Here is a 230,686-nt window from a genome sequence, read left to right as displayed (position 1 = left end):
CGGTGCCGAGAATGCGCGTGCCGTGCTCGGGGCCATCGAGACGCTGCGGCCGTCGCTCGGCGCCGACACGCATTGTCACCTGCGCTACGAAACCTTCAATCTCGATGCCGAGAGCGAAGTGACCGACTGGCTCGGCGCGCGCCGTATCGGCATGCTTGGCTTCAACGACCACATGCCAAGCGCCGATGCGCCGCCGCGCACGCGCAAGATCGCCGAGATGGCGGCCCGCGCCGGCCTGACGGTCGAGGATTTTAACGCGCTGGTCGAGCGGCTGCGCAGCCGTTCCGATGAAGTGCCGGGCTCGATCGAGCGCCTCGCCGGGGCCGCCAACGCCGGCGCGGTGGCGATGCTCTCGCACGACGATATGTCGCCGCAGCAGCGGCAATGGTTCCGCGCGCTCAACTGCCGGGTCGCAGAATTTCCGATTAACGTCGAGACCGCCGAGGACGCAACCAAAGCTGGCGACCATGTCGTCATGGGCGCCCCCAATGTCGTGCGCGGCGGCAGCCACATCGGCTGGGTCGCTGCCGCCGACATGATCGCGCGCGGCCTGTGCACGGTGCTGGCGTCCGACTATTACTATCCGGCGCTGCTGCTCGCGGCGTTTCGGTTGGCGCAGGACAACGTGCTGCCGCTTCATCAAGCCTGGGCCTATGTCTCGGAACATCCGGCGCGTGCGGCGGGCCTCTCCGACCGCGGCACCATCGAAGCCGGCAAGCGCGCCGATCTCGTCCTTGTCGAGGCCGCCGATCCGCAGCGGCCGAAAGCAGTGGCGACCATGACCAACGGCCGCTTCGTCCATCTTGCCGATAGCGGCCGTTTGCACTGAGAACGGGTGAGGTCATGGCGGCACGCTATGCCATTTATTATGCGCCGGCCGCCGACAGCGCACTCTATCGTTTCGGCGCCGCCGCCCTCGGCTACGACGCCTATCGCGGCAACGACGTGTCATACCTCGATGGCGTCGATGCCGCGGTCTGGCCGGTGCTGACGCGCGAGCCGCGCATCTACGGCTTTCACGCGACCATGAAGCCGCCCATGCGGCTCAAGGACGGCGTCGCCGAACGCGATCTGGTTGCCGCGTTTGGCGCGTTCGTAAAGGAGCAGGCGCCGGTTGATGCGGGCACGCTCGTTGTTCGCGAACTCGGCTCGTTCATTGCGCTGGTGCCGGACCAGCCATGCGCGACGCTTAATCGTCTGGCGGACGCCTGCGTCGAGGCCTTCGACGGCCTGCGCGCGCAGATGACTGAGCAGGAACTAACCAAGCGGTTGGCGCCGGGCTTGAGCGATCGGCACATCGAATACCTTTATCGCTGGGGTTATCCTTATGTGTTCGAAGACTTTCGCTTCCATATGACCCTCACCGGCGCGCTGGCGGTGCAGAAGCGGACCGGTGCCTTCAAATTCCTTTGCAATAAATTTGAGCAGATTCCCGAGGCAGCGACTCTGACAGTCGATCGTCTGGTCATTTCCAGGCAGGCGGCTCCTGGCGCCCCCTTCGTCGTGCTGCATGAAGCGGCACTCGGTACCTCAGCCTAAAGACCGTACCCGCGCATCATCCTGACCTATCGGGCGTTTTCGCGTCTCTGTCGGAAAGACGCGCCGCATTCATCCGACTGTCACATGCGGTTGTTAGCGATTGTGACAACGAGGTCAGGAGGGCGCGGCGTGACAACGCAAGCTGTCATCGACGCTATCGGTATTTCCAAATCCTATCAGCGCGGCAAACCCGTGCTGAACGACGTATCCATCTCGCTCGAGCGCGGCGAGATGGTGGCGTTGATCGGTGCGTCGGGATCCGGCAAGTCAACGCTGATCCGCTCGCTGGCCGGTCTCATTCCCATCGACTGGGCGCGCGACGGCAAGGATGCCGGCCACATCAGCGTGCTCGGGCATTCGATTCAGCGCGGCGGCCGAATCCGTTGCAATCGCAATCTGCGGGCCCGCATCGGCGTGATCTTCCAGCAGTTCAACCTGGTGCCGCGGCTGTCGTTGCTCACCAATGTCTGCTTCGGCCTGCTCGGCCGTTTGCCGACCGCGCGCGGTACACTCGGGCGCTTCAGCGACGACGACAAGCGCGTTGCCATGCAGGCTTTGTCGCGCGTCGGCATTGCCGAGCATGCGCTGCGCCGCGCCAGCGAACTGTCCGGCGGCCAGCAGCAGCGCGCCGCGATCGCGCGCTCGCTGGTGCAAGGCGCCGAGTTGCTCATCGCCGACGAGCCGATCGCCTCGCTCGATCCCGCCTCGTCGCGCCGCGTCATGGATCTCATTGCCGACATGAACCGCAATGACGGCCTGACCGTGCTGGTATCGCTGCACCAGGTCGAATACGCGATGAAATACTGCCCGCGCACCATCGCGCTCAAGGACGGCAAGGTCGCCTATGACGGCCCGTCGAGCGCTCTGACGCCGGCTTTTCTCAACAACATCTACGGCGCCGAGTCCGAGGAACTGTTCCTGCCGAATTTCGGCGGCGCGGCAGAGCCGAGCCACGGTTCGCACTGGTCGGACCCGCAAGGCGCCCTGAACGGCAACGGTCATTGGTCCGATCCGCCGGCGGTTGTCATGCCGGCTGCATCGGCCGTGAGTATCACGAGGCCGCACGCGAATGCCGGGCGCCTGACCGCCTGAGCGCGGTCATCGCCCGTCCCGACTGACAAGAAACGACTGCAACAGGAGAAGGCACTATGCGCAAGCTAGCCATGCTTGGTACCGCTCTGGCCGTCGCCGCGAGCCTCACGGCGACCGCGGTTCAGGCCCAGACGAAGGAAATCAACTTCGGCATCATCGCGACCGAAGCGAGCAGCAACCTGAAGACCATCTGGGAGCCCTTCCTGGCCGAGATGTCCAAAGGCACCGGAATGAAAGTCAATGGGTTCTATGCGTCCGACTATGCCGGCGTGATCGAGGCGATGCGCTTCAAGAAGGTGCAGATCGCCTGGTACGGCAACAAGTCGGCGATGGAAGCGGTGAACCGCGCTGATGGTCAGATCTTCGTGCAGTCGGTCGATTCGGACGGCAACCCGGGCTACTGGTCGCATCTGATCGTGCAGAGCGACTCGCCGATCAAGAGCCTCGAGGATGTGCTCAAGTGCGACAAGACCGTCAATTTCGGCATCGGCGATCCGAACTCGACCTCGGGCTTCCTGGTTCCGACCTCGTATATCTTCGCGGCCAAGAACATCGAGCCGAAGGATTGCTTCAAGACCGTGCGCAACGCTTCGCATGAAGCGAATGCCATGGCAGTCGCCAACAAGCAGATCGACGTGGGCACCAACAACAGCGAAAACCTGCGGCGCCTCGAAAAGACCGCGCCCGATGCCGCCAAGAAGATCCGCGTCATCTGGACATCGCCGCTCATCCCGAGCGACCCGATCGTCTGGCGCAAGGACCTGACCACCGAGGACAAGACCAAGCTCTATACCTTCCTGCTGAGCTACGGCCGCGTCGGCACGCCGGACGAAATCGCCGCCGCCAAGAAGGTGCTCACCGGTCTGCAGTGGGCGCCCTTCAATCCGTCGGGCGACGATCAATTGCTCCCGATCCGCATCCTCGAAGCCAACAAGTCGATCATGAAGATCAAGGGCGACGCCAAGCTGTCGGCCGACGACAAGGCTGCGCAGGTCAAGGCGCTCGAGGCCGACATCAAGAAGTGGCAGGCCGAGGCCGACAAGGCCAGTGCCAGCCCCTTCCGCAAGAAGGTCGCCGAGTTCCAGGCAGCCGACAAGGCCGGCGATCAGGCCAAGCTCAAGAAGATCATCGCCGAACTCGCGACGTCCGTGACCTCGACGCCGATGAACTGAGTCGCTACCGGGCGCCGACCCTTGCGGGCCGGCGCCCTTTTTCCGTCCCGCGCCAACTGCGAGCCTGCTCATGACCGACGCCACCGCTCCCCTCGGCCCGCAACACGGCAAGCTGACGCCGGACGTCACCGTTCCGCGCTATGCGCTGTCACACAGGGTCAAGAGCTGGACGATTTGGGTCATCATCTTCGGCCTGCTGGTGTGGAGCTGGTCGCCGGCGGAGATGTTCCGCGTCACGTCTCTGGTGACCGACTGGCGCAATATGGCGGAGTTCGGCCAGGCATTCCTTAGGCCGAATTTCCACGAGTGGGAAAGTTACCTGATCGACATGGTGGTGACGATCCAGATCGCGATCTGGGGCACGGCGCTGGCCGTCATCTTCGGCATTCCGGTCTCGATTCTGTGCTCGTCCAATGTCGCGCCGCAGTGGATCGTGCAACCGGTACGGCGCCTGATGGATGCCTGCCGCGCCATCAATGAAATCGTGTTTGCCCTGCTGTTCGTCGTTGCTGTGGGCCTCGGTCCGTTCGCCGGTGTGATGGCGTTGTTCGTTCACAACCTCGGCATTTTCGCCAAACTGTTCTCCGAGGCCGTTGAGGCGGTCGATCCGCGCCCGGTCGAAGGCATTCGCGTTACCGGCGCGGTGCGCGTGCAGGAAGTGATCTTCGGCGTTATTCCGCAGGTGATGCCGATGTGGTCGTCACTGACGCTGTATCGCCTGGAAACCAATGTGCGCTCCGCCACGACGCTCGGCATCGTCGGCGCTGGCGGCATCGGCCAGACATTGTATGAAAGCATCCGCAGCTTTCACTACGCCGAGACCGCGGCGCAGATCATCATCGTCGTGCTGACCGTGATGCTGCTCGACATGCTCAGCTCGCGCATTCGCGCCACGTTGGTCTGACGGGATTACCGGTAGACTAGTGCTGGACCGGCGACGGCCGACGGGTGCGCGGCTTTGCGTGATTTCGCCTACGCGCGCTCAACACGGCACGCGCATTGTGCGGGTCAATCTCGCCCGACAGGATGCGCCTGGCGACCTTGAGCCAGTACAGCGCTTCGCTGTCGTCGTCGCACGATTCTGCCGATGTTTTCATCTGCGGCATCCCAAGGAACTGCTCGCGAGAGCCACGATGCTAGCCAAGTGGTGAAGTCTGTAAACGACGCCGCGAGCGATATCGTGGGATAACGCGGACTGAAATACCAATGTCATAAAACTGTCATGAAAAATCGCGCTGCGAATGCGAGCCAGCTCGAAAAAATCGGCAATTATCTCAGCGCGTTACTTCTTCATGCGGCAGCGTTGTTGACGGCATTGCATCTGCCGTTACGCTAACGGCCGTCAATCGGGTGGTATTGCCCGCACTGACCTGCTGGCCACAACACGGGCGTGAGTGCGACATGTCGAAAAAAGACGACACCATCAAAGCGCTTAAGAAGAAACTCAAGAAGTTGAAGGCGGAACTCGACGCGCTGAAGGGGCCGGGCACCAAGAAAGACAAGAAGGCCAAGAGCGCCAAGGGCGCTGACAAGAAGAGCGCGACGAAGAAAGCCGAAAAGGCTGCCGGGTCAGCCAAAAGCAAGCCAGGCAAAAAGAGCAAAGCGAAGAAATCGAACGCCGCCAAGACGCCGCCTGCCAAGCCGGAGACGATGAAGATCGTCACCAGCGAGCCGACCCCGCTGCCGCCGCCAGCCCGCATCGCCGCGGGCTGACGTTCTCCTGCCGCTTTTGCGTCAGCCCGCCACCGCGGGCTGCAGCTGCTGCCGCCGCCGTTGCAGCACCACGACGCCGGCGAGCACCACGAGCGCCGGGATGAATAGCCAGAACCGGCTCGGCCGGTCGGCGGGCGTCAGCACCGCCAGAACCTCGTCGCCGGTCGCCAGTCCGTATTGCGTCGCCTGACTGCCGAAACGCACGGCGCCGATCTGCGTGCGATCGCCCATGGTCATGACGCCGAAACCGGCGGCGCGCAGGCGCTCCGGTCCGGTCGCGCCTTCGCGCAAGGCGAGGCGGACGACCTTCTCGACCTCGTCGCCGGCCCGCGTCTGGCTCTTCACGCGGAAGCGGATCGTCGATCCGAGCGGCACATCGTTCGCCACCTTGATGAGATCGGCCGCCGGCCGCGTCACGTAAGGATCGAACACCCGATCGACCCAGAAGCCGGGACGGAACAGAGTGAAGCAGATCAGGAACAGCGCCACGGTTTCATACCATCGGCTCTTCGTCAGCATCCAGCCCTGCGTTGCGGCGACGAAGCAGCCCATCGCCACCGTGCAGGATGCGATCACCAGCACCAGCTCGGCCCAGCTGTGGATGTCGATCAGCAGAAGCTGGGTATTGAAGATGAAGATGAACGGCAGCAGCGCGGTACGGACCTCGTAACGGAACGCCTGCACGCCGGTCTTGACCGGGTCGGCACCCGAGATGGCTGCAGCCGCATAGGCCGCAAGACCCACCGGCGGCGTCACGTCGGCCATCAGGCCGAAGTAGAAGACGAACATATGCACGGCGACGAGCGGCACGGCGAGGTCGTTCTGCGCGGCGAGTTCGACCAGCACCGGCGCCATCAGCGTGGCGACGACGACATAGCTCGCCGTGGTCGGCATGCCCATGCCGAGGATGAGACAGATCACAGCCGTCATCAGCAGCATGATCATGAGATTGCCGCCGGAAACCGCTTCGACGATTTCCGTCATGACGAGGCCGACGCCGGTCAGCGCCACGGTGCCGACGATGATGCCGGCCGAGGCGGTGGCGATGCCAACCGACGTCATGTTGCGCGAGGCGCCCTGGAACGCGGCGATCAGGTCGTCGAAGCCATCGCGCAGCCGCGCGACGTATTCATGCTCGTTACGGAAGAAGGCGAGCAGCGGGCGTTGCGTCAGCATGACGACGATGAGCAGCGCGGTGCCCCAGAACGCCGACAGGCCGGGCGACAGCTCTTCCACCATCAGACACCAGATCAGCACGATGACAGGCAGCAGATAATGCAGCCCGGTATTGGCCGTGGCGTAAAAGTCCGGCACCTTGACGATGGCCTTGGTGAGGTCGTCGGTCGGCAGATCGGGATGCGTCGCCTTGTGACGGATCAGCCCGAGATAGACGGCGATCAGGACGATGCCGAGCACCCAGGTCGCGGCATCGCCGAATGCGGTCTTGGTCCAGCCGATGCCGTAATAGACGAGCCCGCTGAGGATGATGATGCCGCAGACGGTCATCAGCGCCCGCAGCAGCACATGATGCGCCGGTGCGGTCGAGGCGCGCGGCAGGCCGCGCAGACGCATCTTCGCCGCTTCGATATCGACGATGTAGAACAACGCACCGTAGGTCAGAATGGCCGGCAGGAAGGCGTGCTTCACCACCTCGGCATAGGTAATGCCGACATATTCCGCGATGAGGAACGCCGCGGCGCCCATCACCGGCGGCATGATCTGGCCATTGACGCCAGCGGCGGCCTCGATGGCGCCGGCTTTGGTCGCAGAATAGCCGACGCGCTTCATCAGCGGAATCGTGAAGGTGCCGGTCGTCACGGTGTTGGCGATGGACGAGCCGGAAATCATGCCGGTGAGGCCCGAGGCAGCGACGGCGGCCTTGGCCGGGCCGCCGCGATAGGTACCGAGCATGGCGAAGGCCATCTGGATGAAATAGTTGCCGGCGCCGGCGCGCTCCAAGAGGGCGCCGAACAGTACGAACAGGTACACCACGCTGGTCGAAACGCCGAGCGCGACGCCGAAGATGCCTTCCGACGTCAACCACATCTGCGACGAGGCGCGCGACAGCGAGGCGCCCTTGTGCGCGAGCAGGCCCGGTAGCCACGGTCCGGTGAAGATGTAGAGCAGCATGATCCCGGCGATGATCGCCAGGGCCGGACCGACGGCGCGGCGCGCGGCTTCGAGCAGGCAGAGCACGCCGATCGTCGAGATGATGATGTCGGCCGTGGTCGGCAGGCCTGGCCGCAGCGCGATGGCGTCGTAGAACACCAGCAGATAAAGCGTCGCGGAAATGGACAGTAGCGCGATAATCCAGTCGCCGATCGGAATGGTGGCGCGCGACGACGATTTGAAGGCGGGGAATGTCGTGAAGACCAGCAGGAACGCGAAGGTGAGATGGATGATGCGCGCCTTGCCGTCGTTGATCACGCCGAAGTTGAAGGTGTAGGGCAGCGGCGAGGCGTACCAGAGCTGGAACAGCGCCCAGGCGAGCGCGATGCCCACGATCAGCCGCTTGTTGAAGCCGGTGGCCTTGCGGCCGCCGGTGTCGGCTTCCGCGACCATGGTCTCAAGCTGCTCGCGCGTCGCGCTTGATTGATTAACGTCGGTCATCGCAGGTCCCCTCAGGCCCGAAACTTCGCAATACAAAGCGCGGCGTTGCCGCCGTCTGTTGTGAGTCAATTCTGGCGTATGCCGCCATCCTGTCGAAGCAGGATCGCGAAAGGCGGCGTCCGCCCTTCGCGATCACGCTCCAAAGAAACAGGGGCGGCTTTGCGCCGCCCCTGTCCTGGTCCGGACTTACATCCAGCCCTTTTCCTTGTAGTACTTCGCGGCGCCCGGATGCAGCGGCGCCGACAGGCCGTCCTTGACCATCTTCTTCGGATCGAGATGAGCGAAGGCCGGGTGCAGCTTCTTGAACTCTTCAAAGTTCTCGAACACCGCCTTGGTCATCGCATAGACGGTCGCTTCCGGAACCTTGGCCGACGTGACGACGGTCGCGAGCACGCCGTAGGTCTCGGTCGGGTTCGGGTTGTTGGCATACATGCCGCCCGGAATGGTCGCCTTGGCGTAGTAGGGATACTCCTTGACCAGCGCGTCCACCGCCGGACCGGTCAGCGAGATCAGCTTGGCGCCGCAAGCCGTGGTCGGATCCTGGATCGCGGCCGACGGATGGCCGACGCCGTAGTAGAAGCCGTCGATCTTGTTGTCGCAGAGCGCAGTGCCTTGCTCGTCGGCTTTCAGCTCCGCGGCCAGCGAGAAGTCCGAGAGCTTCCAGCCGAGTTTGCCGAGAAGCTGTTCCATCGAGGCGCGGGTGCCCGAGCCCGGATTGCCGACATTGAAGCGCTTGCCCTTGAAGTCCTCGAACTTCGTGACGCCCGCTTCCTTGCGCGCCAGCACGGTGAACGGTTCCGGATGCACCGAGAACACGGCGCGCAGGTCGGCGTCAGCCTTGTCCTTGAACGCGCCTTCGCCCTTGGAGGCGTTGTACTGCACGTCCGATTGCGACAGGCCGAACTCGAGTTCGCCCGACTTGATCGCGTTGACGTTGAACACCGACCCGCCGGTCGATTCCACCGAGCAGCGGATACCGGTGGTGGCGCGATCCTTGTTCATGAGACGGCACACCGCGCCGCCGACCGCGTAATAAACGCCGGTGACGCCGCCGGTGCCGACGGTGACGAATTTCTGCTGCGCGAGCGCCGGCGAGCCGGTGAGCACCGCGATCAGGCCAGCCGCGGCAACGCCGCCGGTCAATGTCATCTTGTTCATATCAAATCCCTCCAACCTGGTTGTCTCGTTACGCAACTTGTCCCGTCATTCAACTTACCTCGTTACTCAACGGGCAATGTTTGGACCTTGTACGCTGGGTCCATTGTCACGCATTTCGGCACGTCACCGCAATGCGCATTCTTTGCCGTCGGTCCTATGAACCGATGGCCGCGTCGACCGCCTCGCCCAATCTTTCGACGATTTGATCGATCGTATCATTGTCGCTGATGAATGGCGGGGCCATCAGCACGTGATCGCCGCTTTTGCCATCCTTGGTTCCGCCCATCGGGTAAACCATCAGGCCGCGCGCCATGGCTTCCTGCTTGATCCGCGCGTGCAGCTTGCGCGCCGGATCGAAAGGTTCCTTGGTGCCGCGATCGGCGACGATCTCGATGCCTTGAAACAATCCGCGCCCACGCACATCCCCGACGAAAGGATGATTGCCGAAGCGCTCCTGCAACCGGCGCGACAGCCGCGCGCCCTGGGTCTTGACGTTGGCGAGAAGATTGTCGCGGCGGATGACGCGCTGCACCGCGAGCGCCGCCGCGCAGGCCAGAGGATGGCCTGTATATGTATGGCTATGCTGGAAGGCGCCCGAGCCCTTGGCAATCGTATTGAAAATCTTGCCGCTCAGCATCAGCGCGCCGATCGGCATGAAGCCGCCGCCGAGGCCCTTGGCGATCGCCATCAGGTCCGGCGCGACGCCATCCTGCTCGCAGGCATGCAAGGTGCCGGTGCGGCCCATGCCGCACATCACCTCGTCGAGGATGAGCAGGATGCCGTGCCTGTCGCAAATCTGGCGCACGCGCTTGAAATAGCCCGGCACCGGCGGCACTGCGCCGAGCGTGGCGCCGACCACGGTCTCGGCAATGAAGGCGAGCACATTGCTGCCGCCCAGCTCGTCGATCTTCGCTTCGAGTTCTTGCGCCAGCCGCTCGCCATAGGCTTCCGGCGTTTCGGTCGCCAGCCGGTCGCGATACTCGTATACTGGCGAGACCTGATGCGTTTCGATCAGAAGCGGCGAAAAATCGCGTTTGGCCGAGGGACGGCCGCCGACCGACAGCGCGCCGAAGGTGATGCCGTGATAGCTCTGCCGCCGCGAAATGAGATGACGGCGCTGTGGCTCGCCGCGTTCGACCGCGACCTGCCGCGCCATTTTGATGGCGGCCTCGATGGCTTCCGAGCCCCCGCTGACGAAAAAGACATGATCGATGCCGGCCGGCGCGTTGGCAGCGAGTTCGTCTGCCAGCTCCTCGAGCGCCGGGGTGGTGAAGAAACTCGTATGCGCGAACTCGATCTTGTCGAGCTGCGCCTTCATGGCATCGATCACGTCGCGATGACCGTGGCCGAGGCAGGACACCGCGGCGCCGCCGGAAGCGTCGATATATTGCTTGCCGGTCGAATCGTAGATGTGAACGCCTTCGCCGCGCACGGCGACCGGGTAATCCTTGCCAATCTGGCGATGTAGTACGTGAGTCATCAACGGTTTCCTGAAGCGAGTGCCGCGGGCTTGTCGGCGAAGAGAGCGATGGGCGATCGGCGCAGATGCGCCATCAGGCGCTGCACGGCAGGGCCTGCGCGCGCACGATCGCAAAACGCATAGATGGTGAAAGGCGCCGACCAGCGATTGTCGCCGGCCGCCTTGATCTTGCCTTCGGCCACCGCTTCGGCGGCCGCCGATTCCGGCAGCCAGCCGATGCCATGGCCGGCGACGATCATGTTGTGAAGGGCGCTGGCGAGATCGGACTCGAATGCCTTGTAGGAATGAACCGGCGCGGGCGCCGACTGCATGATGAGGTCGGCCATGCGGCCCATGAAGGTGCTGGTCGAATAATTGAGCAGCGGGAAGGGTGCCTTCGCCGTTCCCGGCAGTTTGTACGCCGGCTGGCCGTTCTTCGCCGCGACGTAAGGGCGGAACCATTCGCTGGCGATGGCGACGCGGTCGTAATGATCCGGGTCGAGGAAGATCGGCTGCTGGGCGTGGTGGAAGACGAGCAGCACGTCGGCGAGGCCGGCCACATGCGCCGTCACGGCGTCATGCACATTGCTGGCGAGCAGGCGGCATCCGGACGCGCCGGTGATGCCCTGCCATTCGCTCCACCATGCCGGGAAGCGCGAAATGGCGAGCGAGTGCGGCAGGGCGAAAGTGACGATCTCCTGACCGACTTCAGGGTCGTCGTTGATGCCGGCGCGCGCATCGACCATTTGCTGAATGATGTCGGCGGCGGTGCGGCGGAAGCGTTCGCCGGCCGGGGTCAGTTTGGTTGGATAGCAGGAGCGGTCGATCAGTTCGACGCCGAGCCAGGACTCGAGTTGCTGGATGCGGCGGCTGAAAGCCGGTTGCGAGGAGTGACGCGTCGCCGCGGCTTCAGTGAAGTTGCTCACCTCCGCCAGACTTAAGAAGTCCTGCAGCCAACGAAAATCCATACGCACTCCCGAGACGCCGGCGAACGATAATCGGCCTTGGCCCAACTTATCATGCAAATTTTGCATAATGGCTCCGCGCTCGCCGGCGTAAGGTGCGCCGCAGCAGAAAACAGCGGCGGTATCGATGAAAATTGGCGTTCTGGGCGCCGGCGTGGTCGGGCTGACCACGGCCTGGTGGCTCACCGAGGCGGGGCACGAAGTTGTGCTGATCGACCGGGCGGCCGGCCCGGCGGCCGGCGCCAGTGGAGCCAATGGTGCGCAGTTGTCCTACCGCTACGTCGCGCCGATGGCCTCGCCGAAAATGCTGATGCAGTTGCCCGGGCTGCTGCTGCCCGGCGAGAACGCCATCCGGATGTCGCTCGACCTCGAACTGGTCGGCTGGGGCCTTCGTTTTCTCAAGGCCTGCACCAGTGCCGAAGTGGCGCGCACCACCGCGGCGCAACTGGCGCTGGCCGAACTGAGCCGGCTGGAGCTCGAGCGCCTGCTAGGCAAGGTGCCGATCGACTTCGGCCTGCGCACCGCCGGTAAGCTGGTGATCTTCCGTAGTGCCTCAGACTTCGCGGCAGCGAGGCCGGGCCCGAGCGATCCGGCCAGAGTGCTGACGCCGGCTGAATGCCTTGCCCTGGAACCGGGACTGGCGCTGAACGAAAGTGACTTCGTCGGTGGCGTTTATACCGAGTCGGAGCAGGTCGGCGACTGCGCCGCGTTTTGCGAGCAGCTCTTTGCCAAACTGAAAGAGAGCAACCGCGTCGAGGTGCGGATGAACACCGCGATCGGACGGCCGGTGGTGCAACGCCAGCGCATGACCGGCGTCGAAACCGACCATGGCGTTATCGAGGCCGATCAGTTCGTGCTGTCGCTCGGGTCTGGCGCCCGCGCTTTCGCGAAATCTTGTGGCTTCAATCTGCCTGTCTACCCGGTGAAGGGGCACTCGATCACCGTTGCCGATGACGGCCAATCGCCGCTGACGCACAGCGTCACCGATTACAGTCGCAAGATCGTCTATGCACCGCTGCCGGGCGCGACGCGCATTGCCGGCTTCGCCGACTTCCAGGGCTACGACGCGACGCCGTCCGAGGCACGTATCGCGCAGTTGAAGGAAGCGGCGGCCGACACCTTCGACATTGACTGCTTTTGCGATGCCGAGCCCTGGGCCGGCTTGCGGCCGATGACGCCGGACAGCCGGGCGGTGATCGGGCCATCACCGCTTGCCGGACTTTTTCTCAACACCGGGCAGGGCATGCTCGGCTGGACGCTCGCCTGCGGCAGCGCACGGCTGACGGCCGATCTCATCGACGGCAAGAAGCCGGCGTGCCCGGCGGGGTCGTTTGATGTGAGAAGGTTCTAATAGTTTTGTCATTCCGGGGCGCGGACGAAGTCCGCGAGCCCGGAATCCATAACCCCGGCGCTGCGGAGTATGGATTCCGGGTCCGGCCCTTCGGGCCGTCCTGGAAGACGGCACTTACTCCCCCGCCAGTTCCTCGCGCATCATTTCAAGCTCGAGCCACTGATCTTCGGCCTCGGACAATTTACGCTGTGTCTCGCTCAGTTCCGCGGTGATCTTGTCAAAAGCGGTGCGGTCACGCGCGTAAAGTTGCGGATCGTTCAGCTTGTGCTGCAACTCGCTGGCTTTCTTGTGCAACGTCTCGATGGTCTTGGGCAGCGTTTCAGTGCCATGTTTTGTGCTGAGCTGAAGTTCTGTTTTGGCCGGCGGCTTTTCCGCAGCGGGCTTTGCGGTTTTCACGTCGCTTTCGGGGCTTTCCTTTGCACTCCGGCGCGCCAAATCTCGCCGCGCTGCTTGAAAGCCTGTCGGAATAGCCGCCGGATATTCGGCCAGCGGCCGTCGCCTTCCGGCACAATGACGCCGGACACGAGGCGGTCGAGAAAGTCGCGGTCGTGGCTGATCAGCAGCACGGTGCCGGGATAATCGCTGATCGTCTCTTCCAGAACGTCAAGCGTTTCCATGTCGAGATCGTTGGTCGGCTCGTCGAGCACAAGCATATTCGATGGCTGCGCCAGCGCCTGCGCCAGCATCAGGCGGCCGCGTTCGCCGCCTGACAGCTTGCCGAGCGGCGTGCGCGCCTGCTCGGGCGAGAATAGAAAGTCCTTCATGTAGCCGATGACATGTTTCGGCGTGCCGTTGGCCATGACGGTTTCACCAGCGCCGCCGGTCAACGCGTCGGCGACCGTGGTGTCCGGGTTGAGGCTGTCGCGATGCTGGTTCAGCGTGGCGATGGCGAGATTGGCGCCGAGCTTGACGCTGCCGGAGTCCGGCGTGTCGGCGCCGGTCAGCAGATTGATGAGCGTGGTCTTGCCGGTGCCGTTCGGCCCGACGATGCCGATGCGGTCGCCACGCGCCACGCGCAGCGAGAAGTCCTTGACGATGGCGCGCTCGCCGTAGCTCTTGGAGATATCCTTGGCCTCGATTACCAGCGCGCCGGACTGCTGCGCGCTGCCGGCGGTAATGGCGGCGGCGCCCGCCGTGCCGCGATAGCTGCGGCGCTGTTCGCGCAAGGCGGCGAGTTCGCCGACACGGCGCATGTTGCGCTTGCGCCGAGCGGTGACGCCATAGCGCATCCAGTGCTCTTCGGCGGCAATCTTGCGGTCGAGCTTGTGCTGGTCGCGCTCTTCCTCCGCCAGAACCTGGTCGCGCCATTCCTCGAAGAAGGCAAAGCCCTTGTCGAGCCGTCGCGTGGTGCCGCGATCGAGCCACACTGTTGTGCGCGTCAGGTTGGACAGAAAACGTCGGTCGTGGCTGATGACCACCAACGCGGTGCGGCGCGCCGCGAGGTCGCGCTCCAGCCATTCGATGGTCGGCAGGTCGAGATGATTGGTCGGCTCGTCGAGCATCAGGATGTCGGGATCAGATGCCAGTGCATAAGCGAGTGACACGCGCCGCGCTTCGCCACCGGACAGATGCGACGGGTCCTCGGTGCCGGTGAGCCCAAGCTCCTCCAGCAATTGCCGCGCGATGTAGGGATCGTCGGTCGGCTTCAGCCCGCTTTCGACATATGACAATGCCGTGGCGTGGTTGCCGAAATCCGGCTCCTGCGACAGGTACCGCACCAGCGCGCCCGGCTGCACGAACACGGTGCCGGCGTCCGGCTCGACCAGCCCGGCGGCGATCTTGAGCAGCGTCGATTTGCCCGAACCGTTGCGGCCGACCAGCGACACGCGTTCGCCGGTCGAGACCGACAGGTCGGCGCCGGTGAGCAGCGGCGTGCCGCCGAAGGTCAGCTTGATGCCGGTCAGTTGCAGAAGGGGAGGAGGCGCCATGGCCTCTCGCTACAGGCCGGGCGCGCCGAGGTCAAAGCAAAGTCGGCGCCGAGAGTGAGAAATTTGCACATAAATATCAGATAGTTGAGAAAGCATCGTGCGCGGGCTATTTCTTGCGGATCCGGAAAGTCAGCAAGTCCCGGCCTTGTTCCTTGCCGGTGTCGCGGGCTTCCAGTGTATCGCCGGTCTGGCGCACCAGATTGGGGATATCGATAGCGGCCATCGGATCGGTGCATTCGGCGATCACGACATCGCCGGACCGTAGCGTCGACAGCATCTTTTTCACGCGCAGCGTGGGCAGCGGGCATTTCAGGCCACGCAGGTTCATAATCTTTTCAGCCAAGGTTCGGCTCCTGTTGCCGCCGCTGCTGCGCTAGACTGACTTTTTCATCGCACACGGGAACGACCAGGGAAATATGGCGGCCGCTTCGGAGACCCTCCAGACAATTTCGAAGCTGACGCCATTGTCCGAGGTCACGGCAATGGTCGATCTCCGCGTCAAGCCGGTGACCCCGCGCACCCTCGACGTCGCCGCCGCGGCCGGTCGCGCACTCGCGGTCGATGCCATGGGCGCGGCGCGGCCGTCGTCCTCGCTCGCGCTCGTCGACGGCTGGGCGCTCGCCGCCGATGCCACGCTCGGCGCCGGGCCTTACGCGCCGATGCCACTGATCCACCCCCCGCAACGCATCGAGACAGGGCAGGTTCTGCCGCCGGACGCGGACAGCGTCGCGTCTCTCGACGCAGTGAAGATCACGAACGGATTTGCCGAAGCGCTCGCCACCATCAATCCGGGCGATGGCGTGTTGCCGGCCGGCGGCGACAACGACCCGGATATTCCGTTGCGCCGCGCCGGCGAGCGTCTGCGCATGACCGATCTTGCCGCATTCACCGCCGTCGGTCTGTCGCGCATCGCGGTGCGTGAGCCGCGCATCCGCGTGCTGCCGCTGCGCGGCACCACCATCGTCGGCGCCGCGGCGCGGCTGCTGGCGAGCGATATCGAGCGTCGCGGCGGCGCTGCCAAACTCGACGATCCCGCCCGCGATCTCGGCACCGTGCTCGCATCCGAATCGGCCGACGCCATTGTCGTCATCGGCGGCACCGGTTCGGGCCGCAACGACACGAGCGTTCATACGATGGCGCGCGATTGCGAACTCGCGGTGCATGGCATGGCGATTGCGCCTGGCGAAACCGCCGCGCTCGGTTTCGCCGGCCCGCGGCCGTTGTTGCTGTTGCCGGGACGGCTCGACGCGGCCCTGAGCGTTTGGCTCGCGGTTGGGCGTCGCATTCAGGATCGCCTCGCCGGAGTGCCGGGCGGCGAGCGCCAGCCGTACAGAATACTCACCTTGTCGCGCAAGATATCGTCCACCGTCGGCCTCGTCGAAATCGTGCCGGTGCGCCGTGTGCAGGATACGGTTGAGCCGCTGGCGTCGAAATATTTGCCGCTGTCGGCACTGACGCGCTCGGACGGCTGGGTCATGGTGCCGGCGGAAAGCGAAGGCTATGCGGAGGGCTCCGCGGTTCAGGTGAGGCCGTGGCCATGAGCGATATCGGAAGCCGCAGGCAGGACGACAGCGATTTGATCAGGCGCGTGCGCGCGGCGGCGCGGCAGGAGCAGTTTCTCGAAGTTGTCTCCGCCGAAGAAGCGCGTGCGCGCTTCGAGAAGCACATCGAACTCAAGCCGCTCGACTCCGAGCGCGTCACGCTGGCCGAGGCGCTGAACCGCATTCTGGCGCATGATGTCGTCGCCGCGACCGACGCACCGCCATTCGACCGCGCCAATGTCGATGGCTTTGCGCTGCGCGCAGCCGACACTATCGGCGCCAGCGATATGGCGCCGAAGATCCTGACGTTGAATGCCGAAGTGATCGCCTGCGGCGACAGCCCGACGATCGAGGTGATGCCCGGCACGGGAACGACGATCGCGACCGGCGGCGTGGTGCCGCGCGGCGCCGATGCGGTCGTCATGATCGAACAGACCGAATTGATAGCCGAGGGCGCGCCGCGCATCGAACTGCGCCGCGCTGCGACGCCGGGACAGTTCATCTCCTATGCCGGCTCCGACATCGCGCGTGGCGAGACATTGCTGCGCAAGGGCGTGCGCATCGGTTCGCGCGAGATCGGCATGCTGGCCGCGAGCGGACTCGCGCATGTCGACGTCGTGCGCCGGCCGCGCGTTGCGGTGATCTCCACCGGCGACGAACTGGTGCCGCCGGGCGAATCGCTCAAGCCGGCGGGCATCTACGACTCCAATGGCGCCATCATTGCCGCGGCGGTGGTCGAGGCCGGCGGCGAAGCGGTGCCGTTTGGTGCCGTCCCCGACGACAAGGCGGCGCTCGACAAGGCGGTGCGTGAAGCGCTCGCCTCGTGCGACATGGTGGTGCTGTCGGCCGGCACGTCGAAAGGCGCGGGCGATCTGTCGCATGCCGTGGTGGCCGGGCTCGGTGCGCCGGGCATCCTCGTGCACGGCGTCGCGCTCAAGCCGGGCAAGCCTTTGTGTCTCGGCGTGGTCGGCACAACTCCTTTCGCCGTGCTGCCGGGTTTCCCGACCTCGGCGATCTTCACCTTTCACGCCTTCGTCGCGCCGGTGATCCGCGCGCTGGCCGGCCTGCCGCCGGAAGCGGCGCAAACCATCGAGGCGCGCGTGCCGGTGCGCATTGCGTCCGAACTCGGCCGCAAGGAGTTCGTGCTGGTGTCGCTGGTCGAAGGCGACGACGGGCCGGTGGCGTTCCCGACGGGCAAGGGCTCGGGCGCGGTGACCAGTTTTTCGCAAGCCGACGGCTTCATCGAGATCGATGCGCTGGCGGGCGCGCTCGATGCCGATACGCACGTGCGCGTGACGCTGATCGGCGCCGGCGCGGCCGCGCCCGACGTGACCATCATGGGCAGCCATGACGTCGCGCTCGATGTTGTGGTCGGCGCGCTGGCCGAGCGCGGCTTCTCGGCGCGCACGCTGGCGGTCGGCAGCCTTGGCGGCGTCGCGGCGGCGACCCGCGGCCAATGTGATATCGCGCCGGTGCATCTGATCGATCCACGCAGCGGCGACTACAACAAACACCTGGTCACGCCGGACTTGTCACTGGTGCCCGGCTGGAAACGCATGCAGGGCATCGTCTATCGCGCAGGCGACAAGCGCTTCGACGGCAGGAGCGCAGCCGAGGCGATCAAGGCGGCGCTGGTCGACGCCGGCATCCTGATGGTCAACCGCAATGCTGGCGCCGGCACGCGGGTCCTGATCGACCGGTTGCTCGGCGGGGCCAAGCCGCCGGGCTACGCCAACCAGCCGAAGTCGCACAACGCCGTCGCGGCGGCGATCGCCCAGGGCCGCGCCGACTGGGGCGTTGCCATCGAGCCGGTGGCGAAAATGTACGGTCTCGGCTTCGTCCCGGTCGCACCGGAACATTACGACTTCCTGGTCGTCGAAAGCCGCAAGGCGCGCCCGGCGGTCCAGGCGTTTCTCGCTGCACTGCGTGATGAGACGACCCGGGCCCGTATTCGCGCCATCGGCATGGAGCCGGCCGCGTAAGCGGTCATGTCTCGCAATGGGAAAGGCCGCAGTCGCAGGGTAGTCATAAAAGCTGTGCCCGTCGTCCCGCACTATTGACCCTCCGGCAAGCCGCACGGTACTTTTGTATATTCACGGATAATCGCAGCGACGTCGGATCGCCCGACGCCAGGAACGGGCGCCCGAGCGCAATTCGCAAAATGTCGGAACGCGGACTTCTGCAGGCCATTCGCGCCGCCGGTGGCGTTACGGAACTGGCGCGTCGTATCGGCATTTCGCAGCCGTCGGTGTCGAACTGGTCGCGTGTTCCGGCCAGCCGGGTTGTCGCGGTGGAGACCGCGACCGGCGTCGATCGCTCCATCCTGCGGCCCGATCTCTATGCCGCGACGGACGATGGCTCCGATGACATGGATTTCGCGCGCGACCGCGAGCACGCCATCATCGGCGCGCGTTTCAAGTCGAAGATGCGCATCGTCGGTCTCGCCGGCTGGAGCAATTCGGGCAAGACCACGCTCATTACCAAGCTCATTCCGGTGCTGAAGACGCGGGGCATCAGCGTCTCGACGCTCAAGCACGCGCATCACGGTTTCGATCTCGACCAGCCGGGCAAGGACAGCTTTATGCACCGCAAGGCCGGCGCGACCGAGGTGATCATCGCCTCGGCGAACCGCTGGGCGATGCTGCACGAGCTGCGCGAGGAAGAAGAGTGGGACATGCTCGACCTGGTGGCCAAGCTGTCGCCGGTCGATCTGGTGCTGGTCGAAGGCTTCAAGCGCGACGCCTTCCCCAAGATCGAGGTTCATCGCGCCGCCAACGAAAAGCCGTTGTTGTATCCGAACGATTCTTACATCGCCGCTATCGCGTCGGATATCGCCTTGCCGCAGGTCAAGCTGCCGGTCGTCGATCTCAACGACGTTGAAGCGATCGCCGACCTGTTGCTCAAGCACGCCGTCACGGTCGGCGAAGTCGAACGCGCGATGGCCGGCTAATCCGGCATCACGCCGCTTGCGCATGCGGGAGAACTCATGGCGCAACTGACCGACGACTGCTTCGCATTCTCCGGCGCGCTTTTGCCGCTGCCGGAGATGGAGCGGCTGATCGCCGAGCGCATCGCTCCGGTGTCCGAAACCGAGCGCGTGGCGCTCCGCAGCGCTCGCGGCCGCGTCACCGCGAACGATATCAAGGCGCCGGTCGATCTGCCGCCCTTCGATAACTCGGCCGTCGATGGCTATGCGGTGCGTCACGCCGATCTCGATGCAAACGGCGACACGACGCTTGCGGTCAGCGGCCGTCTCACCGCCGGTGCGCGCGCCGATCTGACGCTGGGGTCGAAACAGGCGATCCGCATCTTCACCGGTGCGGCGATGCCGGCCGGCGCCGACACGGTTTACATGCAGGAAGATGTCGCCGTTGACGGCGACAAGGTCACGGTGCCGAAAGGCCTGGCGCTCGGCGCCAACCGGCGGCTGGCGGGCGAGGATGTCGCGGCCGGGCGCATCGTGCTGCCGGCGGGCACAGTGCTCGAAGCGCAGCATATCGCCCTGCTGGCGGCGCTCGGTATCGTCGATGTCGAAGTGCGGCGGCGGCTCAAGGTCGCGATCTTCTCGACCGGCGACGAAGTCGTCGAGCCGGGGGCGGCGCGCGGCGGCGCGGCGATCTTCGATTCCAATCGCTATCTCATCAGCGCGCTGCTCGAACAGCTCGGCGCCGTGGTGACCGATCTCGGCATTCTGCGCGACGATCCCGCCGAACTGTCACGCGCGCTCGCCAAGGCGGCGGCATGGCACGATCTCATTATCACCTCAGGCGGTGTTTCGACCGGCGATGCCGATTACGTGCGCGCCGCGGTGGAGAAGATCGGCAGCCTGGTGTTCTGGCGCATTGCCATCAAGCCGGGGCGGCCGGTGGCGATGGGCGTAATCCGCGCCGCGCCGCGCAAGGATTACGCTGCCAATGCCGGCGCCGCCTTCTGCGGATTGCCCGGCAATCCGGTGGCGGTGTTCGTCACTTTCGTGCGCGTGGTGAAGCCGCTGCTGCTGCGGCTGTCCGGGGCGCGGCCGCAGGTACTGCTGCCATTGCCGGTGCGGTCTGCCTTTGCTTATAAAAAGAAGAAGGACCGCCGCGAATATGTGCGCGTGGCCCTGCGGCGCGCCGCTGACGGCGAGATCGAGGCGGTGAAGCACCCGCAGGATGGCGCCGGCATTCTGACGTCGCTCACCGAGACCGACGGGCTGCTGGAGTTTCCCGAGGATTTGACCTCGATCGCACCCGGCGATCGCGTCGGCTTTCTCTCCTTCGCGGCGCTGATGGGCTAGCCAAAACGCTCCGCGAGCGCGTTGGCGCGTTCGGCATCATCCGGCGTATTGACGTTGAAGAATGGATCGACCGGCTCGGTCGGCCATTCAGCAATGGCGATGCCGTGCCGCGCGGTCCACACCTCGATCTTGCGCAAGTTCTCCTTCACCAGCGCCTTGCGCAGATCCTCGCGCAGCGCCAGCGGCCACAGGCCGACCACTGGATGACGCCAGTCGCCAGACTTGGCGCAGGCGAGCGGTACACCCGCGCCCAGCTTGCGCCGCGCGCCATGCAGGCGTTCGACGAGATCGTCGGGCAGGAACGGGCAGTCGCCCGGCACGCTCAGGAGCCATTCGATGCCGCGGTCCTGCGCCGCCAGCCAGTCCAGCCCGGCGAGAATGCCGGCAAGCGGACCGGGGTGGTCAGGCACGCTGTCAGGGATGACTTCGCAGCCGGTGTCGGCAAAGCGCGCCGGATCGCCATTAGCATTGATGACGACGCCGGCGCATTGCCCCGACAAAGTCGCGAGTACGCGGTCGAGAATGGTCGAGCCGCCGATCTTGATATGCGCCTTGTCGCCGCCGCCCATACGGCGCGCGAGGCCGCCGGCGAGAACGAGGCCGAAGGTGGGAGGGTGGGAAAAAGTCATGCGGTGTATGTAATGGAGGCGCGGGTTGTCGGCGAGTCTTCTTCCCCTCTCCCCTTGGGGGAGAGGGTGGCGAGCCATAAGCGCGTTTACGCGCGTCTTCGACGCGCTATGGCGAGCCGGGAGAGGGGTTCATGGATTATGCGGAGGTGGCTACCCCTCTCCCGTCCTCGCTCGGCTTCGCCTCCGCTCGGACACCCTCTCCCCCAAGGGGAGAGGGGAAGGTGTGTATGCCGCTCTGCCTCGACTCAATCCTCCAGCGCCGCCTTGCGGCGATGCTTGGTGCCTTCATCCGGTACTTTGCTCAAATCCTGGTCGAACACGATGCGTTCTTCGCCCGCCAGCGCGACGAAGCGCTGGCCGCGAGCGCGGCCAATCAGCGTCAGATTGGCTTTGCGCGCCAACTCGACGCCCCAGGCGGTGAAGCCCGAGCGCGAGATCAGAATTGGAATGCCCATGCGCACAGTTTTGAGCACCATCTCCGAGGTGAGGCGGCCGGTGGTGTAGAATATCTTGTCGTGCGCTGCGACCTTTTCCTTGAACATCCAGCCGGCGATCTTGTCGACCGCGTTGTGGCGGCCGACGTCTTCCATATAGACCAGCGGCTTGTCTTCGTGGGCCAGCACGCAGCCGTGAATGGCGCCGGCTTCGAGATAAAGCGACGGCGTGGTGTTGATCTTGTGGGTCAGCGCATAGAGCCATGACGTGCGCAGCGGCGTTGCCGGCAGCGAGACATCCTCCAGCGCCTCCATCAGGTCGCCGAACACGGTGCCCTGGGCGCAGCCTGAAGTCTGTACCTTCTTCTTCAGCTTCTTCTCGTAGTTCGTCTTGCGTTTGGTGCGCACGACGACGAGCGACAGTTCCTCGTCGTAATCGACGCCGGTGACGACATCGTCCGGCAGAAGCATATGCTGATTGAGCAGGTAGCCGATCGCCAGATACTCCGGATAGTCGTTGATCGTCATCGCCGTGACGATCTCCTGGCTGTTGAGAAAGATCGTCAGCGGCCGCTCCACCGTCACCGAAGTCTCGATGCGGGCACCGGTCTGGTCGATGCCGGTGACGCGCTCGGTCAGCCGCGGATCGTTGGGATCGGGGCGGATGAGGTAGGAGTCGGCGCTGTCCGGCTTTGGGCTCATGGTCGCAATCTAGTCATTGAAGGCGCGGGATGAAAGGCGCGATCCGTCGCCGGAACTCCCGCCTTTCGTGCCCGCCGTTTACGCGCCCACGTCTTCCGCGTTCGGGAAAAACAGGCTCTGGCCGTCGATTTTGTAGCCGGCGATGTCCTTCTGGCCCTGCGGTGAGATGAGATAATTGATGAAGGCCTGGCCGAGGTCTTTCTTGACGCTCGGACATTTCGCCGGGTTCACCAGCATCACGCCGTATTGGTTGAACAGCCACTTGTCGCCCTCCACTGCGATGGCGAGATCCTGCTTGTTCTTGAAATGGATCCAGGTGGCACGGTCGGTCAGGGTGTAGCCATTGCCGGCGGCGGTGGTGTTGAGCGTCGCACCCATGCCTTGGCCGAGCGACTTGTACCAAGTGCCATTATCCTTCTCGATATCGACACCTGAGGCCTTCCATAGCGCCAGTTCGGCCGAATGCGTTCCGGAGCGGTCGCCGCGCGAAAAGAACGCCGCTCCCTTGTCCTTGATGGTGACCAGTGCCTTGGCGACGTCCTTGGTGCCCTTGATGCCGGCCGGATCGCTCTTCGGTCCGACAATGACGAAATCGTTGTACATGACCGGGAAGCGTTTCACGCCGGCCCCGTCGGCGACGAACTTCTCCTCTTGCGCCTTGGCGTGAACGAAGACGACGTCGGCGTCACAGCGCTTGCCGGTGTCGAGCGCCTGGCCCGTGCCTTGCGCAACGACCTTCACGGTGATGCCGGACTTCTCTTTGAACTTCGGCAACAGATATTCGAACAGGCCGGAATCCTGCGTCGAGGTGGTGGAGGCGACCACGATCGACTTGTCTTGCGCGAAGCCCGGCTGCGTGGCGAAAAGCGCGACGGCGAAAACGGCAGCGGTTGCGTTACGAACGTTGGACATGTGATCCTCCAATTGTCTTTTGTTGTCGTTTTTCACACCAGCAACTCGCCGGCGATGAATTGCCGGGCTTGTTCGGTGTTCGGTTGCATAAAGAATTCGGCGGCGGGGCCATGTTCGACGATACGGCCGCGATGCATCAGCATGACATCGCCGCCGAGGCGCCGCGCCTGGCCGAGATCGTGCGTCGACATGACGACCTTGACGCCGCGCTGCGCCACGGTGCGCACGATATCTTCGATGGATTTGGTCGCCGCCGGATCGAGGCTGGCGGTCGGCTCGTCGAGCAGCAGCACCGAAGGATCGCGCGCCAGAGCGCGCGCGAGAGCGAGGCGCTGCTGTTCGCCGCCGGACAGTTTTCGCGCCGGCCGCGCCGCGAGTCCGTCGAGGCCGACCAGCGTCATCAGCTCGGCGATACGTTCCTCATGCCGCGCACGCGGCACGCCCGCCGCGCCCAATGCATAAGCGATGTTGGCGGTGGCGGAGCGGCGCAGCATTACCGGCCGCTGGAACACGATGGCACGGCGCACCTGTGAGAGGTCGCTGCGGTTTCCCCAGGTCACGCTGCCCGTATTCGGCCGGACGAGGCCCATGAGGACGCGCAGCAAGGTGGTCTTGCCGGCGCCGTTGGGGCCGATCAGCATCGTCGGCGACCCCGTCGTGATCGTCTGCGTGACGCCATCGAGAATCGTCACGGCCCCGGCTTTGACAGTGATGCCGGACAGAACGATGGGGAGGTCTGCGTCGGGCGCGCGCATGGTCATCCCGCGTAGCGTTCGCCGGCGCGCCGGGCGGCCCAGGCGAGTGCGTTGATGACAATGACGATGGCCATCAGGACAATGCCAAGTCCGACCGCGAGCGGCAGGTCGCCCTTCGAGGTTTCGAGCGCGATGGCGGTGGTCATGGTGCGGGTGAAGCCGTCGATATTACCGCCGACGACGATGATGGCGCCGACTTCGGCGGCGGCGCGGCCGAAGCCGGCCAGCAGGGCGGTCATCAGAGAGAATCGCGCATCCCACACCAGCGTCGCGATGCGCGCCGCCGGGCCGATGTCCATGGCCGCTAGTTCTTCACGGTACTCGAGCCACAGGTCCTCGACCGTCTGGCGGGAGAGGGCGGCGATGATCGGAGTCACCAGCACAGTTTGCGCGATAATCATCGCCTGCGGCGTGAACAGGATGCCCAAGCTGCCGAGCGGCCCGGAGCGCGACAAAGCGAGATAAACGGCGAGGCCGACGACGACCGGCGGCAGGCCCATCAGGGCGTTGAGCACGACAATGACGCCGTCACGGCCGCGAAAGCGGGTGAGCGCGATCAGCGCGCCGAGCGGGATGCCGATGACGGCGGCGCAGAACGCGGCGCTGAGGCTGACGACGAGCGACAGAGCGATGATGCGATAGAGACCGGGATCGCCGGACAGGATCAGGGTCAGGGCTGAGGTGTCGCCGCTCACGGCGCCGCTCCCGGTTGTTTTGCGAACGTGTCGCCTTGACCCTTAGGGCCCTGCGCCCGGAAACAAAACCGGGTCCTCCCGATGGATTGATAGAAACATTAGATCGAAACTTGCCAAGTCACGGGGATAGTCTTAAGCAATGGCTTCGTTTCGCGGGCTCAGGGCGGCCCAGCCCTCTGTTTCCCAAAGCTAAGGAAAACCAGCGGAATCTGCCGGCGCGACTTTACGAATGCCGTTCGCAACGTTAGGTGAGGCGGGTCCGGAGAGGTGGCCGAGTGGCTGAAGGCGCACGCTTGGAAAGCGTGTATACGGGAAACCGTATCGAGGGTTCGAATCCCTCTCTCTCCGCCAGCCTGCCGGATATCCCGAAGCATTGTTAAATAGAGGGATATCGAACCCTCGATCTTTCGCGCGCTGCTTCGCGCTAGAGACGGCCCAGCTTAGCCGGGCCTATGGGTTCGAATCCCTCTCTCCGCCACTTCAATATTGAACCAGGATGCCAATTCCAGGGCGACTTCGCTCCTTTGGACGGACCAGCATCTTCGCGAATTATCCAGCCTGAGCGCCCGCATAGTTTAAAAACGGGCGTTTCCAGCGGTCATTTATCTCAAACCGCAATCACAGAAATACAATGTCGCGCCATTCTTCGCTGAAAGTCCCGCGGGTATTCTGACGTCGGCTGAATGAATTCGATCACAGACGGGACCTGCGAGAATGATCATCGCTCACTACGGGCATCGCCTGCCGGCCGACTACGACATCGGGTTGATCCGGGCACGGGCAAGGGAGCGCGGTCCACTTTGGGATGCCGTGCCGGAACTCTACTTCAAGGGCTTCCTCCTTCGCGAGAGTGGGAAATTCGGAGCGAATACGAATAGCTATTCATCGCTCTATCTATGGCGACAGGACGATGCCTTTCGCAGCTTTCTCGTGAAGGGAGGATACAAAATTGTCGTCGATCTGTTCGGGCGCGCAGCTATCGAGACACGCTTTGCGTTCGATGCGCGTAAGGGACCCGGAGGGGAGGCCCGCTTTGCCTATCGGCAAGAGACTCAGATCGCGGTTGATACGGACTTGGGAACCGCATTTGCGAGCGAGATTGAACGCAATAAGGAAACAGCCGTGCGTGCGGGAACTGTTGCAGCTGCCGTCGGCGTCGACGTCCTGAACTGGCAAATCACGCGCGTCGTGCTATCGGATCGCGAACAGGCTGACGCTGGCACGGGCTATCAAATCCTTCATTTGGCACGACCGTTGTTGGACACGCTGCCCGACAGCAGCGAGTGATGAGCTATCAACAAGCGGTATTTACGCCGAGGGTGGACGGTGTTCGCGAAAAGCGGTCGCGAGGGTTCTCAGCGCTTCGCGGGATTTGGCATCCGAGAGTGTCGACAGAAGAACAATTTCGGATGAGGGAAGCGAAGGCAGTCCGAACCGCTGACTAACCTCGATCGTGCCAGCTGGCGCGAGCCGGCAAGAGAATACGGCAGTGGCTAACCCGGCCGAAACGGCATCCGCAACGACGGAGGAGCCGCCGCCAAGGAAAACTTCCGTCCAGGCTATCCCCGCGGCGTCGAGCGCGCGGGTGGCGACGTCACGGACTCCGCAGGATGGTGACAAAGCAGCCAAACGCAGCGGCTCGCCCGTTCGATGCACGAAGCCCGGAGTTGCAAACCAGCCGAAGTGTTCCGGCGCAAGCACCTCTCCGTCGCGCCGGTCGTCCTCCCGGCGGACGATCGCGGCATCGATTTCGCCACGCTCGAAAGCGTCGAGCAGATTGCGCGAATTGTCGAGCCGAACCTCGATGGTGAGCGCTGGGTCGTGCGCGTTCAGCCGCGCCAGCAGTGTTGGAAGCTCCGAACCGGCGACATGGGTGGCAATACCGAGCGCAAATCGTCGACGTGTGGAGGATAAACCCGCGATGGCGCGGTCATGTGCAGCCAGGAAGTCGCGCGCGGATTCCAGGAACACAGCGCCCTGCGCCGACAGGCGCACTAAGCGAGGCGTCCGCTCGATCAGCTTCTGGCCGAGCCGATCTTCCAGCCTCTTCAACTTCACGCTGATCGCGCCCTGCGTGGTGCCAAGCGCCTCGGCCGCGCGTGTGAAGCTCTGGTGATTGGCAATCGCCACGAACGCCTGGACGGCATCCACGTCCAGTATGGCCATCTCATTTATCCAAATTTGTTGTCTTAGGTATAGTCAATCATCCAGTTCTGAAATGGTCAAGGTCCGACTATGTTGCTTTCACGCAGCAACGCGCGGGCCGGGCTGTCCTTCCTTCTTGTCGCCTCCGGATTTCGCCGTTGCCAACGACAATGTCGGAAGGCCAAACCATGCCCCCTGCACTGACACGCCGAAGCACGGTCGCATTGGCCGCCGCTTGCCTCTCATCTCTCATGTTCGGTCTGGAGATTTCCAGCATCCCCGCAATCCTGCCGACGTTGGAGGAGGTGCTGCACGCTGATTTCAAGCAACTCCAATGGATCATGAACGCCTACACGATCGCAGTGACGACCGTTCTGATGGCGACCGGTACGCTGGCCGACCGCTATGGGCGTAAGTGCATCTTCATGACTTCGATCGCTGCATTTGGCGTGACCTCGCTGATTTGCGGCGTGACTGAAGACGTCTCGGTCTTGATCGTTGCCCGATTTCTCCAGGGCATGAGCGGCGGCGCGATGCTGATCTGTCAGATCGCCGTCCTCTCCCATCAATTCCAGGAAGGACGGCATCGCGCTATCGCCTTCGGCTGGTGGGGAATCATCTTCGGTATTGGCCTTGGCTTCGGCCCAATCATCGGCGGCGCGATCGTCGTGGTTTCGAGTTGGAGGTGGGTGTTCCTCGTTCACGCCTTGTTTGCTGTCGTGGCACTTATCCTCGCCCAAAGCGGCGTTCAGGAATCGAAGGACTCGCAGGCAAGCAGCCTCGACATTGCGGGCATCATTGCGCTGTCGTTGTCGGTCTTTTGTCTCGCGTTCTTCATCACACAGGGGCCGGATCTCGGTTTCGTTAGCCTGGCAGCCTTGGGAGTCATTGGCGTTTCGGTCATCAGTTTCATCGCCTTCCTCATTGCGGAGAAGGTTAGCCCACGACCGATGTTCGATTTTTCCGTATTCCGCATCCGCACCTTTTCCGGCGCGCTCGTCGGCTCGGCCGCGATGAATATCAGCTTCTGGCCTTTCATGATCTACTTGCCGATCTGGTTTCAGGCGGGCCTCGGTTATGACAGCGTTTCGGCGGGCCTCGCGTTGCTCGCCTATACACTCCCGACGCTCGTCGTGCCGCCGGTGGCGGAGCGGCTTTCGTTAAGATACCGGCCTGGTATTGTCATTCCTGCCGGCCTGCTCACGATCGGCGTGGGCTTCATTCTGATGAAGTTTGGCAGCGCCGCTGCCCAGGCAAGTTGGCTGACGATGCTGCCAGGCTGTATCCTCGCTGGCGTTGGGCTGGGACTGACCAACACGCCTGTCACCAATACCACCACAGGTTCAGTGCCAAGCGAGCGCGCCGGAATGGCGTCTGGCATCGACATGAGCGCCCGGATGGTCTCATTGGCGGTCAACATCGCGATAATGGGGTTCATCTTGGTCAGTGGCGTGCTGGCGCACCTCAGGAGCGCATTGCCAGAAACGCTGGATGCCACATATCTGCGCTCTCTTGCCGAGAGGATCGCCGCCGGAAACACGGTGTCCGGTCCAGAGCTATCCGAGTCGCTCATCCACCAAGCGCTTGTCCAAGGCTTTGGGTGGATGATGCTCTATGGAGGGGTTGGTGTCTTGGGGCTCGCTGGCGTCAGCTTCCTTATCTTCCACTCTCAGGAACTTCGGCCGATCAAAAATCAATGAATGGACGGAGTCCGGCAATGCAGAGCTCCGCGTCGTGCAAATTTGCTCACGTCGGTCGAAACGGCGCGCGAACAGAGCGTGCGCCACTTGACGGAAGGTGCGTGCGCCTTGGAGTGATGCGAGTTTGGAGAGGTGGCCGAGTGATTGAAGGCGCACAAGCGCGCTGCGGCGCGCATAAATTTCCGCAGCGCATCGTCGAATTGTGATCAGGTGGAGGATATTCTCGCACCGCGTCCGGCGCGGCCGCGGTCGGCTAAGCGCCGACTCTCGATCTTCTGCCGTAGGCCGGAACGCAAAAGAAGCCCCCGGGCGTTTCGGCTTGGTGGCGCGAAACACCCGGGAGCATGTTTTGGCGTTAGGCGGCTAGCCGCGTCTCCTTGAGGTCGATGACCGGCACGCCGAGATTCTTGAGGAGTTGATACAAAGTATCGATCTCTTTTTGCTGCGGCATGGGCATCGGCGCTCGCATGAACGGATGCGGGATCAGACCGCACAGCCAAGTGGCCGTCTTGTAGCGGATATGCAGTCTGCCCATGTCGGCGACGTACGAATGGAGCTGCGACAGACCGCCGTCCCAGATATTGCGCGCCTTGACGACGTCGTTCTGATCCCAGGCTTCGAGATGGTCGAGCATGGGATTGAGCGCAAAATTCCAGAAGCCTGACAGAGTCCCGTCGAACATGCCGGTGGCCTTGTATTCATGGAAGCGCGAGGCGAGCGCGGCCATGACGGCGACATGGCGGTCGAGACCGCGCAAGCCCTTGGCGATCAGGTTGAAGCCTTCGTAGGTGTAGGTCATCTTCCAGCCGACGATGTTCTTCACCTCGCGGCAGATGCGCAAGGTCGCTTCGAGCGGCAGGCCGGGATAGAACGGCGGCTTGGCGCCACCGACAGGATGCGTGACGATCGGCAAATCGACCGCCCGGTCCTGCGCGATGATCTGATCCAGCCAGATTTCCGGATAGCCGTCGGCGTCCCAGCATGACGTGACGTCCTGAGCTCCGCCGGGAGGCGTGACGAAGATGCCGTCGACGCCAAGTGCCTTGCAGTCTTTGGCGGTTTCAACGGTTTCTTCTGTCGTGATCGCCCAGGTGCCGGCAATAACCGGAACCTTGCCGTTGATTTCCTCCATCGCAATTTCGAGGACGCGCCGCTTTTCTTCGCGCGTCAGGTAGAAGATTTCACCTGCTTCGGGGTTGACGCAGATGCCGCCGCCCATGCGTACAAACTTGTCGTTGTCGAGGAAGTGCCGCAAGAATCGGCGGTAGGCTTGCTCGTCGACTTTCATGTCGCGGTCGTAGGGTAGCAAAGCGGCGACGTAAAGATGGTCTCCGATCGTCTTTTTCTTCATATTCAGTCCTTTCTGTCTTTGGGCGGGTTCAGGGAGAGATTTCTTCGAGAACACGGTTCTTGGTCTCGACGGCGAAAATCGCCGTGACGACCGCAGCAATCGCGGCGATCAAGCCGAATGCCAGGAACACATTTTCCAGTCCGCCGCCGATCATCATGCCGACCACGCTCGGGCCGATCATCGAGGCAAGACGAAGCCACGCCGTCGCAACGCCGACACCCATGGCTCGGGCGCGCGTGGGGTAGAGTTCCGGCGTGTAGAGATAAGCGCCGAGCGATACGACGGATGAAAAGAAGAAGGCGAGGCTGACGAGGGCGACCACGCGTTGCGGCGTCTGCGCGCCGATGAACCAGAGGCCGACCAGCGCCGCTGCCGCTCCCACAAAGGCCACGGCAAACCACGGGCGACGACCGAAGTAGTCGATCGTGAGAGCGCAGAGCAGCGCACCCAGAAGGCCGAATACCTGCGTGATCAAGCCGTATTGCAGGGACTGCTCAAGCGGCAGATGGAATACGGTGCGGTAGATCGTCGGCAGCCAGACCGTCAGTCCGTAGGTGATGAGGTAAGCTGCGAACCAGATTGTCCAGGCAACGAGCGTGCGACGCAGATAGATCGGGCCGAAGAGGTCAGACCAGGTTGCAGGGCGTTCCTGAGACGCGACCGATACCTCGGCCACCGGCAGCGGCTGACGCGTCGCCTTCTCGGTCTCGCGTTCGATGTAGGCGAGAGCTGCTTCCGCCTCAGCGCCGCGACCACGTGAAGCCAGCCAGCGCGGCGATTCCGGGAGCTGACGCTGCAGGAAAAACAGAAGCAGCGCCGGTATCGCGCCGATCAGGAACATGTAGTGCCAGCCGAAGGTCGGCACGACCCAGCGGGCGATCACGCCGGCGGCAACAAGGCCGACCGGGAAGATCAGCTCGAAAAGCAGCACGAAGCGGCCGCGGCCTTTGGCGCGCGTGATCTCGCTGATGTAGACGGCTGCGATCGGCACTTCGCCGCCGAGGCCGAGACCCTGCAATGTGCGGAATATGAGGAGAGACTGGTAGTCCCACGCGAAGGCGCATGCGAAGCTCATCACCGACAGGACGAGGATGGACCAAACCAGTGCTCGCATCCGGCCGAAGCGCTGCGCGACCCAACTGAAGAACAAGGCGCCCGCAAGCTGGCCGAGATAGCCGGCCGAGATCATGAAACCGACCTGGGGGCCGGTGAGCTTCCACAACGGCACCAGAACCGGCAGCACGAAGGCGATGGCGAGAGCATCGAACGCGTCAAAGAATGTGGCGACGCCAATGATGACCCGGGCCTTGACGTGCCAGGATGACAGCGGGAGGCGCTCAATCCGGGCGGCCACCTCGGCCGCTTTCGACTCGTGAAAATGGGTTTGGTCCACTGCGACCATGGTCTCCTCCGAATTGCCCATGTGATTTGTTGCGGGCTTACCCATGATCATCGGGGGCGCGACAAGAAATGCAATTCAGGTTATTGTCATAAGATCATGCATCTCATTCATAGTGCCCGGCCATGAATCTACGATCCATCGACCTCAATCTGCTGGTTGCCTTCGATGCGCTGATCTCCGAGCGCAATGTGTCGCGAGCGGCCGACAGGCTCGGCATGACGCAATCGGCGCTCAGTCACGCGCTTAAACGGTTGCGGGGCGTGTTTGCCGATCCATTATTGACGCGCGGGCCGCGCGGCATGGAGCCGACCGAACGGGCGCTGGCCCTGCGCGAGCCGATCAAGGCCGTGCTCGCTGAAATCCAGTCGATCGTCAGCACGCGCGATGCGTTTGATCCGGGCACTACACATCGTACGTTCAGGCTGTCGATGAGCGACGCAATGAACGTCGAGGCGCTTCCGGCAATCATTCGTAAACTGCGAAAGACCGCCCCTAACATCGATCTGCTGGTGACCACGTCGGGCCCGCGCGAATCCTGTGCGCGTCTGCTCAAGGACGAGGTGGAAATCGCCGTGGGCGTGTTTCCCAACGTGCCGGCGGAGATCTTGCGTCAAGAGCTTTATCGCGATGTCCTGGTGAGCGTCGCGGACAAAAATAACCCACGTCTCAAAAATGGACGTATGGACGAGCGGTCGTATTTGGCGTCACCCCACGTGACCGTCGCGCCCAATCTCGATTCCGGCGTGCAACTCGACGACATCTTCGCGGCAATGGGCCTTTCGCGCCGTGTCGTCGCGACGGTGGCACATTACACCGCAATTCCGGGCCTAGTGCGCGGCACCGATCTCGTCGCTCATACGAGACGCAGGCTCGTTAATATCTTTCGGTCGTCAGCCAATCTGGTCATCTTCCCGATCCCCGCGCCGTTCCGTGTTCCGGAGCTGAGTTTCGAGCAGTTATGGCATCCCCGGCATGATCGCGATGCGGGGCATCGCTGGCTGCGCAATCTCATCAAGACCACGGTTGGCACGACAGCCAACAAAGACGAGTAGTCTTACAGCGTCGGAAGTCGCTTAAGGCGACGATGGCGGCTTCCTGCCTTTTGCGACGGTGGTCTCGGCTGACTGCTGTGCAATCTGGATAGCGTGCCATACCCGAGACGGGGTTAGAGGCATGTCGATTGCCTCGACGCCAAGTGGATGCAGCGCATCAAGGACCGCGTTGACGATCGTCGGCGGCGCGCCGATCGTGCCGGATTCGCCGATGCCCTTGATGCCGAGCGGATTGGTCTTGGCGGGTACTTCCTCGAGAGCGGACGCAATGTTCGGGAGCGTGGAGGCTCGCGGTATCCCATAATCCATGAAGCTGCCGGTCAGCAGCTGGCCCGACCCGTCGTAGGCGATGCCCTCAAGGAGCGCTTGTCCTGCGCCTTGGGCAATACCGCCGTGAATCTGCCCCTCGCAAATGGCAGGGTTTATGACCATGCCGAGATCGTCGACCGCCGCAAAACGGTCGATGGTGACGAGGCCAGTTTCCGGATCGACCTCAACCTCGCAGATTTGGCAGCCGTTGGGATAGTTGGGAGCCCCGCCCGGGACGCCTGAGTAAGTCCCTACGGCGTCAAGGCCGAGACCGAATTTGAGGACGGGGCCAGCGGGCGCGAAGAAGGCTTTCGCGACGGCCGTCAGGGGAATGCGCTTGTCGGTCCCCGCCACGGTAAACATGCCCTTATTAAATTCGATGTCGTTTTCGGCGGCTTCGAGCAGCGCGCCCGCCATCTGTTTCGCCTTGGCGATGATGCCATCTGCGGCAAAGCGCAAAGCAACCCCGCCAACCATGGAACTGCGGGCCGCGAATGTGCCTCGGCCGAACGCGACTTTTTCCGTATCGCCTTGGATGTAGTGGACCGAGTCGAACGGCACGCCGAGCCATTCGGACACAAGTTGCGCAAAGGCTGTGGCATGGCCTTGGCCGTGCGAGTGTGTGCCGGCAATGATCGATACCGTTCCGCCCGGATCGAAGCGCAACTCCATGCGCTCGTTAAACACCCCGCCGATTTCGATGTAAGGCGTGATCGCCCGGCCGCGCAGCTTGCCTGCTTTCCGGCTCGCTAACTGGCGCGCCTCGAATCCGTTCCAGTCGGCGAGCTCCAGGCATCGGTCCATCATCCGCTGGAAATCGCCGCTGTCGTAGTTTTGATGAGTCGGCGTGTGGTAGGGGAGGGCGTCAGGTTTGATGAGGTTCCGTCGCCGCAGCTCGACTCGGTCGATGCCAGTCACCTGCGCGGCGCGGTCGAGCAGGCGCTCGATGAAATAAATCGCCTCCGGTCGTCCCGCGCCGCGGTAGACGGAAGTTGGCGCCGTATTCGTGAACACCGCATTTGTCGTCAGATCGACGGCCGCTACGTCATATACGCTCGGTATCAACATCAGTGAAAAGAAGAGCGGAGCTGTAATCGCCGCGGACCAATAAGCGCCGAGGCTCTGATAGGCGTTGGCACGGATACCGAGAATTTTGCCAGCCTCATCCAGTGCCAGCTCACCGTAGATAACCTGGTCCCTGCCGTGCGTATCGCACATCAGGCTTTCCGTACGCGTCGCCGTCCATTTTACCGGCCGGCCGCATCGCTTGGACGCCCACAGGACGAGGACGTCGTCGGGATAGAGATTGGCCTTCATGCCGAATCCGCCGCCGACATCGGGCGAAATAACGCGGATCTTCGTTTCCGGGATACCGAAGATGGCGGAGGCGAGGCTGCTGCGGATTCCGTGCGGGTCTTGTGAGGCCGTGTATAACGTGTAGCTGTCGTTCGCCGCGTCATACATGCCCAGGGCGGCGCGGGGTTCGATGGCGGTTGCCGTCACCCGATTGTTGTAAAGCCTGAGCTTGACGACGTGTCGTGCGGCGGCGAATGCAGCATCCGTTGCCGTTTTATCGGCAAAGGCGATCGTGACTCCGATATTACCGTTGGGGTTGTCGCTCCAGAGTTTCGGTGCGACCGATTGGGCGGCTTCTTCAACGTCGATGGCGGCCGGCAGTGGGTCGTATTCAACCTCGACCAATTCGGCCGCATCGCGAGCCTGCGCCTCAGTCTCGGCGACAACGAACGCGATGCGCTCGCCGACGCAGCGCGCACGATCGGCCAGGACCGGCCGTAATGTCGCATAGCCTTTCGGGCCACCCCACGCTTCCGGCATGAAAAAAGGTGGAATTCCGCCAATTTTGTCGGTCTTTGCGTCGGCCGCGGTCAGCACGCAAAGCACGCCGGGAGAAGCCAGCGCGGCAGACACGTCGACACTCTTGATAGCGGCATGAGCGTGTGTGGAGAGAACCGCGGCCCCATGACATTGCCTTGGCAACGATATGTCACTGACATACGAACCGGTGCCGGTGAGAAAACGCTGGTCCTCGACGCGGCGAACCGCTTGACCTATCCCGAACTTGGCCATCTTTCCCTCCCATTCGCGTTTTTATGAACAAAAATGATACTGGCCGCTTCAGTCGCATTGCAGCGGCAGTTTTCGGTATTGGGCGTCTTCCTCATCAAGTATGTGGCAAACTTGCGAACTGCGTCGGGCACCATCGCGGGCGGCTAATGGCGAAGAGCCCGACGCCAGGCGAGCAGATGAGACTCGATCGATGTGAGAACGACGTTGGTTAGATAACCGGTTAGACCCAGGATAAAAATTCCGGCATAGATTTCGGGGCTTCGGTAGATGCGTTGCGCCAGCAGGATGTTCTGACCGAGCCCAGGTTGACTTGCTTGCATCTCGACGACGACGGTCAGGATGAGAGAGACCGCGAGGCTGATGCGCAAGCCTGCAAAAATGTCGGGCAAGGCGCTTGGCAGGGCGATCTTGTACAAGAACTCAGCCCGGCTCATCTCGAGCGATCGGGCGACTTCTGCAAGCCGCGGATCGATGCGCTTGAACCCATGAACGCTCCCAAGAAGCACGGGCCAAATCGCACCGAAGGCGATGACGAAGACGGCCATGGTCTGGCCGAGACCCAACAGCAGAATAGCCGGCGGGATGATCGCCGAGGCCGGCAGGGGACGAAAGAATTCGAGCGTAGGTTCGAGATATGCGCGCAGCACCTTCGAGCTTCCGATAAGCGCGCCCAGAGCTATGCCGGCGGCCGATGCCAAGACCCATCCAAGAGCCATTCGCTCCAATGTTGCGGCGAGCGGTTCCCATATGCGGCCACTCGTGATCAGTTCAGACAGCGCCTGCAGCGAGCGGGTTGGCGGCGGAAAGAAGACCGCGGAAATCACGTTGGAGCTGGCCAATAGCTGCCAAAGCGCCAATAGCGTTAGCGCAAATGCGACGGCGGCCAGGCGCATGACAAATCGACGGCGGTTCATCGTCCCTCCATCGCGTAGCGTGAAAGCCAATTTCGATCGATGGATTGGATGAGGAGGTTGAGCAACCATCCCAGGAGCCCGGTCCAAACGACGTAGCCGTAGACGAGATCGACCTGGAGCATTTGCTGCGCGTAGATCATGGCGTAGCCTAGGCCGCGCGGATTGATGACGATTTCAACCGTGACGGCCACGATCAGGGCGATGCCTGTGGCGACACGGATGCCCACCCATATGCGCCCGATGGTTGCCGGCAGAATGAATTTGACGATGCGCTGAAACAGGGAGAATTCGAGCCCGCGCGCGATCTGCGTGAAGCGTTCGTCGAGACCTTGCACTGCCGACATCGTCACGATGATGATGGGCCAGACGCAGGCAAAAGCGATGATGCTAATCTCGAGAGAGAGGCCAAATCCGAAAATGAGCAGGGCCAGTGGCACCAAGGCGATTGCCGGAACCGGCCGAAATGCCTCGACCGATGGCCCAATGACGCCGTTGAGAAACGGCGATATGCCGAGCAATAACCCAATGGCGATGCCGAGAGCTGCGGCGAGAAGAAGGCCAAGCAGGGTCGTCTGCAAGGTTTGCAGCGTGGCGAGCGGAAGCGAGCCGTCGAGCGCCGAGGTCCCAATCGCCTGGATCATCAGGCTGGGTTGCGACAACGCGTCGGGAATGGCGCCGGTGCGCCCGGCGACTTCCCACCCTGCGAGCAGCAAAGCCGGAATGAGGAGGCCGCGCCACGATACCATCGTCAGTGCCTTTCGAGCTGTTTGAAAAGACGATGACGATATTGGAGGAACAGCGGTTCTTCGCGTGTCGTCAGCTGGTTACGCGGTCGCGGTAGGTTGATCTTCACGACGTCGCCAACGCGTCCTGGCCGCGCTGCCAGCGAAACGACACGGTCACCGAGATAAATTGCCTCCTCGAGATCATGGGTGATGAATACGACCGTGAGATCTTTCTCGGCGGCTAGCCGGCTGACTTCGTCCTGAAGAGACTGGCGCGTGATGGCGTCGAGCGCGCCGAACGGTTCGTCCATCAGAAGCAGCGACGGTTCCTGGGCAAGACAGCGGGCGATTTGCACGCGCTGCTGCATGCCGCCCGACAGGGCGCCTGGATAGAGGTCGGCGACGTGTGCAAGGTTCATTTGCGCCAACAGGGCTTGCGATCTCTCGCGCCGGTCTCTTTTCGAAAGGCCTTGCCCTTCGAGGGCAAGCGCGACATTGGCCCACACCTTGCGCCAGGGCAGCAACGAGCGACTGTAGTCTTGAAAAACAATGGCGCGGTCGCGCGACGGCTTCGTGATTGGCGCGTTCTTGAACAGCATCGTGCCGGAGGACGCCGTGACATGGCCGGCGAGAAGGCGGAGCAACGTTGTCTTGCCGCACCCGGACGGCCCGACGATGCACAAGAACTCGCCGCTCGCAATGCCAAGAGTGATGCGATCGAGGACGAGATTGGCGCCATAGGAAAGTGTGACGCCATCGAGCGATAGAATATGCGGTGCGTTCAGGTCTGCGGACGTGTCCACATCTGCGTCGTACGCAAGCGCGCTCCCGGCATCGGCCGCCATCGACACTTCCTCCCGTCCCTGCATCGCTCCGGGCGACACCGGGCGTGCTTGTTATTGGATCGCGTTCGGCTCTTGTTGGCCAAACCAGTAAGAATTGTACGGTATAAGATTGACAGGTCGGCGTCCAGTGGCTAGCGTCCGTTAAATTAAAAAACAACAAGGCGCTCGTTACCGGCGGGCCATCGAGGGAGGAAGTGATGACAATCAAGCGGCTTATTTCGTTCGGCTTGGCGTTCGTCCTGGCTGCTGCAGTGCACGCGCCGGCCTTCGCGCAGACCAAGATCAGCGTCGGCTACATTCCAGCGATGGACTTTCTTCCGGCTTTCGTGGCCAAGGAGCAGGGGCTGTTCGAGAAGAACGGGCTCGATGTCACGCTCAAGCCGATCGTCCTGGCCTCGAACGTCGCCTCCGCTATGACGGCCGGCGACGTGCAGATTGGCCTTGGCACTGGGCCAAACATGATGATGGCGAATGAAGGTGGCCTCGATCTTGTTGCTGTCTATGGATTGACGCGCGACACCAAACAAAATCCGATAGTCGGTCTGATCGCGCGCAAGGGCTCCGGCATTAAGACGGCGGCCGATCTCGTCGGAAAAAAGATCGCAGTGCCTGGGCTGAACAGCGTGGTTCATATATTCGCTATGGAATGGGTGGCGAAGAATGGGGTCAATCCCAACAAGGTGACCTTTATCGAATTGCCTTTGCCGCAAATGGGTAGCGTGCTGAAGGGCGGCTTGGTGGATGCGATTGCGGTCATCGAGCCCTTCCGCGGTGGCATTCTGCGGGACCCGGACTCGGTTCTTGTCGCCAATATCGCGAGCGATCTTCGCGACAACATGATGATGGGTTATTGGCAGTCGCTGCGCAGTTGGGCGAAAGCCAATCCCGGCGCCGTCAAGGCGTTCCGCGCATCGATGGACCAGGGGCTCGCGTTTATTCAGCAGAATCCCGAAGAGGCCAAGAAGATCGCAGGGAAATATCTGCGTGTGGTGCCTCCGACTTTCCCTGTCTGGCAATTCAAACAAACGGCCGACGATTTCCAGTATCAGGCCGATATCTCGCGCGAACTAGGGTTTCTGAAGAAGCCGGTCGATGCAAATGCGCTGATCTGGAAGTGAATGTGGCTCTGGGTCGCCCGTAATTTCGAGTCCGTTGCTTGATTTCGGTAATGAAAGTAGCGCCATGACAAAGCAAGCGGTCAATCATGTGCACCTGGTCGGCAGTATTGGGCTCGAATCGGTAGAAGAAATTTTTCGTACGGTCGGCCCGCTCTTTGGCAGTCGCCTTCGCCGTATCCCCGATGGTGAGCCTGGCCCGCGGCGGCTTTGGGCGAGTTTCCAATATCCTGCGCTGCGGGCCAGTCCCTATCTTCGTCCGGATCCAAGTGGTGCGGTCCGGGCGACCTCTGGATTTCCGTTGCTTTGCCTCGCAGACGGCGTCCAGGACGATGAGGTGCAATTCGGCGAACTCGGCTACTTGCGGGAAGCGAAGGGATCCTATGTCGATTTCTGCGCTGCGCGCGAGCGAGGCGACGTGCCGCGCGAATCCCGCTTCCAGGTCTGCCTGCCGACGCCGATGGGCGTGGTCTACGCCTTCTGTACGCCGCGCAATCTCATCGCGATCGACGCGGCCTACGAAAAGGCGATGATCCGTGAAGTGGAGGCCATCTGCCGAGCTATTCCTCACAAAGATCTCTGCATTCAGTGGGACTTCTGCCACGAGATGATCATTCTCGACGGTCAGTCGCAGAACTGGTTCCCCCTGATCAATGCATCGATGTCGGAGATCATGGCGCGAATGGCGCGCATTTGCGCCGCCGTACCGGGCGACGTCGAGCTCGGCATCCATCTTTGCTACGGCGACTTCGGTGCCAAGCACTTTATCGAACCGAAGGATGCGGGGCGCATGGTTGAAGTGGCCAATGCGATGACGCAATCGATCGCTCGGCCGATCACATATATCCACATGCCGGTACCGCTTAGCCGGAGTGACGATGAGTTCTTCAGGCCGCTGCGCGACCTAAAGCTTGGTCCTGAGACCGAGCTCTATCTTGGTCTCGTACACGCCGCGGACGGAGTGGCGGGAACGCGGAAGCGAATGGAGGTGGCTCGACGATATGTCGGCGACTTCGGTGTCGCGACCGAATGCGGCATTTCCCGTGCGCGCAAGCCCGAGCTCGTGCGGCAAATATTGAAGATTCACACCGAGGTGTGCGACGCGCACGCGGTATGAAAATTTGGGCTCAGTGAAAGCATACAGTTCTGGGGATTAGCTTGCAGTACTTTGTCGGAACCGATGTGGGCGGCACGTTCACGGATATTTGGGTCGCAGGAGATGATGGACGAGCCAGAGTCTTCAAAGCGCCCACCACAAAAGACGTTATTGGCGGTGTGATCGAGGCCATCAAACTCGCTGCCGCCTCGTATGAAGTAAGCTTCGAATCGTTTTGCGCGAGTATCGCTCGCTTCGGACACGGCACGACGGTCGGGCTGAACGCGTTGCTCACCGGCTCGGCGGCCAAGACCTATGTTCTGACGACGAAAGGCTTCGGCGATACGCTGGAAATCGGCCGGCTGCGACGGCAAACATCCGGCATGAATGAGCTCGAGATGACGGACGCATACTTCCGTAACCGTCATTTGCCGCTTGTTTCGCGCTCCCGCATCATCGAGTGCGAAGAACGGATCGATGCCAGTGGCAAAGTTATCGTGCCGCTCGACGAGCAGCAGATAAGACGCAGCCTCGAAAGCCTGCGCGGCGAACAGCCGGAAGCGATCGCCATTTGCACTTTGTTCTCCGTGGTCAATCCCACGCATGAGTTGAAGTTGCGCGAGTTGGTCAACGAGATCCTGCCAGACGTGTTTGTCAGCCTTTCGCATGAGATTTCGCCGAGCGTCGGCGAGTATTCGCGGATGTCGACCACGGTCGCTAATGCGTCGCTCGGGCCCATTGCCGGGCGTTATCTCGCGCGCCTGGAGGATATTCTCCGCAACGCCGGCATGAAGGTGCCGATCCTGATGATGACCTGCTCGGGCGGCGTGTTGCCGACCAAGCTTCTCAACGATCGACCGGTCTTCGCGGTGTTCTCGGGCCCGGCCGCGGGCGTCAAGGGATCCCAGGCGATTGGCGACCTGATCGGGTCTGGAAACATCCTGACGACCGACATCGGCGGCACGAGCTTCGATGTCGGCGTGATTGTCGACCGTCAGCCGATCACTCGTGCCGAAATCACGCTGGCGGGCGCAGACATGAAGGTCCGTTCGATCGATGTCGATTCGATCGGCGCCGGTGGTGGAAGCATCGCTTCGGTCGATCGGGGAGAACTCCGCGTTGGGCCGCGCAGCGCGGGAGCCAATCCCGGTCCGGCGTGCTATGGGCGCGGCGGCACGGAACCGACGGCAACCGATGCCGATCTCGTACTGGGCGTTCTCGATCCGGACAACTTCATCGGCGGACGCATGCGGCTAGATGTCGAGGCTGCGCGACGGGCAATTCACGACAAGATCGCGAAGCCCTTGGGCATGACGGTTAACGAAGCGGCGTGGGGCATCCGCAAGGTTCTCGACAGTAGGATGGCCGATCTCTTGCGGCGGATGACGCTCGAGCGCGGCTACAACCCGCTTGATTTCGTTCTTCTGGCCAATGGCGGCGCGGGGCCGTCCCATGCATGGGTGCTGAGCACCGAACTCGGATTGCCCGGTTTTGTGGTGCCGGCGGCGGCGACCGCCCAGTCCGCGTTCGGAACCGCGAATTGCGATCTCGGATATGTCGCGGAACGGCCGATCTATGTCCGCATTCCGCCGCGCGGGGAGCCCGCGTCGGATCGATTGCAGGCGGTCAGCGAGGCCATGCATGCGGCGCGTGAAGAGGCGCAAGCGCTGTTACGGACGGCGGGCGCCGTCGAAGACATTCAGATGGAGTCGAGTGTTTCGGTTAGGTTTCGGGGACAGGCCCATCATTTGGATGTGCCGTTCGTCGGCAGCGTGTTCGATGGAGCGGCCTATCAGCGGGTTGTGACGGCGTTCCAACAGCAGTACGAGAGCTTGTTCGGTGGCGGCGCCAGCTTTGCGCAGGCGGGCTACGAAATTCTGTCGGTTCAAGCTACGGCCTCCGTCAGAATGATCCCGCCATCGATTGCTGGCTCTGGCGACGAGCTGCGTCGGCGGGGCAGCCGCAAGGTGGTCTTCGATGACCCTGCCAACGCGGTCGAGACCGACATTTTTCAAACACTCTTTCCGCCTCCCGGTGCAGAGATTGTCGGCCCATGCATCATCGAATTTCCCGGTCAAAGCGTCGTGGTCCCTCCCGGGTCGCGTGCGGCGGCCGATCAGTTTGGCAATCTGCACGTGACGCAGGCGGTACAATGAGCGACTCCCTCAATCCAGTCATCTTTGAAGTCATCCGAAATCGCTTGATTGCGATTACCGAGGAAATGCGCGTCGCGCTGCAAAGCGTGTCCGGATCTCCGACGGTGACGGAAGCGTCGGACTTCTTCACCGGCCTTTTCACGGCCGAGGGCGACGTCGCGTCGATGGGCTTCCAGGTCGCCTTCCACGCGCCGGTTTCCGGCGCCTTCATCCGGCATATCGTGTCGCGGCCCGGCATGGTCGTTCGGAAAGGCGACATGTTCATCGGCAATGATCCTTATATTGCGGCACTGCATCAAAACGACGTGCAGATGGTGGCGCCGATCTTTGTCGACGACCGGTTGATCGCATGGGCTGCTGTCGAAGCGCACGAGACCGACGTCGGCGGCATGGATTTCGCCAGCTGGTGTCCGAAGGCGCGCGAGGTTCATCAAGAGGGGCTGCGAATTCCTTGCGTCAAGTTGGTCGACGCCGGGACGATGCGCGACGACGTGCTCGAAATGATTGTCTCGGCGTCTCGGCTTCCGGCGCTGCTCGGCCTCGATATTCGGGCCTTTATCGCGACATTGAATGTTGCAACGGATCGAATATCGGAGCTCACCGGCCGCTATGGCGCCGATGTGATCCACGAAGCCATGCAGCGTGTCATTGCGTCGTCAGAAGTTCGTATGCGGGCGAGGTTGCAGGAGCTGCCGGACGGCGAGTACCACGCACAGGACTTCCTCGAGCACGACGGACACGACAATGTGCTCTACAAACTCGATGTCCGGCTCACTAAAAAGGCGGACAAGCTGACGCTGGATTTCAGCAATTCGAGTCCTCAGGCGCCCGGATTTATCAACGCCAGTCGTTCGGGCCTGATGGGCGCCGTTGCCGGGTCGATTTTGCCGACGTTTGCCTACGACATGCCCTGGAATCAGGGCTGCCTCACGCCCATTGAAGTTGTCGCGCCCGATGGCCTGATCTGCACGGCGCAGTTTCCGGCTCCGGTCGGATCGGCCACCGTGGAAGCTATCTGGGTGGCTGGCAACGCAATCATGTTGGGTCTGAACAAAATTCTGGCGGTATCGCCGGGCTACCAGCATCGCGCGCAGGGCCTGAATGCGGGAGCGATGGCGACATTCAATCTCGGCGGCGTCAATCAGTTCGGTGAGCCGTTCGGTCTCCATCTCATGGATCCGATCGCGGCAGGATCTGCCGCCTTTCCCGCCAGAGACGGTGTCAATGCCGGTGGACCGATCACGTCTCCGGTTTCATGCATTGCCGACGTTGAACGAAACGAGCAAGTGGCTCCGCTCTTTTATTTTCAACGCAAATTAGCGCCGGACACCGGCGGGCCGGGCCGCTTCCGTGGCGGCTTGAGCGCCGAGGTGTCGTTTACCCTTGGCGGTATCGATCATGCCTCCGCTCTGATCATGACGCACGGCGTCGAGGTGCCGAATTCGCAAGGTCTTGGCGGTGGATGGCCAGGCGCGACCATTCGTCAAACGTTTGGCCGCGATGCCGTGCGAGATGGCCGGCTGCAGAATGGAAGCTGGGAGACCTTCGGCCCGAAGCCCGGCCTGATGCGTATGACAAATCGTGACGTATTCGCGGTGTCGTGGCAGGGCGGCGGCGGTTATGGCGATCCCATCGAGAGGGACCCAGAAACGGTCGCGAAGGATGTGAAGGGCGGGGCTGTATCGGCCGAAGCGGCGAAAGTCGTGTATGGCGTGATTGTCGACGGTGGTCTCGATCTACGCGCCACCGAGGAGGAGCGGGCAAAAATTCGGCTTGCTCGGGTCGGCGGCGCCTTTCGGTCCGAACCGGAGCGTATCTTCCAAGGCACTCCGCTCTTTAACCTGAGCGATGCGCTCAGCCTCGCCAAAGACAGGCGCGGCTGGCACGTCGTCACCAAGGCCGGATACATCCTGTGCACCGGGTCGACGCGTTGGCGTTCGGGCGCGGCGTCGGCCAGCTGGCGCAAGCTGCCCGCTGAGTTCGGTATTGTTTTGCACGAAGATCTGGCGGCGACTGCGTATTATTGTCCGGCGTCGGGCACGTTGTTGTCAGTCGACTTTCACTTCAAGGATGTGAGGCCGCCTGACGACACCATACTCGATCTGACCTCTGTCGATGGCCTATTGAGCGGCCACGACCGGATACATTGAAACGGAAGCGGAAATGTCACTGCGCTATGCAATTCTTGGATTTCTCAGTTCTACGCCCTCCACAGGCTACGATCTTGGGCGCGCGTTCTCGCTTGGCGCCGGCGCCTATTGGGAGGCATCGACGAGCCAGATCTATCCCGAACTGCGTCGGTTGGAGGAAGAGGGGCTGATCGAGGGAAAAGTCTCTGCTTCCGATCGGCTGAATCGCTGCGTTTATCGTTTAACAGGGGTCGGAAAAGACGCGCTGAAACGATGGGTCGAATCGGAAGTCGATTATCCGCCCAGGCGTGATCCTGAGCGCATTCAACTGCTGTTCTTGGATGAATCAGATCGGGACACGATACGTCAGCATCTTGAACGGCACCGTGCTCACTACGAGCGTGTTCTTGCGGCGTGCCGCATCATCCAGCAATCGATACTCGATCGTACACATCCCCGTCTCAAGGATCGATTGGCCAGCCACGACCGCAGAGAGTGGAAACTGATTATCGGTCTCAAGCGGCTGGTGAACGACGGCGACATCGGCCGGGCCGAGTTGGAGCTTCGATGGTGCAAGCAGGCTCTCGAGTGGTTGGACAGCCTGAGCCCTCAGGAGATTCCATCAAAGCCTAAGCCGGCAGGACGGGTCGCTATCGGGAAGCGCCGCAAGGCCGAGAAAAAAGCCATTCGCGCTTGATGCCTTGCGATCAATCCGCGAATTCGATCTGGTCAGGACGTAAGAGTCATGCATAAAGCGATTGTTCATTCGGGTATCGTGTCCTCGGGGCAGGAGCCGCCAAGCCAATACGATCGGCCGCCGACTTTCGATGGCTTTTTGGAGGAGCGCGATACAATCGTTCCTATGCGCGACGGCGTGCGGCTCAGCGTCGATGTGTACCGGCCGGACACAAGCGAGAAAGTGCCCGCGCTCCTCGCCTTCGCCGTTTATAACAAGGACGTGCAAGGGCCGGACGTCATGCAGGCGTTGTCGCCGCAGCCGGCATGGTCGCCGCTGTGGAGCGGCTGGCTCGAAGCAGGCGATACCAAGTTTCTCACGTCGCGAGGTTATGCGCATATCATCGGTGCGCCGCGTAACTTTGGCAAATCGGAGGGCGGCGGATCGCGCGAGTGGGACAGCTACGACTTGATCGAATGGATCGCGCAGCAGCCCTGGTGCGATGGCAATGTCGGCATGATCGGCATTTCCGGATTTGGCGCCGAGCAATTCAATGTCGCCAAGCAGAGGCCGCCGCACCTCAAGGCGATTTTTCCATTCGACCCGCGCGGCTCGTACGGAAAACTGGGAAGCTTCCGGGAAGAGTATCCGGGTGGCGTGTTGCACCTGTTTCGCTATCTGATCAGCCACAACATCGTGATGCATCAGAACAAGGGCCGGCCTGGCTCGTTGCCGCCGGACAAGGAGAAGCTGTGGCAAGAGGCCATGCGGAATCCCGACTACAAGATGTATCCGCATATCTACAACGTGTTGACCATGAAGGGTCAGCACATGCCGCAAATTTTCGATTTGCTGATCGATCCTTTCGACCGGGAGGAAACGGTCACACAGGCGGAGGCCGATTACGACAAGATCGACGTGCCGGCTTACACCGGCTCGGGATGGTATGGATACTCGTACAAAACGCATTTGAATGGCGCGCAAAGCTGGTTCGGCAACATCAAGTCGCCGAAGAAGCTCTTGCTGTGCGGTCCAGCTCACGTCGAGCGGCCCTTCCATGCCTTTCATCACGAAATCCTGCGCTGGTATGACCATTGGCTGAAAGGCATGGACACCGGCGTTATGTCGGACCCGCCGGTCAAGTTCTGGGTTATGGGCGCGAACGAATGGCGCTATGCCGATGATTGGCCGCTTCCCGAGACGCAGTGGACGCCGTTGTATCTCAAGAGCTGGGGGCGTTTGCAGTCGCAGGAGTTCGTGCGCTCGAGCGCCGGTGAGGATCAGGCGCCTGATGCCTTTGTGCAGATGCCGCTCACTCAGACGGTCGAGGTGCAAAAGTTGCGCTACATGACCGAGCCGCTTCCGCATGACGTGCTGATCGCGGGACCGGCGGTGCTCAACCTTTTCGCAGCGATAGACCAGGACGACACCAATTGGATCGTCAGCCTGAAGGATGTCGGCCCCGATCCGTCGGTTCAGACCGCGAAAGAGGGCGAACGATCCGTTCCCGTCGGCTTGCCGGAGCGCGAGGTGTCACGGGGCTGGCTGAAAGCGTCGCATCGCGCGGTGGACCCGAAGCGCTCGAAGCCCGGCAGGCCGTGGCATCCTTTGACGCGGGCGGCGCAGAAACCCGTGACGCCTGGCGAGGTCAATGAGTATGCGATCGAAATTCTGTCCTCAGCCAATCTGTTCAAGGCGGGGCACCGCATTTGCGTTGACATCATGGCGATGGATGTACCCTCCGGCGTCGGCGGCGCCACCAACGTGGAATACATCTCGTATCATCTGTGCAGCAGCAGGACGACGCTTCACAAAGTCTATCACGACGGGCAGCGGCCATCGCATCTACTGCTTCCGATCATTCCCTCCGGCTGACCTACTGGGACCGGAGGGCGTTACGTAAAGGCCGTCGTCTTTGGACTTTGAAAGCTTAGACGAACGACAATGACTGAAAGTCGCGCAATCAAAACGGATGATCCGCTTAGCGACGCGCTTTCTTCCATTCAAATGGAAAGCACGGTCCTGGCGATATTCGGGATGAGTGCTCCTTGGGCGATAGAGCATCCAAAGCTCGACGCGGTCATCAGTCACATCATCCTGGACGGTGAAACGTGGTGCTATGGCGATGAACTTCCGACAGTTCGGGTTAGAAAAGGCGATATAATCGTCTTTCCGCGAGGCAAAATCCACTACTTGGCATCGGAGCCAGGTCTGGCTGCCAAGCCGGTGGCATCGCTGCTTCATTCTGTAGGGCACTCCATATGGCGTACTGGTCATCAGTACACTCGGCCAATCCGCTTTTCGAGCGAGCAGGCAGGGAGCGACTGCATCATTCTGGATGTCGTTTCGGGAATTCACGAGTCGCGTCGAAACCCGCTTGTCGCATCGCTTCCGGGTCTATTGCATGTGCCCGCCGCTGATCACGGATTGCTTCCCGCGTTGGAATTGTTACTGGACATTATTGCTAGCGACGAATCATCGGCGATCCCCGGCTATGCGGCCGCCGCGGGCCGCATCGCAGATCTAGCGTTCATTCAGTCGGTCCGCGCGTTTCTCCGGACTCGCGCTCCGGAGGCGAGAGGCTGGTTATCCGGCTTGCTGCATCCCAAGATTGGGCGTGCTCTACAAGCTATCCATCGTAACCCAGGGGATAACTGGACGGTGGCGACGCTTGCGGCTCAAGCAAACATGTCACGAGCCCCATTCTCACGTGTTTTTTTTGATTGCGTTGGTCAAACGCCAATGCATTTCGTGACGGAATGGCGCATGTGCATCGCAGTACGACGATTGGGAGCAGGCGTTCCGATCGGGCTCGTGTCAGAAGAACTCGGGTATGCATCTCCGGTCACGTTTTCCCGCACATTCAGGCGCGTGATGGGTGTCAGTCCGAGCGATATGTGTATTCGACGGCAAATTGTCCGTGTTTGAAAATTGAGGATCGGAAAGTCTGGGCGTCAATCGCCGAAGTGTATTCATGAGGTCGTCAATATTTGACGTCGAGCGTTCGCGGTCGTGACGACGGCGATGCCAGATACGATTTGTGCAAGTGCAGCATTTGAGCATGCGCGCGCATACAAATATTGAGAACAACAAAAGTACGATCTGTGCCGAAGTCGATATTCTTGAGCATTCTGAACAATGCTGGCTCCCGATAAACTAGCAACCGGGTCAGGGGTTTATAATATCACGAAAGCGTCGCAACGCGCGCAACCCCCTGGGAAACGCATAGTGTGGGGGCATAATTATGAATTGCATAATGAGATTTGCAGCGGGCGCTTGTATTGCATCCGTCATGTCGGTGTGGACCGTCAGCTCAGCCGTCAGCATGGAGAAGTTCAGTCCAATGCTGCCGGGAGTGACCACCGGCGTTCCGGTGGGGGCGTTGCCTCCGAACGGTTGGTACTTCAACCTGTCTCTAAGCCCAAAATGGAGTTCACTAAAAGGTGATTCCGGAAGTAACGCCAGCATTCCGGCAGCGGGAGTTGGCCAACCGAAGTCCGTAACTTTCGGTGTATCTCCCCAACTGATGTGGGTTCCTGGCGTGGAATTTCTCGGGGCCAGGTATGCGGCGATGATTACCCAGCCGTTTACCTATCTGAAAACCTCGTATTCAGGCGGGAACCCGTCCGTAACGACGACTGCGATGTTCAACACGATCGTCACGCCGGTCATGTTGTCCTGGAATCTCGGCAATGGCTGGTTCATTGGATCCGGGGCGTCGATCTATATAAAGGACGGTACTTTTACTCATACCTACAACCGGTTCGCGTTCAATGGATCGGGATCGGGATCAGGACGCGAGCAAGTCGACGCCGATAGTTTTGCCAATAATTTCTGGACCTTTGAGCCGTACTTTGCGGTTAGCTATCTCGGCAACAACTGGAACATCACCTTAAACAACGTGCTCGACTTCAATACTAAGAACACGATTACAGGTTATCATTCAGGGACGACTTACTTCCTCGATGTTACGGCTGTGAAGCGTTCCGGACCGTGGCAGTTCGGCGTGATCGGCAACTTTATCCAGCAGATCGAGGATGACACCATCAACGGTGTGGTCGTGCCGGCCGGTGCGTTATACAATACCAACGGTGCTGGATCGAGGATCCAACACGTCAAGATCGGGCCGATGCTCGCCTATACCTTCCAGAACCACATGACGGTATCAGCAAAATATCTGCACGCGGTGCATACTGAGAACGACATGGGCGTGAACTTGTTCTGGCTTAACTTCTCGATGCCGCTTTCTGCGGGCAAGTCACGCTAGCGAATGTCGAAGCTCACGACCAAGTAGGTTTGGACTTGGCGAAGGGAGGCCGCTTATTCGGCCTCTCCTTTTCCGGCTGCGCTGAGTTGAAATTGTCCGGTTTTGGCAAACGCTGCCGGCCCGCCGGTTCAACGAAGCAAGCTCATTCGTGTAGACAGGTTCTGCCTACCCCGGAGAGTGATCTAGGACGCGCTACGGAACGCGACTCCTAACCTTTCCGGGCAGGACGGTTCGACTGCCGCTGGGCAACGTCGCCAAACTTTTCGATCACGCGGGTCGGCAGCGCGCGGGCCGACTGGGGCGGTAAGCCAAGGACCCGCAAGATCATTTCGGCGGCAGCGCCCTCAGAGTGGGCAGCCTTAGGATCGTCCAGCCGCTCCCTGATAGCGGTACCGACGATCGCCAACAAACTCGTCAGCAGCAGATCGGTGAGCTCCACATCAAAATGACCTTGCTCGATGCCGATGGCGACGTCCTTTCGAATGCCGCGCGAGATTTGGGTTCTGAAAGGACCTGTATTGACCATTGCCTCGGCGACGAGACGGCCCCATTCAGGGTCGGCGGCCGCGATATGAATGAAGTACTGAGTCGCCAGTGCGACGCGCTCGGCACCATTGGTAACGCCGCCGATGGCGTTGTCGACCTGATCGACGAGAGAGGCCGCGATCGCGTGCGCCACCGCGTCGACCAACTCGGCCTTGTCGCGGAAGTGATAATAGAAGGTGCCGTTGGCGACCTGAGCGATGGACGTAATCTGGCTGATCGCCGCGCCCTCGACGCCATGCTTGGCGAACGCCGTTACTGCGGCGTCCATGAGAAGCGCCTTCGTGCGGGCGCTCTTGTCCTGATCGGTGGCGATTGTTCTGAAGCGCTTGGTTCTCACCAAGTTCGAAGTCCTCTATTAGCCCAGTTTTCGAAGTCTATCACTCGCGGAAAGATTCGCTCGGAATGCGAGGTGGCCTATGCGATTGATTGCAGTCTCTGGGGTTATGCGCAAGCATTATGCTCGAACTGGTATTTATCCCGCAACGGAGGTGGACTGCCGTCCGCGGCGTGGGTGAATGCCGGTCGCGAGCGCCCGAGACGCTCGGCAATTGCCGTTCGAACTGGGGTGGCACGGGTGAAGTTGGGTCAATCTTAGAACAACAATATGAGGAGGAAGACCATGCGTTGTGTATCGTCGGCCTGTGGCGTGCGTTTATCTCTGTCGGCTCTTCTGTTGACGGCCTTGGCGATTGTTTTCGGTTTTGGGCAGGTTACGCATGCGCAGGAGCGCCATTTTCAACTGACGTCGCCGGCTTTCGGCGACAATGCCGTGATGGCGGTGAAATACGCCGGCAAGAATCCCGCCAATCCGAACTGTGTCGGCGAGAATGTGTCGCCTCCCTTGCAGTGGAGCAACGCGCCTCAGGGGACGCGCAGCTTCGCGCTGATCGTTCATGACCAAGAAGGGCGCAATGGCCTGGGCGTCACGCATTGGCTGGCTTATGGGATCGATGGCGCGGCCAACTCGCTCCCCGAAGGAGCGGGTACGGATGCGTCAGCCAAACTTGTCGGTGGCCGGAACGTGCTTGGCCAAAATGCCTATCTTGGACCGTGCCCGCCCAAAGGATCGGGGGCTCACCATTATGTTTTCACGCTGGTCGCGACGAAGCTGGAGCCGGGAGCGCTGCAGACCGGGTTGACGCAAACGCAGTTGCTCGAGGCAATCGGGTCGAACGCGATCGCGGCAACGGGCCTTGTTGGCCGCTTCGGTCATTGACCGCGAAAGCGGGAGGTTGAGCAAGCCGGGAAAGCATCTGTTGAAGGCCGATAATAGGACCATTTCTGCGCACCATCGACGCGGCTGCGGTGCCGTTGCGCCGCAGCCGCGTTGCCCGTCCGGGAGAGCGATAGAGATGTATTCCTCCGCCTGCCGAGCACCGGCATTTCACAAAACTGAGAAAGCTCTCAAAAAGTTTTGACAGTACTCTCAGTTTTTGCTTTCCTCCGGGCTACCGAGAAAAACACTGGCTGGTGAGGATCGTCATGGATGCAGGGCTGCTGCTTGATAATGCGCGCGTTCCCGCGCTCGGAGCGGGTGTGGCGGTTCGCGCCAATCCGGTGACCGGAGCCCCCGTAACAACGTTCGCCGCAGCCAAAGCGCAGGATGCCATCAGGGCCGTCGAGTCGTGTGCCAAGGCTTTTCCGGCCTGGTCCAAAACGGGTCCCAATGAGCGACGCGACATCTTGCTGAAGGCGGCTCAGTTGCTCGACGAGCGGGCGGAGACCTTTGTCGAAAGCATGATCGGCGAGACCGGCGCCTCCATGCCCTGGGTGCGGTTCAACGTGAAACTGGCGGCCGGGATGTTGCGTGAAGCCGCATCCATCACCACGCACATCAAGGGCGAGATCATTCCCGCCGACAAGCCCGGTTCGTACTCTTTCGCATTCCGGCGCCCTGTCGGCGTCATTCTGTCGATTGTGCCCTGGAATGCGCCGATCATTCTTGCGGTTCGCGCCTTCGGCACGGCGCTCGCCTGCGGCAACACCGTCGTCTTGAAGGCGTCGGAGAACAGCCCGGGCACGCAGTTTCTGCTCGCCCAATTGATGATCGACGCCGGCCTGCCGCCCGGGGTGATGAATTTCATCACGCACACGCGCGAGGACGCGCCCGAAGTGGTCGAGGCCATTGTCGCTCATCCCGCGGTGCACCGCGTGAACTTCACCGGCTCCACGGCTGTCGGCCGCGTTGTCGCTGCGTTGGGCGCCAAGTATCTCAAGCCGGTCCTCCTGGAGCTGGGCGGCAAGGCGCCGCTTTTGGTGCTGGAAGATGCGGATATCGATAACGCCGTGCGCGCGGCGGCCTTTGGCGCCTATATGCACCAAGGCCAGATTTGTATGTCGACCGAACGGCTCGTGCTCGACAGCAAGATCGCCGATGAGTTCGCCGCGAAGATGAAGAAGAAAGTCGAGTCGCTCAGCGCCGGCGATCCGATGAAATCGAACGCGCCTCTCGGGGCGTTGATCAGCAAAGAGGCGGCGCAGCGGGTCGATCGATTGATCGACGATGCCGTCAGCAAAGGCGCTGAGGCGCTCGTTCGCGGCGCGGTCGAGGGTGCGATCATGCAGCCGACGCTGCTCGACAAGGTCACGCCGGAGATGAAGATCTATTACGAGGAGTCGTTCGGTCCTGTGACCTGCATGGTGCGGGTGAACGGCGTTGAAGAGGCGATCCGGGTCGCCAATGACACTGAATATGGCTTGAAAGCGGGGATCTTCTCGCGCGATGTCAAAGGGGCGCTGGAGATTGCGCGACGCCTCGAGTTCGGCTGCTGCCACATCAATGGACCGACCGTTTACGACGAAGCGCAGATGCCGCTCGGCGGGATGAAGGCGAGCGGCTATGGCCGTTTCGGCGGTCACGCCGGAATCAATGAATTCACGGAAATGCACTGGGTCAGCGTCGAAGACCCGGACCAGCACTATCCGATCTGATTGATCGCATCATTCGCCGCGGGGCCCAGGGTCCGGCGTGCAGCAGCATATGCAAGGTAGGAAGTACGATGGCTAACGAATATGACGTGATTGTTGTCGGGTCGGGGCACAACGGTCTCACCACGGCGGCATATCTGGCGAAAGCTGGCCAGAAAGTGCTCATCCTCGAGCGCAACAACTGGTTTGGTGGCGGTGTTGTCACCCAGGAAATTCTGGAGCCCGGCTTCAAGTTCGATGTGCATTCCTCGCTGCACGTCAACATCCAGGCCAACCCGTTGATCCTCAACGACGAGCTCAAGCTGCTGTCGAAGCATGGCCTGAAGTATCTCTACCCCGACGCCGTTTACTCCACGATCTTCGACGATCAGACCAGCCTGATCACCTACAAGGACGTGGACCGGACCTGTCAGTCGATCGCCAAGATCTCACCGCGCGACGCCGAGGCCTATCGCCGGTTCGCCGAGATGAGCATGAAGGTCGTGCCGCTCGTGACGCAAAGCTTGTTCGTGCCGTCGCCGCCGCAGGGGCAGTTCTTCGCGCTGCTCGACCAAAGCCCGGAAGGGCAGGAGATTTTCCGCGCGTTGATGCAGAGCAAGCTCGACATTTGCCGCGAGTGGTTCGAGAGCGACAAGCTCATCATCCATCTGCTCAAGTTCTCGGCCGAGACCTTGACCGCGCCCGAAGACAAAGGGACGGGCTTCATCCTCTATACGATGCCCGGCATGGTGCACACTTATCCGATCGGCGTTCCGATCGGCGGCAGCGGCGCGCTGGTGACGGCGCTGATCAATTGCTTGAACAGCTATGGCGCCGAAATGCGCAAGGAGACCGAGGTCGAGAAGGTGCTCGTCCAGGGCGGCCGCGCCGTCGGCGTCCGCCTCAAAGGCGGCGAAACGATCAAGGCTAAAAACGCCGTGATCGGCCAGATCCATCCTTGGCTGATCGGTGATATGGTCGAAACCGTCGATCCCGGCATCGCCGCGCGCGCCCGCCGCGTTCAGACCGGCTCCTTCTGCATCGCGCCGTTGCATCTCGCTCTCAAAGAGCCGCCGAAGTACAAGGCCGGCGACGATGCGGGCCGCGTCATCCTCGCAAACTATACGCCGTCGACGCTGGAGCGTTTCCTGCGGCTGTTCGACAATTTCCGCTATGGCGATGTCTGGGCACCCGGATCGACGGACTGCACCATGGCTTCGCACATGCAGTGCCAGTTCGACCCGACTCAGGTGCCGGAGGGACGTGCTGCGATTACGGTCTATGGCTTCTCGCCGTTCGATCTGCGCGAGGGTGGCTCCGAGGCTTGGGACGAGCGCGGCGAAGAGATCGGAAACTGGTTCCTGGAGCGCTATCGCGAGTACACGACCAACATCACCGACGCCAACATTCTGGGCAAACGGTTCGACACGCCGCTTGAGATCTCACGCCACTCGCCGATGTTCCAGCGCGGCGACGTCAGCGGCGCCGGCGAGTACCTGCATCAGATCGGTGCTCACCGGCCGACGCCGGAGCTCGGCAAGCTCAAGGTTCCGGGCATCGACCGTCTGTATCTCACCGGCACGGCGATCAATGTATCGAGCGTGAGCGGCGCAGGGCGCGCGACGGCGATCAAGGCGTGCGAGGATCTCGGCATCAACTTCGATAAGCTGATCGGGTAGGGCATCAATGAAGTTTCTCACGCCTGAGCGCTCGGAACTCATCGTCATCACCGCCGTCGACAAGCATCCGGACGGGCTGGTCATCAGCGGCAAGATCATGGGCGCGATGCCGATGAAGGCGGTGCTGACGCCGGCGCAGTTGCGCGCCGGCTTCAAGTTCCTGTCTCCAAAACTTGTGTTCACGGTGATCGGAATGTTGTTTCGTCGTTGAGCGGGTCGCAAGTCATGAATTTTGCCCTGCAACTGCCACGTCTTGTCGCCGGGGCCGGAGCGCTTGCGACGCTTGCCGACGAATTGTCTCATCTCGGAATTGCCAAGCCCTTGGTCGTGACCGACGCCGGCCTCGTCCGAGCCGGTCACCTGGATCGCGTCAAACACGTTCTCGCGGGCGAGCTTCCGTTCGCGGTGTTTGCTGACGTGCCGGAGAACCCGACCTTCCAGGGGGCGGACGAGGCTCTCAGGTGCTACCGAAAGGACGGCTGCGACGCCGTCATTGCGCTCGGTGGCGGATCGGTGATCGACACGGCCAAATTCGTCGCGGTGCTGGCGACGCATCCGGGCGCTATCATCGATTATCTCGGGCCCCAGTCGGACAAGATCAGTGCCCAGACTGCGCCGGTCGTTGTCATTTCGACCACCGCCGGCACTGGATCGGATGCGTCTCCTGATGCCGGCATCCATCCTGACGCGGTCACGATGTCGAGCGGTATCACGACGCGCTATATCGTTCCCAAGCTGGCCGTTTGCGATCCAGAACTCACGCGCTCTCTGCCTCCGCGCCTGACCGCCGCCACGGGGCTCGATGCCCTGTCGCATTGCGTGGAGGGCTATCTTTCAGAGACGGTCAATCCGCTCGCCGACGTGCTCGCGCTCGACGGCATGCGGCGCGTGTGGACGAATGTCGAAAAGGCGACGCGCAACGGCGACGATCTCGACGCGCGCCTCCAGATGCTGATCGGTTCGTTCGAGGGCGGCGTTGCGATCGGCAAGGGGCTCGGTCCGGCGCATGCGATCGCTATCGGCTGTGGCGATCAGGGGCTGCACCACGGCGTGTTAAGCGCGCTCGGGCTGGTCGCGAGCCTCGCATTTCTGCGCGACAAGGTGCCCGCGAAAATCAAGGATGTCGAGCGTGCGCTCGATCTGCCGGACGGAGTTGCCGCGCACGAGGCGCTTCGCGCGATGATGCAGCGGTTGTCCCTGCCGACGACCTTGCGGCAATTGGGCTACACGTTAAACTCGATGGAAGCGCTGAGCGAAAGCTGCGCATCCAGTCACTTTAACTTCACCAGTCCTTATAAGCCAAACGCGACAGAATTTAAGTCGATGGTCGATAGCATTCTCGGCTGAATAAACGAAGAAGGTGCGACGAAACGAGCAGAAACAGAAAGCGCCTGCGCATCAATGACGCGGGCCAATAAGGAGGAGGAAACGAAAATGAGCATGCGATCTTGGTCACGCAGAACGTTCTATGGAATTGCGACGCTCGCGGTTCTGACCGGAGGCCTCGCCGCGGGAGCGGCCAATGCCGCCGATGAGATCGTCATCGGCGCGTCGCTGCCGCTGAGCGGGCCACTGGCGGGCTTCGGCTCCTATACGCAGTGGGGCTACAAACGCGCTGTCGACGAGGTGAATCGGGCCGGCGGCATCACCGTCGACGGCAAGAAGACCAAGGTCAAGCTGATCATCCGCGACGACAAGACCGATCCCAATGTCACGGCCTCCAATACGGAAACGCTGATCGGCCGCGACGGCGCCATCGCGATGCTCGGCTCCTGCACGCCGCCGCTGGTCAATGCCGGGGCGCTGGTCGCCGAGCGACGGAAAATTCCGCTGGTCACGGCGTGCGCACCGCTCGAATCGTTCAAGGCAGCGCACAAGTGGACCTATGCCTGGGACCTGTTCTTCCACGAACCGGATCTTGCGTCGGCGCCCTTCAAGATGCTGAAGGATCTGGGCGTCGAGACCAACAAGAAGATCGCTATCCTCCATGAGAACGGGCCCGACGGCCAGGTGGTGGGCGGTAAGGTGTGGCCGGGCCTCGCCAAGGAATTCGGCTACGAGGTCGTACAAACCACGTCGTTCCCGCTCGACAGCACGCAGTTCAGCTCGGCCATCGCTCAGGCCAAAAGCAAGAATGCGGAGATCGTTCTGGTCATGGCGATTACGCCGCAAGCGGTGGCCATCCGCAAGCAAATGGCGGCGGCCGGCTATACGCCGAAGATGATGGTGATCGAAAAAGGCGCCGAGCCGGCGCAGTTTGGCGAAGCGGTCGGCAAGTTGGCCGAGGGCGTTCTGGTCGGCGGTTACTGGGACCCGAGCTTCCCCTTCCCCGGCGCGGCCGACCTGGCCAAGGCGTTCGAAAGCGAGACGAAGCAGACCTCGAGCCAGCACATCGCGGATTCCTATGCGGCCGCGCAAATTCTGCTCGATGCCATCGCCGTGGCAGGTTCGACCAACGCCGACAAGGTGAATGCGGCGATTGCCAAGACCGACAAGACCTACGTCGTCGGGCCGATCAAGTTCGATGAGAACCATACGGCGAAGCTGCCGATGGTCGAGATGCAGTGGCAGGGCGGCAAGCAGGTTATCGTTTGGCCCAAGGCGAAGGCGACGGCCAAATTTCTGTTTCCTGTTCCCTGACGGCGTGATCGATTGTGCCCGGTTTTGACATCATTGCGAGCAGCGTGGCGTCAGGGTTCCTTCTCGGAGGAACCCTGGCGCTGACCGCGCTCGGCCTGTCGATCGTGCTTGGTGTCATGCGGCTGGTGAACCTGGCGCATGGTATCTTCCTGATTGCCGGCGCCTATGCCGGATTCTTCCTGCAGCAGGCTTTGGGCCTTGATCCTTTCGTGACGCTGATCGTGGTTGCTGTCGTGATCGGCGCCGCGGCGCTGCCGGTGCAGCGCTATCTGCTGGAGCCGTTGGCGAAATACGGCGCAGAGGCGCCGATGATGACCACCTTTGGTCTCGCTATCGTTCTCGAAAATCTCTTTCTGCTGAAATTCAGCGCGGACACCCGCTCGATCGAAACCAGTGCGGCGGCCGTACCGCTGCAGATCGGACCGATCTCCGTTCCGTTGATCTATCTCATCTGCTTCGCCGTGTCGGTATGCATCATTCTGGCGGTGCATCTCGTTGTCGTGCGGTCGAGTTTCGGGCGCGATCTGCGGGCGAGCGCGATCGATCCAGGCGCGGCCGCGGTCGTCGGCGTCGATGTTCGCCGCGTCCATACGCTGACCTTTGCGCTCGGCGCGGCCTGTGCGGGCGTCGGTGGAACGCTCATCGGCGTTTTGTTCTCTTTCACGCCGGCGAGCGGCGCCAACTATCTATTGACCGATTTCACCATCGTCGTGCTCGGCGGCATGGGCAATATTCTCGGCACGCTGGTCGGCGGGATCGTGCTGGGCGTGCTCCAAAGCGTCGCGGGCATTGTCCTCGGTGACGGCTACCGCGACCTCATCGGGCTTGTTGTGTTTCTTGCCATGCTCGCTGTCCGCCCGCGCGGGCTTCTCAAGGGTCACGCAGCGTGATGGCGGGGCAGGGTAGCCTGATGGAGCGCGTCGGCGCCGTGCTTGGGGTGGTGGTTATCGTCGGCATTTTTGCCGTCGGCGCACTGTTTCCGCATCTGCTGAGCGACTATGCGATGCAGATCGGTTTTCGGACGATGCTCTATATCGTGCTCGCCGAAGCGTGGAACCTGCTGGCGGGCTATTGCGGGCTGGTGTCGCTCGGCAGCGCGTCCTTCGTCGGCATCGGCGCCTATGTGCTTGTCGGCCTGCTGAATGCCACGGGAATGCCCATTGGTCTTGCCGTGGTGCTGGGGGCAGGGGCTGGCGCCTTGCTCGCGGCGCTCGTTTCACCGGCCGTGTTCCGAATGCGGGGGCTGTATTTCACTGTGGGGACACTCGCTTTGGGCGAAGCGATGCGTCTCATGATGGTCAACGCACCCTGGTTTGGCGGCGCGACCGGCCTGTTCCTTCGTGTCGACTGGGCGTCGTCTTATGCCTTGTATCTCTACGCGCTGGTCTTGCTGCTGTTCACCGAGATCGTCCTGTCGGTCGCGACGCATTCGCGGCTGTCGATCCTGATGCGGGCCGTGCGTGACGACGAAGACGCGGCCGCCCAACTCGGCGTCCGCACCTACCGCGTGAAGCTGTTCACCTTCATGGCGGCGAGTTTCCTGATGGGCGCGGTCGGCGCGTTGCAGGCCTATAAGCTGGCCGCGATCGAGCCGTACGGGATGTTCGGATTGCAGTGGTCGGTCGACGTGCTGGCGATGGTGATCATCGGAGGCATGGGGCTGCGCTATGGCCCGGTCTTTGGCGCCATCCTGGTGGTCGCACTCGGCGAATTGTTGGCCGATTATCCCGAGCTGCATGTCGCAATCACCGGCCTCATTCTGATCGTTCTGGTGCGATTTGCGCCGAAGGGTCTCGTCGGGCTTGCCGGACAGGCGCGGGCATGGTTCGCGGGGCGTAGTTCGGGCGCGGGGTTGGCATGAGTACGAGCAAGCCGCCCGCCGACAGCTTCATCATCGAGACGCGCGGTATCACCAAGCGCTACGGCGGCATCACCGCGATCGATAATGTCGATTTGGCGATCCCCCGCGGCGAGGTCTTTGGCATTATTGGCCCGAACGGTGCCGGCAAGTCGACGCTGGTTGGCCTGATCGGCGGCGCGCTCCCGCCGTCCGGCGGCAGCGTTCTCTACGGCGGCGTCGACATTACCAGGCTCCCGGCGGCGGAGCGGGCAAGACGCGGCATCGGCCGCACCTATCAGATCCCGCGGCCGTTCCTCGACATGACCGTTGCCGAGAATCTGCAAGTACCTTTGTATTCGGCCAATCCGCTGATTTCCCGCCGTCACGCCGAAGAGATTGTCGAGGAAAATTTGCTGCGCACCGGGCTTGCGGATGCGACAAAGCAAACCGCCCGGAGCCTTACACTGCTGCGCCGCAAGCGCCTTGAGCTTGCGCGCGCACTGATGCTGAAGCCCCAGGTTCTGTTACTTGATGAGGTTGGCGCCGGCCTTGTCGAATCCGAAGTCACCGAGCTTATCGACCTCATTCATTCGATCGCCGACGGCCAGACGTCGATCTTGATTGTTGAGCACGTCATCCGGGTCGTGCGTGAGTGCTGCCGCCGCGTGGCGGTCATCCACGTCGGCAGCAAATTCGCCGAAGGCCAGACAAAAGATGTCTTGGCGGATAAGGACGTTGCCGCCATCTACCTCGGCACGACGCACGGGGCAGGCAAGGCTGAGGTCCGCGGGGATGTCGAGCAGACAAGCCCGCCCGTGGCAATGCGGGCCTCGTCCGAAGTCCTGCTGCGCCTTGACGGTTTAACGGCGGGTTACGGCCAGGCCCGCGTGCTGAACGGAATCGATCTCGACGTCAGGGCCGGAGAAGCCGTCGCCATTCTGGGCACCAACGGCGCTGGAAAGACGACCTTGGCCAACGCGATTTCCGGCACCGTCGCCGTGACCGGGGGCAGTATCCGGTTCAATGGAAATGACGTCACGGCGCTGCCGAGCCATTTGCGCATGCAGTGCGGCATCGCTCATTGCATGGAAGGGCGCCGTATCTTTTCCACTCTGTCGGTCGAAGAGAATCTGCTCATTGCCGCGCGCGGCGTTGACGCCGCCGAGCGGCAACGTCGCCTTGACCGGATGTACGGCTTGTTTCCGGATTTGCATGAGCGCCGCGACAATCCGGGAACGGCGCTGTCCGGAGGCCAGCAGCAAATGTTGGCCATTGGTCGCAGCCTGATGTCCGATCCGAAGCTGATTATCTTCGATGAGATCAGCCTGGGGCTCGCTCCGGTCGTCATGGACCTTCTCTATAAGACCTTGGGAGAGTTGCGGGCCGCCGGCCTCACGATGCTGATCATCGAACAGGACGTGGAGCGGGCGATCGACATTGCGGATCGTGCATGCGTCCTGGAGCATGGTCGCATAGCCCTGTCGGGGGAGGCGTCGTTGATCCGGTCCGATGCGCGCCTGCGGCAGCTCTATCTCGGCGAAACCCAGTGATTGGTGCCGCCGGGGCTCTCGTTCTCGTTTGGAGAAGGGATTTTCAGAAATCCGAGACGCGGCCGGCCCTGCCGCCGCTGAACCGGTCGAAGCTGTAATAAGACGGGTCGACAAGCGGCGTGCGGCCCGTCACCAGATCGGCGATGAGATGTCCGGCGCCCGGACCGATGCCGAAGCCATGGCCGCTGAAGCCCGCCGCCAGGATGAATCCCGGTCTACCCGCGACCTCGCCAATGACGGGAATGCCGTCGGGTGTGCTGTCGATGTAGCCTGCCCAGTGCGCGGCCATCGTTGTTTGTCTGAATGCGGGGAAGAGTTGACAGGCGCGGCGATAGGTTTCGTCGATCTGTTTCCGGTCCGGTACGGGATCGAGAATCCTGTTGGCTTCCATCGGCGTCGGCCGGTCGAGCTGCCACGTCGCCAGGGTCTCGTGTCCGGCCCGCCAGCCGGTGAGGTCGCCGGGCGCGAGGCTCGCCCAGCGCTTGGCGAACATCGGAATGAACTCCCGCGAGAATCGCAATTGCTGAAGCGTTGGATCGACGCGCGCCTTACCGCTGATCGCGAGCGTATAGGAGCCGTCGCCGCGTTTGGTGATCGAAACGTCCGCGGTGTGCAGCGCATCCGGCAGCGTTTCGCCGGGCGCCGTGACTGACAGGATCGAAGCACGCACCGAAGCTTGCGGGAAGCGGATGCCGTATTGCCGGCAGAACGACGAGGCCCAGGCGCCGCCCGCCATCACCACGGTCCTGGTGCGGATCGTGCCCGCCTCGGTGACCACGCCGCTGACGCGGCCGCCTTCGAACTCCAGTCCGCGCGCCGCGCACATCTCGTGCACGCTGCCGCCGACTCTCATGATCGCGCGCGCCACCGCCGGCACCGCACGCGAGGGATCGGCTGTGCCGTCGCTCGGCGAGAACACGCCGCCTTTCCAGCGCTTCCCGGTGGCGCTGCCGCGCGCGCTCGCCTCGTCGGCGCTGAGCATATGCGTGGTGACGCCCTGTCCGCGCGCAAAATCGCGCCAGGCGCTCCAGCGCGCCAGCTCCGCCTCGTCATTGCTGAGATAGAACAGACCGCAGCGGCGAAAGCCGGTCTCCTCGCCGCTCTCCTGGCCGAAGCGGTCCCACAGATCGAGGCTCGCCGTAGCGAGCGGCAGCTCCCGCTCGTCGCGATTCTGTTGCCGGCACCAGCCCCAGTTGCGGCTCGATTGCTCGGCGCCGACACGGCCTTTTTCGACCAGTGCGACGCTGACCCCCCGCTGCGCCAGGTAATAGGCAGCGAAGGCTCCGACCACCCCGGCGCCGATGACCACGACATCCGCGGAAGCTGGAAGCTTTTGAGAGCACTGGATTTTCTGAAGCGGTGCAGACAAGGGAGGACCTCTGCGGCAAATGTAGCGCGGAGTATGGTGGCGAAGGCGCCGGATACGGCTGCCCGGCAGTATTTCATGCGGCAATCTTGCGCGGCGGCCACCAAATCTTCCGGCGAGGGGATCGCCAACGCTTCGCACGGTGCCGGTTAGCCATGTTTCAGGGCCATTCCGGGCCGGTGGCAGCGATTTTGCAGCAACATGCTATGGTGTCGGCGCTCTGTGCCGGGCAGCATTTTATTTGGCGGACCATGAAACTGGATCGTATCGACATCAAGATCCTCAACGAGCTGCAGAAGAACGGCCGTATCACCAATGTCGAGTTGGCCGAGCTCGTCAATTTGTCGCCCAGCCCTTGCCTGATGCGGGTGAAGAAGCTTCAGGAAGAGGGTTACATTCTCGGTTACGCGGGCCTGATCAACGTTGCCAAACTTGGCCAGACGCTGACCGTCTTCACCGAAATTACCCTGAAGAACCACCGCCAGGCCGACTTCGCGCGCTTCCTCGCCGCGATCGAGAAAGTCCATTCCGTGGTCGAGTGTCACCTCGTTTCCGGCGGCTACGACTATCTCGTCAAATTTGTCACCTCGGGCATCGAGGACTATCAGCAGACCATGGAGCGTCTGATCGATCTCGATGTCGGGATCGATAAGTACTTCAGCTTTGTCGTCCTGAAGACGCCGATCGCCAAGGCTCAGTTGCCATTGACCAAGCTGTTCCCGGCTTCTTAGAGCATGATCCCGAAAAGTGGAAACCGGTTTTCGGAAAAGATCATGCTCAAACAAAAAGCTAGACCATGATCAGATTCGATCCAGATGGATCATGGTCTAGCGCCGCCGGATCTCAGCGTACCGCGTAAGCCTCGATCAGCGCCTCATCCTGCTTGAGGCTATCGAGCCAGCCTCGATCGAGTTTGGGCACCGAGTCGAACAGCAGCCGCGCATAGGGATGTCCGCCCGTTCGGCCGATCTTGTCCGGCGACGTCTGCTCGACCTTCTCGCCGGCATACATCACGGCGACGTCGTCGCAGATCGCCCGCACCGTCGATAGATCGTGGCTGATGAAGATGTAGGACAGCGCCAGTTCGCGCTGCAATTCCTTCAGAAGATCGATGATCGCCGCGGCCACCACCGTGTCGAGCGCCGAGGTGATCTCGTCGCACAAAATCAACTTGGGATCGGCGGCCAGTGCGCGCGCAAAATTGACGCGCTGCTTCTGTCCACCCGACAATTCCGACGGCCGCCGGCTACCGAGCGCGCGGGGCAGACGCACCATGTCGAGCAATTCGTCCACCCGCTTGGCGCGATCCCGCCGTGCCATGCCGTGATAAAATACAAGCGGGCGCTCCAGTATCTCGCTCACCGATTTGACTGGATTGAGTGCCGTATCCGCGGACTGGAACACGATCTGAACCTTGCGCAGTTCCTCGCGGCTGCGATGGCGCGCGTAAGGGGGTAGCGCTTTGCCTTCGAGTTTGATGTTACCGGTCACCGCGGGCAGTAGCCCGGCGATGGCGCGTGCCAGGGTCGACTTGCCGCAGCCGGACTCGCCGATGATGCCGAGATTGTGCCCGGCGGGCACGCGCAGATCGACGTGTTTGACGGCCAGTAACCGTGGCTGGCCGTTTTCTCCAAAGCCGCCATATCCGGCGTAGAGGTCGGCCACCTCGAGCAGCGGTTCTTTCGCTTCTTCCTTTACGTTCAGGCCCGTAAACAGGGCGGGTTCGACCGCGTCGATCAGCGCCTTGGTATAAGGATGGCTCGGGCTCTTGATGATCTGCTCGGTCGCTCCGGTTTCCTGGATCGCCCCGCCCTTCAGCACGACGATGCGATCGGCCATCTGCGCCACGACTGCGAGATCGTGCGAGACGTAAACGCCGGCGATTTTCTTGCCTTGCATGACCGCCTTGAAGGCGCGCAGGACCTCGATCTGCGTTGTAACATCGAGGGCCGTGGTCGGCTCGTCGAAGATGATCAGCTTCGGGTCGCCAATGAGGGCCATTGCCGCCGCCAGCCGCTGCAACTGGCCGCCCGACACCTGATGCGGGTAGCGGTCGCCGATCGTCTCCGGATGCGGCAATGCGAGAGCCTTGAACAGTTCGATGGCCTTGGCGCGCGCGTTGCGGGCCGGCATGAGATTATGGATGCGGACCACTTCGATGACCTGGTCCATGATCGTGTGGGCCGGGTTGAAGGCAGCCGCGGCGCTTTGCGGAATATAGGCGACCTCGACACCGCGAATGCGCGCGCATTCGCTTTCGTCGAGCTTGGCCATGTCGTGACTGCCGAGTCGCACCGAGCCGCCGCTGATACGGCAGTCAGGCCTGGTATAGCCCATAAGCGTCAGGGCGATCGTCGTCTTGCCGGAGCCGCTTTCGCCGATCAGTGCGACAATTTCGCCGTCGGCGATATCGAACGACACGTCATCGATAATCGACATGACGCGGCCGGCGTCCGTAACCGCCTCGACCCTCAGATTGCGGACTTCGACAAGGTTTGCCATCAGACACCCTGATCCCGGATTTTGCGGGGAAGGTTGTCGATCAGCAGGTTCACGCTGATGGTTAGCGTCGCGATGGCCAGCGACGGAAAGATAACGGCCGGGGCCGCGAGCGGCAGGCCGCCCAGGTTCTCACGCACCAGCGCGCCCCAATCGGCGAAAGGCGGTTGCACGCCGAGGCCGAGGAAGGACAGGCCGGATAGCAGAAGGACGATGAAGACGAAGCGCAGTCCGAAATCGGCCAGCACCGGCCCGGTGATGTTAGGCAGGATCTCCGAACGGACGAGGTAGCCGAGTCCTTCGCCGCGCGCCCGCGCCACGATAACATAATCCATTGCGTTGACGTTGACGGCGAGGGCGCGGGCAAAGCGAAAGCAGCCCGGTGTGTAGATGACGGCCAGAGTCAGAATGAGCACCGGGATCGATGAGCCCAGTCCGGCGACGACGACGAGGCCGAAAAGCTTGCTTGGAATGGAAATCAGTGCGTCCATCAGCCGGCTCATCACCGTGTCGATCCAGCCGCCGAGAACCGCGGCCATCATGCCGAGGGTAACACCCATGAAGCAGGCCAACGTGACGGCGGCGAGCGAAATTCCGACGGTATAGCGCGCGCCCATAAGAACGCGCGATAGCATGTCGCGTCCGAGATAGTCGGTTCCCATCCAGAACTTGGCCGACATTGGCGCAAAGAATTCGAAGTTGACGATCTTGCCGATCGGATAAGGGGCCAGCAGCGGCGCAAAGACAGCCACCAGCGCCCAGGCCAGAATGACCGCGAGCGAGATCAGCCCCACTTTGTTAAACCGATAGGAAGTTCGGCGACGTGTCGTCAGCGCATCCGTGGTCATGTTCTGAGCCTCGGATTGGACACGATGGCGATGATGTCGGCGACGGTGACCAGCACGAGATAGCCGACGCAAAAGATCATGGCGCAGGACTGGATAAGGGGTAGATCGCGCGTCGCCACGGCGTCGACCATGAGTTTGGCGACGCCCGGATAGCTGAAGATCGTCTCGACGATGATGACGCCGCCGAGCAGATAGGACAGCGACAGGGCGATCGCGTTGACGATCGGGCCGAGCGCGTTCGGCAAGGCATGCCACAGCACCTTGCGGCGGCGCGACGCGCCCTTGAGCATGGCCATTTCCACATAGGGCGTGTTCAGGGTCTCGATCACGGCCGCGCGCGTCATGCGGATCATCTGCGCCGACACGCCGAAAGTCAGCGTCATCACCGGCAGCGCGTAGATGCGCAACAAACCGCCGAAGGATTGGGTGTCGCTGACCAGCGAGAGCGCCGGCAGCCACCGCAGATAGACGGCGAAGACCAGGACAGCGAGGGTTGCTAGCAGAAATTCAGGAACCGAGATGATCGCAATGGTCGCGCCGGAAATGAACCGGTCGTAAAGCGTATCGCGATTGATGGCCGAGGTAATGCCGAGCGTCAGAGCCAGCGGCACGGCAACTGCAGTCGTCGCCGCCGCCAACTTCAGTGTGTTGGCGAGACGGTCGCCGATTAGGGTGGCGACCGACATATTGTTGGCATAGGAGCGGCCGAGATCGCCGGACGCCAGCCCGCCGAGCCATTTCATGAACTGAAAGATGGCCGGATCGTCGAGGTGCATCGCCTTGCGCAGACCGGCGACAGCCTCAGGCGTCGCCGCCTGGCCGAGCAGGATTTGCGCGACGTCTCCCGGCAACAGTGTTGTTGCCAGGAAAATCGTGAACGAGACGATGAGCAAAGTCACGACGGCCGACGCCAAACGCCAAGAAACCAGTCTGAGGATCTGGCGGTTCATCGGTACTCCTCAAGGCGCGGCCGTCCGGCCTCTACTGGACCTGCGGCCGCCGCGTTGGTCAAGCGGCGGCCGCAAGGGATCCTGGTTAGCTGGCCAGCCAGACGTATTCCGCGAATGCGTATCCCATCGAGCCGCCGAGCGGGTTCGGCCGGAGGCCGTTCAGCTTCGAGGTCGTCGCGTCTATGCCACCCATGAACACCGGGATCACGGTGCCGGCGTCCTCGGCGATCATGCGCTGCATCTCGTGATACATCTGCGTGCGCTTGGCTTCGTCGAGCGTGCCGCGGGCTTCAAGGACCAGTTTGTCGAATTTCTCCGACTTCCATTGGCTCTCGTTCCAGGGCGCGTCCGAGGTGTAGAGGAGTGAGAACAGGATGTCCGGCGTCGGGCGCGGGTTGATGTTGCCGAAATGGACCGGCGCCTTGAGCCAGTATTTCGACCAGTAGCCGTCCGACGGCACGCGCTGGATGTCGAGATCCAGGCCGATGTCCTGCGCGGCCTGCTGCAGCACGACGGCCATTTCGACACCGGCGGTCACGGCTTCAGAAGTGACGACCGGGATCTTTTTGCCGAGGACGCCGGCTTTCTGGAAATAGAACTTGGCCTTTTCCGGATCGAACGGCTTCGCCTTGAGCTCCTTGTTGTAATAGATGTTCGACGGCGGCACCGGCTGGTCGTTAGCGATCTCGGCGAGGCCGCGCAATACCGACGTCTTGATCGTTTCGCGGTTGATCAGGTATTTCAGCCCGGTGGCGAAGCCGGCCTTGTTGCCGGGATCGAGGTCGAGCCGCGCGTTGATGTTGGAGTAGTTGCCCATAGCGCTGCGCGTCAGCGTGATGCCGGGCTTGCCTTCGAGCAGGCGCGAGGTTTGCGCGTTCATGTTGGCGGCATACTGGATGTCGCCGGACAAGAGCGCGTTGGCGCGCGCGGTGGCATCGGAAATGGCGATAAACTCGAACGAGTCGAGATAGGGACCGGTCGCTTTCCAGTAATTCTTGTTGCGTTCGGCGATCGAGCGAGTGCCAGGTTCGAACACCTTGCAGGTGAAGGCGCCGGTGCCGTTGCCCTTGGAGAAGTCGGTGGTGCCGTCGGCGACGATCATGAACTGATGGATCGCCATGATGGTCGGGAAGTCGGCGTTCGGATTGGCGAGCGTGACTTCGGCGGTCAGGTCGTCCTTGGCGGCAAAGCCGGTCATCTGCTTGGCGATAGCGTTGACCTTGGAGCCGGTTGCCGGATCGAGGTGACGCTTGAGCGAGAACACGACGTCCTTGGCGGTGAGCGGCTTGCCGTCGTGGAAGGTCACGCCCTTGCGCAGCTTGATGGTCCAGACTTTGGCGTCCTTGGACTCGACGCTCTCGGCAAGCTCCATCGAAATCTTGCCGTCTTCGCCGAGGTAGGTGAGACGATTATAGAAGGCGGAGCAACGCACATAGTCGGTCGACAACGAAGCTTTTGCCGGATCCAGCGTATCGGCCGTTGAGGATGACCAGCCGGCGGCGCGGATGTGACCGCCCTTCACCGGTGTCGCGGCAATGGCGGATGTTGCGCGGGTCAGGATGCCGGCGCCCGCCGTCAAGGCGACGCCGCCCATCAGCAGCATGTTGAGCAACTCACGCCGGGTCGCACCGCGCCGGATGGCGTTTTCGACCGTCAGGTCGTCGGCGGCAGTCCAGTTGTTGATCCTGTCCGTCATGTTGATCCCCTCTTGTTGTTACGAGTGGTGCCGCCGAAGGGCGTCCACCCGCATTTACGCACTCTCTTGCAAACCTCGGGCCACCGTTTTGTCGACAGCATCGGCCAGTGCGGCCATCGAAATGAAATGATAATCGGGTTCGGTGAATCGCTCCGGCTCGATGGTGCCGCCGTAGCCTTTGACGGCATGCCGGCGTTCGATCCAGCAATTGGTGAGACCGAGTTGTCGCGAGATGCCGATGTCGTGATATTGGCTTTGCGCGACATGGAGGACATCGTCGCGCGATCCGCCTTCCTTGGCGATGAAGGCGAGAACCTGTTCGAAGAACGCGGGGTCGGGTTTTTCCGTGCCGGTGTCGTCGGTGGTGAAGGCCGCGTAGAACGGATTGCCGAGTTCGCGCGCGAAATGCTCGTAGGCCCAGCGCTGCGCGTTGGTCATGGCGATCAGACGATAGCGTTTCGCCAGGCGGGCCAGTGCGTCGGCGCTGTCGGGAAAGGCGCGCCAATGCGGAACGGATGCGCGCAAACGCTGGCCCAAGGCGGGATCGGCGGGAAACCCGAGCTTCGGTGCGATGACGAGATAGACGCGGGCGAGGTCGTCGGGAAAGCGCAAGGCTTCCGGCATGTAACGCGCTTCGCGATAGAAAGAGAGAGCCTGCTCGGCGTCGAGAGTCTTGCCGTTTTCGGCGGCGATCGCCGTCAGGCAGTCGATAAGTCCGCCCTCGAAGTCGATGAGCGTGCCGACGACGTCGAAGGTCATGTAGCGGAAGCTGACGAGCGACTTAGGCAATCTCGTACCCCTATCGTGGCAACAACGGCAGTTGTAGGGCTACGGTTTTGCGGATGCCGGCATCATCCTCCAACCGACCAATCTAGGACGTCGATTGGCATGATCATTCTGATCATGGCCGCTATGCGAGTTTGCTGAATAGGTCATGCCTCACGGCACAAAATACCTATAATCGACGGATTCCAGAATTTCGCGGCGCCGATCTCCGCTCGCCCTCCGATGGTATCAGGTGGCCATGGCGGCCCGAACGTCCGGATCCTCCAGCGTCTGATCCAGCGTCAGGCGGGTCCGCTCGATGATCAGGTCTACATCCAATTCGGTGCAGCACAGCGGCGGCGCAAAGCCGAGGATTCCGTTGCCAAAAGCACGAATGACAAGTCCGTTGGCCCAGGCCCGGTCGAAGATGCGGCGGGACGGATCGGCTGCTGCCGGCAAAGGTGTCTTTTTGGCCTTATCGGTGACAAGTTCGACGGCCGCCAGCATGCCGCGGCCGCGAACCTCGCCGACGAGGGGATGATCCGCCAGGGCGTTCAGCCCTGCCATCAGGCGTTGGCCGGCCTTGCGGCCGTTATCGAGCAGACCGTTCTCGTAAAGCTTGAGCACCTCGAGCGCGACCGCGGCGCTGACCGGATGCGCCGAATAGGTGTAGCCATGACCCACGGCCTTGGCGCCGGCGCTGTCGGCGATGGTCTGGTACACATGATCGGACATGAACACGGCGCCCATTGGCACATAGCCTGAGGTCAGGCCTTTGGCCGTGGTCATGAAATCTGGATCTAGGCCTTCTTCCTGGCAGGCGAACAGCGGCCCGGTACGGCCGAAACCGGTAATCACCTCGTCGGCGACGAAAAGAATGTCGAGTTCGCGGCACAGTTCACGCATGGCCTTGAGCCAGCCCGGAGGCGGCACGATGACGCCGCCCGAGCCCTGGATCGGCTCCGCGTAAAAGGCGGCGACGCGCTCGGCTCCGAGTTGCTCGACCTTGGCACGCAAGGCGGCCAGCGATGCCTGGATGATGGCATCCGTGCCGCTGCCGACCGGATTGCGATAAGGATAAGGCGACGGAATCTTGTGCTGCCAGTCGAGCGGAACGCCAAAACCGTCGTGAAAGGCCGGCAGCGCCGTCAGGCCGGCGCCGACGGTCGATGAACCGTGGTAACCCTGTTCCAGCGAAATGAACTGGTCTTTCTGAGGCTTTCCGCGCGCGTTCTGATAATAGCGGATGAAACGAACGGTGCTGTCGACCGCATCCGAACCGCCGAGCGTGAAATAGATATGCTTGAGGTCGCCCGGTGCGCGGTCGGCCAGTTCCGACGCAAGCCGTATCGCCGGCTCGGAGGCGAGATCGAAATAGCCGGTCGCATAAGGCAGCGTGCGCATCTGATGCGCCGCCGCTTCGACGATGCTGTTATGGCCGTAGCCGGCGTTCACGCACCACAGCCCGGCGAAGCCATCGACCAGTTCGTGCCCGGAGGCGTCGGTCACGCGCGCGCCTTTGGCGGACTTCAGGATGCGGGCGCCGATGCGCTCATGGCCGCGGAACGAAGACACCGGGTGAATCAGATGGGCCCGATCCATCTCGATCAGTGAATTGCTCAACATGGTGGTCTCCTGGATCAGCCGAGCGCCTGACTGGCGAGGGCAAAAACGCTAACGCTGGATTTGATTTGCGGGTTTTCGCCGCGGCGCATGGCAATGCCGCCGCCGACGTCCTTCAAGCCGAGACCGGACAGCCAGTCGCACAGGCCAAGCGCCTGGTGCGTATCGACGCGAACGAAACTCCCGGTGCGCCCAGCCAGCATGAATGCGAGCAGACGCCGCGCATCGCTGGCATCGCGTGCCACCACCGGCCCGATGACATCGCCGCGTCCGAACCGGCGAATCGCCGCGTAGCCTGCGATGCCGCCGTCGCCCGGCAGGACGGCAAAAATCGCGTGTTTCTGCAATTCTGCCATCAGCGAGCGCCGGTCCATGCCGGTCGCCTCGCGATCGAGCGCGGCGATGTCCTTGTCAGCATCCGATGTTGCCCAGATCACGTCGCCCGGCGCTTCGATCGGCAGGGCCGTGCCTTGATGCTGGCGGATGATCGAGAACTCGCGGAAGCCCAGTTTGCGATAGAGGGGCAGGCCGTCCTCGGTCGCCACCAGTTGGCATTCGCGGCCACCGGCCTCATCGAGTGCCAGTTGCATCAGGCGGCCGCCGAGCCCCTTGCCGCGTATGGCGGCATCGACGATGACCATGTTGATCCTCGCCGCATGTCCGAACGGCGTCATCATGATGGTGCCGACGACGCGGTTATCGTCCAGCGCCACGAAGCCACGACTGAGATTGAGCAAGAAGGCCCAGTCCTCAAGCCGATGCGGCCAGCCGGCCTGCCGGGACAGCGCAAGCGCGCCTTCGAGGTGTTCAGGGCCGAAATCGGCAATGGTGATGTCGACGGGATTCATGACCGGACGATCTTGCTTGTCCTTATTGATAGGATGCCGGGCAGAGAAGAACCTCCCAACAAAGCATCACGCGGGGCATCTTTCGACTGAGATCGGGGGGCGAGGCCGCATCTTATGCGGTCACCGGTCACGCTATGCGGCGCAACTCCGTGCCAAAGCGCGGCGGTGATACGGAAGATTCTGCGCCGGCGTGCCGCTATTGCGGTGAATTGGCGATCGGTTCGCCATCTATGCTAACAGACAGACCTTCACCGCTAGCGAGCACGCCATGACCCGCTTTCGCCCGAAATACATCACCTTCGATTGCTACGGCACCTTAACGAACTTCCAGATGGCGGAAGGTGCCATCGACGTTTTCGGCGCACAACTCGACGCTGCGAAGATGGCCAAGTTCGTCAAGAATTTCGCAGCCTACCGGCTCGATGAAATCCTCGGCGACTGGAAGCCCTATAATGAGGTCATTCACAACGCTTTCGAGCGCGCCTGCAAGAAAAACGGCCTGCCGTTCCGCGCCGAAGACCCCCGCATGATTTATGAGCGCGTCCCGACCTGGGGCCCGCATGCCGACGTGCCGGCGGGACTTGCCAAGGTCGCCAAGGAAATTCCTTTGGTCATCCTGTCGAACGCCATGAACGACCAGATCATGTCGAATGTCGCCAAGCTCGGCGCGCCGTTTCACGCCGTCTATACCGCGCAGCAGGCCAATGCCTACAAGCCGCGTTTCCAGGCGTTCGAGTACATGTTCGACATGCTCAACTGCAATCCTGAAGACGTGCTGCACTGCTCGTCGTCGTTCCGCTACGATCTGATGTCGGCCTACGATCTCGGTATCAAGAACAAGGTCTGGGTGAACCGCGGCCACGAGCCGGCCAATCCGTTCTACGAATATACGGAGATCAAGGACATCTCCGGTTTGCCGGCGGTAGTGGGTCTTTAAGGTCGCGGGCCATGCAACTGAAGCCGTACTGGCAGGATACCGCGCCGCGCTTCACGCGGGCCACGGCGGGGCCGGTTAACGGCACCTACGATGTCGCGGTGATCGGCGGCGGCTTCACCGGGCTGTCGGCGGCGCGGCATTTGGCGAAATCGGGCGCCAGCGTTGTCGTGCTCGAAGCCGACAAGATCGGCTCCGGCGCTTCCGGCCGCAATGGCGGCCATCTCAATAACGGCGTGGCGCACGGTTTTACGTCGGCCAAGGCCGCGCTCGGCGCCGAGCGGGCGACGGCGCTTTATCGTGCCTTCGACGAGTCGGTTGCGACGATCGAGCGACTGGTGGCGGAGGAAGGGATCGATTGCGCCTTCCGCCGCTGCGGCAAGCTGAAGCTCGCTTCGAAGCCGGCCCATTTCGACGCGCTGGCCCGCGATTTTGAAGTCGTTCAGCGCGAAGTCGATCCGGACACGGCGTTGCTCAGTGCCGAGCAGGTGCGCGCCGAGGTCGGTTCAACGGCGTTCCATGGCGCCATGCTGTTCGGCAAGAGCGCGATGATGCATATGGGCCGCTTCGCAACCGGCATGGCCGATGCCGCGGTACGTTATGGCGCCACGATTTTCGAAGACGCCGCAGTCACCGGCCGCCGCCAAACCGGCGACAAGCATGAAATCGTCACCACGCGCGGCACGATTACCGCCAAGGAAGTTCTGGTCGCGACCGGCGCCTATACGTCAGGACCGTTCGACTATTTCCGCCGCCGTATCGTGCCGGTCGGCAGCTTCATCATTGCCACACGGCCGTTGAGCGATGCCGAGATCGCCGCGACCATGCCCGGCAACCGCAATTGCGTGACGTCGATGAATATCGGCAATTACTTTCGCATGCTGCCGGACAAGCGACTGCTATTTGGCGGACGCGCCCGCTTCTCGGCGACGATCAATCAGAAGTCGGATGCCAAATCCGGCGCCATCTTGCGAGCGAGTCTGGCGCAGATCTTCCCGCATCTCGCCGATGTCGAGATCGATTATTGCTGGGGCGGTCTGGTCGATATGACACAGGACCGCTTCCCGCGCGCCGGCCGCAACGATGGCGTCTGGTACGCCATGGGCTATTCCGGTCACGGCGCCCAGATGTCCACTTACATGGGCATCGTCATGGCCGACCTCATTCTCGGCAAGGGCGACCGCAATCCGGTCAGTGGCCTCGCATGGCCGGCGATTGCCGGCTATGCCGGCAAGCCGTGGTTTCTGCCGATGGTCGGCCTCTATTACAAGATGCTCGATCGCTTCCAGTAAGCGCGACCACAGTGGCCGGCGACGCCTTCAACCGAGGCCGCCGACGTGGAAGCTCTTCATTTCGAGATATTCCTCGATACCGATTTGCGCGCCTTCGCGGCCGATGCCGGATTGCTTGATGCCGCCGAACGGCGCGACTTCCATCGACACAGACCCGGTGTTCAGGCCGACCATGCCGAATTCCAGCGCCTCGGCGACGCGCCATGAGCGCTTGAGGTTCTCGGTATAAAAATAGGATGCGAGGCCATACGGCGTGCCGTTGGCGATCGCCAGCGCCTCGTCTTCCGTGTCGAAGCGGAACAGCGGTGCGACCGGGCCGAAGGTTTCTTCGTTCGCCAGCACCATGTCGGTCGTGGCGCCGCCGAGAACGGCGGGCGGCGCGTATTGCCGTCCCGGCGCATCAGCACGGCGTGACAGCATGCGCGCGCCTTTCGACAGGGCGTCATCGATGTGGCGTTCGATCTTCTCGATCGCGGCGGCATTGATCATCGGCCCGATATCGACGCCAGGTTCTGTGCCGGGACCCACCTTCATGCCGGACACGCGCTGCGACAGGCGCGAGGCGAATTCGTCGTAGACTCCGTCCTGCACCAGGATGCGATTGGCGCAGACGCAGGTCTGCCCACCATTGCGGAATTTCGAGGCGATGACGCCCTCGACGGCGAGGTCGAGATTGGCGTCGTCGAACACGATGAACGGCGCGTTGCCGCCAAGTTCAAGGCTGAGTTTCTTGATGGTATCGGCGGCGCCGCGCATGAGCAGCGCGCCGACACGCGTCGAACCGGTGAAAGAGAGCTTACGCACGATCGGGCTGGTCATCAGTTCCTGGCCGATCTCGGCCGGCAGGCCGGTGACGATGTTGATGGCGCCGGCGGGAATGCCGGCGCGTTCGGCGAGCACGCCCAGCGCCAGCGCCGAGTAAGGCGTCAGTTCCGAGGGTTTGATGACGACGGTGCAGCCGGCGGCGAGGGCGGGAGCAACCTTGCGGGTGATCATCGCATTCGGAAAATTCCACGGCGTGATGATGCCGCAGACGCCGACCGGCTCCTTCAGCACAAGGATTCGGCGGTCGGCGGTTGGCGCCGGAATGGTCGCGCCGCCGATGCGGCGCGCTTCCTCGGCGAACCATTTGACGAAGGAAGCGCCGTAGCGGATTTCGCCCTGCGCCTCAGTGAGCGGCTTGCCTTGTTCACTGGTGAGAATCAGCGCGAGGTCGTCGAGGTGCTTGAGCATGAGATCGTGCCAGGCTTCGATGAGCTTGGCGCGTTCGGCATTGGGCTTCGCCTTCCAGGCCGGATAGGCGGCCGCCGCGGCCGCGATGGCGTCACGGGTGTCGGCGGTGCCGGCGTTCGGCACCGTGCCGACTGGAGCTTGCGTTGCCGGATCAATGACGTCGAGCGTTTCGCCCGAGGCTGCATCCCGCCAGGCGCCGCCGATCAGCATCTGCGTCTTGAGGAGGTCGGTGTCTTTGAGCTGCATGGCTGGCTCCCCTTGAGCGCCGAACGGAAGGTTGTTGTTGTCAGTAGCCGAGCGAGCGGTCGACCAGTCCGATCATGTCGCCGCCGCTCTCGTGTCTCTTGATATTGTCGATCACAGCGCGCGCCGCGCGGTCCGACGGCGTGATGCTGGCAATGTGCGGCGTGAGGATGATTCTGGGGTGCCGCCAGAACGGATGATCCGGCGGCAGCGGCTCGGGATGAGTCACGTCCATGAAGGCGGCGGAGAGCTGCCCGCTGTCGAGCGCGTTGAGCAGGGCGTCCTGATCAAGATGGCCGCCGCGGCCCATGTGCACGAGCGACGCGCCATGCGGCAGTTTGGCGAAAGTCGTGGCGTTGAGAATGCCGGTCGTCTGCGGTGTCAGCGGCAGCATGCAGATGAGCAGGTCGGTTTGCGCGAGGAAGGCATCGAACTGTGCATCGCCGTGGAAGCAGGTAACGCCGGAGATCGTCTTCGGCGTGCGGCTCCAGCCGGAGATGGGAAAGCCGAATGGCGCGAGGCGTTCGATCACGGCCTGGCCGAGAGAACCAAGGCCGAGCACGCCGATGCGCCGGTCGGCTGCCTGCGTGATTGGCAAGGCCTGCCATTGCGCTTGGGTCTTGGCGGCGATGTAGGCGGGCAGATCGCGGTGCAAAGCGAGCACGGCGAGTGTCGCGTATTCCTGCATCATGCGGACGATACTGTCGTCGACCATACGGACGAGCTTGAGATGCGTCGGCACGCGATCGAGATCGATCTGGTCGACGCCGGCGCCGACCGAGAACACGATCTCGAGATTGGGATAACGCGTCAGATCGTCGGGCGCGAGCCAGGTGAGGACGTAGCGCACGTCGGCCGGATCGGCGGTCGCCTTGTCGGTGACGAAGCGGATATGCGGCAGTTCTCTGGCAAAGGCTTCGGCGAAGACCGGCGTGCGCTTCATATCGAGGTTGAACAGGAACGCCACCATGGATTGTCCTCAGATCACGCGGCGCACCGCTCGCCGAGCCGTGAAGCGCGGAATTCAACCATAATCAAAGGCCGGTTTTTTGGCTGCTGAAATCCGGGCGCTCTTCAGATGAAGTAAGCGACCGGGAGCGGATCTGAAGCGTAAAATTCTGACGTTACGCCGTAATCTGACACGACGGGATCGAAAGCGGGGCTGGCGCGATCCCGGCCTTCGCGTTCAACCGAACAGGCCTTGAGAGCGCACCATGTACCCCATCATCCCGTTCGATCCGGCCGAGCAGCGTGACGCGCGCTTTTTGCCCTGGGTCGACGCCGGGACGGTCGATCTTGCGAAAAATGCGTTCTTCCGGCGCGGCTTCTAGTACACGCGGGTGGAGGAGCACGGCATGTTCGCCGGTGCGGCCGAACTGAAGGCGTTTGATGCGCCGATCGAGGCCTTTCCGGTCGACAAGTTCATGATCGTCACGGCGGGCGAAGTCACCATTACCGATGCCAAAGGCCGCGTCACCAAGGTCGCCAAGGGCGGCAGTTGCGTCATCCCGCGCGGTCTGAGCTGCCGCTGGTCGCAGCCGGATGATACGCGCATCTTCTTCATGCTTTATGCCGGATCGTCGCCGGACCCGACCGATGCCGGCGAACTCGCCGTTCTCGTGCCCAATCCGAAGGATGAGCTGTCGCCGCTGCCGCCGCCATCCGCCGAATTGCTCCTGAGTTCGCCGCCGCCGGTCACCGCGCGCAAACTCGTCTACACCGATCCGAGCGGCCGCTTCGTGGTCGGGATGTGGGATGCGACCGCCTATACGCGCAAGCTCAATGCCATCGCCGATTACGAACTGATGTATCTCACCGAAGGCAGCGTGACGCTCACCAACGCCGTCGGCGAATCCCGCACGTTCGGTGCCGGCGATACGCTGATCGTCGATCGCGGCGTGTCCAATATCTGGAAGTCGGACGGCTATGTCCGCAAGATTTACTGCAAGGTGCTGACCAAAAACGGCTGACCAAGAGCGGCTGAACGGCTTCCTCTCCGGCGAACGGCTTGCGCCTAATCTCATTTACCGAGGTCGAGGGCGCCCCATGCCCCGCTCGACGTCGGCCGCAGGCCAAGCTCGGCGGCAAGGCGCGCCATCTCGTTCCTGTCTTGCGGGAAGCGAAGCTCGGCATTGTGAACGCCAAGCGCCTTCAAAGCCGCCAGCAGGCTTCGCATCAAGCCAGCCGATAGCTCATGAGCGGCCGGGCCAGGCGGCACGAGGATGGCGCATTCGGCGGTGTCGAAATCGGGATCGCTGACCGAACGGACCAGTGCCGTCATGCGATCGCCGTCGAAGGCGACAAGCGTTATTTCCCGTTCATAGTCGATCTGGGTCAGCCGCGCCGCCGTTTGATGGCTCCGGTCGCGGAGCGGGGCGAAGAACGGGTGCCACAGGCCTTGATCTCCGACAGCTTCGGCCAGCGCCCGCAGTGCCGTTTCGTCTTCGGGGCGGATCGGCCGGATTGAAACGTGCTGCGCGCCGGCCGTCAGCATGGTTTCCAGGTGCTGCGGGTAGGGACGAATTGCCATGCGCGCCTGCGGCGCGCCTTTCGCGGGCCGAACCCGGATGCGGCAGTCGACGGCGATCACGCCATGCTGATCGCAGAGCAGGGGATTGATATCGATCTCGCTGACCTCGTCGTGATCGGCGGCGATATTGCCGAGCTGCATCAGCACCGCGACGACGCCGTCGATGTCGGCCGGCGGGCGGTCGCGAAATCCCTTCAGCAGCGAGGCGATGCGCGTGCGTCCGATCTGCGCGCGGGCCAAGGCGGTGTTGAGCGGCGGCAGTTCGAGCGACTTGTCGCGGACGACTTCCACCGCGGTGCCGCCATGGCCGAACAGGATCATAGGGCCGAAGACCGGGTCCGTCGTCACGCCGGCGATCAGTTCGTAGGCGCCGGGACGCTGGATCATTTCCTGGACGATGAAGCCTTCATGCCTCGCCTGCGGCTGTTTTTTCGACACGCTCGCCGTGATGGCGTCGGCTGCCTTTTCAACGGCCGCCGCGCCGACGAGATTGAGTGCCACGCCGCCGACGTCCGACTTGTGGATGACATCGCGCGAGCGGATCTTGAGCGCGACCGGCGTGCCGAACGCGGCGGCGATCGCGGCCGCGCCCTTGCCGTCGGCGGCGGCCCCGGTCCGGACAAAGGGGATGCCATAGCAACCCATAAAGCCCGCAATTTCCGCGGCGTCGAGCCATTCGCGCCCGTCGGCCAGAGCCTGCCGGATATAGGTGCCTGCCTTTTCGCGCTCCTGTGCGGACACTGGCGCGATAGCCGATGGCGTCTCCAGCAGCAGGTCCTGGCTTTGCCGGTAGCGGACGAGATGCATGAAGGAGTGGACCGCGCGCTCGGGCGTCTCGTAGGTCGGAATGTGCGCCTCGGCGAGGCGCGTCCGTCCACTTTTGACGGTCGCCTCGCCGATCCACGATGCGAACACGTTCTTGCGCGCGGATTTTTCACCCGTCGGCAGCACGCTGATCAGCCCGTCTGCCGCTTCCTCCGAGGTGACCACCGAGGTGGGGCAATAGATCACCAGAACATTATGAATGTCCGGATCTTCGAGCAGCGCCGTCATCGTCTGTGCGTAACGCTCTGTCCCGGCATCGCCGATGATGTCGACGGGATTGGCCCGGCTCCACGTGCGCGGCAGCACCGCATCGAGCCTTGCGATCGTCGCGGCGGAGAGAGCAGCGAGCTTGCCGCCTTCCGAGATCAATTGATCCGTCGCGAGCACGCCGGCACCACCGCCATTGCCGACGATGACCAGATCGTTGGACGCCTGCTTGGGCATGCGCGCCAATGTCGCCGCCGCGTCGAACAATTCCTCGAAGCCGGACACGCGCAATATGCCGGCGCGGCGGAAGGCCGCGTCGTAGACTGCATCGGCGCCGGCCAGCGCGCCGGTGTGCGAACTGACGGCGCGGGCGCCTTCCTCGGCGCGGCCCGCCTTGATGGCAACGACCGGCTTGACGCGCGCGGCGCGGCGCGCCGCCGACATGAATTTGCGCGCCTGGGTGAGGCCCTCGGCGTAAATGAGGATCGCATCGGTGCCGCGATCCATGGCGAAGTAATCGAGCATGTCGCCGAAATCGACGTCAGTCATATTCCCGACCGACACCACAGCGGAAAAGCCGATGCCGCGCGGCTGCGCCCAATCGAGAACGCTCGTGGCGATCGCGCCCGATTGGGTGAGCAAGGCCAGATTGCCCGGCAGGATGGGTGCTGGCGCGAACGTGGCGTTGACGCCGATTCCTGGCATGGCGATGCCGAGACAGTTCGGGCCGACGATCCGCAACAAATGCGGCCGCGCCGCCTCGAGCATCTGCTGCTTGCGCGCCTTGCCTTCGGCTCCTTCGAAGCCCGCGGTCAGCACCACGGCCGCTTTGGTTCCCTTCCGGCCAAGCTCGGCGATGATCGGCGCCACCGTGTCCGGGGGCGTCGCGATGACAGCGAGTTCCGGCGCCTCCGGCAGCAGGGTGACATCGGCGATGCTGGCCAGCCCGGCCACGGCGGATTCGTTTGGATTGACGGGGTAAATTGGGCCCTTGAAGCCGGCGCCGGTGAGGTTGTTCATCAGCGCGAAGCCGACCGAACGCGGACGATTGGAAGCGCCGACGACGGCTATGGATCGAGGCTGAAACAGACTGCCGAGATTTCGAATGGACATTGTTAAGGAACGTCGCTTGGAATGTGTCGCTTTGCGAAGGACATGTTGGCCGCACTCAAGAGAGTTGCACTTGATCTGCCGCAAACATTCGGTCTTAGTGAAGCAAGTCAGCCTATCCTACGCTGAATTTATGACAGGTCTCTCGTGAGCATCGGACTGATCGCGCTGCTGGACGACGTCGCGGCGCTCGCCAAGGTGGCGGCGGCTTCGCTCGACGATGTCGCCGGCCAGGCCGCGAAGGCCGGTGCCAAGGCGGCCGGCGTCGTCATCGACGACACGGCCGTGACACCGGGTTACGTCATCGGCTTCGCCGCCAAACGCGAACTGCCGATCGTCGGCAAAATCGCGCTGGGGTCGCTACGCAACAAGCTTCTTGTGCTGCTGCCGGCGGCGCTGGCGCTGAGCTATTTCCTGCCGTGGATCATCACGCCGCTTCTGATGATCGGCGGCGCCTATCTTTGTTACGAGGGCGCCGAGAAAGTCGTCGAGGCTGTGCTGCCGCATCGCGCGCACGCCCACGAGGCGAAGATCGAATCCGTCGCCCTCAATCCGCGTTCATTCGAAGACGAAAAGGTCGCGAGCGCGATCAAGACCGATTTCATCCTCTCGGCGGAAATCATGGCGATCACGCTCGCCGCCATTCCTGCCGGCAATATCGTGACGCAGGCGCTGGTGCTAGCGGTGGTGGCGATCGGTATCACCGCCGGGGTCTACGGTGTTGTCGCGCTGATCGTGAAAGCCGATGACGCCGGCGTGGCGCTGGCGCGCAACGACCGGCCGTCGGCGCTGGGCTGGACCAGCCGCGTATCGGGGCGTGCCCTCGTGCGGGGCATGCCGTATTTTTTGAATGCGTTGAGCATCGTCGGCACGGCCGCGATGATCTGGGTCGGCGGCGGCATCGTCCTGCACGGTCTGGAAGTCTACGGCCCGCCGCAGATCCATCACGGCGTCGAAACGGCGACGCATGCGGTGTCGGCCCTGGCGCCGGCGCTTGGTCCCGTTCTGGAATGGGCAACTCACGCCGCGATCTCCGGCGTCATCGGTCTGCTGCTCGGCGGCGCGCTGATACCGATCGTCGAATTCGCGGTGTCGCCCGCCTGGAAGCGGGCGAAGGCTCTCGTGCGCTGACGCGCTATTCCTTCACCGCGCCGGTCATCGCCGACACATAGTGCTCGACGAAGAAGGCGTAGAGAATGACCAGCGGCAGCGAGCCGATCATGGCGCCGGCCATCAGCGAGCCCCAGCGATAGACGTCGCCGTCCACCAGCGCTGTGACGATAGCGACCGGCACGGTCTTGTACTGCGTCGATGAGATGAAGGTCAGCGCGTAGATGAATTCGTTCCAGCACAGGGTGAAGCAGAAGATGAAGGCCGAGATCAGGCCGGGCACCGCCAGCGGCAGGACGATCTTGACCAATATCTGCCAGCGGCTGGCGCCGTCGATGAGCGCGCATTCCTCAAGCTCGAATGGAATGGTCTTGAAGTAGCCCATCAAGAGCCAGGTCGAAAACGGAATGAGGATGGTCGGATAGGTCAGGATCAGCGCGAACGGCGTGTCGAACAGGCCGTACTGGAACACGACCGTCGACAGCGGAATGAACAGGATCGACGGCGGCACCAGGTAAGCGAGGAAGATCGCGCCGCCGACCCACTGCGCGCCGCGGTAGCGCAGCCGCACGATGGCATAGGCGGCGAGAACGCTGGCGAAGATCGAGAGCGCCGTCGCGCAAGTCGCGATCAGCATCGTGTTCCATAGCCAGATCGGATATTCTGTCTCGAACAGCAGTTTGTAGATGTGCTTGAAGGTTGGGTTCCAGGTCCAGAACGGGCTGTAGACGTCGAAATCGAGCAATTGTTCGTCCGGCTTCACTGAGGTCAGCGCCATCCAGTAGAATGGGAACAGCAGCACGGCCATGATGATGCCGAGCGGCAGATAGAGCGTCACCAGCCGTCGCGGCAGGCTGTTGAGATAGCTCATGCCCTCGCTGTGATCGGCGGCGGACGTGTCGGCCAGCGCGCGCTGCGGGCGGGCCGCTTTTTCGGCGAGTACGTCAGTCATTGTCGCCACCCATGCGCGCGTGGCGCTTGCGCCATTCGCGCCCAATGAAAGAATAGGTCAGATTTCGAAGTTGCGAGGGGTGTCTCAGTCATTCTCGCCACCCTGTTGCCATTTGCGGCGCTGCAGGCCGAACCACGACACCATGATCGCGGCCAGCAGGAACGGGATCATCGCAGTCGAAATCGCCGCGCCTTCGCCGAGCGAGCCGCCGATGATCGCGCGCTGATAGGACAGGGTCGCCATCAGATGCGTGGCGTTCACCGGGCCGCCGCGCGTCATCACCCAGATGAGCTGGAAGTCGGTGAAGGTGAACAGCACGGAGAAAGTCATTACCACCGCGATGATCGGCGTCAGCAGCGGATAGGTGATGAAGCGGAAGCGCTGCCATGGCGTCGCGCCGTCGATGGTCGCGGCTTCGTAGAGCGACGGCGACACCGTCTGCAGGCCGGCGAGCAGCGTGATCGCGACGAAGGGCACGCCGCGCCAGATATTGGCGAAGATCGTCGACCAGCGCGCATTCCACGGATCGCCAAGGAAGTCGATATTGGCCGTGATCAGGCCCATTTCCTTCAGCGTCCAGGAAATGATCGAGAATTGCGCATCGTAGATCCACCAGAAAGCGATCGCCGATAGCACCGTCGGCACGATGAAGGGGATCAGAACGACGGCGCGTAGGATGGCCTTGAATGGCAGGCGCTCGTTCAGCAGCAGCGCCAGATAAAGGCCGACCGCAAATTTGATGACGCTGGCGACGGTCGTATAGAGCATTGTATTGAACACCGACAGCAGGAACGTCGAATCGCCCTGCAGCCATTCGTAGTTTTCCAGACCGATGAATTCGCCGCTGCGGCCGATCTTGGCGTCGGTAAACGACAGCCAGACGCCGAGGCCGAGCGGATAGGCCAGAAACAGGATCAGAATCGCCGCTGCCGGCAGCATGAACCAGAGACCAAGCCAATTCTTATTGGTCTTGAGCTGGTCCCATGGCGTGGGCTCCTGGATCGGCCGCTTGTCCAGGCGTGATTTGAGGGCGACATCGGTCATCAGGTTTGAGCCCTGCATTCCGTCAACGCGGAATATTTTTCATGCCAACAGAAAGAAAGATCCCGGGCCCGCGCAGCGGACCCGGGACCTTGGGATCTTAGCGATAGATGCGCTTCAACTGCCGTTCGGCAATCGCGATCGCGCCCTTGGCGTTTTCGCGACCGGTGGCGTAGTTGGCGAACATGTCGACCACGATGAAGTCGGCAATCGCCGTCGCCGCTTTCTCACCGACTGAGCCGAGACCGCCGGCCGTGAGCGAGCGCTTGGCGACGTCGCGATACGGCGTCGTCTTCGGATCGGCGGTCCAGATCGGGTTCTTGTCGTAGGCGTTCAGACAATGCGTTAGATAGCCCTTGGCCGACTGCAGCCACGGATTGAAGTTGTCCGCTTCCAGCATGAAGGCGATCAGCGCCTTACAGGCCTGCGGGTTCTTGGTGTAGGTCATCGCCAGCGCCGGATACATCAGATGCAGCTCGGTGACCTTGCCGACCGGGCCGATCGGGAAGTAGGCATGGTCCATGTCGGCGGCGACATCCTTGGCGCTGTTTTGCGCCGCGACGTAAATCGAGATGCCGTTATTGGTCCAGTACACTTCCTTGGCCAGGAACGCCTTGTTGTTAGAGCCGTCGTTCCATGACGCGGTGCCGGGGATGCTGTTATCGTAAAGCGCCTTGGCGAATTCCAGGGCCTTGACGGTTTCCGGCGAGTTGATGATGACCTTGTCGTTGGCGTCGACGGTCTGGCCGCCATGCGCCCACAGGGCCCAGTGCACCCAGGTGTTGCCGTCGCCCGACGCGTGACCGAGCGCCATGCCGCCCGGCGTGCCCTGCGCCTTCATCGCCTTGGCGTATTCGAGCATCGCATCCGTCTTGTCCGGGAACTTGCTGAAGCCGGCCTTCTTGGATGCTTCGAGGCGATAGTTGATCAGAGCGCCGGAATAGCAGATCGGAACCGCGATCCACTTGTTGCCGCTCTTGCCGTACTTGACCGCGCTATCGACCCAGCCGCCGTATTTCTTGCCGAGATAATCGGCTACGTCGGTCATGTCGACGCATTTCTGCGGGAAAAGGTGCGGCAGCGAATAAAGACCCCAGAAGATATCCGGGCCCGTGCCGGTGTTGGCGGCGACCGAAGCCTTCGGCTGCACGTCTTCGTAGGATTCGCGGGCGATCTGGACCGGGACGCCGGTCGCCTTGGTGAAGGCGTCGATCAGCTTGACGAAAGCGTCGTCTTCCGACTGCACGAAATATTTCCAGCGCAGCATGGACAATTTAGCGCCTTTCTCGGGCTTCCACGGCGATGCTTGTGCCCAAGCCTTTGCCCAGTCGAGCAGGGCGGGACCGGACAGTGCGGCGGCGGCGCCGAGCGCGGTGCCACCCTTAACCAACGTGCGGCGTGTTAAGTCAGTCATCGTTTCTCTCCCTTTGAGTCCCGTTTTGGTTGACTATTCTTGTCACGCGTTCAGGCGTTTGCCTGTCGACGCGTCGAACAGATGCACATACAGCGGATCTGGTCGCAGCCGGATCTTCTCGCCCGGTTGGAATTGGTGACGCTCGCGGAACACCGCGACGACTTCCTCGCCGCCGAGATTGGCGAAGACCTGCGTCTCGGAGCCGGTCGGCTCGATGACGATGATCTCGGCTTCGGCGCCGTCGTTGGAGCCGTCTTCGACAAGCGTGAAATGCTCGGGACGAATGCCGTAAATGACATCGGCGCCGTTGGCATTGGCCGGCGGGTTTCCGATCGGCAATCGCACGCCCTGCGGACCGACAAATGTGCCGGTCCCGTTGACGCTGACCTTGCCCTTGAGGAAGTTCATGGCCGGCGAACCGATGAAGCCGGCGACAAAGACATTGGCCGGCTTGTCGTAGAGATCAAGCGGCGCGCCGATCTGCTCGACGATGCCGTCATGCATGACGACGATCTTGTCCGCCATGGTCATGGCTTCTATCTGGTCGTGCGTGACATAGACCGTCGTGGTCTTGAGGCGTTGATGCAGTTCCTTGATCTCGGTGCGCATCTGCACACGCAGTTTGGCGTCGAGGTTGGACAGCGGCTCGTCGAACAGGAACACCTGCGGGTCGCGCACGATGGCGCGGCCCATGGCGACGCGCTGGCGCTGGCCGCCGGAGAGCTGCCGCGGGAAACGATCGAGCAGCGCGTTGAGGCCGAGAATTTCGGCGGCGCGCTTGACGCGCGTGTCGATCTCCTCCTTCGGCGCGCCGCGCAGTTTCATGGAGAACGCCATGTTGTCGGCGACCGTCATGTGCGGGTAGAGCGCGTAGTTCTGGAACACCATCGCGATATCGCGCTCTTTCGGCGGCACGTTATTGACGACGCGCTCGCCGATGGCGATTTCGCCGCCGGTGATGTTTTCCAGGCCCGCGATCATGCGCAGCAGCGTGGATTTGCCGCAGCCGGACGGGCCGACCAGCACCACGAACTCGCCGTCGAGAATAGAAATATCAACGCCGTGAATAACGGCGGTCGTACCGAATGCTTTTCGGACGTCGCGAATGGCGACCGAAGCCATGTCTTCCCTCCCAATCGGCGCCGACCGGAACTCCTGATCGGCGTCACCGCGCGCAGGGTTGTCCCTGTCTTCGCAGCCGTTACGCATCTAACATGCTACCACGCAGATGATATCATCATATGACGTCGCCTGCGGCAAGGGCGGGTTCTGCCCACCGGTCGTTTCGAGTGCCAGAATTAGCCTTTTGTTGCAGATCAGGTCGTCATGCCGCCGTCGATCTGCATGGTTTGGCCGGTGTAGTAGCTGGACTCCTCGGAAGCGAGCCAAACCGCGCCGGCGGCTATTTCTTCCGGTGTGCCGAGACGGCCGATCGGCTGACGATCGATGAAATCCTGACGCACGTCCTTCGCCGATTTGGCGAGTTTCTTGGCGTTCGTCGCGATGCGCTCATTCAGCGACGGCGATTGGATGGTGCCGGGGCAGATCGCGTTCACCCGCAGACCCTGGCGCACGAAATCGGCGGCCATCGCCTTGGTCAGTCCGATCACGGCCGCCTTGGTTGTGCCGTAAACGTAGCGATTGGGCAGGCCGCGCAGGGACCCCGCGACCGACGCGATATTGATCACAGAGCCGCCGCCATTCTTGAGCATCGCCGGTACGAAAGCGCGCAAGGTGCGGTGCATGGATTTGACGTTGAGGTCGAAGGAAAAATCCCAGTCCTCCTCGCTGCAGTCGAGGATGCTGCCCTGATGAACGTAGCCGGCGCAGTTGGCGAGGATGTTCGGCGTGCCGAATTCCTTGATGACCTTGGCGGCGAGCGCGTTCACCGCTTCGGTCGAGCGCACATCGAGCGCAAAGGCCTTGGCTTTCTTGAGATCCTTCAGCTTGGCGGCGTCGAGATCGGTGGCGATGACCTTGGCGCCCTCATTGATGAAAGCCTGCGCGATCGCGCGCCCGATGCCTTGTCCGGCCGCTGTCACGAATGCGACCTTGCCTTTCAAACGTCCAGCCACGGTGTTTCCCCTAATCAGATTGTTTATCGTTATTTCGATCGGAAGACCGTTCGTCCCCGCGAAAGCGGGGACCCAGTCTTTAAAGCACTGGATTCCCGCTTTCGCGGGAATGAACGGAGGATGTCTCTGCTCTCGCGGATCAGGCTCTAATGATTGTCCCGCGGGATGTATTTCTGCGCGACGCGCTGATACTTCACCGCCGGCTTGAGCACCATGCCTTCGCCGAGCTGATCGACCATGCCGCGCTGGATTTCCTGCCATGGCGTCTGGCTCGGCGGATATTTGAAGCCGCCCTGCTTTTCCAGCGTGGCACGGCGCTCGGCAAGCTCCGCCTTGGAGATGAGAATGTCGGCGGTGCCCTTGTTGAGATCGATGCGGATGCGGTCGCCGTTCTTCAGGATGGCGAGCCCGCCACCGGCCGCCGCTTCGGGCGACGCATTGAGGATCGACGGCGAGGCCGAGGTGCCGGACTGGCGGCCGTCGCCGATGCAGGGCAGCGACAACACGCCCTTCCTGATGAGATAGTCCGGCGGCTGCATGTTCACGACTTCCGCCGCGCCCGGATAGCCGATCGGTCCGGTGCCGCGGATGAACAGCATGGTGTTCTCGTCGATCTTCAGCTTCGGATCGTCGATGCGGTGGTGATAGTCCTCCGGCCCCTCGAACACCACGGCGCGGCCTTCGAAGGCATTCGGGTCCTTCGGATTGCTGAGATAGCGCTGGCGGAATTCGTCGGAGATGACGCTGAGCTTCATCACGGCGGAGTCGAACAGATTGCCGTGCAGCACCTTGAAGCCGGCCTTTTCCTTCAGTGGCTTCTTGTAGGGCCGAATAACGTCCTCATTGATAATCTTGGCGCGCTTGACGTTCTCGCCCATGGTCTTGCCGTTGACGGTGATGGCGTCGCCATGGATGCGCTTGGCTTTCAGCAGTTCGTTCATCACCGCGGGCAGGCCGCCGGCGCGATAATATTCTTCGCCGAGATAGAAGCCGGCCGGCTGCATGTTGACCAGCAGCGGGATATCCAGGCCAACTTTCTCCCAATCGGTGATGTCGAGTTTGACGCCGATGTGCTTGGCGATGGCGTTGATGTGGATCGGCGCGTTGGTCGAACCGCCGATCGCCGAGTTCGCCATGATGGTGTTCTCGAACGCCTTGCGGGTGAGGATGTCCGAGGGCTTCAGGTCTTCGTGCACGATCTCGACCGCGCGCACGCCGGTGTCATAGGCAATCTGGCCGCGCTCGCGGTACGGCGCCGGAATGGCGGAACAGCCGGGCAGTGACATGCCGAGCGCTTCGGCCAGCGCATTCATGGTTGAGGCGGTGCCCATGGTGTTGCAGTGGCCGACCGACGGCGCCGAATTGGCGACCAGATCGATGAACTGCTGATAGGTGATCTTGCCGGCGGCGTGATCCTCGCGCGCCTGCCACACCACCATGCCGGAGCCGATGCGGCGCTCGCCGTCCCAGCCATTGAGCATTGGCCCGCCGGACAGCACGATCGCCGGAATGTTCACGGTCGCCGCCGCCATGATGCAGGCCGGCGTCGTCTTGTCGCAGCCGGTCATCAGCACGACGCCGTCGAGCGGATAGCCATAGAGAATTTCGACCAGGCCGAGATAAGCGAGGTTGCGGTCGAGCGCGGCGCCGGGGCGCTTGCCGGTTTCCTGGATCGGATGCACCGGGAATTCGAAGGCAATGCCGCCGGCGGCGCGAATGCCTTCGCGCACCCGCGACGCCAGTTCGAGGTGATGGCGGTTGCAGGGCGAGAGATCTGAGCCGGTCTGGGCGATGCCGATGATCGGCTTGCCGGAGGTGAGTTCCTCGCGGGTCAGGCCCCAGTTCAGGTAGCGCTCCAGATACAGGGCGGTCATCCCCGGGTTGTCCGGATTGTCGAACCAGAGCTGCGAGCGCAGGCTCTTGCCCTTGGGCTTCTTTTCGGACGAGCCGGATTTCCGCTGCTTCATAAAAGTCGCTCCCTGGCGCCGATGGCGCGTCATTGTCGGCTGGCTTGTGGTCGCAGCCTTGGTTGGTCGTCTGGAAAGGCTCGCCCTGAATCTAGCATGTTAGTCCGGCGGGGCGAGAAAAGGTGTGGCGAGGTCTCCGGGCGACCTCGCGCCCTGTTTTTCTATCGGCTCTAAGTTGAGCGCAAATCCCGGATTTGGGCAACGGGACGTTTGTGTGCAGCGCGGAAAGGCCTTATTGTATGCAGTTGCGGATAGGCCGCCTACGACTTGCTCCGGACTTAAAGTAGTGCCTAAAAATTGCACAGTGGCGTTCTGTCATGGCTGAGACCGTCCTCGACATCGTGGCAGCGCATCGGGCCGGGACTGCGACCCCGTCCGAAACGGTCGCCCGCACCTATGCCCGTATTCGCGCCCATGCCGACCCGGCGATGTTCATCACCTTGCGCGACGAGGCCGAGGCGCTGGCCGAGGCGCGGGCGCTGCAAGCCTCCGGCTGCACCGACCTGCCGCTCTACGGTGTGCCCTTCGCGGTGAAAGACAATATCGACGTCGCCGGCCTGCCGACGACAGCGGCCTGTCCGGCCTTCAGCTTCAACCCGGCCCACGATGCGACCGCGGTCGCGCGCCTGCGCGCGGCGGGCGCCATTGTCATCGGCAAAACCAATCTCGATCAGTTCGCCACGGGTCTTGTTGGCGTGCGTTCGCCCTATGGCGTGCCGCGCAACACCTTCGATGCCGAACTCGTGCCCGGCGGTTCGTCGTCCGGCTCCGCCACCGCCGTGGCAGCCGGCATCGTGCCGTTCTCGCTCGGCACCGACACCGCGGGCTCGGGCCGCGTGCCGGCCGGCTTCAACAATATCGTCGGCCTCAAACCCAGCCTCGGCCTCATCTCGACGCACGGTCTGGTGCCGGCTTGCCGCACGCTCGACTGCATTTCCATCTTCGCATTGACCGTCGATGACGCCTGGGCCGCGCTGAGTGTCGCGGGCGGTTACGATGCCGCTGACAGCTATTCGCGCACCCGCCCGCTCGGGCGTCCCGGCGCGATGCCGCCGCACATCAAGCTTGGCGTGCCGATCCCCGGCCAGCGGTTGTTCTTCGGCGACAAGGAATATGAGGCCGGTTACGAGGCCGCGCTGGCGCGTCTCGCCAAACTCGGCTGCGAGATCGTCGAGATCGATGTCGAGCCGTTCTACGAGACGGCGCGGTTGCTCTATGAAGGCCCGTGGGTCGCGGAGCGCGCGCTCACGGCGAAGGATCTGCTGGCCTCCGATCCCGACGCCATTCACCCGGTGACGCGCGAAATTACCATCGGCGGGCTGCGGCCGACGGCGATGGATGCCTTCGCCGCCTTCTACAAGCTCGAGCGCCTGCGCCGCGTTTCCGATTACATCTTCGCGCATCAGATCGACGCGCTGGCGCTGCCGACAGCGCCGACGGCTTACACCGTCAAGCAGGTGCTGGCCGATCCGATCACGCTAAACAGCCGGCTCGGCACTTATACCAATTTCGTCAATTTGCTCGATCTGTGCGGCCTCGCTGTGCCAGCGTCGCTGACAAGCAAAGGCATGCCGTTCGGCATTACTCTCTTGGCTCCCGGCGGTGAGGACGCGCGGCTCGCCGAGATCGGGCGCGTCTTCCACGCCGATACGCAATTGCCGCTCGGCGCGCTGAAGGTGCCGCAACCGCCGCTCATGCCGGTGGCCAACGCCGCCGCCGCCGATGAAATCGCCGTCGCCGTGGTCGGCGCGCATCTGTCCGGCCTGCCGCTCAATGGCGAACTCACATCGCTCGGCGCGCGCCTCCTAGAATCGACGCGCACCGCGCCGGATTACAAGCTCTATGCCCTGAATGGGACGGTACCGCCCAAGCCTGGCCTGCTGCGCATCGACGCGGGGCAGGGCGCGGCGATCGAGGTCGAAGTGTGGGCCTTGCCGCTTGAGGCCTTCGGCGCGTTCATGAGCGGCATCGCCGCGCCTTTGTCGATCGGCACGGTGACGCTTGCCGATGGCCGTGGCGTCAAGGGCTTCCTGGTCGAAGCGGCCGCCGTCAGCCAGGCGCGCGACATCACGATATTCGGCGGCTGGCGCGCCTATCTGGCGCAGTACAAGGCGGCGCAGTGATTCCCCTCCCCACGCTTCGCGGGGAAGGGTAAGAAGGTCAGACCGTCTCTGAGTAATGCTCATACTCCTCGCGCACCAGAATGATGTGCTCATTCATGGCTGCGGATGCGACCGCCTTTTCGCCGCGCATGATCGCCTCAACGACGCGGTCATGCTCAATATGCGATTTGGCCAGACGCCCGAGATTGCGGAACTGGGCGCGGCGGAACGGCTGCACGCGCGCGCGCGTCGATAAAGCCAGCTCGGCGAGATAGGCGTTGTGCGCGCCGTCATAGATGGCGTTGTGAAACGCCTCATTCACCTCGTGATATTGCTGCGGATCGCCGCTCTGGATCAGCACGCGCAGCTTCTCGTGAATGTCCTCGAGGCCGCGGCGCTCAAGCGTGGTCATGCGCTCGGCGGCAAAGCCCGCGCACAAAGCCTCCAGCCCGGCCATCGCCTCGAACATGTTGGCGAGTTGATCGGCATCGGGCCGCGCCACCACGGCGGCCCGATGTGGCCGCACCTCGACGAGACCGCTCGCCGCCAAAAGGCGGATCGCTTCGCGCACCGGCGTGCGCGACACGTTGAAGCGATTGGCGATGCTGGTCTCATCCAGCGGCGCGCCGGGCGCGTAAATCCCGCGCACGATCTCGTCGGCGAGTTGCAGGCGCAGTTCCTCGGCGCGCGTCCGGCGCGGGCCGGCGCCGTCTTTCGCCGCGCTCCGTGTGGGTTCGCGCGGCTCGTCCGTTCCAGTCAAGCTCATCCGGCCTCAAGTCTCGTCTTCAGAAGCTCTCGTCTTCAGAGCGGCGGATGCGGGATCGCCGACAGCAGATCCCGCGTATAGTCCGCTTGCGGTTTATCCATGACGCGGGCGGTCTCGCCTTCCTCGACGATTCGCCCGCTCCGCATCACGATAACCCGGTCGCACAGCAAGCGTACCACATTCAGGTCGTGCGAGACGAAAAGATAGCTCATGCCGAGGCTATCCTTGAGGTCCTGCAACAGGTTAAGCACCACGGCCTGCACCGAGACGTCGAGCGCGGCGGTTGGCTCGTCGAGCACGACGAGGTCGGGCTTGAGCGCAATGGCGCGGGCGATACCGACGCGGGCCTTCTGGCCGCCGGAAAGCTGGTGCGGGAAGCGGTCGAGCAGGTCGAGCGGCAGGCCGACCTGAGTTGCCAGTTCCTCGCAGCGCGCCCGCAGGTCCTTGCGCGCGATGTTGCCGAGCCGCAGCAACGGGTCGGCGATGGCGCGCGCCGCCGTATAGCGCGGATTGAGGCTCTCGGTCGGGTCCTGGAACACCATCTGGATGCGCCTGCGCTGCGGCAGCGTGGCGAAGGTTTTCGCCGGAATAGCGCCGATGTCCTCGCCGTCGAAGGTGATGGTGCCGGAGGTCTTGTCGATCAGCCGCATCAGCATCATCGACGTCGTCGACTTGCCGCAGCCTGATTCACCTACAAGTCCGACGCTCTCGCCGCGCGCCACCGTGAAGCTGATGCCATCGACGGCGCGGAACGGTTCCGGCGCCGGCCCCTTCGGCTTGAACAGCTTGAAGCCCGCCACATCCTGGCGCGGATATTCCTTCACCAGATTTTCGACCACGAGAAGGGGCTTCAATTCGGCAGCAAGGTGCGGCTTCGGTTCGGGCAACGCTTCGCCTTCCGGCAACAGGCCGCGCAAGGTGCCGCCCGGCCGCGGCGTGGCCCGCATCAGCTTGCGCGTATAGGGATGCTCGGGGCGTTTGAAGATGGCTTCGGCCGTTGCTGTCTCGACGACGTGACCCTTCTCCATGACGACGACGCGGTCGCAATAGGCAGCGGCAAGGCCGAGATCGTGCGTGATCAGGATGGTCGACATGCCGCGCTCGCGCGTCAGCTCCATGACCAGATCCATCACCGCCTTCTGCGTCGTGACGTCGAGGCCGGTGGTCGGCTCATCTGCGATCAGCAGTTGCGGCCGGCAGGCCAGCGCCAGCGCGATAACGATGCGCTGGCACATGCCGCCCGACAGTTCGAACGGGTAGGCGTGGTAGCGCTCGCGCGGCCGCGCGATGCGCACCTGCTCGAGGATTTCGACGGCTTTTTCGGCGACAAGGTCCTTGTCGGCCTGCGCGTGCTCCAGCAGCACGTCCTCGATCTGATGGCCGACCTTGCGGATCGGGTTGAGCGCGGCGCGCGGGTTCTGGAAGATCATCGACATTTCGCGGCCGCGCAGGTCGCGCATCTGGCTTTCGCCGGCGGCGCGCAGATCGACGCCCGAGAACATCACCGAGCCGTCGGCGATCCGGCCGGCGCGGTCGAGAATGCGCATCACCGCATAGGACGTTACCGATTTGCCTGAGCCCGACTCGCCGACGATCGCCAGGGTCTCACCCTTGGCGACCGATATGTCGATGTGCTGAACGGCGCGCACGACGCCGCGCCGGGTCTGGAATTCGACGGTGAGGTCGCGCACGTCTAGCAGCGGCTGGCCCGTTTCGACGGTGAGCTTGGTGCCTGGATAGGTTTGCGTGTCCATCTTTCGTCTCCCCTCACGTCCGCCGCTGCGGATCGACGAGGTCGCGCAGGCCATCGCCGAGCAGGTTGAAGGTAAAGACCGCGATCATCAGCGCGAGGCCGGGGAAGAAGGCGATCCACCATTCACCGGAAATAATGTTGCCGGCGCCTTCGGCGACCATGATGCCCCATTCTGGCGTCGGCGGCCGCACGCCAAGGCCGATGAAAGACAGGCCGGCAGCATTGAGAATGGCGTAACCCATCGTGAGCGAAACCTGCACCATCATGATGGGCATGATGTTCGGCAGGATGTGCATCAGCAGGATGCGGAACTCGCCATTGCCCGACAGCCGCGCCGCCTGCACGAAGCCGGCATCGCGCCGGACGTTGGCTTCGGCGCGTGCGACGCGCACATAAAGCGGGAAGTTGATGATCGCGGTCGCGATCACGATGTTGGTGACGGTGTTGCCGAGCGCCGCGACGATGCCCATCGCCAGCACGAACAGCGGGAAGGCCATGATGGTGTCGGAGATGCGGCCGACGATGCGATCGGTCCAGCCGCCGAAGAAACCGGACGCGATGCCGGCGAAGCCACCGAGCGCAAAGACCAGCGCCACCGAGGTCAGGGCGATGATGAAGTCGAGCCGCGTCGCGACGACGACGCGGCTGAAAATGTCGCGGCCGAGCTGGTCGGTGCCGAACCAGTGCTTGAACGACGGCGGCTGCAAGGTCGCCGCGGTATCGCTCGCCAACGGATCGAACGGCACGATGTACGGCCCGATCAGCGCACACAGGGCGATGAGGGCGAACAATACGAAGGAGAGGCCGGTAACCGGATTCTCCGTCATGACATAGTGGGCGTGGCTGAACAGCGAGTTGCTCGGCTTCTTCGCAGGAGCGGTCGGCAGGGCGGTGTCGGTCATCCTTCAAGCCTCACGCGCGGGTCGATGACGCCGTAGAGAATGTCGATGATGAGGTTCAAGGCGACATAGAGGATCGCCATGGTCAGCACGAAGCCTTGGACCGGCGCGAAATCGGACGAGATCAGCGCCTCGATGGCGTAGGAGCCGATGCCCGGCCAGGCGAACACTTTCTCGACCAGCACATTGGCGCCCAGCAGGAACGAGAACACCATGCCGAGCGTGGTGACGACGGGCAGCATGGCATTGCGGAAGGCATAGGTGATGATCACGGTGCGGCTATCGAGGCCGGAGGCGCGCGCGGTGCGCACGAACTCGGAGGCGAGCACCGCAAGCATCGAGGCGCGCGTCATGCGCGCGATCGGCGCCAGCGAGAAGATGCAGAGCGTCATGCCCGGCAAAATGAGCTGGCTGAGCGCGGCGCGAAACGTCTCGAACTGCCCGGTGACCAGCGAGTCGATCAGATAGAAGCCAGTGATGGAGGGCGGCGGCGAATTGAAGACGTCGAGACGGCCGAGCGGCGCCGGCGACCAGCCGAGCTTGAAGTAAAAGACATAGACCAGCAGCAGGCCGGTGAAGAACACTGGCAGCGACACGCCGGCGGTGGCGACGACGCGGCAGGTGTGGTCGATCCACGAGCCCTGTTTCACGGCGGCGAGAATGCCAAGCGGAATGGCAATCGCCATCGACAGGGTGAGGCCGAATAAAGTGAGTTCGGCGGAGGCGGGCAGACGGTTGCGCAGTTCGGTCAGCACCGGCTGACCGGTGGTCAGCGAGGTGCCGAGATTGCCTTTGGCGAGGTCGCCGACATAGTCGCCGAATTGCAGCACCAGCGGCTTGTCGAGACCGAGCTGCTTGCGGACTTGCTCGATGGCATCCTTGGTCGCGGCCGGGCCGGCGAAATAGGCGGCCGGATCGCCCGGCAAGGCCCGCGTCAGGAGAAACGTGACGATGATGACCCCGATCAGGTTCGGGATCACCAGCAACATGCGCTTGGAAATCATGTTGAGCATAACTTTCCCCTCGTCATTCCGGGGCGCGAGCCATAAGCGCGTTTACGCGCGTCTTCGACGCGCTATGGCTCGCGAACCCGGAATCCAGCGCTGGATTCCGGATCGCCGCTGTCGCGGCGTCCGGAATGACAGCATCAAACGCCCTCAGCTCTTGGCGAAAGTGCGGTAGTCGAGCCGGCGGTGGAACCAGTAAGCGTAGCCGGTGACGTTCTTCTGCATCGCCACGTTCGAGTAGGGCTGGAACAGCGGGATGCGCGGGATGTCGGCGTAAGCGAGGTCGACGAAGCCCTTCACGTCCTTTTCGTAGGTTGCCTTGTCGCCGATGGCGGCGGCGTTGACGGCGCCGTCGATGAAAGCGTCCATGTCCTTCGACTGGTAGCTCATCGTGTTGAAGATCGAATTTTTGCCGTGGTAGCACCAGATGTAGAAGTATTCGGGATAATCGAGCCATCCCGAGAACACGTTCAGGTACAGCGGCAGGATCTTCTTGTTCAGCTCGGTGCGGAAGTTGGCGCCGGGGATCTTGTTGATCGTGGTCTTGATGCCGATCTGGCCGAGGCTTTCCTGGATCAACACCGCGATCGGCTCGTTGACCGTGGCGAAGCCGAGGTCGAACGACAAGGTGGTCTCGAAGCCGTTCGGATAGCCGGCCTCCGCGAGCAGCGCCTTGGCCTTGGCGATGTCGGTGTTGAACTTGGTCGGCTGCGGCCAGGCGACCTGGGTGGGCGCATTGGCGGCGGCGCCGAACAATGGCGTGCCGAGGCCGAACAGTACGGCGTCCATGATCTTCTGGTACGGCACCGCATAGGCGACGGCCTGCCGCACCTTCGGATTGTTGAACGGCGTGTTCTTCACGTTCATGCCGAGATACTGGCAGCCGTTCGAGAACGGCGTCGACACGATGTTGAGCTTGCCGGAATCCTTGAGTTCGACGAAATCCTTGTTCGGCAGTTCATACGAGATGTCGGCATCGCCGCGTTCGAGCAATGCGCGGCGGTTGCCGGCAGACGGCACCATGCGCCAGATGACGCGCTTGATCTTCGGCAGCGGACCGCCGGTCCACTTGTCGTTGCGCTCCATGATGACTTCGGAGCCCGCCGTCCAGCCGACGACCTTGTAGGCGCCGGAGCCGGCGGTGTTGAGCTTGGTGTATTCGAGGCCCCACGGGTCCTTCTCCGTGGCGTGCTTCTTGACCAGTTCGGAGTTGTAGATCGCCGGCACCACGACGGCGAGGTCGGGGATGGTGAGGCGATCCTTCTTCAGGAAATCGACGCGCACCGTGGTGTCGTCGACGACGACGAACTGCTCGGGCTTGGTCAGCGAGCCGGCGCCCATCTGGAAGGTCGGGAAGCCGCCGACCGAGACGGCGCGGTCGAGCGACCACTTCACGTCCTTGGCCTTCACGGGCGTGCCGTCCTGGAAGACGGCGTTCTTCTTCAGCTTGAAGGTGACCGACATGTCGCCGATCTTCATGTCGTCGGCGAGTTCGCCCTTGAACTTGTCCTTGTCGTAATAGGGCTGGCCGGCTGGGCCGGTCTTCATCTCATGGGTGATGAGACGGTCGTAGCAGTTCCACGACACCTCATAGCCCGGCACGTTGGTGCCGACGCCGTGGATATCGAGATTGTTGGGCCCGCTCTCCGAGACGATGAGCAGGGTCTCGTTGCGCGCTTGCGCCTTGGCCGGCGAGAAAATGGCGGGGCCGGCGACAGCCGTAGCTGCCGTTGCGGCCGTAGCGGACTTCAAGAAATCGCGACGCTTCATGACAAACCTCCCGAATGGATTCGGGGTCTATCTCCGCAAGCGCCGTGCCAGAATCAGCTCTATTGCATACAATTCAGTAAGATAATGATTTTAATAAAGAAAGCGACAGAAAGGGTCAGTTCGGCAACTTCTGGCGATCCCATAATTGCATACAATAGAGATATAAAAGCCTTAAAAATAGGCAAACTCGCAATCGGCAATTCCGTGGGCGGCGGGCGTCAGAGCCGGTTGCGACAATGGTCTCAGGCCTTGCGCCCCTCGCCGAGAATGCCGGCCAGCATCGCCATGCGCACCAGATCGGACAGGCTGTTCGCCCCCATCTTGGTCATCAGGTTGGCGCGGTAAATCTCGACCGTGCGCGGCGAGATGCCGAGGTCGAAGGCGATCGTCTTGTTCGGCTGACCCGCGACCAGACCTTCGAGCACCTGGCGCTCACGGTTCGACAGCGCGGCGAGCTTGTCGTTGATCTCGCCGAGTTCGGCATTGCGCTTGCCGTTGTCCGCGACGTTGCTCAGCGCCGATTTGACGGCGGCGATCAGGACGTCGTCGTCGAACGGTTTTTCCAGGAAGTCGATGGCGCCGATCTTCATCGCCTCGACCGCCAGCGCGATATCGCCATGTCCCGTGATGACGATCACGGGAAGGTCTGGCTTGTGCTGACGCACATGCTTGAGCAGATCGATGCCGGTGATTTCCGGCATGCGCACGTCGGTCACCACACAGCCGGAATCGATCTGCGGCAATGCGTCGATGAACGCCTTACCCGACTCGAAACCGCGCGACTTGATTCCGGCGGTCGAGAGCAGGAATTCGAGCGATTGGCGGACGGCGTCGTCGTCATCAATCACATAGATTATCGGGTCAGCCATGGTCGATTTTGTCGGCTCAATCATCGTCGACGTCACCTTCCTGTACCGCCGTGAGCGTGAAATTGAAAGTTGTGCCTCCATTCGCATTTCGCTCGGCCCATATGCGCCCGGCATGGGCCTCGATAATGGTCCGCGATATCGACAGTCCGACGCCCATGCCCTGCGGTTTGGTGGTGATAAACGGCTGGAATAGCTGATCGGCAATTTCCGGGGCAATTCCGGGTCCGGTGTCGGCGACGCTGACCCGCACCTGTCCCTGCCCTTCCGGAACGACGGCGACGGCGAGGTCCCGTATTTTCGATTCTTCCATGGCGTCCATGGCGTTTCGGATCAGGTTGAGCAGAACCTGCTGGACCTGCACGCGATCGGCGAGCACGAGATCGACATGCGGATCGAACTTGAACTGGACCCGGATGCCGCGGTCCTTGACGCCGACCAGCGCTAGGGCGCTCGCTTCCTCGACCAGCTTGGTGATGCTTTCGACGCGCCGCTCGCTTTCGCCGCGGGCGACGAAATCGCGCAGGCGGCGGATGATCTGTCCGGCGCGCATGGCTTGCTCGGATGCTTTGCCGAGCGCGTCGCGTAGCAGTGGAAACTGCTCGGTGCTGTCGCCATCGAGGATGCGCTGCGATCCCTTCAGGTAGTTGGAAATCGCGGCGAGCGGCTGATTGAGTTCGTGCGCCAGCGTCGACGCCATCTCGCCCATCGCGGTCAGGCGCGAGATATGCACTAGCTCGGATTGCAGTTCCTGCAGCCGCTGCTCGGTCTGCTGTCGCTCGGTCAGGTCGCGGATAAAGCCGGTGAAAAAGCGGCGATCTCCCGATCGCATCTCGCCGACCGCCAGTTCCATGGGGAAGGTCGAGCCGTCCATGCGCTGGCCCACCACCACGCGGCCGATGCCGATGATGCGGCGCTCGCCGGTGTGCCGGTAGCGTTTGATATATTCGTCATGGCTGGATTGGTACGGTTCCGGCATCAGGATCTTGACGTTCTTGCCGATGACGTCGGTCGCCTTGCACCCGAACAGCCGTTCGGCGGCGCTCGAGAACGACTGCATGTTGCCGAACTCGTCGATCACGATCATGGCCTCGGGGACCGTATCGAGAATCGACTGCAGATGGGCTTCTCGCGCCAGCGCGTTGCGCGTCATGACATTGGCGCGTTCGCGGTTCGACCGCAGCAATTCGCCGCCCCAGGCGGTCGCCGCGCCGATCAGAGCGAAGGCCGCGGTGCTGACCACGACCGTTTGCGACGACGTCGTGTGGGTGCCCAGCAGCACCATGGTGCAAAGCAGGCTGAGCGCCGTGGCAAGCAGGCCGGGGCCGAGACCGCCGAGACCCGAGGCCAGCAGGATCGGCGGCACGAAATACAGAAATACCGCATCGCTGTAGAGGTCAGGCGTCAGCAGCGCCCTGGCCGCCAGCGCCAGGACCACCACGATCGGGGCGACCCCATAGCGCCAAATTCCGACTCGCGGCTGGATGGAAAAAGGTCCAATCTTTTCAAATACTTCCGACATCAAGCCTCGCCTGCCTGAGGGCATTCGCCGGCCGCTCCGCCCGGTATCCGGCGCCTCCGGGAAACCCCCTATGGAGATTATCTGAATTTTGGCCGGCGCGCGCCCGCCTTACCAATGTCGCATCCAAACCAGCGCCGGTGGGGCGCCGCAGAGAGGATGGACGAGATGCACAGCCAGATGACCGCCCGGAACTCGCAAGCCCACGTCGCCGCCACCATGCCGCGCCCCCAGGCCAGCGGCGAAACGATCGAACTCATGGGCGCGGTCATGCCGTTTGCTCGTAATGCGGAAATCTACGGCGAAAACGAACCCGCCGAATATCTCTACAAGGTCGTCAGCGGTGCCGTACGGACCTACCGGGTTTTGAACGATGGCCGCCGGCAGATCGGCGCTTTCTACCTGCCGGGCGATGTTTTCGGCATCGAAGTGGGCGATCAGCACACCTTCTCGGCCGAATCGATCGTCGACAGCAAGATCATGCTGATCAAGCGGACGTCGCTGGTTTCGCTCTCGTCCCGCAGCGCCGACGTCGCGCGTCAGCTCTGGACCATGGCGGCAACCGAACTGCAGCGCACCCAGGATCACACGATGCTCCTGATCAAGACCGCGCAGGAGCGCGTCGCAGGGTTTCTCCTTGAAATGGCGAAGCGGGCGCCGCGCGCCAATGCGGTGGAACTGCCAATGTCGCGCCAGGACATCGCCGATTACCTAGGCCTGACCATCGAAACCGTGTCGCGCACCCTGACCCAGCTTGAAAATTCGGCCGCGATCGAAGTGCCGACCTCGCGCCGCATTGTGCTTCGCAACCAGGCCGCGCTCAGCCGCCTGAACGGTTGATTTCGGGAAGCTCACGTTTCCTCCCCCCGACTGCCCCGGCCGTTCGCCGGGGCTTTTTCTTTGCGCGCCGCGATTGACTTCGATCAACATCGCATCCCTGTCGCGGTGTTCAGATGATGCACCAGCTCAAGGAGGCAGCGATGAACGCCAGCGATGTCATGACCCGCGAGGTCGTCACGATCGGCCCGGATGCCACTGTCCTGCAAGCCGCCCGGCTGATGCTGCAGCACCGGATCAGCGGGTTGCCCGTGGTCGATGGCGAAGGCAATCTCGTTGGCGTCGTATCGGAAGGCGATTTCCTTCGCCGCCGCGAAACCAAGACAGAAAAGCGCCGCTCGCGCTGGCTCGAGTTCATCATGGGGCCGGGCAAGATCGCGGAAGAATATACCCATACGCATGGCAGCCGGGTCGACGAGGTCATGACCCGCGACGTGCAGACCGTCGATGAAAACGCGGCGCTTGAAGACATCATCGAACTCATGGAAAAGTATCGCATCAAGCGCGTTCCGGTCATGTCGGGTGCGGCATTGGTCGGCATCGTGACACGGTCCAACCTGATGCGCGCCATGGTGAGCATTGCCCGTGTGGCGCCGGCACCGCAGTCGCCGAAAGACGACGGTGCCATCCGTAGTCAGATCCTCGCCGAACTGGAAAAGCAGCACTGGGCGCCCGGCTCGTCGCTGGACGTCGTGGTGCGCGATGGCGTTGTCGAACTGTTCGGTGTCATCACCGACGAGCGGCAACGCGATGCCCTGAGGGTGGTGTGCGAGAACGTCGCCGGCGTGCAGGCAGTCAAGGACCATCTGTGCTGGATCGACCCGACCTCCGGCGTCGCGCTCGAGGCCTCCGATATCGCCGAGCGGCCGCGCCATTGATTGGTCCGGGTTTGAGGCATTGACTTCGGTCAAAGCCCCGTCACGACGAGGCGCGATAGTAGCTTTGACCGCCGTAAATCGACGGTCGCTCAACAGACTGCGTAACCGATGGAGGCATTCATGACACTACGATCGCTTCTTCCCGTCGGTCGAGACCGGCTGGCCGCGATGAAGACGGAGCCCTTCTCCTCCCTGCAGCGCGAGATAGACCGGCTGTTCGAGGATTTTGCCCGCGGCTTTCCCACCCCGAGCAATTTAGGCAATGGCGGCAGGCTCATGCCGAGCATCGATGTCGTCGAGACCGACAAGGAGATCGAGATCACGGCCGAACTGCCGGGCCTTGAAGAGAAGGACGTCCAGCTCAACGTTGCCGACAATCTTCTGACCATTCGCGGCGAGAAGAAAGCCGAGAAGGAAGACAAGGGCAAGGACTACCGCATCGTCGAGCGCAGTTACGGCGCTTTCGAACGGACGCTCGAGCTGCCGCCCGGCGTCGATGCCGACGCCATCAAAGCCAGCATCGCCAAGGGCGTGCTGACGGTGACCGTACCGAAGCCGGCGCCGGCGCAAGCCAAGAAGATCGAAGTCAAGCCCGCGGCCTAATCGTCGCGGCCATGGACGAACTGGCGCGCCGCCATCGCCGCGGCGCGCGTTTGTTTGTCCGCATCCGATGCCGGTATTGCCGCTCGCGTTTTCCGGTATCCGTTTGATTTGGCTCAACGGCCCCCGCAAGTTGCTCGCCATGATCTCTTCCCGTGACGTCTCGTCCGGGAGGAAACAATGTCGGCTCAGCCAGCCATTCCGTCGGCTACCGCGCCCGCCGCCGGCGGCGCAAAGACCGGCAGCAATTGGTTCGCGTCGAACTGGGGTTTGATCGCCGCGGTCGCGGCCATGATCGTCGTGCTGCTGTTGCCGACGCCGGCAGGATTGCCGGTAGCCGGTCATCGCATGCTGGCGATCCTGCTGTTCGCCGTCATCATCTGGATGACCGAGGCGATCGACTACGCGGTGTCGGCGATCGTCATCGCCGCGCTGATGGCGTTCCTGCTCGGGCTCGCGCCGAGCGTTGCCAACCCGAAAGTGCTACTCGGCACGAGCGGTGCCTTGACGCTCGCCTTCTCCGGTTTCGCGACGACCGGTCTTGTGCTGGTGGCCGCGGCGTTGTTCCTGGCGGCGGCGATGACGCAGACCGGCCTCGACAGGCGCATCGCCCTCAACATTCTCTCCCGCGTCGGCACCGAGACGCGCAACGTCGTCATCGGCACCATCCTCGTCGGCATCGTCATCGCCTTCATGGTGCCGTCGACCACGGCGCGCGTCGCCTGCCTCGTTCCGATCACGCTCGGCATGATCGCGGCCTTCGGCGTCAGCCGGAACAGCACCTTCGCTGCGATGTTAATGATCGTGACGGTTCAGACCGCCAGCATCTGGAATGTCGGCATCAAGACTGCCGCGGCGCAGAACATGATCGCCATCGGCTTTATCGAAAAGGCCTTCAACCAGACCATTACCTGGCTGGAATGGCTGATCGCCGCCGCGCCGTTCGGCATTGCGATGTCGATCGCGCTCTATTTCGTCATGACCCTCATGATGAAACCCGAGGTCGCGTCAGTGCCCGGCGGTACGGAAGGCATCAAGAAATCGCTCGACGAACTCGGCCCGATGACGACCGCCGAGAAGAAGCTGCTCGCCATCTCGCTCACCTTGATCGGCTTCTGGGCGACCGAAGGCGTGCTGCACAGATTCGACACCAGCACCACGACCATCACCGCGGTGGCGCTGATGTTCCTGCCGGGCATCGGCATCATGACCTGGAAGGAAGCGCAGCCGAAGATTCCATGGGGTACGGTCATCCTGTTCGGCATCGGCATCAGCCTCGGTACGGCGCTGTTGCAGACCAAGGCGGCGACCTGGCTCGCCGATATTGTCGTCCTCGAGTTCGGGCTGAAGAACGCCACCGCGCTGTTCATCCTCGGCACCATGAGCCTGTTCCTGGTCGTGATTCATCTCGGCTTCGCCAGTGCCACGGCGCTCGCCTCGGCGATGATCCCGATCATTATCGCCGTGCTCAAGAGCGTGGCGACGCCGGGCATCAATGTCATCGGCATGACCATGCTGCTGCAGTTTGTGGTGTCGTTCGGCTTCATCCTGGTGGTGAACGCGCCGCAGAACATGGTGGCCTATGGCACCGGCACGTTCACGGCGCGCGATTTCGTGCGCACCGGCCTGGTGCTGACGATCATCGCATTGGCTTTGGTAATGCTGCTCGGCGCCACCTACTGGCGCTGGCTTGGTTACGTCTGACGCGGGGTCGGCGATGACCCGTCAATCCATCGCCCTTTGATGAAGGATCGTGCCATGAAACGACGCCTTGCAATCGCGACGGCCGTTTTGATTGGAAGTCTCGTGGCCGGCTCTGCGCTCGCGCAGCCTGCCGGTCCCGGTGGTCCCGGCTCCGGCTGGGGCAGGGACATGATGATGGGCCCCGGAATGATGGGACCGGGGATGATGGGCCGCGGTGGCGGCCGTGGCATGGGCTGGATGTGCTCACCGCAAGGCGCCGGTCTCGCCGAATGGCGCAAGCAGCGCATCGAGCAACTGCTGAAGCCAACCGAGGCGCAGCGTAAGGCGCTCGACGATCTGCAGGCCGCCTCGACCAAGGCGGCCGAAACCGTCGCCGCCGCCTGTCCGCGCGAGTTTCCGGCGAGCGCCCAGGCGCGGCTCGAACTGATGGAGAAGCGGATGGAAGCCATGCTCACCGCGATCAAGACGGTGCGTCCGGCCTTCGACGCCTTCTACGCCACGCTCACCGACGAACAGAAAGCGCAGCTCAATAAGGCCGGCCCGCGTCGCTGGGGCTGGCATGGCTGGCGTAACTAGAGCGTTTTCGAGCGAAGTGGAAACCGGTTCGCGTGAAGAAAACGCGTCTGAAAAGAAGCTAGAGCCCCGGCTTTGATTCTGTCAAAGCCGGAAAGGCTCTAGTCGTAGTCACAACACAGAAAAAAGCCCCGGCCGAGGCCGGGGCTTGTCAGTCAACATCGGGTGGGGAGGACGCCCCGCTCGATTCTTGTAATCCGTTATTCTCAGAACTTGTACGTCACGCCGGCGCCGATCAGCCACGGGTCGAGATTGACCTTGCCGGTGAGCGCGCCAACGTTGCTGTCGCCGTCCCAGTTCGGACGCAGCCAGAGCTTCTTGACGTCGACGTTGATGCCCCAGTGCCTGTCGATCATGTAGTCGAAACCGATCTGCAGCGCAGGCGACCAGGTGTTGTGCAGATGGCTGCGCGTGACGATGACGCCCGCGCCGTTGGCCGTGTTGCCGGCGGTCTGGCTGAAGAACACGGTGTAGTTCACGCCGGCGCCGATATAGGGCTTGAAGGCGCCGAAGTTGGTGAAGTGATATTGCAGCGTCAGGGTCGGAGGCAGCAGCCAGGCCTTGCCGACATCGAGACCGTTGGTGGCGGCGGCGCCGGTGCCGGTCACGTGATGCTTGGTGACGCCGAGGATGAGTTCGGCGGCGATGTTGCGGGTGAAGAAGTAGGTGATATCGAGTTCCGGCACGATCGTGTCGGTCGTGGTCAGCCCCGATCCGGCGACCTGATCGACGTGACCCGAGTTGCGGGTCACGACACCCAGCCCGCGCAAGCGAATCATCCACGGATTGAACATATCGGCGACCGGCGCCTTGTAGACCGGCTTGGCCGGCAGATCGGCAGCAACGGCGGACGCGCCCGTGAAACCGATGAACGCCGCGACGAGTGCTGGCGTAAGTTTACCTAACGTCATATTTGACCCCCTAACCCGGAAATTGTGCGGCGCGAATGCCGCGATCACCATTGATCGCTACCACTCAAGCCATCGTCGACCCCGGTAAAATTGATCAAGATCAAACAAAAACCGGAAGTGTGTTCTGGTTGCATCGGTGCCACAGTCTCAGCGATGCGATACCGCGAATATGACCCACTTCGATTTCCTGTAACGCACGAGATACCGGCCAATTGGTCATTCCCAGCGCTTATGGACCAAAATGGCGCAGGTCGATTCGAGCGCTCGCGCGATGGTGGGGGGCTCGACCGCCATGGCCTCCGCCCGACCTCAACGCCGTGGTCGTCCACGGCTGCCTAAGCGGGATAGATGGAAGACAATCGAGTGGGTCGAACTCGGTCGGGCCATCGCCTTCCGCGCGCGGTGATATTCTGCGGGTGGCGCAGCAGGGCTGACTTAAGTCGTAGCGCCCCGCTGCGGTCGGCGCTCGCAGCCGATCTTCCTTAGTCAAACCCCAAAGCAAGTAAATTGATTCGACGGTGGCGGCCGCCATCGCGCCTGCGATAGCCGGTGCGGACTTCGCACAATAGCTCCTCGGGACCAGCGCTACTTTAAGTCGCGAGGGTCGGCCGCCGGCGTGACGAAGCCCTCTCGTGGCGTCTCGCCCTGATACCGGAATTTACACGCAGCCCAGTTTGACATTCATCAAGGCTACCGGCGCGCCGGTCCCGGATATTCCGTCGCGGCCAGCATTCCCTCCGGCCAGCCATTCAACGGAACCTCCATCATGGCGAACGCGCTCGCTCCCCAAAAAAGAATGACGATCGGCGAAGGCGGCTTGGCGCTGGCATTTTCCGCCCTCGCGCTGCTGTCGATCGTGATCGCTGCCAAGGCCTATACGCCTGAGTACGCATTCCACGCCTACCTCTTTACGGCCGCGAGCATCGCGGCGGTCTTTGCCATCGCGAATCGGTACTTCGATCGCCCGGCCGAAAGGCCCGCGCTGGTCACCGCCGATGGCCGCCCGAACTACAATTTGGGTCCTGTGAAATTCGCCACCATCGCAGCCGTGTTCTGGGGTGTGGCCGGCTTCCTGGTCGGCGTCGTGATCGCGCTGCAACTCGCTTATCCGGCGCTGAACCTCGACTTGCCATGGACCAGCTTCGGCCGTTTGCGCCCGCTGCACACCTCCGCCGTGATCTTCGCCTTCGGCGGCAACGTGCTTCTGGCGACGTCGTTCTATGTCGTGCAGCGCACCTGCCGCGCGCGACTCGCCGGCGATCTGGCGCCGTGGTTCGTCGTGCTCGGCTATAACTTCTTTATCGTCATTGCCGGCACCGGCTATCTGCTCGGCGTGACGCAGGGCAAGGAATACGCCGAACCCGAATGGTACTCGGACCTGTGGCTGACGGTCGTCTGGGTCGTCTATCTGCTGGTGTTCCTGGCCACGATCTGGCGGCGGTCCGAGCCGCATATCTACGTGGCCAACTGGTTCTACCTTGCCTTCATTGTCACCATCGCGGTCCTGCACCTCGGCAACAATGCGACAGTGCCGGTTTCTCTGTTCTCGCCCAAGTCCTACATCGTGTGGTCGGGCGTGCAGGATGCGATGGTGCAATGGTGGTACGGCCATAACGCGGTCGGTTTCTTCCTCACCGCCGGCTTCCTCGCCATCATGTACTACTTCATCCCGAAGCGGGCCGATCGTCCGGTCTATTCCTACCGGCTGTCGATCATCCACTTCTGGGCGCTGATCTTCCTCTACATCTGGGCGGGCCCGCATCACCTGCACTACACGGCGTTGCCGGACTGGGCGCAGACGCTCGGCATGACCTTCTCGATCATGCTGTGGATGCCCTCCTGGGGCGGCATGATCAACGGCATCATGACGCTGTCGGGTGCCTGGGACAAACTGCGTACCGATCCGGTCTTGCGCATGATGGTGGTGTCGGTCGCCTTCTACGGCATGTCGACCTTCGAAGGTCCGATGATGTCGGTGAAGGTGGTGAACTCGCTGTCGCACTACACCGACTGGACCATCGGCCACGTCCACTCCGGCGCGCTCGGATGGGTCGCCTACATCTCCTTCGGCGCCATCTACTGCCTCGTGCCGTGGCTGTGGAACCGCAAGCTCTACTCGCTCAAGCTCGTCAACTGGCACTTCTGGATCTCGACCATCGGCATCGTGCTCTACATCACCGCGATGTGGGTGTCGGGCATCCTGCAGGGTCTGATGTGGCGCGCCTACACCTCGCTCGGCTTCCTCGAATACTCCTTCGTGGAAACGGTCGAGGCCATGCATCCCTTCTATGTGATCCGTGCGCTCGGCGGACTCCTGTTCCTCAGCGGCGCTCTGATCATGGTCTTCAATCTCTGGATGACGGTGAACTCCAAAGCCGTCGCCGGTGAAGCCGAAATCCGGCTCCAGCCTGCCGAATAAACGGGGACGACAATGTCACTTTGGCAAAAACACGCCATCTTCGAGAAGAACTCCATCGTTCTCGTTATCGGCATTCTCTTGGTGATAGCCGTCGGCGGTCTGGTCGAGATCGTGCCGCTGTTCTATCTCAAGAATACGATCGAGAAGGTCGCGGGCGTGCGGCCCTATACGCCGCTCGAACTCGCCGGCCGCAACATCTACGTCCGCGAGGGCTGCTACCTTTGCCACTCGCAGATGATCCGTCCGCTGCGCGACGAGGTCGAACGCTACGGCCACTACTCGCTGGCGGCCGAGAGCATGTATGACCGCCCGTTCCAATGGGGCTCGAAGCGCACCGGTCCCGATCTCGCTCGCGTTGGTGGCAAGTACTCCGACGACTGGCACCGCGACCATCTGGCCGATCCGCGCGCGGTGGTGCCAGGCTCGGTGATGCCGGCCTACAGCTTCCTCGCCAAGGCCGATCTCGACTTCAAGCACGTCGCCGAGGACATGAAGGTTCAGGCGCTGCTCGGCGTTCCTTATACGCCGGAGATGATCGAGAGCGCGACCAAGGATGTCGAGGTGCAGGCAACGGTCGACAACCCGGACGCCGCCGATCTCGTCAAGCGCTATCCCAAGGCGCTGGCACGCGACTTCGACGGCAATCCCGCCCGCGTGACCGAAGCCGATGCGCTGATTGCGTATCTGCAGATGCTCGGCACGTCGGTCGACTTCAAGATGTACGACGACAAAGCCAATATCCGGTGACCGTCAAGGTGAATTGATATGGATCCGACCTACAAAGCCGCCGCCGAGTTCGCCCAGACCTGGGGACTCATCTACTTCACCGCGATCTTTCTCGCCGTGGTCGTCTACGCCTTCTGGCCATCGCGAAAGAAGCAATTCGACGAAGCAGCGCGCATTCCGCTGCGGGAGGACTGAGCCGTGGCTGAGGAACACAAACAGATCGACGCCCTGACCGGTACCGCGACCACCGGTCATGAATGGGATGGGTTGCGTGAGCTCAATACGCCGCTGCCGCGGTGGTGGCTGTGGACCTTCTACCTCACCATCATCTGGTCGATCGGCTATTGGGTCGTCTACCCGGCCTGGCCGCTGGTGAGCGACGCGACCAAGGGCATGTTCGGCTACAACTCGCGCGCCGCCGTGGTCGAGGACATCACCGCCCTGCACGCGATGCGCGGGCCGATGATGCAGCAACTGGCGTCGGCCTCGACGGCCGACATCGCCGCCAGCCCGCAACTGATCGACTTCGCGCGGGCGCAAGGACGCGTTGCCTTCGCCGACAACTGCGCGCCGTGCCACGGCGCCGGCGGCGGCGGCGCCAAGGGCTATCCCAACCTCAATGACGACGACTGGCTGTGGGGCGGCAAGCTCGCGGATATCGAGCAGACCATCCGCTTCGGCATCCGCGGCGGTCACGACAGCGGCCGGCAGGGCAACATGCCGCCCTTCAAGGACGTGCTGAAGCCCGCCGAAATGTCGAACGTCGCCGACTATGCGCGCTCGCTGTCGGGTCTGCCGACCGAAGCCGGCGCCGATCTCAAGGCCGGTCAGAAGGTCTTTGCCGACAACTGCGCGGTCTGCCACGGCGACGCCGGCAAGGGTAACCGCGAGGTTGGCGCCCCGAACCTGACCGACAAGATCTGGCTCTACGGCTCCGACAAGGCGACCATCGTGCAGGGCCTTCAGAACGGCCGCGGCGGCGTCATGCCGGTCTGGGAAGGCCGCCTTTCCGAGCCGGTGATCAAGGCGCTGGCCGTCTATGTCTATGGTTTCGGCGGCGGCGAGAAGTAGCCAGTCACTAGCTCTGACAAGGTACTGACAACAAAGGAAAATCCCGGCCGCTCGGCCGGGATTTTTGCTTGAGGCAGATCAAGGTGCCAGATTACGGCGAGTCTAGATTTGCCGCGTAATTCCGGCGGAAGCGATCATGACACAACTTGAAGAACTGGTGCGGCAATCCGAGGTCAAGGCCGCGGCCCCTCCGCCATCGCCACCGTCGGCCGATGACGATATCGACGACATTCCGCTCTACGCCGCGCGCCGCAAAATCTATCCGCAGAGCGTGCATGGCACCTTCCGCCGCATCAAATGGGCGGTGCTGCTCATCACCCTGGGCATCTATTATCTGCTGCCCTTCGTGCGCTGGGATCGCGGGCCGAACGCGCCGTCGCAGGCGGTGCTGATCGATTTCCCGAACCGCCGCTTCTATTTCTTCTTCATCGAACTGTGGCCGCAGGAGGTCTACTACCTCACCGGTCTCCTGATCCTCGCCGCCATCGGCCTGTTCCTGATGAATGCGCTCGCCGGCCGCGTTTGGTGTGGCTATCTGTGCCCGCAGACGGTGTGGACCGATCTCTACATGGCGATCGAGCGCTTCACCGAGGGCGATCGCCGCGAGCACATGAAGCGCGAGTCGCAGCCGTGGACGCTCGAGACCTACGCGCGCAAGGGCGCTAAGCATTTCCTGTGGTTGATGGTGGCGTGGTGGACCGGCGGCGCCTGGGTTCTTTATTTTGCCGATGCCCCGACTTTGGTGAAGGATCTTGCCACGGGCAATGCGCCGTTCGTGGCCTATGCCTGGATCGGCATTCTCACCTTCACGACCTATGCGCTTGCCGGCCACATGCGCGAGCAGGTCTGCCTCTATATGTGCCCGTGGCCGCGCATTCAGGCGGCGCTGACCGACGAATATGCGCTGAACGTCACCTATCGTTACGATCGCGGCGAGCCGCGCATGTCGGCCAAGAAGGCCGAGCAGATGAAGGCGCACGGCGAGCGCGCCGGCGATTGCGTCGACTGCCTGCAATGCGTGCATGTCTGCCCGACTGGCATCGACATTCGCCAGGGCTCGCAGCTCGGCTGCATCCAGTGCGGGCTGTGCATCGACGCCTGCGACAATATCATGGCCAAGCTCGGCCGTCCGACACGTCTGATCGCCTATGACACCGACCTCAACATCAAGGCGCGTCAGGAGGGCAAGCCTTCGACGTACAGGCTGATCCGCTGGCGCACGTCGCTTTATGCTGCGATCATCGCCGTTGCCGGCGGCGTCATGCTTTATGCGCTGGCGACGCGCGGCTCGGAAGGCATCAGCGTCATCCACGACCGCAACCCGATGTTCGTGCGGCTGTCGGACGGCTCATTGCGCAACGGCTACACCATCCGCATCGTCAATAAGCAGCTCAAATCGCGCGACTTCATCGTCGCCGTGGAGGGCCTGCCGTCAACGCTGATCGACTATGTCGGCCTGCCGCCGCGCGCCGACGGCCGGCAGCTCGTCTCGGTCGGCCCGGACCAGACCAAGGAAGTGCGCGTGCTGGTCACCGATTACAGCCAGACGCCGCCGGCGGCCTCGACATCGATTCTGTTCAGCCTGATCGATATCGACTCCGGCGCCGTGGCGCAGGTGCGCGATCACTTCTTCGGTCCTGAGAGGAGATAACATGGCACAGCCGCACGACACCAAGCCGCGCGAAGTGACGGGCCGGACCGTCCTGTTCTCGCTGATCGGCTTCTTTGCCCTGGTCATGGGCGTTAACGCCGTGATGGTGAAGGCGGCAACCTCGACCTTCGGCGGCGTGCAGACCTCGAGTTCGTACAAGGCCGGGCTCCAGTTCAAGCAGGAGATCGCCGCCGCTGAAAAGCAGTCGGCGCGCAACTGGCGGGTCGACGGCAAGCTGATCCATGACAAGGCCGGCGAGGCCGTTCTCGACATCGCGGTGCGTGACGCCAAGGGCGAGCCGGTCACGGGTCTTGCCGCCGTGGCGCATCTCGAACACCCGGCCGATGCGCGGCGCGATCACGACGTGCCGCTCAGCCTCATCGGCGCCGGGCAGTTTCATGGCGTCGCGACAGCGCCCGCCGGACAATGGGAACTGGTCATCGACCTCGAGCGTGACGGCGAGCGCGTGTTCCGCTCGCGCAGCCGGGTGACGTTGAAGTAGGCGAGCCGCATATGACCGAAACCCTCGACGTCTCGCCTTACGTCAAGCCGGAAGCCGACGGCACCCATGGCATGGATGTAGCCGTGGAGGGTATCACATGCGGTGCATGCATTGCGCGTATTGAGCATGCGATGAAGAATTTGCCCGGCGTCACCGAGGCGCGGGTCAACTACACCAACCGCCGTCTGCATGTCGCCTGGTCCGATGCGCTCGACGAACCGGCGCGCATCTTCGATGCCCTGCGCTCCAGCGGCTATCGCGGCCATCCCTTCGTGCCGCTGCGCGCCGAAGAAGAAGAAGCGGCCGAGACGCGCCGGCTGACGCGCTGTCTCGCGGTGGCCGGCTTCGCCGCAATGAATGTGATGCTGCTGTCGGTGTCGGTGTGGTCGGGCAATGTCACCGACATCACGCCCGAAACGCGCGATTTCTTCCACTGGGCTTCGGCGCTGATTGCGCTGCCAGCGGCGGCCTATGCGGGCCAGCCGTTCTTCACCAGCGCATGGGCGGCGCTGCGCGCCGGCACGCTCAACATGAACGTGCCGATTTCGCTCGGCGTCATTCTGGCGCTCGGCATGTCGGTGGTTGAGACCGCCAATCACGCCGAGCACGCTTACTTCGACTCGGCGCTGATGCTGCTGTTCTTCTTGCTGGTCGGCCGTGCGCTCGAGCATGCGATGCGCCGGCGCACGCGTGCCACCGCCGGTAATCTCGCCGCGTTGCGGGCCGACACCGCGCATCGCTTCGTCGATGGCGAGCTGGTCAATGTGCTGGCGGGGTCGCTGCGCGCCGGTGATCGCATTCTGGTCAAGCCGGGCGAGCGCGTGCCTGCGGACGGCGAGGTGATCAACGGCACGTCCGAGATCGACGAAAGCCTGATCACCGGCGAGACCGCGCGCCGCGCCATCAAGGCCGGCGCCAAGGTCTATGCCGGCAGCCTCAACTTCACCGGCACGCTGACCATGCGGGTCACCGCCGGCGGCGGCAATTCGTTGCTCGACGAGATCGAGAAGCTGCTGGACAAGGCCGCCAGCGCCAAGTCGCGCACGCGGCGTCTCGCCGACGAGGCGGCGCGCATCTATTCGCCGGTGGTGCATCTCACCGCCGCGCTGACCTTCCTCGGCTGGTGGCTCTTTGGCGCGTCGGCGCACGACTCGATCCTGATCGCCATCGCGGTGTTGATCATCACCTGTCCCTGCGCACTGGCGCTGGCCATTCCGGCGGTGCAGGTCGTTGCTTCCGGCGCGCTGTTCCGGCGCGGCATCATCCTGAATGCCGGCGATGCCATCGAGCGCCTCGCCGAAGCCGACACCATCGTGTTCGACAAAACGGGCACGCTGACTTTGCCGGAGCCGCGCGTCGTCAATGATACCGACATCGATGCCGGTGTCATGCAGGCAGCGTCGCGGCTGGCGCAATCGAGCCGGCATCCGCTGGCCATGGCGCTGGCCAAGGAGGCGACGAGCACCACGCCGTTCGATGGCGCGGTGGAGGAGCCGGGGCAGGGCGTGCACGCCATCGTTGACGGCGTCGAAATGCGATTGGGTAGTGCGGGCTTCTGCCAGGTTTCTTCGGGGACGAACGGAGAGGGGGTCTCCCAAATCTATTTCCGCCATGGCGACCGCACCGCGGCGTTCGCGATCGCGCAAAGTCTGCGGCCTGACGCCATCGAGACCGTGCAGGCGCTGTGCGATCTCGGCTTCGACCTGCACATCCTGTCCGGCGACCGCAGGGAAGCGGTGGCGCCGGTGGCTGAAGCGCTCGGCATTCCGCAATGGATGGGCGGCGTCGATCCCGCGGAAAAGATCGCTTTCATCGATGCGCTCAAGCAGCGCGGCCGTCGCGTGCTGATGGTCGGCGACGGCCTCAACGACGCGCCGTCGCTCGCGGCTGCGCATGTCTCGCTGTCACCGATCTCGGCCGCCGACGTCACGCAGGCGCATGCCGACGCCGTGTTCCTCGGCGAGCGGCTGGTGGCCGTGCTCGACGCCATCACGATTTCGCGGCGCGCGCGCCACCTGATGGTGCAGAACCTGTGGCTCGCCGTGATCTACAATGCCATTGCCGTGCCGGTCGCTATCGCTGGTCTGGTGACGCCGTTGATTGCGGCGGCGGCGATGTCCGGTTCGTCGCTGCTGGTGACGCTGAATGCGCTGCGTGCGAATGCGAAGGATGCCGGCGCGGCAGCGGACAAAAACTCCGTTCATTCCCGCGCAAGCGGGAATCCAGAGTCTGTGCCCCCGCTTTCGCGAGGACGAACGGAAGTTGGATCGCCTGAAGAAACGAGCGTGACATGAACGTCATCATCTATCTGTTGCCGCTGGCGCTCGGCCTTGGCCTGCTCGGCCTGTTCGCCTTCCTCTGGTCGCTGCGCAGCGGCCAATACAACGACATGGAAGGCGCGGCCTATCGTGTGTTGTCGGATGACGATGTGGAGAATGGCAAGACGTGAGCGGCGCGCTTTCTTCCCCTCTCCCCTTGAGGGAGAGGGTGGATCGCGCTGAGCGGCAGCGAAGCGCGAGCCGGGTGAGGGGTCACAGTTCGCGTCGAAATCCGCCCCCTCACCCGCCTCGCCGCAACAGCGGCTCGGCACCCTCTCCCTCATAAGGGCGTTTACGCCCGTCTTCGACGGGCTATGGGGAGAGGGTAAGAAGAAGCGGCGCTACTTCTCCAGCATCACCGTCTCGAACTCGGCCGGCAGCACGATCTCCAATAGCTCGCAGTCGTCCGAATAGCCGAGCACGGTGTGCTTGATCTTTGGCGGCTGGATCCAGCACGAGCCGGCCGTGAAGGTGTGCACGCCTTCACCTTCGAACTCGGTCTTGTACCACCCCTTGAGCACATAGATCATCTGCAGGTCGACGTCATGAAAATGCGGATGCGCGACGTCCTCCGCCTTGAACGGCGGAATGAAGCGGATGACATGCGCCTGCACCATGCCGGAGGTGGCGAGGGCGAGGCCGAGATCGCGGTATTTGGCGTAAGAGCGCAGGCCCTGGTCGAAGTCGGCCTCGTTGTGATGGCTGACGTGGAATTTCTGCTTCGGCTTCTTGGCGCGGGTTTTGGCCGATACGGCACGGCGCGCATTGTGCTTGGCCGGTTTGCGCGGCTGCACCGGCTTCGGCAGCTTTTTCCTTGTTTTGGAACGCTTTTTGGCCATTGATGCCTCCCTCGGCGCCCGCAATTGGATCATGACCGCTGATTTCATGGAAGACCCGCCAAGCCCTGTCATCCGGATTTTCGTCGATGCGGATGCCTGCCCGGTCAAGAACGAGGTGTACCGGGTTGCCGAGCGCTACGGGCTCAAGGTTTTCATCGTCGCCAACTCGTTCATGAATGTGCCGCGCAGCGAGCTGATCGAGCGCGTCATTGTGCCGGAAGGCCCGGACGTCGCCGACCAATGGATCGCCGAGCGGGCGGGCGGGCATGACATCGTCGTTACCGCCGATGTTCCGCTGGCGGCGCGCTGCGTCAAGAACGGCTCCAGTGTGCTGTCGCCGACCGGCAAGGTGTTCGACGACGATGCCATCGGCATGGCGCTGGCGAGCCGCAACCTGATGGCCGATTTGCGCAGCGCCGGCGCCGTGACGCGCGGGCCGCCGCCTTTATCGCGGCAGGATGTGTCGCGCTTCCTCAGCGCGCTCGATCTGGCAGTAGGGCGGATTAGGCGCAGAGCGCCGTAATCCGCCGTCAGGCGGTGGGTTACGCGCCCGCGGCGCTAACCCACCCTACACATCTTTATTCAGCGGCAGTCGAAACGCCGCCATGGGCTTTCGACCAGCCGGCCGGATCGTTGATGAAGTTCTCGACCTCGGCCAGCATCTTCGGCTCGAAGCGGTCCATCTTCTTGGCGACGCGCAGCACGTCGCGCCAGGTCGTCAGGTAGTGCAGCGTGACGCCGAGATCGCCGAGGACCTTCTCGCCCTCTTTGTAGATGTTGTAGAAGAAGATCACCGTGCAGTGGTCGCAATGGCCGTCGGCGTCGCGGATCGCCTTGACGAAATTGACCTTGCTGCGGCCGTCTGTGGCGAGATCTTCCACCAGCAGCACGCGCTGACCGGCTTTGAGTTCGCCCTCGATCTGCGCGCCGCGGCCGAAGCCCTTGGGCTTCTTGCGCACATATTGCATCGGCAGGTGCATGCGGTCGGCGACCCAGGCGGCGAAGGGGATGCCCGCGGTCTCGCCGCCCGCCACCGCGTCGAGCTTGTCCCGGCCGATGTCGCGGTCGATGGCGTTGACCATGTAGCCCATGATCGCCGAGCGCACGTCCGGGAAGGAGATCAGCCAGCGCGAGTCGTTATAGACCGGGCTCGCCCAGCCCGAAGTGAAGATGAAGGGCTTGTCGCCCATGAACCGCACCGCGCCGGTGTCGAGATACATGCGGGCGGTGAGCTCGGCGATGGTGTCGCGGTCGAGGAAATGGGCGTCGGTGGTCATGGGGGGATAAAGCAAGAGCATGGCGACCGGGTCAAGACGTCTGCCTTTCTTCTCCCTCCCCCTGAAAGGGGGAGGGTCGGGGAGGGGTCATAGCGATCCCCACCCGGTTTGCTGCGCAAACCGACCTCCCCTTTTCAAGGGGAGGTGAAGCTAGGAATATCAATGCTCCGCCGCGACCCGCAGGCCGACATAGCGCTCCAGCGTCTCGGTATCCTTCTGCAGCTCGGCCGACGGCGCCCGGTGCATCACCGCGCCGCGCTCCAGCACGACGGCGTTTTCCGTCAGTTCCAGCGCCACGTCGGTGTGCTGCTCGACGAGGACGATGGCGAGCTTCTGACCGGAGAGCATCAGCTTCACCGCGCCGATCAGTTCCTCGACGATGACCGGGGCGAGGCCCTCGAACGGCTCGTCGAGCAGGAGCAGCGACGGGTTGGTCATCAGCGCGCGCGCGATCGCCAGCATCTGCTGCTCGCCGCCGGAGAGCTGGTTGCCCATGTTGCGCTTGCGCTCGTTGAGGCGCGGAAACATCCTGTAGATCGCCTCGAGCGACCACTCGCCGCCGCGCGCTGCCACCGTGAGGTTTTCCTCCACCGACAGCGACGGGAAAATCTCGCGCTCCTGCGCCACCCAGGCGATGCCGTTATTGGCGCGCCAGTGCGGCGGCTGCCGCGAGATATCCTGGCCGCGCCAGAACACCTGGCCGGCCTTCATCTGGGTGAAGCCCATGATGGTGAGCATCAGCGTCGATTTGCCGACGCCGTTGCGGCCAAGCACGGCGAGTGCGCCGTGATTCCCGATCTCCAGCGAAATGTCGTTGAGCACCACGGCGTCGCCGTAGCCCGCCGTCACGTTGGTCAGTCGGAGGAGGGCATCAGCCATGTTTGCGCGTCCCCAGATAGACCTCGCGCACGCCGGGGTCGGTCGAGATTTCGGCGGGCGAACCTTGCGTGAAGATGGCGCCGCCGACCAGCACGATGATGTGGGTGGCGAAGCGGAACACGACATGCATGTCGTGTTCGATGAACAGCAAAGTCAGTTCGTCGGACAGGCCGGCGACGACCTCGAAGATTTCGCCCGACTCTTCGACCGGCACGCCGGCCGCCGGCTCGTCGAGCAGCAGCACCTTCGGCTTGGTGGCCAGCGCCAGTGCGATCTCGAGCAGGCGCTGGCGGCCATAGGGCAGTTCGCGCGTCGTCTGATACGCGGCGTCGCCGAGCTTGAGCTTGGCGAGGATTTCGTAGGCTTCCTCGATGGCGTCCTTGTTGCCGGCGATGTTCTGCCAGAAGCGGCCGGCGATGCCGCGGCGCTCGCACACCGCGAGCGTGACGGCTTCGAGCGGGTTGAGGCCGGCGAACAGAGTATTGATCTGGAAGGTGCGCGCCAGCCCACGCTTGACGCGCGCCTGCGGTTTCATCGCGGTGACGTCTTCGCCGCCGAGCACGATCTGGCCGGCGTTCGGCACCAGCATGCCGGTCATCAGGTTGATGAGCGTGGTCTTGCCGGCGCCGTTCGGGCCGATGAGCGCGTAGCGGGCGCCGACCGGCAAATCGATATTGATGTCGCGCGCCACCACCAGCGAGCCGAAGCTCTTCTGCACGCCACGCGCTGAAAGGGCAATCGTTTGCGCGCTCATGTGCGCCTCCAGCGCGCCGTGAGTTTAGACAGGCCGCCGAGAATGCCGTTCGGCAACAGCATCACCACCACCACCAGCAGAACGCCGATCCAGAAATACCAGTACTGCGGATTGATGCCGGAGAACTGGTCGCGCGCGATCAGGAACACCGCGGCGCCGATCAGTCCGCCATAGAGCCGTCCGGCGCCGCCCAGCACCAGCATCACCAAGACGTCGGCGGAGCGTTCGAAGCTGAGCACTTCGAGGGCCACCGTCTCGGTGGTCTGCGCCAGGATGCCGCCGGCGATGCCGGCAATGATCGCCGAGATCGTGTAGACCTTGCGGATATGGGCGCGGCTGTCGGCACCGATTGCCGGCATGCGCGTGAAGTTCTCGCGGATGCCGCGCAGCGCCAGGCCGAAGGGCGAATTGATCAGGTGGCGCGTGAACAGGAAGCACAGGAACAGGATGCCGAGCGCGTAGCCGTAAGCGGTGTAGCCGTAGAGATCGAACTTGAAGACGCCGAACACCGGCTGGATCGACACGCCCTGCAGGCCATCGGAGCCGCCGGTCAGCCAGCTCGCGCTGTTGGCCGCCTCGTGTAGCAACAGGCCAAGGCCGAGCGTGATCATGATCAGCGTCAGGTGCCGGAAGCGCGAGATGATGAAGCTCGACGCGTAGCCGACCACGCCAGCGACGAGCGCTGCGACCAGAAGGCCGCTGAAGGGCTCGCCCCACACGAATTTGGTGAAAATGCCGGCTGAGTAGGCCCCGAGGCCGAAGAAGGCGGCATGGCCGAGCGAGACGATGCCGGCATAGCCGAGGATGAGATCGAGCGACAGCGCGAACAGCGCCGTGATGGCGATCTGGCTCGCCAGCGAGAGGTAAGTCGGGAACAGCCAGAACGGCAGCAGCGTCGCGAGCCAGAACGCGATCTCGAGCGCGCGCCAGCGGCTCAGTTGCTGCATGTAGGTTTGCGGCGTCATGGTGTGGGCCGGATCGAGCACTGTCATGACCGCTTCCCGAACAGGCCGGCCGGTTTCCACATCAGCACTGCCACCATCACCAGATAGATCAGGAAGCCACCGAGCTCGGGCACATAATACTTGCCGGCGATGTCGCTGATGCCGATGAGGCAGGCGGCGGCGAACGAGCCGGCGATCGAACCGAGGCCGCCGACCGAAACGACGATCAGCACATAGACCAGATAGATGAAGGCGAAATGCGGATCGAGGCCGACGATCTCGATCGCCAGCGCGCCGCCGAGACCGGCGAGGCCGGAGCCGAGCGCGAAGGTAACGGCGAAGGTGCGGTCGACGTCGATGCCGAGGCCGCGCGCCATGCGCTGGTTATCGACCGCGGCGCGGACCTGCGCGCCGAAGCGGGTGTGCTCCAGGGTCATGACCAGCAGGATGGTCACGACGATACCAACAGCGACCAGAAACATGCGGTAGATGCCGATGTTCAGGCCAAGGAAGTTGATCGAGCCGCGCATATAGCTCGGCATGGCGACCGGCTGCTGTGTGGTGCCGAAGAACCAGGCGGCGGCGGCGACCGAAATGAAGGCGAGGCCGATGGTCAGCAGCACCTGATCAAGATCGGTAGCACGGTACAGTTTACGATAAAGCGTGCGCTCGACGACCACACTCACCAGAGCCGCGGAGAGGAAGGCGAAGGGCAGCGTGGCGAAGAAATTCCAGTTGAAGTCCTTCATCAGCATGACGGCGACGTAAGCGCCGATCATGCCGAAGGCGCAGTGCGCCAGATTGACGAAATTCATCAGGCCGAGCGTGACCGACATCCCGACCGACAGCAGAAACAGGAGCATGCCATAGGCAATGCCGTCGAACAGGACACCGAAGACAGGAGGAAGCATGGGTGTTGCGCCGCGCCTTTTTAAAAGTTTTGCATTCGTAACTGATTCAGTGCCGCTCTAAGCCGCCACCCCCATCCGCATGGGACAGTCGCCCATAGCAAAACTTTTCCAAGTCTGCACCGGATTCTGCGCTTGTTGCAGCGCAAATCTGATTTGTGAGGATTTGTCAGGAAGGGCCCAGTGCGCGGCATGCCCACTGGGTGGCCCACACGAAACGGGGCGGCCGAACGCAGCCGCCCCAAAGCGCGGGACTGAGTCCGGCTCAGTTGTTCTTCATCGCGGCCTTGACCGGATCCTTGACGTTCTCGACCTTGTCGAACTCGACATTGACGAGCTTGCCGCCGACCTTCTCGACCTTGCGGATATAGATGGTCTGCACGACGTCCCGGGTTTCCGGATCGATCATCATCGGGCCGCGCGGGCTTTCCCACTTCATGCCCTTGGCGGCGTTGACCAGCGCCTCGCCGTCGGTCTTGCCGGCGGTCTTCTTCAGCGCCTCGTAGATCAGGTGCATGCCGTCATAGCCGCCGGCGACGAAGAAGTTCGGGTTTTCGCCGTTATTGTCCTTCCTGTATTCGGCGACGAACTTCTCGTTGAGCGCGGACTTGTGATTGTGATCGTAGGTCCAGGCGGTAATGACGCCGAGTGCGTTGTCACCCATGTTGGCGAGCGCCGAGTCGTCGGTCAGTTCGCCGGTGCCCATGATCTTGGTCTTGCTGACGTCGACGCCGCGTTCGGCGAAAGCCTTGCCGATTGCCGCCGGCTGCGAGCCGCCAGGGATGAAGACGAAGATCGATTCCGGATTGAGGTCCTTGGCGCGCTGCACATAGGCCGAGAAATCCGGATTGGCGACGGCCATGCGCACCGAGCCGACGACCTCGCCGCCGGACGCCTTGATGGCGCCCTGGAACGAGGTTTCGGCGTCGTGGCCGGGGCCGTAGTCCGAAACCATGGTGTAGGCCTTTTTGACGCCGTTCTTGACGGCCCAGGATCCCAAAGTCGCCGAGACCTGCGGCAGGGTGAACGACGTGCGCACCGAGTAATTCGACTTGGTGGTGATGATCGAGGTCGCGGCGTTCATGATGACCATGAACTTCTTGGCTTCGGCCGAGATATCGGCCGCCGCCATGGCGTTCGGCGTCAGCAGGAAGCCGGCGAGAATGTCGACATTGTCGCGCACCACGAGTTCCTGCGCGAGTCGCTTGGCGACCGGCGGCTGCGGGCCGGCGACGTCCTTGCGGATGATCTCGATCTTCTTGCCGGCGACGGTGTCGCCGTTCAGTTTCATGTACAGCTTGATGCCGGCGTCCATCTGCTTGGCGCCGTCGGCGAATTGTCCCGAGTAGGGCAGGATCACGCCGATCTTGACGGTGTCCTGCGCCTGGGCCGTTGAAACGCACGCCAGGGCGAGCGCAGCCGCGCTGGCATAGAGCATGGATCTCATCGCAGTCTCCTCCGCGTTTAGTGCTTGTTCGATACCTGCCGCACCACGGCGACGTATCTTGTCGCGCGGGATAATGCCTGAGCGTCCGCAGGAAGGAAAGCCGGGCGGCCGTTCGCCGGCTTGTGAAAATCGAACATGTGCTTGCAAGAATCGAACGCTGCGCGTTTTGCCGCAGCTTCTCCACGGTGCACGCCGTCTCCGGCCGGGACAGACAGCGTGCCGCGGGTTGGAAGTTCTCCGCCGGCGATCGCGGATAGAATAATTTTCTGCCGCGATCCGGCGCTTGTTTAAGTCAGCGGCGCTTACGCAAAAGCAATGGTGCAAGCGGTCGCCGGCCAGCCTCCGCGCGACGTCAGGCGAGCGACAATGTCGCCCGTTCGTATTGCCCGCTGCCCATCCCGCCTTCGGGGAAGATGCCGTGGGCGGCGATCCACTCGAAGGATTCTTCGTAGACCTCCTTCGTGTACGGTTCGAACACCAGCCGTTCGCCCGGTCCCCAGCGCCGCGTGTCCATCTTCGCGTGGAAGCGGTCGGGGAATTCGTTTTTGTAGAAGTGCGTGTAAAGCTCGGGCCGCAGGTCGATGTCACGCTGGGCGCGGCGCAGCGCGCGGAAGAACTTGCGCAGGTCTTCCGGGTCGGGATCGCCATGGATCATGGTGCCGATCATGAAGGTGGCGTCGAGCACCTTGCGGTAGCCGAGTTGCTCGGCAAAGTAATAAGGCCCGTTGAACAGATGCACCGCCGGCGCGGTGCCGTCGAACAAGTGCTCCATGCGCTTGAACAGCATGCCGGTCTCGTAGCGCAGATTGATGTCGCCCGGCTTGAGGAACTGCTCGAGCGCCTGCACCGTGGCGTAATGACTGCCGGACTGGTAGCCGACGGAGATCGGCACTCCGGCGAGATCTTCCGGCGTTTTGATCTTTGAATCCGGCGCCACGAAGATGCCGGCGGTCGCCACCGAATAAACATCGGTGAGCATGCGGCCGTGGCCGTTCGACGCCGCGACATTCACGGTCCAGTGACAAGCGCAGGAGACGCTCGCCTGCCGGCCTTCCTCGAAGGACTGGAAGGCGCCCTTCGAGCCCTTGTCGTGCTGCTTGCCGTCGGTCGCCCGCATCAATTCGCGGAATTCGTAGTCGAGCCCTTCGTCGGTGAAGTAGCCCTTGTCGTCCGCCACCCATTCCTGCAGGCGGAAATGCGGTTCGATGATGAACTTGGCCATGCGTTTGCTCCCTTTCCTTTATTGATTTTCGATTCTTGTCAGCGGCCGCCGCCGCACACGCAGGCGCGCTCCCTCTCCCCGTTGGGGAGAGGGCGGGGGTGAGGGGGGGCCTGAATCGAGAGTTTGTAACCCCTCACCCGCCGCGCGTTGTGCGGCGACCTCTCCCTATGGGAGAGGTGAAGAGAGAACGTGGCCGTCAGCAACACGAACTCCCTCCATCTCTCTCCCCATGCTCCGCCACGCGCCGGGCGCGGATCATGCCGACATGATCGGACATCAGCGCGCGCGCCGCGGCACCGTCGCGCATTTCGATCAGGTCGGTGAGCTTGATGTGGGTATCGAGAATGTGACGCGCGAGCTTGGGCGTCGCCGTGGCGTTGCGGCGCGGCCACGAAATGTGTTCGAGCGACAGAAGCTGCACGACGATGACGCGGTTGTGCGAGGCCTCCGCCACCGCGAGGTGGAAGTCGCGCGATGCCCGAGTGAAACGATCAAGATCGTCGATCGCGGCTTCCGCCTGGTCGAGCAGGGCGCGCAGCCGGGCGATGTCGTCGGCCGTCGCATGTTCGGCGGCGAGTTCGGCGCCGAGCGTTTCGATGGCGCGCTGCACGTCCATGATCTCGGCGGCGGACACGCCGGAGAGATCGAGCTGCACGGCGAGCGCTTCGGCGAACAGCCGCGGATTGCCGTGGGCGATGCGCGCGCCGCCGCCTTTGCCCATGCGGATTTCGACAATGCCGAGCGCCTCCAGCGTGCGCAGCGCGTCACGGGCGACGATGCGGCTGGTGCCGAAACGGGCGGCGAGTTCTTTCTCGCTGCCGAGGAAATCGCCGGGCTTGAGCGCCTTGGCGAAAAGCTGGTCGCGCACCTCGGCGACCATTTGCGCGGAGAGGGAAGAGGAGCGGCCGGCGAACATGATGCGCGCCGTGAGCTGGCCGCTCATGGCAACCGGCAGTCCCAATGCTGACCGGGTCTTGGCCGTCTTGGCGCTGCTGCGCGGCATCGGCGTCCTCCTGTCGCGCCCCGGGCGCGCCTCTTCGGGCGTCGTCTCACAGGTTGCTTCCGGAGTATGCAGCTACCGGATATGATAGTAAAGATATTATCTTATGGATTTGTGAGGGCCGGCAGTCGTGCAGAACGTCCTCCCGGCAAGCTCTCTCGTCGTCCCCGCGAAGGCGGGGACCCATATCCACAGCCGTCGCGATACGGCTCGGAGGGTGGCTATGGGGCCCGGGTTTCGCTGACGCTCGCCCGGGACGACAGCTCAGGGCTACGCGTCTCTGAAAAAATATTCCTAGGACTATTGACACCCATCCGGGTCTAGCCCTATATTCCCATTCATCCCGCCCCTGCTAGCGAGGGGTGTCTGATCAGCGTCTCCAGACGCTGGGGCGGGGAGCGGTGGCCGGGTTGGGGCGTCGGAGATGCGGCGCAGTTTCCCTCCCGGCGGTCCAAGCCGCATCGGTCCTGGCGCGCTAAACCGCGCGCAACGGGGAGTGTAACTGGGCGTGGGGTGACGGGAGGTTGCCTTACGTCCTGAAGAAATCCCACAGCGGTGGATAGGCTGTCCCGACGTAAGAAGGGCCCGCCTGAAAGGTCGTGAGTCCACCGGGGGCCATGCGGAGCAAACCTAAGAAACACCGCGCGCGGAACGCCAAAGGCTCGGCAATTCCGTGGTGACTAACTCGTGTGAATCTAACTCACACTCGCACGAGGCTGCGGGGCTGTTCGAGCCCCGGCGTTCCGCGCGCCCTCGTTATTTAAGGGGTGCTGGAAATGCGAAACGGGAATGCGGCCTGCCCGGGGCCGATCAAACAACACGGGCGATGACGCACGACTATTCTCTTTACCCTCCCCCTTGTGGGGAGGGTCGACTGATGGCGCGAAGCGACAGCAGTCGGGGTGGGGGTCGAGGATGTTCGCGATTACCCCCACCCCGGCTCGCATCTTCGATGCTCGCCGACCCTCCCCACAAGGGGGAGGGTAAGAAGGCGCCCGCCGCCTCATCCCTTCGCCAATCGCAGACCCAGCCTTGCGCAAGCGCGCATTGCCGATACGTGCGGCGTCGATCATGGTCGCGGACTTTGACGCCGCCGCCGAACGAAAGACACTCAATGAACTTTGAACTGACACTTGCGGCCATCGCCGCCATCTTCCTGCTCGCCGGCTTCGTCAAAGGTGTCATCGGCATGGGATTGCCGACGGTCGCCATCGGTCTGCTCGGGCTGATGATGCCGCCGGCGCAGGCAGCGGCGATGCTGATCGTGCCGTCGCTCGTCAGCAATATCTGGCAGGCCGTGGTCGGCGGCGCGTTTCGCGAACTCGTTACGCGGCTGTGGCCGTTGTTCGCCGGCATCGTCGTCGGCGCCGCGATCGGCGCGCTCTGGCTGGTGCGGAGCGGCGGCAGCACGGCGACGTTGTGGCTTGGCGTCGCGCTCGCGGCCTATGCGCTGCTCGGTCTGTTCAAGGTCGAGTTCACGGTGCCGGCCTCGCGCGAAGGCATCATTGGCTTCGTCTGCGGCATCGCGACCGGTGCGATCTCGGTCGGCACCGGTGTCTTCGCCATCCCGATGGTGCCGTATATTCAGGGCCTTGGCCTCGACCGGCACAGGCTGGTGCAGGCGCTCGGGCTGTCTTTCACCATCTGCACCATCGCGCTCGCCGCCGCGCTGCGTCACGCCGGCGAAATCGACGCCGATCTCTTGTGGCCGTCGCTGGCCGGCCTGGTCGCGGTGCTTGCGGGGATGCGGTTCGGGCAACTGCTGCGCGGCCACATCAAGCCCGAGATTTTCCGGCTATGCTTTTTTGTCGGTCTGCTGATGCTGGGCGGGCATCTGGCGTTGCGCTCTATCCTGTGATGGACTGTATGCACGCAAACGATTTACCGGAGCCGAGCGCATGAAAGTCGTCGACCTCTCCCACGTCATGAACGTGCATACGCCCGGCTGGGTCGGCTATGCCGGCAACAAGATGTACTACGCGCAGAATTTGCAGACGGTTCGCATCGTCGCGCAGCGCATCGACACCGCGCTGCATGTCGGCACCCATTTCGACGGCGCCATGCATGCGACGGACGATCCGAACGGCGATATGGCGCACCTGCCGCTCGATTACCTGATGAATCGCGGCGTCGTGGTCGACATCTCGAAGCACATGCACGACTGGGCGGTGATCACGCCGGAGATCATCGAATCCTCCGGCGCCGATATCCGCGAGGGCGATATCCTTATTCTGCACACCGGCTGGCACAAACATTATGAAGGCCGGCCGCAGCAGGATCTGGTGAAGTACTTCTGCTATCACCCGGGGCCGAACCTCGACACGCTGCACTGGATGCTGAAAAAGAAGATCAAGTGGTGGGGCATGGACACGGGTTCATGTGATCATGCCATGAACACCTCGATCCGCTTCATGCGTCCCGACATCGCCGAGGAGTTCACCAAGAAGCACGGCAAGACGCCGGGCGAGTTCTTCGGCACCTTCGAGTTCACGCACAAGAAGTCGGGCCGGTTGGTGCGCGACAATGTGTTTCCGTTCCACACCTGGGCCTTCGCCGAAGGCCTGCTGCACGCCGAGAATATCGGCGGCGACATCGAGCTGATGCTCAACAAGCGCTGCGTCATCGGCGCATTTCCGTGGCGCTACGAAGGGCTGGAAAGCTGCCCGTGCCGCATCGTCTGCTTCGAGGACACCGACATGTCGGTCGAGGCGATCGGTGACGCCGCGCGGGCGATTATTCCGCGGCGATGATCAAGAGGCGCGGGCGAGGCGTGCATCCGGCGCGTTGTTCTGCAGCGTCGTCTGGATCGCCTCGCGCAAGGTTCCGTAATCGGCGGCGCCCCATTGCTTGACGTGAATGTCGGCGAGCAGCTTTGCCGACTTGCCGAAGACCACGATGCGGTCGCCGACCTCGATGGCCTCCTCGAGCTGGTGGGTGATGAGAATGGCGGTCGAGCCGCATTCGCGCGCCAGCGCCAGGAACTCGCCGCGCAATTCGGCGGCGGTGACCTCATCGAGATGGCCGAAGGCTTCGTCGGCGAGCAGGATTTCCGGTTGCACGGCGAAGGCCCGTGCGATGGCGACGCGCTGGCGCATGCCGCCCGACAGCTCGTGCGGGTAGGCATTGATGAATTTGGCGAGCCCCAACCGTGTCAGCCATTTCAAGGCACGTTCGCGCTGCTCGGTCTCCGGCACGCGCAGCAGTTCGAGCGGCAGTTTGGCGTTGTCGAGCGCGGTTCGCCACGGCAACAGGCGGTCCTGCTGGAATACGGTGGCGATCTTGCCGCGGAAGTAGTCGAAATCGGCGAAGGGGCTGCGCTCGCCGATCATCAGCGTGCCTTCGGTCGGTCTGTCGAGCCCGATCATCAGATCGAAGAAAGTCGACTTGCCGCAGCCTGTCTGACCGACGATGGCGACCACTTCCTTCGGCGCAATGGTCAGATCGAGCCGGTCGATGGCGACCACCGATTGCCCCGACGTCGTTTGCCGGAACACCTTGCGCAGTCCGCATACGGTGATGGGCGGCGGACCGCTCATGTGCGCCACCGCAGCAGCCGGTGCTCGATGCGCGCGACCAGCGCCTCGAGCAGGAACAAGAGCGCCACCAGCACGATGGTCCAGGCGAACACGTCGGATACCGAGAACAGTTCCTGCGCGACCGACAATTGATGGCCTATGCCGGTCACGGCCCCGACCAGTTCGGCGATGGTGACGACACGGATGGCGAGGCTGATATTCACCTTCCAGCTGGTGAAAATGCTGGGCAGGATCGCCGGCAGCATCAGCTTGACGAAGTAGTCAGTCGTCGTCGGCCGGAACGACAGCATCATGTTGCGCAGGTCGCGCGACACCCCGCGCATGGCATCGAGCGAGTCGACCAGGAACACGGGGCCGCAGACGACCACCAGCACGAAGGCGATGCGGAATTCGACGCCGGGAAACCACAGCACCGCGAACAGAATCCACGACACCACCGGCACCGCCATCAGGATGCGGATCATCGGATGCAGGTAATTGTCGAGCGTTTCGGAGCGGTACATCGCCATGGCGGCGAGCACGCCGAGGACGAAGGAGACGATGAGTGCGCCGATGACACGCGCCAGGGTCACGACGATGTCGATCGGCGTGATCTTGACCATGCTCTGCGCGATCTTGACGAAGCTGGGCACCGCGAAAGGCGGAATGCCGAGATAGGGCGCGAGATGGGACAGCGTTTCCCACGCCGCGGCAAAGATCAGCAGGGAAACGAGAGTCTGCTTCGGAAAGGCGATGTCCGGCGCAGACTCCCGGGGAGTCTCGAGGGCCATCGGGCTACTGAACGTGGAAAATCTTGTCGTCCGGCATCTGCGTGTAGAAACCGGCCTTTACCGCCAGCTCCATCATGTCCTTGACCGATTTTTTGGCGGCGGCATCCGACATCGGCTTGACCGAAAGCTGCAAGCGGCCGCCGGAGATCGCGGCGGTGAGGACGCCGGGCGGCAGCTTGGTGGTTTCGGCGCCGATCTTGTCGGCCGCCGCGGTCTCCTCATGGAAGACCTTGGCGACGTCGGCTAGCGCGGCGATCAGTTTCTTCGGCGCGGTCGGGTCTTTCTCGATCAGGCTGGCGCGCATGGCGGGTACCAACTCCCAGCCGGTCTCGCCGGTGACGTCCTTCCAGCCTTCGGCGCCGTTGAAGATAATCTTCCAGTCCGGATTCTGCTTTGTGATGATGCTGGCGAGCGGCTCGATCACCATCGCGGCGTCGACGCGGCCCGCCTCCAACTGCGCGCGTGCAACGGCAAAGTTGGCGTTGACCACGGTGATGTCCTTGCCGAGGTCGATGCCCTTGGCCAGCGCATAGATCTTCACCACCTGGAACTGGGCGCTGCCCATATCCATGGCAATCTGCTTGCCCTTGAGGTCGGCGAGCGACTTGATCGCCGGGTCCTTGGCGAAGATCACGAGGTCGGCGAGCGTGATGCCGGTGCCGATGATGCGGGCCGGCACACCTTCCTGATAGAGCTTCTGAAAAACTGTCGGCCCGCCAAGCACGACATCGGTCTCGCCGGTCGCGAAGCCGGCGTAATAGGCAGAGATCGCGGGATAGGGCTGAATTTCGAGCGTGAAACCGTGCTTCTCGTCCAAGCCGCGTGTCTTCATGATATTCCAGACCAGCGGCGCGATGACCGGCAGCGTCAGGCTGGAAACCTTGATGGTGGTCTTCTGTTGCGCCCCGGCCTGCGGCGCGAAAGCCGTGGCGAGAGCAAAAGCAGCGATCAGTGCAATAACGCGGCGCCGAAAAGCGAACATCGACTTTTCTCCCTGAAGGAAGCGACCCAAACATTTGCCTGAAGCCGCGCGGCTCCAAGCGTGTTTAATCGTCCGTCAAGTCCGGGCGGTGGGGCAAGTCTTGCTCAAGTCTTGCTCATCCGCCGGCCCTGTCGAACAGGACCCCGGCAATTTGTCGTCTTTGGACTTTACTCGGGCTTTGTTTGTGTGCAAACTAATTCGCGTCGTGGCAGCGAGGGAAACGATGTCGCAGATCCAAACGAGGGATGGCGTCAGCCTCTATTACGAGGAAGCCGGAAGCGGCACGCCCATCGTATTCGTCCACGAATATGCCGGCGACTGGCGCACCTGGGAGCCGCAGATGCGGTTCTTCTCGCGAGCGCATCGTTGCATCACCTATAGCCAGCGCGGCTATCCGCCGTCCGACGTGCCGACCGATCCGGCGAAATACGGGCAGGGCTTGGCCGTTGACGATGTCATCGCGCTCCTGGATGCGCTCAAGATCGACAAGGCGCATATCGTCGGTCATTCGATGGGTGCGCTCACCGCGCTGCTGGTCGGCGTCAAATATCCGGAAAGGTGTCTCTCGGTCATGACGGCCGGCTGCGGCTATGGCTCGAGCCCCGATGCCAAACTGGTCGAGCAGACGCGCGAAGCGTCGCGCGAAACCGCCAAGATGTTCGAAACCGTCGATTTTCCGACCGCAGCCGCGCGCTATGCCGACGGCGCGACGCGCCAGACCCACAAATACAAGGACCCGCGCGGCTTCGCCGAGTTCGCAAAGATGCTGGCGGAGCATTCGCCGGTCGGCCACGCCATGACCATGCGTGAAGTGCAGGCCAAGCGCCCGACCTTGTGGGACATCCAGGACGACCTGAAGAAGTTCAAGCTGCCGCTTCTGGTATTGGTCGGCGACGAGGACGACTGGTGCCTTGAAGCCAGTGTCTTCATCAAGCGTACGGTGCCGACCGCGGGCCTCGTGGTCATCCCGCGCTCGGGTCACACCATTACCAGCGAAGAGCCGGCAGCGTTCAACGCGGCGCTCGCCGACCTCATCGCCAATGCCGAGGCCGGCAAGTGGATGTCACACCGAGCCCCGTAAAACCGACACAGTAACGACTAGAGTATTTCAACGGAGATCGACGATGGACCTTAAACTGAGTGGCAAGACAGCGCTGGTGACCGGCGGTTCGGAAGGTATCGGCAAGGGCATCGCACTGGCGTTGGCCAAGGAAGGCGTCGACGTTGCGATCTGCGCGCGCCGCATGGAGCCGCTCAAGGCTTCGGCCGATGAGATCGCCAAGGCGACCGGCCGCAAGATCGTGCCGATCACGGCCGATCTGCGCTCCGACAAGGACGCCAAGAATTTCGTCGAGCAGGGCCACAAGGCCCTCGGCCGCATCGACATCATGGTCAACAATGCCGGCTCCGCCGCCGGCGGCGTGATCGAGCATTTGACGGAAGACGACTGGGAAAAGGGCCTGCAGCTCAAATTCATGGGCTATGTGCGTTGCCTGCGTTACGTGCTGCCGATCATGCGCGCGCAGGGCGGTGGCCGCGTCGTCAACCTCATCGGCAATGACGGCGTGAAGCCGTCCTACTGGGAAATCTGCCCGGGCGCGGCCAATGCCGCCGGCCAGAATCTCACGCTGTCGCTCGCCGGCCAGTACGGCAAGGACAATATCTCGTTTGTGGCCGTCAATCCGGGCCCGGTGCGCACCGAGCGTTGGGCGGGTCTCGTCGACGCCATGTCGCGCGATATGAAGATTTCGCGCGAGGAAGCCGACAAGCTGGCGCCGGCCTCGATTCCGCTCGGCCGTATCGCCGAGGTTGAGGAAGTGGCCAATCTCGTCACGATGCTGGCATCTCCGACGATGCACATGGTCAACGGCACCATGATCGAGATCGACGGCGGCCAGGACAAGGCGCTGATGGACAAATTCCGCGACAAGCCGCGGGGTTGATCGAGGCCAAATCTGAATTCATGCCGGGACGTTTGCTTGACAGGGTGGAAAGGCAATCGGACTATTTGGAACACGAAAAAATAGTCCGATTGGGGAATCACGATTTGTCGAATTCGCGGCGTCTGATCCCAGACGTCGCCACGCATGGAGTCGCAAGATGAAAGCCAATGCTCTTTTGAAGAGGCGCTATCTGACCTCGCTCGCCTTCGTCCTCGCCGCCGGATTGAGCTTCCCGGCGGTCGCTCAGGACACGATCAAGATCGGTGAACTGAATAGTTACAAGTCGCAGCCCGCCTTCCTCGATCCCTACAAGAAGGGCATGGAATTGGCGCTCGAAGAGGTCAACGCCAAGGGTGGCGTCAACGGCAAGAAGATCGAGCTGATCATCCGCGACGACGGCGGCAACCCCGGCGAAGCGGTCCGGGTCGCCGAGGAACTGGTGACGCGCGAAGGCGTGTCGATGATCGCCGGTACCTTCCTGTCGCATATCGGTCTTGCGGTGACGAACTTCGCCGGTCAGAAGAAGGTCTTCTTCCTCGCCGCAGAGCCGCTCACCGACAAGATCACCTGGGAGAACGGCAACAAGTACACCTACCGCCTGCGCGCGACGACCTACATGCAGACAGCGATGTTGATGCCGGCCGCGGTCGCCGCCAAGAAGAAGCGCTGGGCACTGGTCTATCCGAACTTCGAATACGGTCAGTCGGCTGCCGCGAACTTCAAGGCGATGCTGAAGAAGGCGCAGCCGGACGTCGAGTTCGTCACCGAGCAGGCGCCGCCGCTCGGCAAGGTCGATGCCGGCGCCGTGGCGCAGGCGATCGACGATGCCAAGCCGGACGCGATCTTCAACGTGCTGTTCGGGCCCGACCTCGCCAAGTTCGTGCGCGAAGGCAACACCCGCGGCGTGTTCAAGGATCGCACCGTGGTCAGCCTCTTGTCGGGCGAGCCGGAATATCTCGACCCGCTCGGCGCTGAAGCGCCGGTCGGCTGGATCGTCACCGGTTATCCGTGGGACAAGATCAAGACGCCGGAGCACGTCGCCTTCCTCACGGCGTATCAGAAGAAGTTCAACGACTATCCGCGTCTCGGATCGATCGTCGGCTACACCACCATCAAGTCGATCGCCGCGGGCCTCGCCAAGACCAAGGGTCTCGACGCCGACTCGCTGGTCGAAGCCTTCAAGGGTCTCTACGTTCAGAGCCCGTTCGGTCCGTTCCAGTATCGCGCCAGCGATCATCAAGCGACGATGGGTGCCTATGTCGGCAAGATCGCGCTCGAAAAGGGCAAGGGTACGATGGACGACTTCAAGTACATCGACGGCGCTTCCGTTCTGCCGAGCGACGAGGAAGTCAAGAAGCTGCGTCCGGCCGGCGCGAACTGATGTGAGCTATGCCGCAAAACTCGCTTTCCCCTCTCCCCTTGGGGGAGAGGGTGGCGAGTGCGGAGCGATAGCGAGCACGAGCCGGGAGAGGGGTGAGTGGCGTACAGATCTCTGGACCCCTCTCCCGCCTCGCTCACTTTGTTCGCTCGGCACCTTCTCCCAGCGGAAGTCGGATGTTTCCGACTTCCGCCACTGAAAGTGCAGAACTCGGGTAAACCCGAGTTCTGGTGGGAGAGGGTAAGAGCGCAAGCGGCAATGTCTCTCAAATGACTCTCAACGCTTTTCTGTTTCAGGCCCTCAACGGCCTCTCCACGGCATCCGGCCTGTTTTTCATCGCGGCCGGGCTGTCGCTGATCTTTGGCGTCACGCGCATTGTCAACATTGCGCACGGGTCCCTCTATATGCTCGGGACCTACATCGCCTACACGCTGGCCACGAAAATCGGCGGTGCCTTTGGCTTCTGGGGCGGCATCGTTCTGACGGCGCTGTTTGTCGGCTTGATCGGTGCAGCGATCGAGATGCTGTTGCTGCGCCGCATTTATCGCGCGCCGGAGTTGTTCCAGTTGCTGGCGACCTTTGCGCTGGTGCTGATATTCAACGACATGACGTTGTGGCTGTGGGGTCCGGAAGACCTGCTCGGCCCGCGCGCGCCGGGGCTTGCCGGTGCGGTCGAGGTCTTTGGCCGCCGGCTGCCGAGCTACGATCTGTTTCTGATTTTCATCGCGCCGGCGGTTCTGTTGCTGCTGCACTTTGCTCTCGCCAAGACGCGCTTTGGCCGCCTCATTCGTGCCGCGACGCAGGACCGCGAAATGGTCGGCGCGCTCGGCGTCAATCAGGCCGTGCTGTTCACCTCGGTGTTCGCGCTCGGCTCGATGCTGGCCGGCCTCGGCGGCGCTCTCCAGGTGGCGCGCGAGCCGGCCAATCTGGCGACCGATCTGGTTGCCATTGGCGATGCCTTCGTCGTCGTCGTGGTCGGCGGCATGGGCTCGATCACCGGCGCTTATCTCGCTGCGATCATCATCGCCGAGGTCAAGGCGCTGTGCATCGCCATCGGCGTGGTCGATCTCGGCTTCATCCAGTTCAACGCCTCGAAATTCACCCTGGTCGCCGAATTCATCGTCATGGCCATTGTGCTGATCGCGCGACCTTACGGCCTGCTGGGCAAGCCGCAGGGCAACGTGCGCTCGGTCGCCGAACCGGAAGAACCGATTCGTCCGGCGGCGCCCATGCTGAAAGTCCTCGGCGCCGCGGTTCTCGTGCTGCTGCTCGCTTTGCCGGTGATGGCGCAGGCGTCGCCGTACTTGTTGATCCTGGCAACCGACGTCCTGATCGCGGTGATCTTTGCCACCTCGCTGCACTTCATCATGGGGCCGGGCGGCATGCACTCCTTCGGCCATGCTGCCTATTTCGGTCTCGGCGCCTATGGCGCGGCGCTGCTGGTCAAGGCGGCCGGCTTCCCGATGCTGGCGGCGCTGATGGTCGCGCCCGCCGTCGCCCTGCTCGGCGCGCTGTTGTTCGGCTGGTTCGCCGTGCGTTTGTCCGGCGTTTATCTCGCTATGTTGACGCTGGCTTTCGCGCAAATCGTCTGGGCCGCCGTGTTCCAGTGGGAGACTTTCACCGGTGGCTCCAATGGCGTGATCGGCGTATGGCCGACCGCGCCGTTCAACAAGGCCTGGGTTTATTACCTGTTGGCGCTGACGCTGGCCGTCATTGCCGTGCTGATGCTGCGGCGCTTCCTGTTCGCGCCGTTCGGCTACGCGATGCGCGCTGGCCGGGACTCAGCCCTACGTGCCGAAGCCATCGGCATCGACGTCAAACGCATTCACTGGCTTGGCTTTGCGATTGCCGGCTGTATTTGCGGTGTCGCCGGCGGTCTGTTCGCCTTTGCCAAAGGCTCGATCTCGCCGGAAGCGATCGCAGTCGGTCGTTCCATCGACGGACTTGTCATGGTGCTGCTCGGCGGCATCCAGACCCTGGTCGGTCCCATCGTCGGCGCTTCGGTCTTCGCGTTGCTGCAGGACACGGTGATGCGGCAGACCGAATACTGGCGCGCGCTGCTGGGTCTCATCATTCTCGTTCTGGTGCTGGCCTTCCCGCAGGGGATTGCCGGTGCGTTCTCGACGCTCTGGCGCCGCACCGAGAGCAAATCGGGAGGCCGCGCATGAGCGTCCTCACGGTCAATTCGCTCGGCAAGTCCTTTGGCGGCGTGCGCGCCGTCGAGAATGTCTCGTTCGATATCGGCAAGGGCGAGTTTTTGGCGCTGATCGGGCCGAACGGCGCCGGCAAATCGACCACCTTCAACATGATCAACGGACAACTCGCGCCCGATACCGGCGAAATCCGGATCGGCGACCGAAATATCGCCGGCATGCAGCCTCGCGATATCTGGCGGCTCGGCGTCGGCCGTACCTTCCAGGTCGCCGCCACCTTCGGTTCGATGACCGTGGTCGAGAACGTGCAGATGGCATTGATCTCGCACGCCAACCGTCTGCTCAATCTGTGGCGGCCGGCCGCGTCGCTGTATCGCGAACGCGCCCTCGAATTGCTGGCGCAGGTCGGCATGGCGGACGCCGCCGACCGGCCGAGCCGCGAACTCGCCTATGGCGACGTCAAGCGTATCGAGCTGGCCATCGCGCTGGCCAACGATCCGCAACTTCTTTTGATGGACGAACCAACCGCCGGCATGGCGCCGCGCGAACGCAATGAGCTCATCAAGCTCGTCAAGCAGCTCGTTATCGAACGCGGCATATCGGTGCTGTTCACCGAGCATTCGATGGATGTGGTGTTCTCCTACGCCGACCGCATCATCGTCCTGGCGCGGGGCCGCCTGATCGCCGACGGCGATGCCAATGCGATTCGCGACGACGCCAAGGTGCAGGAGGTCTATTTCGGCACCGGCAAGACGTTCCAGGAGGCATCGTCATGAGCGAACCGATGCTCTCCGTCGACGGATTGAAGGCCTGGTATGGCGCCGCGCAGATTCTGTACGACGTGTCGTTCAATGTCGGCCGCGGCGAGGTGGTTGCGTTGATGGGGCGCAACGGCGCCGGCAAGACCACGACCATGAAGGCACTGATGGGCCTCGTCTCGCGCCGCGGCGCGGTAGGCTTCAATGGCGCCGATATCTCGGGGCTGCGGCCGTTCGAAATCGCGCGTCAGGGTCTCGGCTTTACGCCGGAGGATCGCCGCATCTTCTCGGAACTGACGGTGCTGGAAAATCTCGATATCGGCCGCCAGCCGCCGCGCCAGTTCCCGGACGGCCAGCCGGCGCCGGTATGGACGCCGCGGCGGCTGTTTGAACTCTTCCCCAATCTCGGCGAGATGCCGAACCGGCCGGGCGGCCGCATGAGCGGCGGCGAGCAGCAGATGCTGACCGTGGCGCGCACGCTGATGGGCAACCCGCTGATGGTGCTGCTCGACGAACCGTCGGAGGGCGTTGCACCCCTGATCGTCGAGCAGATGGCCAACACCATCATCGAACTCAAGAAGGAAGGGCTTTCGATCCTGCTCTCGGAGCAGAACATCCACTTCGCCCGCCTGGTCTCGGACCGCGTCTATGTGCTGGAAAAGGGCGAGATCCACTGGCAGGGCACCATGGCCGAGCTGTCCGGCAACCTCGAGATTCAGCGCGCTTATCTCACCGTCTGACGGCGATAACCGGGGAAAAGGCTTTCGCTCGGGCGATTTCCCGGCCATGCTTCGATAAAACCGATAGGTCCGGGTTGGGTTCAATTATGACGCGCAGCAAGTTGAAGATCGCTGGTGGGGCGGACGAGGCGGCGTCGGGCGGCTACGTGCTCGATGAGCAGGTCGGCTTCCTGATGCGCATCGCCACCCAGCGCCACACCTCGATCTTCACCGCCAACATGGTCGAGGGGCTGACGCAGACCCAGTTCGCGGCGCTGGCCAAACTGTACGAGACGGGGCCATCCTCGCAGAACCAGCTCGGCCGCCTGATTTATCTCGATGCCGCCACAATCAAGGGCGTGGTCGACCGGCTTTCGGTGCGCGGCTTCGTCACCGCGCTCAGCGATCCGACCGACCGACGCCGCCGCGCCGTGACGCTGACCGACGAAGGCCGCCGCGTCACCGAGGCTGCGCTCAAGGTGGCGGCGAAGATCACCGCGCAGACACTGGCGCCGCTCACGGCGACCGAGCAGCGCACGATTGCGACGTTGCTGAAGAAGCTGGGCTGATATTACATTCCTCGTTCGTCCCCGCGAAAGCGGGGACCCAGAGCTGACAGGCAAGGCGATAAAGAATCTGGGTTCCCGCTTTCGCGGGAACGAACGGAGTTTGGATTGACTTTCGATGGCTTTTAAAACCCGTACAGCTTCGCCGGATTATCGACCAGGATCTTGTGCCGCGTTTTCTCGTCCGGCACCCAGTCGAGCAGCATGTCGAGCGTCCAGGCGTCTTTCGGCGTCTTCGGCCCGGCCATCGGATAGGGCCAATTGCTCGCCCATAGCCCGCGATCCGGCGCGGCCTTGACCAGCAGCTTCGCCAGTTTGCCGACATCATCATAGTAGGGCGGGCCGAGCTTCGACGTCTCGTAGGGCGCGGCGAGCTTGTACCAGACCTTGCCGGTCTCCAGCATGCGCAGCAGCGCCTTGAAGCCGGGATGATCCGGCTCGACCGGCTCGAGAAACTTGCCCTGGTGGTCGACGGTCACCGTCGTCGGCAGCGCCTTGAGCCGCGCTTCGTGATCGGCGAGGTCGCGGCCGTCGCACTGGAAGTTGATGGTCCAGCCGAACGGTGCAACGCGCGCCGCCATGGTTTCGAGCAGCGACAATGGCAACGGCGCGCCGGCCAGCATGAAGAAACGAATGCCGCGCACGCCCAGTTTGGTCAGGCGATCGAGTTCGGCGTCGGTCACGGTCTCGTCGACCACGACGATGCCGCGGGCGCGCGGCCCCATCTCTTCCATGCATTTGAGCAGCAGGCGGTTGTCCTTGCCGTAGGCGGAAGCCTGCACCAGAACGGTGCGCTCGATGCCGATTCTGCGGCACATCGAAAGATAATCGGCAAGCGAGGCATCCGGCGGCGTCACCACGGCGGTCGGCGCGGTCGGATAGCTCGAATCGTAGATATGGATATGGCAGTCGCAGGTGCCGGCCGGCGCCTTCAACTGCGGCACGCTGTCGTCACTCATGGACGTTCTTCCCTGAATGTTATTCTTTTAGGTTTTCTTGCAGATCGCACGCAGCCGCTGCGGCGTCACCGGCAGCGACAGGATCGCGCCCGGCCGTTGCAGGGCGTCATCTATAGCAGAGGCGATGACCGCACCAACAGGGTTGGTGCCGCCTTCGCCGGCGCCCTTGAGGCCGAGCGAATTGAGCGGGCTGGGCGCGTCCTCGGTGATAAGGATCGAGGATTCCGGCACCTCATGCGCCGTCGGCATCAGATAATCGGCGAAGGTCACCGAGAGCGGCTCGCCGCCTTCGTCGTAGAGGAATTCCTCGAACAGCGCGCCGCCGATGCCCTGCGCGAGGCCGCCGGCGATCTGGCCTTCGACCAGCATCGGATTGACGGCTTTGCCGACATCATAGGCCATCACATATTTCTCGATGGCGACGCCACCGGTCTCGGCATCGACGCGCACGGCGGCGACATGAACGCCGTAGGGATAGACCATGTGCGTCGATTCGAACGTGTCCTCGGCGATCAGTTCGCCGGGCTTGGCCTTGGCGAGGTCGATCAGCTTCATCGACGGCCCGGGTGCGCCGCCGGTGCGGACGATCTCGCCATCGACGATGTCGAGTTGTGTGGGCTCGGCCTGCATCAGCTCCGCGGCGAGATTCAGAATATGAGCGCGCAGCTTGGTCGATGCGCGTTTGGTTGCTTCGCCGGTCATCACCGTAACGCGCGAGGCAAAGGCGCCAAGGCCGCGACCGATGCGGTCGGTCTGGCCGTGAATGACATTGACGGTCGTGTAATCGACGCCGAGCGTTTCGGCGCAGATCTGCGCCATCGCAGTCTCGACGCCCTGGCCGACGGAGGCGGCGCCGGTGACGAGTTCGATGTTGCCGTCGTTCTTCACCTCGACACGCACGTCGTCGAACGGGCCGAGGCCGCTCTTTTCGACGAACATGGCGACACCAGCGCCAACCTTCTCGCCATTGGCGCGGCGTTTGGCGATCTCTTTCTGCAGTTTCGGCCAGCCGGCGCGCTCGAGCGCCTTGTCGAGCAACAGGCCGTAATCGCCCGAGTCGTAGACGATATGCGTTCCCAAAGTTTCAAGGCCCAGCGCATAAGGCATGGCGTTTTTCGGCAGCAGGTTGCGCTTGCGGATTTCGACCTTGTCGACGCCGACATTGGCGGCGATGGCGTCGAGCAGGCGCTCGCGCACGAAGGTCGATTCGTAGCGGCCCGGAGCGCGATAGGTGCCGCAGGGCGTCTTGTTGGTCAGACGGATATGCGCGGTGGCGCGATAGGCCGGTACGCGATAGGGCCCCGGCAGCATCGCGGCGGCGAGGTCCGGCACGGTGGCTGCATGGGTGCGCATATAGGCGCCGTTGTCGTGGAAGAACTCGTCATCGATGGCGAGGATGCGCCCCTGCGCGTCGATGGCGGCGCGGATGCGGTGGGTCTGCTGGCGCGAGTGATTGGCGGTGATGAGATGCTCGCGCCGATCCTCGATCCACTTGATCGGCTTCCTGAAGTGCAGTGCCGCGGCGCAGACAATCAGGTCTTCGGGATAGATTTCGCCGCGAATGCCAAAGCCGCCGCCAACATGACCTTCGAACAACTGGAAGTCGTCGCGCGTGCGACCGAGCATGCGGCCCATCGTGTCGCGGTTCCAGTGCGGCACTTTCGCAGCGCCGTGCATCTCCAGTCGGCCGAGCGCCTCGTTGTAGTAGCCGATGGCGCCGCGGGTCTCGAGCGGAACGCCGGAATGACGGCCGACCGACAGTTCGAGCGTGACGATGGAGTCGGCCGCCTTGAAGGCGGCATCGACATCGCCGTAGCCCTTGTGCAGCACATCCGGCTCGGTGTTCTTCGTCGCGTCGAACGGCCCCGGTGCGTCGGTCGCCTTCATAACCGGCTCAAGCGGCTCGATGTCGAGTTCGATCGTCTCCGCCGCGTCCTCGGCGATGTAGGCGTTGTCGGCGAACACGACTGCGACCGGCTCGCCGACATAGCGCACAAAGTCGCTCGCCATCACCCGCTGCTGATACGGCTCCAGCGCCTTGAGGCCCGTGAGGCGGAACGGGATCGGCGGAATATGCGCGACGTCGGCAAAGGTCCATACCGCGTGCACGCCGTCCATGGTGAGCGCGGCCGATGCGTCGATGCCCCTGAGGCGCCCGTGAGCGATCGGCGAGCGCACCACGCGCATCGCCCACTGACCGGGGAAGTTCACGTCCGCGGCGAAGCGGCCCTGGCCGGTCAGCAGCGTACGGTCCTCGAGGCGCGGGACCGAGCGGCCGATGAATTTTTGTTTGCTGGACACTGCCGTCACCGCTTGCCGCAGCGGCACCCCCTCTCCCCTTGGGGGAGAGGGTTGGGGTGAGGGGGCAGGTGACTCTCGATAGGGCGTGACCCCTCACCCGACCGCCTTCGGCGGTCGACCTCTCCCCATGGGAGAGGTAAAGAAAGTGCGCGCAACCGTGCGACAATCACTTCCGCATCTCCTGCGCGGCGGCGCGCACGGATTTGATGATGTTCTGATAGCCGGTGCAGCGGCACAGGTTGGACGACAGCACGTCGATGAGCGCCTCGTCGCTGATATTCGGCTCGCGTTCCAACACGCCGACCGCCAGCATCAGGAAGCCCGGCGTACAGAAGCCACACTGCAGCCCGTGATTGTCCATGAAGGCCTGCTGCATCGGATGCAGCTTGTCGCCGTCCGCCAGACCCTCGACCGTGCGGATCGCTTTGCCTTCGGCTTGCACGGCGAACATCAGGCAGGAGCGCACCGGCGCATCGTCAACGATGACCGTGCAGGCGCCGCAGACACCGTGCTCGCAGCCGATATGCGTACCGGTCTGGCCGCAATCCTCGCGGATCGCGTCGGCCAAAGTGCGGCGCGGCTCGACGGCAATGGCGTAGTCCTTGCCGTTAATGGTCAGGGTGACGTCGGTTTTCTCGCTCATGATGCTCTCTCGGCGTTTCGCAGCAAGGTGCGGATGCGTTGCGGCGTGGCCGGAATGGTGTCGATCTCGACATTGAAAGGCGTCAGCGCGTCGTTGATGGCGTTGACCACCGCGGCCGGCGGTCCAATGGTGCCGCCTTCGCCAAGACCCTTGGCCTTGGTGATGGATTGCGTCGACGGCGTTTCCAGGTGATGCAGCTCGATCGGCGGGATTTCATGCGCGGTCGGAGGCATGAAGTCGGCCAGGTTGGCGGTCAGGATCGCGCCTGACTCGTCGTAGATGATCTCTTCCAGGAGCGCGTTGCCGATGCCCTGCGCGACGCCGCCATGCACCTGACCGTCGGCGATCATCGGATTGATGATGCGGCCGGCGTCCTCGGCGACCAGATAGCGCTCGACCTTGACGTGTCCGGTCTCGGCATCGAGCCGGACGATGGCGACGTGGCAGGCATTGGAGAAGGTGCCGGGCGGATCGTAGGTGCCGCTCTCGGTGAGGCCGGGTTCGATCTCGCCCTTGAATCGATGCGTCTGCGTATAGGCTTCGCGCGCCATCGCTGCCACAGAGACTTCGCGATCGGTGCCGGCGACCTTGGCCTTGCCGTCTTCCAGCACGATGTCGGTCTCGGCCGCTTCCAGCATATGGCCGGCGATCTTCAAGAGCTTGGCTTTGATCTTCCGCGCCGCGATCAAGGTCGCGCCGCCCGAGATGACCAGCGAGCGGCTGGCGAAGGTGCCCCAGCCGTAAGGCGCCGTGTCGGTGTCGCCGTGCACGACCTTGATCATCTCCGGCGGCACGCCGATCTCTTCGGCGATGATCTGCGCTAGCGTTGTGCGCAGGCCCTGGCCGTGCGGCGAGGAGCCAATGCGCGCCTCGACGAAGCCCGAGGGATCGACGGTGATATGCACGGTCTCCCAGCCGGGTGTGATCGCCATGCCGCGCGCGGCAAAGGCCGGCGAGCCGTAGCCGGTGCGCTCGGAGAAAGTGGCAAAGCCGATGCCGAGATACTCGCCCTTGTCGCGCGCCAGTTGCTGGCGGGCGCGGAAGGCCGGCACGTTGATGGCCTCGACCGCCGTCTCCATGGTCTCGCGGTAGCTCGCCTCGTCGTATTCGAGGCCCATCGCCGACTTGTAAGGAAACTGCGTGATCAGGTTTTTGCGACGGATGTCGAGCGGATCGATGGCGAAGGCCTTTGCCGCCTTGTCCATCAGCCGCTCCAGCGTGAAGGTGATAGAGGGGCGCGACACGCCGCGATAGGCGCCCATGGTGCAGGTATTGGTGACCACCGCGCGGGCGAGGCAGTCGTATTGCTGCACGTCATAAGGGCCCGGCATTTCCGCCATGGCCATCAACGGCTCCATGCCGCAGGTGGTGGGGAAGCAGGAGTAGGCGCCGGTATTGGCGAGAATGTCGGCCCGCAAGGCGAGCAGCTTCGCATTCTCGTCGAACGCGCCTTCCAGCGTGATGTACTGGTCGCGCGAATGGAAAGAAGCGATCAGGTTTTCGCGGCGGTCCTCTGTCCAGGCGACCGAGGATTTTAACTTCCGCGCCAGCCATGTCACCAGCACATACTCGACGCATAGCGACATCTTCTGGCCGAAGCCGCCGCCGACATCGGGCGCGATGACACGCAAATCAGACTCCGGCATGCCAAGGCAGTCGGCGATGGCCGTGCGCACCAGATGCGGCATCTGCGTGGTGCAGTGGAGCGTGACGCGGCCGGTCGCGGAATCGTAGGTGGCGTGCGCCGCGCGGGCTTCCATCGGTGTGGCGTTCTGCCGGTTGGAGCGGGCATCGCAGCGCACGATCTTGGCGGCGCTGGCCCACACATCGTCAAACCCCGGCGTCTTGATCTCGGCCTTGACGATGACATTGCCGGGCATGCCGGCATGAATCTGCGGCGCGCCGTCGGCGATCGCGGCGCGGCCATCGACCAGCGCAGCCGCGTCCTCGATATCGATTTCGACCAGATCGGCGATGTCCTCGGCTTCTTCTTCTGTCGCGGCAACTACGGCGGCTACGGCTTCGCCGACGAAACGCACTTCGCCGTCGGCCAGGATCGGCTGGCCGACCGGCTTGTAGTTGAACTTGTGCAGCATCGGCGTGATCTTCTTCACGCCTTCGATGTCGGCGGCCGTGATCACCATGGCGCCGTCGGGTGCGGTGATGCTCTTGATCTTGCCGGCCGCATTCGGGCTGCGCACGAAGCGCACCCAGTGCGCGGCGGACAGATCGCCGGTGAAGCGGCCCCGGCCTTGCACCAAGGCCGGGTCTTCCAGCCGGCGGATCGAGCGGCCGACCCACTTCATGCCGTCGCCACCGGAGCCTTTGGTGTGGGCACCGCTCATGTCAGCGAGTGCTCCAGCGCGCGGCGCACCACGGCCTTCACCAGATCGCGGCGATATTCGGCGTCGGTCTGGTGATCCTCGAGCGGCTCGATGGCGGCACTCGCCGCTTCGCCGGCGGCGCGGAAGGCGGCATCGCTTGGCGCCTTGCCGTTGAGTTCGGCTTCGGCTTCCGGGATACGGCGCGGCGACGGCTCGGCGCCGCCGAGGCCGACATGGGCGTCAGTCATTTTGCCGCCGTCCAGACGATAAGTAACGAGCGAGGCCGACATGGCGAAGTCGCCGGCGCGGCGGCTGAATTCGTAGAAGCCGAATTTGGCATCCTCGGCGAGCAGCGGCAGCCGCACTTCGGCGAGCAGTTCGTCTTCCTTCAGAACGGTGGACATGATGCCGTCGAAGAATTCGGCGGCCTTGATTTCGCGCGCGCCCTTGATGCTTTTCGCGACCATCACGGCGTCGAGCGTCGCCGAGGTAAGACACCATTCCGACGACGGATCGGCATGCGCCAGGCTGCCGCAAAACGTGCCGCGCATGCGGATTGGGTAATGCGCGATGTGGCGCGCAACATAAGAGAGCAGGGCGCCGAGCGGGCTGGCGGTGACCGGCGTATGAAACGCGGCGTGGCGCACGCACGCGCCGATGGTCAGCGTCTTGCCGTCGTCGACGAGCTTGTCGAGGCCTTCGACCTCGTTGATGTCGACGAGGTGTGTGGGCTTGGCCAGCCTGAAGGCCATGATCGGAACCAGGCTCTGTCCGCCGGCGAGGATACGGCCGTCTTCGGTCGCCACTTCGGCGAGGGTCGCGAGCGCCTCGTCGAGCGTGCGGGGCACATGGCGGACAAAAGGCGCGGGCTTCATGCGGGGCTTCCTTCACGCGAGGCGCTTTCGGAAAATCTACCCGTTTTCCGCCGACCGCGTGCTCCGAGATTGTATGTATGCTAACGATCGGCCCGGCGGAGTCAACGCCCGCCCTGTGCCGCTTTTGGCGCCGGATCAGTCATTTTTTCGGCCACGGAAGGCCGGTAACCGCTTCTCCATGAAGGCGCGCACGCCCTCGGCGTAATCCGGCGACATGACCGCTTCGCGCTGCAGGTCGCGCTCGAGGTCGAGCTGCTCGTCGAGGGTGTTGGTTGCCGAGGCATCGAGCGCGCGCTTGATCAGCGCTAGGCCTTGCGTCGGCGCGGTCGCGAACTGTTCGCACAATGCGGTCGCTTCCGGCATCAGTTGGTCGTCGTCGACGCAGCGCCAGATCATGCCCCATTCGGCGGCACGCTCGGCCGGCACCGGCTGCGCGGTCAGCATCAGTGCTCGCGCCCGCGCCTCACCGACGAGGCGCGGCAGAATATAGGTGCCGCCGGAATCCGGAATGAGCCCGATGCGGGCGAAGGATTGCGTGAAGGTCGCGGAGCGCGCGGCGATGACGATATCGCAGGCCAGCGCCACATTGGCGCCAGCGCCGGCAGCGATGCCGTTGACCGCGGCAACCACCGGAAAGGGCAGCGCACGCAGCCGCCGCACCAGGGGATTGTAGTATTTCTCCAATGACTCGCGCGGCACCGGCTTTTCGCCGGGTTTGAGCAGGCGGTCGTTGAGGTCCTGCCCTGAGCAGAAGGCGCGGCCGGCGCCGGTCAGTAACAAAGCGCGGCAATCCTCGTCCGCTTCCGCTTCGTCGATGGCGGCGCGTAGCACTTCGTGCATCGCGTCGTTAACGGCATTGAGACGGTCGGGGCGATTGAGCGTAAGGACTCGGTAGCCGGTTTGACGCTGAACGAGGATGGACGGTTCTGACATGATTATTTCTTAAGGATGGCTACTTCTTGAGGAAAGAGTCGAGGGCGGCGGTTTCGCGGTTATCGCCCGTAACGTCGGCGGCGATTTCTTCATAGAACCTGGCGGCGGCGGCGAACATCGCGCTTTCAGGGCGATCGGTGCCGACGAAGCCGGTGATCTCATCGAGTTCGGGACCCCAGCGATAGGCCTTGCCATACATCGGCGGCACCATGCGCTCGAAAAAGCGCAGCAGTTCCGGCTGGCTCTCGGCCAGCTCCGCCTTCAGGGCTTGCGCCGAACCGCCGCGCGTCGCGGCCAGCATCATCGCCGCGCCGAGCGCCGTGAGCCCCTTGGTGATGCCGGCATAGGACATTTTTAGCGCCGACGCCGCGGTCAACGGGCCGTCGAGCACGCGCACGATCAGTCCGAAATCGTTGAGCGCGGCGAAGTCTCCGGCGCGCGGTCCCGAAGCGTAGAATTTCGTGTTCGTCGTGCCGGGCTTTGGCGGCGGGCCGATGATGCCGGCATCGACGAAGCCGCAGCCGGTGGCCGCGATGATATCGGCCACGGCCTGCGCCGTGGGCGGCGATACTGCATTGCAGTCGACATAGACCGTTCGGCGGCTGCTTGCGGCCAGCGCCGGCGCCAGGCGCCGGGCCAGGGCGACCGCCTCGGCGGGCGGGATGATGGACAGCAGGAAGTCGGCTTCCGCCAGCGCATGGGTACCGGCGTCCTGCATGCCGGAAGCCGCTGCGCGGCGCCGGCTCGCCTCGCTGCGGCCTTCGAGCGACGTGATCACCGGCACGCCCTTGGCGGTCAGACAACTGGCGACGCCGGCACCCATGGCGCCTGGCGCGATGATGGCGATGGTCGGGGACATGTTGGGCCAACTGAGAAATATAGTTCTTTGCGGGTCATCATATCGCATTGCCGCGAGCGGTTCACCGTAGACGGTCGCGCGGCTTTCCCGGTAGATTATCCATTGAATGCATAAGGGGCCTGAATGGTCCAAAGGGGAGGAATTAAAATGCGTAAGACGCTTCTTGCGGCCGGTGCCGCGATCATTCTGGCGGCCAGCCCGGCCGCGGCGCAGAACAAGACGATCAAGATCGGCTTTGTCTCGACCTTCAGCGGCCCGACCGCTGTGATCGGCAACGACATGCGCAATTCCTTCGAGCTGGCGCTCGATCACATGGGCCGCAAGATGGGCGGCATTCCGGTCGAGGTCATCTACGAAGACGATCAGCAGAAGCCGGATGTCGGCAAGCAGAAGACCGAGAAGCTGATCGAGAGCGACAAGGTCGATTTCATCACTGGCTATATCTGGTCGAACGTGCTGCTCGCTTCGGTGAAGCCCGCCTTCGATTCCAAGACTTTCCTGATCAGCGCCAATGCCGGCCCACACCAGCTCGCCGGCGAAGGATGCTCGCCTTACTTCTTCTCGACCTCATGGCAGAACGATCAGACGCCGCAGGCGATGGGCCTCTACATGAACCAGAAGGGCGTGAAGTCGGTGTTCCTCATCGGCCCTAACTACGCGGCCGGTAAGGACATGCTCGCCGGCGTGTCCTCGACCTTCAAGGGCAAGGTGGTCGGCCAGGAGCTGACGACATGGCCGTCGCAGCTCGACTTCTCGGCTGAGCTCGCCAAGGCCAAGGCCTCGGGCGCCGAAGCGATCTTCGTCTTCTACCCGGGCGCGGCTGGCGTGCAGTTCCTCAACCAGTACGTGGCGGCGGGCCTCAAGGGCACCATCCCGCTCTACACGGCCTTTACCATCGATGAATTGTCGCTGCCGCTGCAGAAGGAAGCGGCGCTCGGCGTGCCCGGCGCGCAGGAGTGGGTCAACGATCTGCCGAACGAGCAGAACAAGAAGTTCGTCGCTGACTACCTCAAGAAGTATCCCGGCAAGCGTCCGACCTTCTACGGTGCGCAGTCCTATGACGCGGCCCAGTTGATCAACTCGGCGGTCGTCGCCACCAAGGGCAACCTGTCGGACAAGGCGGCCGTGCAGAAGGCCATGGAAAAGGCCGACTTCAAGTCGGTGCGCGGCGGCTTTAAGTTCGGCAACAACCACTTCCCGATCCAGAATTTCTATCTGCAGGACGTGGTCAAGGGCGCCGACGGTCAGCTCGCGCTCAAGACGGTGGCGACCATCGTCAAGGACGACCAGGATCGCTTCGCCAGCAAGTGCGCGATGAAGAAGTAATCTGGCGTATTGGTCACAATGACGGCGGAAGCCATATCGCTTCCGCCGTTTTGTTTTATACTCTCTCTGTCATTCCGGGGCGCGAGTGACAGCGAGCGAACCCGGAATCCATATCCCCGGCGCTGCGGCGTATGGATTCCGGGCTCGCGGCCTGAAGGCCGCGCCCCGGAATGACACCAGAACTTGCGCGACGCTTGCATAGACGAATCCCATGACCCTTTTCATCGAGCAATGTCTCAACGGCCTGCAGCTTGGCTTGCTGCTCTTCATGCTCGCCGCGGGCCTGACGCTCGTCTTCGGCATCATGGATCTGGTCAATCTGGCCCACGGCTCGCTCTACATGATGGGCGCCTATTTCGCGGCCACGTTTTCGGCGCTGACCGGCAGCTTCCTGCTCGGCGCGGCTCTGGCGCTCATCGCCACACTCGTGGTCGGCATGGCGGTGGAGGTGATCGCCATGCGCAGGCTGTACGGCCGGGATCATCTCGATCATGTGCTCGGCACTTTCGGCCTCATTTTATTCTTCAATGAGCTGGTGCGCCTCATCTGGGGGCCGGCCGGCCTCGCGCTGCCGCTGCCCGGCTGGCTGCAGCAGCCGATCGAGGTGCTCCCCGGTGTCCAATATTCCGCCTACCGCTTCTCCATTATCGTGGTGTCGCTGATCGTCGCCGCGGGGCTTTATGTGCTGGTGATGCGCACCCGGATTGGCATGCTGATCCGGGCTGGCGCCTCGAACCGCGAAATGGTCGGCGCGCTCGGCGTCAACATCCAGCTTCTTTACACGCTCGTCTTCGGCCTCGGCGCCGCGCTCGCCGGTCTCGCCGGGTTGATGCAGGCGCCGATCCTCACCGTGCAGATCGGCATGGGTGAGAACATCCTGATTCTCGCTTTTGTCATCACCGTGATCGGTGGCATCGGCTCGATTCGCGGCGCGCTGGTGGCGGCCTTGTTCGTCGGCTTCATCGATACGCTCGGCCGCGCCTTCTTCCCCGATCTGCTGCGGGAGGTGCTGCCGGCAGCCGCCGCCGCGACGGCGGCGCCGGCGCTGTCATCGATGCTGATCTACCTCCTGATGGCACTCGTGCTGATCGTGAAGCCTGAAGGCCTGTTCTCGGCGGGGCAGCGCTGATGCCACCGCTTACGATCCGCAATATTGTCGTCGCGCTGGTCATAGCCGCGCTTATTCTGCTGCCGGTCTATTCGCATCTCGCCGGCGACCGCTTCATGCTGACTTTGTTCACGCGCATCGTCATCCTGGCGCTGGCGGCGGTGAGTCTCAATTTCATCCTCGGCTTCGGCGGCATGATGAGCTTCGGCCACGCCGTCTATCTCGGGCTTGGCGGCTACGCGGTCGGCATGCTGTCTTATGAGGGCATCAATTCCGGCTTCATCCAGTGGCCGGTAGCGCTCGGCGTGTCGGCGCTGTTCGCCCTGGTGATCGGCGCGCTGTCGCTGCGCACACGCGGCGTCTACTTCATCATGATTACGCTCGCCTTCGCGCAGATGGCCTATTACATCGTGTCCGGTATCGCGCGCTATGGCGGAGACGACGGCCTGACCATCGACGAGCGCAGTCGCTTCTTTGCGCCACTGAACCTGTCGGACAAGACGCAGTTCTACTACGTCTGCCTGTTCTTCCTGCTGGCCGCGGTCTATCTGACCTTCCGCATCGTCAATTCGCGCTTCGGCATGGCGCTGCAGGGCATCCGGTCCAACGAACTGCGCATGCGGGCTATCGGTTTCCCGACCTATCGCTACCGGCTTGTCGCATTCGTCATTGCCGGCACGATGTGCGGCCTGTCCGGCGCCCTGCTCGCCAATCAGGCCGATTTCGTCTCGCCGTCGGTGATGTACTGGACCCGTTCGGGCGACCTCATCATCATGGTCGTGCTTGGCGGCATGGGTACGGTCGTGGGCCCGGTCATGGGCACCATCGCCTTCCTGGTGCTTGAGGAAATCCTGCCCGGCATCATCAAATTCATCGGCCTGCCGTTCGTCGGCGCTGCCACGGCCGGCCGCGCTTCCGAATACTGGATGATTGTCATGGGGCCGCTGCTGCTGCTGGTGGTCTTGTTCGCGCGCGGCGGCATTGACGGCTTGCTGATGAAGCTCGATGAACGTTTCGGCTCGCGGAGGGCACAATGACCGCGCCGCTGCTCCACATCTCGCATCTGGCCAAGCGCTTCGGCGGCATCGTCGCCACCGATGACGTGTCCATCGCCATTCCGCAGGGCGAGTTGCACGCGCTGATCGGCCCCAATGGCGCTGGCAAAACGACATTGATCGCGCAACTTTCGGGTTCGCTCTTCGCCGACTCCGGGCGCATCACCTTCGACGGCCAGGACATTACCCGCCTGCCGATGCAGCGGCGCAGCCATTTTGGGCTGGCGCGCTCGTTCCAGATCACCTCGCTGTTTCTGGATTTGAGTGTGATCGACAATGTCGCGCTCGCGGTGCAAGCCCATGCCGGGCATTCGTTCTCGTTCTGGCGTGGCGCCCGTGCCGAAGCCGCATTGCGCGAGCCGGCGCGCGAGGCACTGGCCCGAGTCGGTCTCGCCGGCAGCGAAGGCAGGCTGACCGCCGAGCTCAGCCATGGCGAACACCGTCTGCTCGAACTCGCGATGGCGCTCGCCGTGAAGCCGCGCATGTTGCTGCTCGACGAGCCGATGGCCGGCCTTTGTTCCGAGGACTCCCTACGCATGGTCGACATGCTGCGTGAGCTGAAGCGCGACTATACCGTTCTTCTGGTGGAGCACGACATGGACGCAGTGTTTGCGTTGGCCGATCGGGTCACCGTGCTGGTTTACGGCCGTGTGATTGCCACCGGTGCGCCGGATGAGATCAGGGCCAACGCGCAGGTGCGCGAGGCCTATCTCGGAGATGCGGAGGCGGCGCATGGCTAGGCAGGATTTCGCCACGGCTATCCTCAGCCTTCAAGGCGTCGAGACTTCTTACGGCCAAAGCCAGGTGCTGTTCGGCGTGCTGCTTGGCATTCAGCCTGGTGAGGTGGTGACGCTCATGGGCCGCAACGGCATGGGCAAGACCACCACCGTACGCTCGATCATGGGGCTCACGCCGGCGCACGCGGGCTCGATCAAGTTCCTGGGCGACGAAATCCGCGGCCTGCCGGCTTATCGCATCGCCCAGCGTGGCATCGGCCTGGTGCCGGAGGGCCGGCAGATCTTCCCCAATCTCACGGTGCGCGAGAACCTCGTCGCCACGGCGGTGTCGCGTCATGGCGGCGAATGGACGCTGGAGCGCGTCTATGACCTGTTTCCGCGGCTGGCGGAGCGCGCCACCAGCATGGGCAATCAATTGTCCGGCGGCGAACAGCAGATGCTGGCGGTCGGGCGCGCGCTGATGACCAATCCACGCCTGCTTATTCTCGATGAGGCGACTGAAGGCCTCGCGCCGCTCATACGTGAGGAAATCTGGAACTGCCTGGCACGGCTCAAGCAGTCCGGCCTCTCGGTGCTGGTGATCGACAAGAATGTCGGCGCGCTGATCAAGGTCGCCGACCGCCATTTCATGATCGAGCGTGGCCGCATTGTGTGGTCCGGCTCGTCGGCGGAACTGGCCGCGAATACCGACGTGCAGCATCGGTATTTGGGGGTGTGACTTCTTCCTTCCCCTCTCCCCTTGAGGGAGAGGGTGCCCGAGCGAAGCGAGGGCGGGTGAGGGGGTTTGTATCTATCGAGATTCTGACCCCTCACCCGGCTCGCCCTTCGGGCTCGCCACCCTCTCCCTCAAGGGGAGAGGGTAAGCAAGCGTCACTCCGCCGGCTGGATGCTGGGTGACGGCGGTGAGCGCCGCTTCACGAAGCTCGGCAAGCCGCCGCCGAAGCGGTGGTGCAACTTGTCGAGCCAGAGATAGATCACCGGCGTCGTGTACAAAGTCAAAATCTGCGACACTAGCAAACCGCCGATGATGGTGATGCCGAGCGGGCGGCGCAGTTCCGAACCGGGGCCGGTGGCCAGGATCAGCGGCAGTGCCCCCAGTATCGCGGCGAGCGTCGTCATCAAAATCGGCCGGAAGCGCGCCAGGCACGCTTCGTGGATGGCCTGAATCGGCGGCAGGCCGCGCACGCGTTCTGCCTCCAGCGCGAAGTCCACCATCATGATGCCGTTCTTCTTGACGATGCCGATCAGCAGAATGATGCCGATGAAGGCGATCACCGTCAGCTCGGCACCGAACAGATGCAAGGCGAGCAGGGCGCCGAGGCCCGCGGACGGCAACGTCGAGATGATGGTGAGTGGGTGGATAAGGCTCTCATACAGAATTCCGAGCACGATATAGACCGCGATCAGTGCGGCGATCAGCAGCAGGCCCTGCGCGCCGGCGCTCTGCTGATAGGCTTTGATGTCGCCGGCGAAGTCGGTACGGATCTGGTCCGGCATGTGCAACTCGGCGACGGCCTGCGACAGCGCGGCGGTCGCCTGCTCGATCGGGACGCCGTCGCTGATGTTGTAGGTGATGGTCGTCGAGGGAAACTGGCCCTGATGATTGATGACGAGCGGCGTCAGCCCGCGCGTGACATGGGCCACGGCCGATAGCGGCACCATCGCGCTGCCGTTGCCCGGTACGTAGACATTCGAGAGGTCGTTGGGATCGCGTGCGAATTTCGGTGCCACTTCGAGAATGACGCGATACTGATTGCGCTGGGTGTAGATGGTCGAGATCTGCCGCTGCGAGAACGAGTTGTTGAGTGCGTTGTCGATATCCTGAATGCTGACCCCGAGACGCGAGGCTACCTCGCGGTCGATTTTGATGTCGGCCTGAAGGCCGCCCTGCTCGCGGTCGGTGTTGACGTCTCTCAGTTCAGGCAATTGCTTGGCACGCTCGACCACGCGCGGCACCCAGGTCTGCAGTGCGTCGATGTCGGCGCTCCACAATGTGAACTGGTAGGATGAGTCGCTTTGCCGCGCGCCCATGCGCAACTCCTGCGTCGGCACCAGAAAGACGCGGACGCCGGGAATCTGACTGAGCTTCGTGCGTAGCCGCGCCAGCACGGCCTGGGTCGGCACATTGCCGCGCTCATTGAGTGGCTTGAGGCTGACGAAAAGGCGGCCGCGATTGACAGAGCCGCCAAAGCCGGATGAGCCGACCGAGGAGCCCAGGCCCGCCACCGCGGGGTCGGCGAGCACAATGTCCATCGCCTGAAGCTGAAGTTTCTCCATCGCCTCGTAGGAAATATCGGGAGAGGCCTGGGTGCCGCCGAACAGGAGACCGCTGTCGTCTTGCGGGAAATAGCCTTTCGGCGCCTTGATAAACAGGCCGACTGTCAGCGCGACCGTGGCGACAAACGCGATGAGCCCCAGCGCGCGGTGCTGGAGGACGAAAGACAGAGTGCGATCGTAGAAGCGGAGCATGCGCGACAGCAGGGCCTCAATGCGGCGATCGAGCCACGTTGCATTCGGGCTCGGCGGCTCGCGCACGAAATAGGCGCAGATCATCGGCGTCACCGACAACGACACCACGGTCGAGACCGCGATGGCGAAAGCGAGTGTCACCGAGAATTCGCGGAACAGCCGGCCGACAATGCCGCCCATGAACAGCAGCGGGATGAATGCGGCGACGAGTGACACCGAAATCGATATCACGGTGAAGCCGATCTGCCGGGCGCCGAGCAGGGCGGCGCGCAGCGGCCGGTAGCCTTTCTCCATGAAACGGAACATGTTCTCGATCATGACGATGGCGTCGTCGACGACGAAGCCGATCGACACCACCAGCGCCATCAGCGACAGGTTGTCGATGGAGAAGCCGGCCGCCCACATCGCGGCACAGGTGCCGGCGAGCGACAACGGCACGGTGACGCCGGCGGCCAAGGTCGCCGCCGTGCGGCGCAGGAACAGGAAGACGACGAGCATCACAAGTATCGCCGAAGCCGCCAAAGTGAGCTGCATCTCGGCGATGCTGCCGCGAATGGTGCCGGTGCGGTCGTTGAGCACCTTGATCTCGAGCGCCGCCGGAATCCACTGCTTGAGCTCTGGCAGCAGCTCGTAGATCCGGTCGACCGTGTCGATCACATTGGCATCGGCCTGCTTGGTGATGATCAGCAGAACCGACGGGTCGCGGTTGTACCAGCCGGCGGAGCGGGTGTTGCGCACGCTCGGGCGGATGGTCGCGATGTCGGTCAGGCGGATGACATTGCCGTTGACGGTGCGGACCACGATCGGATCGTATTCGGCGGGCTCGCGAAGCTGGTCGTTGATGCCGATGGTGACGGCACGCTTGTCGCCCTCGAAGGTGCCGAGCGGTCCCTGCGCGTTGGAATTCGCGATAGCCGTGCGTACCTGTTCGAGCGTCGTCCCGGTGGCGGCGAGCCGGTCGGGATCGACCCGGACGCGGAGCGCCGGTTGCTCGGAGCCGGCGACGGTGACGTCGGCCACACCTTCGACCTGGCTCAGGCGCTGCACGATGATCGAGTCGGCGGCGTCGTAAATGGCGCTGCCGGGCATCGTCTTCGACGTCAGCGCCAGAATCAGCACCGGCGCGGCGGCCGGGTTCATCTTGCGAAATGTAGGAACCGAGGGCAGGTCGCTCGGCAAATCGGTCATGGCGGCATTGATCGCGGCCTGCACGTCGCGCGCGGCGCCGTCGGCGTCGCGTGACAGGTCAAATTGGACGTTGATGCGGGTCGACCCCTGCGAGCTTTGCGAGGTTAGTTCGGTGACGCCGGCGATCTCGCCCAGTCGTCGTTCCAGCGGCGCGGCGATGGTGGCGGCCATGATCGTCGGATCGGCGCCGGGCCGCGACGCCGAGATACTCACCGTCGGGAACTCGACGCTCGGCAGGCTGGCAACCGGCAGGAAGCCATAGGCGATGGCGCCGGTCAGAAAGAGGCCGATGGCGAGCAGGGTCGTGCCGATCGGCCGGCGGATGAAGGGCCAGGAGAAGTTCACAGCATCTTCTCCATCGCGCTACTCCGCCGGCTGTGCCGCGCGGCGCGGGCGTGACGGTGACGCCCATGCACGCAGGCGCTCCATGTACAGATAGATCACAGGCGTGGTGTACAACGTGAGCAATTGGCTCAGCAGCAGGCCGCCGACAATGGTGATGCCGAGCGGATTGCGCAGCTCAGAGCCGGTGCCGCTCTCCAGCGCCAGCGGCAGCGCGCCGAACAGAGCCGCGAGCGTCGTCATCATAATGGGCCGGAAGCGCAGCAAGGCCGCCTGGACGATCGATTCCCGCGGACTCATGCCCTGCTCGCGCTCGGCGTCGAGCGCAAAGTCGATCATCAGAATGGCATTCTTCTTGACGATGCCCATCAGCAGCACGATGCCGATCAGGGCGATGATGGAAAGATCGTAGCCGGTCAGCATCAGCGCCAGCAGCGCGCCGACGCCGGCCGACGGCAAGGTCGAAAGAATCGTCAGCGGATGGATGAAGCTCTCGTACAGCACGCCGAGCACGATATAGATGGCGATCACGGCGGCGAGGATAAGATAGGGTTCACCCTCCAGGGATTTGGCGAATTCGGCGGCGTCGCCGGAATAGCTGCCGGTCACCGACGACGGCATACCGAGTTCGCGCTCGGCGCTGGTGATCAACTTCACCGCGTCGGACAGCGCGTAGCCGGGTGCCAGATCGAAGCTGATCGTTACCGATGGGAACTGCTCCTGATGCGCGATAGCGAGGGGCGCGGCGGTGTATTCGAAGCGCGCAAAGGCCGCGAGCGGCACTTGATTGGAACTGGTGACACTGTTTGGCGTCGCCGATGTATTGGTGTTGGTCGTGCCGGTTGCAGTGTTGCCGGCGGTCGCGGCGGTGCCGGTCGAGGTGGTCGCCCCAGTGACATAAATCTTCGACAGCGCGGTCGGATCCTGCTGGTAGCGCGGTTGCGCCTCCAGGATGACGCGGTACTGATTGGCCTGGCCGTAGATGGTCGAGATCTGCCGCTGGCCGAAGGCGTCGTACAGGGTGTCGGTGACGCTCTGCATCGACACGCCGAGGCGGCCGGCCTTGTCGCGATCGACATTGACCATGATGCGCGGCCCGCCCTCCTGCGCCTCGGAGGCGACCTCGCGCATCGCCGGATCGCTGCGCAGCCGCCGCGTTAGCCGGTCGCCCCAGGCCACCACCTCCGCGGCGTCGCTGCCGGTCAGGGTGTACTGATACTGGGCGCGGCTCGACCGCGTCGAAATCTGGATGTCCTGCGTCGCCTGGAAATAGACCGTCATGCCGGGAATGCCGGCGACCTTCTCCTTCAGCCGATCGACAATCGCGCTCACCAGATTGTCGCGCTCGCTGCGCGGCTTCAGCGTGATGGCGATGCGGCCGGCATTGGGCGTGGCATTGAGCGGCGATACGCCGATCACCGAGACGACGCTGGCAACGTCGGGATCGGCGCGCATGACATTCTCGATCTCGGCCTGTCGACGCTGCATCTCGGCGAAGGACACGTCGGTGCCGGCCTCGGTCACGGCGGTGATCTGTCCGGTGTCCTGGATCGGCAGGAAGCCTTTGGGCATCACGACATAAAGCGCGACCGTGACGGCGAGCGTCGCGAAGGTCGCGAGCAGAGTGGCGCGCTGGCGCCGCAGCACCCACTCGAGGCTGATGCGATAGGTCTCGATGGTGCGGTCGGTCCATTCCTCGAAGCGCTGCGACAGCCGGCGGCCGAGGCCAGCCTTCCGCTCGCCGTCTTCCTCGCGGCGCAGCAGCTTGGCGCACATCATCGGCGTCAGCGTCAGTGACACGATGGCGGACGCGACCACCGCGATGGTCAGCGTCAGCGCGAACTCCCGGAACATGAGGCCGACGAGGCCGGTCATGAACAGCAGCGGGATGAACACCGCGATCAGCGACAAGGTCAGCGAAATGATGGTGAAGCCGATTTCCTTGGCGCCCTTCAGCGCCGCCGCCAGCGGGTGCTCCCCGTTCTCGATGTGGCGGACGATGTTCTCGATCATAACGATGGCGTCGTCGACCACGAAGCCTGTGCCGATGGTCAGCGCCATCAGCGACAGGTTGTCGAGCGAGAAGCCCGCGAAATACATGACACCGAAGGTGGCGATCAGCGACAAAGGCAGCGCGACACCGGCAATCACGGTGGCGCGAATGGTGCGCAGGAAGATCAGCACAACCAGCACGACCAGTGCGACCGACAGCACCAGCGTGAACTGGACATCGTAGATCGAGGCGCGGATGGTGTCGGTGCGGTCGGTGACGACGGTGAGCTTGGCGCCGGCCGGCAAGGTGCGCTGCAGCCGCGGCAGTTCGGCGCGCAAACGCTTGACCGTGTCGATCACGTTGGCGCCGGGCTGGCGCTGTACGTCGATGACGATAGCCGGCTTGCCTTGATATGTGGCGCCGACCTGGTTGTTCTCCAGCCCGTCGACGACATCGGCGATGTCCGACAGCAGCACCGGTGCGTTGTTGCGGTAGGCGACCGTGATGTTCCGGTACGCGCTGGCGTTGGCAAGTTGGTCGTTGGCAGCGATGGTGTAGGACTGCTGCGCGCCGTCGAGCGCGCCCTTGGCGCCCGACACATTGGCGCTGACGATGGCACTGCGCAGGTCCTCAAGCGCAATGCCATAAGCGGCCAGCCGCGACAGATCGGCCTGGATGCGCACCGCCGGCTTGATGCCGCCCTGCACGGAGACGCGACCGACACCCGACACCTCCGACAGGCGCGGCGCCATGATGGTGTTGGCCATGTCGGAGAGTTCGCGCAGTGCGATGTTGTCGGAGGTTATCGCCAAAGTGATGATTGGCGTGTCGGCCGGGTTCACCTTCGAATAGACCGGCGGATAGGGCAGGTTCTTCGGCAGCGTCGAGCCCGCGGCGTTGATTGCCGATTGAACGTCTTGCGCGGCCGAGTCGATGTCGCGGTTGAGATCGAATTGCAAGGTGACCTGACTGATGCCGAACGACGATGACGACGTCATCGTCTGCAGCGCCTGGATCTGGCCGAAGGAGCGTTCGAGCGGGGCCGTCACCAGCGAGGCCACCGTGTCCGGATTGGCGCCCGGCAGTTGCGTCGTCACCTGCACTGTCGGGAAATCGACCTGCGGCAGCGCCGACACCGGCAGCCACCAGTAACCGAGGGCGCCGCCCAGCATCACCGCGACGCCAAGCAGCGAAGTGGCAATGGGCCGATGGATGAAGGGCGAGGAGACGCTCATGGGGTCACGTTCAGCGGTTTCGCATTGCGCGCGCCGCGGTCTCGGCCTGCCCCCTCTCCCCATAGGCGAGCGAACGCTCGCCGTCCGGCGAGCTTTGGGGGAGAGGGTTGGGGAGAGGGGTAACTTAAGCCGATAAATTTTGACCCCTCTCCCGACGCACTTCGTGCGTCGACCTCTCCCCCAAGGGGAGAGGTGAAGCGAGTACGTGGCGGATGGGGTGACAAATCACTGACCTCGGTTCTGTCGCTGTCCGCTCGCCCCCGGTGCCCCATTCTGTCGTTGTCCCCGCGGTGCCGCAGCCGCCGTCGCCGGCGTGCCATCGCCGCTGCTGACGGTCACCTTCGCGCCCTCGGTGAGGCGCGCGAAGCCGGTCGTGACCACCTGCTCGGGCGGCGTCAGTCCGCTCTTCACCACCGTGCGCACCTCGTCCTGTCGCTGCACCACGACGGGCCGCATCGATGCGACGCCGTCCTTGATGACATAGACGAAGGTGCCGTTCGGTCCGCGTTGCACAGCGCCGGTCGGAATGGTCACGACATGTTGCAATGTGTTGATGAGCAGCCGGATATTGGCGAACTGGCCGGGCCAGAGCTGCAGATTGGCGTTCGGAAATTCGGCTTTGAGTTTCACCGTGCCGGTCGTTGAATCGACCTGGTTGTCGACGACTGTGAGCTTGCCGCGGTCGAGCACGGCGTCGGTGTCGGAGCGTTGCGCATCGACCGCCAGCGGCCGTTGGGCAAAGGCGCTGTTGACCTCACCGAGATATTGCTGCGGCAGGTTGAACTGCACCGAGATCGGCTGAAGCTGGGTGATGACGACGATGCCCGAGGAATCCGACGTACGCACGATGTTGCCTTCGTCGACCTGGCGCAGGCCGGTGCGGCCGTCGATCGGCGCTCGGATCGTCGCGTAACCGAGCGTGGCCTGCGCGCTTTCGATCGCCGCCTGGTCGGATTGCACCTGCGCGGTGTATTGCGCCACCAGCGCGCGCTGGGTGTCGGACTGCTGCTTGTTGATGGCGTTGGTTGCGGCGAGCTGCTCGTAGCGCGCCAGATCGTTTTTGGCGTTGGTGAGCAAAGCTTCGTCCATGGCCTTCTTGGCGATGGCCTGGTCGAGCGTGGCCTGGAACGTCGTCGGGTCTATCTGCGCCAGCACGTCGCCCTTTTTAACGTCCTGGCCTTCCTTGAAATTCACGCTCAGAAGCTTGCCGTCGACCTGCGAACGCACGGTGACGGTATTGAGCGCCTTCGTGGTGCCGACGGCGTCGAGATAGACCGGCACATCGGCAAACTGCGCGTTGGCCGCCAGCACCGGCACCGGGCCGTCGCCGGCGAAGAAGCGGCCGCGTCGCTGCTGTTGCTCAGCCTTCTGCCCAAACACATAGTAAAGCGCGCCGCCGATCGCGACGAACACGATGAGGTAGATCAGCCAGCGATTGCGCTTCCTCTGCGTCGGACCGGTCGCCGGCGCGACCGTTGTATTGGGTTTGGGGAGTTCACCGTGCATCTGGCGCTTCTGCGATTTGCGGTTTCGGCGCCCACCCCCCACCGAGCGCCTGATAAAGACTGACGATAGCCTGCACGGAAGCGAGTCGCTTCTGCACCAGCGTATCCTGCGCCGAGAACAGCGTTTGCTGCGTCTGCAGGACGGTGACCATATCGACCGTGCCTTCACGCAAACGCCGTTCGGAAATGTCGAAAGCGCGCTGCGAACTCGATACGACCTCGGCCTGCACGCGCTCGGCCTGCGCCGTCTGGCGGACGGCATCGAGTGCGGTCTCGACATCGGAGAATCCCGAGATCACCGCCTTGCGGTAGCTTTGCAACAATTCGTCCTGGGCACCTTTTTTCAGGTCGAGAGTGCCCTGCAGCGTACCGCCGTCGAAGATCGGTTGGGTTAAGCCGGCGCCGAGCGAATAGAGGGTCGATTCCGGCTTCAACAGCGTTTTGAAGACCGCGCTCTGAACGCCGCCTTCGGCGGTCAGCGATATGCTGGGCAGCATATTGGCGCGTGCGACTTCGACATTGGCATTGGCTGCGGCGAGATTGGCTTCGGCATAACGGATGTCGGGGCGCTGCGCCAAAAGTTCGGACGGCAGGCCCGGCGTGACGCGCGGCATGGCGATGGCGCGCAATGAGCCGCCGCGGATGCGTACGCTTTCCGGCGAACGTGCCATCAACAAGGCCAGCGTGTTCTTGTTCTCCGTCACCGTCTGCAATAGCGGCGGTATGGTGGCACGCTGCGTGTAGACAGTACTTTCTTGCTGCGCGAGTTCGAGATCGGAGGCGGTGCCGGCAGTGACACGCTGCTTGATCAAATCGAGCACCCGATTGGCGCTGGCGAGGTTATTGCGTGCGGCGGCGAGCCGGTCCTGCGCTGCGAGCACCTGGAAATAGGCGTTGGCCGCGCTGGCGACAGTGGACAATGCCACCACTTCGCGGTCGTAGCGGGCCGCCACCGCGCTCTGTTCGGCGGAGCGCAGGGAAGCCCGATTCTTGCCCCAGAAATCGAGTTCGTAGCTCGCCGTCAGCGACGCCGACAGCGAGTTGGTGTCGCGCGCCGTCGGCGTAACGCTGCGCGAGGAGCGCGAGCGCGAGGCATCACTGCTGAGGCTGACACTGGGCAACAGCGGCGCGCCGGAAATGCGCGATTGCGCGTCGGCCTGGACGATGCGGGCAATGGCGGCGGCGATGTCGAGATTGGCCTCGAGCGATTGCTCGACGATCTCGGTCAGTTCGCGCGAGCGGAAGCCGCGCCACCAGTCGAGCTTGGGCAAGGCGGCTTCGGCGATCTTTGGATTGGCCGAAGAACCGCTATAGCGCGCCGGGATGTCGAGTCCGGGCTCCGGCTTGTCGCTGAGCAGACAACCGCCCAAGGTCACCGCGATTGAGGCTGCAAGCAGTATTCTGCCAAACGGCCGTGCCGTCTCCAGACCGAAGCGCGCGCTCACACGATTAAAACAACGCATACATAGATACTTTCAAACGATCGTCAGGGGTTGTGGCTCTGCGGGCGGCGCGTCAGCGATTTTTCTCAGTCGAGCCGCGCTGCGATGGCCGCGCATCGGCCAGTGCCACGCGTCCGGCTTGCGACATCTGCATGGCGGCATTGGCGAAAGCGGCTTGCACGGCGACGTCGAAGGCTTGCCGCGCCGCGCGCGTGTCGCTCATCGCCGCGCGCATGGCATTGGCATCGAACGGTTCTTTACCGAAACTCTCGCGGATCGCTTCCTGTCCGGCACGATATTGCTTCTGCGTCCTTTCGATGGCATCGCGATTGGCATTCATCTGCGCGATCAGGATGGCACCGTCTTCTTTCGGCAGCCGTTCGGCGAGGCGTTCGGTGCGCACGAAGATGTCGCGATCCCACATGCGCCCTGGTGGCGGAGGGCGCACCGCCATCGCGATGGCGATGCCGATGAAGAACAGGTTGAGCGCCAGCGAGCCGAGCAGAAGCCAGCGCGTCGCTGGTCGGGACGTCGCGGGAGTGTAGTGAGTCGCCGTCATGGCCGTGCCCCGGTGAGCGGTTCGGGATCGAACACGAAGAAGCCGGCATCGGCGCTGGCGACTGTCGTCTGGTCGAGCCGGTCGAACGGCAGGTCGAGTCCGGCGATGCCGACATAGAAGCCGAGCACGGCGCTGCAGGCGAGCGCAGCCATGCGCGGCCAAGCCGGCGCGAATTGCCAATCGAGCAGAACGGCGGTCAGCCGCCACAGCGACAACTTCTGCCGCGGCAGCGGAGGCTGCAGACGCTTGAGCACGCGGGCCACCGCAGCGTCATCGATCGGGCGCGGCGCGGTGACGCGCTTGAGCACGTCATCAAGCGTAGCGCGCTTGCGCGCGTCCTGGAGATAATCGTGGTTCCGATCGTCGGTCATGGCATTCGATCCCCGTTCATCACGCTTTCTGGCGCATCACCCTTCGTCGGTGGTGTCGCCGAGCGCGCGTCGCAAGCCCTGCTTGCCGCGCACCAACAAAGTCTCGACCGCCGAAACGGTCGTTCCCATCACTTCCGCGACCTCCGCATTGCTCATGCCCTCACCATAAGTGAGCACGATTGCGGTGCGCTGGCGATCCGGCAATTGGGCAATGGCTTGGTCCACCAGCCGGTCGCGTTCATTCCGCTCGGCCTCGTCGCCGGCATTGGGCGTCGGGTCGGCGATTTCGCCGGCCGCCTCGAGGTCGACCCAAGGGGCCTTCCTTTTGCGGTCGAGGCAAAGATTGACCACGATCCGCGTGAGCCAGGTGCGGAAGGCCGCCAGAGGCTCCCAGCGCGGCGCGTGGGTCCAGACCCGGAGCATCGCCTCCTGGACCACATCTTCGGCGTCGGCCGCGTTACCGAGGATGCGCCGGGCGAGCCCCAGCATCGCAGGGACGTGGCGGCGGGACAGCAGCCGATAGGCCGCCTCGTCGCCCCGGGCGACCCGCGCCATAAGCGCCAAATCGTCGGCGTCGTCGCTATCGTCCATCGGGAGCCGGCAAGTGCCATCGCGAGAACCACATCGGCGTGGGGTTGGGTCTATTCGTTAAACGCATAAATCGACCAAAACCTGTGCCGACACGAGTCCGGATTTGTAACAAAGCTTTTCCGAGGCGTGCTCTAAGCCATTGAACGGGCGGCGCTTTGAGAAAAGCTTACGGCGCAAGGGCGTTATTTACCATGCCTTTATGCGGCCGGAAGGCTGCAGCCGCCGATTTGGTAAGGCCGGTTAGGCCGGCCGGCTTACATCGGACAGGGCAAAGCCCGCCACCCTCTTATAGCCATCGGACAGCGATCGCAGCTCGTCCTGGGTGATGTAATCGTCCAGGTTCTCGAACGGCCGGTCGCCGACCAGCTCCTCCACCTTGATGTTGATGAAGTCCGGCGGCTGGGCCCGGTTGGTGCGGACCACATTGGCGGCCGGTTCGGCGCGGGCTGCCTCGTAGGCCTTGAGCGCCTCGCGCGGGTCAGCAGTCTTGGCAAGGCAGTCGGCCAAAGTCCGGGCGTCGATCGCCGCCTGGGCACCGCCATTGGAGCCGCGCGGATACATCGGATGGGCGGCGTCGCCCGCGAGCGTTACGCGGCCGAATGTCCAGTTCTGGATGGGGTCCTTGTCGACCATGGGATATTCGAGGATCTGGTCGGCGTCGCGGATCATCTGTGCGACGTCGAGCCAGTCGAATCTCCAGCTCTCGTAGATAGGGAAGAAGTCGTCGAGATTGCCCGGCCGGTTCCAGTCGTTTTGGCTGGCGCTGTCCTCGCGTTTGATTTCGGCCATCCAGTTGATGAGCTGATTGCCGTTGCCATCGATATCGTCGATGATCGGATAGATGACCATCTTGCCGGTATTGATCGAGCCGACGCGCATGTAGGTGCGGCCGTCGAGGATGGGCTTGTGCCGTGTTACGCCGCGCCAGGTATTGATACCGGTGAAGACGACCTTGTCGTCCGGGTAGAACTGCTTGCGGATCGCCGAATTGATGCCGTCGCAGGCGACCACGATATCGGCGCGGACTGGTTCGCGGCCCTTGAAGTGGACAGTGACGCCATTGTCGTCCTGGTCGACGCCGACGCATTCGTGGCCGGTGACGACCGCCTCGGGTCCCAGCGCGCGGACGACCGCGCCATGCAGGATCAGGTGCAGGGTGCCGCGGTGGATGCCGACCTCGGGGTACTGGTAGCCGGCGAACTTGCCTCGGTCCTCGCGGTAGATGAGCTGGCCGAACCGGTTGTAGAAGCGGCTTTCGCGGTTCTCGATGCCCGCCTTCAGGAGTTCGTCGCCGATGCCGAGCGCGGAGAATTCGCGCATGGCATGGGGCAGCAGGGTAATGCCGACGCCAAGCGGCTTGATCTCCGCCACGCGCTCATAGACCCGGGACTGGATACCCTGTTTGTGGAGATGGAGTGCAAGCGACAGTCCGCAAATGCCCCCGCCGACGATGGCTACGTTCATCCCTGGTTCCCTTGCTCTTTCGCCGTCCAGGACGCCCGACTCCGCGCCCGCCGTCGCTGCCACGGCGGCAATGGACGAAATGCGGCCGGGCCTGTCAATTGGCCGCTCCGCATGACAGGATGCCATCAAGTGACGGATTTCTCGCTGGAATCACGAAAGCGCGAACCGTCAAATCCGGTCTTGAATGTGCCTTGATCGCGGGGCAAAGCAGTGGCGGTATCGGCGGCCCGAAGCGGCCGCCTCCGTTTGACCAGACCTTTCAAGCGACTTTCCGAAGGTGATCGATGAAGCGTCCTCTCGGCTCATTGCTGCTGTCCTTGCCGGTGGCCCTGATTTTGGCCGCCCCGGCGGCGCAGGCCCAGTCGTCCGGTTCCCAGAGCGGCCGGTTTCCAAGCTTGCTCGGCCTGTTCGGCGGCGACCAGGAGCGCGATGACGACAATCGCTACGTTCAGGTGCAGCAGTCTCAGGTGGCCCAGGGACGCATCGAGTCGGAAAGCTTGCCCCCGCCCGGACTGGCGCAGCCGCAAGGCGTCGCGCCGTCGCCCATCGGGCCGGCGACCGGCTCCCAGCCGAATTACGCTACTCCCAATCCCGGACAGGTCGGCTACGGTCAGCCGAATTCCGGCCAGCCGATGGCTCTGCCCCAAGGACCGATCGGCCACCAGTTCGGCAACGAGCCGCAACCAGCCCAGTCAGCGGTAGCGCCGGCCATTGACCGTCCGCCGTCCGCTGTCGGCGGAGCGTCGGCGGCGGCACCGTCTGCGGTCGCGCCGAACTCTGTCATGGCGTTGCCGGCAGAAGATCAGCCGGAGCAGGGCCAGCCAAAGGAATTGCCGGCCCATTTGAAGAAGCAACTCGTCGACTTCCAGACCAAGGAACCGCCCGGCACCATCATTGTCGATACCCCCAACACCTACCTCTACTTGGTGCTTGGTGGCGGCAAGGCGCTGCGTTACGGCGTGCGCGTCGGCCGCGAAGGCTTCACGTGGTCGGGCACCGAACGCGTCAGCCGCATGAAGGAATGGCCGGATTGGCATCCGCCGGCGGAAATGATCGAGCGCCAGCCTTATCTCCCGCGCTTTATGGCGGGTGGCAACGGCAATCCGCTGGGAGCGCGCGCGCTGTACCTCGGCAACACGCTGTATCGCATCCACGGCACCAACCAGCCATCGACGATCGGCCAGACTGTGTCGTCCGGCTGCGTCGGCATGCTCAATGAAGACATCGAGGATCTGTACAGCCGCGTTCAGGTTGGCACACGCGTGGTCGTCTGGCCGGGCAAACCGCCAGCCACCATCGCGAATGCGGGGACGCCGGTGCCGGTTTCCACCGGAGCCGCCGCGGCGCCCGCCCCCAACGCCGGACCGGCACCGATCAATCCGCCGGTGATGTCGCGCCCGCCGGTGCGTTAAAGCAGCGGATAGAGAAAATAAGAAAGGCCGGGCAAAAGCCCGGCCTTTTCCGTTTCAGTCTGGTGAAACGTCAGGCCGCGACGCGGCGCAGGAAGGCGGCGACTTCGTCACGCAATTCGCTGGCCGCCGTCTCGACCGCTTGCGCGGCGGTCAGCACGCTTTCGGCGGCCGCCGAGGTCCTGGTCGCAGCGCCGACCACGTCGTCGAGTGTGGTTCCCACCGATCTTGCGCCGCTCGCGGCACCGGAGACGTTCTGCGAAATTTCCGACGTTGCCGCGCTCTGCTCTTCGATTGCCGCCGCTACGATGGTCGCGCAACTGTCGATTTCCTGCATGCGGCCCGCGATGCGGCCGATCGCGCCGACGGCGCCGGCGGTCGCCTTCTGCACCGATCCGATCAATGTCGAGATGTCTTCGGTTGCCTGGGCGGTTTGCACCGCCAGCGATTTGACCTCAGAGGCCACCACCGCAAACCCCTTGCCGGCCTCGCCGGCGCGCGCCGCTTCGATCGTCGCGTTGAGCGCCAACAAATTGGTTTGCTCGGCAATGGCGCGGATCAGTTTGACCACATCGCCGATCTTCTGCGCGGCCTCGGCAAGCCGGCCGATCTGCGAGGAAGCGCCACGGGTCTCGTCGACTGCGCCGCGTACGATATCGGTCGTTACGGTGAGCTGCCGCGCGATCTCGACGATCGAGGACGCCAGTTCATCGGATGCGATCGCTGCCGTCTGGACATTGGCCGACGCCTCCTCGGACGCCGACACCGCGGTGTTGGCGCCGGTCGACGTGCGGCCTGAGTTGGCGAACAAGGTGGTCGCGGTGGCGCGCATGGTGCGCGCACCGTCGCTCGCGGCGCGCAACTGCTCGTCGATGCGCGAGCGGAACGCGGCGATCGCGGAGTCGATAGCGGCGCGGCGGCTCGCCTGCGCCTGCAGGTTCTCGCGTTCGAGCGCGGCCTCGCGCCGCTCCGTGATGTCTTCGTGGCTACCGACCCAGCCACCGCCGGGAAGTCCCTGATTGCTGATTTGCAGCAGCCGCCCGTTCGGCGCTTTCACTTCGACGTTCGTCGTCTTGAGCTGCCGCATGTCGTCAATCAGCTTCCGGCGGAATTCGGACGGATCGTGCATGAACGATCCATTGGCGGCGCGGTAAGCGAGAATGTCGCTCAGCGTGGTACCGGGACGTGTCAACTTGTCCGGCAGGCGATAAAGATCGGCGTAGCGCTTGTTGCAATAGACGAGGCGCTCGCGGCCGTCGAAGACGCAGAGGCCGAGCGACATGCCGCGCAGCGCGACCGCCATCGTCCGATTCTGTGCGCGGATATGAGCGGACAGGCCGAACAGCAGGGCGGCCATGAGCGTCGTCGCCCCGGCCGCAGCGAGAGTGAGAGCCGATCCGGCCGCGAAAAAATTGTTGAGCGCGAGAAAGCCGCCAACGAGCGCCGCGGCGCCGGACCCGCCAACAAAAGCGAGTCGCTTGACTGTCGATGCAGTAGCGGCAGCGGCCATTCGGGTGTTCCCGGCGATAATCGGCGCGACGATAGGGCAGAGCGGTTTTTTTGTTGTTAATTTGGGCAGTTAGTTGGTTAACCAATCGCTAACGCCGGGCTTTGCGTCTGTCCGAGGTTCCGCCCAACAGACTCGCGAGACACCCATTCTTCACCACCGTTCGGCCATGGTCGGCGGCCAGTTTCCCGCCGCATCTCGTTCCGTTCCGGAGAATTCAATGTTCGCTGCCCGCCTGTGCGCGCCATTCCTCGCTCTCGTGGCGCTGTCCGGCTGTGCCGGCGACAATTATGTTCCCAAGCAGGAACCGAGCTTCTACCGCAGCCTGGCGCAGCCGGGGGCCAAGCTTGACGATGCCGCGGCCGCGTCCATGATTTCCGGCTATCGCGCCAATAACGGCCTGCCGGCGGTGACGCTCGATCCGGAATTGACGCGCCTGGCGCAGAGCCAGGCCGAAGTGATGGCTCAGCGCGACAAGCTCGATCATGCCGTCGGCAAACCATTCAACGCCCGCCTGAAAGCGGCGGGTTACGACGCCAAATCGGCGGCCGAGAATATCGGCGCCGGCTATCACACGCTGGCGGAGGCCTTTTCGGGCTGGCGTGATTCGCCATCGCACCGCGCCAATATGCTCCTCAAGGACGCGACGCGCCTCGGGATCGCGGCGGTCTATACGCCGAAGTCGAAGTACAAGGTGTACTGGGCGATGATCATCGCCCAGCCGGACGACCGGAAGAATTGAGCTTTCACCTTCACCCTCCCCCTCCAGGGAAGGGTGAAGCGCGTTCGTCTGGACGCCGCGCCTGTCCGCGACTAGCCTCCCGCCCGCATGTTGCCGGACGCTACCAATTTCGACGAACTGACCCGCCGTTTCCGCTGGCAGATTCCGCCGCAGTACAACATCGGGATCGGGTGCTGCGACCGCTGGGCCGACGAGGACCCTGACCGGCTTGCCATTCTGCATGTCCACGCCGACGGCCGCGAAGATCGCATATCCTTCGGCTGGCTGCGCGAGACCTCGAACCGGCTCGCCAATGTGCTTCGTGCCAATGGTGTGAAGCGCGGCGACCGTGTCGCGGTGTATCTGCCGCAGGCGCCCGAGGTCGCCGCCTGTCACATCGCCATCTACAAACTCGGCGCCGTGGCGCTGCCGATCGCGGTGCTGTTCGGGCCGGAGGCGCTGTCCTATCGGTTGCAAAACTCCGGCTCGAAAGCACTCATCACCAATGCCGCGGGCGTCGCGCGTCTCGACGAGATTCGCCATGAGACGCCGGGACTTGCCTGCGTGCTGTCGATCGACGGCGCGGGCGATGGCGCCGGCGATTTTCGCGCGCAACTCTCGCAGGCTTCATCATCGTTCACGCCGGAAGTGACCGCGGCGGACGATCCGGCGCTGATCATGTACACCTCGGGCACCACCGGACAGCCGAAGGGCGCGTTGCACGGCCATCGCGTCGTGCTCGGTCATCTGCCCGGCGCCGAACTGCCGTACTATCCGTTCGGGCAGAAAGGCGACCTGTTCTGGACGCCGGCCGACTGGGCCTGGGCCGGCGGCCTGCTCGACGTGCTGCTGCCGAGCCTGCATCACGGCGTGCCGGTGGTGGCGCGCAAACTCGACAAGTTCGATCCGGATGAGGCCTTCGCGCTGATGGCGAAGACCGGCGTGCGCCTCGCCTTCATTCCACCGACCGCGCTGCGCATGATGCGCGCCGTGCCGTCGCCCGCCGGGCGTTACGACCTCAAGCTGCGCGCCATGGGATCGGGCGGCGAGTCGCTCGGGCTCGAGGCGCTGGAATGGGGCCGCTCGGCTTTCGGCCTGACCATCAACGAATTCTACGGCCAGACCGAATGCAATCTGGTGCTCGGCTCCTGCGCGCAACTCGGCGCATTGAAGGTCGGCGCCATCGGCAAGGTGGTGCCGGGACACACCGTCGCGGTGGTCGGAGCGGACGGCACGGTGCTGAAAGCCGGAGAGGTTGGGCAGATCGCGGTGAAGCGACCCGATCCGGTGATGTTCATCGAGTACTGGGGCCGCGAGCAGGCGACGCGCGACAAATTCATCGGCGACTGGATGACGACCGGTGATCAGGGCGTGATGGACGAGGATGGCTATGTCACCTTCGTCGGTCGCGACGACGATGTCATCACGTCATCAGGCTTCCGCATCGGCCCCGGCGAGATTGAGGATTGCCTGATTTCGCATCCGGCGGTGGCGTTGGCCGCCGCGATCGGCAAGCCCGATCCGATCCGCACCGAGATCGTGAAAGCCTTCATTGTGCTCAAGCCAGGCATCACGCCGTCGGACGCGCTCGCCGCCGAGATCCAGACCTATGTGAAGACGCGGCTGTCCGGCCACGAATATCCGCGCGAAGTGGCGTTCATCGACGACATGCCGATGACCACGACAGGCAAGGTGATCCGGCGGATGCTGCGGGAACGCGGCTGATTACTTCTTGCCGCCCCACATCAGGACGTGCAGGCCGAGGCGGCGCCGCGCGACGATGAACAGCATGATCGACTCGAAGATCAGCGCCGCCGACGTCGACGCGCCGGCGCCTTCGATGCCGAAGCGCGGGATCAGCACAATGCACAGCGTCAGATTGACGACGAAGGCCGCCGCGTAGATCAGCGCGCAGGGCCTGCGCTCACCGAGCATGCTCAGCAGGCGCTCGGCCGGGCCGACCGCGGCACGGGCCAGGAGGCCGATGGCGAGGATGAACATCACCGGATAGGCGGCTTCATATTCGCGGCCGAACAGATAGAGCAGCGGCTTGCCGAAGGCGAGAATGCCGACGCACATCGCCAGCGACGGCCAGAAGGTCCAGCGGATGGTCTCGGCGAAGAACGACGCCAGCCGCTCCTTGTCGCCCGAGACGTGATATTCGGTGAAGCGATGCGTCACCGCGCCGGAGATGGCGAAATAGACGAAGGCGACAATCGAGAGCAGGCGCGCGCCGGCATAGTAAGTGGCGACGTCGTCCGGCGTGCCGAAATGCTGCAGCGCCAGGATGTCGACATAGGTCAGCAGCAGGTAGAAGCCCTCGACGACGAAGATCGGCAGCGCGGTGCCGAGCCAGACCTTGACTTCATATTGTTTCGGACCCGGCGCGACCTTGGTCTTGAGCCGGCGGTTCAGCACCACGAGCTGGCCGATGGTGATGCCGTAGATCGTGATGATGGAGATGTAGAGCGCGGTGTGCGCATCGGTCGGCAGGCCGATGAGCCAGGCAATCGCCATCAGCACGATCACCAGCGAGGTCCGAATGATATAGAACGGCCAATAAGCGAGCCCCGGCCAGTTGTAAGCCGAGGCGATGCCGGAAGCGACCTGCACCAGGCCGTAAACCGGGATCATGACGCAGGCGAGATAAAGCGGAATGATGAGATAGTGATCGAGCCAGGGCCCGAGCAGCCAGACGCCGAGCGCGCCGATGGCGGCGATGGCGGTGGCGATGGCGAAGGACAGCCAGCAGCTGCCGGTGAGGAAGCCGCGGAGTTTTTCGAACGCCCTATGTTCGGTGTATTCGGGAATGAAACGCTTGGCCGCCGACGACAGGCCCATGTCGGACAGCGCGCCGATCATCAGCACCCAGGTCCAGACATAGATGAAGATGCCGAATTCGTGCGTGCCCATCCAGCGCGCCAGCAGCACCTGGCTGAGCAGCATCAAGAGCGCATTGGCGACGCGGACGAGGAAGACCTTGCCGGCCATGAGCTGCGCCAGCCGGGAATCGCTTTTGTCGGCAAGCATGGCGCGCAGGCGGGCGATAACGCCGCCCGGCGGCGGCAGCGCGGCGGCTTCGGAACCTGGGGAGGACGGCGGGGCCATCCTCAGGCGATAGCAAGGGATCGTTAAGAATCGGTTGGAAGATGCGGGAGGTGCGGAGGCTGCTTTAAGGCAGAGCCGCCAGAATACCTTCCACCACCTTGCGGTCTTCCGGCGACAGCGGCGTCTGCGGCGGTACCGGGTCGCCGACGTCATAGCCCTGGAACTGCAGGCCGGCCTTGATGCAGGCAGCCAGATTGAAGCGGGCGAAAGCCTCGTTGATGCGCCACAATTCGCGCTGCAGCGCCATGGCCTCGCCCCACTTTTTCGCCCTGCACAGTTCGTAGAGTCGAACGCTTTGCTTCGGCACCACGCAGGCCGGGCCTGCCATCCAGCCGACGCCGCCGATCATCATCACCGCCGCAGGGATGTGAGCTGACGCCGAGAACACGTCGATTTCCGGCGCGCGGTTCATGATCGACAGCAGCCGCCCGGTATTGGTCGAGGCATCCTTGATGGCGACGATACGCGGATGCTGCGCCAGCCGCGCGATGACGTCGAGGGTGAGATCGCTGCGCTGGAAATTCGGATTGGTATAGATGACGACCGGAATATCGACGGCGTTGGCGATGGCGCGGAAATAGCTTTCGATCTGCGCGTCCTTCAGCGGAAAGTAAGCCTCGCAGATGGCGAGAATGCCGTCGGCCCCACACGCCTGATAGCGCCGCGCCTGATCGACCGCGTCGGCCGTGGCGGTCGAGGCGACGCCGGCGATCACCGGCACGCGCTTGGCGGCCGCCTCGATGGTCGTTTTCACCACCGTCTCGCGCTGCTCGCGCGACAAATAGGCGAACTCACCGGTCGAGCCGAGCGGCGTCAGGCCGTGGACACCCGCCGCGATGAGATCGTCGCACAGTTTCGCCAGCACGCCGGTCTTGATGATGCCCTCGGCATCAATGGGCGAGACGAGGTAGGGAAAGACGCCGTGGAAGTTGGAGGACATGAAATTGCCTACCCCTTGAAACTCGCCTCGTCATCGAGAAACGCCTGCTCCTCCGGGGTCGTCGCGCGCCCAAGCACCGCGTTGCGATGCGGGAAGCGGCCGAAGCGGCGGATGATGTTGGCGTGAATCTCCGCCCATTTCAGGAGGTCCGCGTCGCCCGTCGCCTTGAACAGGGCCACCGAACGCTCCTGGTCCTTCAGGCTCTCGGAGTGCTCGAATGGCAGATAGAAGAACGAGCGCATGTCGCGCGGCATCTCGGCGTCGAAACCGCGCACGAGCGCACCGGCGGCGATCGCGCGCGCCATCGGATCGGTCTCGAACATGCGCGCCTGGCCGCGGAACATATTGCGCGGAAACTGGTCGAGCAGGATCAGCAGCGCCAGCGCGCCTTCGGCGTGACTTTCCCATGACGACAGTTTGCCGTCGGCGGCGGCTTCATAGGTCGGCAGGAAGCGTTCGCGAATGCGGGTGTCGAACGCCTCGTCCTTCTTGAACCAGGCGTCCGGGCCGGCCTCACGCCAGAACGAAACGATATCGGCGGCGGTAGCGAGTTGCGACGCACTCATGATGTCCTGCGCATGATCTTGGTCGAAGGGACAGCGCGTCCCGTCGCGTCCGCCTTCGGGATAATGCGCTATTCCCCGTCCCGCAAGGCGCGGCGCAGGATCTTGCCGACATTGGTCTTCGGTAGATCTGGGCGGAATTCAATGTATCTCGGAATCTTGTAAGCCGCGAGCTTGTCGCGCAGGTGGGCTCGGATTTCGTCTTCGGTAAGGTCCGGCGATTTCTTGACCACGAACAATTTCACCACCTCACCGGAGTTGGCGTCCGGCACACCGATGGCGGCGCATTCGGCGACGTTACCCTGCAACATGGTCTGATCTTCGACTTCATTGGGGAAGACCTTGAAGCCGGAGACGGAGATCATGTCCTTCTTGCGGTCAACGATGCGGAACATGCCTGTTTGGTCCATGATGCCGATATCGCCGGTGCGGAAGAAGCCATCGGCGGTCATCACCTTGGCGGTCTCGTCCGGTCTGTTCCAGTAGCCAACCATGACCTGTGGGCCGCGCGCACAAATCTCACCGGCTTCGCCGACCGGCAGTTCCTTGTCGTCGTGATCGAGAATCTTGAGATCGGTGGATGGGAACGGATAACCGATGCCGCCGGTCCACTCTGTAATGTCGCAACGATTGGCCGTAAGGCCGGGTGACGTCTCCGACAGGCCATAGGCCTCGATGATCGGCTTGCCGGTCTCCTTGAGCCAGCGATCGGCCACCTGCTTCTGTACCGCCATGCCGCCGCCCACGGCGGCTTTGAGATGCTTCCAGTCCACTTTGTGAAAGTCCGGGTGGTTCAGCATGGCATTGAAAAGAGTATTCACGGCAGGGAAGAAGTGGATTTGATATTTAGACAATTCTTTCAGCAGGCCCGGAATGTCGCGCGGATTGGGAATGAGCAGGCAAAGGCCGCCAAGCCGTACGCACATGAGCGCGCAGGCCGTCAGTGCGAAGATATGATAAAGCGGCAGAGCGCCGACCATGAAGAGCTGCCCCACCTGCGGCTCGGCCTGCAAAGCCGGTTGCAGCCAGGCATTCGCCTGCATCGTGTTGGCAACGACGTTCCGATGCGACAATGTTGCGCCCTTGGAGACGCCCGTGGTGCCGCCGGTATATTGCAGGAAGGCGATGTCGTCGGGGCCGAGCTGGGCCTGCTTGAAGGGTAGCCGCGCGCCCATGGACAGCACTTCCTTGAAGGAATGCGCATCCGGAAGATCGTGGATGGGCACCATCTTCTTCACGTGCCTGACCACCATATTGACGATGGCGCCCTTGATGAGCCCGAGCATGTCGCCCATGCGGGCAATCACGACATGCTTCACCTTCGTGTTCGGCAAGGCGTGCTGCAGCACGGCGGCGAAGTTCTCGAGAACGACAATGACCTCGGCGCCCGAATCGTTGAGCTGAAACTCGAGTTCGCGTGCCTTGTAGAGTGGGTTGACATTGACCACGGTCATGCCGGCGCGCAGCGTGCCGAACATTGCCACCGGACTTTGCAGGATGTTCGGCAGCATGATGGCGACGCGCGACCCCTTCGGCAGGCCGAGGGTTTGTAGCCACGCAGCGAAGGCGCGCGACGCCTCTTCGATTTCGCCAAAGGTCTTGGTCGCGCCCATGCAAGCGAAGGCGCCCTTGTCGCGATGAGTCTTGAAGCTCTCGTCAAAAATGTCGAGCAGCGACGGATATTGCCCGGGGTCGATCTCGGCTGGCACCCCCGGCGGATAATTGCGCAGCCAGATCCGTTCCATGATGCGTCCCCTAGGCTGCCGCCATTATGGCAGGCGGCTTGCCGCAGCATCAATCGAGTCGAGTGAGGGTGCAAGGGGGCGCAACAGCGCAGATATCCCCGGGCCGTCAGCGGCCGCCGAATGGCACTAGAGGATTGTCGGTCAGGGCGGTCCGGTCGGCTTGATCGGCCTTCGGTATACCGATGAAAGCGTCGAACAGGTCGCTAACTGTGCGCTGCGGCAAATCGCGGGTGATGAAGACCAGCCGTGTCGTGTGGTCGTCATCCGGCCAGCGCGGCAGCCGCGCGGGCGGGTGCAGCACATGCTGTACGCCATGGACGACCAGCGGCATTTCCGGATGTTCCGCCACCTTCACGATGCCTTTGAGACGCAGAATCTGGGCGCCGTGGGTTGCGAGCAAAAGCTCGAAGAACATGTCCAGCGTTCCCGCCGGGATCGTCCTGTCGGTTCGCAGCACGAAAGAGCCGATGTGTTCGTCGTGCCGGTTGATGTCGTGATGGTGATGGCCGTGATGGTGGTCGTGACCATGCACGTGGCTGGCCTCGTAGGCCTCCGCCGCCAGCCACTTGCCGACATCGGGGATTTTCCGTGACGGATCGTAAAGGCCGCAATTAAGGAGCTTGTCGGCGGTGGCCTCGCCCTGGGCGGCATCGAGGATCGCGGCTGCCGGGTTGAGCGCTTTTAGGCGATCGATCAACGCCTGCGTTCCGGTCGGCGTGGCGATATCGGTTTTCGACAGGACGATGCGGTCGGCGACCGCCGCCTGCTTCACGGCCTCGGCATGCTCGTTGAGCGTCCGGTCGCCGTTGACGGCGTCGACCACGGTAATGACACCGTCGAGCCGAAAGCGCTTGACCAGATAGGGATGCACCATCGCGGTGTGCAGCACCGGCGCCGGATCGGCGAGGCCGGTGGTCTCGAGCAGAACCCGCGAGAATTTGGCGCGGCCGTTGTCGAGGTCGCGCAACAGCTTTTCGAGCGCGTCGACCAGATCGCCGCGCATGGTGCAGCACAGGCAGCCCGATTGCAGCAGCACGGTGTTGTCGTCGATGTAATCGACCAGCAGGTGATCGAGACCGACCTCGCCGAATTCATTGATGATGACGGCGGTATTGGCGAGCGCCGGATCCTTCAGGAGCCGGTTGAGCAAGGTGGTCTTGCCGGCGCCGAGAAAGCCGGTCAGCAGTGATAGCGGAATCGGCTCGGGCGGCGTGCGTCGTGCGCTTGCCGCCGTCGGGGCTTGGTCAGTATTGCTCATTGAGTGGCCGATGACACTTTCGGCTTGGCCTGCTTCTTGGCCGAGCTGTTGGTGCTCTTGGGCTTGTCGCCCGCCGTGCCTTCACCATTCGGCTTGGCGGCAACCTTCTTTTTCTTTTTCGCCGGAGTGCCGGTTGCGACCACCGGATCGGGATGATTGGCCGGGCCAGTGAAGACGACGACCGGCGGCACGGTTTCCACCGGCGGGCCGAGCACGTATTTGCCGGCGGATGGCTTCAGATTCGACAGCATGAAGGCCGGACCGCCGCCTGGGACGGCCGAGGTGTCGGCGTTGACGGCTTCTTCTTCCTGATTGTCTTCCGACGGCGGCTTGCGCCGATGGCCGCCGCACATCTCTTCGCGCAGGTTGGGCGGCGCGGCGTCGATCGGCGCCAGTTTGTCGACAGTGCCGAGTTGCGGCGTCAGCCATGACAGTCCGCTGCTATCGAAGCCGCGCTCGAGAAGCTGCGCCGCTTTCTGCGCGCGTGTCGCGCCGGAATAGGAGCCAAGCACCACTACGATCAGACGGCGGCCATTACGCGTGGCCGATGCCACGAGGTTGTAGCCGGAGGCGCAGATGAAGCCGGTCTTCATGCCGTCGGCGCCCGGGTAGCGATCGAGCAGGTTGTTGTAGTTGCGCATGACGCGGTTGCCGTAGCGGATGGCATGCACATGCAGGTAGGCGTCGTCCTGCGGAAACTCCATGATCAGCGCGCGCCCGAGAATCGCGAGGTCGCGCGCCGACGACACGTGGTTCTCGGCGGGCAGGCCGTTCGGATTGATGAAATGCGATTGCGTCATGCCGAGGCGGCGCGCATTGGCGTTCATCATGTCGGCGAAGCCCTCGAGCGAGCCGCCGACGCCTTCGGCAATGGTGACGGCGACATCGTTGGCCGATTTCACCATCAGCATCTTGAGAGCATTGTCGACCGTGACGGTCGTGCCGACCTTGAACCCCATCTTGGTGGGCTGCTGCGCCACGGCGTTCTTCGAGACCGTCAGTAACGTGTCGTAACTGAGCTTCCGATCCTTGATGGCCTTCAGCGTCGTATAGAGCGTCATCAGTTTGGTGACGGAGGCCGGATACCACGGGTAGGTCGCATTCTCGGCATGCAGGACCTTACCGGTCGAGGCTTCGATTAGCAGGAACGCTTCGGCCTGTGCGCGGCCCGGCGACGCGGCGGCGAATACGCTCGCGGCGAGCACCGAAAGAACGAGGCGGCGGAGGCTTGGAAACGGCAAGGCTGCAATCCGGTCGGGCAAGGTTGGCCGATAATGGAACCCGAAAGAATCGCGGGTTCCGCGAACTGTGTTTCTAGGCTATCTAAGCTGGCGGCGCGAGGCAAAGCCGTCCGGGCGAGCTCTTGAGCTTATGGTCAATCACGAAACGGCTTTCCTTCGCCGGTTAATGCGACCAAAGTTCGGCAGCAGCCGGCGGCGGCGGCCCAAGGCGAGCATCCAAGTCGGGTAATGTATTCCGGGAGATAGCAATGACTGCGGCAATCGTCGGCTGGGCCCATAGTCCCTTCGGCAAGCTGACGGGTGAGACCGTCGAGAGCCTGATCGTTAAGGTCGCGACCGAGGCGTTGGCCGATGCCGGTATCGCGCCCGGCGACGTGGACGAGATCGTGCTGGGGCACTTCAATGCGGGCTTCTCCGCCCAAGACTTTACCGCCTCGCTGGTGCTGCAGGCGTCCCCCGATTTGCGCTTCAAGCGTGCGCTGCGTGTCGAGAATGCCTGCGCCACCGGGTCCGCGGCGGTCCATCAGGGCATCAAGGCGATCGAGGCCAAGGCGGCGCGTGTCGTTCTCGCGGTTGGCGTCGAGCAGATGACGACCACGCCGCCGGCCGAGATCGGCAGGAACCTCCTGAAGGCGTCTTATGTGCGCGATGAAGCCGACATCGAAGGCGGCTTTGCCGGTGTGTTCGGCAAGATCGCCGGGCTTTATTTCCAGAAATATGGTGACCAGTCCGACGCGCTCGCTTTGATCGCCGCCAAGAACCACAAGAACGGTGTCGGCAACCCTTATGCGCAGATGCGCAAGGATCTCGGCTACGACTTCTGCCGCAATGAAAGCGACAAGAACCCGTTCGTCGCCGGCCCGCTGAAGCGCACCGATTGCTCGCTGGTATCGGACGGTGCCGCCGCGGTGGTGCTCACGGATATCGAGACAGCGCTCAGGATGAAGAAGGCGGTGGCCTTCCGCGCCGCCGAGCATGTGCAGGACTTCCTGCCGCTCGCCAAACGCGACATCCTCAAATTCGAGGGTTGCGCGCTCGGCTGGCAGCGCGCGCTAGCCAAGTCGGGCTTGACGCTCGACGATCTGTCTTTCGTCGAAACCCATGATTGCTTCACGATCGCGGAACTCATCGAATACGAAGCGATGGGTCTTACTCCGGAGGGCGAAGGTTCCCGCGCCGTGAAGGAAGGCTGGACGCAGAAAGACGGCAAATTGCCGGTCAATCCGTCGGGCGGCCTCAAGGCCAAGGGGCATCCGATCGGTGCCACCGGCGTTTCAATGCATGCGCTTACCGCCATGCAGTTGACGGGAACCGCCGGCGACATACAGGTCCGCGATGCCGAGATTGGCGGTATCTTCAATATGGGCGGTGCCGCTGTCGCCAATTACGTGAGCATTTTAGAACGTATTAAATAACGATCGTGGGTCGTTGAACTTATGATCTTCTGACAAGCTGAGCCGGAGCGTGGGCCCGGTGCATGACTACCATTGTGCATCGCCGTGGCGATGCAACCTGAAGGGCGTCACAACTCATTATGAGTGAGAAATTGATCCATCTACCGGGCGTGTTAGATTTGTTTCGGACCTGGACGGTTCGATTGTGACGCGGTCGCTAAGGGGGGACGGCACCATGACGAACATTCCGACCGATTTGCTGCGTACGTTCGTGGCGGTGGTCGATAATCGAAGTTTTACCAAGGCGGCCAATTCGTTGGGCGTGACCCAGCCGGCCGTCAGCGCTCAGATCAAGCGTCTGCAGTCGATGCTCGGCGACGAGATATTCGACCGGACGGTGCCGGGCGTCAGCCTGACGCCGCATGGTGAGGTCGTGATCAACTATGCACGGCGGTTATTGTCGATCAATGACCAGATCGTTCATCTCGGCGGCAGTCGCCGGCCGGAGCTTGTCATCCGCATTGGCACGTCGAGCGACTTCACCGTGACGCTGTTGCCGGACATTCTGGCCAGCTTTCGCGCCCGTTACCCGGCCGTGCGCTTCAACGTCAGCGCCGGGTACAGCGAGCCGCTGATGCGGCAGCTCCGGGACGGCGAGATCGATGTGTTCGTCGGCTTGTCGAATGGCGAGCCGCGCGACGCTCATCAGGTCTGGCCGGCGCCATTGGTCTGGGTACGCGGTGCCGACGTGCGGCTGGAGCCGGGCGAGACGGTGCCGCTGGTGTCCTATGGCGAGCCGAGCGTCTATCACCGCGCGGCCGTCAGCGCCTTGCGGGCAGCGGGGCTCGAGTGGGAAGAGGTTTACACCGGGCCGATCATGGCGAGCCTGTCCGGCGCCGTTGCCGCCGGGCTCGGCGTCATGCCGATAACCCGTCGTCGTGCCGTCGATGGCGGCATGATCATCGGCGACGACCTCCCATTGCCGGCGCTCAATCATGCTTATGGCGGTATCTATGTCCGCGAGGGCGGGCCGCGCGAAATCTATGAGCAACTGGCCGACGAAATTGCCGCCACGATGAGCAGACGCATGCCGGCCACGCCTTTGGGTGTGGCCGGGCTTTTCGATGGAAAAAACACCGCGGCTTGAGGCGGGCTCAGTTCTGACTGAAGCCCGAGCGTTGCGCCCAGCCAGTCATGCGCTTTTCCAGGAGCGCCATCACCGCGTACATGGCGATGCCTTCGATCGCCAGCACGACGAGGCCGGCGAAGATCAGCGGCACCTGGAACTGCGCTTGCGCCTGCAGCATCAAATTGCCGATGCCATAGTTCGACGCGACGCTTTCCGAGATCACCGAGCCGACGAAGGCGAGTGTGATCGCGACTTTCAGCGAGCCGAAGAAGTAAGGCAGCGTGCGCGGGATGCCGACCTTGCGCATGATGTCGAGCTTGGAGGCCCCTAACGCCTTCAGTACGTCCTCCAGTTCCGGCTCGATGGTGGCAAGACCGGTCGCCACATTGACCACGATCGGGAAGAACGAGATCAGGAACGCGGTGAGCACCGCCGGGATGAAGCCGATGCCGAACCACAATACGAGGATCGGCACCAGTGCCACCTTGGGAATGGCGTTGAAGCCGATCATCAGCGGGTAAAGCCCGGCATAGATGGCGCGCGACCAGCCGACCAGCAGGCCGAGCAACAGGCCGAAGCCTACGGCGAGACCGAATCCGATCATGGTCGTCTGCAACGTGATCCACGAATTGCGCGCGATCGGGCCCGAGAACTCGACGAACGCCATTGCGATCAGGCTCGGCGGCGGCAGGAAGAAGGTCGGGATTTTGAAGATTCGCACTGCCGCTTCCCAGACGGCGAACAGCGCGATGGTGAACAGCCAGGGCGAGGCCTTGATGAGGAGGTTGGTGCGGTTCATCGTCATTGCCGCGCCTTGACGATGTGCGCCCGCAATTCGTGGACGATGTCTTGAAACTCCGGCGTGAAGGTCACCTCAAGATCGCGGGGCCGCGGCAGGTCGATCTTGCGCTCCTCGATGACGCGGCCGGGCCGCGACGACATGACGAAAACACGGTCGGCGAGAAACACCGCTTCGCGCAGGTCATGCGTCACCAGGATGACCGTGATCTTGCGCGAGGCATGCAGGTCGCGGATGACGCACCACAGTTCCTCACGGGTGAAGGCATCGAGCGCGCCGAAAGGCTCATCGAGCATGAGAAGCTTCGGCTCGTGGATCAGGGCGCGGCACAACGATGCGCGCTGCTGCATGCCGCCGGACAGCTCCCAGGGAAACTTCTCGCCCTGGTCGCGCAGGCCGACCGATGCCAGGAGATTTTTGGCGCGTGCCGCGAATTCGACCTTGCGCCGGCGCATTTCGCTGCGATGCGGCTCGACGATCTCGAGCGGCAGCAGCAGGTTTTCCAGCGTCGAGCGCCACGGCAGCAAGGTCGGCGCCTGGAATGCCATGCCGGCGATCTTCACCGGCTTGGTGACGCGGTCGCCCGCGACGGTCACCGTTCCGCTTTGCGGAAACTGGAGACCGGTCGCGAGCTTCATCAGTGTGGACTTGCCGCAGCCCGAAGGGCCGACGACGGCGGCGAACTCGCCTTCGCCAACCTCGATCGAGAGGTTTTCGACGGCGAGCGCCGTGCCCGCGCCATAGGCGTGGTTCACATCGCGGAGCGAGACGAAAGCGGACATGGCCGCTATCCCGTCAGAATTTGCGCTCCGCCTCCGGTGGCAGGTACGAGGCGTCGAAGATGTCCGCCATCGTCGGTTTCGTGCCCTTCCACTTGTAGGTCAGGCCGATCTGATCGACCGCCTTGGCAAAGCGCGCCGCGTCGACGCCGCCATAGCCGTTGGCCTTGGTCTCGGCGGTGACGATATTGTCCTTGAGCGCCATGTTGAGGCGTTCGAGTTCGGTCGGCTTCTTGGCGACGTCGTTGCGCTTGAGAACCGAGTCGACCGCGGTCGACGGATCCTTGACAGTGTCCTTCAGGCCTTTGACGAAAGCCTTGAGGAAGCCCTTCACCGCGTTCGGATGTTCGGCAGCGAACTTCGGATTGACGATAATGGCGTTGCCGTAAAGGTTGACGCCGTAGTCGGCCATCAGCAGCACCGTGATATCGTCGACGGCGACGCCGCGGTCCTTGAGGTTGATGAAGGACGAGAACGAGAAGCCGGTAATGGCGTCGACTTGACCTGCCGCGAGCATCGGTTCGCGCACCGGGAAGCCGACGTTTTCAATCGTCACTTTCGAGGCGTCGATGCCGTTGGCCTCGACGAAGATCGGCCACTGCGCATAGGCGCCGTCCGGCGCGGGGGCGCCGAGCTTCTTGCCTTCGAGATCCTTCGGCTTCGACACGCCACGGCTCTTGCGGCCGACGACGGCGAAGGGCGGCTTGTTGTAGACCATGAACACGGCCTTGATCGGCGTGCCCGGATTGGCGTCGCGGAACTTGATCAGCGAATTGATGTCGCCGAAGCCCATATCGTACGTGCCGGACGCGACGCGGTTGATCGGCTCCAGCGAGCCGGCGGCGCTGTCGACGGTTACGTTGAGGCCTTCGGCCTTGTAGTAACCCTTGTCGAGCGGCACCAGGAACGGCGCGGACGGACCTTCGAATTTGAAGTCCAGGCTGAACTTGATGATGGTTTCCTGCGCGGCGGCCGGTATCGATCCGGCGCCAGCCGTTACCGCGGCGGCGAGCATCAGGCCGCCCGCGAGTTTTGCCAGCTTGAGGGTTTTTGCCGGCCGGCCGGCAGCGAAAGCGCGCATGGAAAAGCATCCTCTTTGGTGACGGCCCGCGCACCCGGCGATGCGTTCACGGCCAATTTTCTAGGCACTGCCTAGCAAAGAGCATGCCGTGGCAAAGAGCAAGGCACCGTCAGGGCGTTTTGTCGCCTGCGACGAAGTTACACCCGGCTCGCACTCAGATCGGCAGGGCGGCCGAGTTCTTGATCTCTTCCATGACGGCGTAAGTGTGGGTCTCGCGCACGCCCGGTAATGCTAACAGCACGTCACCGAGGAAGCGGCGGTAGGCATTCATGTCGGCGACCCGGGTCTTGACCAGGTAGTCGAACCCGCCGGCGACCATGTGGCATTCGAGGACTTCCGGCGCGCGGGCCACCGCCTGGGCGAAGCGGTCGAAAACATCCGGCGTCGTGCGGTCGAGCTTGACCTCGATGAACACGAGAAGGCCGCGGTCGAGCTTTTCCGGATTGAGCCTGGCCGCATAGCCGAGGATGTAGCCGTCACGGGTCAGCCGGCGCAGCCGCTCGGTCGTCGCGGTTGGCGACAGCCCCAGCTTCTCCGCCAGCGCCACGACCGCGATACGGCCGTCGCGCTGCAGTTCGGCGAGCAGGCGCCGGTCAGTCTTGTCGATTTCTGAAGTCACTATTTTTGTCTCGTAATTAGTGAATAGAACTAAATTATAGCCAAAAAAGCAGATAGTATCACTACATAAGGTAGCATATGGATCGGAAAAATCAGGTCCTCACCATGCCCGCCCAGACATCTCCCGCCATTTCTCCGTTTCGCGCCGACTTTGCCCCGCCGGATGAAGCCATCGCTGCCCGGCTGCTGGCGGCGGCAGGCCGAGATGATGCGGCCGAAGCGCGGATCGACTCACGGGCGGCCCGCCTGATCGAGGCGATCCGTTCAAGGGTTGGTGGACTCGGCGGGGTCGAGGACTTCCTCCATGCCTATGCGCTGTCGACCAAGGAGGGGCTGGCGCTCATGGTGCTGGCCGAAGCGCTGTTGCGCATTCCGGACGGCGCCACTGCCGACCGCCTGATCGAGGACAAGCTTAAAGGCGGCGACTGGAATCATGGCGACCGTCGTTCCGGAACGCTTTTGGTATCGGCGTCCGCCTGGGCGCTGGCGACCACGGCGCGGGTGATTGCGCCGGGCGAAACGCCGGAAGGCATCGTCGACACTTTGGTGAAGCGGCTCGGTCTGCCGGCGGTGCGCACCGCCACCCGGCAGGCGATGAAGCTGCTCGGCTCGCATTTTGTGCTCGGCCAGACCATCGAGGCTGCGCTCGATCGCGCCGGCGACGCCCGGCAGTTTCTTTATTCCTTCGACATGCTGGGCGAGGGCGCGCGCACTGCCGAGGACGCCGCGCGCTATTTCGCTTCATATGCCAAGGCGATCGACGCCATCGGCCAATCCGCCGGCAACGACGCCCTGCCGCGGCGGCCGGGTATATCGGTGAAGCTGTCGGCGCTGCATCCGCGCTACGAGGCGCTGTCGCGCGAACGGGTGATGGCGGAACTGCCGCCGCGTCTGCTCGATCTCGCGCGCCGGGCCAAAGGCTACGATCTCAACTTCACCGTCGATGCCGAGGAAGCCGACCGCCTTGAACTGTCACTCGACGTGATCGAGGCGACGTTGCGCGATCCATCGCTCGCGGGATGGGACGGCTTCGGTCTGGCCATCCAGGCCTATCAGAAGCGCGCGCCGCAGGTGATCGACTGGATCGCCGCACTGGCGCAGACGCTCGACCGCCGGCTGATGGTGCGACTGGTCAAGGGTGCCTATTGGGACACCGAGATCAAGCGCGCGCAGGAGCGTGGCCTTGCCGACTATCCGGTGTTCACGCGCAAGGCGATGACCGATCTGAGCTACGGCGAATGCGCGCGCAAGCTGCTCGGCCTGCGGCCGCGCATTTATCCGCAGTTCGCCACGCACAATGCATTGACCATCGCCAGCGTGCTGGAAGATGCCGGCGACAGTTCAGGCTTCGAATTCCAGCGCCTGCACGGCATGGGCGATGCGCTCTACGGCGCACTGCTCGCCGAGGATCCGCGGCTTGCCTGCCGGACCTATGCGCCGGTCGGGGGCTATGCCGATCTGCTGGCCTATCTGGTGCGGCGTTTGCTCGAGAATGGTGCCAATTCGTCGTTCGTGTCGGTCGCCGCCGATCCCGACGTGCCGGTCTCCGATATTCTCAAGCGGCCGCAAGCCTGGATCGCCGATCCGGCGCACGCCCGGCATTCGCATATTCCTTTGCCGCGCAATCTGTTCGCGCCGGAGCGCAAGAATTCGTCCGGGGTCGAATTCGGCCACGCTGCATCGCTCGCCTCGCTGCGGGCCGAGATCGCCAAGGCGCCGGCTGTGGCCGAGGCCGCACCGCTGATCGATGGCGTTGCCGTAAAGGGCAAGAGCCGCGATGTGACGTCGCCGATCGACGGCGCCGTCATCGGGCAGGTCACGGAATGCGACGAAGCGATCGTCACGGCCATGATGGCGGCGGCGAGAGCCGGCTTTCCTTCGTGGAGCGCGGTCAGCGTTGAAGGCCGTGCCGCGGCGCTGGAACGCGCCGCCGACTTGATCGAGGACAATCGCGGCCGCCTGATCGCCCTGTTGCAAAGCGAAGGCGGCAAGACCATCGACGATTGCATGTCGGAAGTGCGCGAGGCCGCCGACTTCTGTCGTTATTACGCCGCGCGGGCCTTGCGCGATTTCGCACCGCAGACCTTGCCGGGGCCGACGGGCGAGAGCAACCAGCTTCGCCATGGCGGCCGCGGCGTCTTCGTCTGTATCAGTCCGTGGAATTTTCCGCTCGCCATTTTCACCGGGCAGGTTGCCGCCGCGCTCGTCGCCGGCAACAGCGTGGTCGCCAAGCCCGCCGAGCAGACGCCGCTGATCGCCTGCGAGACCGTGAAGCTGCTTCACCAGGCCGGCGTGCCGGCGACGGCGCTGCATCTGGCGCCGGGCGACGGCAAGGTCGGTGCGTGGCTCACGGCTCATGCGGCGGTCGCGGGTGTGGCCTTCACCGGTTCGACCGAAGTCGCCCGGCTGATCAACCGCGCGCTCGCCGCCAAGGACGGACCGATTGTGCCGCTGATCGCCGAAACCGGCGGCATCAACGCCATGATCGTGGATGCCACCGCGCTGCCCGAGCAGGTGACCGACGACGTAGTGACGTCGGCTTTCCGTTCCGCCGGTCAGCGTTGTTCGGCGCTGCGGCTGCTGTGCGTGCAGGATGACGTCGCCGACAAGATTTTGGAGATGATCGAGGGCGCGGCGCGGGAGTTGAAGATGGGGGATCCGCGCGACCTCGCCACCCATGTCGGGCCGGTGATCGATGCCGAAGCCAAAGGCAAGCTCGACCGCTGGGTCGGCGACATGACGTCACGCGGAGCCGTGCGCTTCCGGGGCGAAGCCGGACCGGCGGCAGGCACCTTCGTCGCGCCGGCCATTGTCGAACTCGGCCGCGCCGGTGACCTGAAGGAAGAAGTTTTCGGGCCGGTGCTGCATGTCGTGCGCTGGCGTGCCGGCGAGCTCGATGCCCTGCTCGCCGAGATCGCCGGCAATGGCTACGGCCTGACGCTTGGCGTTCACTCGCGCATCGACGCGACGATTGCGCGGGTCGTAGGGAAACTTCCCAATGGCAACGTTTATATCAACCGCAACATGATCGGCGCAGTCGTCGGCTCGCAGCCTTTTGGCGGTAACGGCCTGTCCGGCACCGGGCCGAAGGCCGGCGGGCCGAACTATCTTGCCCGATTTGCGTTGGAACAGGTCGTGACGGTGAATACCGCCGCGTCCGGCGGTAATGCGACGCTCTTGGCGGTGGACGAATAAGCAAGAGATTTCCGTGGTTTGTCGGCAGACGAGGTTGCGTCTGCGCTTCTTTATTCACGCATCCGTGTGCCGCACAGGTTTGCGCGTCCTCGTGCGTTGAATGATCAAGGACGCAAAGGAACGCAGGGAGCAGGAAACATGCGCGTCAGATCTTCGATCGCCGTGACTTTGGCCGCGGTCATGGCGGTGAGTTCGTTCGGCATCAACGCGGCTTCTGCCGCGCCGGCCGCGCCGCTGCCGGCGGTTCATCAAAGCGCTGCCAATGACGCCCAGCTGATCGAGGTCGCTTCGAGGAAGAAGCGCCATCGCGGCAATAACGCTGCCGCCGCAGCGGCTTTTGCGGGGATTGCCGGTGCCATGATCGGCCTCGCCATCCAGGAGTCGCAGCGCGACCGCTACTATCGGCGCGGCGGCTACTATTACAGCGACGGCCCATACTACGGCGGTCGCACCTACTATGGCGGGCGGACCTACCAACGCAGTGGCCGAAACTATTATCGCGCGGCGCCGCAGCCCCGGACCTACTATCGCGACGGCATCGTCAGCGATCATCCGAACCCGCAGCTTCGGACGCCGGGCCCGCAGAATTACGGCCCAGGTCCGCATCCGCCGATCCAGAACTGGGGCCTCGACCGTTAACGACGGTAATAAACAAAGCGGGCGGCCGACCTGGCCGCCCGCTTTTCATTAACGTGGTCTTTTGACGGATCGGCTAAGGTGCGCCATGGCCGATTCGATTTCACGCCTACACAACGCCGTTCTGGCTGCCCGGACCGCAGATCCGGCGAAATCGCGCACGGCCAAGCTGCTCAAATCCGGTCGGGCCAAAATGGCCAAAAAACTGGCCGAGGAAGCCGTGGAGGTCGTCATCGACGCCCTCGACGGCCAGCCCGAGGCGGTGGTCCGCGAAAGCGCGGATTTGCTCTACAATCTGGTCGTTCTGTGGGTCCATGCCGGCGTCACCCCGGACCAGGTTTGGGATGAAATGCGCCGCCGTGAGCGGCTTCTTGGCATTGCCGAAAAATTGCCAAAGGATCTGGTCAAGCCGCCGGTCAGGCATAAATCAGGTCCCGAGGTGGTGCCCCTTCGGCCCCGACGGGTCTCGAAACGGCGCTAGGCGCGTCGTCTCCCCGTCACAATTCCCTTTCATGAGTGTCGCGTATGACCCCTATCGAGGCCGCCGCCCCTCCGCGCAACTGGCTCCGTCGTCTCTACGACCGGTGCATCGACGCTGCCCACAAGCCGCATGCCACCTGGACCATGGGCGCGATCGCCTTTGCGGAAAGCTCCTTTTTCCCGATCCCGCCCGACGTCATGCTGGTGCCGATGTCGCTGGCGCACCCCAAGCGCGCCTACTTATTCGCCGCCTGGTGCACGGTCGCTTCGGTGCTGGGCGGAATCGTCGGCTACGCCATCGGCGCTCTGCTCTATGACTCGGTCGGTGGCTGGCTAATCCAGCTTTATGGCTACGGCGACAAGGTTGAGACTTTTCGCCACGCCTATGCCGAATGGGGCGCCTGGATCATCCTGCTCAAGGGCCTGACTCCGATCCCCTACAAGGTAGTGACCATCACTTCCGGCTTCGCCGCCTACAACTTCTTCCTGTTCATAATCTTCTCGATCATCGCGCGCGCCATGCGCTTCTTCGTGATCGCCTTCCTGCTGCACCGCTATGGCGACCAAGCGCGGATCATCATCGAGAAGCGGCTCGGGCTATGGACCGGGCTGAGCGCCGCGGTGGTCCTCATCGGCCTCATTGGCGCGGTATACTTGTTCTGAACGAATCGGCGATCTCAATTTCGCCATCGGCATGGGTTAGGTATTATTTATTGCGCGTGCGGCCGCGTTGGGTGGTCCGAATTCAGGCGCAACGAAATGATGTGGGGCGCACGATTTTTTGCGGAAGGGCGCGCGGCGAAAGCTGCGCCTTTTGGCGTGCTGGCTGTCTGCTTGCTGGCATTTCCCGCGATTGCGCCGGCCCAGGAGCAACGGCAGTTTCAGGGCCAGGAACCGCGTCAGCATCAGACGCAGGCTCCGCGGGATCGAACTCCAGGGGCCGATGAGCCCGGCCTCTTGGAGAGCATTGGGCGCTGGCTCGATCGCCAGACCGACAATATTGGCTCCTCCTTCAAGGATGCAGGAAAGGGCGTCGAGAATTTCGGCCGCGAGGCTGGCGTCGCCGCGAAAACCACAGTCGAGGGCGCCAAGGATGCCGCCGGTGCGGTTGCGCGCATTCCGACCGCGCGCGTCGTCACCGGCCACGAGAAATGCCGTACCGCGCCGAACGGCGCGCCGGATTGCGTCGCCGCCGCCACCGCGATGTGCAAGGCGCGCGGCTTCGAAAGCGGCAAGAGCGCCGACATGACCACCGCCGAAGTCTGCCCGGCGCAAGTCTATCTCTCGGGCCGCAGCACCGGCGCTGAATGCCGCTCCGAGACCTTCGTCTCCCGCGCGCTCTGCCAATAGACTTCTTCTTTCCCTCTCCTCTTGCGGGAGAGGGCGCCTGAGCCATAAGCGCGTTTACGCGCGTCTTCGACGCGCTATGGCGAAGGCGGGTGAGGGGTGGGATGTGACGTGCGCTCCGACCCCTCACCCGGCTCGCGCTTCGCAAATGCTCAGCGCGATCCACCCTCTCCCGCAAGGGGAGAGGGAAGTAAGAAAGCGCATAGCTTGTCTCAAGCGCGCCGCCGTGTTTCCGTTCTCCCAATATAAAAAACATCAGGGAGCGGACACCCGTGAATCTTCACGCCAAACTTCTCGAGCGCGCGGCGGCCGGCAGACCGGTGACCGTCGGCGTCATCGGCGCCGGCAAGTTCGGCACCATGTATCTGTCGCAGGCCCGGCTCACCGACGGCACTCATATCGTCGGCGTCGCCGATCTCGATGTTGCGCGTGCCAGATCGCAGCTCAAAACAGCGGGGTGGCCGGAGGCGCTTTACGCCGCGACGTCGCTCGATGACGCCTATGCCAGGCGCGCGACCCTCATCACCGCGGACGCCGAAACCCTCATTACCGATCCGCGTATCGAGGTCATCGTCGAGGCGACCGGCGTGCCGGGCGCGGGCATTGCGCATTGCCTCAAGGCAATCGAGCACGGCAAGCATGTCGTCATGGTCAATGTCGAAGCCGACGCCGTCGCCGGTCCGCTGCTGGCACGCAAGGCCAAGGCCGCCGGCGTCGTCTATTCGCTGGCCTGGGGCGACCAGCCGGCGCTGATCTGCGAGCAGGTTGATTGGGCCCGTGCCGCCGGCTTCAAGGTGATCGCGGCCGGCAAAGGTACGCGCTATGAGCCGCATTATCACCAATCCAACCCCGACAATGTCTGGGACATTCTCGATCGCTATCTGAACATTATCGACCGCAAGTCGATCAATCCGAAGATGTTCAACTCCTTTGTCGATGGCACCAAGTCCGGCATCGAGATGACGGCGGTGTGCAACGCCACCGGATTGCGTCCGCAATCGGATGGTTTGCATTTTCCGCCCGCGACGCGGTTCGAACTTGCCGACATCTGCAAGCCGAAATCGGACGGCGGCACGCTGGAAGGCGAGGGTGTCACCGAGGTGACGTCGTCGGTCTATCGCGACGGCACCGACGTGCCGCATCATCTGGCGCTCGGCACCTATGTCGTGTTCGAGGGCGAGACCGATTATGCACGGCGTTGCTTCAAGGAGTACGCCATGCTGCCGGACAAATCCGGCAAGTATGCTGCGCTTTATCGGCCGATCCACATGATCGGCCTTGAGCTCGGCATATCGGTGGCGTCATGCGCGCTGCGGCATGAGCCGACCGGCGCGCCCAACGCGTTCCGTTCCGATGTGGTGGCGACGGCAAAGAAGAATCTGAAGGCCGGCGAGATGCTCGATGGTGAGGGCGGTTTCTGCGTCTGGGGCAAGCAGACGCCGGCCGACCTGTCGCTCGACCGCGGTCTGCTGCCGCTCGGCCTGGCACACAACGTCAAGCTCAAGCATGACATTGCCGAAGGCGGGGCGGTGCGCTGGGCTGATGTCGATTACGATGCAACTGACATCGCGGTGAAGGTGCGCCGCGAGATGGAAGCCGCCTTCGGCCGACAGAACGTGTCTTGAAACGGAGCCGCCCGCTGACGCGGGCGGTCGCCTGGTGGAATAGCGCCGTTTGCTACCAGCGGCAGCGACGCACGTAGCGATAGCCGTTCCAAACAGTCACGCAGCGGCGATAGCCCGGGTAATAGCCATAAGAGCGGTACCGCGGCGGGCCGTAGTAACGCCGCGGATAATGGCGGTGATAGTAGCGATGACGTGGCGGGCCGTAATAGAAGTACTGCACGTTCTCCGTCGCCGACGGCACCGTCGTGCCTAGAGCCGGATTGGCCATGGCGGCCTGCGCGGGGCGGGCGCGGTCAATCCAAACAGAGCGGCCGCCGCGGCGGCGAAAACAGTCGTCTTGATCATGTGCCACTCCTGAACGCTTGTAGCCCCATCTTAAGAACGATCAGCGGCGGAAGTTCCTGCGGGGCCGTGCGCGATTGTTGGCCGCGAAAACGAGTTCCGTCGGCCCCGAAAGCGCCACATCGCTGCACCACGAACCGGAGAAGGTTCGCGGAACCCGCCGGTTGACCGGGGGCTTCGCGTGGTTATTATCCCGCCCGCGAAGCGCAACGGGCGGGCTGTACGCTCCTGCGCGGTGAAAGATGCCCCTGTGGCGGAATTGGTAGACGCGCCTGACTCAAAATCAGGTACCGCAAGGTGTGCTGGTTCGAGTCCGGCCAGGGGCACCATCTTCCTCGCAACGTTCAGCCGAGCGGCCGGGCCCGATGGCGTGATTGCCTGTTGTGCCAGAACGGAAGCCGGTTCGCCGTCCGGATACGCGCCAACCCACTCTGGATACGCCGGATGACCGATACCCTGTCGATGATGCGCAAAGATCCGATCGCCACCGCCGCGGCGCTTGTCGCGCTGGTCGGCCTCGCCACCATTATCGGCTTCCTGTTCTTCGAACATGTGCTCGGTTATGAGCCCTGTGCGCTGTGTCTCGATCAGCGCAAGGCCTTCTACGTGGCTGTGCCGCTGGCCGCCTTGTTGTGCCTCGGCGCCGGTCATGGCGCGTCGCGCAAGGTCTTGTTTCTCGGCTTTCTGGTCATCGCTGTGGCGATGCTCTGGAACACCGGACTTGCCGCCTTCCACGCCGGGGTCGAATGGAAGTTCTGGCCCGGACCGTCCGACTGCTCGGGGCCTGTCAACAATTTCGGGTCGGCCGGTAACATGCTGAACCGGCTCCAGACCATACGCATTGCGCGTTGCGACGAGGCGGCGTGGCGGCTGTTCGGAATTTCGATGGCTGGTTACGACGTGCTGATCTCGGCGTTTCTTGCCGCCGTCGCCGCCTTTGGCGCCAAAGCCGCGCTTGCGCGGCCTGAGCCCGAATAAGGCGGCGTGGGCGCGACCCGAGCCAATTAAGGTTCAAAGGCCGCAACCCACGCCTCGCGAGCAGCGGAGCACGACGCGAGCCCGATCGGACGACCGGGCGCGAACCGCTCAACGCTGTCGCGAAAACCTTCAGCACAAAAAGCAACGACCACGAAGGAGAGGCGCGCGTACATCCGGCGTCGCCCGCTATTCGTGGCCGTCATCCGCGGTCTTGCCGCGGCGCGATGGAGCAGGCTTTCACATGCTCAACATCGCAGCAGTAACACAGATAGGTAGCCGGGGGTTCCGCCGCAAGGGGCGGCGTGTTGTGCACAGACGCCGGGAAATCTACGGCTCCAGTTCCGTATCCCAGTAGAGATAGTCGAGCCAGCTGTCGTGCAGATAGTTCGGCGGGAACTGGCGGCCGTTGCGGTGCAGATGGTGCACCGTCGGTTGGTACGGCATCTGCGCCGGGAACATGTGCGCTTCGTTCATGGTCAGCGAGCCCTTGCGCAGGTTGCAGGGCGAGCAGGCGGTGATGACGTTGTCCCAGGAGGTGATGCCGCCACGCGAGCGGGGAATGACATGATCGAAAGTCAGGTCGTCGCGGCTGCCGCAATATTGGCAGGAAAACCGGTCGCGGAGAAAAACGTTGAAGCGGGTAAAGGCGGGGTGGGTCGAAGGCTTTACGTAGGTCTTGAGCGATACGACGCTGGGCAATCTCATCTCGAAGCTGGGACTTCGTACCGCCTGATCGTAATTGGCGACGATACTGACCCGTTCGAGAAACACCGCCTTGATCGTGTCCTGCCAGGACCACAAGGACAGGGGGTAGTAGCTCAACGGTCTGAAATCGGCGTTGAGCACAAGGGCCGGAAACCCGGCTGGCGAAACGTGCACGTTCAAGCGCTGCTCCTCGACCTCCAAGGACAGCCGCCGCCACGCGGCTTAGCCTCTACTAATAGGGCAGCGTGACGGGATTGTGAAGCCGATGCAAGAGGCCCGCACGAGGGCCTACTAATACTGGCGGCTACTGGCGGGCGGCAAACTGCCGGGCGAGGAATTCGCCGCCATGGCGCAGGCCTTCCTGATCGATTCCATGACCGATACCGGACGACACATGCCATTGCGCCGGCACTTCCAGCGCGGCCAGGCTCTGCGCGGCGTGCATGAGCGCCTGCACGGGAATGAGCTGATCCTGATCGCCGTGAATCAGCAGTACGGGAGGCCGGCTCACGATCTCCGCGGAGAAAGCGTCGAGATCGCCTTCCTCCGGCAGCACCAGCATGCCCGAATAGCCGACAATGGCCTTGGGCGCGACGGCGCGGCGCAACCCGACATGCAGCGACATCATCGTGCCCTGGCTGAAGCCGACCAGCGCCAGTGCGTCAGCCGGCAGACCGTGGCGAATCAGTTCCGCGTCGAGGAATTCGTTCAGTCCCGGCGCCGCGGCATTGACGCCGGTCCAGCGCTCGTTCGGATCGCGGAAGGTCAGCGGAAACCATTCGCGGCCGACCGGGGCCTGGCCGCAGGGCCGCGGCGCGTGCGGCGAGACGAAGGCGGCGTCCGGCAAGAGGTTCTGCCAGGCCAGGCCGATGTCGATGAGGTCGTTGCCGTCGGCGCCGTAACCGTGGAGAAAGACGACGAGCTGCTTCGCCTTGCCGGATTTGGGCTCAAGACGAGGCCCATCAAGATTTGGTCCGTCGAGGGGCACGCTGTTTTCCTTTCGCCGTTTTCTTCGCGGCCTTCTTAGCCGAAGTTCTCGGCTTTTTGGCTTTCTTGATTTGCGGCCCGTGCTTCTTGGCCTTGGCCGTTTTCTCCGCCTTGTCTGCCTTGGCCTCCAGGCTGATGCCCTCGCGGCGTTTGACGACGTGATAATAGGCCCACATCAGATGCGCCGCCACGCCGCGCCACGGCCGCCAGCTTTCCGCGATTTTGGTGAGCGCCTTGGGATCGGGCCGCTTGCGCAGGTTCAGCGCGATGCGGGCGGCCTCCTGCACGGCGAGATCGCCGGCCGGGAAGGCGTCGGCGTGACCGAGGCAGAACAAGAGATAAATATCGGCCGTCCACGGCCCGACGCCGTGCAGGGCGGTCAGCAGTTGATGCGCGGCATCGGCATCCATTTCGCCGACGGCATTGAGGTCGATCGCGCCGGTCGATACGGCCTTGCCGATTTCCTTGATGGCCTTGATCTTGGCGTTCGACAGCCCGAGCCGCTTGAGTTTGTCGCTGCGCGCGGTGACGACGGCGTCGTGATGAAACGGATCGAAGGCCTTGAACAAACGATCGCGGATGGCCGCAGCGCTGGCGGTCGAAAGCTGCTGGCCGCAGACAATGGCGCACAGGCCGGGATAACCACCCTCGCGGCGGCGCAGGTTGAAGGCGCCGGCGGTCTCTGCCACCGGCGCAAGGCGTGGATCGATGCGGATCAGTTCAAGGAGACCGGCTTCGAGATCGCCCTGGGTGTGGAGGAAATGGGTCATTATCTCTCGTCATCGTCCGCGAAGGCGGACGATCCAGCCCTTCGCTGAAGTGATATAGGGCTGGATACCCTGCTTTCGCAGGGTATGACGAGTCCACAATGACCATGCCACCCGTTTTCCGTTTTGCCCCGAGCCCGAACGGCTATCTGCATCTCGGCCACGCGCTCTCCGCGCTGCTGAATGCCGAAGCGGCGCGCGCTTCCGGCGGGCGCATGCTGCTGCGCATCGAGGACATCGACGAGACCCGCTGCCGGCCGGAATACGAGGCGGCGATTTACGAGGATCTGGCCTGGCTCGGCGTGACGTGGGAACAGCCCGTGCGGCGGCAATCGGAGCACTTGGACGATTACCGGGCGGCTATCGACAGACTCGACGCCATGGGCTTGATCTATCCGGCGTTCGAAAGCCGCACCGAGATTGCGCGCCTTGTGGCCGAACGCGAAGCCATATCGGGCCAAGCGTGGCCGCGCGATCCCGATGGCGGCATTCGCTATCCGGAATTCAGCAAGTCTCTGCCCGAGCCCGAGCGCCGGCGCTTGATCGAGGCGGGCGCGCCCTATGCGCGCCGCCTCGATATGACCGCCGCGCTGGTGCGAAGCGGTCCGTTGCAATGGGACGAAGCGGGCAAGATGGTTGCCGCCGACCCGGCGGCGTGGGGCGATGTTATCCTCGCGCGCAAGGACACGCCGAACAGCTATCATCTGTCGGTGGTCATCGACGATGCGCAGCAGGGCGTCACCGACATCGTGCGGGGGCGGGATCTGTTTCATTCGACCAGCGTGCATCGCCTGCTGCAGACGCTTCTGGGTTTGCCGGCGCCGCGTTACCACCATCACCGGCTCATCCTCGACGCCGACGGCCGCAAACTGTCCAAATCGACCGCGGCGACGGGCCTGCGCGAATTGCGGGGGCAGGGGTTAACCCCGTCCGATATCCGCCGGATGGCCGGGCTCGATTGAGCGGGGCGGCCATGGCAATGTCGCCCCTGAGGGGCGAGGAGCATGGCGAAGCGCAAAAAGGCCGTCAGTAAGGCCAGGAAGACCGGGGCTCGGCGGCCGAAGCGGCCGGGCCGGATGCCGGTCGTCCGCGCTGTAGAGGCTGCGCTGGCCGGCATCGCCCATGACATCCGCACGCCGCTGACCGGCATCGTGGCGCTGGCCGAACTGTTGTCGGCGTCCGATCTTGGGGCGCGCGAGCGCGGCTGGGCCGATGCGATCAAGAGCGGCGCCGACCATCTGGCGCAGATCGCGACCTTGCTCGTCGATGCGGTGCGTGCCGATGCCAAGGGGCTCGTGATCCGCGACGATCCGTTTTCGCCGCGCCTCCTTGCCGGGTCCGTTGGCGAGGCGTTGGCCGCTCGTGCGGGAAGTAAGTCGGTCGCCACTGAGACGGTCATCGGCGATTTGCCGGTTCTAGTCTTGGGCGATGTGCTGCGCCTGCGCACGGCGCTGGAAAACCTGGCCGACAATGCGGTGAAGTTCACGGGCGAGGGCTCGATCAAGTTCGCCGCCGGGGCGACGAAAGCGCCGCGCGGCCGCCTGCGCCTGACCTTCACCTTCACCGATACGGGCATCGGTCTGTCTCCCGCCGAGGTGAAGCGGCTGTTCAAGCCGTTCGTGCAAGCGAATGAAGACGTGGCGCGGCGCTATGGCGGCGCCGGCCTCGGCCTTGTCTTCGTGCGCCGCATCGCGCGTGCCATGGGCGGCGACCTCACCGTCACCAGCAAACGCGGCAAAGGCTCCACCTTCACGCTTACAGCGCTGGTCGCGGTGGCAGAAGCTGCGGCGTCCGGCGAAATGGCGGCGCGAGACGAAGCGCGCCCATCGCTGATGGTTCTGTGCGCCGAAGACAATCCCTACGGTCGCGTGGTGATGAACACCGTTCTCAAGGCGCTCGGCCACCGCGCCGACTTCGTCGACAGCGGCGAGGCTGCAGTGAAGGCGGCCGCGCGCGGCGGCTATGACGCCGTGCTGATGGATGTGGCGCTGCCCGATATCGACGGACTGGAAGCGACGCGTCGCATTCGCGCGTTGCCCGGCAAGGCGGGGCAAGTGCCGGTGATCGGCATTTCTGGTCGCGATAGTCCGGACGACGAACGGGCCGCGCGCGATGCCGGCATGAATTTCTATCTCACCAAGCCGGTGAGTCCGTCGAAGCTGGCCGAGGCGCTGAGCCTGACCGCCGGTACGAAAGGTTCTTGAATTCATATATCCATATTGATATAAACCGGTGCAAGCATCAAGCCGATCGTTTTTCTCGGCGACTCGCTGGAGCGAGTGCGGGAGTTCCCCCAGCGAGCGCGACGCAGCTGCGGTTTTCAGTTGGATCGCGTTCAAAACGGCCTTGAGCCAGATGACTGGAAGCCAATGGCGTCGGTTGGGGCCGGCGTCCGGGAAATCCGCGTCCGCGACGCATCAGGAGCGTATAGGGTCATCTACGTCGCCAATTGGAAGGATGCTGTCTATGTGCTGCACGCCTTTCAGAAGAAATCGCAGCGGACGCTGCTACGAGATCTGGCGGTTGCGAAAACCCGCTTGAGCGAATTGAAGCGAGGGACAGCCGAATGAAAGCCCGAAGGTTTGCCAGTGTCTGGGACGCCATAGAGCCGGATCGTGCGGAGGCCGCCAACATGAAGTTGCGCGCGCATGTCATGATGGCCATCGCTAAAGCGGTCGAATCCTGGGAGGGTACGCAAGCTGCCGCGGCAAAGCGTCTGGGCCTCACTCAGCCGCGCATGAACGATCTGCTGCGCGGACGCATCGACAAGTTCAGCCTTGATGCGCTGATGAATATTGCGGACAAAGCCGGCCTTAAGGTCCGCATGGCGGTCAGCCGGAAAGCGGCCTAGCTCGGGGCCCGCCTCACGCGTTCGTCAGGCTGTTCTTCTTTTCCACGATCCGCACCAGGTCGCCCATGATGCGGTTGAGCTCGAAATCCTTCGGGGTATAGACCGCGGCGACGCCGGCCTTCTCGAGTTCGGCGGCGTCTTCCGGCGGAATGATGCCGCCGGCGACCACCGGCACATCGAGCCCTGCCGCCTTCATGCGGCCGACTACGTCCTTGACCAGCGGCAGATGGCTGCCCGAGAGGATGGAGAGGCCGATGACGTGCGCTTTTTCCTTCTTCGCCGCATCGACGATTTCTTCCGGCGTCAGGCGGATGCCTTCATAGACAACCTGCATGCCGGCATCGCGGGCGCGCACGGCGATCTGTTCGGCGCCGTTTGAATGCCCGTCGAGGCCGGGCTTGCCGACGAGGAACGTCATGCGCCGGCCGAGTTTCTTCGACACGCGGTCGACATCGGCGCGGATGTCGTCGAGGCCTTCGACGTCGTTGCGCATGGCGTTGCCGACGCCGGTCGGTGCGCGGTATTCGCCGAAGGCTTCGCGCAAGGTCCAGCCCCATTCGCCGGTGGTGACGCCGGCCTTGGCGCACTGGATCGACGGCGGCATGATGTTGCTGCCTTCGGTGGCGGCACGCTTGAGAGCCGCGAGCGCATCGGCGACGGCCTTGTTGTCGCGTTGCGCGCGCCAGGCATTCAGCCGCTCGATCTGATTGTGCTCGGCTTCCTCCGACACGGTCATGATCGAGTCGATGCCGCCGGTGAGCGGCGACAGTTCCGTTTCAAGATACTTATTGACGCCGACGACGACCTGCTCGCCGCGTTCGATAGCCTCCAGGCGCGCGGTGTTCGATTCGACCAGACGCTGCTTCATGTAGCCGGTCTCGACCGCCGCCACCGCGCCGCCCATGTCCTCGATGCGCTTGAGTTCTTCGCGGGCCTCGGTCTTGAGCTCTTCGACCTTGCGGGTGATCTCGGCGGAGCCGTCGAAGATGTCGCCATATTCGAGAAGATCCGTCTCGTAAGCGAGGATCTGCTGCATGCGCAGCGACCACTGCTGGTCCCACGGCCGCGGCAATCCGAGCGCTTCGTTCCACGCCGGCAACTGCACGGCGCGGGCGCGGGCGTTCTTCGACAAAGTCACGGCCAGCATCTCGATGAGAATGCGGGCGACGTTGTTTTCCGGCTGCGGTTCAGTCAGCCCAAGAGAGTTGACCTGCACGCCGTAGCGGAACAGGCGCTGCTTCGGGTCGGTGATGCCGTAGCGCTCGCGCGTGATCTCATCCCACAATTCGGTGAAGGCGCGCATCTTGCAGACTTCGGTGATGAAGCGCAGCCCGGCATTGACGAAGAACGAGATGCGGCCAACCACTTCGCCGAACTTGGCCTGATCGACTTCGCCGGACGCTTTCACCGTGTCGAGTACGGCGACGGCGGTGGCGAGCGCGTAGGCAAGCTCCTGCACCGGCGTCGCGCCGGCTTCCTGCAAATGATAGGAGCAGATGTTCATCGGATTCCACTTCGGCAGTTCCGATGTGGTGAAGATGGCGACATCCTTGATAAGCCGCAGCGATGGCTTCGGCGGAAATACATAAGTGCCGCGCGACAGATATTCCTTGATGATGTCGTTCTGGATCGTGCCGGTCAGCGCCGTGCGCGGCGCACCCGTCTCATCCGCGACCGCGATGTAGAGCGCCATCAGCCACGCCGCGGTGGCGTTGATGGTCATCGACGTGTTCATGGAGCCGAGCGGGATCTGGTCGAACAAAGCCCGCATGTCGCCGAGATGGCTGATCGGAACGCCGACCTTGCCGACTTCGCCGCGCGAGAGGACATGGTCGCTGTCGTAGCCGGTCTGTGTCGGCAGATCGAAGGCGACCGACAGGCCAGTCTGTCCCTTGGCGAGGTTCTTGCGGTACAGCGCGTTGGAATCCGCGGCCGTGGAATGGCCCGCATAGGTGCGGAAAATCCAGGGCTTATCGCGCTTTTGCTTCTCGGTGGTCATGTCCGGCACTCATGAGAATGAGCCAAGGTGCCGTGTTTTTTATTGCAACGCAATATGAATTCTGTGGGCGCCGATGGCGACCTCGTCCAGGGCGCGGCGCGCGACGAGACCCGCGATCATGAGGATCGCAATGAACCCAAGTGGCAGGACAACGAACGGGAAGATCAGCAGCAGCAGGCAGGCGGCACCGATCGTCGCCAGTTCGTATCGGAGGAATCCGGTTTGCCGGGCGCGGCGAAACAGAAAGGCCAGCGGCACGGCCAGCACGGCCAGGTCGTAGGCATAGAGATAAGGCGTCGCGAGCAAAGCCGCGACGCCGAGGCCTGCGGCTTTGACATCATGAGATGCGCGGCTGCGCCAGAGCGCGGCGATGGCGATGGCCGCGACCGCGATGATGGCGCCTTGCACCGACCAGGCGAGCGTTTCGCTGCCGTCCATCGAACGGATCATGCCGAAGGCCGTTTGCAGCTTGCCGAAATTGGCCCAGCCCTTGGAGAGAAATGCCTCCGATGTGTGGCTGATATTGCCAATGAAGCCTTGCCATGTCGGCCAGCCGAAGGCGGCCAGCGAGACCGCCGACCACGCGATCGTCAACGTCGCCGCCGCGGCGATCGTGCGCCAGTAGCCGCCGGCGATCAGCGCGATCGGAATGAGAATGCCGAGTTGCGGCTTGTAGGTGAGAAGGCCAAAGGCAAGGCCGGCGAGGGTCGGCCGCTCGGCGATCAGAACGAGACCGGCGCCCAGCAATCCGGCGCTCAGGAAACCGTTTTGGCCGACGATGGTGTTGAACAGCACGCCGGGAAAGGCGGCGCCGATCAGATAGCCGCTGCGCTCGCCGATGATGGCGCGGATCGCGGTGAGATAGAGCGGGAAGGTGACCGCGAGCCACAGCAGGTACGCCCCGAGATAAGGCAACAGTGCGAGTGCCGCGGCCAGGAACAGGAAGTTCGGCGGATAGTGCCAGCCGAAATAGCCTTCGAAGGGCCGGCCGAGCGCCACTTCCTCCATGGCCTTATGCGTCGGCCAGTCATAGACCGATGGCGCATGGCCTTGGAGAACCAGCCGGCCGGCCGCCCAGACATTGACGAAGTCGTCGGGGATGCCTTTGCCATCTGTCCCGATCAGCCACAGATGATTGAAATAGCTGGCTAAAAGATAGGACAGCGAGACGACGAGCAGGGCCATGCTGAAAAGTTCCACGGGCCGCGTCAGCACCGCGTGAGGCAGCCGCGCCAGGACTTCGCTGGCTACCTCGTTGCTATCGGAAACCGTCATGCATCTCGCCGCGTTGTGTGGCGGCGATCCTAACCGCGTCGGTTTGCCGAAGCCTTAAACGCGAACGACAATATTGCATTGCAACATAAGTTGGTTCACACTCTCCGCCGAAAAATAGAACAAACCTATATCCAAGGAGATCAGCCGATGCCGGCGCTTGCGAAGGTGGAGCGGGAGGGGCCGCTCAAGGGCCTCTATGACATTGGCGAAATCCCGCCCCTCGGTCATGTCCCCGAGAAGATGCACGCCTGGGTGATCCGGCAGGAGCGCCACGGGCCGCCCGAGCAGTCGTTCCAGCTCGAGGCCGTGCCGACCTGGCCGATCGGCGAGGAGGACGTGCTCGTTTTGGTGATGGCCGCCGGCGTCAATTACAACGGCATCTGGGCAGGCCTCGGCCAGCCGATTACGCCGTTCAACGTGCACAAGCAGCCGTTCCACATCGCGGGCTCCGATGCCTCGGGCATCGTCTGGGCGGTCGGCTCCAAGGTGAAGCGCTGGAAGGTCGGCGACGAAGTCATCGTCCATTGTAACCAGGACGACGGCGACGACGAGGACTGTAACGGCGGCGATCCGCTGCTGTCGCCGTCGCAGCGCATCTGGGGTTATGAGACGCCGGACGGCTCGTTCGCGCAGTTCTGCCGCGTGCAGTCGCGCCAGCTGATGACCAAGCCTGCGCATCTGTCGTGGGAGGAGTCGGCCTGCTACACGCTGACGCTCGCCACGGCCTATCGCATGCTGTTCGGCCACCCGCCGCACACGCTCAAGCCCGGCGACAACGTGCTGGTCTGGGGTGCTTCCGGTGGCCTCGGTGTGTTCGGCATCCAATTGGTCGCCGCCTCCGGCGCCAACGCCATCGCGGTGGTGTCCGATGAATCGAAGATGGAGTACGTCTTCAATCTCGGCGCCAAGGGCGCAATCAATCGCAAGGAGTTCAACTGCTGGGGCCAGTTGCCGCAGGTGAACTCGGCTGAATATAACGACTGGAGCAAGGAAGCGCGCCGTTTCGGCAAGGCGATCTGGGACATCACCGGCAAGCGCGACGTCGACATCGTGTTCGAGCATCCGGGCGAGGCGACGTTTCCGGTGTCGTCGATGGTGGTGAAGCGCGGCGGCATGGTGGTGTTCTGCGCCGGCACCACCGGCTTCAACATCACCTTCGACGCGCGCTATGTCTGGATGCGGCAGAAGCGCATTCAGGGCTCGCACTTCGCGCATTTGAAGCAGGCCAGCCAGGCCAATCGCTTCGTGCTCGAGCGCCGCATCGATCCCTGCTTGTCCAAGACCTTCCCGTGGATGGAAATCCCGAAGGCGCACACCATGATGTGGAAGAACCAGCATCCGCCGGGCAACATGGCGTGTCTGGTGAATGCGCCGACCACGGGGCTGAAGACTTTCGAGGACGTGCTGGAGGTGGCAGGGCAGATGTAGTCCTACCGCTAGGGCAGCGTTGGTTTATCTTCAACCGGACCGGGCTCGGATGCAGCGATGCGTCCGAGCCTTATTTTCTGCACGACCGAATTGAGCTCGCCGCCGAAGATGAAGATCGACGCGCAGACGTAGAGAAACACCAGCGCGATCATCGCCGAGGCGAGGCCCGCATACATGTTGACGTAAGCGAAGGCGTAGTCGGCGAGATAGCGGCCAAAGGCCGCGCCGCCGATCAGCCAAAGCAGCATCGTCGCGACAATGCCCGGCGCGATTTCCATGAAGCTGCGCTTTCCGGCCGGCAGCCATCGATGCACGATCAGCAGCGAGACCACCAGCACGAAGGCCGCGGTGGCAAAGCGCGACAACGTGACGAGGTCGCTCAGCGGCTCGAGGGTTGGCACGTAGCGCACGATCGTGGACCAGATCAGCGGCGCCAGCACGACGAGAAACGAAAACGACAGAAGCGCGATCGCGCCCACAATCACATAGCCGACGGACTCGATGCGCAGCACCCACCACGGCCGGCGCTCCGCCATGCCATAGGCGCGGTTGAGCGCGACCCGCAGGCTCTCGACGCCGCTCGAGGCAAAGTAGAGTGCGAACAGTACGCCGAAAGTGAGCACGTTGCCGCGGCTGCCAGTCAACACGCCGCGAATATCCGCGGCGATCGGCCCGGCGACCTGCTCGGGCCATGCCTCCAGCAGAATACGCGCCGCTTCGTCCGCGAGGCTCTCGGAGCCGAAGAACACCGCGGCCAGCGCGGTGCAGACGATGAGGAAGGGAAACATCGCCATCAACAGCGACAGCGCTATGTGGCTGGCAATGGCCCAGCCATCGTCGGCGAGGAATTGCCGGCCGGCATCAAGGACGACGCGAAATGAAATTCTGAGAATGCGCAAAGCGCTGAAATCCTGAGCTGCGTCAGCTTCGCAGAGTTGGCGATCGGCAGGTTATTGGCAAGTGGCGCTTCGGCCGGCCCAGCCGCTCTCGGGGAGAGGGGATCAGGCCGCCTGGACGTCGTTCAGGAAGCGGCGGATTTCATCGTCGATGCTGCCCGCTTCAACGGCGACGGCGTCGGCAAGTTCCTTGACCTCGGCGGCGGTCAAGCGCGCGTCGACCGCCACGCCAGCCACGCGGCCCATGGCTTCGGCTCCGGTGCGGGCGTCGTCGGAGGCGCGGCTGACTCCTTCGGCAATAACGGCGACTGCGGCGTTCTGCTGCTCGACGGTGGCGGCGACCGCGGTGGCGATCGCGGCCATGTCGCGGATGATGGTGTTGACCTGCTCGATGGCGAGCGCGGTACCGGCGGCCGCGGTCTGGATGCCGCCGACCTGATCGGCGATCTCCTCCGTCGCCTTGGCGGTCTGCGCCGCCAGCGATTTGACCTCGGCGGCGACCACGGCGAAGCCGCGCCCGGCCTCGCCGGCGCGTGCCGCTTCGATGGTGGCGTTCAGCGCCAGCAGGTTGGTCTGGCCGGCGATAGCCTGGATAAGTCCGACGACTTCGCCGATGCGGCTCGCGGCCTGACCGAGATCGGCCATGGTCTTGACGGTGCGCTGCGCTTCTTTGACGGCGCGCGCCGCGACGTCGTTCGACTGGTTGGCCTGGGCGGTGATCGCGTCGATGGAAGTGGCCAGTTCCTCGATCGAGTCGGCCGCGTTGGCGACGTTGCCCGAGGCGGCTGTGGCGCTGCGTTCGGCGCCCTGCGTTTCGGCGGAAACCGTGTCGGCGGTTCTGTTGAGCGCCGCCGAACTCTGCTCGAGGTCATGCGCGGCGGCGCGCAACTTGCCAAGGGCATCGCCGGCCGAGGCTTCGAAACGGCGGATCGCCGCAGCGATGCTGTCGCTGCGCGCCTCACGGGCGCGGCTTTGTTCGCCCTGGATGGCGGTGAGCTTCTGTCGCTCGATCATGGAATCGCGGAACACCAGCACGGTGCGTGCCATATCGCCGATTTCGTCGCGCGCGCCGGTATCCGGAATCCGCGCCGACGTTTCGCCGGCCGCCAGCCGCTTCATGGCGCCCGCCAGATTCTGCAGCGGCCCGCTGATGCTGCGCCCGATGTACCAACTGAAGGCGAGGCCGAGAATTGCCATGACGAGGCCGGCCGCGATGAGCCCGCTGCGGGTCCGCGCCTGCGATGCGGCGAGCCTCTCGCTGGCCATCGTCGCGGCCCGGTTGGCCGTTTCGATGATCGCCGCCGCCCGCGGCAATAAATTCTGGCTGTCGATGTCGATGATGGCCCGCAGCGGATTCGTGCGATCGGTGAGCACGACCCAATCCAGGAAGATATCGTGATAGTCCTTCATTTCGCTGGCGAGCTTGTTTTTCATCTCCGGGGCGCCTTCCACCCCCTCGAAGATTTTGACGAACTCGCGATAGGCGGCGGTGAATTGCAGGCGCGTCAGTTCGCTGGGATTGAGCCGGTATTCGGCCTCGTGGTGACGCATGTTGAGCAGCAGGACGACGATGCGCCGAGCCTCGGATCCGGCGAGCCAGCTCAGGCTGTCGTTGATGGCCGCTTCGATGCGCACGCCCGCATTATTCAGCGCGGCACGCAAGCCGTCACTCTCGGTGAGGCCTAGGACGCGCTGGGTGTTGTAGAGATCGGTGTAGTTTTGGCCGATGCCGACCAGTTCGTCACGTAGCGTGAGCATCTGCGCCGCGCCGTCGGCGCCGACAAGCATCGCGATGGTGTCGAGACTGCGGTTGGCGAGGTCGAGCGACTGCGGAAAGGCGTCCAACTGCGTATCGCGCTGGCGGGCGAAGTCCTTCACCGCGATGCGCATCAGCGCGATGGCGTTGCGCAGGTCGCGGCTGGCGTCGGCGAGGCGGTGTGCATGGTCGACGGTCACGAAGGCATCGTCGACCTCCCGCTCGCCGGCGCTATAGGTGATGGCATTGGCGGCAAAGCCGACCAGCGGCGCCAAAGCCAGCGCTATGATGCGGGTGCGGACCGAAAACCGGGTCAATAGCCGGTTCAGCGACAGCGACGACAGGAGCTGTGTTCTGAAGCGCATGACCGGTCCGGACTCGTCGAAGGTGAGGGAATGCCGCACGCACCTATGACGCTCGACAAGAGCCTGAATTGGTTAATATTTAGGTATTTTTCGCCCGGCCGGCGGCGCTCCTCTTTGCTTTTGTGCGCTGCACGCATAGTCTGAGGCGATGCCCATCGGGCTGTTTGTAAATCCGTTTTCCGAGGACCCTCATGCCGATTGCCGCTTCCCGTACCGCTGCCGACCAGGACCTCGTTGAACTCGGCCGCGCGGCGGTCATCGCCATGGAGGCGCTGCTGTCGGACGCCACGGTTCGGGTCCGCGGCAAGGTCGTGGTGGAAGGCCACGCGGTGGCCAAACTGTTCGACCGCGAGCAGCGCGCCACCCACGGGCTGGCCTGGCTCGCGACCTATGCCGAGGCGGTCAAGCAGCTCACGGCCTATGCAGAGCGCATGACCGCGGCCGGCACCTTCGGCGAGATGGAAGAACATCTGACCTGGATCGGGCTCGGCGAATTGCTGGCGCAGACCCTTGGCGGCATCCCGATGAGCCAGGGCGAAATCGTGCGCCCCGCCGACATGGGCCTGTCGATGACGCAGGTCGCGGCCCGCATGACGCCTGCCGTCGAAACGCTGATCGCGAACGGTAACACCACCGAGCGCCGCGCGCGGCTGATGGAGCTGATGCGCGCGCATCACGGCGCCACCGTGGGCTTCGCCGGACTCGACGAGACTTTGGAATCGATCCGCGAAGAAATGCGCCGCTTCGCCGACGCCGAAGTCATCGAGCACGCCCAAGGCTGGCACCGCACCAACAGTTACATTCCGCTCGAGATTATCGCGCAGATGTCCGAGCTCGGCGTGTTCGGCCTGACCATTCCGGAAGAATTCGGCGGCATGGGTCTCGGCAAGGAGTCGATGTGCGTTGTCTCCGAGGAATTGTCGCGCGGTTATATCGGCGTCGGCTCGCTCGGCACGCGCTCGGAAATCGCCGCCGAACTCATTCTCGGCGGCGGCACGCCGGAGCAGAAGGCCAAGTGGCTGCCGAAGATCGCCTCGGGCGAAGTCCTGCCGACCGCCGTGTTCACCGAACCGAACACCGGTTCGGATTTGGCGTCGCTGAAAACGCGGGCTGTGCGCGAAGGCGATGTCTACAAGGTCTACGGCAACAAGACCTGGATCACGCATCCGGTGCGCGCCGATCTGATGACGCTTCTCGTGCGCACTAATCCGAAGGAGCCGGGCCATCGCGGCCTGTCGATGCTGCTCGCTGAAAAGCCGCGCGGCGACGACAAGAACCCCTTCCCGGCGAAAGGCATGACGGGCACCGAGATCGAGGTGCTCGGCTATCGCGGCATGAAGGAATACGAGATCGCTTTCGACGGTTTCGAGGTGAAGGCGGAGAACCTGCTCGGCGGCGTCGAAGGTCTCGGCTTCAAGCAACTGATGCAGACCTTCGAATCCGCGCGCATCCAGACCGCGGCGCGCGCCATCGGCGTCGCTCAGGCGGCGATGGAGACGGCCATGAACTATGCGCAGCAGCGCATCCAATTCTCGCGGCCGATCGCCGATTTCCCGCGCGTCTCGGACAAGATCGTGATGATGGCCACCGAGATCATGATTGCGCGCCAGCTCACCTATCATGCCGCGCGCGAGAAGGACTCCGGCCGTCGCTGCGATCTCGAGGCCGGCATGGCCAAGCTCTATGGCGCGCGCGTCGCATGGGCCAATGCTGACAATGCCGTGCAGGTGCATGGCGGTAACGGCTTCGCGCTGGAGTTCCCGGTGTCGCGCATTCTCTGCGACGCCCGCATCCTCAACATTTTCGAGGGCGCGGCCGAGATCCAGGCGCAGGTCATCGCGCGCCGGTTGCTCGACGGCACCAACTAGCGATGCAACAAAAATACCGGGTCGGGCGTTGATCTGCCGCAAATCGTTGCGGCGGCGACCGCGCTCTAATGCCCTGCAATTCAGGGAGGTTTTCATGGCGCTAACCATCAATCAGGGCGAGTGGATCGTGGTCTGCGACGGCGCCAAGGCGCTCATTCTCGAGAATGTCGGCGATACCAAATTCCCCAACCTGAAAACGCGCGAGGTCTTCGAGCACAAGGCGGCGGCGACCCACGAACTGGGCGCGGACAAGCCGGGGCGTTCGCATTCCGCTGTCGGACCGGGCCGCTCCTCGGTCGGTCAGACCGATTGGCATACGCAGGAAGAAGAGACCTTTCTCGCCGATCTCGCCGCCAAGCTCGATCAGGCGATCAACGGGCAGGACGTGAAGTCTCTGATCGTGGTGGCGCCGCCGCGCGCGCTCGGGTTTCTGCGCCAGGCTTACGGGCACGGCCTCAAGGCCGCGGTGCGCGCCGAGATCGACAAGGATCTGGTGAAGATGCCCGTCCACGAAATCGAGAAGTACCTCACGGCGTAAGGGGACTCAGGTAGTGGCTCGTGGGCCACGAAGGCGAACCGGTTTCCACTTCGCCTGAAAACGCTTTATGGTCCGGCCGAATCTGATCGAGGACCGGACCGGTCGATGGGTTTCTTCCAGAAGCTGACGGGGCGCGCGGCGTTTGCTGCGCTGGCGTTGATGCTGACCGCGACCGCGGCCTGGCCGCAGGCCCATGTGCCGCGGCCCGGCGAGCAGCGCGACCAGCCGCCCGTTGACGCTCCGGATACCAACCCTGTGCGCACGCCAACCGACGTGCCGGGCTTCTGGGATCCGCGCCGCCGGCCCGAACGGCCCGACCTCTCGCGCCTCACCGTGATTCGCTTTCTCACCGAGACCGATTATCCGCCGTTCAATTACGCCGGGCCGGACGGGGCGCCGGTCGGCTTCAATGTCGATCTGGCGCGGATGATCTGCGAGGAGATCAAGGTCGTCTGCACGGTGCAGATGCGCCGTTACGACACCTTGATCGACAGCCTCAATGCCAATCAGGGCGATGCGGTGATCGCCTCCTTCGCGGCGACGCCGGCGATGCGCAAGCGCGTCGACTTCTCCGATCCCTATTACCGCACGCCGGCGCGTTTCGTGGCGCGGCGGAATGCCGGCATTGTCGACGTGCGCCCGGCCGCGCTCGAAGGCAAGAAAGTTGGCGTCGTCGCCGGCACCGCGCACGAAGCCTATCTGAAGATGCTGTTCACCGAGGCCGAGCTGCGACCCTTCCCTGACGTAGCGGCGGCGCGCGAGGCGCTGAAAAAGGGCGAGGTCGATCTGTTGTTCGGCGATGGCATCTCGCTGTCGTTCTGGCTCAATGGCACGGATTCGGCCGGCTGCTGCGCCTTCGTCGGCGGGCCCTATATGGAGAGCCGTTTCTTCGGCGAGGGCGTCGGCATCGCGGTCCGCCGGGGCAACGACCTCGTGCGCCAGGCCATCAACTGGGCGCTGTTCCGCCTGTGGGAGCAGGGGCGGTTCACCGACCTGTGGCTCCGATATTTTCCGATCAGTCCGTTTTGACGGGTGAAGCCACTTCCAAATCTGTGCGAACGCCTTAACTTGGTGAGATCGTCAACATCAGAAAGGAGGTGATCCAGTGTCTCATTGTCTATCGCCGCAGACGTCGGCATCCGCGACCTGGAATCTCGCCTCGGTGGGGTTCCGCGTCGGCTAGCGGTCCCGCGGATTGCGGTTCGACAATGGAAGGGCCGTCCCGATCGGGACGGCCCTTCTTTCATTTGCGAGAACTTTTGAGCCAGGCCAGCGCGCCTTGCGCGGCCGCAACGCCGGTGGCGAAACTAGCCTGCAAGAGATAGCCGCCGGTCGGTGCGTCCCAGTCGAGCATTTCGCCGGCGACGAAGACGCCGCGGCTGTTCCTGAGCATGAAGTGATCGTCGAGTTCGCTGAAGCGGATGCCGCCGGCGCTGGAGATCGCCGTTTCGATCGGCTGCACGCCGGTCAGCGTTACCGGCACGGCCTTGATCAGCGCGGCGATAGTCGCTGGCGACAGCGCCGACAGTGGCTTGCCTTTGGCCAGGGCCGCCTCGTGCAGCAGCGACAGCGCGACGGCGGCCAGATGCGTGTTCTTGCGCAGGAAGTTCGTCAGCGACTGCTTGCCGCGCGGCGCCGACAGGCGCTCGGTGAGTTTGGCGGCCGTGACGTCCGGCAACAGGTCGATGGTGATGGTTGCTGCGCCGTCCTTGGTGATGGCGTCGCGGATCGGCGACGATAGCGCATAGATCGCGCCGCCCTCGATGCCCGACTGCGTCACCATCGCTTCGCCGCGCGCGCTGCGTTCACCGAACGTGATGGCGATGCGTTTGAGCGGCTGGCCGGCGAAGCCACGCAGCACGTCGGACCATGCGGCGGTGAAACCGCAATTCGCCGGCTGCAGCGGCGCCACCGCGACCTTCTCGCCGCGCAGGATATCCACCCAGCGTCCGTCCGAGCCGAGCTTGGGCCAACTGGCGCCGCCCATGGCCAGCACGACGACATCGGGCTTCACGGAAACCTTCTCGTCGCCAGCCTTGAAAAGAAGTTGGCCGTCCTCGTCCCAGCCCTCCCAGCAATGCCGCAGCTTCACGGTGACGCCGAGATTGCGCAGGCGCAGCAGCCAGGTTCGCAGCAGCGGCGAGGTCTTCAGCGCCTTTGGGAAGACGCGGCCGCTGGAGCCGACGAAGGTGTCGGCCCCAAGTTCATCAGCCCAGGCGCGCAGTGCCGCCGGCGGAAAGGCCGTGACGGCGGCCAGCAGCTGCTCGTCGGCCTCGCCATAGCGCTTGAGGAAGTCGGCGAGGGGCTCGCTGTGGGTCAGGTTGAGCCCGCCGCGACCCGCCATCAGCAGCTTGCGGCCGAGCGAGGGCATCCGGTCGTAGACCGTGACGGCGACGCCGGCGCGCGCCAGGGTCTCCGCCGCCATCAAGCCGGCCGGGCCGCCGCCGATCACGGCGGCGCTCTTGTTCTTCGGGGCTTTGGGTGGGCTCAAGATCGCTGCTTTCTGGCCTTCAATTGACGCCTTCGCGCCTGTTGCCTATGTCTGCCCGCCGGAGGCCGGAATGTCGATGACCACTGCCGAAATTGCGCCGCAAATCACGCCCGAAGAGCTCAAGAAGTTCGCCGAGCAGTCGAACGCCTGGCCGTTCGAGGAGGCGAAAAAGATCGTGGCGCGGTTGAAAGCCAAACCGAAAGACGAGGTCATTTTCGAAACCGGCTACGGCCCATCGGGCCTGCCGCATATCGGCACCTTTGGCGAGGTGGCGCGCACCACCATGGTGCGCCACGCCTTCCGCACCCTGACCGAAGACAAGATCAAGACGCGGCTGATCGCCTTCTCCGACGATATGGACGGGCTGCGCAAGGTGCCGGACAACGTGCCCAACAAGGACGCGCTGGCGCTCGACCTCGGCAAGCCGCTGACCAAGGTGCGCGACCCGTTCGGAACGCATCCCTCGTTCGGCGAGCACAACAACGCGCGGCTGCGCAGCTTCCTCGATCACTTCGGCTTCGACTACGAGTTCATGTCGTCGACCGATTGCTACAAGTCGGGCCGGTTCGACGCCGCGCTTCTGAAGATGCTGCAGCGCTTTGACAAGGTGATGGCGATCATGTTGCCGTCGCTCCGCGAGGAGCGTGCTTCGACTTATTCGCCGTTCCTGCCGATCGATCCGGTCACGGGTATTGTCCTGCAGGTGCCGGTCACGGCGCATGACGCCAAGGCCGGCACGATCACCTACGAACATCCGGATACGAAGGAGCCGGTCACGGTTCCCGTGACTGGCGGCGCCTGCAAGCTGCAATGGAAACCGGACTGGGCGATGCGCTGGGTCGCGCTCGGCGTCGATTACGAAATGGCCGGCAAGGACCTGATCGACTCGGTCAAGCTGTCGAGCGAGATCTGCAAGGCGCTCGACGGCAAGCCGCCGGAAGGCTTCAATTACGAACTGTTCCTCGACGAGAAGGGACAGAAGATTTCCAAGTCGAAGGGCAACGGCCTGACCATCGAGGAATGGCTGCGCTATGCCTCGCCGGAATCGTTGTCGCTGTTCATGTATCGCGAGCCGAAGTCGGCCAAGCGCCTCTATTTCGATGTGATCCCGCGACAGGTCGACGATTATCAGCAGTTCCTCGAGGGCTATCCGCGCCAGCAGGACTGGAAGCAGAAGCTCGGCAATCCGGTGTGGCACATCCATTCCGGCAAGCCGCCGGTCGCGGACATGCCGGTGACGTTCACGATGCTGCTCACACTGGTGTCGTCATCGAACGCGGAGAATGCCGAGACCCTGTGGGGCTTCATCGGCCGCTATCGTCCCGGCGTGACGCCGCAGACGCATCCCAAGCTCGATGCGATGGTCGGCTATGCCATCCATTACTTCCGCGACTTCGTGCTGCCGGAAAAGAAATTCCGCGAGCCGAGCGAGATCGAGCGCAAGGCGTTGCAGGATCTGCGTGACGCGCTCGCCAATCTCAATCCGGACTCGACGGCCGAGGATATCCAGAACGTCGTCTATGAGATCGGCCGCCGCGAGCCGTTCCTCGATCACGCCAAGAAGGCAAAGGATGGCCGGCCCGGCGTGTCGCTCGACTGGTTCAACATGCTCTATCAGGTGCTGCTCGGCCAGGAGAAGGGCCCGCGCTTTGGCTCCTTCGTCGCCGTCTACGGCATCAAGAATACGGTCGACATGATCGACGGCGCGCTGGCGAGGAGTGCGTAGCGCCCGCAATGAACGAAGACGTCATCGCCCGCGAAAGCGGGCGATCCAGTAATCACTGAGGCCGATATGGATACTGGATGCCCCGCTTTCGCGGGGCATGACAGCTTGGTTGCGAGTTGCGCCCCCTTACGAACTCAGCACGAAGCGCCGGTTGTCCTTCTGCGCCGGGCGGGCGTTCATCGGGAACAGCTTGGCGAAGGCGTCGATGTCGGCGCGGGCGACCTGGATCGGCTCGCGCAGCACCAGCCAGTTCACAACTTCAGCGCAAGGCGGCGTCGTCAGCGAGCCGGCATAGCGGAAATAGCCGCGCCGGGCCGGAAGGAGCTGGCCCATATCCACGGCCGTCATCTTCACCGGCTTGCCGGCTGCGCCGGGCATCGCCGTCGTAATGGCCTTGAACGCCGGATTGGCCTGACCCGCCGTCATCATGACGCCGATCACCGCCAGATTGCCGGCCGCGTCCTTGTGCACGAAGTGTACTTCCATCGGATAGGTCTTGCCGGCGATCAGGTGTTCGCTCGGATGATGGAAATGGAATTGCAGCAGCTCGTATTTGCTGGCGCCGACGGTGAGCATGTTGCCGGGGTCGGCGTTGACCTGGATGGTGTGGCCGTTGTTGACGATCATGTCCGGCTTCTTGGTCCAGCCGATCTGCAGCGGCGGCAGTTGCGACTTGATGCTGCTCTGAATATCGATCGGCGACTGCTGGGCGCCGACCGAGCAGACCTTGCTGGCTGCATCGACATCGCCCCAGTGGGCGGGGCCGTGTTCGCCTTCGTAGCTCCAGTGTGCGCCTTCCGCCGCGAAGCCCGCGGGTGAGCAGATCGGACACAGCGCCATCGCGGCGAGCGCCTTCAATGCATGTCGACGATTCATGTATTGCCCCTGGATGAGAGTAGACCGGTTATGGCTCCGGCAGTGCCGGCGATTCCGAACCTTAACTGCCGGGAATCGGCAATTGGTTAAGGCTACTCCGTATCCAGTTTATAATCAGCGCCCCGCGCGCGGGGCGTTGTGTCAATTTAACGAGATGTCTTGGGCATGCGGTAATCGCTGCATGGCGCAGCCTACAGCGTTACCATGCTGAAGATGCGCCGTCGGCTTACTGGCTCGCCCAAAGGATGCGCGCGATCCACTCGACATCCGCCATCTGCAACGTGCGGTCGCGGTGCTCGGAGTTCAGCGACTTGAGCTCGATCGACTTGGCTTGCTTCTTCTTGAGCTCCTTGGCCATGACCTCGCCCTTCTTGGTCTTGACCACGACGCGGTCGCCTTTGCGCACCGGCGCCCCCGGCGAGACGATGAGGATGTCGCCCTCGCGATAAGCCGGCTTCATCGAATCGCCGGACACTTCCAGCGCATAAGCGTGCTCGTCGGTGATCGCGGGAAAGGTCACTTCCTCCCAGCCTTTGCCGACCGGAAAACCGGCATCGTCGAAATAACCGGCGGCGCCGGCCTCGGCGAAACCGATCAGCGGCACGCTGGAGATGGTCGGCTTGCCGCCGTCGGTAATCAGGGTGACGAAGGTATCGACCTTGGTGCTGGTCGCCGCCAGCGCCTTGGCGACCGATTCGGTCGAGGGCCAGCGCGGCCGTCCTTCCGGCGTGATGCGCTTCGACTTGTTGAAGGTGGTCGGGTCGAGCCCGGCCCTCTTGGCGAGGCCCGAGGCGGTGAGCTTGGAGCGGGCCGCCAGGCGGTCGATGGCATTCCAGATTTGCGCATGGGTCAGCATGAAAGGCACCATCATTTGGGCCCCGGCCCGCTCGGGACTCGGAGGCATGGGTTATCGGTCATTACGTAGGAATTATAGCCTTGAATCGGGGCTGGACTGCAAGTCTTTCTGTGGCTGAATACCCAAAATCCGACAGGAATTTTCAAAAAGATCGCTTTTGCCGGCGGCCAGGCCTATGTCTCTGCGGCATTTGGAATCACGGCGGGGCCGTCGCCGCCGCGCTGTTTATGTGGAGTTTGCCGGTGATCGGCTTTTTTGATCGCCTGTCCCGCCCTTTCCTGCGGGCGTTCGACCCCGAAGACGCCCATAATCTGGCGCTGAAGGCGCTGCGATTCGTGCCGCGGGGCCGCCCCGAGCCCGATCCGCCGGAATTGAAGGTCCGCGCCTTCGGCCTGAACTTCCCCAATCCGATCGGGCTCGCCGCCGGCTTCGACAAGAACGCCGTGGCGCCCGATGCGCTGCTCCGGCTCGGCTTCGGCTTTGTCGAGGTCGGCTCGCTGACCCCCCGGCCACAGCTCGGCAACCCGCGGCCGCGCGTGTTCCGCCTCGAGGCGGACGGCGGCGTCATCAACCGGCTGGGCTTCAACAATGGCGGCGCGGCGGCGGCGCTGGCCAGGCTTGCCGCGCGCCCGCGTGAGGGCGTCGTTGGCGTCAATATCGGCGCCAACAAGGATTCGGTCGACCGCACGGAAGACTATGTCCGTTTGATCGAGACTTTCGCGGCGGTGGCGAGCTATTTCACCGTCAACGTGTCGTCACCGAACACGCCGGGCCTGCGCAATCTGCAGCAGGCCCAGGCGCTCGACGAACTGCTGTCCCGCGTCATGGAGGCCCGCGACAGCGTTCGGGCGCGTTCGGGCCCAACCCCCATCCTGGTGAAGATCGCCCCCGATTTGACGTTGCCCGAGCTCGACGATGTCGTCGGCATCGCGCGCAAGCATCGCGTCGATGGCATGATCGTGTCGAACACCACGATTTCGCGGCCGTCGGCATTGCGCGACCGCGAGAAGGCAAAGGAAACCGGCGGCCTGTCCGGCAAGCCGATGTTCAAGCTGTCGACGCGCATCCTCGCCGAGACCTTTGTGCGCACCGAGAACGCCTTCCCGCTGATCGGCGTCGGCGGCATCGATTCTGGCGCGACCGCGATCGCCAAGATCAAGGCCGGGGCGACCCTGGTGCAGCTCTATACCGGGCTGATCTATCACGGCATCGGACTGGTGCCGCGCATGAAGGCCGACATCGCCGCCGCTCTCAAGCGTGGCAACCGCGATTCGCTCGCTGCCATGGTCGGGGTCGACGCCGCCGACATCACCGCGGACAGCTGGCCGAGTTGATCCGGCCCGGTCAGCGCTGCGGCCAGGGCCGCTGCGACAGGCTGCGATAGCGCAGCACCTGCAGGCCCCCCGGAACAGATAGAACGTGAGCAACGCCAGCCACAGGCCGGTGTTGCCGAACGCGTGCAGCGCCCACCAGGCGGCAAGATAGATGGCGAGCGAAACGGCCATCAGGTTGCGCATGTCGCGCGTCCAGGTCGCGCCGACATAGACACCATCCATGACGAATGCGGGTGCGCCGATCAGCGGCACCAGCGCCGCCATCAGGAGGAAATCATTGGCGGCGCGCCGCACGTCGTCGCTCGCCGACATCGCTCCGATGATAGCCGGCCCGGCGACATAGAAAAACGCCGCTGCGCCGACGCCGAACATGAGGCTCCAGCGCATGATGAGGGCGACGGCGCGCGCGAAGGCGGCGCGGTCGCGCGCGCCGACAGCAGCGCCGCAGAGTTGTTGCGCCGCATTGGCCAAGCCTTCGAGGAAGAAGGTGCCGATGAAAATGAAATTCTGCAGCACGGCATTGGCGGCCAAGGTCACGTCGCCGGCGCGGGCGCCTTGCGCCGAGAAGAACAGGAAGACCGCGACCAGCGCGGCCGTACGCAGCATGATGTCACGGTTGATGATCAGCATGCGCCATAGTTTGGCGCGGTCGAAATGTGCCGTTCTGCTCCATTCCAAACGGCCGTTGAGCATGCGCCAGACGATGGCGAGGCCGAGGACAAGGCCGCCGATTTCGGCGACGACCGCGGCGATCGCCGCACCGCTGGCGCCCCAGTCGAAACCGAGCACCAGGATGACCGTCAGCGTCATGTTGATGACATTGACGACGATCTGAACCGCCAGCGCCGGCAACGGCCGCGCCAAGCCGACGAGCCAGCCGAGTATCACGTAATTGCCGAGGGCGAAGGGGGAGGCCCAACTCCGCAGAAGGAAATAATGGCGGGCGACGGTGCTGACTTCGTCGCTGCCGCCCATGAGATCGAAAGCAAAGGTCGTCAGCGGCTCGCGCAGGACGATCAGGGCGATGCCGGAAAGGACCGCGGTCATCATTGCGCGCGCCAGCACCGCGCGTTGCTCGCCATGGTCGCGGGCGCCGAAGGCTTGCGCGGTGAGCGCTACCGTGCCGCTGCGCAGGAATCCGAACAGCCAGAAGATGCAGTCGAAGACGAGCGCGGCCATCGCCACGCCGCCGAGAATGGCGGCGTCGCCGAGGCGGCCGATGACGGTCGTCGCCACCACGCCGAGCAGCGGCGTGGTGACGTTGGCGAGCATCGCCGGGCCCGCGATCGCGAAGATGCGGGCCGAGGTGACCTGGACGGAAGGATTCACCCGTGGGCCGTATTATTTTCCGCGCGGCGCGTTGACGATGCGCATGATCAGCCAGATCGGGATGACGATGACGGCGCCGAGCAGGAAATAGCCCCATACCCAGCGAATGGCATCGAAGCCCATCTCCCAGATGTTGCGGATGAGGCGCCGCAGGCTATCGAAGATGTCGAGCGGGTCGAGCCCGAGCGCCGACAGGATGACGCCGACCAGGATCGACACCAGGATCAGGCGTACGAGGACGCCGAGCGGCGAGCCGCCGAAAATGCGGGTGGCGGTGTCGTTGCTCATGCGGCGCTCCACGGGCTCTAATTCATTCGGCATGTTGTATAACTCGGCGATACCTGATGCGAAGTTCCGGTGGCGGTCAAGTTATGCCTTCGCCATCATCTTCTCCAGCGTTTCCAGCCGGTCGGCCTCGCGTGGCGGTTTGTCCCAGCGCAGGCGGCTGATGCGCGGAAAGCGCATGGCTATCCCCGATTTGTGACGGGTCGATTGCTGGAGCCCCTCGAAGGAGACCTCCAATACCAGACCCGTATCAGGCTCGTGGGTGACCTCGCGGATTGGGCCGAACTTGGCGATGGTATTGCGGCGGATGAAGCGGTCGATCTCGGTCAGTTCCTCGTCGGTGAAGCCGAAATAGGCCTTGCCGACCGGCACCAGTTCGTCGGCGCCGTTCCAGACGCCGAAGGTGTAATCGGAATAGAACGACGAGCGCTTGCCATGGCCGCGCTGGGCGTACATCAGCACGGCATCGACCGTCATCGGGTCGCGCTTCCATTTCCACCATTGGCCCTTCGGCCGGCCTGGCACGTAGGCTGCGTTGCGGCGCTTGAGCATGACGCCTTCGACGGCTTCGGCGTCGTCGCCGGCGCCGCCGCCGTCGGGATTGGCGCGCGCGGCGATGAGTTCGTCCCAGGTTTTGAAGGCAATCAGCGGCGAAAGATCGACCCGCCTCGTGTCGAGCTTGTGAACGAAGGCTTCGAGCCGGGCGCGGCGCTCGGCGAAACCGAGGTGGCGCAGGTCGCCGCTGTCGTCGGCGAGTAGATCATAAGCGCGCAGATGCGCCGGGAATTCGCTCATCAGCTTCGGCGTGACGGTCTTGCGGTTGAGGCGTTGCTGCAGGACGTTGAAAGACTGTACGCGGCCATCGCGCAGGATCAGCAACTCGCCATCGATGGCGCCGGGCTGGCGCAGGCACGGCAGCAAATCGGGAAAGCTTTTCGAGATGTCCTCGCCGGTGCGCGAATAAAGCCGCGTCACCAGCGCGCCATGCTCGTCGCGTCCAGCGACCGCCTGAACGCGGATGCCGTCCCATTTCCATTCGGCCATGAAGTCGGCAGGGTCGAGCGCGGCGAGATCGCCATCCTCGATGGCGTGCGCCAACATAGCCGGCCGGAACGGCGCGGGATCGTTGCTCTGAGGCTTGTCGCCCTTGCCTTCGAGCCAGGCGAACAGTTCGGTGTAAGGCGGCTTGAGACCGGGCCAGATCACTTCGATCTCATCCGGCTCCTTGTTGCCGAGCGAAGCGGCGGCGGTCTTGGCCAGCCGCGCCGAAACGCCAATGCGCAGCGCGCCGGTGACGAGCTTGAGCAGCGCCCAGCGGCCGGTTTCGTCGAGCGTGTCGAGCCAGCGCGCGATCTGGGTCGGAAGCTGCGCCTTGCTCAACGTCGAGAGCGTCTCCACGACCTCGGCGAGGGTGGGGGAGGGATCGTTGCGGAGCAGCTTCGCTTCGTCGCGCGGCGTTGCGAAGAGGTCGGTCGGAAATTTATCGAGCGCGGGCGAGTCGACAGCCGTTGGTTGCCACATCAATGCGACGGTCTCCGAGAGATCGCCGACGTAGTCGTAAGACAGCGCGAACAGCGCCGGATCGGTGCGCTCGGCAATCAACTGCCGGATCAGGCCGGCCTTGGCATTTCTGAAGGAAAGCGCCCCGGTCATCGCGGCGAGCGCATAGCCGCGGTCGGGGTCTTCGGTCTCGCGGAAATAAGCCGCGATCAGCTTGATCTTGTTGTTACGCCCCGGCTCGTAGGCAAGGCGGTCGAGCAGTTCGGCAAAGCGGTTCATGCGTCCGCCTCTTCTGGCGCCGGATTCTCACTCTCCTCCTCATCGCCATAGCCGACAATGGCCAGCGGCTTGGCCTTCAATCCCTGCATGTGCGCCCAATGCACCAGCGCTTCTTCCTCGCCATGCGTGACCCAGACCTCGGAGCAGCCGGTGGCGAGGATGGTCTTCGTCAACCCGTCCCAATCGGCGTGATCGGAAATGACCAATGGCAGCGTGACGCCGCGTTGCCGGGCGCGGGCGCGCACGCGCATCCAGCCTGACGCAAAGGCGAGCACCGGATCGGGAAAGCGCCGCGACCACAGGTCGCTCATGGCCGTCGGCGGGCAGATGGTGATGGTGCCGGCGAGCTCCGCCTTCTTGGCGCCGCGGACAAGTTCGACCGTACCAAGATCGATGCCGCGTTCCTGATAGTAGGACGTGATTTTCTCCATCGCGCCGTGGAGATAGATCGGCTTGTCGTAGCCGGCGGCGCGCAACATGGCGATGATGCGCTGCGCCTTGCCGAGCGAATAGGCGCCGACCAGATGCGCGCGCTCGGGAAACACCGCCACCGAATGCAGCAGCTTTCGAATTTCGCCTTCGGCGTCGTGATGCCTGAAAACGGGAAGCCCGAACGTCGCCTCGGTGATGAACACGTCACACGGCACGAGTTCGAACGGCGTACAGGTCGGATCGGCGACGTCCTTGTAGTCGCCGGAGGCGACGATGCGCAGGCCCTTGCGCTCGACGGCGATCTGCGCCGAGCCGAGCACATGGCCGGCCGGATGGAAGCTCACCGTCATGTCGCCGACGGTGAGGCGCTCGCCGTAGCGCACCGCCTGCGTCGAGCCGGCGAAGTTCTCGCCGTAGCGCAAGCGCATGATGTCGAGGGTTTCCTGCGTCGCCAGCACATGGCCGTGCCCGGCCCGGGCGTGGTCCGAGTGGCCGTGGGTGATCAGGGCCTTGTCCACCGGCCGCGTCGGGTCGATATGAAAGCCGCCGGCCTTGCTGCACAGGCCGGACGGCGTGGGGACCAGGATTTGTTCGGGCCGCATGACGGTCTAGATAAGCATTGAACCCGTAACGCGCGAGCGCCCCTTTGAGTGCCATCCACCAGACCTCCGGCGACCTCATCGCCGACCGCCGTTTCGAATGGGCGCGCGGCCTGATCGACGAAGGCGACCACGCCGCCGCGGCGGAACTGCTGGCCGAGGTGGTGGCGCTGGCGCCCGGTTTTGCCGCGGCCTGGTTTGCGCTGGGCGAGACGCGCGAAAAGCTCGGCAATACCGTCGGCGCGGTGGCGGCCTTCGAGAAGGCGCGCGCGGCCGATCCGCGCGACGCCCATGGCGCGGCGGTGCGGCTCGCCCGTCTTGGTGCGCTGCCGCCGGTCGCCATGCCGATTGGTTACATCCAGTCGCTGTTCGACGGTTATGCGCCGAAGTTTGAAACCTCGCTCACCGGCCATCTCAATTATCGCGGGCCGCAATTATTGCTCGATGCGCTGACGCGCGCCGGCGCGCCATCGCACTTTGCCGATGCGCTCGATCTCGGCTGCGGCACCGGGCTTGCCGGCGATCTGTTCCGGGCGCTGTGCGGCCGGCTGACCGGCGTCGACTTGTCCGGCGGCATGCTTCAGGTGGCGCAGGGCAAGAAGGTCTATGATGAACTCGTCGAAGCCGAGGCGATGACTTTTCTCGGAAGTGCGCGCCCGAATTCCTTCGACCTCGTTCTGGCTGCGGATGTTTTCATTTACTTCCACGAACTCATGCAGATCGGCGTGCCGATCGCGCGAGTTCTGAAGCCGGGCGGTTATCTCGCCTTCAGCGTCGAAACGCATGACGATGACGGCGTGATTTTGCGCGATACGTTGCGCTATGCGCATTCGGAGGCGCATGTGCGCGCTGCGGTGGCTGGCGGCGGGCTCGAGCTTCTGGTTTGCGAGCGTGCGTCAACGCGCACGGAGAGGGGCGTGGCGGTTCCGGGGTTGGTCGTTGTTGCCAAGAAGGAGGGGGCTTGAGCGGGCAAGCGCTGCTCCCCGATATCTTCACGTGCTGGTTCGCCTCGCGGGGATGGCAGCCGCGTGCGCATCAGTTGGCGCTGCTCGAGAAGGCGCGCGCCGGCAAGTCATCGCTGCTGATCGCGCCGACCGGCGGTGGCAAGACGCTCGCGGGATTCCTGCCGACGCTGGTCGAGCTCTACGAAGCATCGCAGCGCGTTCAAAAGAAAAAGCTCGTTTCCACCGGCAGTGGCATTCGCCGCGAAGGCGGGCTGCACACGCTCTACATCTCGCCGCTGAAGGCGCTGGCTGTCGACATCGCGCGCAATCTCGAAGCGCCGGTTGCCGAGATGAAGCTGCCGATCCGGCTGGAGACGCGCACCGGCGACACGCCGACCTCGAAGCGTCAGCGCCAGCGCCGCGATCCGCCGGACATTCTGCTCACCACGCCCGAGCAACTCGCGCTGCTGCTCGCCACCGCCGACGCGCCGTTTTTGTTCGGCTCGCTCAAGCGAGTCATCCTCGACGAACTGCATTCGCTGGTGCTGTCCAAACGGGGAGACCTGTTGTCGCTGGGTTTGGCGCGCCTCTTCACGCTGGCGCCCGATCTCGTCACCGTCGGCCTGTCCGCCACTGTCGCTGAGCCGGATGACTTGTGCCGCTTTCTGGTGCCGCAGCGGCCGGATGGGGAGGCGCGCGCCGATCTCGTCGTCGCGCAGGCCGGCGCGCAACCCAACGTGTCCATGCTCGACACCACCGAACGGCTGCCCTGGGCAGGACACTCGGCGCGCCATGCGCTTGGCGAGATGTATGAACTCATCAAGCGCCACAAGACGACGTTGCTGTTCGTCAACACCCGCAGTCAGGCCGAGTTCACCTTCCAGGCTTTGTGGGGCATCAACGACGACAACCTCGCCATCGCGTTGCATCACGGCTCGCTCGATGTCGCGCAGCGCCGCAAGGTCGAGGACGCCATGGCCGCCGGCAAACTGCGCGCGGTAGTCTGTACCTCGTCGCTCGATCTCGGCATCGACTGGGGCGATGTCGATCTGGTTATCAATATTGGCGCGCCGAAAGGCTCGTCACGGCTCTTGCAACGCATAGGACGCGCCAATCACCGGCTCGACGAGCCGTCCAAAGCGGTGCTGGTGCCGTCCAATCGTTTCGAAGTGCTGGAATGCACGGCGGCGATCGACGCCGTTGCCGAGAATGCGCAGGACACGCCGCCGCTCAGAACGGGCGCGCTCGATGTGCTGGCGCAACATGTGCTCGGCCGCGCCGTTGGCGAGCCGTTTTTGTCGGACGAGCTTTACGACGAAGTGCGCGCCGCCGCGCCTTACACGAAACTGGCGCGTTCCGACTTCGACGCCGTCGTGGATTTCGTTGCCACCGGCGGTTATGCGCTCAAGGCTTATGAGCGCTTCGCCAAGATCAGGCAGAACAAAGATGGTCGCTGGCGCGTCACCCATCCCAATGTGGCGCAGCGCTACCGCATGAATATCGGCACCATTGTCGAAGCCGACATGCTGAAGGTGCGGCTCATGAGGTCGCGCCGCGGCGGCAGCGTCATGATCCCGCGCGGCGGCCGCGTGCTCGGCCAGGTCGAAGAATATTTCATCGAAGGCCTCACCGCGGGCGACACCTTCGTCTTCGCCGGCGAGATCCTGCGCTACGAGGCGCTGGTCGAGAACGAGGTCTATGTCTCGCGCTCCACCGCGACCGATCCCAAAGTGCCGGCCTATGAAGGCGGCAAATTCCCGCTCTCGACTTATCTCGCGGCGCGCGTGCGCGGCATTCTCGCCGATCCGAAGGCGTGGGGCGCGCTGCCGGCGCAGGTGCGCGAGTGGCTGGAGATTCAGAAGTGGCGCTCGCTTTTGCCGCCGGCCAACGATCTGCTGGTCGAAACCTTTCCGCGCGCCGCCAAGAACTATCTCGTTTGTTATCCGTTCGAGGGGCGCCTGGCGCATCAGACACTCGGCATGCTGCTGACACGGCGCCTGGAGCGCTGGGGCCTCAAGCCGCTCGGTTTTGTCGCCAATGAATATGCGCTGGCGGTGTGGGGCCTCGGCGATATGGGCCTTCGCATCGCGCGCGGCGGTCTGTCGCTGAAGGAACTCTTCGCCGAGGACATGCTCGGCGACGATCTCGAGGCCTGGCTCGATGAATCGGCGCTGATGAAGCGCACGTTCCGTACTTGCGCCATCATCGCCGGGCTGATCGAGCGCCGGTTCCCCGGCGAAGAGAAGACGCGGCGGCAGCTCACGATATCCACCGACCTTGTCTACGACGTCTTGCGCAAGCATCAGGCCGATCACATCCTGCTGCGCGCGGCGCGGGCCGATGCCGCGAGCGGGCTGCTCGACATCAAGCGGCTGTCGGAAATGCTGTCGCGTGTGCAGGGCCGAATCGTCCATAAAAGGCTCGACCACGTCTCGCCGCTGGCGGTCCCGGTGATGCTGGAGATTGGCCGCGAAACGGTCTATGGCGAAGCGGCGGACAGTCTGCTGGCGGAAGCCGCGGATGAATTGATCAAAGAGGCGATGAATTGAGCGCTCTTTCTTATCCCTCCCCTGAAAGGGGAGGGTCGATCACGCGAAGCGTGATCGGGGTGGGGTCATCTTGGTAGCGACCCCCACCCGAATAGCTTCGCTATCCGACCTCCCCCTTGCAGAGGGAGGTGAAGAAAGCGTGCGCGCCGATCATTGCGTTGACGTTTCCTCCGTCTCCCTCATCCTCGATCCCTCCGGCGCTCTCTACTGGCCCGAGCACGGCCTGCTCGTCGTCAGCGATCTGCATCTGGAAAAAGGCTCGAGCTTCGCAGCGCGCGGAATGCTGCTGCCGCCTTACGATACCGCCGCAACTCTGGCGCGGCTGACCAAACTCATCGCGCATTACGCGCCGCGCATGGTGGTCGCGCTCGGCGACAGCTTCCATGATGGCGGCGGCCCGTCACGCCTCGCCGCCGAGGATCGCGACAGCATCGCAACGCTGCAGCGCGGCCGCGACTGGATCTGGATCACCGGCAATCACGATCCGGAACCGGCCGATGGCATCGGCGGCGTGTTCACGCACACCTTGGCCATCGACGCGCTCACCTTCCGTCATCTGCCGAGCGGCGCCGCAGGCGAAATCGCCGGCCATCTGCATCCGGTGGCGAAGATCGCGCAGCGCGGCCGCTCTGTGCGCCGCCGTTGTTTCGCCGCCGATGAGACGCGCCTGGTCATGCCGGCCTTCGGCGAATTCACCGGCGGGCTCAACATCCGCGACGCCGCCTTTGCCGATCTGTTCGGCACGCTCGCCTTCACCGCGCACATGCTCGGCGAGGACCGGCTCTACGCCTTCGCCGCTAAGCGCTGTTTGGCCGGCTGACCTTGTGCCCGCCTGCGCGGGTCCAGTTCCGTGCAGAATTCGGCCAGTACGTCCGCGATTCGCCGCGCCGCGGGGCTGGCGCGCTCCGACACGATCAGCGCGATCTCGGTGTTGGTCAGCGGCGCGAGGCCATGCGTGTCGATAATGCGATGCCTGTCGGTGATGGCGACGTCCGGAAGGACGGCGACGCCGAGCCCGGCTGCCACCGCGGCCTGGATGCCAGGCAGGTTCGGCGACGTGTAAGCAACATGCCAGGTGCGCCCGGCGCTTTCGAGCGCATGGATCAGCCGATTGCGATACAGGCAGCCCTGCTCGGCGACGGCAATCGGCACCGGATCGCGTGACAGGTCGACCGGGTGCTTCTTGCTCGTCACCCACTGCAGCCGTTCGGGCCATGACGCTATGCCGCCGCTCTCGCCGAGATTGCGCTTGATCAGGGCGACGTCGAGATCGCCGCGATCGAGCAGGCCGCGCAGCACCACGCTCAAGCCGCAGCGCACGTCGAGACGCAGTGTCGGCCGACCGCGCGCAAAGTCAGACAGCAGTTCGACGAGACGGTAGGCGGCGAAATCCTCCGGGATGCCGAGTCTCACCACGCCTTCGACCACCGGCTGGCTGACGACATCGCGCGCCTCCTGCTCCAGCGCCAGGATGCGCCGGGCATAGGTCAGCAGCCGCTCGCCCTCCTCAGTCGGCGTCGCCTGCTTGCCATTGCGCACCAGCAAAGGCCGGCCGACCGATTCCTCCAGCCGCTTGATCTGCTGACTCACGGTCGACTGCGTCCGGTGGACGCGTTCGCCGGCGCGGGTGAAGCCGCCTGAATCGACGACCGAGACGAAGCTGCGCAGGAGTTCGATATCGAGCATGGCGAAGCCTATTCGAAAAGCCACTAGAAATAATTATATCATTTAATTTCCAAATAGGTAAGGGCGAGCCTACCTGATGAGGCGAAAGGACCCGTCTCGATGTCGCAATTTGCCTTGTCCGCCGCCCCGCCCGTGGTCGGCACCAGCCGCCTGCGCCTCGCACTCATGGTCGCCGGTTTCATCCTGCTGTGGAGTTCCGCATTCTCGGCCGGCAAGGTGGCGATCGCCGACTGCCCGCCGCTGATTTTCCTCGCCGTTCGTTTTCTCGCCGCCGGCGCGCTGATGATGGCGCTCGCTCCCGTGAGCGGGATACGCTGGACACTGAGCCGGCGCGATGTCGCCGTGTTCGCCGCGCTCGGCATCGCCAACCAGGCGATCTATCTCGGCATCGGCTACATCGCGCTGAAGACGGTGTCGGCCGGCCTTGCGGCTTTGATCATCAGCGCCAACCCGATCGTCACCGCGGTGTTCGCCGTGGCCGTGCTCGGCGAGCACATGACCTGGCGCAAGGCGATCGGCCTGTTGCTCGGCCTCGGCGGCGTCGCTGTCATCGTGCAGAGCCGGCTCGCGCTCGGCACCGATCAACTGGGTGGCATTACGCTAGCCGTGCTGTCGCTGTTCTCGCTGGTCGGCGGCACCATCCTGTTCAAGCTCTACGCGCCGAAGCAGGGGCTCTGGATCGGCAATGGCGTGCAGAGTCTCGCCGCCGGGATCGCAGTGCTGCCCTTCGCGCTCGGCTTCGAGAGCTTTCACGACATCGTGCCGAGCACGAGCCTGCTCGTCGCCTTTGCCTACAACGTGCTGTTCGTGTCGATCTTCGCCTATCTGCTCTGGTTCCGCATTCTCACCGTGTCCGGCGCGACTGCGGCGAGCAGCTATCACTTCCTCATCCCGCCGCTCGGCATGCTGTTCGGCTGGCTTATCCTCGGCGAGCACCTCGCCCCCGCCGATCTGTTCGGCATCGTTCCGGTCGCGCTCGGAATCTGGCTCGTCACGCGCCCCGCGACAGTTCTCAATTGAAGACAAGGCGATCAATCATGCTTAATCCACGCCTTACCCTCATCGGGGGTCCGACGGTAGTCATCGAGTATGCCGGCCTGCGTTTCATCACCGATCCGACCTTCGATGCGCCGGGCGATTACCAACTTGCGCATGTGACCTTGCACAAGACGCATGGTCCCGCGCTCGACGCCGCGAAGATCGGCGACGTCGATGCCGTGCTCCTCAGCCACGATCAGCATGCCGACAATCTCGATACGTCGGGGCGTGATTATCTGTCTCGCGCCGGCCGCGTGCTCACCACATCAGTTGGCGCCGGCCGGCTCGGTGGCAAGACCGAAGGTCTGGCGCCGTGGCAGAGCGTCGATTTGAAGGCGCCGAATGGCGGCACCGTACGCGTCAGCGCTACGCCGGCTCGTCACGGACCTGCCGGCATCGAACCCTTTGCCGGCGATGTCATCGGCTTCGTGCTGGAGGCCGACAACTGGCCGGCCATCTACGTCACCGGCGACACGGTCTGGTATGACGGTGTTGCCGAGGTGGCGCGGCGCTTCAAGGCCGGCATCGTCGTGCTGTTCGCCGGTTCGGCGCAGACGCGCGGCCCCTTCAATCTCACCATGAACGTCAACGACGCGATCGAAACTGCGCATGCTTTCCCGCGAGCGGCGATCGTGCCGGTGCATTGCGACAGCTGGGCGCATTTCACGCAGGATCGCGACGATCTGGTAAGGTCGTTCAAGGCGCTCGGCATCGAACATCGCTTGCGGCTGCTAGAACCGGGTGTCGCGCGCGAAGTCGCGCGCGAAATGGCCTAATCCCGCCTGAACACCACGCTGCCGGCCCAGCCGATGAACAAGGCCATCATCGCCGCGACGAGGCCATAGGTCAGGCCGTGGTGCTGCGAAGCCTCGTAGACATATTGCTCGAAACCGGTCTTGATCACTTCCAGCGCGGTGTTGTTGCGCGTGATGAGCTTGCGGTCGGCAAACAGCTTGACCTCCACGGTGTAGCCGCCGGTGGCGGTGTCGGCCGGCAACGGAATGGCGACGCGGAACACAGTCGGCGTCAGGAAGGTCACGCCGTTCGGCGTTTCGCGATACTGGCCGGCTTCCTTCTTCAGATTGATGAAGTTCACCCGGAACGGGTCGTCCGGCACGGTATCGGCGAAATCGGCACCGATGCGCTGCGTCAGAATGACCTGGCTCAATCCGAGCTGCAGGCGGCGCGCCGTTTCTGCATCCGTGATTTCGGTGACCGGCCGGTTGCTGAGCACGGCAAGATAGGATGGCACGCGAATGAACTCGCGCGAATCGACATTGACCCAGACGCCGAGCACGCGCTCCTTGCGGCGCGTGCGCAATGTCGCGCGCGGGCCGGTCACGGTGACGACGATATCGTAATCGCTGCGCAGCGCCGCGCGGGGCGCGGATGGCTCGATGGTGCCGAACAGCACCAGATCGGCGCCGACGAAACTCGAGGTCACCGCAACGCGATGTGTCGATAGCGACAGCACCAACTGCTCGGCTTTGGCTGTCGGCATTGTGGCGGCACAAGCGAGGATCGCGGTGATGATGGCGAGGCGACGCATCAGTCGAACCTCACCATGCGGATCGAATAGAGCTCGTCGGGCCGCACCACCAGTTCGTAGGCAAATCGCATTCCGACCATGAACACCAGGAGGCCGAGCAGCAAACGCAACCGCTCGGCGCGCATGCGCTGGCCGGTATGGGCGCCGAACTGCGCGCCGATGACGCCGCCGACCATCAGGATCAGCGCCAGCACGGCGTCGACCAGGTGGTTGGTGGCGGCATGCATCACGGTCGCTGACGTCATGGTGATCAGGGTCATGACCATCGACGTGCCGATCACGGTCGCGGTCGGCACGCGCAGGAAATAGATGAGCATCGGCACCAGGAGGAAGCCGCCGCCGATGCCGAGCACCGCGCCGATGAAGCCGATCATGAAGCCGATGCCCCACACCGGAATGACCGACACATAGATCTTGGAGCGCTTGAAGCGCATCTTCAGCGGCATGCCATGAACGAAGGTGTGGCTGCCGGGACGGCGCAGCATCGCGGGGCCGCCGCGCCGCGCCCGCAATTCCGCCTGCACGCCCTCGTTGATCATCAGCGCGCCGACCGCGGTGAGCAACGTCACGTAGGACAGGCCGATGACGAGATCGAGTTGGTCGACCGCGCGCAGCACGGTGAAGAGCCAGACGCCGGCCGCCGTGCCGACGATGCCGGCGGCCAGCAGCATCAGCGCCAGCGATATGTCGACGGCACGCTTACGCCAGTAATTGATCGCGCCGGTGAAGGAGGAGGCGGCGATATGGCTGGTCACCGTGGCCACGGCGACCGCAGGGGTGATGCCTGTGAAGATCAGGAGCGGCGTCATCAGGAAGCCGCCGCCGATGCCGAACATGCCGGAGATGAACCCGACCGCCAGCCCCATCCCGAAGACCAGGAAGATGTTGACGGGCAGGTCGGCGATCGGGAGATAGATCTGCAAAGCGACGTCGTCCGGCTTTCAGGGCGTTGGTCGGAAGCGTTCTCCGCGCCGGCGGCCGTCGCCGCCGCGGATTGCGTGCCAGGCACGCGTAGCTTTCGATCCGGGTCTAACTGAGGCGCAACGTGCGACCCTTTGGCTCGGATCCATCCTGACGATGTTTCGTGACACGTGCACGTCTTCGCGCGATTCGACGCGATTGAACACCCCCGCTGGCGCGACGTCACCGCTTTCGCGGTTTTAAACTTAATGCCGGGCGACGGAGCCGAGGTTGAGCGGGCCGGCGGCGGCGGCGCGCGCGGGCTGCGGCCGGGCCTGAGGCTTGCTCACCGGCCCGGGGGCCGGCGGCATTGTGGCGGGCGCTTCGGCGTTGCCGTTGTCGTCCCAGCCGCCTTGCGGCACGGGAACTGCGATCGCTTCGGCGGGCTGCGGCTTGGCGACGAACTTCTTGACGGCAGCCTGGGCGGCCGTGAGATCGTCGGGCTCAAGCCGGTCGGCGATCTCGTCGCGCTTTTTGGCGGCTTCGCGGTCGCCCTGGGCGGCAGCCAGTGCAAACCACCGGTAGGCATCGTTGAAGTTCTTTTCCACGCCGAGGCCGCGGGCGCAGAGAATGCCGAGATTGTATTGGCTGTCGCCGACGCCATGGTCGGCCGCCTTGCGGAACCACTGCGCGGCGGTCGCGTAGTCCGGTTTGCCGTCGATGCCTTCGGCGTAGAGCACCGCGAGATTGTGCATCGCCTTGGCATGGCCCCGGCCGGCAGCGGCGACATAGAGCTTGCGCGCCTGGCCGAGGTTCTTTTTCACGCCCTGGCCTTTTTCCAGCATGCTGGCATAGCGGAACTGCGCCGGGACGAAGCCCTTGCCGGCGGAGCGATCGAACCAGCGCGCGGCTTCTTCGGGATTGGCGGCGACGCCGCGCCCTTCGGCGAAGCGCTGTGCCACCTCATAGGCGGCAACCGCATCGCCGCCGACGGCCGCGTCGCGCAGCCGGGCGCCGCCGATGGCGATCGGCAGATCGATGTCGCCATAAGGACTTGCCGGCCTGGCCTTGGGCGCACGCGACGGAATGCTGCCGGTGACGTCGTTGGTCGGCTTGCTGTTCGGCGCAGTTTGCGGCGGCGGGTTGAGCGCGGGAGCGGAGAGCAGCGACGAACTGTCGGTGCCGGGCAGTATGCCCGGCGTCACGTTGCGGACCGGACCGGTACCCGGGGTGGCGCCGCCGATCATCGCGCTGCCGTCGAACGGTTTGATCGGCGCGGTCAGCGATTGCGTGACCAGCGGGTCGTCGGTGGTCGTCTGCGGCGGCGTCGTGACGCCGCCGCCGACGTTCTGTGGCGTGTGCGAAGAATTGAAATCGAAGAACTTGCTGGCGATCTGGATGCCACCAATGATGATGGCGACCAGGCTGGCGGCGATGAGGACCGATTTGATCTTCTTCATCACCGAGGAGCGCAGCGACGGCGCAGCTTCCTCGTCCGCGGCCATGTACTGGGGCACGTCGAGTTCCGGCGCGCGCGGCTTGGAGGACTGCATGGCAATCCGCGCGGCGCGACGGGCGGCGGCGAGGAAGCCGGATTTGCCCTCGGGCTCCGCTTCCAGTTTCGGCCGCGCTGCACCGAGCGCCGCTTCCGAGGCGGCGATGCGTGCGGCATGGCTGCCGGCAAAGCGCGGCGGTGCCGAGCCCGGCTCGATCGGCATGTCGGGTGGCAGGTCTGGATTGATCGGCAGGCGCGGTGCCGGCGGCAGTCGCCGGGCGGCTGGCTGCGGTGCGGGCTGCGCTGCCGGCTGAGGCGCGGGTTGCGGCGCGGGCCGCTGCGCCAGTACGGCTGCCAGCTCCGGCGCTGGCTGCTGCGGATAAGGACGCGGCGGCAACCGGGCCGGCTCGGCCTGCGGCGCCTCCATGCGCTGCGGCGCGGGCTGCTGAGCCGGCTGCGCCTGCGGCGTCTCGTCGACAACGGCGCGTGCGGCAATCCTGCCGACCGGCTGCGTCAGCTCCATCGCCTCGTCGTGAACCGCCCCACGCGGCTCGCGTACGCCTTTTTCAATCGTGGCCAGACGGTCGACGACAATGCCAAGCGTGCCGTGCATGGCGTCGAGCGCCGACTGGGTGCGCGCCAACTGCTGCTGCAATTGCGCGACAACGGGCGCACCGTCCTCGCGGACGGCGCCGGTATTCTTGTTGGCGCGGATTTCCTCGATATGGACGAGAAGGTCGCCCAGCCCGCGCTCGATCGCCTCGAGATGGCCGAGCCGCGAGTCCGAGGCGTCGAGACGCTTCACCAGCGCCACGATCTGGTCCTCGAGATGGCCGGCGGCGACATTCTCGCCGCGCGATTGCTGGATCTGCTCGATCTTGTCGCTGAGCGACTCGACCAGCGCTTCCAGCCGCGGCGGCACGACGGCGCCGTTCTGCGAGCGCGCGGCGAGCGCTTCGGACAGGGCGCTGATGCGGTGCTCGAGATTGTTGAGCGCGTCGCTTGCCCCGCCCATGGCGAAGTGATCGACCTTGTCGCCCAGCTCGGCGACCTGCGCGGCGAGCCGGCTGACCGCATCGTTCGAGGCGACGTGGCCGGTCATCTCGCGCAAGGTGGTGATGGCGCGCTCGAGCTGGCCGAGCATTTCCGGATCGCGGCGGGCCACGATCATATCGATCTTGTGCGCCAGCCCGTCGACCGCCTCGTTGAAGCCGACCAGGCTTTCGGCCGGCGTCAGGCCGCGCAGCGCGTCGCGCACTTCGGCCAGACCGTGCTCAATGCCGGTCAGTGCGCCGGCGTCGCCGCCATTTTGCCGGCCTTCGGCGATGCGCTGGGTCAGGCCGTGAATCTGCCGCTCGATGGCGTCGATCGCCTGGCGCGGCATGGCGTCGTTGAGCGCCCGGCCAATGTCGCCGAGTTCAGCGCGCAGGGCGTTGATGGCGTCCTCGACGCCGGGACGGCGCAAGGTCTCGATCTGGTCGGTGATCTGCTTGAGGTGTTCTTCGAGGCCCGAAAGGTCCTGCGTCGGCACCGCCGGTACATAAGCAGGAGCGGCCGGCGTAGTAACGACCTGCGGCAGCGGCTGGCTTGGCGGGGCCATCGGCCTGGGTGGTGCGGCGACGCCGTTGAGGCTGCGCTGGCGGGCGGCGATATCGGCGACGGCGCGGTCGAGGCCGAGCGGCAGGCCGGGCTGCGGCGGCGTCGCCGGCCGCGCCATCTGCGACGGGGTGGGCCAGGCCGGGGCCTGCGGCGCCAGCGGCGGCGCGTAGGGCGCCATCATCCGCGGCAATTGGGCGAGCTGCTCGATACGCTGATCGAGCCGGGCGATCAGCTGGACGAGCTGGTCGTTATTGGGGCTGGCGGCCTCGCGTCCGCGGCGCGGCGCATAGGCTTCCGGGCCTTTGCGGGAGAACTGGTCGAGCCGGCGCGTGATGTCGTCGAGACGCTCATGGACCGACGACATGTCGGCGGCGCCATAAGTATCCTCTTCGTCAAAGTCCCCGGCCTGCTGGAGGATGACCGAATTCAGCCATTCGCCCAAAGGCATGCCGGACCGGCGAGCCGCTTCCTTGGCAGTCTCGCGGGCTTCGGGCCGTATGCCTTTGACACTCCACGGGACACCAAATTTCATTCTCACACCCAACGTCGAGGTGGAGGCGTAAGGGGACCAGCTCCCATTCAGGAAAGCCGGATTGCGCCGGGGAACGACCACCGGGCCCGCTTTGGGCCACCCGCCGACTTTTTGCCCTTTACGGTAAACAGCGGGTTAATATCCGGGCGAAGTGGCGGGGTTTCGTTAGGAATTTGCCTGCGCGCGGGTAGCGTCCATCAGGACCGCGTTCCCTTAATGCCGCTGTAAAGCCGCTGCGGCAAAATGGTGGGAAACGCCGATTCTGCCTTGGCACCGCCTGGGCCGACGCTTAGCTGCCGCAAGGGAACTTGAAACGAGCCGGCCGCTTTCCAAACGGGCGCCTGACCGCCCAGGGAACGCCAAGGCCGGATGCCGGGGAGAGAAATCGATGCCGATCTACAAAGCGCCCGTCGACGACGCGCTGTTCCTGCTCAACGACGTCTTCCATATCGAGCGCTACGGTAACCTGCCGGGCTTCTCCGACGCTTCGCCCGATGTGGTCGAAGCCATCCTGCGCGAAGCCGCCAAGCTGTCGGAAGACGTGCTGACCCCGCTCAACCGCGTCGGCGACAAGGAAGGCTGCAAGCGCTCGGCCGACGGCAGCGTGAAGACCCCCACCGGCTTCAAGGACGCCTACAAGCAGATCGTCGAGGGCGGCTGGATCGGCATCTCGGCGCCGCAGGAATTCGGCGGCCAGGGCTTGCCGATGACGCTCACCGAAATCGTCAACGAATATTTCTGCTCGGCCAACATGGCCTTCGCCATGTATCCGGGCCTGACGCAGGGCGCGATCGCCGCGCTGATCGTGCACGCCAACGACGCCGTCAAGCAGAAATATCTGCCGAAGATGATCGAAGGTGTCTGGACCGGCACCATGAATCTCACCGAACCGCATTGCGGCACCGATCTCGGCCTCTTGCGCACCAAGGCGGTGAAGCAGGCCGATGGCTCCTACAAGATCACCGGCACCAAGATATTCATCTCGGCCGGCGAACACGACATGTCGGACAACATCATCCATCTGGTGCTGGCGCGAATCGAGGGCGCACCGGCCGGCACCAAGGGCATTTCGCTCTTCGTGGTGCCGAAGTTCATGGTCGGCGACGATGGCTCCGTCGGTGAACGCAACGGCGTGTCGTGCGGTTCGCTCGAAGAGAAGATGGGCATCCACGGCAACTCGACCTGCGTGATGAACTACGACAATGCCACGGGCTGGCTGGTCGGTGAGGAAAACCGCGGCCTCAACGCCATGTTCGTGATGATGAACGAGGCGCGCCTCGGTGTCGGCATCCAGGGCCTCGCTTTGTCCGAGGTCGCCTATCAGAACGCCGTCGTCTACGCGAAGGAGCGCCTGCAGGGCCGCGCCATCACCGGCGCGAAATTCCCCGACAAGGCGGCCGATCCGATCATCGTGCATCCCGACGTGCGCCGCACCTTGATGACCATGCGCGCCTTTAACGAGGCGGCGCGCGCGCTGGTGCTGTGGGCCGGCCTCAAGAGCGACGTCGCACATCGCTCCGGCGACGCCAAGGAACGCCAGGCCGCCGACGATGCGCTCGGCCTGATGACGCCGGTGATCAAGGGCGTGATGACCGATGTCGGTTTCGCCAACACGGTGTCGGCGCAGCAGATGTATGGTGGTCATGGCTACATCGCCGAGCACGGCATGGAGCAGTTCGTGCGCGATGCCCGCATCGCCATGATCTACGAAGGCGCCAATGGCGTGCAGGCGATGGACCTTGTCGGCCGCAAGCTCGGCAAGGATGGCGGCCGCGCGCTGATGACGTTTCTCGGCGAGGTCGGTGCCTATGTGAAGGACAAGAGTGCGGACGAGACCATGAAGCCTTTGGTCACAGCGCTCGGGCAGGGCGCCGGTCACCTGCAGCAGGCTTCGATGTGGTTCATGCAGAACGCCATGGCCAAGCCCGACAATGCCGGCGCCGGCGCCACCGATTATCTGCATCTCTTCGGTCTCGTGGCGCTCGGCTATATGTGGTGCCAGATTGCCGAGGCGGCGAAAGCCAAGCTGAAGGATGGCGGCGATGCTGCGCGCTTTTCCGCCAAGCTCGTCACCGCGCGCTTCTTCATGGAGCGCATGATGCCCGAGACCGCGACGCGTCTCGCCCGCATCCAGGCCGGCGCGGTGAGCACCATGGAATTGCCGGCGGAGGCGTTTTGATCTTGTTATCCCTCCCCCTCATGCGGGGGAGGGTGGTCGCCGAAGGCGACCGGCTGGCATACGTTTGCCTGGGCCGCCGCTGTTATTGTTACAAATTGAGCATCTGCATGCCCGAGGCGGCATAGCGTTCGCCAGAGGCGGCGCCTTTGGGGAAAGCCTTCTCCAGGCGGTCGAGATCGGCGGCGCTCAACGTCACATTCGCCGCCGCCACGTTCTCTTCAAGATAAGTGCGGCGCTTGGTGCCCGGGATCGGCACCACGTCGTTGCCCCGGGACATGACCCAGGCGAGGGCGATCTGCGACGGCTTGCAGCCTTTATCCTTGGCCAGCGCTTCGACGGTATGCACGAGAGCGAGATTGCGGCTGAAATTCGCGTCGGAAAACCGCGGCGCGACACGGCGGGTATCGTCGGCGGCAAAGTCTTTCGTATTTTTGATGCCACCGGTGAGGAAACCGCGACCGAGCGGCGCATACGCCACGAAACCGATGCCGAGCTCGCGCAGGGTCGGCAGGATCTCGTCCTCGACATCGCGGCTCCACAGCGAATATTCCGTCTGCAGCGCGGCGATGGGATGCACGTTGTGGGCGCGGCGGATGGTGTTCGGCGCGGCTTCCGATAAACCGAGGAAACGCACTTTGCCGGCCTTTACCAGATCGGCCATGGCGCCGACCGTATCCTCGATCGGCGTCTTTGGGTCGACGCGGTGCTGGTAGTACAGATCGATGACATCGACGCCGAGGCGCTTCAGGCTGGCGTCGCAGGCGTTTCTGACGTGTTCGGGCTTGCCATTGGGGGGCAGCCGTTCGCCATTTGGCCCGCGCATATTACCGAACTTGGTCGCCAGCACGACCTTGTCGCGCATGCCCTTGATGGCGCGACCGAGCAGTTCTTCGTTATGTCCCATGCCGTACATGTCGGCGGAGTCGAGGAGTGTGACGCCGAGTTCAATGGCGCGATGGATCGTGGCAATGGACTCCGCATCGTCGCGCGCGCCGTAGAACTCGGACATCCCCATACAGCCCAATCCAAGCGTGGACACGGTAAGGCCGCTACGACCGAGCTGGCGTTGCTGCATGGCAATTCTCCTCAATGCATTCGGTTTCGACAATATAGGGGTGTCAGGCCCGTGGCTTAAGCCTCACCTGCGACGATCTTGCGAAGAATTAAAAGCTCAAGCCGGTTTTATGCGTCGGTGAGCCTGTCCGCCGGGACTCAAGCCCGAAGCTGATCGTCGGGCCTTGATGGACCCGGTATCAGGCTATCGCTGCCACCGTTGGCCCGCGGCGCTGCGACCGCCACAACAGCCACAGCATGATCGTGACATTGAGGGCATTCCAGGCGAGGCCGTTGACGAAGGCCGC

Annotated in this window: 194 protein-coding genes, 2 tRNA genes and 2 pseudogenes (2 of these 198 cut by a window edge); 95 read left to right on the top strand and 103 right to left on the bottom strand. The window is 63.5% G+C overall.

What is annotated here, in order from left to right; all coding sequences use genetic code 11:
- The 6 genes from E8Q40_RS21145 to E8Q40_RS21120 form a co-directional block, all read left to right on the top strand.
- Positions 1-829, top strand: the 3' portion of a protein-coding gene (locus E8Q40_RS21145) for an alpha-D-ribose 1-methylphosphonate 5-triphosphate diphosphatase (protein ID WP_137046384.1). It extends 311 nt beyond the left edge of the window; only the last 829 of its 1,140 coding nucleotides appear in the window; its start codon lies beyond the left edge, outside the window; the stop codon is at positions 827-829.
- A gap of 14 nt (positions 830-843) precedes the next feature.
- Entirely contained in the window at positions 844-1,539 is a 696-nt protein-coding gene (locus tag E8Q40_RS21140) for a DUF1045 domain-containing protein (protein ID WP_137046383.1), read from the top strand.
- A 129-nt stretch (positions 1,540-1,668) separates the two neighbouring features.
- Positions 1,669-2,631 carry a phosphonate ABC transporter ATP-binding protein gene (gene phnC / locus E8Q40_RS21135; protein WP_246662947.1) on the top strand — a complete coding sequence of 321 codons (963 nt, stop codon included), beginning with the start codon at positions 1,669-1,671 and terminating at the stop codon, positions 2,629-2,631.
- A gap of 56 nt (positions 2,632-2,687) precedes the next feature.
- Positions 2,688-3,803, top strand: coding sequence for a phosphonate ABC transporter substrate-binding protein (phnD, locus tag E8Q40_RS21130; RefSeq protein WP_137046381.1), 1,116 nt, complete (start codon positions 2,688-2,690; stop codon positions 3,801-3,803).
- 70 nt (positions 3,804-3,873) lie between these two features.
- Positions 3,874-4,707 (top strand): phosphonate ABC transporter, permease protein PhnE, encoded by an 834-nt coding sequence (gene phnE, locus E8Q40_RS21125; protein WP_137046380.1) that lies wholly within the window; start codon positions 3,874-3,876, stop codon positions 4,705-4,707.
- Positions 4,708-5,204: 497 nt separating this feature from the next.
- Complete coding sequence (locus tag E8Q40_RS21120; protein WP_137046379.1) at positions 5,205-5,516, top strand: hypothetical protein; 312 nt, start codon at positions 5,205-5,207, stop codon at positions 5,514-5,516.
- Between the two features lie 21 nt (positions 5,517-5,537).
- Here E8Q40_RS21120 and E8Q40_RS21115 read toward each other — a convergent pair whose 3' ends face one another.
- The 4 genes from E8Q40_RS21115 to E8Q40_RS21100 form a co-directional block, all read right to left on the bottom strand.
- A complete protein-coding gene (locus E8Q40_RS21115) occupies positions 5,538-8,126 on the bottom strand; it encodes a TRAP transporter permease (RefSeq protein ID WP_137046378.1) in 2,589 nt (862 codons plus the stop codon).
- Between the two features lie 186 nt (positions 8,127-8,312).
- Positions 8,313-9,284, bottom strand: a complete 972-nt coding sequence (locus E8Q40_RS21110; RefSeq protein ID WP_137046377.1) for a TAXI family TRAP transporter solute-binding subunit — start codon at positions 9,282-9,284, stop codon at positions 8,313-8,315.
- Positions 9,285-9,438: 154 nt separating this feature from the next.
- Positions 9,439-10,764: an aspartate aminotransferase family protein gene (locus E8Q40_RS21105; protein ID WP_137046376.1), complete on the bottom strand. Its 1,326-nt coding sequence runs from the start codon at positions 10,762-10,764 to the stop codon at positions 9,439-9,441.
- Positions 10,764-11,711, bottom strand: coding sequence for a LysR family transcriptional regulator (locus tag E8Q40_RS21100; RefSeq protein WP_137046375.1), 948 nt, complete (start codon positions 11,709-11,711; stop codon positions 10,764-10,766). Before E8Q40_RS21100 ends, E8Q40_RS21105 begins: the two co-directional genes overlap by 1 nt.
- A gap of 124 nt (positions 11,712-11,835) precedes the next feature.
- Between E8Q40_RS21100 and E8Q40_RS21095 the strand changes: the two genes are divergently transcribed.
- Entirely contained in the window at positions 11,836-13,059 is a 1,224-nt protein-coding gene (locus E8Q40_RS21095) for an FAD-dependent oxidoreductase (RefSeq protein ID WP_137046374.1), read from the top strand.
- A 114-nt stretch (positions 13,060-13,173) separates the two neighbouring features.
- Here the strand turns inward: E8Q40_RS21095 and E8Q40_RS21090 are convergent.
- Together E8Q40_RS21090 and E8Q40_RS21085 are read right to left on the bottom strand one after the other, a co-directional pair.
- Positions 13,174-14,987: pseudogene (locus E8Q40_RS21090) on the bottom strand (ABC-F family ATP-binding cassette domain-containing protein).
- 106 nt (positions 14,988-15,093) lie between these two features.
- Complete coding sequence (locus tag E8Q40_RS21085; RefSeq protein ID WP_246662946.1) at positions 15,094-15,330, bottom strand: sulfurtransferase TusA family protein; 237 nt, start codon at positions 15,328-15,330, stop codon at positions 15,094-15,096.
- A gap of 73 nt (positions 15,331-15,403) precedes the next feature.
- Here E8Q40_RS21085 and E8Q40_RS21080 point away from each other — a divergent pair, with 73 nt between their 5' ends.
- The 4 genes from E8Q40_RS21080 (at position 15,404) to glp (ending at position 20,804) form a co-directional block, all read left to right on the top strand.
- The gene (locus tag E8Q40_RS21080) at positions 15,404-16,528 is read left to right on the top strand and encodes a molybdopterin-binding protein (protein WP_137046373.1); all 1,125 of its coding nucleotides are present in this window, start codon (positions 15,404-15,406) and stop codon (positions 16,526-16,528) included.
- Positions 16,525-18,510 carry a molybdopterin biosynthesis protein gene (locus tag E8Q40_RS21075; protein WP_137046372.1) on the top strand — a complete coding sequence of 662 codons (1,986 nt, stop codon included), beginning with the start codon at positions 16,525-16,527 and terminating at the stop codon, positions 18,508-18,510. Before E8Q40_RS21080 ends, E8Q40_RS21075 begins: the two co-directional genes overlap by 4 nt.
- Positions 18,511-18,689: 179 nt before the next feature.
- Positions 18,690-19,478, top strand: a complete 789-nt coding sequence (gene mobB, locus E8Q40_RS21070; RefSeq protein WP_137046371.1) for a molybdopterin-guanine dinucleotide biosynthesis protein B — start codon at positions 18,690-18,692, stop codon at positions 19,476-19,478.
- Between the two features lie 36 nt (positions 19,479-19,514).
- Entirely contained in the window at positions 19,515-20,804 is a 1,290-nt protein-coding gene (gene glp / locus E8Q40_RS21065; protein WP_137046370.1) for a gephyrin-like molybdotransferase Glp, read from the top strand.
- On the opposite strand, the gene mobA is transcribed toward glp, so the two are convergent.
- The 5 genes from mobA to E8Q40_RS21040 form a co-directional block, all read right to left on the bottom strand.
- Positions 20,801-21,433 carry a molybdenum cofactor guanylyltransferase MobA gene (gene mobA, locus E8Q40_RS21060; protein ID WP_137046369.1) on the bottom strand — a complete coding sequence of 211 codons (633 nt, stop codon included), beginning with the start codon at positions 21,431-21,433 and terminating at the stop codon, positions 20,801-20,803. The genes glp and mobA overlap by 4 nt on opposite strands.
- A 245-nt stretch (positions 21,434-21,678) precedes the next feature.
- A complete protein-coding gene (locus tag E8Q40_RS21055) occupies positions 21,679-22,569 on the bottom strand; it encodes a formate dehydrogenase accessory sulfurtransferase FdhD (protein WP_137046368.1) in 891 nt (296 codons plus the stop codon).
- 78 nt (positions 22,570-22,647) lie between these two features.
- Positions 22,648-23,481, bottom strand: a complete 834-nt coding sequence (locus E8Q40_RS21050; RefSeq protein WP_137046367.1) for an extracellular solute-binding protein — start codon at positions 23,479-23,481, stop codon at positions 22,648-22,650.
- Between the two features lie 32 nt (positions 23,482-23,513).
- Positions 23,514-24,236, bottom strand: coding sequence for an ATP-binding cassette domain-containing protein (locus E8Q40_RS21045; RefSeq protein WP_137046366.1), 723 nt, complete (start codon positions 24,234-24,236; stop codon positions 23,514-23,516).
- Between the two features lie 2 nt (positions 24,237-24,238).
- Entirely contained in the window at positions 24,239-24,931 is a 693-nt protein-coding gene (locus E8Q40_RS21040; RefSeq protein ID WP_137046365.1) for an ABC transporter permease, read from the bottom strand.
- Between the two features lie 261 nt (positions 24,932-25,192).
- Between E8Q40_RS21040 and E8Q40_RS21035 the strand changes: the two genes are divergently transcribed.
- Positions 25,193-25,282, top strand: a tRNA-Ser gene (locus tag E8Q40_RS21035).
- A 363-nt stretch (positions 25,283-25,645) separates the two neighbouring features.
- On the top strand, positions 25,646-26,218 hold the full coding sequence (locus E8Q40_RS21030) for a DUF4865 family protein (RefSeq protein ID WP_137046364.1): 573 nt from the start codon (positions 25,646-25,648) through the stop codon (positions 26,216-26,218).
- A gap of 21 nt (positions 26,219-26,239) precedes the next feature.
- Here E8Q40_RS21030 and E8Q40_RS21025 read toward each other — a convergent pair whose 3' ends face one another.
- Complete coding sequence (locus E8Q40_RS21025) at positions 26,240-27,097, bottom strand: LysR family transcriptional regulator (RefSeq protein WP_168197927.1); 858 nt, start codon at positions 27,095-27,097, stop codon at positions 26,240-26,242.
- 167 nt (positions 27,098-27,264) lie between these two features.
- Here E8Q40_RS21025 and E8Q40_RS21020 point away from each other — a divergent pair, with 167 nt between their 5' ends.
- Positions 27,265-28,776, top strand: coding sequence for an MFS transporter (locus E8Q40_RS21020; protein ID WP_137046362.1), 1,512 nt, complete (start codon positions 27,265-27,267; stop codon positions 28,774-28,776).
- A 355-nt stretch (positions 28,777-29,131) separates the two neighbouring features.
- On the opposite strand, the gene E8Q40_RS21015 is transcribed toward E8Q40_RS21020, so the two are convergent.
- Both E8Q40_RS21015 and E8Q40_RS21010 read right to left on the bottom strand, forming a co-directional pair.
- Positions 29,132-30,127 (bottom strand): dihydrodipicolinate synthase family protein, encoded by a 996-nt coding sequence (locus E8Q40_RS21015; RefSeq protein WP_137046361.1) that lies wholly within the window; start codon positions 30,125-30,127, stop codon positions 29,132-29,134.
- 28 nt (positions 30,128-30,155) lie between these two features.
- A complete protein-coding gene (locus E8Q40_RS21010) occupies positions 30,156-31,529 on the bottom strand; it encodes an MFS transporter (RefSeq protein ID WP_137046360.1) in 1,374 nt (457 codons plus the stop codon).
- A gap of 122 nt (positions 31,530-31,651) precedes the next feature.
- On the opposite strand from E8Q40_RS21010, the gene E8Q40_RS21005 reads away from it, so the two are divergent.
- Positions 31,652-32,581 (top strand): LysR family transcriptional regulator, encoded by a 930-nt coding sequence (locus E8Q40_RS21005; protein WP_137046359.1) that lies wholly within the window; start codon positions 31,652-31,654, stop codon positions 32,579-32,581.
- A 21-nt stretch (positions 32,582-32,602) separates the two neighbouring features.
- Here E8Q40_RS21005 and E8Q40_RS21000 read toward each other — a convergent pair whose 3' ends face one another.
- The 4 genes from E8Q40_RS21000 to E8Q40_RS20985 form a co-directional block, all read right to left on the bottom strand.
- Positions 32,603-34,978, bottom strand: a complete 2,376-nt coding sequence (locus E8Q40_RS21000; RefSeq protein ID WP_137046358.1) for a xanthine dehydrogenase family protein molybdopterin-binding subunit — start codon at positions 34,976-34,978, stop codon at positions 32,603-32,605.
- A 143-nt stretch (positions 34,979-35,121) separates the two neighbouring features.
- Positions 35,122-35,892, bottom strand: a complete 771-nt coding sequence (locus E8Q40_RS20995; RefSeq protein ID WP_137046357.1) for an ABC transporter permease — start codon at positions 35,890-35,892, stop codon at positions 35,122-35,124.
- Complete coding sequence (locus tag E8Q40_RS20990; RefSeq protein ID WP_137046356.1) at positions 35,889-36,638, bottom strand: ABC transporter permease; 750 nt, start codon at positions 36,636-36,638, stop codon at positions 35,889-35,891. The genes E8Q40_RS20995 and E8Q40_RS20990 overlap by 4 nt, the downstream gene beginning before the upstream one ends.
- 2 nt (positions 36,639-36,640) lie before the next feature.
- Positions 36,641-37,462 carry an ABC transporter ATP-binding protein gene (locus E8Q40_RS20985; protein WP_205995620.1) on the bottom strand — a complete coding sequence of 274 codons (822 nt, stop codon included), beginning with the start codon at positions 37,460-37,462 and terminating at the stop codon, positions 36,641-36,643.
- A gap of 197 nt (positions 37,463-37,659) precedes the next feature.
- On the opposite strand from E8Q40_RS20985, the gene E8Q40_RS20980 reads away from it, so the two are divergent.
- From E8Q40_RS20980 to E8Q40_RS20945, 8 genes are all read left to right on the top strand, one after another.
- Positions 37,660-38,580 carry an ABC transporter substrate-binding protein gene (locus E8Q40_RS20980; protein ID WP_137046354.1) on the top strand — a complete coding sequence of 307 codons (921 nt, stop codon included), beginning with the start codon at positions 37,660-37,662 and terminating at the stop codon, positions 38,578-38,580.
- Positions 38,581-38,644: 64 nt separating this feature from the next.
- On the top strand, positions 38,645-39,694 hold the full coding sequence (locus tag E8Q40_RS20975) for a hypothetical protein (protein WP_137046353.1): 1,050 nt from the start codon (positions 38,645-38,647) through the stop codon (positions 39,692-39,694).
- A gap of 41 nt (positions 39,695-39,735) precedes the next feature.
- A complete protein-coding gene (locus tag E8Q40_RS20970) occupies positions 39,736-41,829 on the top strand; it encodes a hydantoinase/oxoprolinase family protein (RefSeq protein WP_205995618.1) in 2,094 nt (697 codons plus the stop codon).
- Positions 41,826-43,979, top strand: a complete 2,154-nt coding sequence (locus E8Q40_RS20965) for a hydantoinase B/oxoprolinase family protein (protein WP_137046351.1) — start codon at positions 41,826-41,828, stop codon at positions 43,977-43,979. Before E8Q40_RS20970 ends, E8Q40_RS20965 begins: the two co-directional genes overlap by 4 nt.
- 13 nt (positions 43,980-43,992) lie before the next feature.
- Positions 43,993-44,655, top strand: a complete 663-nt coding sequence (locus tag E8Q40_RS20960) for a PadR family transcriptional regulator (protein ID WP_137046350.1) — start codon at positions 43,993-43,995, stop codon at positions 44,653-44,655.
- Between the two features lie 48 nt (positions 44,656-44,703).
- A complete protein-coding gene (locus E8Q40_RS20955) occupies positions 44,704-46,509 on the top strand; it encodes a CocE/NonD family hydrolase (RefSeq protein ID WP_137046349.1) in 1,806 nt (601 codons plus the stop codon).
- A 69-nt stretch (positions 46,510-46,578) separates the two neighbouring features.
- Positions 46,579-47,562, top strand: a complete 984-nt coding sequence (locus E8Q40_RS20950; RefSeq protein WP_137046348.1) for an AraC family transcriptional regulator — start codon at positions 46,579-46,581, stop codon at positions 47,560-47,562.
- 328 nt (positions 47,563-47,890) lie between these two features.
- Positions 47,891-48,901: a transporter gene (locus E8Q40_RS20945; RefSeq protein ID WP_168197926.1), complete on the top strand. Its 1,011-nt coding sequence runs from the start codon at positions 47,891-47,893 to the stop codon at positions 48,899-48,901.
- 208 nt (positions 48,902-49,109) lie between these two features.
- Here E8Q40_RS20945 and E8Q40_RS20940 read toward each other — a convergent pair whose 3' ends face one another.
- A complete protein-coding gene (locus tag E8Q40_RS20940) occupies positions 49,110-49,784 on the bottom strand; it encodes a TetR/AcrR family transcriptional regulator (RefSeq protein WP_246663122.1) in 675 nt (224 codons plus the stop codon).
- Positions 49,785-50,219: 435 nt separating this feature from the next.
- Here E8Q40_RS20940 and E8Q40_RS20935 point away from each other — a divergent pair, with 435 nt between their 5' ends.
- From E8Q40_RS20935 to E8Q40_RS20895, 9 genes are all read left to right on the top strand, one after another.
- The gene (locus E8Q40_RS20935) at positions 50,220-50,663 is read left to right on the top strand and encodes a YbhB/YbcL family Raf kinase inhibitor-like protein (protein ID WP_205995616.1); all 444 of its coding nucleotides are present in this window, start codon (positions 50,220-50,222) and stop codon (positions 50,661-50,663) included.
- A 266-nt stretch (positions 50,664-50,929) separates the two neighbouring features.
- On the top strand, positions 50,930-52,378 hold the full coding sequence (locus E8Q40_RS20930; RefSeq protein WP_137046344.1) for an aldehyde dehydrogenase: 1,449 nt from the start codon (positions 50,930-50,932) through the stop codon (positions 52,376-52,378).
- A 68-nt stretch (positions 52,379-52,446) separates the two neighbouring features.
- Complete coding sequence (locus tag E8Q40_RS20925; RefSeq protein WP_137046343.1) at positions 52,447-54,033, top strand: NAD(P)/FAD-dependent oxidoreductase; 1,587 nt, start codon at positions 52,447-52,449, stop codon at positions 54,031-54,033.
- A gap of 7 nt (positions 54,034-54,040) precedes the next feature.
- Positions 54,041-54,244, top strand: a complete 204-nt coding sequence (locus E8Q40_RS20920; protein ID WP_137046342.1) for a hypothetical protein — start codon at positions 54,041-54,043, stop codon at positions 54,242-54,244.
- Positions 54,245-54,258: 14 nt separating this feature from the next.
- The gene (locus tag E8Q40_RS20915) at positions 54,259-55,380 is read left to right on the top strand and encodes an iron-containing alcohol dehydrogenase (RefSeq protein WP_137046341.1); all 1,122 of its coding nucleotides are present in this window, start codon (positions 54,259-54,261) and stop codon (positions 55,378-55,380) included.
- A gap of 87 nt (positions 55,381-55,467) precedes the next feature.
- On the top strand, positions 55,468-56,673 hold the full coding sequence (locus E8Q40_RS20910; RefSeq protein WP_137046340.1) for an amino acid ABC transporter substrate-binding protein: 1,206 nt from the start codon (positions 55,468-55,470) through the stop codon (positions 56,671-56,673).
- Between the two features lie 44 nt (positions 56,674-56,717).
- On the top strand, positions 56,718-57,563 hold the full coding sequence (locus tag E8Q40_RS20905) for a branched-chain amino acid ABC transporter permease (RefSeq protein WP_168197925.1): 846 nt from the start codon (positions 56,718-56,720) through the stop codon (positions 57,561-57,563).
- Positions 57,563-58,534, top strand: a complete 972-nt coding sequence (locus E8Q40_RS20900; RefSeq protein ID WP_137046338.1) for a branched-chain amino acid ABC transporter permease — start codon at positions 57,563-57,565, stop codon at positions 58,532-58,534. The genes E8Q40_RS20905 and E8Q40_RS20900 overlap by 1 nt, the downstream gene beginning before the upstream one ends.
- The gene (locus E8Q40_RS20895) at positions 58,531-60,063 is read left to right on the top strand and encodes an ATP-binding cassette domain-containing protein (RefSeq protein ID WP_137046337.1); all 1,533 of its coding nucleotides are present in this window, start codon (positions 58,531-58,533) and stop codon (positions 60,061-60,063) included. Before E8Q40_RS20900 ends, E8Q40_RS20895 begins: the two co-directional genes overlap by 4 nt.
- Before the next feature lie 43 nt (positions 60,064-60,106).
- Here the strand turns inward: E8Q40_RS20895 and E8Q40_RS20890 are convergent, their stop codons facing one another.
- On the bottom strand, positions 60,107-61,432 hold the full coding sequence (locus E8Q40_RS20890) for an FAD-binding oxidoreductase (protein ID WP_137046336.1): 1,326 nt from the start codon (positions 61,430-61,432) through the stop codon (positions 60,107-60,109).
- Positions 61,433-61,680: 248 nt separating this feature from the next.
- Between E8Q40_RS20890 and E8Q40_RS20885 the strand changes: the two genes are divergently transcribed.
- A complete protein-coding gene (locus E8Q40_RS20885; RefSeq protein WP_137046335.1) occupies positions 61,681-62,160 on the top strand; it encodes an Lrp/AsnC family transcriptional regulator in 480 nt (159 codons plus the stop codon).
- Between the two features lie 112 nt (positions 62,161-62,272).
- On the opposite strand, the gene E8Q40_RS20880 is transcribed toward E8Q40_RS20885, so the two are convergent.
- From E8Q40_RS20880 to E8Q40_RS20850, 7 genes are all read right to left on the bottom strand, one after another.
- Positions 62,273-63,931, bottom strand: coding sequence for an ABC transporter ATP-binding protein (locus E8Q40_RS20880; protein ID WP_137046334.1), 1,659 nt, complete (start codon positions 63,929-63,931; stop codon positions 62,273-62,275).
- Positions 63,931-64,776 (bottom strand): ABC transporter permease, encoded by an 846-nt coding sequence (locus tag E8Q40_RS20875; protein WP_137046333.1) that lies wholly within the window; start codon positions 64,774-64,776, stop codon positions 63,931-63,933. The genes E8Q40_RS20880 and E8Q40_RS20875 overlap by 1 nt, the downstream gene beginning before the upstream one ends.
- Positions 64,773-65,726: an ABC transporter permease gene (locus E8Q40_RS20870; RefSeq protein ID WP_137046332.1), complete on the bottom strand. Its 954-nt coding sequence runs from the start codon at positions 65,724-65,726 to the stop codon at positions 64,773-64,775. Before E8Q40_RS20870 ends, E8Q40_RS20875 begins: the two co-directional genes overlap by 4 nt.
- 85 nt (positions 65,727-65,811) lie before the next feature.
- A complete protein-coding gene (locus tag E8Q40_RS20865; protein WP_137046331.1) occupies positions 65,812-67,422 on the bottom strand; it encodes an ABC transporter substrate-binding protein in 1,611 nt (536 codons plus the stop codon).
- A gap of 54 nt (positions 67,423-67,476) precedes the next feature.
- On the bottom strand, positions 67,477-68,181 hold the full coding sequence (locus E8Q40_RS20860) for an HAD-IA family hydrolase (RefSeq protein WP_137046868.1): 705 nt from the start codon (positions 68,179-68,181) through the stop codon (positions 67,477-67,479).
- Positions 68,182-68,436: 255 nt separating this feature from the next.
- Entirely contained in the window at positions 68,437-69,813 is a 1,377-nt protein-coding gene (locus E8Q40_RS20855) for an aspartate aminotransferase family protein (protein WP_137046330.1), read from the bottom strand.
- 14 nt (positions 69,814-69,827) lie between these two features.
- On the bottom strand, positions 69,828-70,658 hold the full coding sequence (locus tag E8Q40_RS20850; RefSeq protein ID WP_137046329.1) for a GNAT family N-acetyltransferase: 831 nt from the start codon (positions 70,656-70,658) through the stop codon (positions 69,828-69,830).
- Positions 70,659-70,926: 268 nt separating this feature from the next.
- Between E8Q40_RS20850 and E8Q40_RS20845 the strand changes: the two genes are divergently transcribed.
- Entirely contained in the window at positions 70,927-71,595 is a 669-nt protein-coding gene (locus E8Q40_RS20845; RefSeq protein WP_137046328.1) for a haloacid dehalogenase type II, read from the top strand.
- 11 nt (positions 71,596-71,606) lie between these two features.
- Positions 71,607-72,884: an FAD-binding oxidoreductase gene (locus tag E8Q40_RS20840; RefSeq protein ID WP_137046327.1), complete on the top strand. Its 1,278-nt coding sequence runs from the start codon at positions 71,607-71,609 to the stop codon at positions 72,882-72,884.
- Positions 72,885-72,911: 27 nt separating this feature from the next.
- Here the strand turns inward: E8Q40_RS20840 and E8Q40_RS20835 are convergent, their stop codons facing one another.
- A complete protein-coding gene (locus E8Q40_RS20835; protein WP_137046326.1) occupies positions 72,912-74,363 on the bottom strand; it encodes an NAD-dependent succinate-semialdehyde dehydrogenase in 1,452 nt (483 codons plus the stop codon).
- Between the two features lie 40 nt (positions 74,364-74,403).
- On the bottom strand, positions 74,404-75,327 hold the full coding sequence (locus E8Q40_RS20830; protein WP_137046867.1) for a glyoxylate/hydroxypyruvate reductase A: 924 nt from the start codon (positions 75,325-75,327) through the stop codon (positions 74,404-74,406).
- Positions 75,328-75,715: 388 nt separating this feature from the next.
- Between E8Q40_RS20830 and E8Q40_RS20825 the strand changes: the two genes are divergently transcribed.
- Complete coding sequence (locus E8Q40_RS20825) at positions 75,716-76,330, top strand: cupin domain-containing protein (RefSeq protein ID WP_137046325.1); 615 nt, start codon at positions 75,716-75,718, stop codon at positions 76,328-76,330.
- 50 nt (positions 76,331-76,380) lie between these two features.
- Here E8Q40_RS20825 and E8Q40_RS20820 read toward each other — a convergent pair whose 3' ends face one another.
- On the bottom strand, positions 76,381-79,119 hold the full coding sequence (locus E8Q40_RS20820) for an acetate--CoA ligase family protein (RefSeq protein WP_137046324.1): 2,739 nt from the start codon (positions 79,117-79,119) through the stop codon (positions 76,381-76,383).
- Between the two features lie 60 nt (positions 79,120-79,179).
- On the opposite strand from E8Q40_RS20820, the gene E8Q40_RS20815 reads away from it, so the two are divergent.
- Positions 79,180-80,163, top strand: a complete 984-nt coding sequence (locus tag E8Q40_RS20815) for a DUF808 domain-containing protein (protein ID WP_137046323.1) — start codon at positions 79,180-79,182, stop codon at positions 80,161-80,163.
- Positions 80,164-80,167: 4 nt separating this feature from the next.
- Here E8Q40_RS20815 and E8Q40_RS20810 read toward each other — a convergent pair whose 3' ends face one another.
- The 6 genes from E8Q40_RS20810 to E8Q40_RS20785 all read right to left on the bottom strand — a co-directional run bounded on the left by E8Q40_RS20810 (position 80,168) and on the right by E8Q40_RS20785 (position 87,591).
- Positions 80,168-81,094 (bottom strand): carbohydrate ABC transporter permease, encoded by a 927-nt coding sequence (locus E8Q40_RS20810; RefSeq protein WP_137046322.1) that lies wholly within the window; start codon positions 81,092-81,094, stop codon positions 80,168-80,170.
- 84 nt (positions 81,095-81,178) lie between these two features.
- Positions 81,179-82,138: a carbohydrate ABC transporter permease gene (locus tag E8Q40_RS20805; protein ID WP_137046321.1), complete on the bottom strand. Its 960-nt coding sequence runs from the start codon at positions 82,136-82,138 to the stop codon at positions 81,179-81,181.
- A gap of 97 nt (positions 82,139-82,235) precedes the next feature.
- A complete protein-coding gene (locus tag E8Q40_RS20800) occupies positions 82,236-83,549 on the bottom strand; it encodes an ABC transporter substrate-binding protein (protein WP_137046320.1) in 1,314 nt (437 codons plus the stop codon).
- 42 nt (positions 83,550-83,591) lie between these two features.
- Entirely contained in the window at positions 83,592-84,671 is a 1,080-nt protein-coding gene (locus E8Q40_RS20795; RefSeq protein ID WP_137046319.1) for an ABC transporter ATP-binding protein, read from the bottom strand.
- 194 nt (positions 84,672-84,865) lie between these two features.
- Positions 84,866-85,624, bottom strand: a complete 759-nt coding sequence (locus E8Q40_RS20790) for an SDR family oxidoreductase (RefSeq protein ID WP_137046318.1) — start codon at positions 85,622-85,624, stop codon at positions 84,866-84,868.
- Positions 85,625-85,770: 146 nt separating this feature from the next.
- Positions 85,771-87,591: an IlvD/Edd family dehydratase gene (locus E8Q40_RS20785; RefSeq protein WP_137046317.1), complete on the bottom strand. Its 1,821-nt coding sequence runs from the start codon at positions 87,589-87,591 to the stop codon at positions 85,771-85,773.
- Positions 87,592-87,908: 317 nt separating this feature from the next.
- On the opposite strand from E8Q40_RS20785, the gene atzF reads away from it, so the two are divergent.
- Positions 87,909-89,714, top strand: a complete 1,806-nt coding sequence (gene atzF / locus E8Q40_RS20780) for an allophanate hydrolase (protein WP_137046316.1) — start codon at positions 87,909-87,911, stop codon at positions 89,712-89,714.
- 37 nt (positions 89,715-89,751) lie between these two features.
- Here atzF and E8Q40_RS20775 read toward each other — a convergent pair whose 3' ends face one another.
- The 7 genes from E8Q40_RS20775 to E8Q40_RS20745 form a co-directional block, all read right to left on the bottom strand.
- The gene (locus E8Q40_RS20775; RefSeq protein WP_137046315.1) at positions 89,752-90,459 is read right to left on the bottom strand and encodes a GntR family transcriptional regulator; all 708 of its coding nucleotides are present in this window, start codon (positions 90,457-90,459) and stop codon (positions 89,752-89,754) included.
- Between the two features lie 35 nt (positions 90,460-90,494).
- Entirely contained in the window at positions 90,495-92,213 is a 1,719-nt protein-coding gene (locus E8Q40_RS20770) for an ABC transporter ATP-binding protein (RefSeq protein WP_137046314.1), read from the bottom strand.
- Positions 92,214-92,226: 13 nt separating this feature from the next.
- Entirely contained in the window at positions 92,227-93,114 is an 888-nt protein-coding gene (locus E8Q40_RS20765; protein WP_137046313.1) for an ABC transporter permease, read from the bottom strand.
- On the bottom strand, positions 93,111-94,124 hold the full coding sequence (locus E8Q40_RS20760; protein ID WP_137046312.1) for an ABC transporter permease: 1,014 nt from the start codon (positions 94,122-94,124) through the stop codon (positions 93,111-93,113). Before E8Q40_RS20760 ends, E8Q40_RS20765 begins: the two co-directional genes overlap by 4 nt.
- A 144-nt stretch (positions 94,125-94,268) precedes the next feature.
- A complete protein-coding gene (locus E8Q40_RS20755; protein ID WP_137046311.1) occupies positions 94,269-95,888 on the bottom strand; it encodes an ABC transporter substrate-binding protein in 1,620 nt (539 codons plus the stop codon).
- A 242-nt stretch (positions 95,889-96,130) separates the two neighbouring features.
- The gene (gene fixJ, locus E8Q40_RS20750; RefSeq protein WP_137046310.1) at positions 96,131-96,757 is read right to left on the bottom strand and encodes a response regulator FixJ; all 627 of its coding nucleotides are present in this window, start codon (positions 96,755-96,757) and stop codon (positions 96,131-96,133) included.
- A gap of 16 nt (positions 96,758-96,773) precedes the next feature.
- On the bottom strand, positions 96,774-98,276 hold the full coding sequence (locus tag E8Q40_RS20745; RefSeq protein WP_137046309.1) for a PAS domain-containing sensor histidine kinase: 1,503 nt from the start codon (positions 98,274-98,276) through the stop codon (positions 96,774-96,776).
- Between the two features lie 156 nt (positions 98,277-98,432).
- Here E8Q40_RS20745 and E8Q40_RS20740 point away from each other — a divergent pair, with 156 nt between their 5' ends.
- From E8Q40_RS20740 to E8Q40_RS20720, 5 genes are all read left to right on the top strand, one after another.
- The gene (locus tag E8Q40_RS20740; RefSeq protein ID WP_246662945.1) at positions 98,433-99,113 is read left to right on the top strand and encodes a helix-turn-helix domain-containing protein; all 681 of its coding nucleotides are present in this window, start codon (positions 98,433-98,435) and stop codon (positions 99,111-99,113) included.
- A gap of 140 nt (positions 99,114-99,253) precedes the next feature.
- Positions 99,254-99,988, top strand: a complete 735-nt coding sequence (locus tag E8Q40_RS20735; RefSeq protein ID WP_137046308.1) for a CBS domain-containing protein — start codon at positions 99,254-99,256, stop codon at positions 99,986-99,988.
- A gap of 276 nt (positions 99,989-100,264) precedes the next feature.
- A complete protein-coding gene (locus E8Q40_RS20730; RefSeq protein ID WP_370455213.1) occupies positions 100,265-100,591 on the top strand; it encodes an Hsp20/alpha crystallin family protein in 327 nt (108 codons plus the stop codon).
- A 177-nt stretch (positions 100,592-100,768) separates the two neighbouring features.
- A complete protein-coding gene (locus E8Q40_RS20725; RefSeq protein WP_137046306.1) occupies positions 100,769-102,292 on the top strand; it encodes a DASS family sodium-coupled anion symporter in 1,524 nt (507 codons plus the stop codon).
- 54 nt (positions 102,293-102,346) lie between these two features.
- Complete coding sequence (locus E8Q40_RS20720; RefSeq protein ID WP_137046305.1) at positions 102,347-102,868, top strand: Spy/CpxP family protein refolding chaperone; 522 nt, start codon at positions 102,347-102,349, stop codon at positions 102,866-102,868.
- 203 nt (positions 102,869-103,071) lie between these two features.
- Here the strand turns inward: E8Q40_RS20720 and E8Q40_RS20715 are convergent, their stop codons facing one another.
- Entirely contained in the window at positions 103,072-103,776 is a 705-nt protein-coding gene (locus E8Q40_RS20715) for an OmpW family protein (RefSeq protein WP_137046304.1), read from the bottom strand.
- Between the two features lie 796 nt (positions 103,777-104,572).
- Between E8Q40_RS20715 and ccoN the strand changes: the two genes are divergently transcribed.
- The 8 genes from ccoN (at position 104,573) to ccoS (ending at position 112,594) form a co-directional block, all read left to right on the top strand.
- Complete coding sequence (gene ccoN, locus E8Q40_RS20710; RefSeq protein WP_137046303.1) at positions 104,573-106,195, top strand: cytochrome-c oxidase, cbb3-type subunit I; 1,623 nt, start codon at positions 104,573-104,575, stop codon at positions 106,193-106,195.
- Positions 106,196-106,207: 12 nt separating this feature from the next.
- Complete coding sequence (ccoO, locus tag E8Q40_RS20705; RefSeq protein ID WP_137046302.1) at positions 106,208-106,942, top strand: cytochrome-c oxidase, cbb3-type subunit II; 735 nt, start codon at positions 106,208-106,210, stop codon at positions 106,940-106,942.
- A gap of 18 nt (positions 106,943-106,960) precedes the next feature.
- The gene (locus E8Q40_RS20700; RefSeq protein WP_137046301.1) at positions 106,961-107,116 is read left to right on the top strand and encodes a cbb3-type cytochrome c oxidase subunit 3; all 156 of its coding nucleotides are present in this window, start codon (positions 106,961-106,963) and stop codon (positions 107,114-107,116) included.
- Between the two features lie 3 nt (positions 107,117-107,119).
- Positions 107,120-107,992 carry a cytochrome-c oxidase, cbb3-type subunit III gene (gene ccoP, locus E8Q40_RS20695; protein WP_137046300.1) on the top strand — a complete coding sequence of 291 codons (873 nt, stop codon included), beginning with the start codon at positions 107,120-107,122 and terminating at the stop codon, positions 107,990-107,992.
- Between the two features lie 136 nt (positions 107,993-108,128).
- The gene (gene ccoG / locus E8Q40_RS20690; RefSeq protein WP_137046299.1) at positions 108,129-109,643 is read left to right on the top strand and encodes a cytochrome c oxidase accessory protein CcoG; all 1,515 of its coding nucleotides are present in this window, start codon (positions 108,129-108,131) and stop codon (positions 109,641-109,643) included.
- 1 nt (position 109,644) lies between these two features.
- Positions 109,645-110,145 (top strand): FixH family protein, encoded by a 501-nt coding sequence (locus tag E8Q40_RS20685; RefSeq protein WP_137046298.1) that lies wholly within the window; start codon positions 109,645-109,647, stop codon positions 110,143-110,145.
- 11 nt (positions 110,146-110,156) lie between these two features.
- Positions 110,157-112,439 (top strand): heavy metal translocating P-type ATPase, encoded by a 2,283-nt coding sequence (locus tag E8Q40_RS20680; RefSeq protein WP_137046297.1) that lies wholly within the window; start codon positions 110,157-110,159, stop codon positions 112,437-112,439.
- Entirely contained in the window at positions 112,436-112,594 is a 159-nt protein-coding gene (gene ccoS, locus E8Q40_RS20675; protein WP_137046296.1) for a cbb3-type cytochrome oxidase assembly protein CcoS, read from the top strand. Before E8Q40_RS20680 ends, ccoS begins: the two co-directional genes overlap by 4 nt.
- Before the next feature lie 210 nt (positions 112,595-112,804).
- Here ccoS and E8Q40_RS20670 read toward each other — a convergent pair whose 3' ends face one another.
- Positions 112,805-113,302: a cupin domain-containing protein gene (locus tag E8Q40_RS20670; RefSeq protein WP_246662944.1), complete on the bottom strand. Its 498-nt coding sequence runs from the start codon at positions 113,300-113,302 to the stop codon at positions 112,805-112,807.
- Between the two features lie 46 nt (positions 113,303-113,348).
- Here E8Q40_RS20670 and E8Q40_RS20665 point away from each other — a divergent pair, with 46 nt between their 5' ends.
- A complete protein-coding gene (locus tag E8Q40_RS20665) occupies positions 113,349-113,825 on the top strand; it encodes a YaiI/YqxD family protein (RefSeq protein ID WP_137046864.1) in 477 nt (158 codons plus the stop codon).
- A 55-nt stretch (positions 113,826-113,880) separates the two neighbouring features.
- On the opposite strand, the gene E8Q40_RS20660 is transcribed toward E8Q40_RS20665, so the two are convergent.
- From E8Q40_RS20660 to E8Q40_RS20625, 8 genes are all read right to left on the bottom strand, one after another.
- The gene (locus tag E8Q40_RS20660) at positions 113,881-114,579 is read right to left on the bottom strand and encodes an orotate phosphoribosyltransferase (RefSeq protein WP_137046295.1); all 699 of its coding nucleotides are present in this window, start codon (positions 114,577-114,579) and stop codon (positions 113,881-113,883) included.
- A 159-nt stretch (positions 114,580-114,738) separates the two neighbouring features.
- Positions 114,739-115,458, bottom strand: coding sequence for an ABC transporter ATP-binding protein (locus tag E8Q40_RS20655; RefSeq protein ID WP_137046294.1), 720 nt, complete (start codon positions 115,456-115,458; stop codon positions 114,739-114,741).
- On the bottom strand, positions 115,451-116,212 hold the full coding sequence (locus E8Q40_RS20650) for an ABC transporter ATP-binding protein (protein ID WP_137046293.1): 762 nt from the start codon (positions 116,210-116,212) through the stop codon (positions 115,451-115,453). The genes E8Q40_RS20655 and E8Q40_RS20650 overlap by 8 nt, the downstream gene beginning before the upstream one ends.
- A complete protein-coding gene (locus tag E8Q40_RS20645; protein ID WP_246662943.1) occupies positions 116,209-117,204 on the bottom strand; it encodes a branched-chain amino acid ABC transporter permease in 996 nt (331 codons plus the stop codon). The genes E8Q40_RS20650 and E8Q40_RS20645 overlap by 4 nt, the downstream gene beginning before the upstream one ends.
- Positions 117,201-118,067 carry a branched-chain amino acid ABC transporter permease gene (locus E8Q40_RS20640; protein ID WP_137046292.1) on the bottom strand — a complete coding sequence of 289 codons (867 nt, stop codon included), beginning with the start codon at positions 118,065-118,067 and terminating at the stop codon, positions 117,201-117,203. The genes E8Q40_RS20645 and E8Q40_RS20640 overlap by 4 nt, the downstream gene beginning before the upstream one ends.
- Positions 118,068-118,329: 262 nt before the next feature.
- The gene (locus E8Q40_RS20635; protein ID WP_137046291.1) at positions 118,330-119,511 is read right to left on the bottom strand and encodes an ABC transporter substrate-binding protein; all 1,182 of its coding nucleotides are present in this window, start codon (positions 119,509-119,511) and stop codon (positions 118,330-118,332) included.
- Between the two features lie 352 nt (positions 119,512-119,863).
- Positions 119,864-120,733 carry an ABC transporter substrate-binding protein gene (locus tag E8Q40_RS20630; RefSeq protein ID WP_137046290.1) on the bottom strand — a complete coding sequence of 290 codons (870 nt, stop codon included), beginning with the start codon at positions 120,731-120,733 and terminating at the stop codon, positions 119,864-119,866.
- 196 nt (positions 120,734-120,929) lie between these two features.
- Positions 120,930-121,736, bottom strand: a complete 807-nt coding sequence (locus tag E8Q40_RS20625) for a FadR/GntR family transcriptional regulator (protein ID WP_137046289.1) — start codon at positions 121,734-121,736, stop codon at positions 120,930-120,932.
- 1,111 nt (positions 121,737-122,847) lie between these two features.
- Between E8Q40_RS20625 and E8Q40_RS20620 the strand changes: the two genes are divergently transcribed.
- Together E8Q40_RS20620 and E8Q40_RS20615 are read left to right on the top strand one after the other, a co-directional pair.
- Positions 122,848-123,591: a sulfite exporter TauE/SafE family protein gene (locus tag E8Q40_RS20620; protein ID WP_137046288.1), complete on the top strand. Its 744-nt coding sequence runs from the start codon at positions 122,848-122,850 to the stop codon at positions 123,589-123,591.
- Between the two features lie 40 nt (positions 123,592-123,631).
- Positions 123,632-124,483, top strand: a complete 852-nt coding sequence (locus E8Q40_RS20615; RefSeq protein WP_137046287.1) for a cyclase family protein — start codon at positions 123,632-123,634, stop codon at positions 124,481-124,483.
- On the opposite strand, the gene E8Q40_RS20610 is transcribed toward E8Q40_RS20615, so the two are convergent.
- Genes E8Q40_RS20610 through E8Q40_RS20600 form a run of 3 tightly spaced genes read right to left on the bottom strand, consistent with a single transcriptional unit; the run spans position 124,484 to position 127,021 of the window.
- A complete protein-coding gene (locus E8Q40_RS20610; protein WP_137046286.1) occupies positions 124,484-125,269 on the bottom strand; it encodes an ABC transporter ATP-binding protein in 786 nt (261 codons plus the stop codon).
- The gene (locus E8Q40_RS20605) at positions 125,266-126,039 is read right to left on the bottom strand and encodes an ABC transporter permease (protein WP_137046285.1); all 774 of its coding nucleotides are present in this window, start codon (positions 126,037-126,039) and stop codon (positions 125,266-125,268) included. Before E8Q40_RS20605 ends, E8Q40_RS20610 begins: the two co-directional genes overlap by 4 nt.
- A 4-nt stretch (positions 126,040-126,043) precedes the next feature.
- The gene (locus E8Q40_RS20600) at positions 126,044-127,021 is read right to left on the bottom strand and encodes an ABC transporter substrate-binding protein (protein ID WP_137046284.1); all 978 of its coding nucleotides are present in this window, start codon (positions 127,019-127,021) and stop codon (positions 126,044-126,046) included.
- Positions 127,022-127,244: 223 nt separating this feature from the next.
- Between E8Q40_RS20600 and E8Q40_RS20595 the strand changes: the two genes are divergently transcribed.
- The 7 genes from E8Q40_RS20595 (at position 127,245) to E8Q40_RS20565 (ending at position 134,541) form a co-directional block, all read left to right on the top strand.
- Positions 127,245-128,102: an alpha/beta fold hydrolase gene (locus E8Q40_RS20595; protein WP_137046283.1), complete on the top strand. Its 858-nt coding sequence runs from the start codon at positions 127,245-127,247 to the stop codon at positions 128,100-128,102.
- Positions 128,103-128,145: 43 nt separating this feature from the next.
- Positions 128,146-128,964: an SDR family NAD(P)-dependent oxidoreductase gene (locus E8Q40_RS20590; protein ID WP_137046282.1), complete on the top strand. Its 819-nt coding sequence runs from the start codon at positions 128,146-128,148 to the stop codon at positions 128,962-128,964.
- Positions 128,965-129,121: 157 nt separating this feature from the next.
- Positions 129,122-130,345, top strand: coding sequence for an ABC transporter substrate-binding protein (locus E8Q40_RS20585; RefSeq protein WP_137046281.1), 1,224 nt, complete (start codon positions 129,122-129,124; stop codon positions 130,343-130,345).
- A 266-nt stretch (positions 130,346-130,611) separates the two neighbouring features.
- Positions 130,612-132,510 (top strand): ABC transporter permease, encoded by a 1,899-nt coding sequence (locus E8Q40_RS20580; RefSeq protein WP_137046280.1) that lies wholly within the window; start codon positions 130,612-130,614, stop codon positions 132,508-132,510.
- Positions 132,507-133,271 (top strand): ABC transporter ATP-binding protein, encoded by a 765-nt coding sequence (locus tag E8Q40_RS20575; protein ID WP_137046279.1) that lies wholly within the window; start codon positions 132,507-132,509, stop codon positions 133,269-133,271. Before E8Q40_RS20580 ends, E8Q40_RS20575 begins: the two co-directional genes overlap by 4 nt.
- Positions 133,268-133,993 carry an ABC transporter ATP-binding protein gene (locus E8Q40_RS20570; protein WP_137046278.1) on the top strand — a complete coding sequence of 242 codons (726 nt, stop codon included), beginning with the start codon at positions 133,268-133,270 and terminating at the stop codon, positions 133,991-133,993. Before E8Q40_RS20575 ends, E8Q40_RS20570 begins: the two co-directional genes overlap by 4 nt.
- An 86-nt stretch (positions 133,994-134,079) precedes the next feature.
- The gene (locus E8Q40_RS20565) at positions 134,080-134,541 is read left to right on the top strand and encodes a MarR family winged helix-turn-helix transcriptional regulator (RefSeq protein ID WP_137046277.1); all 462 of its coding nucleotides are present in this window, start codon (positions 134,080-134,082) and stop codon (positions 134,539-134,541) included.
- A gap of 122 nt (positions 134,542-134,663) precedes the next feature.
- Here the strand turns inward: E8Q40_RS20565 and E8Q40_RS20560 are convergent, their stop codons facing one another.
- From E8Q40_RS20560 to E8Q40_RS20530, 7 genes are all read right to left on the bottom strand, one after another.
- Positions 134,664-135,497 (bottom strand): amidohydrolase family protein, encoded by an 834-nt coding sequence (locus E8Q40_RS20560; protein ID WP_137046276.1) that lies wholly within the window; start codon positions 135,495-135,497, stop codon positions 134,664-134,666.
- A gap of 27 nt (positions 135,498-135,524) precedes the next feature.
- Positions 135,525-137,798 carry a xanthine dehydrogenase family protein molybdopterin-binding subunit gene (locus tag E8Q40_RS20555; RefSeq protein ID WP_246662942.1) on the bottom strand — a complete coding sequence of 758 codons (2,274 nt, stop codon included), beginning with the start codon at positions 137,796-137,798 and terminating at the stop codon, positions 135,525-135,527.
- Positions 137,799-137,964: 166 nt separating this feature from the next.
- Positions 137,965-138,441: a (2Fe-2S)-binding protein gene (locus E8Q40_RS20550; protein WP_137046275.1), complete on the bottom strand. Its 477-nt coding sequence runs from the start codon at positions 138,439-138,441 to the stop codon at positions 137,965-137,967.
- A complete protein-coding gene (locus tag E8Q40_RS20545) occupies positions 138,438-140,786 on the bottom strand; it encodes a xanthine dehydrogenase family protein molybdopterin-binding subunit (protein ID WP_137046274.1) in 2,349 nt (782 codons plus the stop codon). Before E8Q40_RS20545 ends, E8Q40_RS20550 begins: the two co-directional genes overlap by 4 nt.
- Positions 140,783-141,640, bottom strand: coding sequence for a xanthine dehydrogenase family protein subunit M (locus E8Q40_RS20540; protein ID WP_137046273.1), 858 nt, complete (start codon positions 141,638-141,640; stop codon positions 140,783-140,785). The genes E8Q40_RS20545 and E8Q40_RS20540 overlap by 4 nt, the downstream gene beginning before the upstream one ends.
- A gap of 135 nt (positions 141,641-141,775) precedes the next feature.
- Positions 141,776-142,573 carry a 2-(1,2-epoxy-1,2-dihydrophenyl)acetyl-CoA isomerase PaaG gene (gene paaG / locus E8Q40_RS20535; protein ID WP_137046272.1) on the bottom strand — a complete coding sequence of 266 codons (798 nt, stop codon included), beginning with the start codon at positions 142,571-142,573 and terminating at the stop codon, positions 141,776-141,778.
- Between the two features lie 19 nt (positions 142,574-142,592).
- Positions 142,593-143,432: an NAD(P)-dependent oxidoreductase gene (locus E8Q40_RS20530; RefSeq protein ID WP_137046271.1), complete on the bottom strand. Its 840-nt coding sequence runs from the start codon at positions 143,430-143,432 to the stop codon at positions 142,593-142,595.
- Positions 143,433-143,579: 147 nt separating this feature from the next.
- Here E8Q40_RS20530 and E8Q40_RS20525 point away from each other — a divergent pair, with 147 nt between their 5' ends.
- The 5 genes from E8Q40_RS20525 to E8Q40_RS20505 all read left to right on the top strand — a co-directional run bounded on the left by E8Q40_RS20525 (position 143,580) and on the right by E8Q40_RS20505 (position 148,376).
- The gene (locus E8Q40_RS20525; RefSeq protein ID WP_137046270.1) at positions 143,580-144,758 is read left to right on the top strand and encodes an ABC transporter substrate-binding protein; all 1,179 of its coding nucleotides are present in this window, start codon (positions 143,580-143,582) and stop codon (positions 144,756-144,758) included.
- 211 nt (positions 144,759-144,969) lie between these two features.
- Positions 144,970-145,887, top strand: a complete 918-nt coding sequence (locus E8Q40_RS20520; RefSeq protein ID WP_137046269.1) for a branched-chain amino acid ABC transporter permease — start codon at positions 144,970-144,972, stop codon at positions 145,885-145,887.
- Positions 145,887-146,903 (top strand): branched-chain amino acid ABC transporter permease, encoded by a 1,017-nt coding sequence (locus E8Q40_RS20515; protein ID WP_137046268.1) that lies wholly within the window; start codon positions 145,887-145,889, stop codon positions 146,901-146,903. The genes E8Q40_RS20520 and E8Q40_RS20515 overlap by 1 nt, the downstream gene beginning before the upstream one ends.
- Positions 146,900-147,661 carry an ABC transporter ATP-binding protein gene (locus tag E8Q40_RS20510; protein WP_137046267.1) on the top strand — a complete coding sequence of 254 codons (762 nt, stop codon included), beginning with the start codon at positions 146,900-146,902 and terminating at the stop codon, positions 147,659-147,661. Before E8Q40_RS20515 ends, E8Q40_RS20510 begins: the two co-directional genes overlap by 4 nt.
- Positions 147,654-148,376: an ABC transporter ATP-binding protein gene (locus E8Q40_RS20505; RefSeq protein ID WP_137046266.1), complete on the top strand. Its 723-nt coding sequence runs from the start codon at positions 147,654-147,656 to the stop codon at positions 148,374-148,376. The genes E8Q40_RS20510 and E8Q40_RS20505 overlap by 8 nt, the downstream gene beginning before the upstream one ends.
- 152 nt (positions 148,377-148,528) lie before the next feature.
- Here the strand turns inward: E8Q40_RS20505 and E8Q40_RS20500 are convergent, their stop codons facing one another.
- From E8Q40_RS20500 to E8Q40_RS20465, 8 genes are all read right to left on the bottom strand, one after another.
- Complete coding sequence (locus E8Q40_RS20500) at positions 148,529-151,660, bottom strand: efflux RND transporter permease subunit (RefSeq protein ID WP_137046265.1); 3,132 nt, start codon at positions 151,658-151,660, stop codon at positions 148,529-148,531.
- An 18-nt stretch (positions 151,661-151,678) separates the two neighbouring features.
- Positions 151,679-154,885, bottom strand: coding sequence for an efflux RND transporter permease subunit (locus E8Q40_RS20495; protein WP_137046264.1), 3,207 nt, complete (start codon positions 154,883-154,885; stop codon positions 151,679-151,681).
- Between the two features lie 225 nt (positions 154,886-155,110).
- Positions 155,111-156,391: an efflux RND transporter periplasmic adaptor subunit gene (locus tag E8Q40_RS20490; protein WP_137046263.1), complete on the bottom strand. Its 1,281-nt coding sequence runs from the start codon at positions 156,389-156,391 to the stop codon at positions 155,111-155,113.
- Complete coding sequence (locus E8Q40_RS20485; protein ID WP_246662941.1) at positions 156,381-157,835, bottom strand: efflux transporter outer membrane subunit; 1,455 nt, start codon at positions 157,833-157,835, stop codon at positions 156,381-156,383. Before E8Q40_RS20485 ends, E8Q40_RS20490 begins: the two co-directional genes overlap by 11 nt.
- Before the next feature lie 70 nt (positions 157,836-157,905).
- Positions 157,906-158,391, bottom strand: coding sequence for a periplasmic heavy metal sensor (locus E8Q40_RS20480; RefSeq protein WP_137046261.1), 486 nt, complete (start codon positions 158,389-158,391; stop codon positions 157,906-157,908).
- Positions 158,388-158,762: a hypothetical protein gene (locus tag E8Q40_RS20475; protein ID WP_137046260.1), complete on the bottom strand. Its 375-nt coding sequence runs from the start codon at positions 158,760-158,762 to the stop codon at positions 158,388-158,390. Before E8Q40_RS20475 ends, E8Q40_RS20480 begins: the two co-directional genes overlap by 4 nt.
- Positions 158,763-158,798: 36 nt before the next feature.
- Complete coding sequence (locus E8Q40_RS20470) at positions 158,799-159,353, bottom strand: RNA polymerase sigma factor (protein WP_137046259.1); 555 nt, start codon at positions 159,351-159,353, stop codon at positions 158,799-158,801.
- Positions 159,354-159,593: 240 nt separating this feature from the next.
- Positions 159,594-160,817: a flavin-dependent oxidoreductase gene (locus E8Q40_RS20465; RefSeq protein WP_137046258.1), complete on the bottom strand. Its 1,224-nt coding sequence runs from the start codon at positions 160,815-160,817 to the stop codon at positions 159,594-159,596.
- Between the two features lie 284 nt (positions 160,818-161,101).
- On the opposite strand from E8Q40_RS20465, the gene E8Q40_RS20460 reads away from it, so the two are divergent.
- The gene (locus tag E8Q40_RS20460) at positions 161,102-162,229 is read left to right on the top strand and encodes a L,D-transpeptidase (RefSeq protein WP_137046257.1); all 1,128 of its coding nucleotides are present in this window, start codon (positions 161,102-161,104) and stop codon (positions 162,227-162,229) included.
- 70 nt (positions 162,230-162,299) lie between these two features.
- Here the strand turns inward: E8Q40_RS20460 and E8Q40_RS20455 are convergent, their stop codons facing one another.
- A complete protein-coding gene (locus E8Q40_RS20455; protein WP_137046256.1) occupies positions 162,300-163,736 on the bottom strand; it encodes a PAS-domain containing protein in 1,437 nt (478 codons plus the stop codon).
- 217 nt (positions 163,737-163,953) lie between these two features.
- On the opposite strand from E8Q40_RS20455, the gene E8Q40_RS20450 reads away from it, so the two are divergent.
- Positions 163,954-164,475, top strand: a complete 522-nt coding sequence (locus tag E8Q40_RS20450) for a CAP domain-containing protein (RefSeq protein WP_137046255.1) — start codon at positions 163,954-163,956, stop codon at positions 164,473-164,475.
- Positions 164,476-164,562: 87 nt separating this feature from the next.
- Complete coding sequence (locus E8Q40_RS20445; protein WP_137046254.1) at positions 164,563-166,179, top strand: acyl-CoA synthetase; 1,617 nt, start codon at positions 164,563-164,565, stop codon at positions 166,177-166,179.
- Here E8Q40_RS20445 and E8Q40_RS20440 read toward each other — a convergent pair whose 3' ends face one another.
- The 6 genes from E8Q40_RS20440 to E8Q40_RS20415 form a co-directional block, all read right to left on the bottom strand.
- Entirely contained in the window at positions 166,180-167,562 is a 1,383-nt protein-coding gene (locus E8Q40_RS20440) for a lipopolysaccharide biosynthesis protein (protein WP_168197924.1), read from the bottom strand. It lies immediately after the preceding gene.
- Between the two features lie 64 nt (positions 167,563-167,626).
- Positions 167,627-168,502 (bottom strand): dihydrodipicolinate synthase family protein, encoded by an 876-nt coding sequence (locus tag E8Q40_RS20435; RefSeq protein ID WP_137046252.1) that lies wholly within the window; start codon positions 168,500-168,502, stop codon positions 167,627-167,629.
- Positions 168,503-168,510: 8 nt separating this feature from the next.
- Complete coding sequence (locus tag E8Q40_RS20430; protein ID WP_137046251.1) at positions 168,511-169,068, bottom strand: DUF924 family protein; 558 nt, start codon at positions 169,066-169,068, stop codon at positions 168,511-168,513.
- A 68-nt stretch (positions 169,069-169,136) separates the two neighbouring features.
- Positions 169,137-170,810: a long-chain-fatty-acid--CoA ligase gene (locus tag E8Q40_RS20425; protein WP_137046250.1), complete on the bottom strand. Its 1,674-nt coding sequence runs from the start codon at positions 170,808-170,810 to the stop codon at positions 169,137-169,139.
- Between the two features lie 106 nt (positions 170,811-170,916).
- Entirely contained in the window at positions 170,917-172,068 is a 1,152-nt protein-coding gene (locus tag E8Q40_RS20420; protein ID WP_137046249.1) for a GTP-binding protein, read from the bottom strand.
- Entirely contained in the window at positions 172,065-173,309 is a 1,245-nt protein-coding gene (locus E8Q40_RS20415) for a D-alanyl-D-alanine carboxypeptidase family protein (RefSeq protein ID WP_246662940.1), read from the bottom strand. Before E8Q40_RS20415 ends, E8Q40_RS20420 begins: the two co-directional genes overlap by 4 nt.
- Positions 173,310-173,557: 248 nt before the next feature.
- On the opposite strand from E8Q40_RS20415, the gene E8Q40_RS20410 reads away from it, so the two are divergent.
- Entirely contained in the window at positions 173,558-174,724 is a 1,167-nt protein-coding gene (locus tag E8Q40_RS20410) for an acetyl-CoA acetyltransferase (RefSeq protein ID WP_137046248.1), read from the top strand.
- Between the two features lie 214 nt (positions 174,725-174,938).
- Positions 174,939-175,850 carry a LysR substrate-binding domain-containing protein gene (locus E8Q40_RS20405; RefSeq protein WP_137046247.1) on the top strand — a complete coding sequence of 304 codons (912 nt, stop codon included), beginning with the start codon at positions 174,939-174,941 and terminating at the stop codon, positions 175,848-175,850.
- Between the two features lie 7 nt (positions 175,851-175,857).
- Here the strand turns inward: E8Q40_RS20405 and E8Q40_RS20400 are convergent, their stop codons facing one another.
- From E8Q40_RS20400 to E8Q40_RS20385, 4 genes are all read right to left on the bottom strand, one after another.
- Positions 175,858-176,631 carry an ABC transporter permease gene (locus E8Q40_RS20400; protein ID WP_370455212.1) on the bottom strand — a complete coding sequence of 258 codons (774 nt, stop codon included), beginning with the start codon at positions 176,629-176,631 and terminating at the stop codon, positions 175,858-175,860.
- A gap of 2 nt (positions 176,632-176,633) precedes the next feature.
- Positions 176,634-177,413: an ABC transporter ATP-binding protein gene (locus tag E8Q40_RS20395; RefSeq protein WP_137046245.1), complete on the bottom strand. Its 780-nt coding sequence runs from the start codon at positions 177,411-177,413 to the stop codon at positions 176,634-176,636.
- A gap of 13 nt (positions 177,414-177,426) precedes the next feature.
- A complete protein-coding gene (locus tag E8Q40_RS20390) occupies positions 177,427-178,425 on the bottom strand; it encodes an ABC transporter substrate-binding protein (RefSeq protein ID WP_137046860.1) in 999 nt (332 codons plus the stop codon).
- A gap of 220 nt (positions 178,426-178,645) precedes the next feature.
- A complete protein-coding gene (locus E8Q40_RS20385; protein WP_137046244.1) occupies positions 178,646-179,110 on the bottom strand; it encodes an Lrp/AsnC ligand binding domain-containing protein in 465 nt (154 codons plus the stop codon).
- A 77-nt stretch (positions 179,111-179,187) separates the two neighbouring features.
- Here E8Q40_RS20385 and putA point away from each other — a divergent pair, with 77 nt between their 5' ends.
- From putA to E8Q40_RS20355, 6 genes are all read left to right on the top strand, one after another.
- Positions 179,188-182,304: a bifunctional proline dehydrogenase/L-glutamate gamma-semialdehyde dehydrogenase PutA gene (gene putA, locus E8Q40_RS20380; protein WP_246662939.1), complete on the top strand. Its 3,117-nt coding sequence runs from the start codon at positions 179,188-179,190 to the stop codon at positions 182,302-182,304.
- A gap of 138 nt (positions 182,305-182,442) precedes the next feature.
- A complete protein-coding gene (locus E8Q40_RS20375; protein WP_205995614.1) occupies positions 182,443-182,943 on the top strand; it encodes a hypothetical protein in 501 nt (166 codons plus the stop codon).
- An 85-nt stretch (positions 182,944-183,028) separates the two neighbouring features.
- On the top strand, positions 183,029-183,421 hold the full coding sequence (gene hisE / locus E8Q40_RS20370) for a phosphoribosyl-ATP diphosphatase (RefSeq protein WP_137046243.1): 393 nt from the start codon (positions 183,029-183,031) through the stop codon (positions 183,419-183,421).
- A gap of 44 nt (positions 183,422-183,465) precedes the next feature.
- Positions 183,466-184,083, top strand: a complete 618-nt coding sequence (locus E8Q40_RS20365) for a YqaA family protein (protein WP_137046242.1) — start codon at positions 183,466-183,468, stop codon at positions 184,081-184,083.
- Between the two features lie 294 nt (positions 184,084-184,377).
- On the top strand, positions 184,378-184,770 hold the full coding sequence (locus E8Q40_RS20360; protein ID WP_137046241.1) for a hypothetical protein: 393 nt from the start codon (positions 184,378-184,380) through the stop codon (positions 184,768-184,770).
- 269 nt (positions 184,771-185,039) lie between these two features.
- Positions 185,040-186,392, top strand: coding sequence for an NAD(P)H-dependent oxidoreductase (locus E8Q40_RS20355; RefSeq protein ID WP_137046240.1), 1,353 nt, complete (start codon positions 185,040-185,042; stop codon positions 186,390-186,392).
- Positions 186,393-186,444: 52 nt separating this feature from the next.
- On the opposite strand, the gene E8Q40_RS20350 is transcribed toward E8Q40_RS20355, so the two are convergent.
- Entirely contained in the window at positions 186,445-186,660 is a 216-nt protein-coding gene (locus E8Q40_RS20350) for a hypothetical protein (protein WP_137046239.1), read from the bottom strand.
- 318 nt (positions 186,661-186,978) lie between these two features.
- Here E8Q40_RS20350 and E8Q40_RS20345 point away from each other — a divergent pair.
- Together E8Q40_RS20345 and E8Q40_RS20340 are read left to right on the top strand one after the other, a co-directional pair.
- Positions 186,979-187,063 (top strand) — tRNA-Leu (locus E8Q40_RS20345).
- A 115-nt stretch (positions 187,064-187,178) separates the two neighbouring features.
- Positions 187,179-187,712: a disulfide bond formation protein B gene (locus tag E8Q40_RS20340; RefSeq protein WP_137046238.1), complete on the top strand. Its 534-nt coding sequence runs from the start codon at positions 187,179-187,181 to the stop codon at positions 187,710-187,712.
- 327 nt (positions 187,713-188,039) lie between these two features.
- Here the strand turns inward: E8Q40_RS20340 and E8Q40_RS20335 are convergent, their stop codons facing one another.
- From E8Q40_RS20335 to E8Q40_RS20325, 3 genes are all read right to left on the bottom strand, one after another.
- Positions 188,040-188,597 (bottom strand): HNH endonuclease, encoded by a 558-nt coding sequence (locus E8Q40_RS20335; RefSeq protein ID WP_115517701.1) that lies wholly within the window; start codon positions 188,595-188,597, stop codon positions 188,040-188,042.
- A 124-nt stretch (positions 188,598-188,721) separates the two neighbouring features.
- The gene (locus tag E8Q40_RS20330; protein ID WP_137046237.1) at positions 188,722-189,405 is read right to left on the bottom strand and encodes an alpha/beta hydrolase; all 684 of its coding nucleotides are present in this window, start codon (positions 189,403-189,405) and stop codon (positions 188,722-188,724) included.
- A complete protein-coding gene (locus tag E8Q40_RS20325; protein ID WP_137046236.1) occupies positions 189,380-190,174 on the bottom strand; it encodes a DNA-3-methyladenine glycosylase in 795 nt (264 codons plus the stop codon). The genes E8Q40_RS20330 and E8Q40_RS20325 overlap by 26 nt, the downstream gene beginning before the upstream one ends.
- Positions 190,175-190,278: 104 nt before the next feature.
- On the opposite strand from E8Q40_RS20325, the gene gluQRS reads away from it, so the two are divergent.
- Genes gluQRS through E8Q40_RS20305 form a run of 4 tightly spaced genes read left to right on the top strand, consistent with a single transcriptional unit; the run spans position 190,279 to position 193,022 of the window.
- On the top strand, positions 190,279-191,133 hold the full coding sequence (gene gluQRS / locus E8Q40_RS20320) for a tRNA glutamyl-Q(34) synthetase GluQRS (protein WP_137046858.1): 855 nt from the start codon (positions 190,279-190,281) through the stop codon (positions 191,131-191,133).
- Positions 191,134-191,175: 42 nt separating this feature from the next.
- On the top strand, positions 191,176-192,375 hold the full coding sequence (locus E8Q40_RS20315; protein ID WP_137046235.1) for an ATP-binding protein: 1,200 nt from the start codon (positions 191,176-191,178) through the stop codon (positions 192,373-192,375).
- Positions 192,376-192,411: 36 nt separating this feature from the next.
- Complete coding sequence (locus E8Q40_RS20310; RefSeq protein ID WP_137046857.1) at positions 192,412-192,741, top strand: type II toxin-antitoxin system RelE/ParE family toxin; 330 nt, start codon at positions 192,412-192,414, stop codon at positions 192,739-192,741.
- On the top strand, positions 192,738-193,022 hold the full coding sequence (locus E8Q40_RS20305) for a helix-turn-helix domain-containing protein (protein WP_137046234.1): 285 nt from the start codon (positions 192,738-192,740) through the stop codon (positions 193,020-193,022). The genes E8Q40_RS20310 and E8Q40_RS20305 overlap by 4 nt, the downstream gene beginning before the upstream one ends.
- Positions 193,023-193,035: 13 nt before the next feature.
- Here the strand turns inward: E8Q40_RS20305 and E8Q40_RS20300 are convergent, their stop codons facing one another.
- Together E8Q40_RS20300 and E8Q40_RS20295 are read right to left on the bottom strand one after the other, a co-directional pair.
- Positions 193,036-195,021: a protein meaA gene (locus tag E8Q40_RS20300; RefSeq protein WP_137046233.1), complete on the bottom strand. Its 1,986-nt coding sequence runs from the start codon at positions 195,019-195,021 to the stop codon at positions 193,036-193,038.
- Positions 195,022-195,060: 39 nt separating this feature from the next.
- Positions 195,061-196,296 (bottom strand): glycosyltransferase family 87 protein, encoded by a 1,236-nt coding sequence (locus tag E8Q40_RS20295; protein ID WP_137046232.1) that lies wholly within the window; start codon positions 196,294-196,296, stop codon positions 195,061-195,063.
- 147 nt (positions 196,297-196,443) lie between these two features.
- Here E8Q40_RS20295 and ccrA point away from each other — a divergent pair, with 147 nt between their 5' ends.
- Positions 196,444-197,724: a crotonyl-CoA carboxylase/reductase gene (gene ccrA, locus E8Q40_RS20290; RefSeq protein WP_137046231.1), complete on the top strand. Its 1,281-nt coding sequence runs from the start codon at positions 196,444-196,446 to the stop codon at positions 197,722-197,724.
- 8 nt (positions 197,725-197,732) lie between these two features.
- On the opposite strand, the gene E8Q40_RS20285 is transcribed toward ccrA, so the two are convergent.
- Together E8Q40_RS20285 and E8Q40_RS20280 are read right to left on the bottom strand one after the other, a co-directional pair.
- On the bottom strand, positions 197,733-198,623 hold the full coding sequence (locus E8Q40_RS20285) for a YihY/virulence factor BrkB family protein (RefSeq protein WP_137046230.1): 891 nt from the start codon (positions 198,621-198,623) through the stop codon (positions 197,733-197,735).
- A 102-nt stretch (positions 198,624-198,725) separates the two neighbouring features.
- Positions 198,726-200,741 carry a methyl-accepting chemotaxis protein gene (locus E8Q40_RS20280; RefSeq protein ID WP_137046229.1) on the bottom strand — a complete coding sequence of 672 codons (2,016 nt, stop codon included), beginning with the start codon at positions 200,739-200,741 and terminating at the stop codon, positions 198,726-198,728.
- 191 nt (positions 200,742-200,932) lie between these two features.
- Between E8Q40_RS20280 and E8Q40_RS20275 the strand changes: the two genes are divergently transcribed.
- The 3 genes from E8Q40_RS20275 (at position 200,933) to E8Q40_RS20265 (ending at position 204,176) form a co-directional block, all read left to right on the top strand.
- Positions 200,933-202,609, top strand: coding sequence for an acyl-CoA dehydrogenase family protein (locus E8Q40_RS20275; RefSeq protein WP_137046228.1), 1,677 nt, complete (start codon positions 200,933-200,935; stop codon positions 202,607-202,609).
- Positions 202,610-202,703: 94 nt separating this feature from the next.
- Positions 202,704-203,147, top strand: a complete 444-nt coding sequence (locus tag E8Q40_RS20270) for a host attachment protein (RefSeq protein WP_137046227.1) — start codon at positions 202,704-202,706, stop codon at positions 203,145-203,147.
- Positions 203,148-203,252: 105 nt separating this feature from the next.
- Positions 203,253-204,176, top strand: a complete 924-nt coding sequence (locus E8Q40_RS20265; RefSeq protein WP_246662938.1) for a transporter substrate-binding domain-containing protein — start codon at positions 203,253-203,255, stop codon at positions 204,174-204,176.
- 214 nt (positions 204,177-204,390) lie between these two features.
- On the opposite strand, the gene E8Q40_RS20260 is transcribed toward E8Q40_RS20265, so the two are convergent.
- Positions 204,391-205,572, bottom strand: a complete 1,182-nt coding sequence (locus E8Q40_RS20260) for a TIGR03862 family flavoprotein (RefSeq protein ID WP_137046855.1) — start codon at positions 205,570-205,572, stop codon at positions 204,391-204,393.
- 142 nt (positions 205,573-205,714) lie between these two features.
- On the opposite strand from E8Q40_RS20260, the gene E8Q40_RS20255 reads away from it, so the two are divergent.
- Entirely contained in the window at positions 205,715-207,364 is a 1,650-nt protein-coding gene (locus E8Q40_RS20255) for a lysine--tRNA ligase (protein ID WP_137046854.1), read from the top strand.
- Between the two features lie 126 nt (positions 207,365-207,490).
- Here the strand turns inward: E8Q40_RS20255 and E8Q40_RS20250 are convergent, their stop codons facing one another.
- On the bottom strand, positions 207,491-208,240 hold the full coding sequence (locus E8Q40_RS20250; RefSeq protein ID WP_137046226.1) for a carbonic anhydrase: 750 nt from the start codon (positions 208,238-208,240) through the stop codon (positions 207,491-207,493).
- A gap of 226 nt (positions 208,241-208,466) precedes the next feature.
- The gene (locus E8Q40_RS20245) at positions 208,467-209,096 is read right to left on the bottom strand and encodes a helix-turn-helix transcriptional regulator (protein WP_137046853.1); all 630 of its coding nucleotides are present in this window, start codon (positions 209,094-209,096) and stop codon (positions 208,467-208,469) included.
- A 242-nt stretch (positions 209,097-209,338) separates the two neighbouring features.
- Between E8Q40_RS20245 and E8Q40_RS20240 the strand changes: the two genes are divergently transcribed.
- Entirely contained in the window at positions 209,339-210,430 is a 1,092-nt protein-coding gene (locus E8Q40_RS20240; RefSeq protein WP_137046225.1) for a quinone-dependent dihydroorotate dehydrogenase, read from the top strand.
- Between the two features lie 159 nt (positions 210,431-210,589).
- Here the strand turns inward: E8Q40_RS20240 and E8Q40_RS20235 are convergent.
- The 4 genes and pseudogenes from E8Q40_RS20235 to E8Q40_RS20220 form a co-directional block, all read right to left on the bottom strand.
- A pseudogene (locus E8Q40_RS20235) lies at positions 210,590-211,702 on the bottom strand (MATE family efflux transporter); the annotation flags it as partial.
- 69 nt (positions 211,703-211,771) lie between these two features.
- The gene (locus E8Q40_RS20230) at positions 211,772-212,080 is read right to left on the bottom strand and encodes a DUF6460 domain-containing protein (protein ID WP_137046224.1); all 309 of its coding nucleotides are present in this window, start codon (positions 212,078-212,080) and stop codon (positions 211,772-211,774) included.
- 48 nt (positions 212,081-212,128) lie between these two features.
- The gene (locus tag E8Q40_RS20225) at positions 212,129-213,823 is read right to left on the bottom strand and encodes a cisplatin damage response ATP-dependent DNA ligase (RefSeq protein ID WP_137046223.1); all 1,695 of its coding nucleotides are present in this window, start codon (positions 213,821-213,823) and stop codon (positions 212,129-212,131) included.
- Complete coding sequence (locus E8Q40_RS20220; RefSeq protein ID WP_137046222.1) at positions 213,820-214,857, bottom strand: ligase-associated DNA damage response exonuclease; 1,038 nt, start codon at positions 214,855-214,857, stop codon at positions 213,820-213,822. Before E8Q40_RS20220 ends, E8Q40_RS20225 begins: the two co-directional genes overlap by 4 nt.
- A 44-nt stretch (positions 214,858-214,901) precedes the next feature.
- On the opposite strand from E8Q40_RS20220, the gene E8Q40_RS20215 reads away from it, so the two are divergent.
- From E8Q40_RS20215 to pdeM, 3 genes are all read left to right on the top strand, one after another.
- Positions 214,902-215,819 carry a methyltransferase domain-containing protein gene (locus E8Q40_RS20215; protein WP_137046221.1) on the top strand — a complete coding sequence of 306 codons (918 nt, stop codon included), beginning with the start codon at positions 214,902-214,904 and terminating at the stop codon, positions 215,817-215,819.
- Positions 215,816-218,347 carry a ligase-associated DNA damage response DEXH box helicase gene (locus E8Q40_RS20210; RefSeq protein ID WP_137046220.1) on the top strand — a complete coding sequence of 844 codons (2,532 nt, stop codon included), beginning with the start codon at positions 215,816-215,818 and terminating at the stop codon, positions 218,345-218,347. The genes E8Q40_RS20215 and E8Q40_RS20210 overlap by 4 nt, the downstream gene beginning before the upstream one ends.
- 139 nt (positions 218,348-218,486) lie before the next feature.
- Positions 218,487-219,167, top strand: coding sequence for a ligase-associated DNA damage response endonuclease PdeM (pdeM, locus tag E8Q40_RS20205; RefSeq protein ID WP_137046219.1), 681 nt, complete (start codon positions 218,487-218,489; stop codon positions 219,165-219,167).
- Here pdeM and E8Q40_RS20200 read toward each other — a convergent pair.
- The gene (locus E8Q40_RS20200) at positions 219,131-220,033 is read right to left on the bottom strand and encodes a LysR substrate-binding domain-containing protein (protein WP_137046218.1); all 903 of its coding nucleotides are present in this window, start codon (positions 220,031-220,033) and stop codon (positions 219,131-219,133) included. The two genes, pdeM and E8Q40_RS20200, sit on opposite strands and share 37 nt — an antisense overlap.
- 99 nt (positions 220,034-220,132) lie before the next feature.
- On the opposite strand from E8Q40_RS20200, the gene E8Q40_RS20195 reads away from it, so the two are divergent.
- Entirely contained in the window at positions 220,133-221,053 is a 921-nt protein-coding gene (locus E8Q40_RS20195) for a DMT family transporter (protein ID WP_137046217.1), read from the top strand.
- 17 nt (positions 221,054-221,070) lie between these two features.
- Positions 221,071-221,847, top strand: a complete 777-nt coding sequence (locus E8Q40_RS20190) for an MBL fold metallo-hydrolase (protein WP_137046216.1) — start codon at positions 221,071-221,073, stop codon at positions 221,845-221,847.
- On the opposite strand, the gene E8Q40_RS20185 is transcribed toward E8Q40_RS20190, so the two are convergent.
- The 3 genes from E8Q40_RS20185 to E8Q40_RS20175 all read right to left on the bottom strand — a co-directional run bounded on the left by E8Q40_RS20185 (position 221,844) and on the right by E8Q40_RS20175 (position 227,146).
- Positions 221,844-222,620 (bottom strand): TIGR02186 family protein, encoded by a 777-nt coding sequence (locus E8Q40_RS20185; RefSeq protein WP_137046215.1) that lies wholly within the window; start codon positions 222,618-222,620, stop codon positions 221,844-221,846. The genes E8Q40_RS20190 and E8Q40_RS20185 overlap by 4 nt on opposite strands.
- Entirely contained in the window at positions 222,620-223,543 is a 924-nt protein-coding gene (locus E8Q40_RS20180; protein WP_137046214.1) for a sulfite exporter TauE/SafE family protein, read from the bottom strand. The genes E8Q40_RS20185 and E8Q40_RS20180 overlap by 1 nt, the downstream gene beginning before the upstream one ends.
- A 243-nt stretch (positions 223,544-223,786) precedes the next feature.
- The gene (locus tag E8Q40_RS20175; protein WP_137046213.1) at positions 223,787-227,146 is read right to left on the bottom strand and encodes a tetratricopeptide repeat protein; all 3,360 of its coding nucleotides are present in this window, start codon (positions 227,144-227,146) and stop codon (positions 223,787-223,789) included.
- 388 nt (positions 227,147-227,534) lie between these two features.
- Between E8Q40_RS20175 and E8Q40_RS20170 the strand changes: the two genes are divergently transcribed.
- The gene (locus E8Q40_RS20170) at positions 227,535-229,325 is read left to right on the top strand and encodes an acyl-CoA dehydrogenase C-terminal domain-containing protein (RefSeq protein WP_137046212.1); all 1,791 of its coding nucleotides are present in this window, start codon (positions 227,535-227,537) and stop codon (positions 229,323-229,325) included.
- An 88-nt stretch (positions 229,326-229,413) separates the two neighbouring features.
- Here the strand turns inward: E8Q40_RS20170 and E8Q40_RS20165 are convergent, their stop codons facing one another.
- Complete coding sequence (locus E8Q40_RS20165) at positions 229,414-230,400, bottom strand: aldo/keto reductase (protein WP_137046211.1); 987 nt, start codon at positions 230,398-230,400, stop codon at positions 229,414-229,416.
- Between the two features lie 178 nt (positions 230,401-230,578).
- Positions 230,579-230,686, bottom strand: the 3' end of a protein-coding gene (locus tag E8Q40_RS20160; protein WP_137046210.1) for an MFS transporter. The gene runs 1,131 nt beyond the window's last position; only the last 108 of its 1,239 coding nucleotides appear in the window; the start codon falls outside the window, past its right edge; the stop codon is at positions 230,579-230,581.

Origin of the sequence: Pseudolabrys sp. FHR47, assembly GCF_005153485.1 — a bacterium.
In the GTDB taxonomy this organism is placed as follows: Bacteria; Pseudomonadota; Alphaproteobacteria; order Rhizobiales; family Xanthobacteraceae; genus Pseudolabrys.
Note: the sequence above shows the minus strand (reverse complement) of the source record. Positions and strands in the feature narration are given on the sequence as shown.

Coding starts and splice junctions, on each gene's coding strand:
- gluQRS (WP_137046858.1), top strand. CDS start 190,279: ATGCCACCCGTTTTCCGTTTTGCCCCGAGCCCGAACGGCTATCTGCAT.
- E8Q40_RS20270 (WP_137046227.1), top strand. CDS start 202,704: ATGGCGCTAACCATCAATCAGGGCGAGTGGATCGTGGTCTGCGACGGC.
- E8Q40_RS20540 (WP_137046273.1), bottom strand. CDS start 141,640: ATGAAGCCCGCGCCTTTTGTCCGCCATGTGCCCCGCACGCTCGACGAG.
- E8Q40_RS20200 (WP_137046218.1), bottom strand. CDS start 220,033: ATGCTCGATATCGAACTCCTGCGCAGCTTCGTCTCGGTCGTCGATTCA.
- phnD (WP_137046381.1), top strand. CDS start 2,688: ATGCGCAAGCTAGCCATGCTTGGTACCGCTCTGGCCGTCGCCGCGAGC.
- E8Q40_RS20420 (WP_137046249.1), bottom strand. CDS start 172,068: ATGAGCAATACTGACCAAGCCCCGACGGCGGCAAGCGCACGACGCACG.
- E8Q40_RS21120 (WP_137046379.1), top strand. CDS start 5,205: ATGTCGAAAAAAGACGACACCATCAAAGCGCTTAAGAAGAAACTCAAG.
- E8Q40_RS20900 (WP_137046338.1), top strand. CDS start 57,563: ATGGCGGGGCAGGGTAGCCTGATGGAGCGCGTCGGCGCCGTGCTTGGG.
- E8Q40_RS20410 (WP_137046248.1), top strand. CDS start 173,558: ATGACTGCGGCAATCGTCGGCTGGGCCCATAGTCCCTTCGGCAAGCTG.
- E8Q40_RS20465 (WP_137046258.1), bottom strand. CDS start 160,817: ATGAACGTAGCCATCGTCGGCGGGGGCATTTGCGGACTGTCGCTTGCA.
- E8Q40_RS20860 (WP_137046868.1), bottom strand. CDS start 68,181: ATGACCTTCGACGTCGTCGGCACGCTCATCGACTTCGAGGGCGGACTT.
- E8Q40_RS20760 (WP_137046312.1), bottom strand. CDS start 94,124: ATGCTCAACATGATTTCCAAGCGCATGTTGCTGGTGATCCCGAACCTG.
- E8Q40_RS20255 (WP_137046854.1), top strand. CDS start 205,715: ATGACCACTGCCGAAATTGCGCCGCAAATCACGCCCGAAGAGCTCAAG.
- E8Q40_RS21010 (WP_137046360.1), bottom strand. CDS start 31,529: ATGGTCGCAGTGGACCAAACCCATTTTCACGAGTCGAAAGCGGCCGAG.
- E8Q40_RS20195 (WP_137046217.1), top strand. CDS start 220,133: ATGTCGCAATTTGCCTTGTCCGCCGCCCCGCCCGTGGTCGGCACCAGC.
- E8Q40_RS20665 (WP_137046864.1), top strand. CDS start 113,349: ATGGAAGACCCGCCAAGCCCTGTCATCCGGATTTTCGTCGATGCGGAT.
- E8Q40_RS20930 (WP_137046344.1), top strand. CDS start 50,930: ATGGATGCAGGGCTGCTGCTTGATAATGCGCGCGTTCCCGCGCTCGGA.
- E8Q40_RS20955 (WP_137046349.1), top strand. CDS start 44,704: ATGCATAAAGCGATTGTTCATTCGGGTATCGTGTCCTCGGGGCAGGAG.
- E8Q40_RS20575 (WP_137046279.1), top strand. CDS start 132,507: ATGAGCGTCCTCACGGTCAATTCGCTCGGCAAGTCCTTTGGCGGCGTG.
- E8Q40_RS20680 (WP_137046297.1), top strand. CDS start 110,157: ATGACCGAAACCCTCGACGTCTCGCCTTACGTCAAGCCGGAAGCCGAC.
- E8Q40_RS20795 (WP_137046319.1), bottom strand. CDS start 84,671: ATGGCTTCGGTCGCCATTCGCGACGTCCGAAAAGCATTCGGTACGACC.
- mobB (WP_137046371.1), top strand. CDS start 18,690: ATGTCGGAACGCGGACTTCTGCAGGCCATTCGCGCCGCCGGTGGCGTT.
- E8Q40_RS20165 (WP_137046211.1), bottom strand. CDS start 230,400: ATGCAGCAACGCCAGCTCGGTCGTAGCGGCCTTACCGTGTCCACGCTT.
- E8Q40_RS20525 (WP_137046270.1), top strand. CDS start 143,580: ATGCGTAAGACGCTTCTTGCGGCCGGTGCCGCGATCATTCTGGCGGCC.
- E8Q40_RS20845 (WP_137046328.1), top strand. CDS start 70,927: ATGACCCGCTTTCGCCCGAAATACATCACCTTCGATTGCTACGGCACC.
- glp (WP_137046370.1), top strand. CDS start 19,515: ATGGCGCAACTGACCGACGACTGCTTCGCATTCTCCGGCGCGCTTTTG.
- E8Q40_RS21015 (WP_137046361.1), bottom strand. CDS start 30,127: ATGAAGAAAAAGACGATCGGAGACCATCTTTACGTCGCCGCTTTGCTA.
- E8Q40_RS20875 (WP_137046333.1), bottom strand. CDS start 64,776: ATGACCACGGATGCGCTGACGACACGTCGCCGAACTTCCTATCGGTTT.
- ccoN (WP_137046303.1), top strand. CDS start 104,573: ATGACGATCGGCGAAGGCGGCTTGGCGCTGGCATTTTCCGCCCTCGCG.
- E8Q40_RS20565 (WP_137046277.1), top strand. CDS start 134,080: ATGACGCGCAGCAAGTTGAAGATCGCTGGTGGGGCGGACGAGGCGGCG.
- E8Q40_RS20230 (WP_137046224.1), bottom strand. CDS start 212,080: ATGCCGAATGAATTAGAGCCCGTGGAGCGCCGCATGAGCAACGACACC.
- hisE (WP_137046243.1), top strand. CDS start 183,029: ATGGCCGATTCGATTTCACGCCTACACAACGCCGTTCTGGCTGCCCGG.
- E8Q40_RS20840 (WP_137046327.1), top strand. CDS start 71,607: ATGCAACTGAAGCCGTACTGGCAGGATACCGCGCCGCGCTTCACGCGG.
- E8Q40_RS21095 (WP_137046374.1), top strand. CDS start 11,836: ATGAAAATTGGCGTTCTGGGCGCCGGCGTGGTCGGGCTGACCACGGCC.
- E8Q40_RS20800 (WP_137046320.1), bottom strand. CDS start 83,549: ATGACTGACTTAACACGCCGCACGTTGGTTAAGGGTGGCACCGCGCTC.
- E8Q40_RS21140 (WP_137046383.1), top strand. CDS start 844: ATGGCGGCACGCTATGCCATTTATTATGCGCCGGCCGCCGACAGCGCA.
- E8Q40_RS20835 (WP_137046326.1), bottom strand. CDS start 74,363: ATGCAGCTCAAAGACACCGACCTCCTCAAGACGCAGATGCTGATCGGC.
- E8Q40_RS20660 (WP_137046295.1), bottom strand. CDS start 114,579: ATGACCACCGACGCCCATTTCCTCGACCGCGACACCATCGCCGAGCTC.
- E8Q40_RS20245 (WP_137046853.1), bottom strand. CDS start 209,096: ATGCTGACCCATGCGCAAATCTGGAATGCCATCGACCGCCTGGCGGCC.
- E8Q40_RS20605 (WP_137046285.1), bottom strand. CDS start 126,039: ATGGCCCTCGAGACTCCCCGGGAGTCTGCGCCGGACATCGCCTTTCCG.
- E8Q40_RS20455 (WP_137046256.1), bottom strand. CDS start 163,736: ATGGCCGCTGCCGCTACTGCATCGACAGTCAAGCGACTCGCTTTTGTT.
- E8Q40_RS20745 (WP_137046309.1), bottom strand. CDS start 98,276: ATGTCGGAAGTATTTGAAAAGATTGGACCTTTTTCCATCCAGCCGCGA.
- E8Q40_RS20950 (WP_137046348.1), top strand. CDS start 46,579: ATGACTGAAAGTCGCGCAATCAAAACGGATGATCCGCTTAGCGACGCG.
- E8Q40_RS20985 (WP_205995620.1), bottom strand. CDS start 37,462: ATGGCGGCCGATGCCGGGAGCGCGCTTGCGTACGACGCAGATGTGGAC.
- E8Q40_RS20530 (WP_137046271.1), bottom strand. CDS start 143,432: ATGTCCCCGACCATCGCCATCATCGCGCCAGGCGCCATGGGTGCCGGC.
- E8Q40_RS20250 (WP_137046226.1), bottom strand. CDS start 208,240: ATGAATCGTCGACATGCATTGAAGGCGCTCGCCGCGATGGCGCTGTGT.
- E8Q40_RS20630 (WP_137046290.1), bottom strand. CDS start 120,733: ATGGCCAAGTTCATCATCGAACCGCATTTCCGCCTGCAGGAATGGGTG.
- E8Q40_RS20910 (WP_137046340.1), top strand. CDS start 55,468: ATGAGCATGCGATCTTGGTCACGCAGAACGTTCTATGGAATTGCGACG.
- E8Q40_RS20175 (WP_137046213.1), bottom strand. CDS start 227,146: ATGAAATTTGGTGTCCCGTGGAGTGTCAAAGGCATACGGCCCGAAGCC.
- E8Q40_RS20450 (WP_137046255.1), top strand. CDS start 163,954: ATGTTCGCTGCCCGCCTGTGCGCGCCATTCCTCGCTCTCGTGGCGCTG.
- E8Q40_RS20720 (WP_137046305.1), top strand. CDS start 102,347: ATGAAACGACGCCTTGCAATCGCGACGGCCGTTTTGATTGGAAGTCTC.
- E8Q40_RS21030 (WP_137046364.1), top strand. CDS start 25,646: ATGATCATCGCTCACTACGGGCATCGCCTGCCGGCCGACTACGACATC.
- E8Q40_RS20755 (WP_137046311.1), bottom strand. CDS start 95,888: ATGAAGCGTCGCGATTTCTTGAAGTCCGCTACGGCCGCAACGGCAGCT.
- E8Q40_RS20945 (WP_168197926.1), top strand. CDS start 47,891: ATGAGATTTGCAGCGGGCGCTTGTATTGCATCCGTCATGTCGGTGTGG.
- E8Q40_RS20620 (WP_137046288.1), top strand. CDS start 122,848: ATGAACTTTGAACTGACACTTGCGGCCATCGCCGCCATCTTCCTGCTC.
- E8Q40_RS20260 (WP_137046855.1), bottom strand. CDS start 205,572: ATGGCGGCGGAGACCCTGGCGCGCGCCGGCGTCGCCGTCACGGTCTAC.
- E8Q40_RS20855 (WP_137046330.1), bottom strand. CDS start 69,813: ATGTTGAGCAATTCACTGATCGAGATGGATCGGGCCCATCTGATTCAC.
- E8Q40_RS20960 (WP_137046350.1), top strand. CDS start 43,993: ATGTCACTGCGCTATGCAATTCTTGGATTTCTCAGTTCTACGCCCTCC.
- E8Q40_RS20400 (WP_370455212.1), bottom strand. CDS start 176,631: ATGAACCGCACCAACCTCCTCATCAAGGCCTCGCCCTGGCTGTTCACC.
- ccrA (WP_137046231.1), top strand. CDS start 196,444: ATGCCGGCGCTTGCGAAGGTGGAGCGGGAGGGGCCGCTCAAGGGCCTC.
- E8Q40_RS21100 (WP_137046375.1), bottom strand. CDS start 11,711: ATGGATTTTCGTTGGCTGCAGGACTTCTTAAGTCTGGCGGAGGTGAGC.
- E8Q40_RS20395 (WP_137046245.1), bottom strand. CDS start 177,413: ATGTCCGCTTTCGTCTCGCTCCGCGATGTGAACCACGCCTATGGCGCG.
- E8Q40_RS20990 (WP_137046356.1), bottom strand. CDS start 36,638: ATGGTATCGTGGCGCGGCCTCCTCATTCCGGCTTTGCTGCTCGCAGGG.
- putA (WP_246662939.1), top strand. CDS start 179,188: ATGGATCGGAAAAATCAGGTCCTCACCATGCCCGCCCAGACATCTCCC.
- E8Q40_RS20670 (WP_246662944.1), bottom strand. CDS start 113,302: ATGGCCAAAAAGCGTTCCAAAACAAGGAAAAAGCTGCCGAAGCCGGTG.
- E8Q40_RS20770 (WP_137046314.1), bottom strand. CDS start 92,213: ATGGACACGCAAACCTATCCAGGCACCAAGCTCACCGTCGAAACGGGC.
- E8Q40_RS20550 (WP_137046275.1), bottom strand. CDS start 138,441: ATGAGCGAGAAAACCGACGTCACCCTGACCATTAACGGCAAGGACTAC.
- E8Q40_RS21055 (WP_137046368.1), bottom strand. CDS start 22,569: ATGAGCCCAAAGCCGGACAGCGCCGACTCCTACCTCATCCGCCCCGAT.
- E8Q40_RS20615 (WP_137046287.1), top strand. CDS start 123,632: ATGAAAGTCGTCGACCTCTCCCACGTCATGAACGTGCATACGCCCGGC.
- E8Q40_RS20785 (WP_137046317.1), bottom strand. CDS start 87,591: ATGAAGCAGCGGAAATCCGGCTCGTCCGAAAAGAAGCCCAAGGGCAAG.
- E8Q40_RS20405 (WP_137046247.1), top strand. CDS start 174,939: ATGACGAACATTCCGACCGATTTGCTGCGTACGTTCGTGGCGGTGGTC.
- E8Q40_RS20650 (WP_137046293.1), bottom strand. CDS start 116,212: ATGAGCGCGCAAACGATTGCCCTTTCAGCGCGTGGCGTGCAGAAGAGC.
- E8Q40_RS21115 (WP_137046378.1), bottom strand. CDS start 8,126: ATGACCGACGTTAATCAATCAAGCGCGACGCGCGAGCAGCTTGAGACC.
- E8Q40_RS20445 (WP_137046254.1), top strand. CDS start 164,563: ATGTTGCCGGACGCTACCAATTTCGACGAACTGACCCGCCGTTTCCGC.
- E8Q40_RS21075 (WP_137046372.1), top strand. CDS start 16,525: ATGAGCGATATCGGAAGCCGCAGGCAGGACGACAGCGATTTGATCAGG.
- E8Q40_RS20850 (WP_137046329.1), bottom strand. CDS start 70,658: ATGAATCCCGTCGACATCACCATTGCCGATTTCGGCCCTGAACACCTC.
- E8Q40_RS20390 (WP_137046860.1), bottom strand. CDS start 178,425: ATGCTCGCCGCCGCGGTAACGGCTGGCGCCGGATCGATACCGGCCGCC.
- E8Q40_RS21050 (WP_137046367.1), bottom strand. CDS start 23,481: ATGTCCAACGTTCGTAACGCAACCGCTGCCGTTTTCGCCGTCGCGCTT.
- E8Q40_RS20495 (WP_137046264.1), bottom strand. CDS start 154,885: ATGAGCGTCTCCTCGCCCTTCATCCATCGGCCCATTGCCACTTCGCTG.
- E8Q40_RS20225 (WP_137046223.1), bottom strand. CDS start 213,823: ATGAACCGCTTTGCCGAACTGCTCGACCGCCTTGCCTACGAGCCGGGG.
- E8Q40_RS20425 (WP_137046250.1), bottom strand. CDS start 170,810: ATGGAACGGATCTGGCTGCGCAATTATCCGCCGGGGGTGCCAGCCGAG.
- E8Q40_RS21005 (WP_137046359.1), top strand. CDS start 31,652: ATGAATCTACGATCCATCGACCTCAATCTGCTGGTTGCCTTCGATGCG.
- E8Q40_RS20920 (WP_137046342.1), top strand. CDS start 54,041: ATGAAGTTTCTCACGCCTGAGCGCTCGGAACTCATCGTCATCACCGCC.
- E8Q40_RS20700 (WP_137046301.1), top strand. CDS start 106,961: ATGGATCCGACCTACAAAGCCGCCGCCGAGTTCGCCCAGACCTGGGGA.
- E8Q40_RS20585 (WP_137046281.1), top strand. CDS start 129,122: ATGAAAGCCAATGCTCTTTTGAAGAGGCGCTATCTGACCTCGCTCGCC.
- E8Q40_RS20170 (WP_137046212.1), top strand. CDS start 227,535: ATGCCGATCTACAAAGCGCCCGTCGACGACGCGCTGTTCCTGCTCAAC.
- E8Q40_RS21045 (WP_137046366.1), bottom strand. CDS start 24,236: ATGCGCGCGCCCGACGCAGACCTCCCCATCGTTCTGTCCGGCATCACT.
- fixJ (WP_137046310.1), bottom strand. CDS start 96,757: ATGGCTGACCCGATAATCTATGTGATTGATGACGACGACGCCGTCCGC.
- E8Q40_RS21110 (WP_137046377.1), bottom strand. CDS start 9,284: ATGAACAAGATGACATTGACCGGCGGCGTTGCCGCGGCTGGCCTGATC.
- E8Q40_RS21105 (WP_137046376.1), bottom strand. CDS start 10,764: ATGACTCACGTACTACATCGCCAGATTGGCAAGGATTACCCGGTCGCC.
- E8Q40_RS20735 (WP_137046308.1), top strand. CDS start 99,254: ATGAACGCCAGCGATGTCATGACCCGCGAGGTCGTCACGATCGGCCCG.
- E8Q40_RS20430 (WP_137046251.1), bottom strand. CDS start 169,068: ATGAGTGCGTCGCAACTCGCTACCGCCGCCGATATCGTTTCGTTCTGG.
- E8Q40_RS20810 (WP_137046322.1), bottom strand. CDS start 81,094: ATGACTGACGTACTCGCCGAAAAAGCGGCCCGCCCGCAGCGCGCGCTG.
- E8Q40_RS20600 (WP_137046284.1), bottom strand. CDS start 127,021: ATGTTCGCTTTTCGGCGCCGCGTTATTGCACTGATCGCTGCTTTTGCT.
- E8Q40_RS21025 (WP_168197927.1), bottom strand. CDS start 27,097: ATGGCCATACTGGACGTGGATGCCGTCCAGGCGTTCGTGGCGATTGCC.
- E8Q40_RS20365 (WP_137046242.1), top strand. CDS start 183,466: ATGACCCCTATCGAGGCCGCCGCCCCTCCGCGCAACTGGCTCCGTCGT.
- E8Q40_RS20275 (WP_137046228.1), top strand. CDS start 200,933: ATGCCGATTGCCGCTTCCCGTACCGCTGCCGACCAGGACCTCGTTGAA.
- E8Q40_RS20825 (WP_137046325.1), top strand. CDS start 75,716: ATGTTCGCCGGTGCGGCCGAACTGAAGGCGTTTGATGCGCCGATCGAG.
- E8Q40_RS20190 (WP_137046216.1), top strand. CDS start 221,071: ATGCTTAATCCACGCCTTACCCTCATCGGGGGTCCGACGGTAGTCATC.
- E8Q40_RS20765 (WP_137046313.1), bottom strand. CDS start 93,114: ATGACCGACACCGCCCTGCCGACCGCTCCTGCGAAGAAGCCGAGCAAC.
- E8Q40_RS20520 (WP_137046269.1), top strand. CDS start 144,970: ATGACCCTTTTCATCGAGCAATGTCTCAACGGCCTGCAGCTTGGCTTG.
- E8Q40_RS20915 (WP_137046341.1), top strand. CDS start 54,259: ATGAATTTTGCCCTGCAACTGCCACGTCTTGTCGCCGGGGCCGGAGCG.
- E8Q40_RS20460 (WP_137046257.1), top strand. CDS start 161,102: ATGAAGCGTCCTCTCGGCTCATTGCTGCTGTCCTTGCCGGTGGCCCTG.
- E8Q40_RS20325 (WP_137046236.1), bottom strand. CDS start 190,174: ATGACCCATTTCCTCCACACCCAGGGCGATCTCGAAGCCGGTCTCCTT.
- E8Q40_RS20685 (WP_137046298.1), top strand. CDS start 109,645: ATGGCACAGCCGCACGACACCAAGCCGCGCGAAGTGACGGGCCGGACC.
- ccoS (WP_137046296.1), top strand. CDS start 112,436: ATGAACGTCATCATCTATCTGTTGCCGCTGGCGCTCGGCCTTGGCCTG.
- E8Q40_RS20545 (WP_137046274.1), bottom strand. CDS start 140,786: ATGAGCGGTGCCCACACCAAAGGCTCCGGTGGCGACGGCATGAAGTGG.
- E8Q40_RS20340 (WP_137046238.1), top strand. CDS start 187,179: ATGACCGATACCCTGTCGATGATGCGCAAAGATCCGATCGCCACCGCC.
- E8Q40_RS20375 (WP_205995614.1), top strand. CDS start 182,443: ATGCGCGTCAGATCTTCGATCGCCGTGACTTTGGCCGCGGTCATGGCG.
- E8Q40_RS20775 (WP_137046315.1), bottom strand. CDS start 90,459: ATGAGCTTGACTGGAACGGACGAGCCGCGCGAACCCACACGGAGCGCG.
- atzF (WP_137046316.1), top strand. CDS start 87,909: ATGGCTGAGACCGTCCTCGACATCGTGGCAGCGCATCGGGCCGGGACT.
- E8Q40_RS20220 (WP_137046222.1), bottom strand. CDS start 214,857: ATGCGGCCCGAACAAATCCTGGTCCCCACGCCGTCCGGCCTGTGCAGC.
- E8Q40_RS20925 (WP_137046343.1), top strand. CDS start 52,447: ATGGCTAACGAATATGACGTGATTGTTGTCGGGTCGGGGCACAACGGT.
- E8Q40_RS20505 (WP_137046266.1), top strand. CDS start 147,654: ATGGCTAGGCAGGATTTCGCCACGGCTATCCTCAGCCTTCAAGGCGTC.
- E8Q40_RS20895 (WP_137046337.1), top strand. CDS start 58,531: ATGAGTACGAGCAAGCCGCCCGCCGACAGCTTCATCATCGAGACGCGC.
- E8Q40_RS20515 (WP_137046268.1), top strand. CDS start 145,887: ATGCCACCGCTTACGATCCGCAATATTGTCGTCGCGCTGGTCATAGCC.
- E8Q40_RS20595 (WP_137046283.1), top strand. CDS start 127,245: ATGTCGCAGATCCAAACGAGGGATGGCGTCAGCCTCTATTACGAGGAA.
- E8Q40_RS20280 (WP_137046229.1), bottom strand. CDS start 200,741: ATGCGCTTCAGAACACAGCTCCTGTCGTCGCTGTCGCTGAACCGGCTA.
- E8Q40_RS20725 (WP_137046306.1), top strand. CDS start 100,769: ATGTCGGCTCAGCCAGCCATTCCGTCGGCTACCGCGCCCGCCGCCGGC.
- E8Q40_RS20610 (WP_137046286.1), bottom strand. CDS start 125,269: ATGAGCGGTCCGCCGCCCATCACCGTATGCGGACTGCGCAAGGTGTTC.
- paaG (WP_137046272.1), bottom strand. CDS start 142,573: ATGTCAGAACCGTCCATCCTCGTTCAGCGTCAAACCGGCTACCGAGTC.
- ccoG (WP_137046299.1), top strand. CDS start 108,129: ATGACACAACTTGAAGAACTGGTGCGGCAATCCGAGGTCAAGGCCGCG.
- E8Q40_RS20635 (WP_137046291.1), bottom strand. CDS start 119,511: ATGAGATCCATGCTCTATGCCAGCGCGGCTGCGCTCGCCCTGGCGTGC.
- phnE (WP_137046380.1), top strand. CDS start 3,874: ATGACCGACGCCACCGCTCCCCTCGGCCCGCAACACGGCAAGCTGACG.
- E8Q40_RS20740 (WP_246662945.1), top strand. CDS start 98,433: ATGGACGAGATGCACAGCCAGATGACCGCCCGGAACTCGCAAGCCCAC.
- E8Q40_RS20435 (WP_137046252.1), bottom strand. CDS start 168,502: ATGTCCTCCAACTTCCACGGCGTCTTTCCCTACCTCGTCTCGCCCATT.
- E8Q40_RS20865 (WP_137046331.1), bottom strand. CDS start 67,422: ATGACGGACAGGATCAACAACTGGACTGCCGCCGACGACCTGACGGTC.
- E8Q40_RS20570 (WP_137046278.1), top strand. CDS start 133,268: ATGAGCGAACCGATGCTCTCCGTCGACGGATTGAAGGCCTGGTATGGC.
- mobA (WP_137046369.1), bottom strand. CDS start 21,433: ATGACTTTTTCCCACCCTCCCACCTTCGGCCTCGTTCTCGCCGGCGGC.
- E8Q40_RS20975 (WP_137046353.1), top strand. CDS start 38,645: ATGACAAAGCAAGCGGTCAATCATGTGCACCTGGTCGGCAGTATTGGG.
- E8Q40_RS20300 (WP_137046233.1), bottom strand. CDS start 195,021: ATGACCACCGAGAAGCAAAAGCGCGATAAGCCCTGGATTTTCCGCACC.
- E8Q40_RS21020 (WP_137046362.1), top strand. CDS start 27,265: ATGCCCCCTGCACTGACACGCCGAAGCACGGTCGCATTGGCCGCCGCT.
- E8Q40_RS20440 (WP_168197924.1), bottom strand. CDS start 167,562: ATGGCCCCGCCGTCCTCCCCAGGTTCCGAAGCCGCCGCGCTGCCGCCG.
- E8Q40_RS20315 (WP_137046235.1), top strand. CDS start 191,176: ATGGCGAAGCGCAAAAAGGCCGTCAGTAAGGCCAGGAAGACCGGGGCT.
- E8Q40_RS20885 (WP_137046335.1), top strand. CDS start 61,681: ATGAAACTGGATCGTATCGACATCAAGATCCTCAACGAGCTGCAGAAG.
- E8Q40_RS20880 (WP_137046334.1), bottom strand. CDS start 63,931: ATGGCAAACCTTGTCGAAGTCCGCAATCTGAGGGTCGAGGCGGTTACG.
- E8Q40_RS20305 (WP_137046234.1), top strand. CDS start 192,738: ATGAAAGCCCGAAGGTTTGCCAGTGTCTGGGACGCCATAGAGCCGGAT.
- E8Q40_RS20185 (WP_137046215.1), bottom strand. CDS start 222,620: ATGCGTCGCCTCGCCATCATCACCGCGATCCTCGCTTGTGCCGCCACA.
- E8Q40_RS20995 (WP_137046357.1), bottom strand. CDS start 35,892: ATGAACCGCCGTCGATTTGTCATGCGCCTGGCCGCCGTCGCATTTGCG.
- E8Q40_RS20590 (WP_137046282.1), top strand. CDS start 128,146: ATGGACCTTAAACTGAGTGGCAAGACAGCGCTGGTGACCGGCGGTTCG.
- E8Q40_RS20580 (WP_137046280.1), top strand. CDS start 130,612: ATGACTCTCAACGCTTTTCTGTTTCAGGCCCTCAACGGCCTCTCCACG.
- E8Q40_RS21080 (WP_137046373.1), top strand. CDS start 15,404: ATGGCGGCCGCTTCGGAGACCCTCCAGACAATTTCGAAGCTGACGCCA.
- E8Q40_RS20475 (WP_137046260.1), bottom strand. CDS start 158,762: ATGACCGACGATCGGAACCACGATTATCTCCAGGACGCGCGCAAGCGC.
- E8Q40_RS20510 (WP_137046267.1), top strand. CDS start 146,900: ATGACCGCGCCGCTGCTCCACATCTCGCATCTGGCCAAGCGCTTCGGC.
- E8Q40_RS20480 (WP_137046261.1), bottom strand. CDS start 158,391: ATGACGGCGACTCACTACACTCCCGCGACGTCCCGACCAGCGACGCGC.
- E8Q40_RS20640 (WP_137046292.1), bottom strand. CDS start 118,067: ATGCTTCCTCCTGTCTTCGGTGTCCTGTTCGACGGCATTGCCTATGGC.
- E8Q40_RS20265 (WP_246662938.1), top strand. CDS start 203,253: ATGGGTTTCTTCCAGAAGCTGACGGGGCGCGCGGCGTTTGCTGCGCTG.
- E8Q40_RS20805 (WP_137046321.1), bottom strand. CDS start 82,138: ATGACCGATGTCGCCCTCAAATCACGCCTGGACAAGCGGCCGATCCAG.
- E8Q40_RS20625 (WP_137046289.1), bottom strand. CDS start 121,736: ATGCCGCGCAGCAGCGCCAAGACGGCCAAGACCCGGTCAGCATTGGGA.
- E8Q40_RS20560 (WP_137046276.1), bottom strand. CDS start 135,497: ATGAGTGACGACAGCGTGCCGCAGTTGAAGGCGCCGGCCGGCACCTGC.
- E8Q40_RS20935 (WP_205995616.1), top strand. CDS start 50,220: ATGGCGGTGAAATACGCCGGCAAGAATCCCGCCAATCCGAACTGTGTC.
- E8Q40_RS20965 (WP_137046351.1), top strand. CDS start 41,826: ATGAGCGACTCCCTCAATCCAGTCATCTTTGAAGTCATCCGAAATCGC.
- E8Q40_RS20490 (WP_137046263.1), bottom strand. CDS start 156,391: ATGCACGGTGAACTCCCCAAACCCAATACAACGGTCGCGCCGGCGACC.
- E8Q40_RS20470 (WP_137046259.1), bottom strand. CDS start 159,353: ATGGACGATAGCGACGACGCCGACGATTTGGCGCTTATGGCGCGGGTC.
- E8Q40_RS20645 (WP_246662943.1), bottom strand. CDS start 117,204: ATGACAGTGCTCGATCCGGCCCACACCATGACGCCGCAAACCTACATG.
- E8Q40_RS20295 (WP_137046232.1), bottom strand. CDS start 196,296: ATGACGGTTTCCGATAGCAACGAGGTAGCCAGCGAAGTCCTGGCGCGG.
- E8Q40_RS20715 (WP_137046304.1), bottom strand. CDS start 103,776: ATGACGTTAGGTAAACTTACGCCAGCACTCGTCGCGGCGTTCATCGGT.
- E8Q40_RS20980 (WP_137046354.1), top strand. CDS start 37,660: ATGACAATCAAGCGGCTTATTTCGTTCGGCTTGGCGTTCGTCCTGGCT.
- ccoO (WP_137046302.1), top strand. CDS start 106,208: ATGTCACTTTGGCAAAAACACGCCATCTTCGAGAAGAACTCCATCGTT.
- E8Q40_RS20350 (WP_137046239.1), bottom strand. CDS start 186,660: ATGGCCAATCCGGCTCTAGGCACGACGGTGCCGTCGGCGACGGAGAAC.
- E8Q40_RS20730 (WP_370455213.1), top strand. CDS start 100,265: ATGCCGAGCATCGATGTCGTCGAGACCGACAAGGAGATCGAGATCACG.
- E8Q40_RS20870 (WP_137046332.1), bottom strand. CDS start 65,726: ATGAACCGCCAGATCCTCAGACTGGTTTCTTGGCGTTTGGCGTCGGCC.
- E8Q40_RS20655 (WP_137046294.1), bottom strand. CDS start 115,458: ATGGCTGATGCCCTCCTCCGACTGACCAACGTGACGGCGGGCTACGGC.
- E8Q40_RS21000 (WP_137046358.1), bottom strand. CDS start 34,978: ATGGCCAAGTTCGGGATAGGTCAAGCGGTTCGCCGCGTCGAGGACCAG.